We start from the raw sequence: 170495 nt of genomic DNA on the forward strand, positions 1-170495 counted from the left end.
CTGATCGAGGGCGACGCGGCGGCGGACCTGGCCGACGCGCTGAAGACGGTCTGGGAGACCGACCCGCAGCAGTTCTACGAGCACGGTTACCAGGAGCTGGTCGACCGGGGCTTCCGCATCGACGTGGCGCCGATCGGCGAGGTCGACTGGGTCGAGATCGACAACCACGACGACCTGGCCCGGGGGCGGGAGATCGCGTGCCGGTACTGACGCGGCTGATTCCCTCGCCGGTCGTCGTGGACATCCGCCCGGGTGCCCTGGACGACCTGGCCTGTGTCCTCGCCGACGAACGCATCTCGCAGTCGGGCCGGCTCGCCATCGCCGTCAGCGGCGGCTCCGGGGCGCGGCTGCGCGAGCGGATCGCGCCCACCCTGCCCGGTGCCACCTGGTACGAGGTGGGCGGCGGCACCCTGGACGACGCCATCCGGCTGGCGGGTGACATCAAGGCCGGTCACTACGACGCGGTCGTCGGCCTCGGCGGCGGCAAGATCATCGACTGTGCCAAGTTCGCGGCGTCCCGCGTCGGCCTGCCGCTGGTCGCCGTCGCCACCAACCTCGCCCACGACGGCCTGTGCTCACCGGTCGCGACCCTCGACAACGACGCGGGCCGCGGCTCCTACGGCGTGCCCAACCCCATCGCGGTCATCATCGACCTCGACGTGATCCGCGAGGCACCCGTCCGGTTCGTCCGCTCCGGCATCGGCGACGTCATCTCCAACATCTCCGCCGTCGCGGACTGGGAGCTGTCCCACCAGGTCAACGGCGAGAAGGTGGACGGCCTGGCCGCCGCCATGGCCCGCCAGGCCGGCGAGGCGGTGCTCCGGCACCCCGGCGGCGTCGGCGAGGACGGCTTCCTCCAGGTGCTGGCCGAGGCGCTGGTCCTCACCGGCATCGCCATGTCCGTGTCGGGCGACTCCCGCCCGTCCTCCGGTGCCTGCCACGAGATCAACCACGCCTTCGACCTGCTCTACCCCAAGCGCGCCGCCGCCCACGGCGAGCAGTGCGGCCTCGGCGCCGCCTTCGCGATGTATCTGCGCGGCGCCCACGAGGAGTCGGCGTACATGGCCGGGGTGCTGCGCCGGCACGGGCTCCCGGTCCTGCCCGAGGAGATCGGCTTCACGGTGGACGAGTTCGTCCGCGCGGTCGAGTTCGCCCCGGAGACCCGGCCCGGCCGCTACACGATCCTCGAACACCTCGACCTCAAGACGAACCAGATCAAGGACACCTACGCCGACTATGTCAAGGCCATCGGTAGCTGAACTCCGTCCGGTCGTCCACCCCGCGGGGGTGAAGGACCGGCGCAGCGGTGAGCACTGGGCGGGACGCCTCTACATGCGCGAGGTGTCCCTGCGCGTCGACCGCTACCTGGTCACCACCAGGGTCACGCCCAACCAGCTCACGTACCTGATGACCGTCTGCGGCGTGCTCGCGACCCCGGCCCTGCTGGTGCCGGGGATCCCGGGCGCGGTGCTCGGCGTGGTCGCCACCCAGCTGTACCTGCTGCTGGACTGCGTCGACGGCGAGGTCGCCCGCTGGAAGCAGCAGTACTCGCTGGGCGGGGTCTACCTGGACCGGGTCGGCGCCTACCTCACCGACGCGGCCGTGCTGGTCGGCCTCGGCCTGCGCGCCGCCGACCTGTGGGGCACCGGCCGGATCGACTGGCTGTGGGCCTTCCTCGGCACCCTCGCCGCACTCGGCGCCATCCTGATCAAGGCCGAGACCGATCTGGTCGGCGTCGCCCGGCACCAGACCGGCAAGCCCCCGGTGCAGGAGGCCGCGTCCGAGCCGCGCTCCTCCGGCATGGCGCTGGCCCGGCGGGCCGCCTCGGCGCTGAAGTTCCACCGGCTGATCCTCGGCATCGAGGCCTCGCTGCTCATCCTCGTCCTCGCGATCGTGGACCAGGTGCGCGGCGACCTGTTCTTCACCCGTCTCGGCACCGCCGTGCTGGCCGGCATCGCCCTGCTGCAGACCCTGCTGCACCTGGTGTCCATCCTCGCCTCCAGCAGGCTGAAGTGAGCGCGCCCATGAAGGTCGGTGCCGTCATCATCACCATGGGCAACCGGCCCGAGGAACTGCGGGCCCTGCTCGACTCCGTCGCCCGGCAGGACGGCGACCCGGTCGAGGTGGTCGTCGTCGGCAACGGCTCGCCCGTCCCGGAGGTGCCGAAGGGCGTACGGACCGTGGAACTGCCCGAGAACCTGGGCATCCCCGGCGGACGCAACGTCGGCATAGAGGCGTTCGGCCCCGGCGGCAGAGACGTCGACATATTGCTCTTCCTGGACGACGACGGCCTGCTGGCCCGCCAGGACACCGCCGAGCTGTGCCGCGAGGCCTTCGCCGCGGACCCCGAGCTGGGCATCATCAGCTTCCGCATCGCCGACCCCGACACCGGCGAGACCCAGCGCCGGCACGTGCCCCGGCTGCGCGCCTCCGACCCGATGCGCTCCTCGCGGGTCACCACCTTCCTCGGCGGCGCCAACGCCGTCCGCACCCGCGTCTTCGCGGAGGCCGGCGTCCTGCCCGACGAGTTCTTCTACGCGCACGAGGAGACCGATCTGGCCTGGCGGGCCCTGGACGCCGGCTGGATGATCGACTACCGGTCGGACATGGTGCTGTACCACCCGACGACCGCTCCCTCGCGGCACGCCGTCTACCACCGCATGGTCGCCCGCAACCGCGTCTGGCTCGCCCGCCGCAACCTCCCCGCCCCCCTGATCCCGGTCTACCTCGGGGTCTGGCTGCTGCTCACCCTGGCACGCCGCCCCTCGCGGCCGGCCCTGAAGGCTTGGTTCGGCGGCTTCCGGGAGGGCTGGACCACGCCGTGCGGCCCCCGCCGCCCGATGCGCTGGCGTACGGTGTGGCGACTCACCCGACTGGGCCGTCCCCCGGTCATCTGACAAGCTCGTCCCCGACGGGCCGGTGCCGCTCGCGCGGCTGTCCGGACGACGAACCAGAAACGCGTACCCGAAGACGAAAGTTTCCACCTGTGAGTGAGACCATGCACGACGGCACGGTCGCGGTGACCGCGGCCGCGTCGCCCGACGCGGGACTGACGGCAGCCGAGCTCGCCGCCAAGTACGGGCTCTCGGTGAGCGGCGCCCGGCCCTCGCTCGCGGAGTACGTCCGGCAGCTGTGGGGGCGGCGCCACTTCATCCTGGCCTTCTCCCAGGCCAAGCTGACCGCCCAGTACAGCCAGGCCAAACTCGGCCAGCTCTGGCAGGTGGCCACGCCCCTGCTGAACGCAGCCGTGTACTTCTTCATCTTCGGTCTGATCCTGCACGCCAGCCGCGGCATGTCCCGGGAGGTGTACATCCCGTTCCTGGTCACCGGCGTGTTCGTGTTCACCTTCACCCAGAGCTCGGTGATGTCGGGCGTCCGCGCGATCTCCGGCAACCTCGGCCTGGTGCGCGCCCTGCACTTCCCGCGCGCCTCGCTGCCCATCTCCTTCTCGCTCCAACAGCTCCAGCAGCTGCTGTTCTCGATGCTGGTGCTGTTCGTCGTGGCCGTCGGCTTCGGCAGCTACCCCGGCCCGTCCTGGCTGCTGATCGTGCCGGTGCTGGTGCTCCAGTTCCTGTTCAACACCGGGCTGGCGCTGATCGTGGCCCGCATGGGCGCCAAGACACCGGACCTCGCCCAGCTGATGCCGTTCCTGCTGCGCACCTGGATGTACGCCTCCGGTGTCATGTTCTCGATCGACACCATGCTGGCGGGCCGCCCCGAGTGGATCGTCCGGGTGCTCCAGGTCAACCCGGTCGCGGTCTACATGGACCTGATGCGCTTCGCCCTGATCGACGGCTACGGTTCCTCCCACCTGCCGCCGCACGTATGGGCCATCGCCCTGTTCTGGGCCGTGGTCGTCTTCGCCGGCGGCTTCGTGTACTTCTGGAAGGCGGAGGAGCGGTACGGCCGTGGCTGAACAGCACACCCAGGACCGGCGCCCCACGGTCATCGCGGACGACCTGCACATCGTCTACCGGGTCAACGGCGCCAAGACCGGCAAGGGCAGCGCGACGGCGGCCCTCAGCCGCATCCTCCGGCGCGGCGACGAGCGGGGCGTGCGCAAGGTGCACGCCGTGCGCGGCGTGTCCTTCGTCGCCTACCGCGGCGAGGCCATCGGCCTGATCGGCTCCAACGGCTCCGGCAAGTCGACCCTGCTGCGCGCCGTCGCCGGCCTGCTGCCCGCGGAGAAGGGCAAGGTCTACACCGACGGCCAGCCGTCCCTGCTGGGCGTGAACGCGGCCCTGATGAACGACCTCACCGGCGAACGGAACGTCATCCTGGGCGGTCTGGCCATGGGCATGTCCCGGGAGCAGATCAAGGAGCGTTACCAGGACATCGTCGACTTCTCCGGCATCAACGAGAAGGGCGACTTCATCACCCTTCCGATGCGCACCTACTCCTCCGGTATGGCGGCCCGGCTGCGTTTCTCCATCGCCGCCGCCAAGGACCATGACGTCCTGATGATCGACGAGGCGCTGGCCACCGGTGACCGCAAGTTCCAGCAGCGTTCCGAGGAACGCATCCGGGAACTGCGCAAAGAGGCTGGAACGGTCTTTCTGGTCAGTCACAACAACAAGTCGATCCGCGACACCTGCAACCGCGTCTTGTGGCTGGAGCGCGGTGAACTGCGGATGGACGGACCCACCGACGAGGTCCTGAAGGAGTACGAGAAGTTCACGGGCAAGTGACCCGTTTCGGCCAGGGCCCCGTCGGAATTTCGTCCGGCGGGGCCCTTCCACTGCAAAGGAAACGTCAACTCGGCCCCGTGTCAGGAATCTTGGAGCCAATCGGTGTGTTGTTGTGATCTGCGGGACACCCCGGCGATGGGCGCCACGTTGTACAACGTAAGCTGTACCGGTGCCGGAAACCGGCAAGTGCGGCGATAATGCGCGCCTTCCTTCGTGGGGGTGTCTTCGTGCATTGCGGGGCGGCGTGTCCGAAATAGTGTGTATTGGGTCGGCAGTGTAGAACGGGAGATGTGACGGCAATGGCTACGGAAACGCCCCAGTGCAGCGCAGCGTGTGCCGTCCCCGCCCCGGGCAGCGCCCGATGACGGCCACCGGCACGGCGTCCGGCCTGGAGCGCGCCACCCTGGACAAGGCCGCGAGCGAGAACTTCCCGGTGGCCCCGTTCTTCCTGCCCCGTGACTGGCGCGCCGACCTCATGGCCGTCTACGGCTTCGCCCGCCTCGTGGACGACATCGGTGACGGCGACCTCGCCCCCGGCGGCGCCGACGCCCGCCTGCTCGGCGTGTCGCCCGCCGAGGCCGCCGACCGGCTGGTCCTCCTCGACGCCTTCGAAGAGGACCTGCGCCGCGTCTTCGACGGCACGCCGCGCCACCCGCTGCTGCGCCGCCTGCGGCCCACCGTCCGGCGCCGCGCCCTCACCCCCGAACCGTTCCTCGGGCTGATCGCCGCCAACCGCCAGGACCAGCTCGTCGCACGGTACGAGACCTACGACGACCTCCTCGCCTACTGCGAACTGTCGGCCAACCCCGTCGGCCGCCTCGTCCTCGCCGTCACCGGCACCTCCACCCCCGAGCGGATCCGGCTGTCCGACGCGATCTGCACCGCGCTGCAGATCGTGGAGCACCTCCAGGACGTCGCCGAGGACCTCCGCCGCGACCGGATCTACCTGCCGGCCGAGGACATGAAGCGCTTCCACGTCCAAGAAGCTGATCTTGGCCAAAAAAGCGCGGGCGCATCGGTGCGCGCCCTGGTTGCATACGAAGCACAACGCGCCCGCGACCTGCTGGATGAAGGCGCCCCCCTGGTGGGTAGCGTCCACGGCAGGCTCAAGCTCCTGCTCGCGGGGTTCGTGGCGGGGGGAAGGGCGGCGATCCGAGCGATCACCGCCGCCGAATACGACGTACTTCCCGGCCCGCCCAAACCCGGCAAGGTCCAGTTGCTGCGTGAGGCGGGCGTGATCCTGCGAGGAGAGGGGTGATCCGGACCGTGGAGTCTGCGCCGCACGTGTCCGCACCGGTACTCGCCGCCTACAGCTACTGCGAGGCCGTCACCGGGCAGCAGGCCCGTAACTTCGCGTACGGCATCCGGCTGCTGCCGGCGGCCAAGCGCCGCGCCATGTCGGCGCTGTACGCGTTCTCCCGGCGGGTGGACGACATCGGCGACGGGAGCCTCGCCGACGAGGTCAAGCTGACGCGGCTGGAGGACACCCGGGCCCTGCTCGCCCGGATCCGCGCGGAGGAGGTCGAGGAGGACGACACCGACCCGGTGGCCGTCGCCCTCAGCCACGCCGCGCGGGTCTTCCCGATCCCGCTCGGCGGCCTGGACGAGCTGATCGACGGCGTCCAGATGGACGTGCGCGGAGAGACCTACGAGACCTGGGACGACCTCAAGGTGTACTGCCGGTGTGTCGCCGGTGCCATCGGCCGCCTCTCGCTCGGCGTGTTCGGCACCGAACCCGGCGCGCGCGGCGCCGAGCGCGCCGCCGAGTACGCCGACACGCTGGGCCTCGCCCTCCAGCTCACCAACATCCTCCGGGACGTCCGCGAGGACGCGCTGGGCGGCCGCACCTATCTGCCCGCCGACGACCTCGCCAAGTTCGGCTGCTCGGCCGGCTTCCGCGCGCCGGCCCCGCCGGAGGGCTCCGACTTCGCCGGCCTCGTCCACTTCGAAGTACGGCGCGCCCGGGCCCTCTTCGCCGAGGGCTACCGGCTGCTGCCCATGCTCGACCGGCGCAGCGGTGCCTGCGTGGCCGCGATGGCCGGCATCTACCGCCGGCTGCTCGACCGCATCGAGCGCGACCCCGAGGCCGTGCTGCGCGGCCGGGTCTCGCTGCCCGGACACGAGAAGGCCTACGTCGCCGTGCGCGGCCTGTCCGGACTCGACACCCGGAACGTCACCCGCCATGTCTCCCGGGGCTCCGTCCGGAGGCGCGCCTGATGCAGCGCACCGAACCGGAGCCGGCCGGAGCGGACGGCAGGCGGCAGGCAACCCTCCACCCCGGCGTGGCGTCCCTGAGGGCGACGGCTGATCACGCACCGTCGGCCCGGCATGCCCGCACCCCGCGGGGACGCCGGGCCGACGGTGCGCGGCCGCCGTCGCGTGGACACGACCGGCCACGACGAAGCCGCGGATCAAGGACGGCCCGCACCGGTCCGGCCCGCGGAGCGCTCGCACGGAAGGACGCACGATGAGCGACGGCTCACCCCACCCGGCACCGGCCGCCACCCCTCGGACGGCGGCCCGCAGCGCGGTGGTGGTCGGCGGCGGAATCGCCGGGACCACCGCGGCGCTCGCCCTCGCCGACGCGGGACTGCGGGTCACCCTGCTCGAAGGCAGGCCCAGGCTGGGCGGCCTCGCCTTCTCCTTCCAGCGCGGCGAACTGACCGTCGACAACGGCCAGCACGTGTACCTGCGCTGCTGCACCGCCTACCGCTGGTTCCTCGACCGGATCCAGGGCGCGGCGCTGGCACCGCTGCAGGACCGCCTGGACGTGCCCGTCGTCGACGTCGCCAAGCCCGTGGGCCGGCGGCTCGGCAGGCTGCGGCGCGACCCGCTGCCCGTCCCCCTCCACCTGGGACGCAGCCTGGCCGCCTATCCGCACCTCTCGCTCGCCGAGCGCGCCGCCGTCGGGCGGGCCGCGCTCGCGCTGAAGGGGCTCGACCTCGCCGATCCGACCCTGGACACCCAGGACTTCGGCGGCTGGCTGGCCGCGCACGGCCAGTCAGCGCGCGCCATCGAGGCCCTGTGGGACCTGGTCGGGGTCGCCACCCTCAACGCGGTCGCGGGCGACGCCTCGCTGGGGCTCGCCGCGATGGTGTTCAAGACCGGTCTGCTGTCCGACCCGGGCGCGGCCGACATCGGCTGGGCCCGCGTCCCGCTGGGCGAACTGCACGACCGGCTCGCCCGCAAGGCGCTCGACTCCGCGGGCGTCCGTACCGAGGTCCGTACACGCGTCACCTCCGTCTCCACCAACGACAACGGCGGATGGAGCGTCCGAGTTCCCGGGGAGACGCTTTCCGCGGACGCCGTCGTCCTGGCCGTACCCCAGCGCGAGGCCCACGACCTGCTCCCGCCCGGCGCCCTGGACGCGCCCGAGCGGCTGCTGGAGATCGGCACCGCGCCGATCCTGAACGTCCATGTCGTCTACGACCGCAAGGTGCTCGCCCGCCCCTTCTTCGCGGCGCTCGGCACCCCGGTGCAGTGGGTGTTCGACCGCACCGACGCCTCCGGGCTGCGCTCGGGGCAGTACCTGGCGCTGTCGCAGTCGGCCGCGCAGGACGACATCGACAGGCCGGTGGCCGAACTCCGCGCGCGCTACCTGCCCGAGCTGGAGCGGCTCATTCCGGGCACCCGCGCCGCCGAGGTCGAGGACTTCTTCGTGACCAGGGAGCGCACGGCCACGTTCGCCCCCGCCCCCGGCGTCGGACGCCTCAGGCCCGGCGCCCGGACCAAGGCCCCCGGCCTGTACCTGGCCGGAGCGTGGACCGCCACCGGGTGGCCCGCGACCATGGAGAGCGCGGTCCGCAGCGGAGTCAGCGCGGCCGACGCCGTGCTCGGCGCGCTGGGCCGGCCCCGCCCCCGCCACCTCTTCGAGTTCGAGGAGGCGGCGTGACGCCCGGCCGGCGGGCGACCGCCCCCGCACCCCCGGTACCGCAACCAGAGGAGAGATTGTGCCCACTGTGCCCCCGGCCGCGACGCCCGCTCGGAGGCCCGCGGTGGACGTGACCGCGCTCCTGGAGCGCGGCAGGAACCTGGCCACACCGGTGCTGCGGGCGGCAGTCGACCGCCTGGCGCCGCCCATGGACACCGTGGCCGCCTACCACTTCGGCTGGATCGACGCCGCCGGCAATCCCGTGGACGGTGACGGCGGCAAGGCCGTCCGCCCCGCGCTCGCCGTGCTGTCCGCCGAGGTCACCGGTGCCGCGCCCGAGGCGGGCGTGCCCGGCGCGGTCGCCGTCGAACTCGTGCACAACTTCTCGCTGCTGCACGACGACCTGATGGACGGCGACGAGCAGCGCCGGCACCGCGACACCGTCTGGAAGGTGCACGGCCCCGCCCAGGCCATCCTGGTCGGCGACGCCCTGTTCGCCCTGGCCGGCGAGGTCCTGCTGGAACTCGGCACGGTCGAGGCCGGCCGCGCCGCCCGCCGGCTGACCGCCGCCACCCGGGCCCTGATCGACGGTCAGGCCCAGGACATCTCCTACGAGCACCGCGACCGCGTCAGCGTCGAGGAGTGCCTGGAGATGGAGGGCAACAAGACCGGCTCCCTGCTCGCCTGCGCCTCGTCCATCGGCGCGGTCCTCGGCGGCGCGGACGACACCACCGCCGACGCGCTGGAGCGGTACGGCTACCACCTCGGCCTCGCGTTCCAGGCCGTGGACGACCTGCTCGGCATCTGGGGCGACCCGGAGGCCACCGGCAAGCAGACCTGGAGCGACCTGCGCCAGCGCAAGAAGTCCCTGCCGGTCGTCGCCGCCCTCGCGGCCGGCGGCCCCGCCTCCGAACAGCTCGGCGAGATCCTCGCCGCGGACGCCAAGAGCAGCGACTTCGAGAACTTCTCCGAAGAGGAGTTCGCGGCCCGCGCCGCCCTCATCGAGGAGGCCGGCGGCCGCGAGTGGACGGCCGCCGAAGCGCGCCGCCAGCACACCATCGCCATCGAAGCCCTCGACGCCGTGAGCATGCCCGACCGGGTGCGGGACTCCTTCACGGCGCTCGCCGACTTCGTCGTCGTACGAAAGAGATGATCACCATTGGCTGGATAAGCCTCGCGTAGTCGCCGGCCGGTGCCGCCCAGTGAAGGACACCGGCCGACGGCGGACCCACAGCAGCACGACTCGCACGACTGCACGAAGGGGAAGCCATGACAGCGACGACCGACGGAAGCACCGGGGCCATCTTGCCGTCCCGGGCTGCCGCGGCCAGCGACTCCACCCTCACCATCCCCGAGACGGCCGGGGTACAAGAAGCCGCCACGCGCGCCGTACGGCGCGCCACCGATTTCCTGCTCGCCCGGCAGGATGCCGAGGGCTGGTGGAAAGGCGACCTGGAGACCAACGTCACCATGGACGCCGAGGACCTGCTGCTCCGGCAGTTCCTGGGCATCCTGGACGAGCACACCACGCAGGCCGCCGCGAAGTTCATCCGCGGCGAGCAGCGCCCGGACGGAACCTGGGCCACCTTCTACGGCGGCCCGGGCGAACTGTCCACCACGGTGGAGGCTTACGTCGCCCTGCGCCTGGCCGGCGACGCGCCCGACGCGCCGCACATGGCGAAGGCCTCGGCCTGGATCCGGGAGCAGGGCGGCATCGCCGCGTCCCGGGTCTTCACCCGGATCTGGCTCGCCCTGTTCGGCTGGTGGAAGTGGGAGGACCTGCCCGAACTCCCCCCGGAGCTGATCTTCTTCCCCACCTGGTTCCCGCTCAACATCTACGACTTCGGATGCTGGGCGCGGCAGACCATCGTGCCGCTCACCATCGTCTCCGCCAAGCGCCCGGTGCGCCCGGCCCCGTTCGCGCTGGACGAGCTGCACACCGATCCGGCCGACCCCAACCCGCCGCAGCCGCTCGCCCCGGTGGCGAGCTGGGACGGCGTTTTCCAGCGGCTGGACAAGGTGGTCCGCGGCTACCGCAAGGTCGCCGTGCGCAGGCTGCGCAAGGCCGCGTTGAACGCGGCGGCCCGCTGGATCATCGAGCGGCAGGAGAACGACGGCTGCTGGGGCGGCATCCAGCCCCCGGCGGTGTACTCCGTCATCGCCCTGCACCTGCTCGGCTACGACCTCCAGCACCCGGTGCTGCGCGAGGGCCTGGCCTCCCTGGACCGCTTCGCCGTCTGGCGCGAGGACGGCGCCCGGATGATCGAGGCCTGCCAGTCCCCGGTGTGGGACACCTGCCTGGCCACCATCGCCCTGGTGGACGCCGGACTGCCCACGGACCACCCGCAACTGGTCAAGGCGGCCGACTGGATGCTCGGCGAGGAGATCGCCCGGCCCGGCGACTGGGCCGTACGGCGTCCCGAACTGCCCCCGGGCGGCTGGGCCTTCGAGTTCCACAACGACAACTACCCCGACATCGACGACACCGCCGAGGTCGCGCTCGCGCTGCGCCGGGTCCGCCACCACGACCCCGAGCACGTGGACCGGGCCATCGGCCGGGCCGTGCGCTGGAACCTGGGCATGCAGTCGAAGAACGGCGCCTGGGGCGCCTTCGACGTGGACAACACCAGCCCGTTCCCGAACCGGCTGCCGTTCTGCGACTTCGGCGAGGTCATCGACCCGCCGTCCGCGGACGTCACGGCGCACGTGGTGGAGATGCTCGCCGCCGAGGGCCTGGCCGACGACCCGCGCACCCGGCGCGGCATCGACTGGCTGCTCGCCGAACAGGAGCCCGACGGTTCCTGGTTCGGCCGCTGGGGCGTCAACTACCTCTACGGCACCGGCTCGGTCGTCCCCGCGCTCACCGCGGCCGGACTGCCCACCTCGCACCCGGCGATCCGGCGGGCCGTGGCCTGGCTGGAGAGCGTCCAGAACGACGACGGCGGCTGGGGCGAGGACCTGCGCTCCTACAAGGACGCCAAGGAATGGAGCGGCCGGGGCGCCTCCACCGCCTCGCAGACCGCGTGGGCGCTGATGGCGCTGCTCGCGGCGGGGGAGAAGGGCTCCGCGGCCGTCGAGCGCGGCGTGCGCTGGCTGGCCGACACCCAGCGGGAGGACGGCGGCTGGGACGAGCCGTACTTCACCGGCACCGGCTTCCCCTGGGACTTCTCCATCAACTACCACCTGTACCGGCAGGTGTTCCCGCTCACCGCACTCGGCCGGTACCTGCACGGGGATCCCTTCGAGCGCAACCTGCTCGCCCCGGTCGGGAAGGTCTCCGCGCGGGCCGAGGGAGACTGATGTGAGCCACCAGCCCGCTCCGGCTCCACTGCTGATCGCCTGCGCGCTCGGCATCGAGCACCTCGCCCTGCGCACCGGCGACCGCCGGGCGCGCGGGACGGGCGCGCCGGTGCCGCGGGGCGCGGGGCGGGGGGCCGGCGCGCCGGTGACCTTCGTCCGCACGGGCATGGGCCCCCGTGCGGCGGAACGCTCCGTCACCCGGCTCCTGACCGGCCCGGCACCCGCCGGCACGGCCGTCCTGGCCACCGGCTTCTGTGCCGGGCTGGAGCCCGGGATGCACCCCGGCGACCTGGTCGTCGCCGAGGAGACCCGGGACCCGCGCGGTACCGTCCCGTGCGTGGGCACCGAGCTCCTGGCCAAGGAACTCGTGCGCCTGCTGCCGGGACGCGCCGTCCACACCGGCCCGCTCACCGGCTCCGACCATGTGGTCCGGGGCCCCGAGCGGTCCGACCTGCTCGCCACCGGCGCGATCGCCGTGGACATGGAGTCGGCGGCCACCCTGCTGGCCGCCGTCCGCGCCGGCGAGCGGCCGGTGGCCGCCGTCCGGGTCGTCGTGGACGCTCCCGAACACGAACTCGTCCGGATCGGCACCCTGCGCGGAGGAATATCGGCCTTCCGCGTGCTGCGTTCCATCCTTCCCGCATTTTTCGAATGGCACCGTTCTTTGCTGCTCCCTCGGAGGTGAGCCAGATGGCCATGCCGTTGCGCCAGTCCATCAAGGTCGCTACATACCTGGCTGAACAGAAGCTCCGCAAGCGGGACAAATTCCCGCTCATTGTCGAGCTGGAACCGCTTTTCGCCTGCAATCTGAAGTGTGAGGGCTGCGGCAAGATCCAGCACCCCGCCGGTGTGCTCAAGCAGCGCATGCCGGTCGCCCAGGCCGTGGGCGCCGTGCTGGAGTCCGGCGCGCCGATGGTGTCCATCGCCGGCGGCGAGCCCTTGATGCACCCTCAGATCGACGAGATCGTGCGCCAGTTGGTGGCGAAGCGGAAGTATGTCTTCCTCTGCACCAACGCCATGCTGCTGCGCAAGAAGATGGACAAGTTCACCCCCTCGCCGTACTTCGCGTTCGCGGTGCACATCGACGGGCTGCGCGAGCGGCACGACGAATCCGTGGCGAAGGAGGGCGTGTTCGACGAGGCCGTGGCCGCCATCAAGGAGGCCAAGCGGCGCGGTTTCCGGGTGACCACCAACTCCACCTTCTTCAACACCGACACCCCGCAGACCATCATCGAGGTGCTCAACTTCCTCAACGACGACCTCCAGGTCGACGAGATGATGATCTCGCCCGCCTACGCCTACGAGAAGGCCCCGGACCAGGACCACTTCCTCGGCGTGGAGCAGACCCGCGAGCTGTTCAGGAAGGCCTTCGCGGGCGGCAACCGCCGCAAGTGGCGGCTCAACCACTCCCCGCTCTTCCTGGACTTCCTGGAGGGCAAGGTCGACTTCCCCTGCACCGCGTGGGCGATCCCCAACTACTCCCTCTTCGGCTGGCAGCGCCCCTGCTACCTGATGAGCGACGGGTACGTGCCCACGTACCGCGAACTGGTGGAGAAGACCGACTGGGACAAGTACGGCCGCGGCAAGGACCCGCGCTGCGACAACTGCATGGCGCACTGCGGCTACGAGCCGACCGCCGTCCTCGCCACCATGGGGTCCCTGAAGGAGTCCCTGCGGGCCATGCGTGAGACGGTGTCCGGGAACCGGGAGTGACGGCGGTGACCGCCGTCCCCCTGGGCGTTCCCGGGGTACCGGCCCGTCCCGTCGCGCCGCGGCGGCCGTCGCGGCGGATCGAGGTCGGGCCGGTACCGGTCGGGGGCGGGGCCCCGGTGTCGGTCCAGTCGATGACGACGACCCGTACGTCCGACATCGGCGCCACCCTCCAGCAGATCGCCGAACTCACCGCGTCCGGCTGCCAGATCGTCCGCGTCGCCTGCCCCACGCAGGACGACGCGGACGCCCTGGCGACCATCGCCCGCAAGTCGCAGATCCCGGTGATCGCGGACATCCACTTCCAGCCGAAGTACGTGTTCGCGGCCATCGAGGCGGGCTGCGCGGCGGTGCGGGTCAACCCGGGCAACATCAAGCAGTTCGACGACCAGGTGAGGGAGATCGCGCGCGCCGCCAAGGACCACGGCACGCCGATCCGCATCGGTGTCAACGCCGGTTCCCTGGACCGCCGTCTGCTCCAGAAGTACGGCAAGGCCACCCCCGAGGCGCTGGTGGAGTCGGCGCTGTGGGAGGCGTCCCTCTTCGAGGAGCACGGCTTCCGGGACATCAAGATCTCCGTCAAGCACAACGACCCGGTCGTCATGATCGAGGCGTACCGCCAGCTCGCCGAGCGGTGCGACTACCCGCTGCACCTCGGCGTGACCGAGGCGGGCCCCGCCTTCCAGGGCACGGTCAAGTCGGCCGTGGCCTTCGGCGCGCTGCTGTCCCGGGGCATCGGCGACACCATCCGGGTGTCGCTGAGCGCGCCGCCCGTGGAGGAGATCAAGGTCGGCATCCAGATCCTGGAGTCCCTGGGGCTGCGGCAGCGCCGGCTGGAGATCGTCTCCTGTCCGTCCTGCGGCCGGGCCCAGGTCGACGTCTACAAGCTCGCCGAGGAGGTGACGGCCGGCCTGGACGGCATGGAGGTGCCGCTCCGGGTCGCGGTGATGGGGTGTGTGGTCAACGGTCCGGGCGAGGCCCGCGAGGCCGACCTCGGTGTGGCCTCCGGCAACGGCAAGGGCCAGATCTTCGTCAAGGGCGAGGTCGTCAAGACCGTCCCCGAGTCCAGGATCGTGGAGACCCTGATCGAGGAGGCCTTGAAGCTCGCCGAGAGCAAGAGCCCGTCGGACCAGGTGAGTTGAGGCAAGGCACGCAACGAGAGGGGGCCCGAGAGTGACCATTCTGGAGAGCATCCGGGGACCACGCGACCTGAAGGCGCTGTCCGAGGCGAAACTCGGGGAACTGTCCGGAGAAATACGTGAGTTCCTGGTGCACGCGGTGTCGAGGACCGGCGGTCACCTCGGGCCCAACCTCGGCGTGGTGGAACTGACCATCGCGCTCCACCGGGTCTTCGAGTCACCGGTCGACCGCATCCTGTGGGACACCGGCCACCAGGCTTACGTCCACAAGCTGCTGACCGGCCGTCAGGACTTCTCGAAGCTGCGCGGCAAGGGCGGACTGTCCGGCTACCCCTCCCGTGAGGAGTCCGAGCACGACGTCATCGAGAACAGTCACGCGTCGACGGCGCTCGGCTGGGCCGACGGCCTCGCCAAGGCCAACCAGGTACAGGGGGAGAGGGGCCATGTGGTCGCCGTCATCGGCGACGGCGCGCTGACCGGCGGCATGGCCTGGGAGGCGCTGAACAACATCGCCGCCGCCCGGGACCGGCCGCTGATCATCGTCGTCAACGACAACGAACGCTCCTACGCCCCCACCATCGGCGGCCTGGCCAACCACCTGGCCACGCTGCGCACCACCGACGGCTACGAGAAGGTCCTCGCCTGGGGCAAGGAAGTGCTCCAGCGCACGCCGGTCGTCGGCGGCACGCTCTACGAGTCCCTGCACGGCGCGAAGAAGGGCTTCAAGGACGCCTTCGCCCCGCAGGGCATGTTCGAGGACCTGGGCCTGAAGTACCTCGGCCCGATCGACGGCCATGACATCAAGGCCGTCGAGTCGGCGCTGCGCCGCGCCAAGCGCTTCCACGGCCCCGTCCTCGTCCACTGCCTCACCGAGAAGGGCCGCGGCTACGAACCCGCCCTCGCGCACGAGGAGGACCACTTCCACTCCGTCGGCGTGATGGACCCGCTCACCTGCGAGCCCCTCGCCCCGTCCAAGGGTCCCTCGTGGACCTCGGTGTTCGGTGAGGAGATCGTCCGGATCGGGGAGGAACGCGAGGACGTCGTGGCGATCACGGCGGCCATGCTGCACCCGGTCGGCCTCGCCGAGTTCGCCGAACGCTTCCCCGACCGCGTCTGGGACGTCGGCATCGCCGAACAGCACGCGGCGGTCTCCGCGGCCGGGCTCGCCACCGGCGGACTGCACCCGGTCGTCGCCGTCTACGCCACCTTCCTCAACCGGGCCTTCGACCAGCTGCTGATGGACGTCGCCCTGCACCGGTGCGGGGTCACCTTCGTGCTGGACCGGGCCGGTGTCACCGGCACCGACGGGGCCTCCCACAACGGCATGTGGGACATGTCCGTCCTCCAGGTCGTCCCCGGCCTCCGGATCGCCGCGCCGCGCGACGCCGACCAGCTGCGCGCCCAGTTGCGCGAGGCCGTCGCGGTGGACGACGCGCCCACGCTGGTCCGCTTCCCGAAGGAGACCGCCGGCCCGCGCGTCCCGGCCGTCGACCGGGTCGGCGGCATGGACGTCCTGCACCGCGCCGAGCGGCCCGAGGTGCTGCTGGTGGCCGTCGGTGTGATGGCCACGGTGTGCCTGCGGGCCGCCGAACTGCTCGAGGCCCGCGGCATCGGCTGCACGGTGATCGACCCGCGCTGGGTCAAACCCGTCGATCCCGCGCTGCCCGGGCTCGCCGCCGGACACCGGCTGGTGGCCGTGGTCGAGGACAACAGCCGGGCCGCCGGTGTCGGTTCGGCCGTGGCACTGGCCCTCGGCGACGCCGACGTGGACGTGCCGGTACGGCGGTTCGGCATCCCCGAGCAGTTCCTCGCGCACGCCAAGCGCAGCGAGGTGCTGGCCGACATCGGCCTCACGCCCGTCGAGATCGCCGGGCGGATCAGCGCGAGTCTGGCCGCCAAGGACGCCGGCGGCACAGTCAAGGAGAGTGAATGACCACCGAGTTCGACCTCGGCGCCCTGCTCGCCGAGCGCGGAGCCGAACGCTACGAGCTGCACACCAGGCATCTCAACCCGCAGCTCCCGCGCATGCTGCACACCATCGGCTTCGACAAGGTCTACGAGCGTGCCGAGGGAGCGCACTTCTTCGACGCGGACGGCAACGACTACCTGGACATGCTCGCCGGGTTCGGGGTGATGGGTCTCGGCCGGCACCACCCGGTCGTCCGCAAGGCGCTGCACGACGTCCTGGACCTGGACCTCGCCGACCTCACCCGCTTCGACTGCCAGCCGCTGCCCGGTCTGCTCGCCGAACGGCTCCTCGCCCACAGCCCGCACCTGGACCGGGTGTTCTTCGGCAACAGCGGCACCGAGGCGGTCGAGACGGCCCTGAAGTTCGCCCGGTACGCCACCGGCAAGCCCCGCGTCCTGTACTGCGACCACGCCTTCCACGGCCTGACCACCGGCTCGCTGTCGGTCAACGGCGAAGACGGCTTCCGCGACGGCTTCGCCCCGCTGCTGCCCGACACCGCCGTACCCCTCGGCGATCTGGACGCCCTCGCCCGGGAGCTGAAGAAGGGCGACGTGGCCGCGCTGATCGTGGAGCCGATCCAGGGCAAGGGCGTGCACGAGGCACCCCCCGGCTATCTGCGGGCCGCGCAGGAACTGCTGCACAAGCACAAGGCGCTGCTCATCGCCGACGAGGTGCAGACCGGCCTCGGCCGCACCGGCGACTTCTACGCCTACCAGCACGAGGACGGCGTCGAACCGGACCTGGTGTGCGTGGCCAAGGCCCTGTCGGGCGGTTATGTGCCGGTGAGCGCCACCCTCGGCAAGGAGTGGATCTTCAAGAAGGTCTACTCGTCCATGGACCGGGTGCTGGTGCACTCGGCGAGCTTCGGCTCCAACGCCCAGGCGATGGCGTGCGGCCTCGCCGTGCTGTCGGTCATGGAGAACGAGCAGATCGTCGCCGGCGTGCGCCGCACCGGCGAGCTGCTGAAGTCCCGGCTCACCGCGCTGATCGACACGTACGAGCTGCTCGCCGACGTGCGCGGCCGGGGCCTGATGATCGGCATCGAGTTCGGCAAGCCGTCCTCGCTGAAGCTGCGCGGCCGCTGGACCATGCTCCAGGCGGCCCGCAAGGGCCTGTTCGCCCAGATGGTCGTCGTACCGCTGCTGCAGAAGCACCGGATCCTCACCCAGGTGTCCGGCGACCACCTGGAGGTGATCAAGCTGATTCCGCCGCTGGTCATCGACGAGGCCGACGTGGACCGGTTCGTGGACGCCTTCACCGCGGTGATGGACGACGCGCACAGCGGCGGCGGGCTGATGTGGGACTTCGGCAAGACCCTGATCAAGCAGGCCGTGGCCAACCGCTGAGGTGATCCGGAGGGCGGGGCGCCGGCGGCGGACGCCGAGGCGCCCCGCCTTTGCCTCACAGGCAAGAAAATTGCCCCACAGGCAACCGTGGGGCTCAATGGAGGCATGAACGCCTCGGATGCCGCGCCGCCGGCCGCGGACGGCGGCCTGCCCGCCGTCGCGCCCCAGCTGCGCGCTCTGCGCCGGCGCGCCGGCCTCACCCTGGAGGCCGCGGCCCGCTCCGCGGGTCTCTCCCCGGCCCACCTCTCCCGCCTGGAGACCGGACACCGGCAGCCCTCGCTGCCGATGCTCCTCGCCCTCGCCCGTATCTACGGTACGACCGTCTCCGAACTGCTCGGCGAGACGGTCGCCGACCGGGACGCGATCGTGCGCGCCGCCGCCATGGAACCGACCCGGGCCGGCGGCTGGACCTACGTCCAGGCCGGGGCGCCCGGCCGCGGCATGCAGGCCCTGCGGGTGCGGGTGCCCTACGGCTCCCAGGGGGACATCGTGCGCGTCCACCCCGGCGAGGAGTGGCTCTACGTCCTGAAGGGGCGGCTGCGGCTGCGGCTCGGGGACACCGCGCACCTGCTCGGCCCCGGGGACAGCGCGCACTTCGACTCGCTCACCCCGCACCGCCTCGCCGCCGACGACCACGACGGCGTGGAACTGCTGTTCGTCCACACCCTGCTGCAGAGCCCCACGGCCACGCTGTGCCTGGGCTCGCCGACCGGAGAGCTGCCATGAGCAACTTCGAGGAGAAGTTCCCCCGTTCCCTGTGGATCCGGCTGATCATCTACATCGCCCTCGGGCACGTCCTGGCCGCCTTCCTCTACCTGTTGTTCGCGGTGGGCGGCAAGGGCTGACCGCCCCGCGCTCCCGCCTCAGTCCAGCAGGCGCTCGCGCAGCCGCTCCCGGGTCTCCGGGGCGAGGCCGAGGCCCTGTGCCAGATAGGTCTCGACGTCGCCCCAGGTCTCCTCGATGCTCGTGAACGCGGCCTCCAGATACTCGGCGCGGGCGTCGAAAAGCGGGTCCAGCAGCTCCATCACCTCGGGCGTGTACGCCGTGTCCGCGCTGCCGCTGCGGCGGACCTTGTAACGGCGGTGCTTGGCGTTGGACTCGAGATAGTCGGCGACGATCGCCTCGCGCTCCACGCCCAGGGCGAGCAGCGTGACGGCGATGGACACGCCCGCGCGGTCCTTGCCGGCCGCGCAGTGCATCAGCGCGGGGACGCTGTCGTCGGCGAGCGCGTGCAGCACCCGGGAGTGCTCGGCGGTGCGCTGCTTGACCATCGTCCGGTAGGAGGCGATCATCCGGGCCGCCCCCTTGCCGTCGGAGAGGATCGCGCGCAGCTGGTCGAGGTCGCCGTCGCGGACCATCTTCCAGAACTCGGCGCCGTCCGCCGGGTCGCTCAGCGGCAGGTTCACATTCCGCACGCCGGGCAGCTCGACGTCGGGGCCCTCCAGCTTCTGGTCGGCCGCGTTGCGGAAGTCGAAGACCGTGTGCAGCCCCAGGGAGGCGAGGAAGGCCGCGTCTTCCTCGGTCGCGTGCGCCAGATGCCCGCTGCGGTACAGCACTCCGTGGCGCACCCGCCGTCCGTCCACCGTCGGCAGTCTGCCCACGTCACGGAAATTGCGCACTCCTGCCAGCTCCGGCTCGGTCGACGGGACCTGCTGCGTCACGGGGGCTCCTCCCGGTCGTTCCCCGCCGTCGCGGCTCGCCGGCGGGCACTGAGACCGACCATACGGCATCGATTTCCTCGGGTAATGAGTTATCCACAGGCATGGCCCAGGCGCCCCCGAACCCTTGATGATCTGCGGCTCCGCTTCGCCGACGACGGCACGGGGGGCGCGCCGCACCACCGGACGCGCGGCGACGTGGTCGGGCGGTGGGGGGCCGTCACCAACGGCGGCCGGGCGCGCGTGGAACTGCTGCGCGCCGCCGCGGCTGGTCCGGTCCCGCGCATCGCCGTCGCCCAACTCCCGGACCCCCGCGCGCAGATCACCGGCGGCGCCGGACACGACGACTCGGGCCCGCTGCTCCTGACGCGTCTTTGTTCCTGGATTATTCCTGGATTGCAAAGTCTTTAAGAGTGGCTCATCTCACCGTTCGTCAACCCCGCCTTACGGTCGCGTAGGTCACATCCGAAGGTGAATCATGGTCCGACGTGGCAGACGATTCGAAGAATGACAGCAGATCAGTGATCGGGTCGTACGTGGCGGTGGGGGACAGCTTCACCGAGGGCGTCGGCGATCCCGGGCCCGACGGGGCGTTCGTGGGCTGGGCCGACCGGTTCGCGGTGCTGCTCGCCGACCGGCGTCCCGAGGGCGACTTCCAGTACACCAACCTCGCCGTGCGCGGGAAGCTGCTGGACCAGATCGTGGCCGACCAGGTCCCGCAGGCCGTCGACCTGGCTCCCGACCTGGTCTCCTTCTGCGCGGGCGGCAACGACATCATCCGCCCGGGCACCGACCCGGACGAGGTGGCCGAGCGCTTCGAGCGGGCCGTGGCCCGGCTGACCGCGGTCGCCGGCACGGTGATGGTGACGACCGGCTTCGACACCCGTGGCGTGCCCGTGCTCAAGCACCTGCGCGGCAAGATCGCCACGTACAACGGGCACGTCCGTGCCATCGCCGACCGGTACGGCTGCCCCGTGCTCGACCTGTGGTCCCTGAGGTCCGTGCAGGACCGCCGGGCCTGGGACAGCGACCGCCTGCACCTGTCGCCCGAGGGGCACACCCGCGTGGCGCTGCGGGCCGGACAGGTCCTCGGCCTGGAGGTGCCGGCCGATCCCGAGCAGCCGTGGCCGCCGCTGCCGCCCCGGGGCACCCTGGAGGTCCGCCGCGACGACGTGCACTGGGCGCGCGAGTTCCTCGTGCCCTGGATCGGGCGCCGGCTGCGCGGCGAGTCCTCCGGCGACCACGTGACCGCCAAGGGCACGCTCTCGCCGGACGACATCAAGATGCGCATCGCCTCCGTGGCCTGACGCCGCCGGCCGCGCCCCGGACCATCGCCGCGCGCGGCCGGGACGCGGCCCGCGCCCTTCGCCGTCCGGCCGACGTCCGCCGCGACAGGGCCGGTTCGCGGGCGAGGGCGTCGTCTGCCCACTCCGCGCGCGGGGCCGCGACACCGCCCCGCGCGCGGTGCCGGCCGCACCATCGGTGTGTGCGGCGGCGCCGGTGTGTGCGCAAGCCCGGTCCGGCCGAGTCACCGTACCGACTCGAAGTCGCGGGAGCCGGACGGGTCCTGGGCGCCGGCGGAGTGCGAGGGGGTCCCGCCCCGGCCGGGCTGTCGGAGGCGCCGACCATAATGGAGGCCTCACCCCACTCCACCAGGAGGTACCGTGACCGGTTTGCGTTCTCCGGGCTCCGGGTTGCGTGCCCTGCGGCCCGCCGCCTTCGGCGCGGACCCGGGCGGCGCCCGCCTGGCACGCATCCGCCGCTCCCCGCACTTCAGGGACGGCGTCTTCCAGAACCCCGGCGGCCCCGCCCGCACCCGGCCCAGCGGCTCGCCGCTGGACCTCGCGAAGGTGTTCCTGGACAAGGACGCCCGGCCGCTGCGCTCACCCCGGGGCACCGTCCCGGTGCACCCCACCACCTTCGCCGACCTGGCCGAGCCGTCGGCCACCGGACTGCGGCTGACCTGGATGGGTCACTCCAGCGTGCTCGCCGAGATCGACGGCCACCGCGTGCTGTTCGACCCCGTCTGGGGCGAGCGCTGCTCCCCGTTCCCGTTCGCCGGACCCAAGCGGCTGCACCCGGTCCCGCTGCCGCTGGCCGCGCTCGGCCCGGTCGACGTCGTCGTCATCTCGCACGACCACTACGACCACCTGGACCTGCCCACCATCAGGGCACTGGCCGGCACGGACACCCTGTTCGCCGTGCCGCTCGGCGTCGGTGCCCACCTGGAGCACTGGGGCGTCTCCCCGGACCGGCTGCGCGAACTGGACTGGCACGAGTCCACCCGGATCGGCGGACTCACCCTCACCGCCACCCCGGCCCGCCACTTCTGCGGCCGGGGCCTGCGCAACACCCAGCACACCCTCTGGGCGTCCTGGGCCGTCGCCGGCGAGGAGCACCGGATCTACCACAGCGGGGACACCGGCTACTTCGACGGCTTCCGGGACATCGGCGCCGCGCACGGCCCGTTCGACGCCACGATGATCCAGATCGGGGCGTACAGCGAGTTCTGGCCCGACATCCACATGACCCCCGAGGAGGGTCTGCGCGCCCATCTCGACCTCCAGGGCGGGGCACCGCACGGTGTGCTGCTGCCCATCCACTGGGGGACCTTCAACCTCGCCCCGCACCCCTGGGCGGAACCGGGGGAGTGGACCAAGGAGGTCGCCGAGGAGGCCGGCCAGGCGGTGGCGCTGCCCCGGCCCGGCGAGCCCTTCGAACCCGCCGGGAAACTGCCGGCGGAGGCCTGGTGGCGGCATGTCTCGGGCGACGTCCGGCACACCTGGCGCTCGACCGGCGCGCTGGTGGCGGAACCGCCGGTACGGGGCTGAGCGGGGCGCGCCCCTGGGTACGGGGCGCCCTGCACCCAAGGCCAAGGCGACCACAGGCAGTGACATCCCTCGGTGACATCCGACCGGATGCCCCCGTACGGACGCGGGGCCAGGGGGAGTCCGAGGCGGACTGACGTTCGTATGTTCACACCCGACCGGGGGTGGCGGGCCGAAGCGGCCCGGCGCCCCCGGTCGTGCTTTCTGATCGCTTCCGACCAGGTCGCACCAGTCTTTTTCGGCCCGGCCGAGGAACGTTCGGCCGGGTTATCGGTCTGTCGTACGGCTCCTCATACCAGAGCGGGACGCTCCCCGGGGGACTTTGCCGACTGCCCACCACACAGGATGCGCAGGCAACTACTGTGAGTGTCCGTCGGGTGACATGAGGCCGGAATGACCGGTCCCGTCGGCCGACGCCGCGATGACGCGTGCCCGCATCGGCGCATGCCCCCAGCGCGCACCGCACGACACCCCAGGACCGACGGACCAGTACGAGGACGCAGATGTCTCACCTCCGAGCGCCGGCCGCCCGCGCCGACCGTCGCGAGGGCGGCCGGCACGGACGGCCGGTCACCCGACCCGCTCCCGCACTGCCCGAGACGCACATACGGCCCCAGTTGATGCGGCTGGCCGTGCTGCCACCCCTCGCGGTCGCGCTCGGCGCAGGCGCCGCCGTGCTGTTCAGCGTCCGCTCCGCCGGCGCACGCACCGGCCCCCTGCTGTGGGCCATGGTCGCCGGAGCGGCGGGCGTGACCGTGGCCGGCATCCTGATCGCCGCCGTGGCCGCCGACCGCGCCGCCCGCTCGATCGCCGGCCGTGTCGACGCGCTCCGGCGCACCGCCGTGCGCGGTGAGGCCGATCTGCACGCCCTGGTCGACGCGCTCCGGCAGGGCGAGACCCCGCCCCAGCGCGGCCGGCGCGGCCGGCCCCCCGCGGACGCCGACGACTTCGAACTGCTCGCCGCCGACCTGGCCCGCGCGCACGACGGCGCCGTCACCGCCGTCGTCCGGGCCGCCCAGCTCTCCAGCCAGACGGGCAGCGAACAGAAGCTGGAGGTGTTCGTCAACCTCGCGCGCCGCCTTCAGTCCCTCGTGCACCGGGAGATCTCGATCCTCGACGACCTGGAGAACGACATCGAGGACCCCGACCTGCTCAAGGGCCTCTTCCACGTCGATCACCTGGCCACCCGGATCCGGCGGCACGCCGAGAACCTCGCCGTGCTCGGCGGCGCCGTCTCCCGCCGGCAGTGGAGCAACCCGGTCAGCATGACCGAGGTGCTGCGCTCCGCCATCGCCGAGGTCGAGCAGTACTCCCGGGTCAAGCTGGTACCGCCCATCGAGGGCGAACTGCGCGGCCACGCCGTCGCCGACGTCATCCATCTGCTCGCCGAACTCATCGAGAACGCCACGGTGTTCTCGGCCCCGCACACCCAGGTGCTGCTCCGCGCCGGCCTCGTCACCTCCGGGCTCGCCGTCGAGGTCGAGGACCGCGGGCTGGGCATGCCCGTCACCGAGCAGAACCGGATGAACGCCCTGCTCGCCGACCCCGACCAGGTCAACGTCGCCAGCCTGCTGGCCGACGGCCGCATCGGGCTCTACGTCGTCTCCCAGCTCGCCCGCCGGCACGGAATCCACGTGCGGCTGCAGACCAACATCTACGGCGGCGTGCAGGCCGTCCTGGTCGTTCCCCAGGCGCTGCTGGGCCAGGCGCGGGTCGCACCGGGCACGGAGACGGACGCGGATGCCAGTGCGGGTCCGGGGCCGGTTCCGGGCCCGGCTGAGGACACGGGCGTGGGCGCGGACGCGGGCGGGGGCGGCACGGCCGAGCACGGCGCCGCCGGACGCACGGGAAACGGTTCCGCGCCGGCCGCCCGTACGGGAACCGGCGGTACCCGTACCGGCGGCACCGGCACCCCAGGCGACGCGGGGAGCGGGACCGGTGCCCAGGGGCTGACCGGTGCCGGACAGACGCCGGGTACCGGACGGCGGCGGCACGCACAGAGCGGATCCGGGCGGCACGGCACCGAGAGCGGTACGAGCGACCGCCCGGGCGGCAGCACCCTGCCCCCGCTGCCCGTCCGCGGCACCCACGGGGAACGGCCCCACCCCGCCGAGGCCGGGCCCGGCATCACCGCCGAGGACCGGCCGGTGGTGGAGGCACACACGGTCCTGCCCACCCCGCGCGCCGACATGGTGCGCGACACCATGGACCAGCACCACAAGCCCCAACTGCCCCGCAGACGTGCCCAGGAGCACATCGCGCCCCAACTGCGCGGCGGCCCGGCGCCCCGCCAGGACGCGGACACCGTCGCCGGCCACGACCCCGGCCTCATGGCCGCCTTCCAGCGCGGGGTCGGACTGGCCGAGGCCCAGCAGCACCACCCCGGTCCGCCCCCCATGGACGCCACACACATGGACGCCACACACATGGGCGCTCGCCACATGGCTCCGGACCACATGGCTTCCGACCACACCACCCCTACGCCACCACCGGCCCCGGTCCCCCTGCCTCACGCCCGTGCCCACGCGCCCGTGTCGGACGGCGTGCGCGGTGCCGACCGAGCCGACGGGAGTGCCCCGGCCGGATGACCGTACCCGCCCCCGCTCCCGCACGTCGTACCCCCACCGCTCCCGCAGATCTGCGTACCCCAAGGAGTCGATCCACCATGGCGAGCGATGCGCCGACCGTCCCCGCATCCGACCTCGACTGGCTGCTGAGCGGCCTCGTGCAGCGCGTACCGCACACCACCAGCGCGGTGCTCCTCTCCTCCGACGGGCTGGTGAAGTCCGTGCACGGCCTGGACGCCGACAGCGCCGACCACATGGCGGCCCTGGCCTCCGGCCTGTACTCCCTCGGCCGCAGCGCGGGCGTCCGGTTCGGCGACGGCGGCGAGGTGCGGCAGGTCGTGGTCGAACTCGACGCGAGCCTGATCTTCGTCACCACCGCCGGCTCCGGCACCTGCCTCGCCGTGCTGGCCGGCCGCGAGGCCGACGCCGCCGTGCTCGGCTACGAGATGGCGATGCTGGTCAAGAGCGTGCGCCCGTACCTGGTGACCGCTCCCCGGCAGCAGGCCGCGGACCGCGCGGCGACGAGGCCTTGAGCGTGGCCGCAGCCGGCGACGGGCCGTGGCTGGACGAGGCGGCCGGGCGGCTGGTGCGGCCGTTCACGGTCAGCGACGGCCGCACCGAGCCGAGCATCGCCTTCGACCTGATGTCGCAGGTGATGGTCACCGGAGTCACCCCGCTCGGCTACCTCGGTCCCGAGCACGCGCAGGCCCTCGACCTGTGCCGCGCGCCCGTCTCGGTCGCCGAGGTCGCCGCCCAGCTGAAGCTGCCCGCGGTGGTCACCAAGGTGCTGCTGTCGGACCTGGTCGACTGCGGCGCGCTGACCGCCAAGCCGCCCGCCTACCACCACACCCCCACTGACCGGTCTCTGCTGGAGGCAGTGCTCGATGGACTACGACGACAGCTCTGACCCGTTCCCGACCGCGCTCAAGATCCTGGTCGCGGGCGGGTTCGGGGTCGGCAAGACCACCTTCGTGGGCGCGGTCAGCGAGATCGCGCCGCTCAGCACGGAGGAGCTGCTCACCACGGTCGGCGTCGGCACGGACAGCCTCGACGGCGTCGAGAACAAGATGGAGACCACCGTCGCCATGGACTTCGGCCGGATCACGCTCGACCCGGAACACGTGCTGTACCTGTTCGGCACGCCGGGGCAGGAGCGGTTCTGGTTCATGTGGGACGAACTGTCCGAGGGCGCGCTCGGCGCGGTGATCCTCGCCGACACCCGGCGCCTGCAGGACTGCTTCGCCGCCGTCGACTTCTTCGAGGAGCGCGGCGTCGCCTTCGTCGTCGCCGTCAACGAGTTCGACGGCGCCCACCGCTACGCGCCCGACGAGGTGCGGGCCGCCATCGACCTCGACCCGGAGATCCCGGTGGTGCGCTGCGACGCCCGGATCTCCAGCTCCGGCGTCCAGACCCTGCTCACCCTCGTCCGCCACCTGCTGGCCCTCGCCCCGGCGGCCACGCCCAGCCAGGGCGCCCACAGGTGATCCCGACCCACCGCCCACGGAGTTCCTGTATGAGGTACACCCACAGCGCCGGAGCCCGGCGATGAGCTACGAGCCGCCCCGGCCGGTCCGGGGTCTGCTGCTCACCCCCGAGGACAAGGAGGCGCCCGCCCGCGTCCACCGGCTGCGCCGGCTCGGCCTCGCGGACCGGCCCGACCCCGCGCTCGACGCCTTCGCCGGCCACCTCGCCCAACTCACCGGCGCGAGCTACGCCATGGTCAACTTCGTCGGCGAGGACCACCAGTTCTTCGCGGGTCTGTGCGCCCCCGTCGCCCCGGTCGTCCGCGAGGACGGCAGCCGGGCCGAGATGGGCCGGGTGCTGCCGCGCGACCATGGGTTCTGCCCCCATGTGGTGGTACGACACAAGGCGCTGGTCCTGGATGATGTCCGCGACTATCCGCGGTTCGCGGGCAACCCGATGGTCGACGGGTTCGGCATCCGTTCCTATCTCGGTGCCCCGCTCATCGACAGCTCCGGCATGACGCTCGGCACGGTATGTGCGGCCGACACATCCCCGCGCGCCTGGGGCAGGACCGGCCTGGACACCATCAAGGCGCTCGCCGCCGATCTCGTCGTACGCCTCGAACAGAGCGCCCGGGACGGCCTGCCCCTCTGAGCCCCCGCCCCGCCCGAGGCGGGCCAAGTGCGGTGCGGTGCGAGGGACATGGGGGACACCCACGGGGCCTGAAGGAAAGCTGAGGCGCCGGTTAAGAAAAGCTCGATGGACCCCGGCGCGCGCATAGGGCAGATTGCGGGGTGATTCCACCCCTCTGACCCGGTGCGGGCTCCTTCGGCGTGCCCGCGGGCCGGGTCTCACCCACAGGAGCCGTAGCGTTGAAGGCGCTGGTCAAGGAGAAGGCGGAGCCGGGTCTCAGGCTGATGGACGTCCCGGAGCCCGCCATCGGCCCCGGTGACGTCCTCATCAAGGTCATGCGGACCGGTATCTGCGGGACCGACCTGCACATCCGGGCCTGGGACGGCTGGGCCCGGCAGACCATCCGCACCCCGCTCGTGGTCGGTCACGAGTTCGTCGGGCAGGTCGTGGATACCGGCCGGGACGTGACGGACGTCCGCGTCGGCGACCGGGTCAGCGGCGAGGGCCACCTGGTGTGCGGCAAGTGCCGCAACTGCCTGGCCGGCCGCCGCCACCTGTGCCGGGCCACCGTCGGTCTCGGCGTCGGCCGCGACGGCGCGTTCGCCGAGTACGTGGCCCTGCCCGCGTCCAACGTCTGGGTGCACCGGGTCCCCGTCGACCTCGACGTGGCCGCGATCTTCGACCCGTTCGGCAACGCCGTGCACACGGCGCTGTCCTTCCCGCTGGTCGGCGAGGACGTACTGATCACCGGGGCGGGACCGATCGGCCTGATGGCCGCCGCCGTGGCCCGGCACGCGGGCGCCCGCAACGTCGTCGTCACCGACGTCAGCGAGGAGCGGCTGGACCTGGCCCGCAAGATCGGGGTGAGCCTCGCCCTGAACGTCGCCGGGACCACCATCGCCGACGGCCAGCGGGAACTGGGCCTGCGCGAGGGCTTCGACATCGGCCTGGAGATGTCCGGCCGCCCCGAGGCGATGCGCGACATGATCGCGAACATGACCCACGGCGGCCGGATCGCCATGCTCGGACTGCCCGCCGAGGAGTTCCCCGTGGACTGGGCCCGGATCGTCACCTCGATGATCACCATCAAGGGCATCTACGGCCGCGAGATGTTCGAGACCTGGTACGCGATGTCGGTGCTGCTGGAGGGCGGTCTCGATCTCGCCCCCGTGATCACCGGCCGGTACGGCTACCGCGACTTCGAGGCCGCCTTCGCCGACGCGGCGAGCGGCAAGGGCGGCAAGGTCATCCTCGACTGGACCGTCTGACCCCCGTCACCCGCGAGCACCTTCAGGAGCCCCCCATGTTCGACACCGTCCGCGACGACCTGCGCGCCACCCTCGACGAGATCCGCGCCGCCGGCCTGCACAAGCCCGAGCGGGTCATCGGCACCCCGCAGTCCGCGACCGTGAACGTCACCGCCGGCGGACGTCCCGGCGAGGTCCTCAACTTCTGCGCCAACAACTACCTCGGCCTGGCCGACCACCCCGAGGTGATCGCCGCCGCCCACGAGGCCCTGGACCGCTGGGGCTACGGCATGGCCTCCGTCCGCTTCATCTGCGGCACCCAGGAGGTGCACAAGGAACTGGAGGGCCGGCTGTCGGCGTTCCTCGGCCAGGAGGACACCATCCTGTACTCCTCCTGCTTCGACGCCAACGGCGGTGTCTTCGAGACCCTGCTCGGCGAGCAGGACGCGGTGATCTCCGACGCCCTCAACCACGCCTCCATCATCGACGGCATCCGGCTGTCCAAGGCCCGCCGGTACCGCTACGCCAACCGCGACCTCGCGGACCTGGAGGCCAAGCTGAAAGAGGCGTCCGACGCCCGCCGCCGGCTGATCGTCACCGACGGCGTCTTCTCCATGGACGGCTACGTGGCACCCCTGCGCGAGATCTGCGACCTCGCCGACCGCTACGACGCGATGGTCATGGTCGACGACTCGCACGCCGTCGGCTTCGTCGGCCCGACCGGCCGGGGCACCCCCGAACTGCACGGTGTCATGGACCGCGTGGACATCATCACGGGCACCCTCGGCAAGGCCCTCGGCGGCGCCTCCGGCGGCTATGTCGCGGCCCGCGCCGAGATCGTCGCCCTGCTGCGCCAGCGGTCCCGCCCCTACCTGTTCTCCAACACCCTCGCCCCGGTGATCGCCGCCGCCTCCCTGAAGGTCCTCGACCTGCTGGAGAGCGCCGACGACCTGCGGGTGCGGCTGAACGAGAACACCGCGCTGTTCCGCCGCCGGATGACCGAGGAGGGCTTCGACATCCTCCCCGGCGACCACGCCATCGCCCCCGTCATGATCGGCGACGCGGCGAAGGCGGCCCGCATGGCCGAACTGCTGCTGGAGCGCGGCGTGTACGTGATCGGCTTCTCCTACCCGGTCGTCCCCCAGGGCCAGGCCCGCATCCGGGTCCAGCTGTCCGCCGCGCACTCCACGGACGACGTCCACCGCGCGGTCGACGCCTTCGTCGCGGCGCGCGCCGAACTGGGGGCCTGACCAGGCCGGACGAGCTGGGATAATCAGGGACATGATCGAGGCACGGCGGCTCCACATCCTCCGTGCGGTGGCCGACCACCGCACGGTCACGGCGGCGGCCGCCGCGCTCTACCTCACCCCCTCCGCCGTCTCCCAGCAGCTGACGGCCCTGGAGCAGGAGACCGGCCACCGCCTGGTGGAGCGCGGTGCCAAGGGCGTACGGCTCACCCCGGCCGGCGAGATCCTGCTCAGCCACACCAACGCGGTCCTCGCCCAGCTGGAGCGGGCCGAGGCCGAGCTGGCCGCCTACGGCTCCGGCGAGGCGGGCACGGTCACCGTGGCGGCCTTCGCGACCGGCATCGCCCAGGTCGTGGCCCCGGCGGTGGCCCGCCTCGCCGGCAAGGCGCCCGGCATACGGATCCGGGTGCGGGACGCGGAGGGGGACGCCAGCCTGCCCATGGTCCTGGACCGGCAGGTGGACGTGGCGGTAGCCGTCGAGTACCGGGGCGCCCCGCCGGCCGACGACCCCCGCCTGACCCACGTCCCGCTCTACGCCGAGCCGTTCGACGCCGTCGTCCCCTTCGGACACCGGCTGGCGGACGCCCCCGAGGTGCCCCTCGCCGACCTCGCCAAGGACCCCTGGATCGGGCCGTACCCCGGAAATCCCTGCCACGACGTGGTCGTCCTCGCCTGTGAGAGCGCCGGCTTCCAGCCCCGCCTGGAGCACTCCTCCGACGACTTCCGGGCCGTCGTGGCCCTCGCCGCGGCCGACGCGGGCGTGGCCCTCGTACCGCGTTCCGCGCTGTGCGGCATGGACCTCGCCGGCGTGGTCGTGCGCCCCGTCGACGGCGTCGCCCCGACCCGCCGCGTCTTCGCCGCCGTACGCCGGGGCGCCGAGGGACACCCGCTGATCCGCCCGGTGCTGGAGGCGCTCGGCGAGGCGGCCCGGGTGTGAGGCGTCCGTAACGCGGCCGTCTCATATCAGGGATAGCGTCCCGGACATGAGAAGCGAGGATCCCGTCGATCACCTCATCGGCGCCCGGCTCGCCGAACTGCGCGCCCAGCACGGCTGGTCCCTGGGCGAACTGGCGGAGCGCAGCGGCGTGAGCCGGTCGACCCTGTCCCGCGCCGAACGCGCGGAGATCAGCCCCACCGCGGCCGTACTGAACCGGCTGTGCCACGTCTACGGCCGCACCATGTCCCAGCTGCTCGGCGAGGTCGAGGCGGCCCCGGCCCCGCTGGTCCGGGCCGCCGAGCAGCAGGTGTGGGAGGACCGCGCCGCCGGCTTCGTCCGCCGGTCCGTGTCCCCGCCGCACACCGGACTGCGCGGCGAACTGGTCGAGGGCCGGCTGGCCCCGGGCGCGGACCTCGCCTACGACCGGCCGCCCGTGCCCGGTCTGGAACAGCATCTGTGGCTTCTCGCGGGGTCCCTGGAGGTCATCGCCGGCGCACAGGCCCACCGGCTCGGCCCGGGGGACTGCCTGCGGATGCGGGTGACCGGCGCGACCCGGTTCCGCTGCGCCGGCCCGGACCCGGCGCGCTACGTCCTGGCGGTGGTACGGCCGTGAGGATCGAGCGCTGGAACGGCGACCGGGTGCGCGAGCGGGCCGACGGCCTGGCGGCGCTGCTGACCGACACCGTCGCCTCCGGCGCCTCCGTCGGCTTCCTGGCACCGCTCGGCCACCCGGAGGCGGTCGCCTGGTGGCGCGAGCGGGCGGACGCCGTGGCGGCGGGCCGGCTCGCCGTGTGGGCGGCCGTGGCCGCCCCGGACCGGGTGACCGGCACGGTGAGCCTGGACTTCCCGGACAAGCCGAACAGCCGGCACCGGGCGGAGCTGGTCAAGCTGATGGTGCACCGGAGCGCGCGCGGGCAGGGGCTCGGCCGCCGGCTCCTGACCACCGCCGAGCGGGCCGCCGCGGCCGACGGGCGCACCCTGCTCCACCTCGACACCGAGACCGGCAGCCCGGCCGAGCGGCTGTACCGCTCGGCCGGCTGGACCGTGGCCGGCACCATTCCCGGATACGCGGCGAGCCCGGCGGGCGAGCTGCGGCCGACGACGCTGTACTACAAGCGGCTCGATGGCAGGCCCGGAGGCTGATTGTCAGTGGCAGGGGCTACCTTGCGTGGCATGCCGGACGCACAAGACGTACGCCGAATCGCCCTGTCCCTGCCGGACGCCACGGAGAAGGTGGCCTGGAGCATGCCCACGTTCCGGGTGGCCGGGAAGATGTTCGCGACCCTGCCCGAGGACGAGACGTCCATCGCCGTGCGCTGTCCCAAGGAGGAGCGCGACGAACTGGTGCTGGCCGAGCCGGACAAGTTCTGGATCGCCGGCCACGAGGCCCAGTTCGCCTGGGTGAGAGCGAGACTGGCCGCCCTGGAGGACGAGGCGGAGCTGCGGGACATCCTGGCCGACTCCTGGCGCCAGGCCGCCCCGCCCCGACTCCTGGACACCCACCCCGAGGTGGGGCTGCCGCCGGGGAGCTGAGAGACCCGGTGGGGGCCGGCACAGGGGGCGCGGGAAGCCGGGCACGCCGTTGCGGCCTTGGTCCACCCGCTTGCTGTCCGGCCGGTGGGCCAGCGTTGCCGGGCTCACCCGCCCGCCGGCACGCGTGCGGCTGTGACGAAGCCGTCGATCCGCTCGCGCAGGCTCGCCGGGTCCAGGCCGTGTGCGGCCATGTGCTCCTCGACCGTGCCGTAGCGGCGCAGTTCGCGCCGGCCGACGCCGAGGCCGAGCACCCGGTGCGGCACATCGGACAGCGCCTCGCTGACCGCGGTCGTGGAGGTGCCCGCCAGATACGGCTCGACCAGCACCACGTCCGTGCCCGCCCGCTCCGTGGCCCGCCGCAGCCCGGCCGCGTCGAACGGCCGTACCGTCGTCGCGTACAGCACGGTCACGTCGAGGCCCTCCGTGGCGGCGAGGACCGTGTCCAGCAGCGGGCCGACCGCGACCACGACACCCGAGCGGCCCTCGCGGACGGTGACGAGGCGCTGTCCGTCGATGAGCCGTCCCTGCCGGTTGGACTGCACGGACAGCCGCACGTACACCCTGTCGTCGCCCGCGGCGACCGCGTGCCGCAGCAGTGTCTCGGCCTCGTCCGGATGTCCGGGCACGTGCACGGTCCAGCCGTCCAGCGTGTCCAGGAGGGCCACGTCGCCCGGTGCCATGTGGGTGAAGCCGCCGGCCGGCCAGTCGAAGGAGGCGGCGGCGCTCACCAGCACCGCGCCCGTGTTCTGGTGCCCCAGGTCCAGCTTGACCTGTTCGAACGGCCGCTCCACGAGAAAGCTGGCGAAGGTGTGCACGACGGGCCGCAGCCCGGTGAGCGCCAGCCCCGCAGCCGCCCCGACCAGCAGTTGTTCGCGGATGCCGACGTTGATCACCCGGTCGGGATGGCGGCGCATCGCGTCCCGGAAGCCGTCGAGGCCGATCTCGGCGAGGACGACGGCGACCCGGGGATCCTCGTCCAGCAGCCGGGAGACGACGGGGGCGAAACGGTCACGCATGGTGTCCATGGAAGGGTGCCCTTTCGGAGAGCGGGGGAGGGTCAGGCGTTCTTCGGCTCGACCCGGGCCACGACGACGTGCGGCCGGCCCGGGTGCGGCGCGGTGAACGCCGCGTACAGCGCCTCGTGGTCGCGGCCGTCCACGGTCGCCGCGGACCAGCCGGCGGCCTCGAACCGGGCCGCGATCCCGCCCGGCAGCGCGTGGCTGGCGGAGGAGTTGTCGATCACGACGGTGTGCAGCCGGTCCAGCCCGGCGGGCCCCGCGAAGGCGATCGCCTCGTGGTTGCTGCCCTCGTCCAGTTCGGCGTCCCCGATCAGCACCCAGACCGCCGGGTCGGTCCGGCCCTGGGCGCGCAGGCCGAGCGCGGTGCCCACGGCGATCGGCAGCCCGTGTCCGAGCGACCCGCTGCCGATCTCGGCACCCGGTACCAGCACCCGGTCCGGGTGGTGGCCGAGCGGGGAGTCGTACGTGCCGAACCCCGGCAGCCACTCCGCGGGCAGGAAGCCCTTCGCGGCCAGCACGGCGTAGTACGCCATGGGCCCGTGCCCCTTGCTGAGCAGGAAGCGGTCCCGGGCGGGATCGACACGCCGCTCGGGCGTGACGCGGAGCACCCGGTCGTAGAGCACCCACAGCACGTCGAGCGTGGAGGTGGCCGCCGGGCCGTGCTTCTCGTCGCCGGTCATCAGCCCCATCAGGCGGGGCAGGTCGTCGTAGCCGTAGACACGGCGCTGTTCCACTGCGGTCGTCATACGGTTGATCGTGCAACCTCAACCAAACTTGAGGTCAACGGCGCGGGAAAGGGGCGCGCGACCACCGACCCGAGTGCGGTATTGTTTCCCTGCGCGTTCGGCCGGGGAAACCCCAGGTCAGACCGCGCATCGGGACGTGGCGCAGCTTGGTAGCGCACTTGACTGGGGGTCAAGGGGTCGCAGGTTCAAATCCTGTCGTCCCGACTGGAGACAGTCGCAGGTCAGGGCCGGTTTCGGAGACATCCGAAACCGGCCCTTGATCGTTCTTGGGGCCGGTTGGGGACCAGCGCTCCCTTGACTGGTGTCCACGGGTCATGACGACCGGGCTCGGGACCGCGCTGAGGTGCGCGGGGACCGCTGCGCCGGCAGGCGCGCCGGCCACGACCAGGAACGCCACCCACCGCCACCCGGACCCTGACTCGTCCCTGAGGCACGCCCCTCTGATCACATCGCTGGGTCAGGGGCGGCGGCCGGGGTGGTCCCGTGGGGCGCGGTGTGTTCAGGAGGGCGGGCGCAGGGCGTCGGGGTTGAGGTGCGTGACCAGGCGATGCAGGAGCAGGTGGGCGGTGGCCTGTTCCGGGGGTGTCAGGACGGCGAGCGCCTCGGCGTTGACGTTTTCGACCACCGCCTGGGAGCGGGCGGCGAGCAGGGTGCCGGCCTGGGTGGGGTGCAGACCGAGCACGCGCCGGTTGGTGGGGTGTGGGCGGCGTTCCAGGAGGCCCCGCTCGGTCAGGTCGGCGACCGCGCTGCCCATGGACTGCGCGGTCACGCCCGTGCGCCGGGCCGATTCGGCGGGTGACGCCGGGGCGGTGCACGGCGTGCTGAAGGGCGTTGTGCTGGGCGAGCGTGAGGTCCAGGTCGCGCAGGGCCCGTTCGAGCCGGGCGCCCAGGGCGTGCCCGAGCTGTCTGCTGCTCGACCTCCTGCCGGACCATGTCTCCTTCGACCTCGGCGCCAAGGTCCACGACCTCGCCAACGCCCTGCGCGCACTGAAACTCGCCGCACCGCGCCCCGGTTCCGCCGTGGTCGTCACCGCCGCCACCGGCACCATGGCACCGCCGCCATCAAGCTCGCCCCTCACTTCGGCACAGGCCGGCTGATCCTCGTCGCCCGCTCTCGCGCACCCCTGGACGCCGTGACCCGGCTCGCCGGCACGCTGCCCACCGACACCGTCGCCCTGGAGGAACTGGACACCGACTGGACCAGCAACGCGGGCCTCACCGACCGGCTACGCCGCCTGCTGCGCCAGGGCGCCGACGCCGTCCTCGACCACACACCCGACGGCCCCACCACCTGGCAGGCCACCGCCGCTCTGGCCACCGGCGCGACCATGGTCCACATGGGCGGAAACCCGACTCCCTCCCCGTTCTCCGCCCTCACCCTGATGACCAACTGCTGGCGCCTCATCGGCACTCGCTCCTGCACACGCTCCGACGTCCGCGAGATCCCGCCCTGATGGAGACCGGCCTCCTCCAGGCGGAAGACCTGATCACCCACCGCTACCCGCTCGCCGAAGTCCACACCGCCCTGCACATGCTGCAGACCCGCACCGAGCCCATGTGGATGGCTGTCATCAATCCCTGAGAACCGCCCACCAGATGCCATGACCCCCAGCAGGCTGAAGCAGGAGTATGACCCCGTCACCGGGGAGTTGCTCTGTCCCGGCAACCACACCAGCCTCTGGGTCAGCCTCGGCCTGCGCATCGACGGACAGGGCGTCATCGGCTCCGACCTCGTCGCGCAGTACCAGCTCACCATGAACCCCGGCAGCAGCATGCAGGCCCGCGTTCTGGGTCAGGGGTCCGTCCTGGGGCGCGTACCCACCAACGGAGGCATCGTCGTCCGCACGGCCGCCGCACTCTCCGGCCCCGCGCCGACGGGCCAGTCACAGCTGGAACTCGTACCTGTTCAACGCCTTCCTCGTCTGGCACAAGATCAGCGACCAAGGACACCGGCCTCGGCTACGAGGAACTGGACGAAGCCGCCTACCGGGCCGCGCCCTGCCCGGCCTCGACCAGCCGCCCGGACTCGCCCCCCCTGCGATGTCGGTCTGCTGCTTGGGCGGCTCGTCCATCATGCGCGCAGCGTACGACGCCGACATTTCGACGTGGGACGAAGCAATAGGCTTCGATCATGTCTGTAGGGGGGAACACGGCCTGCCGCCCGAGCAGGTCCGCGAGGAGACCTCACCGGAGAGGACGACCGGCCATGGCGAACCCGACGAGGACCGACGCGAGTGAACCGGCTCCGCAGCTGACTGCCGACGTGCTGCACTACACGGCCTTCACCACCGACCCCGCCGGCGGCAACAGAGCCGGCGTCGTCCTGGACGCCTCCCTTCTGGGCGAAGCCGAGATGGTGGCGATCGCCGCCGAACTGGGATACTCGGAGTCCGCCTTCGTCACCGCCGGGCCCGACCCGGACGACGAACGGTCGTTCAGACTGCGGTTCTTCAGCCCCAGGGCGGAGGTGGGCTTCTGCGGCCACGCCACCGTGGCCACGGCGGTGGCGCTCGCCGAGCGCCTCGGTGAAGGCGACTTCGGCTTCCACACCGCCGCGGGCCACGTGCCTGTGACCGTCCGTGAAGAGAGCAGCGTACTCAAGGCCACCCTCACCAGTGTCGAGCCCCACGTGCTCGCCGCCGGTCCGGCAGACGTGGCCGAGGCGCTGGCGGCGCTCGGCTGGCAGCCCGGCGAACTCGATGACGCCCTGCCTCCGAGGATCGCCTTCGCCGGAGTGCGCCACCTGGTCCTCGCGGCCTCGACCCGTGAGCGGCTGGCCGATCTGGACTACGACTTCGACCGGTTGTCGCGGCTGATGCGGCGGCTCGACCTGACGACCGTGCAGTTGGTGTGGCGCGAGACGGCGACCGTCTTCCACGTCCGCGATCCCTTCCCGGTCGGCGGTGTGGTGGAGGACGCCGCGACGGGCGCCGCGGCCGCGGCGTTCGGCGCCTACGCCCGTGATCTGAGCCTCGTCCCGGCCGATGCGCGGCTCACCTTGCACCAGGGCCACGACATGGGCCGCCCGTCACTGCTGGAGGTCGGCCTGCGGGCCGGCGATCCGCGGGTACGCGTCAGCGGGGCCGCGATCGCCGTCCGGCCGGCGGCGGCGCCGCAGCCGTAGCGGGTCATGGCGCCGGGCGCGCCCCCCGGGAGCCGGATATCCGAAGCCGGTCTCCGGGTGGCCGAGGGGGCGAAGCCGGTCTCCGGGTCCCCGGCTTCCTCCAGGTCCTGTCCCCGACCCGGCTGCGCTGGCCCGACTACACGGGCAACGCCATGTTCCTGTCCCTGGGCAACCTGCGGCTCGACCCCGCCGCGGGCATCCTCGTACCCGACTGGAGGACCGGCTCGCTCCTGCACCTGTCCGGTACCGCGCGAACCGTGTGGGACCCCGAGGAGACCGCCAAGGTGCCCGGCGCCCAGCGCCTGGTGGAGTTCTCCGTCGAGGCCGTACGGGAGATCTCCGCGGCCTCCCCGCTGCGCTGGAGCGAACCCGACTACTCGCGTTTCACCCCCCGGTGCTCTCCTGACGTGCGCCCGCAGGTGCCAGGAGGCCACCGCGGCACACGCCTTGCCGCACCACCCCCCCCGCCCAGCCGGGCCCGGCAGAGCCCCCGATGCCCTCGCGCACGCCCGGGCCACCCGGGCCTTCGACCGCAACGGAGCCAGCCATGCGTATCACCGTGGACGTGAACCTCTGCGAAAGTCACGGCCAGTGTGTCTTCGCGGCGCCCGAGATCTTCTTCTTCGACGACGACCGCCTCCGGTACGAGGATGCTCCGTCCGACGCGCTGCGTGACAAGGCCGAGAGGGCCGCCGGTGTCTGCCCGGTGCGCGCCAGCACCGTCTCCCCGGCCACGGCAAGCCGACGCCGTCGAACAGGGCACCGCCTCCGCCGCGACTCTCCTGGCCCCCGAAGCGCCCGAGCCGTTCACCGCCGTACCTGGCCCGCCGGCGCCTGGAGATCAGCTACCACAGGGCCGGCCGCCTGGTCGGGGCGCTCAGCGTCGGAAGGACCGGACGGCCGGCCGCCTACCGCGAAGCCCTCCGGCAACGGCTCGACGTCATGCTGAGCGCATCGATTCCTGACACCGGTTCCGGTAACCGGGGACACGGAGAGTGACGCGCCGCTGGTGGCATCGGCTCGCTCGTCTGTGACGTCGCGCTCTCCGAGGAGCACCCCTGCTTAGCAATGAGCCTGGTGGGAAGTCGGAGGTCACAGCCCCCCTCCGGTGGACCGGAGGGGCGGGTCGATTTCCGGGTGAGGCAGTCAGCGTCCGCCCGTCACCTGAGGAGTGCCGTGACCGTTCGCATCGGAGTGGAAGAGGAATTCCACATCGTCGAGGTGGAAACGGGCCTGCTCGCGCCGCGAGCCGATGCCATGCTGGAGATGCTCCCCGAAGACACGTTCACGACCGAACTGCAGCAGGCGACCGTCGAGACGAACAGCGGTGTGCATGAGACGCTCGCCGGTCTGTACGACGATGTGATCAACGCCAGACGCAGGCTCGACGCCGCGGCGAGCGCCCACGGGCTGGCCGTGGTGGCCGCCGGTACCGTGCCGCTGGCCCGCCCTCAGGACACCCGCCCCACCGACGGGCGCCGCTACCGCCACATGGTCGACGAATACCGCATGATCGCCGACGAGCAGCTGATCTGCGGCACCCATGTCCACGTCGACGTGCCCGGCCGCGACCTGGCCGTACGCCTCATGTGCGAGGTGTCCCCGTGGCTGCCCGTCCTGCTGGCCCTGTCCGCCAGTTCTCCCTTCTGGCTGGGCACCGACACCGGCTACGCCAGCTGGCGGACCATGGTGTGGCAGCGCTGGCCCACCGCGGGCCCGCCGGGATGCTTCGCCGACGCCGCCGAGTACGACGCGGCCGTGCGCTGCCTGATCGACTCGGGCGTCATCAGCGACGCGGGAATGATCTACTACGACCTCCGGCCGTCCGCCCACCAGCAGACCCTCGAGCTGCGCATCTGCGACGCCTGCCCCCGACCGGAGACGGTCGTGCTGGTCGCCGGGCTCTACCGGGCCCTGGTGACCGAGGCCCGCGAGCGGCTGGAGGCCTCGGACGCGCCGGTCTGCGACGGACGGCACGAGTGGCTGCGCGCCGCATCCTGGCGGGCCGCCCGGTCGGGCCTGGAAGGCGTCCTGGTCGACCCCGAGACCCGGCACGAGGCACCCGCGGCCCAGGTCGTACGGCGCCTGCTGACCCGGGTGCGCCCGGCGCTCGAGGCCGCCGGGGACTGGCACACCGTCCGGGACCTCGCCGAGCGGGCCCTGGCGGCCGGCAGCGCCGCCCACCGCATGCGCCGCGCCGCCGAAGAGGACGACCTGCTCGCCTGCACCGATCTGGCGATCGCGGAGACCCGGGGCGATGAGCACCCGCGCCGGCGGCCCGCCGCGTCCGCCCCGCACCTCACCTCCCCGGGGCGGCCCGTCGCCCACCCCTCCGGGGCCGCCCGGGCCAGGATCGCCGGCCGCTGAGCCGCGGCGCGCCACACCCCGTACCCACCCTTGTCGCGAAGGAGAAGCAGCACCGTGTCGACCAGTCCCGGCCACATACCGCCGCGCACCACACCGCCGCGCACCCCGCGCCACCCGTACGCGCGGCAGGGAGGTCGTTGCTGATGTGCGGCCTGAGCGGAGAGATGCGCTTCGACGGCACGCGTCCCGACCTGGCGGCCGTCGAGCGGATGAACGACCGGCTCGCCGCCCGCGGGCCCGACGGGGAGGGGGTGTGGTCACGGGGCGCCGTCGCGCTGGGACACCGCCGGCTGAAGATCATCGACCTCTCCGAGCGCGGGGCCCAGCCCCTGACCGACACCGAGCAGGAGATCACCGGCGTCTTCAACGGGTGCGTCTACAACTACCGGGAGCTGCGCGAGGAACTGACGGCCCTCGGCCACCGGTTCCGGTCCACCTCGGACACCGAGGTCGTCCTCGCGGCCTACCGGCAGTGGGGCACCGCCTGCGTCGACCACTTCTACGGCATGTTCGCCTTCGCCCTCGTCGAGCACCGGACCGGCCGGCTGATCCTGGGCCGCGACCGGCTCGGCATCAAGCCCCTGTACCTGGCCGGGACCCCGGGGCGGCTGCGCTTCGCCTCCTCGCTGCCCGCCCTGCTCGCGGCCGGCGACGTGGACACCTCGCTCGACCCGGCCGCCGTGCACCAGTACCTCAGCTGGCACGCGACCGTGGCCGCCCCCCGGACCGTACTGGCCGGAGTGCGCAAGCTGCCCCCGGCCACCGTGCGGGTCGTCGAACCGGACGGCACCCACCGGGACCACTGTTACTGGCAGCCGTCGTACACGCGCCGCCCCGAGCACGCCGGCATGGGCGCCGCCGAGTGGCGGGACGCGGTGCTGGACGCGCTGCGCACCGCCGTACGGCGGCGGATGGTCGCCGACGTCCCGGTCGGCGTCCTGCTGTCCGGCGGACTGGACTCCAGCCTGATCGTGGCCCTGCTGGCCGACGAGGGGCAGCGGGACCTGGCGACGTTCAGTGTGGGCTTCGAGGCGGAAGGCGGCGACGAAGGGGACGAGTTCCGCTACTCCGACCTGGTGGCCAGGGAGTTCGCCACCGACCACCGGCAACTGGTGGTTCCCTCGCGGCGCGTGTCGACGGCCCTGGACGCGGCGGTCGAGGCGATGAGCGAGCCCATGATGAGCCACGACGTGGTCGCCTTCCATCTGCTGTCCGAGGAAGTCTCCAAGAACGTCAAGGTCGTCCAGAGCGGGCAGGGCGCCGACGAGGTCTTCGCCGGCTACCACTGGTACCCGCAACTGGCGTCCGCGGCCCGCGAGGAGGAGCCGCTCCGGTACGCCGAGACGTACTTCGACCGGCCGCACGCCGACCTCGCCGCGATGCTGCAACCGGACATGCTGCCGCGGGACGACGTCTCCGGCCGGTTCGTCCGGGAGCACATGGCGGCGCCGGGGGCCGAGACGGCGCTCGACGCCGCCCTGCGCCTCGACACCCATGTCATGCTGGTGGACGACCCGGTCAAGCGGGTCGACAACATGACGATGGCCTGGGGTCTCGAGGCCCGCGTGCCGTTCCTGGACCACGAACTGGTCGAGCTGGCGGCCGCGTGCCCGCCGGAGCTGAAGCTGGCCGACGGCGGCAAGGGCGTCCTCAAGGAGGCCGGCCGCAAACTGCTGCCCCTCGAGGTGGTCGACCGCCCCAAGGGCTACTTCCCGGTCCCGGCGATCACCCACATGGCCGGTCCCGTCCTGGACCGGGTGCGCGAGGCGCTGAACGCCCCCGAGGCGAAGCGGCGCGGCCTCTTCCAGGACTCCTACGTCGCCGGACTGCTGGCGGCCCCCGACCGGCACCGCACCAAGCGCGGAGCGAACGCACTGTGGCAAGTGGCTTTGCTGGAGATATGGCTGCAGACGCACGGAATCTGACCGGGGAGCCCCTCGCGGTACGGCCGCCCGACGCCGCCGGCCCGGCCGGTGCCGGGCGGCCCGCCCCCGCCCGCCCGCAGCGGACCGTCCCCCCGCCCCCGTCGGCCCCGGACCGCCGTACCGCCTTCGCCGCGCCCGCCCGCGTCCCGCTGCCGAACGCCTCCGGGCCGCGCGAGGCGACGACCCGGCTCATCGCGCACGGCTGCTGGTACCCCTCGGCCGACCCGTCGGGCACCCGCGTCGCCTTCATCTGCGACCGGGGCGGGGTGCCGCAGCTCTGGACGGGCCCCGTCGACAGCGAGGCCGTGCACCTGCTCGACGACGGACCGGACCCCGTGACGGAGGTGTCCTGGTCGCCCGACGGCCGCTGGATCGCCTACACCACGGCCCCCGGCGGCGGGGAGCACACCCGGGTGCTGTGCGTCCGTCCCGACGGCAGCGACCGGCACGTCCTGGCCGGAGCCGAGCCGGGCAGCTCGGCCCACCTGGGCTGCTGGGCGTACGACGGGTCGGCCGTCGCGGTCACCGTCGCCGTCCCCACCGCCGGATCCGCCCCGGACGTCACGGCGGAGGCCGGCGGTCCCGGCGCGGCCGACGGCCTGCTGCCGGCCCACTGGCGGGGCCGGACCGGCGACACGAGACTCCTCGGTCCGGCGCCCCACACGGACCCCGGGCCCGCGCTGCCGTCGCCCGCGTTCACGCTGGAGACGACGGCGGTCGGCGCACCGGGCGGCAGGACCGCCCCGGCCGCCGGATTCGGCGACGGGCTGTCGGCGTACCTCGTCGACCCCGACGGGGTCGCCGCCCCCGTGCTGCTCGCCGTCGAGAAGGACGCGGCGACCCTCCGCGTGTGCGATCTCAGCCGGGACGGCGCGCTCGCGCTGCTGCGCCGGGGACCCCGCGGCCGGCGCGAGGCCGTCGTCCTGCGCACCGCCGACCTGGTGACGACCTGTGTGATGCCCGTGGCCGACGGGGACCCGTGGATCGGCGCGTTCTCACCGCGCGCCGACATCCTCTGGCTGCGCAGCAACGCCCACCGGGAGTTCGCGGTCCTGCTCGCCGCCGGGCTCGACCCGGAAGGACACCCGCGCGGCTGGTCGGTCGCCGCCGCACGGGAGAACAGCGACCTGGAACTGCTGCGGTGCGCCCGCGACGGGGACTCCGCCGTGCTCGCCTGGAACGTCCGGGGCATGAGCGAGGCGGAGGTCCTGGACACGAGCACGGCCGGACCCCCGGGGGGCGACGCCGACGTGACCGCCCGGCTCGGCCGGGACCGCGATGCGTCTGCCCGGCCCGTTCCCGACGACCGGGAGATGTCCGCCCGGCTCGGTCCGGACCGGGAGGTGCCCGGCCGGCCTGATCGGGACCGGGAGGTGTCTGCCCGGCCTGGTGGGGACCGTGATGCGTCTGCCCGGCCTGGTGGGGGCCGGGAGGTGTCTGCCCGGCTCGGTCGGGACCGGGAGGTGTCTGTCCGGCCTGGTGGGGACCGTGATGCGTCTGCCCGGCCTGGTGGGGGCCGGGAGGTGTCTGCCCGGCTCGGTCCGGACCGGGAGGTGCCCGGCCGGCCTGATCGGGACCGGGAGGTGTCTGTCCGGCCTGGTGGGGACCGGGAGGTGTCTGTCCGGCCTGGTGGGGACCGTGATGCGTCTGCCCGGCTCGGTCGGGACCGGGAGGTATCCGCCCGGCTCGGTCGGGACCACGACGCGTCTACCGGGCTCGGTCGGGACCACGACGCGTCTACCCGGCTCGGTCGGGACCGGGACGTATATGCCCCGGCTGGGCGGGACCGCGAGGTGTCCGCCCCGCGCGGGCGGGGGCCGGACGCGGCCGACCGGGTCGGGGCGGGTCCGGGGCCGTCCCGGCCGCTGTCCCTGCCGCACGAGGTGGTCACCCGCGTCACGCACGCCGGTGACCGGCCGTTGCTGGCCCTGTCCGGGTCCCGCCGTCGCCCCGGCATCTGGTGGCTGCCCGACGGCGCGACCCCGGTGCGCACCCCGTGGTCCTCGCGCGACGAGGACGCCGTTCCCCCGGGCCGCCCGCCGGTGCGGCCCGTCCCCCTGCGCCCCACCGCCCGGGACGGGCTGCCGCTGAACGGCTGGTACTACCGCGCGCCCGGCCGCGCCCCCGGCGAACCGGCGCCCTGCGTCGTCCATCTGCACGGCGGTCCCGAGGACCAGGAGCGCCCCGTCCTCGACCCGCTGTACCACGAGATCCTCGGCCGGGGGATCGACGTCTTCGCCCCCGACGTCCGCGGCTCCTCCGGATACGGCCGGTCGTTCGTCGACGCGGACCTGGGCCGGGGACGGTTCGCCGCGATCGACGACGTGGCGGACTGCGCCGCCCACGCCGTGCTGGCCGGCCTGGCCGATCCCGCCCGGCTGGCGGTGATGGGGCGCTCCTACGGGGGGTATCTCACCTTCGCCTCCCTGGTCTGGCACCCGGACCTCTTCCGTACCGGCGTCGCGGTGTGCGGCATGTCGGACCTCGCGACGTTCTTCGAGGGCACCGAACCCTGGATCGCCCAGTCGGCGGCCCACAAGTACGGCCACCCCGAACGCGACCGCGAACTGCTGCGGGCACTGTCACCGATGAGCCGCGTCGACGCGCTGCGGGCCCCGGTGCTCGCGGTGCACGGGGAGCACGACACCAACGTGCCGCCGGGGGAGTCGGAGCAGTTCGTCCGGGCGGCGCGCGACCGCGGGGTGAGCGCCGAACTGCTCACCCTGCCCGACGAAGGGCACGAGTTCCTCCGCGCCGACAACCGCCGCCTCTTCCGCCGGGCCGCGGCCGACTGGCTGGAGCGGCAGCTGGGCACCTGACGCCCGTGAGGACAGGTGCCACCGAGTGAGGAGTGCGTCATGACCGGGGAAGCCATGACCGGGGAAGGACCACCGGCCCGCGGACGGCGGGCCGAGCGGCTGCGGGAGACGGCCGCCGAGGTGTTCGGCTGGGCCGAGCTGCGCCCCGAACAGCTCACCGCCATGGAGTGGGTGCTGGAGGGACGGGACTGCCTCGTCGTCATGCCGACCGGATCGGGCAAGTCCGCCGTGTACCAGGTGCCCGCCCTGCTGCTGTCCGGACCGGTCGTCGTCGTGTCACCGCTGCTGGCCCTCCAGCGCGACCAGATCGCGGGACTGCCCGGCGGCGACCGCGGCCCGGGCGCCGTCGCCGTCAACTCCGACCTCGGCGCGGCCGGGACCGAGGACGCCTGGGCGGCGGTGCGCGACGGCGCGGTGCGCTACGTCTACCTGTCCCCGGAGCAACTGGCCAAGGACGAGGTCCTCCAGCGGCTGGCCGAGGCGCACCCGGCCCTCTTCGTGGTGGACGAGGCCCAGTGCGTGTCCTCGTGGGGTCACGACTTCCGGCCCGACTACCTGCGCCTGGCCCAGGCGGTACGGCGACTGGGCCGGCCGCCCGTCCTCGCGCTCACGGCGACCGCCGCGCCGCCGGTCCGGCAGGACATCGTCGAACGGCTCGGCATGGACCGGCCCCGGCAGCTCGTCACCGGATTCGACCGTCCCGGCATCAGGCTGGAGGCGCACCGCCACCTCGACGACGACGAACGGCGCGCCCACGTCATCGAGGCCGCCGCGGCCGCTCCCAAGCCCGGCATCGTCTACGCGGCCACGCGCAGGGACAGCGAGTCCTACGCCGCTGAGCTGGCCTCCCTCGGGTTCGCCGCCGGCGCCTACCACGCGGGCCTGCGCGCCGCCGAACGCCGCCGGATCCACGAGGCGTTCCTCGCGGGCGGCCTGGACGTCGTGGTGGCGACCTCGGCGTTCGGGATGGGCATCGACAAGGAGAACGTACGGTTCGTGCTGCACGCGTCGCTGCCGGGCTCCCTGGACGCCTACTACCAGGAGATCGGGCGCTGCGGCCGCGACGGACGGCCCGCCCTCGCCGTACTGCACTACCGCGCCGAGGACACGGGGATGCAGGCGTACTTCAGCAGCCGCACGCCCCGTCCGGAGGCCGTGGACACGGTCGTACGGGCGGTCCACGCCCACCGGGACGCACCGACGGACGTCGCCGGACTGCGCCGGGACACCGGCATGTCGCGCGCCCGGGTCACCGCGGCCGTCAACCTGCTCGAGGAATCCGGCGCCCTGGTCACGGACGCCACGGGCGCCATCCGCCCGGTCCGGGGCACGACACCGGCACGGGCGGTGCGCAGGGCCGTGGACACCGCCGAGGCGCACAAGCGCATGGACCGCTCGCGCGTGGACATGGCACGGGCGTACGCCGAGACCACCGGCTGCCGGCGGCGCTTCCTGCTCGGCTACTTCGGCGAGGAGTACGAGCCCCCCTGCGGCAACTGCGACGGGTGCGACGAACCGGAGAGCGGCGAGGGCGACGCGGCGGGCGCCGGACGGCACCCGGACGCCGGCGCCTATCCGCCCGGGGCGGCGGTACGGCACGACGAGTGGGGCCGCGGCACCGTGCTGAGCGAGGAAGGCGACCGCATCACCGTCCTCTTCGACGAGGTCGGCTACCGCACCCTCTCCCTGGACGCCCTGGCCGCCCGGGACGACCTGCTCACCGTGGTGAGCGGCCCGGACGAGAACCGGCCGGGCACCTGAGACCCGGCCCGGGGCGGGCCCCGGAGTTGGGACAGAGTGCCCGCCGACTTCCCGGAATGCCCCGCGCGCCCCGGCCGCCGGTCCGCCGCGCACCCGGCCGCTGTACACAGTCAGTGCCGCAATCCGCGATTCCTGTCGCAGGTCATAGCCGGAGAGGAAGCTGGTGCAGCGGTGGCCGACGTCACTGCCCGGGCGCGCGTGGACGTACGCGACCGGGCCACATGGACGGAACTCTTCTACGACCTGGTGCTCGCCTTCGGGGTCAGCCAGGTCGCCCACGTGCTCGCGCTGCACCCGAGCTGGTCGCGGCTGGGCAGCTGTCTGCTCGTCCTGGTGCCCCTGTGGTGGGCGTGGGTGGACGTCGTGATGGCGATGAACGCCGTGCACGAGACCAACACGCAGCGCGTGTTCCTGCTGCTGGCCGGGCTCGCCACCTACGGGATGGGCATGTCCGCGCAGCACGCGCTGGACAGCAGGCCGGAGGCGCTGCTGTACGCGGGCAGTTACCTCGCCCTGAGACTCGTCATCGGCGAGGCCATACGGCGTGAGTGCGCCGTCTACACCATCCACCCCTACCGCGCGGGACTCGCCTTCGCCCTGGCCCTGTTCGGGGTGACCGCGCTGCCGGACCAGCTGCGCACCCCGGGCTGGACCATCGCCGTGGCCGCGGAGCTGCTCGCGCCGCTCGTGCTGAGCGGACATCTGCGGCAGCTGGCGTTCGGCGTCAACCACCTCCCGGAACGGTTCGGCCTGTTCATCATCATCGCCCTCGGCGAGAACGTCGTGTCCGTCGGCGCCTGGGTGGGCGGGCACCACCTCGGGCCGACGGAACTGGCGGCCGTCGCCCTCGCGTTCCTCAACGGCTGCGGCCTGTGGTGGCTCTACTTCCACCTGGCCGCGTCCGCCGTCGCGCACGCCCTGCGCACCCACCCGACCCCCGCCGTCGTCGTGCGCGACGTGCTCAGCTACGGCCATCTGGCCCTGGTCTCCGGCCTGTTGCTGGTCGCGGTGGGCGCCGACCGGATCGTCGCGGAACCGACCGTGACCCCGCACCGGCTCGCCGCGGGCCTGCTGCCCGTCGGCGCCGCCCTGTTCACGCTGACGTTCTGCTGCACCCGCCGCCGGATGTTCGGGGCCGCCTCCCTGACCCGCTTCCTCGGCGGACTCGTGCTGCTCGGCCTCGCGTTCACCGCGCCCCGGATGCCGGGGCTGGCCACGCTCGGCGCCGTGGCGTTCGTGCTCGTCGCCGTCAACGGCACCGAGCACTGGCTCCTCACCGGCGGCCGGCACGTCCCGCTGGTCTTCGTCAAACGCTGAGCCCGGCGCCGGCGCCGAGTGCCCCGGACATCCTCAAGTGACCCAGTGCCGCCCGCGACTTGACGCAGTATTCCGACCCCGCCCGGCGGCCGGGCGGCCGGCCCGCCCGCGCCCCTAGCTTTCTCGGGTGCCCAGCCCCAGCCCGCGGCGCACGACCGGCCCGGCAACCGTTCGCTAAGGAGTGGTCCGATGACGAACCCCACGCCCCAGGCCGTCGGCGACGGCTCCCTGTTCATCGACGGCAAGTTCCAGCCCGCGGACTCCGGGGAGACCGTCCCGGACCTCAACCCGGCGACGGAAGAGGCGATATGCGAGGTCGCCTGGGCCCGGGCGAGCGACCTCGACCGTGCCGTGCAGGCGGCGCGGCGCGCCTTCGACGTGGGGCCCTGGCCCACGATGCCGGCCAAGGAGCGCGGCCGGCTGATGCTGCGGATCGCCGACGGCATCGAGGCCGCGGGGGAGGAGCTGGCCCTCCTGGAGACCCTCGACGTCGGCAAGCCGATCACCTTCACGCGCGGCTTCGACGTACGGGCCGCCGCCGAGATCTTCCGCTACTACGCCGGCATGGTCGAGCAGCTGGAGGGCGCGGCCCGCCCGGCGGGCGCCCGCTCGCTGCAGTACACGCGGCGCGAACCCGTCGGCGTGGTCGGCGCCATCACCCCCTTCAACTTCCCGCTGAACCTCGCGGTCAACAAGATCGCCCCGGCGCTCGCCGCGGGCAACACGATCGTCCACAAGCCCGCCGAGCAGACCCCGCTGACGGCCCTCGCGCTCGCCCGGATCATGGCCGAGGCCGGGCTGCCGGACGGCGTGCACAACGTGGTCACCGGCGGCGGCGCCAGTGTGGGTGCCGCCCTGGTCGAGCACCCCGGCGTCGACAAGATCTCGTTCACCGGCTCCACGGCCACCGGCAAGCGGCTGATCGCGGCCGCGGCCGGGACGCTGAAGAAGGTCACCGTCGAACTCGGCGGCAAGGGCGCCAACATCGTCTTCGCCGACGCGGACATCGAACCGGCCGTGCAGGCCGCGTTCCAGGCCGGGTTCTTCAACACCGGGCAGTTCTGCATGAGCGGATCGCGGCTGCTGGTGCACCGCTCCGTGCACGACCAGGTGGTGGAGGCGCTGACCGGCGTCCTGGCCGCGATCCCCGTCGGCGATCCGCTGGACGAGGCCACCGTGCTCGGCCCGCTGGCGCACCGGCAGCAACTGGACAAGGTCGTCGAGTACGTCGGGATCGGACGGGAGGAAGGCGCCACCGTCGCATTCGGCGGCGAGCGCGGCCAGGACGGGCCCGGCTACTTCCACCAGCCGACCCTCTTCACCGGCGCCCACCCGCAGATGCGCATCGCGCAGGAGGAGATCTTCGGCCCGGTCGTGACGGTGCTGCCGTTCGACACCGACGAGGAGGCCGTCGAGATCGCCAACGGCACGCCGTACGGACTCGCCGCGGGCCTGCACACCCGCGACGTCCGCCGCGCCCACACCGTGGCCGCCCGGCTCCAGGCGGGCATCGTCTGGGTCAACACCTGGGCGGCGTTCGAGAACTCCACGTCCTTCGGCGGCTACAAGTCCTCCGGCTACGGCCGCGAGCTGGGCCCCGAGGGCATCGAGGAGTACCTGCAGTACAAGACCGTGTACGTCAATGTCGATTGAGGTTGAAATGTCCGACCAAACCCGTCCCGGCGCCCGCTCGGCCGGGCTCGTGCTGGGCGCGTTCCTGGCGCCCAGCGCGCTCGGAATGTCCGCGACGCCCATCGCGCTGCCCGCGCTCGGCGACAGCCTCTCGGTGGCCTCCGGGGCGACGGCCTGGGTGCTGGCGGGCTACACCCTGACCCTGTCCGTCGCCTCCGCCCTGGCCGGCCGCCTCGCCGACATCCGCGGTCTGCGCATGCCCATCGTCACCGGCATGGTGCTGCTGCTGGCCGGCACCGTCCTCTTCGTCGCCGTCCCCTGGTACCCGGCCGTCATCGCGGGCCGGATGCTCCAGGGCATCGGCGGTGGTGTCGCCGCCGTGCTCTCCTTCGGCGTCGCCAACCGCCTCTTCACCGATCCGCGCGAACGCGGCCGCACGATCGGCACGATGGGGGCCGTCGTCGGCATCGTCTCGGGCGGCGGGGCGCTGCTCGGCGGCGCCCTGACCGACCTGATCGGCTGGCAGGCGGCGCTCGCGCTGCCCGGTCTGTCGGCGATCGCCTCGCTCCGGGTGCTGCGCATGGCGCCCGTCACCCAGCCCCGGCCACAGCGCCTGGACGCGCGCGGTGCCGTGCTCTGCCTCGCCCTCGCCGCGGCCCTCGCCGTGCTCCTGCAGGCCCGCTCCACCCACCTGGAGGAGAACCTCGTCCTCCTGCTCTCAGTCCTCGCCGTGGCGCTGGCCGGGGCCACCGTGTGGCATGTGCGCCGGGTGCCCGACGGGTTCCTGCCGCGCCTCGTCGTCAGCAACAGCCGCTTCGTGCTCGCCGCGGCGGCCGGCTTCACGCTCTTCGCGGGCTACCTCATCGTGCAGTTCGCGGCCCCCCGGCTCATCCTCATGGACCACGACCTCAGCGTCACCCAGATCGGCCTGATCCTGCTGCCGACCGGCCTGGTCAGCGCGGTGCTGTCGCGGACGGCCGGCGGGCTCGCCCACAAGGTGGGCCCGCTGCGCCTGGTCACCGGCCTCACCGTGCTCAGCGCCGCCGGGCTGCTGCTCGCCGCGGTCGCGGGACGGCAGCCGGTCGCCCTGGTGATCGCGGTGGCCGCCTGTGTGTCCGGGTTCAGCGCGGGCCAGGTCGCCCTGATGGCCGCGGTGCCGCACCTGGTCGACAGCTCCGTGCACGGGGTGGCCGCCGGCGTGTTCCAGCTGGTGTTCATCACGGGCGGTTCGCTCGGCTCCGCCGCGGTCGGCGGCATGGTCGGCGCGATGAGCCTGTCCACCGCGATCGGCGTCCTCGCCGTGGTGCCGCTGATCGGCACGGTGGCGGCCGTGGCCGCGGCGCTGCTCGTGGCGCGGCGGACACCGGCCCCCGTGCCCGGCGGGGCCCCGGCCGCCGCCGGAACCATGGAGGGCACGGCGCGCGCCGCCGGCTGACCCCAGCACCCCCCCGCTGCCGTTCCCGGAGTCCGCTCCAGGGACGGCAGCCCTTTTTGGCCCGTCCTCCCGGCACCGGGCCGCCACCCCCCATGCGACGCACGTGACCATGCCTCTGAAGGAGCGGAAATGGCTCGACTGACCCGCCGTGGTTTCCTCGGCACCGCCACCGGCGTCGGCGGTGCCGTCGCCCTCGGCGCCCCGGCCGCACAGGCGGCGACCGGCACCGACACCGGCGACTCCACCGTCACCCCCGTCGCCGCCACGGTGACCGTGGGCCCGTCGGACCCGCGCTACGCGGACCTCACCCAGCGCGGCTACAACGCCCGGTTCGCCGCGCGGCCCGACGCGGTACGGCTCGTGCACTCCACCCGGCAGGTCGTCGCCGCCGTGCAGGAGGCGGTCGCGGCCGGCGCCCGGATCGGGGTGCGCGGCGGCGGCCACTGCCTCGACGGCCTCGTCGACGACCCGGACGTACGGATCCTCATCGACCTGTCCGAGATGAACGCCATCGGCTACGACGAGCGCCGGCGGGCCTTCTCCGTCCAGGGCGGCGCCACCCTCGGCCAGGTCTACCGCACCCTCTACCTCGAGTGGGGCGTGACCATACCCGCCGGCGACTGCCCCACCGTCGGTGTCGGCGGCCATGTCACCGGCGGCGGCTACGGGCCGCTCAACCGCAAGTACGGTTCGGTCGTCGACCACCTCTACGCCGTGGAGGTCGTCTGCGTCGACGACTCCGGCACCGCCCGCTCGGTGGTCGCCACCCGTGACGCCGACGACCCCAACCGGGAGCTGTGGTGGGCCCACACCGGCGGGGGCGGCGGCCAGTTCGGCATCGTCACCACCTTCTGGTTCCGCTCCCCGGACGCCACCGGCACCGATCCCGCGGGCCTGCTGCCGAAGCCGCCGCGCAGCCTGCTCAAGACCTCCACGAGCTGGCCGTGGACCGACCTGACCGAGGCGGACTTCACGCGTATCGTCCGCAACCACAACGCCTGGCACGCCGCCCACAACAAGCCCGGCACCGACTACGACACCCTCAACAGCGCCCTGCTGCTCTACAACCGTGTCCAGGGCGCCGTCGCCCTCACCGCCCAGATCGACGGCTCGCTGACGAACTCCCGCGACCTCCTGGACAGTTACATCGCGGCCATCGCGGACGGGGTGAGCGCCCCGCACACCACCACCGCCCACACCACGCCCTGGCTGAAGGAGTCCCTCAAGGACCACTACGACACCGGGCTGTACAACCGCGGCAAGTTCAAGGGCGCCTACCTGCGCAGGGGCTGGTCCGACGCGCAGATCGCGGTGCTGTACCGCAACGTCAGCGACGGGACGTACCAGGGACACGGCGGCGCGATCCTCTTCTCGTACGGGGCACAGGTCACCACGGTCGCCCCCGGCGCCACCGCCCTCGCCCAGCGCGACTCGATGCTGAAGGCCAACTTCCTGACCTACTGGACCGACCCCGCCGAGGACGACCGGCACATCGCCTGGCTGCGCGCCCTCTACCGGGACTTCTACGCCGCCACCGGGGGCGTGCCGCTGCCGGACGGCGACGCCGACGGTTCGTACATCAACTACCCCGACCCCGATCTCACCGACCCACGGTGGAACACCTCCGGGGTGCCCTGGCAGACCCTCTACTGGAAGGGCAACTACCCGCGGCTGCAGGCCGTGAAGAAGAAGTGGGACCCGAAGAACGTCTTCCGCCACGCGCTGTCCGTCACGGCGTCCTCCTGAGACACCGCGGCCCCGCCCCCGCACCGAAGGGGGGCGGGGCCGCGCGCTGTCCGGGTGTCAGCCGAGCGCCGGGAACGCGACGCCGGTCAGCGACTCGCTCAGCTCCCGCAGCCGCGCCCGGGCCGCCGGGTCGTACGCCTGGGCGCCGGCCCGCGACGGGGTGTCCCGGTTGAAGTACTCGCCGCTCACCTCCGCGAGCGCCGGGTCGGTCACCAGGCGGGCGGTGTGCCGCACGCCCTCCTCGACGGTGCTCTGCGGGGTGAACAGGTTCACCACGATCTTCGTCGGCATGTACGAGGCCGGGTGCAGGGCGTTGACCGTGACCCCCGTGCCGGCGAACTGCTCGGCCAGGTCCTTGGTCAGGCTGATCTGGGCCAGCTTGGCCTGGCAGTAGGCCTGCACGCCGTCCCAGCCGCGCTCCAGCATCACGTCGTCGAAGTCGAGCGGGGCCTGCCCCGCCGAGGTGACGTTGACGATGCGCGCCGGAGCGGAGCGCACCAGGAGCGGCGCCAGTCTGCAGCTGAGGACGTATCCCGCCAGGTAGTCCACCTGGAAGGTGAGTTCGAGGCCGTCCTGGCTGACCTGGCGCTCCAGTTCCACGCCGATCCCGGCGTTGTTGACGAGCACGTCGAGCCGGTCGTGGTCGGCCAGGACCCGGTCGGCGAGCTTGCCGATGTCCTCCAGGGAGGAGAAGTCGGCCAGCTCGTAGCTGAACCGTCCGGCGCCGGTCTTCGCCCGCAGCTCCGCCAGGAGCTCCTCGCCCTTGCGGGGGTTGCGGCCGTGCAGGATCAGCGTGGCGCCCTGCGCGGCCAGTTCGTGGGCGAGGGCGCGGCCGAGTCCGTCGGTCGCGCCGGTGATGAGGATGGTCTGTCCGCTGACAGGGCTCATGGTGTGAAGGCTTCCTCTGGTGCGTCGGAACATGACTGTGGTGCACGGCCGGTCGGGGTCCGACCGGCCGTGCACGGTACGGGTGTACGCGTCACGTGCTCACGTGTACGCCCGCAGTTCTTCGGGGGTCTGGTCGGTGTAGCCCTGGCTCACCTCGACGACGACGCCGTCGGGGTCGGCCACCCAGACCGTCTTCCAGCCGGGGATGAACTCGTCGAAGGCCAGCGGCCCGAGCAGCACCTCCAGCTCTCCGCCGGCCGCCGCCAGGAACGCGTCCACGTCGTCGACCTGGAAGGCGAGGTGGCGGGCGGCCCCGGGGTGGTCGGGCCCGTCCTTGGCCGTGGCGAAGGCGGGCTCGGCCGAGGTGGGGAAGAGTTCGAGGTAGACCGGGCCGCTCCTGAGGAAGACGACCCGGCTCCCGTCGGCCTCGACCACGCGGGCCCGCTCGAAGCCGAACCAGCGGTGGTAGAACTCCTCCGTGGCCCGCTGGTCACGGCAGTTGAGTCCGACGTGCGACCAGCGGGCGTTCACCGGTGCGGACACGGGCCTCACGCCCCACCGGTGACGGCGGCGAAGGGCACCGTGTCGTGCACGTTCGTCATGTAGACGATCTCGCCGCCGGCGGTCCGGAAGTAGTTGCACACGTCCGCCTCGACGGTTTCCCCCTTCGGGGTGCGGGCGGAGATGTGCGAGACGACGGCGGCCTGGTCGCCGTCCACGACGATGTGCACAGGTACGTTGGCGAAGGACGCGTACATCTGCGGGAAGCCCTTCATCATGTCCCGCAGCGTCTCGCGGCCCTCCACGTGCCCGGCGAGCTGCTCGTCCATCGTCTGGTCGACGGCGAACAGGTCGCACCAGGCGTCCCAGTCGCCCAGGTTGGCGAGCCGGTAGTACGTGTCGACGATCTCTCGGGTGTTCATCGCGGCCTCCAGGGGCTACGGCAAGGAAAATGACGGTACGTCAGGGAAGCGGCACGTCGAGCTGGCGCATCAGGCCCGCGGTGTCGGCCTGCACCCAGCGCTCGACCACCTTGGCGTCCTCCAGGCGGTACACCTCCAGGCTGGTCCAGGAGACCTCGCGGCCGTCGGGCTCCTGGCCGAAGAACGGGGCGATGTGCTTGCCGTGGAAGGTGATGTGCATGATCACCTTGTCCGGGGAGGCCGGGTACAGGGCGTCGAGGTGCACGGTGAAGTCCAGGGCGTCGTGCGCGGCCTTGATGATGACCTTCAGCTCGTCCAGGCTCGACACGTCCCACGCCGGGTTGTTGTCCCGGAAGGTGGGGCCGAACAGCTCGTCCAGGTCGTCGTAGCGGCGCTCGTTCACGGCGTCGCTGACCGCCTGCACGGTCGCCAGGTTCGCCGCCTCCGTGGAGACCTGCTCGCGCAGGCCGAGCAGGTCGTCCTGGGCCCACCGCTCCACGAACCGGCCGTCCTCGGCCCGCCAGATCTCCGTGGTGGTCCACTCCACGGCACGCCCGGTCGCCGGGAACCCGAAGGCGGCCTCGCGGTGCGTCCCGGACAGCTTCACCCGGGTGACGACCTTGTCGCCGGCCGCCACGGGCAGCGCCTCCTGGAGCTCGCCCCGGATGCCGTACGCCGCGTGGGCGCCGCGCAGCGCGGCGAGGTAGTCGTCGCGGCCCTTGATCTCGAAGCCGGGGTGGTGGTCGGTGAAGTCCTCGCCGATGACCTCGGCCACGGTGTCGTAGTCCGCGGCGTTGAAGGCGTCGAGGAAGCGCCGGTACAGCGCGACGCTCACGGAGTCCTCGGCGGTGCGCTCAGGCGTGGGCATGATGAGTCCCCTCGGTCCGTCGGTGGTGTGAGTTGCTGATCAGCTCGGCCGCACGCTCCCCGATCATCACGCTGGGGGCGTGGGTGTTGCCCGCGACGATCGTCGGCATCACGGAGGCGTCGGCCACACGCAGCCCGGCGACGCCGTGCACGCGCAGCTCGTGGTCGGTGACCGCCTCCGGTCCCGTGCCCATCGGACAGGTGCCGGCCGGGTGCCACAGGGTGGTGGCGCGCGCGGCGACGTAGGCGCGCAGTTCGTCCGGGTCCCGGACACCGGCGCCGGGCCCGAGCTCCTCGCCGCGCAGCCGGCCGAAGGCGGCGGTGTGGGCCAGTTCCCGGGCCAGCAGCACCCCGTGGACGAGGACGTCCAGGTCGGCCGCCGCCGTGAGGTAGCCCGCCTGCACGACCGCGGGCGCCGTCGGGTCGGTGGAGCGCAGCCGGACCCGGCCACGGCTCTCGGGCAGCAGCGCGATCGGCGCGAACGTGAACCCGGGTCCCGCGTGCTGTCCGGCCGGCGCGTCCGGGGCGAGGAACTTGACGGGCCCGAACGTGAACTGCAGGTCGGGCGCCCGGCCCGCCGCGTCCCCGCGGGTGTGCGTGAACAGGCCCGCCTCGGAGAGCAGTGCCCCCTCGGGGTGCTCCTCACGGGACTGGTAGCACACCGGTACGAACAGGTGGTCCTGCAGATTGCCGCCGACTCCGGGCAGGTGCTGGACCACACCGATGCCGTGCGCGCGCAGGTGGGCGGCCGGGCCGATCCCGGAGAGCATCAGCAGCTTGGGCGTCTCGAAGGCGCCCGCGCTGACGACGACCTCCTCGTCCGCCCGCGCCCGCTCCCGCCGTCCGTCCCGCACGTACTCCACCCCGGTGACCCGCATGCCGTCGAACAGCAGCCGGGTGGCGTGGGCCCCGGTGGCCACCGTGAGGTTCGGGCGGTCGAGTGCCGGGCGCAGATAGGCGGTCGCCGCCGAGGCGCGGGCGCCGTCGTCGGTGCGGGTGGTCTGGTACAGGAAGCCGTAGCCGTCCTGCCGCTCGCCGTTGTAGTCGTCGCCGGGTGCGTCGAAGCCGAGGTCCCGGGTGGCCGCGACGAACGCCTGCGCGACCGGTGAGGGGTCGGTGTGGTCGCGCACCCGGACCGGGCCGCCCTTGCCGCGCAGCCCGTCACCGCCGCGGTCGTAGTCCTCGGCGCGGCGGAACGCGGGCAGCACGTCCGCGTACGACCAGCCGGGATTGCCCGCCCCCCAGCCGTCGTAGTCGTGGCGGCTGCCACGCACCCACATCAGGGCGTTCACGGAACTGCAGCCGCCCACCACCTTGCCCCGGGCCACCGGAACCCGGCGGCCGGCGAGCGCGGCCTCCGGCTCGGTGGCGTACCCCCAGTCGATCGTGGGGCTCCACTCGCTGGTCAGCAGGGAGAGGAGGGAGGCCGCGTCGGTGCGGTGGATCTCCGGCCGCTCGTCCCAGCCGCCCGCCTCCAGGAGCAGCACGCGGACATCCGGGTCCTCGCTGAGCCGGCTCGCCACGGCGCAGCCCGCGCTGCCGGCGCCGACGACGACGTAGTCGTACGACATGGGAACCTCCCGCATCCGCGTTCAGGCCGGGTTCAGGTCGCCGACGTGGTAGGTGCGGATGCGCAGCGACCCGCTCACGGGGTCGCGCACCAGCTGCCAGGTCTGGTCGATGCGCAGGGCCGAGACGCTGCCGTCGGAGAGGTTCTTGGCGGTCCACACGACGGTCACCCCGACGTCGACGAGACCGTCGTGCTCGTCCGTGCGCAGCTTCTCCACGATGTGGCTCTGCGGCCCGTAGCTCTCGCCCACCGCCGCGTACCAGTCGCGGAAGTCCGCGTGCCCGCGCAGGGTGCGCTCGGGGAAGGCCATCTCCAGACCGTCGTCGATCACGTACGCGAGCAGGTCCTCGACCGGCTCGTGGCTGCTCAGGATGTCGTACCAGTGCTGGACGAACGCGGCGACGTCCTGGCCGGGCTCCGTCCGCGGGCTCTGTGCGGTCGTCATGCCAAGTCCCTCTCGCTGAAGGGGTGTCCGGTGTCTTCCGGATGTGTCCTGGTCGATTGCGCCACGGCCCGGCGGGGCACGGCCCGGCCCGGCGCCCGCCCGGCCGCACTGCGTGAGGTCGGGCGGCGGGCTTGCCGACGTCGGCAGGCGAAATGCCGGAGTACCACCGTCCACTTGGGCATGTGGGGCCACCGGCCCGGCCGCCGCTGTTCCGGACCGGTGCGCGAAACGTAGACATGAGTTCGACCGGTCCCATCCGACCCGCGTCGCACGAGAGGACACCCCATGAGCAAGCGCATCCTCGTCGTCCTGTCCGAATACGGTTACTGGGGCGAGGAGTTGATCGGCCCTCTGGAGACCTTCGACAAGGCCGGCTACCAGGTCGCCTTCGCCACCCCGACCGGCAAGCGCCCGGTGGCCCTGCCCCCGAGCATGGACCCCGACTACGTCGACCCGCCGCTCGGCCGCTCCGTCACCACCCCCGAGATGGCCGCCAAGGTCCGGGCGATCGACAGCTCCCCGCGCCTGGACGGTCCGCTGGACCTGTCGTCCTGGCTGCCCGACCGCCCCTACCGCTCCAAGCCGTACTTCCTGCGCGACTGGGAGGCCTACAACACCCGCCTGGAGCAGATCCGCGAGCAGATCGCCGACCGCTACGACGCCCTGCTCATCGTCGGCGGCTCCGGGCCCATCGTCGACCTCGCCAACAACTGGCGGGTGCACGACCTGATCCTGGCGTTCTACGCGCTGGACCTGCCGATCGCCGCCGAGTGCTACGGCGTCGCGCCGCTGGCCTTCGCCCGCGACCAGGAGGACCGCGTCTCCATCATCCGGGGCAAGCACGTCACCGGGCACTGCATCGAGTACGACTACAAGGACGGCACCGGCTTCATGGGCACCGACTTCGTGATCGGCCCGCCGCCGTACCCGCTGGAGTACATCCTGCGCGACGCCACCGCGCCCGACGGAGCCTTCCACGGCAACTTCGGCAAGGAGACGTCGGTCATCGTCGACTACCCCTTCATCACCGGACGTTCCACCCCCGACTCCTACCTGACGGGCCAGAAGCTCGTCGAGGTCCTCGAGGACGGCCTGCGTCAGTGGGGCTTCAGGACCGGCGACTGACCGCGCCGGGCACGGCAGTCACGTAGGCCTTCACAGAAAGGTGCACGTCATGGTCAGCAGGCCCGCGCGGGTCGCGATCCTCGAACAGCTGCGCGCCGACGGGGTGCGGTACATGTTCGGCAACCCCGGCACGGTCGAGCAGGGTTTCCTCGACGAATTGCGCAACTTCCCGGACATCGAGTACATCCTCGCCCTCCAGGAGTCCACTGTCGTCGGCCTCGCCGACGGCTACGCGCGGGCCACGCGCACCCCGGCCCTGATGCAGCTGCACACCGGCGTCGGTGTCGGCAACGCGGTGGGCATGCTCTACCAGGCGAAGCGCGGGCACGCCCCGCTGGTGGCCATCGCCGGCGAGGCGGGCCTGCGCTACGACGCCCTGGACGCCCAGATGGCGGTCGACCTGGTCGCCATGGCGGACCCCGTCACCAAGTGGGCGACGCGCGTGGTCGACCCCGAGTCGGCACTGCGGGTGCTGCGCCGCGCCTTCAAGGTCGCGGCGACCCCGCCGTACGGCCCGGTGCTCGTCGTCCTGCCCGCCGACGTCATGGACCGGGACACCTCCGAGCCCGCCGTGCCCACCTCCTACGTCGACTTCTCCGCGACGGCCGCCCCGGACGTGCTCGACCGGGCGGCCGGGCTGCTGGCCGCGGCCGAGCGGCCGATCGTCATCGCGGGCGACGGGGTGCACTTCGCCGGCGCCCAGGACGCCCTCGGGCGGCTCGCCCGGACCTGGGGCGCCGAGGTGTGGGGAGCGGACTGGGCGGAGGTGAACCTCTCGGTCGCCCATCCCGCCTACGCCGGTCAGCTCGGTCACATGTTCGGCGAGAGCAGCCGCCGGATCACCGGCGCCGCCGACGCCGTGCTCATCGTCGGCACCTACGCCCTCCCCGAGGTCTACCCGGCCCTCGACGGCGTCTTCGCCGACGGCGCCCCGGTCGTCCACATCGACCTGGACACCGACGCCATCGCCAAGAACTTCCCGGTGGACCTGGGGATCGCCGCCGACCCGCGGCGCGCCCTCGACGGCCTCACCGACGCCCTGGAGCGCCGGATGAGCCCGTCGGCCCGGGCCCGGGCGGACGCGTGGTTCGAGCGGCGGTCGGCGCACCGCGCGAGTGAACTCGCCGCGGCGCGGCAGCCGGACGAGGCCGCGTCCGATCCGGACGCCCTGCCCACGGCGGCCTTCCTCCAGGAACTGGCCCGCAGGCTCCCCGAGGACGCCGTGGTGTTCGACGAGGCGCTCACCGCGTCCCCCGACCTCACCCGCCACCTGCCGCCCACCCGCCCCAGCCACTGGCACCAGACCAGGGGCGGCTCGCTCGGCGTCGGCATCCCGGGCGCCATCGCCGCCCGGCTCGCCCACCCGGACCGCACGGTCGTCGGCTTCACCGGTGACGGCGGCTCCATGTACACGATCCAGGCGCTGTGGACGGCGGCCCGCTACGGCATCGGCGCCAAGTTCGTCATCTGCAACAACAGCAGCTACCGGCTCCTGGAACTCAACATCGAGGAGTACTGGAGGACCGTGGACGTCGCCGCGCACGAACAGCCGGGCATGTTCGACCTGTCCACGCCCGCCATCGACTTCGTGGCGCTCGCCGGGGCGCTGGGCGTCCCCGCTGTCCGCGTGGAGGAGCCCGGCCAGGCGAAGGCGGCCGTCGAGCAGGCGCTCGGCACCCCGGGACCCTTCCTGGTCGACCTGGTCACCGGACGCGGAAGCAAGGAGTGAGCCGTGCGACTGAGAGGACACAAGATCGCGATCCTGCTGGAGAGCGACTTCTACGAACCCGAGATCCTCTACTACCAGCACCGGTTCCCCGAGGAAGGCGCCGAGGTGCACTTCCTGTCCCGGATGTGGGGCCAGGACGAGATCACCTTCCAGGGGCACGAGCACCGGATGCCGTTCGTCGTGCGCGAATCCTTCGAGGACATCGACGAGTTCGCGCTCAAGGAGTTCTCGGCGGTGATCGTCCCCTCCGGGATGGTCTCCGACCGGCTGCGCTACACCGAGGACCCGGCCGAACTCCCGCCGGCCGCCCGCTTCCTGAGGCGCGCCTTCCAGGACCCGGCCATCGTCAAGGGCATCATCTGCCACGGCATGTGGCTGACGGCGCCGGTGCCGCAGCTGGTGCACGGACGGCGTGCCGTCGTCCACAACAACCTGCTCGGCGACCTGCGGAACATGGGCGGCCTGTACGTCGACGAGGACGTGGTCGTCGACGACGACCTGGTCACCGCCCGTACCGGGGCGCACTGCCACCTCTTCGCCCGGACGATCATCGACCTGATCGCCGGGCGGGACAGGGAACGGGCGGCGCGTGCGCGCGGCGGCGCCCGCACCGCGGCCCTGGGAGGCGCGCGATGACCGCCGTCATGGAACCGGGCGCCCGCGTCCCCCTCCTCGACCGCATACCGATCCGTGACGTCCGGCCCCAGGTGCGCGGCGGGGCCGTGCCCGTCAAGGCCGTCGAGGGGGAGACCCTCACGATCAGCGCCACGGTGTTCCGCGAGGGCTCGGGCGAGATCGGCGCCAATGTCGTGCTGCGGGACCCGCGGGGACGGATCGGCGCCTGGACCCCGATGACCCTCGTCGACCCGGACGCCGACCGCTGGGAGGCCACCGTCGTGGCCGGGGCACCCGGCCGCTGGACCTACGGCGTCGAGGCGTGGGCCGACCCGGTCGCCACCTGGCGCCGCGACGCCGCACTGAAGATACCCGCCGGGGTCGACGTCGAGCTGATGCTCGCCGAGGGCGCGCTGCTGTACGAGCGGGCCGCCTTCGGGATCCCGGACCCGGACCGCCAGGAGGCGGTGCGCGCGGTCGCACGGGCGCTGCGCGACGAAGCGAGCACCGTCCCCCGCAGGCTCGCCGCGACCGCCGCCCCCGAGGCGGTCGCCGCGCTGCGACGGCACCCGCTGCGCGAACTCGTCACCGCCTCCTGGCCGCTGCCCCTGCTCGTCGAGGGGCGCAGGGCCCTCGTCGGCGCCTGGTACGAGATGTTCCCCCGCTCGGAGGGGGCCCGGGCGGCCGACGGCGGGCCCCCGGTCAGCGGGACGTTCGCGACCGCGGCGCTACGGCTGCCCGCGATCGCCGCGATGGGCTTCGACGTGGTGTACCTGCCGCCGATCCACCCCATCGGACGCACCCACCGCAAGGGCAAGGACAACACGCTCGTCGCCGGCGAGCACGACGTGGGCTCGCCCTGGGCGATCGGTTCGGCCGAGGGCGGCCACGACGCCGTCCACCCCGACCTCGGCACCCTCGACGACTTCCGCCGGTTCGTCGCCCGGGCCGGCGAACTGGGACTCCAGGTGGCGCTGGACTTCGCCCTCCAGTGCTCGCCCGACCACCCGTGGCTGACCGAGCACCCCGAGTGGTTCACCCGGCGCGCCGACGGCTCCGTGGCGTCCGCCGAGAACCCGCCCAAGAAGTACGAGGACATCCACCCTCTCGCCTTCGACCGGGACTTCGAGGGACTCGTCGCCGAGAGCGTGCGGCTGCTGCGCTTCTGGATGGACCAGGGCGTGCGGACCTTCCGCGTCGACAACCCGCACACCAAGCCCGTCGGCTTCTGGAAGCGGGTGATCGGCGAGATCAACGACCGCGACCCCGACGTGGTGTTCCTGGCCGAGGCCTTCACCCGGCGCGCCATGGTGCACGCCCTCGCCCAGGCCGGCTTCCAGCAGTCGTACACGTACTTCACCTGGAAGAACGAGAAGGAGGAGCTGACCGAGTACGCGCGTGAACTCGCCCACCTCAGCTCCGACTTCCTGCGCCCCAACCTGTTCGTGAACACCCCGGACATCCTGCACGCCTACCTCCAGGACGGCGGCCGCCCCGCGTTCGAGACACGCGCCGTGCTCGCCGCGACGCTCGCCCCGGCCTGGGGCATGTACGCGGGGTACGAGCTGTGCGAGAACGAGGCCCTGGAGCCGGGCACCGAGGACTACAGGAACTCCGAGAAGTACGAACTGCGCCCGCGCGACTGGGCCGCCGCCGAGGCCGAGGGCCGCTCCATCGCCCCGCTGATCACCCGCCTTAACGAGCTCCGCCGCGCCCACCCCGCCCTCCAGGAGCTGCGCAACCTCCGCTTCCACAGCGTGCCGCACCCCCAGGTCGTCGCCTACTCCAAGCAGCTGCGCGGGGCCGACGGCACGGTCGACACCGTCCTCGCCGTGGTCAACCTCGACCCGCACCACCCGGCCGAGGGCACCGTCGCCTTCGACCTGGCCGCGCTCGGCCTGCCCGACGACGGCTCCCTCAGGCTCCGCGACGAGCTCACCGGCGAGATCCACGCCTGGCGCCGGGAGACGTACTTCCGCCTGGAACCCGGCCGCGCCCCGGCCCACCTCCTGGTGCCCGTGCGGGAGGAACCGTGACGCCCGCCCCCACGGCCGTCGGGCAGCGGCAGCCCGTCGCCCCGCTGCTGCCGCTGCTCGGCCCCTGGCTGCGTACCCGGCGCTGGTACGCGGCCGGGGCCGGCCCCGACGGACCGCTCACCCCGGTCACCGCCCACGTCGTACGGGACGAGGCGCCCGCCCTGGTGCACACGGTGCTGCGCGCCGGGGACGGCGGGCTGTACCAGTTCCTGCTCGGCCTGCGTCCCGAACTGCCCCCGTGGCTCGCCGCCGCGGCCATCGGCCGGGTCCCGGACGGGAACTGGCGCGGCTGGACGCTGTACGAGGCCACGGAGGACGCCGCGCTGACGGGCGTGCTGCTGCGCCACCTCGCGCGCGGCACGGACCACGGGCTGCGCCTGGAGCGCACCACGCGGATGCCGCTCCCGGTGGGACTCGTGCCCCGGCCGCTGACCGCCGACCAGAGCAACAGTGCCGTCGTCTACGGCGACCGGCTGCTGCTGAAGATCTACCGACGGCCCGAGCCGGGCCCGCACCTGGAGGTCGAGACGCTGCGCGCGCTCGGCGAGGCCGGCTGCCCGCGGGTCCCGCGCCTGCACGGCACGCTGCTCGGCGGTGACACCGGCCTGGTCCTCGGGCTCATGGAGGACCTGCTGCCGGCCGAGGGCGACGGCTGGCAGGCCGCCGTGCGCCAGGTCACCGACTGCCTGGACGGCACCGGCTCCACCGCCCCGGCGACCGGCTCCTTCACCGCGCACGCCCGCGCCCTGGGCGCGACCGTCGCCGAGGTGCACACGGCACTGGCCGGCGCCTTCCCGCGGGTGCGGCTGACCCCGGCCGACATCGCGCGCGACGCCGCCCTGATGACCGAACGCCTCGCGCGGGCCGCGCGGGAGGTCCCGGCGCTGGCCCGCCACCGCGACCGGCTCACCCTGCTCTACGACGACTACGCGCGGGCGGGCACACGCGGCTGCCCGGTCTTCGCCCAGCGGGTGCACGGCGATCTGCACCTGGGCCAGGCGCTGTCCACGCCGGCCGGCTGGCACCTGATCGACTTCGAGGGCGAACCGGCCCGGCCGGCCGCCGAACGCGCGGCGCCCCAGCCGGTGCTGAGGGACGTGGCGGGCATGCTCCGCTCCTTCGACTACGCCGCCCGGGCCGCCCTGCGGTCCCCGCCCCGGCGCGAGGCGGACGAGGGCCCGGGCGCCCGGCTGCGCCGGGTGCGCCGCGCGCGGGCGTGGGAGGTCCGCAACCGCCGCGCGTTCATCGCCGGCTACGCGGAGGCGGGCGGCACCGACCCGCACTGCCACCCCCTTCCACTGCGGGCCTTCGAAGCGGACAAGGCGGTCTACGAAACCGTCTACGAGTCCCGGCACCGCCCCGACTGGCTGCCGATCCCGCTGGCGGCGGTGCACCGGCTGACCCGTACCTGAGCCCCCCACGACCCCGTACCCGCCCCCGACGGACGGCCCGCCCCGGCCCAGCGGGCGGGACCCAGCGCGAGAGGACCGCAACGTTGCGCGCGACCACCCCCCTGGCGGACGTCGACCTGGACCGCATCCTCGCCGGTGCCCACCACGACCCGCACAGCTTGCTCGGCGCCCATCCCACGGGCGACGGCCACACCGTCGTACGCGCCCTGAGACCCCTGGCGCGCACGGTCGTGGCGGTCCGCCCCACCGGCGAACGGGTCCCGCTGACGCACCGGCGCGACGGGCTGTTCACCGGCACCCTCCCCGGAACGGGGACGGACCACCACCTCCTGGTCACCTACGACGACGGTGTCGAGCGGGCCCAGCACGACGGCTACCGCTTCCCGCCCACGCTCGGCGACATCGACCTGCACCTGATCTCCGAGGGCCGCCACGAACTGCTGTGGCGGGTCCTCGGCTCCCGTGTCCGCACCCTCGACGGCGTCACCGGCACCTCCTTCGCGGTCTGGGCGCCGCACGCGCAGGGCGTGCGGGTCGCCGGCGACTTCAACGGCTGGAGCGGCGCCCACCCGATGCGCTCGCTCGGCTCCAGCGGGGTGTGGGAGCTGTTCGTCCCGGGCGCCGGCGCGGGCACCCGCTACAAGTACGAGATCCGCACCCGCGACGGCCGGCTGCTGCAGAAGGCCGACCCGCTGGCCCGGGCCGCCGAGGTCCCGCCCGGCACCGCCTCCGTCGTGCACACCTCGGCGTACGTCTGGGGCGACGACGCGTGGATGGCGTCGCGCGGCGGCACGTCCTGCCGCACCCGGCCGCTGTCGGTCTACGAGGTGCACCTGCCGTCCTGGCGGCCCGGCCTCGACTACCGCCGGCTGGCCACCGAACTGACCGAGTACGTCACCGGCATGGGCTTCACGCACGTGGAGTTCATGCCCGTCATGGAGCATCCCTTCGGCGGCTCCTGGGGCTACCAGGTCACCGGCTTCTTCGCGCCCACCTCCCGCCTCGGGGACCCCGACGACTTCCGGTACCTGGTCGACTCCCTGCACGCGGCGGGCATCGGCGTGATCCTGGACTGGGTCCCCGCGCACTTCCCGCGGGACGACTTCGCACTCGCCCGCTTCGACGGCGAACCGCTCTACGAGCCCGCCGACCCGCGCCGCGCGCACCACCCCGACTGGGGCACCCTGGAGTTCGACCACGGGCGCCGCGAGGTCCGCAACTTCCTCGTCGCCAACGCCGTCTACTGGTGCACCGAGTTCCACGTCGACGCGCTGCGCGTGGACGCCGTCGCCTCCATGCTCTACCTGGACTACTCGCGCCCGCCGGGCGGGTGGAGCCCCAACCGGCACGGCGGCAACCAGAACCTGGACGCGGTCGCCTTCCTCCAGGAGCTGACCGACACGGTCCGCCGCGCCGCACCCGGCGCCCTGACCATCGCCGAGGAGTCCACGGCCTGGCCGGGCGTGACCCGGCCCACCTACGAGGTCGGCGACGACGGCTTCGGCGGCCTCGGCTTCGACCTCAAGTGGAACCTGGGCTGGATGCACGACACGCTCGGCTACCTCGCCCGGGACCCCGTGCACCGCGCCTGGCACCAGGACGAGATCACCTTCGCCCTCGTCTACGCCTACAGCGAGCACTACCTGCTGCCGCTGTCCCACGACGAAGTCGTCCACGGCAAGGGCGCGCTGGTGGCGAAGATGCCGGGCGACTGGTGGCAGCGGCGCGCGACCCTGCGGGCGCTGTACGCCTTCATGTGGGCCCACCCGGGCAAACAACTCCTCTTCATGGGACAGGAGTTCGCCCAGGGGGAGGAGTTCGACCACGACGCGGGGCCGCAGTGGTGGGTGCTCGACGAGGCGTGGCCGGCCCACCCCGGCCACCGGGGCGTGCGCGCCCTGGTCCGCGACCTCAACACCCGCTACCGGGCCACGCCGGCCTTGTGGGAGCTGGACGCGGAGCCGGCCGGCTTCTCCTGGATCGACACCTCGCACGCCGAGGCCAACGTCCTGTCCTTCGTGCGCCACGACGCGGCGGGACGCCCCCTCGTCGTGGTCGCGAACTTCTCGCCCGTCGTCCGCACCGGCTACCGCGTCGGCCTGCCGGACGCCCCCGCCTGGCGCGAGGTGCTGAACACCGACGCCGCCCGGTACGGCGGCGGCGACATACGCAACGCCGGGGTGCTGCGGTCCGAGCCGGTCCCGTGGCACGGGCGCGCGCACAGCGCGGCCCTCACCCTGCCCCCGCTCGCGGTGGTGTGGCTGGAGCCCGCCGACGGCGCCGCCGCCGGCCCCCGGGAGGACGGCCCCGATGACCACTGAACCCGAGGACGACCTGTACGACCGGATCGTCACCCCGCACGACATCAGGGGCCTGTTCCGCGCCGAACTCGACCCGGGCCTCGCCTACCGCACCGGTGCCGCGTTCGCCGAACTGACCGGCGCGGGCGCCGTCGTCGTCGCCCACGACACGCGGGGGTCCTCGCCCCTGCTCGCCGACGCGTTCGGCCAAGGCGTCCTCGATCAGGGCGCCGACGTCGTCGACGCGGGACTCGGCCCCACCGACTACCTGCACTACGTGTCCGGACGCCTCGACCTGCCCGGCGCCATGATCACGGGCGGCGCCGCCCCCGCCGCGTACAACGGTATCCGGCTGTGCCGCGCCGGCGCCGTCACCGTGGACGAGGGCACCGGTATGGAACTGCTGCGTCACCGGCTGCGCCGGCCGCGCCCGCCGTTCGCCGACCACCCCGGTTCCGTCCTGCCCGCCCGGGTCCTCACCGACTACGCGGCGCACCTGCGCGGGCTCGTCGACCTCACGGGCATCCGCCCGCTCAAGGTCGTCGTCGACGCGGGCAACGGCACGGCCGGCCTGTCGGCCCCGCTCGTGCTGAGCCATCCGTCGATCGAACTGGTGCCGCTCCACTTCGCGCCCGACGGCACCTTCCCGCACCGCGCGCCGGACCTGACCGACGTGAGCGGGCTCCAGGAGGCGGTGCGGGAGTCCGGCGCCGACGCGGGCCTGGCTTTCGACGGCGGCGGCGACCGCGTCCTCGCCGTGGACGAGCGCGGCGCCGTCGTGCCGCCCGCCGCGGTGATCGCCCTGGTGGCCGGGCGGGAACTGGCCAGCCGCCCGGGTGCCGCCGTGGTCCACGACCTGATCACCGCGGGCTGTGCGATCGACGCGATCAGGGAGGCGGGCGGCATTCCCGTGCGCTCCCGGGTGGGGCCGGCCGCCATCAAGGCGCTGATGGCCGAGCAGGACGCGGCGTTCGGCGGCTCGCACTGCGGCCGCTACTACTTCCGTGACCTCTGGTACGCCGAGACGGGCATGCTGGCCGCGCTGCACCTGCTGGCCGAACTGGGCGACTCGGGACGGGAGCTGTCGGAGCTGGCCGCCCGGCACGACCGGTACGCCTCCTCCGGCAGCATCGACGTCCCGGTGCCCGATCCGCTCGCCGCGCTGCAACGCGTGGTCCGTCACTTCGCCGCGCGGGGCACCGCCCTCGATCACCTGGACGGGGTGACCGGGGAACTGGCCGACGGCGCGTGGTTCAACGTACGGGCCCCCGGGACCGGCCCCGTCGTGCGGGTGAACGTCGAGGCGGGGACGGTCGCGGCGATGGGGCGGTTACGGGACCGGGTGCTGGACGTCGTGGTCAGTGCTGGTCCGTGAGGGACGCCTCCGGGGTGCGGGTCCGCGCCAGGCCCGCGGTGGTGAGCGCCATGTCGTAGGCGGCGAGCGCCTCGCTCTGGTGCCCGTGGTGGCGCCAGAGGTCGCCGATGTGGCGCCAGGTGTGCGCGGCGTCCTTCGAGGCCGGCAGCCGCCGCAGCTGGCGGACGGCCGCGTGGAGGTGCTGCACGGCCTCTTCCCGGGCGTCGCGCAGCAGGCAGATCTCGGCGAGGTACGTCCGCGCCCGGGCCGACAGGACCCGGGCGTCGGAGCCGAGCAGCCCGAGCGCCCGCTCCGCGTGGGCGGCGGCCGCGTCCCAGTGCCCGAGCTGTTTCTCGGCGTTGGCCAGATTCAGCTCGCACCGGGACAGGTCGCTGGCGCTGCCCACCTCGGCCAGCGTCTCCTGCGCGGACTCCAGCAGTTCCAGGGCGCGCGCGGGGCGGGGCGGGTCCAGCTGGAGCAGCAGCGAGCCGTAGTTCATGCGGAGCAGGGCGGCGTGGCGGGCGTTGTCGCCCTCGGCCATCATCGCCAGGGCCCGCTCGGTCAGGGCGATCGCCTCGTTCAGCCGGCCCTGGGAACCGGCGACGAGTCCGGCGTTCCAGTAGACGGCACCCCGGGCCCCGTGGGAGCCTTGCGTCTCGGCCGCGGGCAGCAGGCGCTCGCCGAGGAGCTGGGCGCGGGTCAGGTCGCCCCGCATGTGGTACGAGCCCATCAGGGTGACCCCGAGCTGGATGTGGTCCATCGTCGTCTCGAGGCCGAGTTCGTCGAGCTGGGTCACCGCCCGTTCGCCGATGTCGATGCTGAGGGCGACGTCCCCGGCGTCGCGGTAGCAGCGGCACAGGGCGACCACGACGCGGCACCAGTCGTCGGAACCGGCGACGATCGCGGGGTCGCGCGACAGGTCCTCCAGGACGGAGATGGCGGCTTCCAGGCGGCCGGTCTTCTCCAGCGCGGTGGCCTGGCCGATGAGGGCGCGCCGGACCATGGAGCTGTCCAGGGACGAGCGGTTCGACAGGAGTTCGCCGAAGGACTGGAGGGCCTCGCCGTTGTCCCCGTTGCGCAGCGCGATCTCGGCGAAGGCCAGCTTCAGCCGGTTCTCCTCGGCGCGCCGGTCGTCGATGCCGGTCAGCAGGTAGTCGGGGGAGGTGCCGAGCTTCTCCGCGATGGCGGCCAGCACCGAGGACGACGGCACCCGCTTGCCCGACTCGATCAAGGAGATGTAGCTCGTCGAGGCCTCCGCGGAGGCCAGGTCCTGCTGCTTGAGTCCGCGCCGTGTCCGGAGGGTCCTTATACGGCTTCCAAGGCCCTGCGCCTGTTCCGCCTTGGTGTGATCCATGGGGACTCCTTCCGGAGTTCATGACTGCGTTTATGACAACTCAAAGTTACCAGCATGACTCCCGGTGCCTAGAGGGTGTGCTCGAAGTCTCCCTTATTTGGCGCGAGTCGGTAGGTAACCGGACGGGCCAGCGGGCTTTGCCGACCGATTACTTGACTCTACGAGTGACTACAACTTGACTGACTCTGTCAATTCGCTTGCGCGTAACGACACTTGGGGGGCTAGTGATGAGGAAGAGCCTGTTGGTGCTCCTCCTGGTTCTGTGTGTGGGGGCGAGCGCTTTCGCCGGCTGGTACGTCGAATCGTCCGGATCCGGGCGGCCGGCCCAGGTCAGCAAGGAGGAGGACATCGGTGGCGCCTGCTGCTGAACGGACGGCGTCCCTGCGCGCGGACCTGCTCACCCGTGAATATCCGCCCGAGGTCTACGGCGGCGCGGGAGTCCACGTGGCCGAGCTGTCCCGCAGCATGCGGCGGCTCACGGACGTACGAGTGCGCTGCCTGGGGGAGCCCAGGCAGGAGAAGGACGTCACGGCCTACCGGCCCGACGCCGACCTCGCCGCGGCCGACGCCGCACTGGGGTTCCTCGGCGCGGACCTGGCCATGGCCCGCGACTGTGCCGGCGCGGACGTCGTGCACAGCCACACCTGGTACGCCAACATGGCCGGCCACCTCGCGCGCACCCTGCACGGGGCGGCCCACGTCATGACGATGCACAGCCTGGAGCCGCTGCGGCCGTGGAAGGCCGAGCAACTGGGCGGCGGCTACGCCCTGTCCAGCTGGATGGAGCGCACCGCCGTCCGCGCGGCGGACCGGGTGGTCGCCGTCTCCGCGGCGATGCGCGAGGACGTCCTGCGCGTCTATCCGCAGGTCGACCCGGAACGGGTACGGGTGATCCACAACGGTATCGACACGGACGTGTACCGCCCCGACCTCCGCACCGACGCGCTGCACCGCCACGGCATCGACCCGGACCGGCCGTACGCCCTCTTCGTCGGCCGCGTCACCCGGCAGAAGGGGCTCTCCCACCTGCTGCGCGCGGCGTTCGGCCTGCCGCCCGAGGCACAGCTCGTGCTGTGCTGCGGGCAGCCGGACACCCCCGCCGTCGCCGCCGAGACGGCCGCCCTCGTCGAGGAACTGCGCACCGTGCGGGACGGGGTGTTCCGCGTCGACGGGATGCTCGACGCCACGTCCGTACGCCAACTGCTCACCCACGCGACCGTGTTCGTGTGCCCCTCGGTGTACGAGCCGATGGGCATCGTGAACCTGGAGGCGATGGCGTGCGGTACGGCGGTCGTGGCCTCCGCCGTCGGGGGCATCCCCGAGGTCGTCGTCGACGGCGGGACCGGCACCCTGGTCGGCTTCGAGGCGCTGCCCGGCGCCTCGGGCGAACCCGCCGACCCCGCCGGGTTCGCCGAAGCGCTGTGCCGGGCGGTCAGCGAGGTGATCACCGACCCGGAGCGCGCGCGGCGGTACGGCGCGGCCGGCCGGGAGCGGGCCGTGACGCGGTTCTCCTGGGACCGGGCCGCCGAGCGCACCCTGGAGGTCTACGCGGAGGCCCTGGCGGCACGCTGAGCCCCCGGGGGGGCGACGGGCAGGGGTACCCCTTCAGGCCGGCGGGCCGGGAGGGGACACCCCTTCGTCCGGGTACGGGAAGTGGCAGGCCACGTCACCGGTCGTGGGCAGGCCGCGGGCGCACAGGCGGCGGTGCTCCGGCGCGAGCCGGCGGTGGACGGGGCAGCGCGCGCGGAAGGCGCACCCGGCGGACACGCCGGCCTCCTGCGGCCCGGCGGGCGCCCGGGCCGGCCGGGGCCGCCGCGCACCCGGACCGGGCACGGGCACGGCGGACAGCAGCGCGCGCGTGTACGGATGCCGGGGCCGCCCGAACACCGCGTCGGCGGTGCCGGATTCCACGGTGCGGCCGGCGTACATCACCACGACCCGGTCCGCGAGCTGCCGGACGACCCCGAGATCGTGCGAGACCAGCAGGCAGGCGGGGCTGTCGGGCGCGGACGTCACACGGCGCAGCAGGGCGATGATCCCGGCCTGCACCGAGACGTCCAGCGCCGACACCGGCTCGTCGAGCAGGAGCAGTTCGGGGCGGACCGCGAGGGCGCGGGCCAGGGCGACACGCTGACGCTGGCCGCCGGACAGCTGGTGCGGATACCGCTCGGCGGTCCCCGGATCCAGCTCCACCTCGGCGAGCAACTCCCGTGTGCGAGCGGCGACATGGCCGCGCCCGGTGCGCCGGACCTCCATCGGCTCGGCGATGATCCGCCCCACCGTCATCCGGGGGTCCAGGCTCGCCGAGGGGTCCTGGAGGACGATCTGCACCCGGCCGCGCAGGCGCCGTACCCCGGTCCGGGTGAGGCCGGCCGTGTCCTGCCCCAGGACCTCGACGCGGCCCGACTCCGGTGCGGCGAGCGCCATGATCCGGGCCAGGGTCGTCGACTTGCCCGCGCCGGACTCGCCGACCAGCCCGACCGTCTCGCCGCGCCGGACCTCGAGGTCGGCGTGGTGGACGGCGCGCTGCCCGCGGTGGCCCGCCGCCAGGGCGGTGACGCGCAGGGCCGGCACGGAGGAGCGGGGCCGGGGTCCGGGCGGCGGTGCGGTGGGATAGAGGTCCGCCGCCGTGCGGCCGGCCGTGCTCTCGGGGCGCAGACACGCCACTTCGTGCCCCGGCGCGCCGCCGGGGGGCACGCGCAGCACGGGCAGGCCGCTCGCGCACACGGACCCCGCCACCGGACAGCGTGGGGCGAACGCGCACCCCTCGTCCCATTCCCCGGGGGCCGGCGGCGCTCCCGGTATCCGGGGCAGGGCGTGGACCGCGTCCGGGCGGGGCGCGGCGGCGAGCAGGCCCACCGTGTACGGCATGCGGGGGGCGCGGAACAGGTCGTCCGCCGGCGCCGTCTCCACGATCCGCCCCGCGTACATCACCGCCACCCGGTCCGCGGTGCCCGCGATCACCCCGAGGTCGTGGCTGACGAGCAGCAGCGCCGCTCCGGTCGCCGCCCGCGCGTCGTCCAGGGCGGCGAGGATCTCCGCCCGCACGCTGACGTCGAGGGAACTGGTGGGCTCGTCCGCGACGATGACGTCCGGCCGGCCCGCGACCGCCATCGCGATCATGGCGCGCTGGCGCAGGCCGCCGGAGAGTTCGTGCGGGTAGGCGCGGGCCACCCGCTCCGGCTCGGGGACGCCCAGCCCGGTGAGCAGCTCGACCGCCCGCCGCCGTGCCGACCCCCGGGTGGGGCGCGGCCGTTCGTGGATGCGCAGCACCTCGCCGATCTGGTCGCCGATGCGGTGCACCGGGGTGAACGCGGCCAGCGGGTCCTGGAACACCATGGCGATCCGGCGGCCGCGCAGCCGCGCGAGGTCGCGCACGGGAAGGCCGGTCAGCTCGGTGCCGAGCAGCCGTACCGACCCGCGCGCCGTCGCCCCGGGCGGCAGCAGACCGAGCGCCGCGAGCGCCGTGAGGGTCTTGCCCGCCCCCGACTCGCCGACCAGACCGAGCACCTCGCCGCGGCGCAGGGTGAGGTCCACACCGCGTACGGCGGCCCGGCCGGGGCCGAACTCGACCCGCAGGTCCCGTAGTTCCAGCACCGTGCTCACGCGGGGACCTCCGCCCGCACGGCCGACGGGTCGAGGGCGGAGCGCAGCGCCTCGCCGATCAGGTTCACCGCGAGGACGAAGCAGAACAGCAGGCCGGCGGGGAAGAAGAACATCCACGGGTAGGCGAGCGCCACCTCCGTGCTGTCCGCGAGCAGCGTGCCCAGGGACACGTCGGGCGGCTGCACGCCGAAGCCGAAGTAGGACAGGCCCGCCTCGCTGATCACCGCCCCGGCCGTGGCGACCGTCGCGTGGGTGATCAGGAAGGAGGTCATGTGGGGCAGGATGTGGCGGCGGACGATGCGCAGGGGCCGTACGCCCATGTAGCGGGCCGCCGTGACGTAAGGGCGCTCCCGCAGGGACAGCGCCATGCCGCGGACCGCCCGCGCCGTGAGCATCCAGCCGAGCGCGGCGAGTGCCCCCGCGTACCCCGCCCAGCCCGCCCGGCGCAGCGGGGGAGCCAGCACGACGAGCACGAGGAAGCCCGGAACCACGAGGAACAGGTCCACCACGAACGTCAGGGCCCGGTCGGTCCAGCCGCCGGCGTACCCGGCGCACGTACCGACGAGGGCGGCGAACGCGGTGCCCGTCAGCGCCACGGACAGGCCGATCAGCAGCGACTCCCGCAGGCCGCGCGCGGTCTGCGCGAACACGTCCTGCCCGATGCGGTTGGTGCCGAACCAGTGCCCGGCGCCCGGCGGCGCGCTCAGCGCCCCGTAGTCGATGTCGGTGGGTGAGCACGGGCCCGCGTACGGGCCGGCGCCCGCGTACACGAGCAGCAGCGCGAGCAGCGCGAGGCCCGGGAGCAGGCCGGGCGGACGTGCCGGCACGCGTCTCACCGGCGCACCCGGGGGTCGAGCACGAACAGCAGCGCGTCGGCGAGCAGCCCCGCGAGCAGCACGGTCACGGCGGCGAACAGGCACACCGCGACCACCGAGTTGACGTCGCCCTTCTGCGTCGCGTCCAGGAACCAGCAGCCCATGCCGGGCCAGCCGAAGATCTGCTCCGCGAAGACCGAGCCGGTGAACAGGGCCAGGAAGCCGAAGGAGAAGAACGTCGTCATCGGGACGAGCGAGACCCGCAGGCCGTGGCGGAACAGGGCCCGGCCGGGAGTGAGGCCCTTGGCCTGCGCCGTGCGCAGATGGTCGGCGGCGAGCACGTCGAGCGTCGCGGCACGCTGGTAGCGGCTGTAGGAGGAGAACACGCCGAGCGCCACCGTGGCCGCGGGCAGCACCAGGTGGGACGCCCGGTCGGCCGCCTGCGAGGCCCAGCCGCCCCCGTGACCCGGCGTCGACTCGCCCGTGTAACGGATCACCGTGTGGCCGACGGCGTGGTTCAAGGAGAGCGCGCCGTCCTTGAGCAGCAGGGCGAGCACGAACGTGGGGACGGACAGGACCAGGAAGGACAGGACCGTCATCGCGTGGTCCGGCAGCCGGCCCCGGCGGACCGCCGCCCACACGCCCGCGAGCACACCGAGCCCCGTGCCCGCCACCGTCCCCACCAGCAGCAGCCGCACCGAGACACCGACCCGCCGGCCGAACTCCGCGTCGACCGGCTCCCCGTCGAGCGTGCGGCCGAGGTCGCCGTGGAGCGCCCGCCACGACCAGTGCCCGAACCGCACGAGGACCGGAGTGCCGTCGTCCAGGTTGAGACCGGCCAGTTCGCGGTCGACCGCCGGGGCGGGCGGACGGGGGGTGCGGTCCTCGAAGTAGGCGCGCGGACTGAGCGCGGCCGAGGCGACCACATAGGACACGAGGACCGAGACGACCAGGAGAAGGAGGCTGCGGGCGACCCGCGCGAGGACACGTCCGGCCATCATGGACCTCCCCCCGGCGGTCGGCGACAGACACAGTACAAGAGTGCCGTTCAGGCGAATGGTAGATTCAACGTGCCCGACTCGTAAGTCAGTTCGCATACTTTGGTGATCTTGTGCACAGCCCAGGAGGAGTCTGTGAACCGCTTACGACGTGCCGGAATCGTCCTCGGACTGCTCGCGACGACGGTCCTCGCCGGGTGCGGCGCGGGCAGTGGCCGGCCGGACGGGCAGCGGACCACCGCGGCGGCGGCCTACGGAGCCCAGGGCATCGGCGCCGCACCCGTCGGCCGGCTCCGCGACGGCGGGACACTCACGCTCAGCGTGCCCTCCTGGCCCGCCCAGCTCAACTACCACCAGGTCGACGGTGCCACCCGCGGAGTGTCGCAGCTGGTGGACCTGGTGGAACCCAGGCTCTTTCAGCGGGACGCCAAGGGAGTACCGCGACCCGACCCCGACTACCTGCTGTCGGCGCAGGTCACCGGCACCGCGCCGCAGACCGTGGTCTACCGGCTCAACCCCGAGGCCCGCTGGTCCGACGGACGGCCCGTCGCGGCGGCCGACTTCGCCGCCCAGTGGCGGGCCCTCGGCCGCGGCGACGCCCGCTACCACGTCGCCGACCCGGCCGGATACGACCAGATCGCCTCGGTCGGCGAAGGCCCCGGCGCCCATGAGGTGAAGGTCGTCTTCCGCACCCCCTACGCCGACTGGCGCCGGCTGTTCACCCCGCTGTACCCGGCGTCCGCGACCGGCACCCCCGCACAGTTCGACCAGGGGTGGATCGACCGCGTCCCGGTCAGCGCGGGACCGTTCCGGGTGGCCTCCCTCAACAGCACCACCGAGACCGCCACCCTCGTGCGCGACCCCCACTGGTGGGGCGCGAGGCCCCGGCTCGACCGGATCGTGCTGCGCACCCTGCTGCCCGACGCCGCGCTGCAGGCCTTCCGCAACAAGGAGATCGACGCCGTCGACGCCGGGACCACCGAGGACTACGTACGGCTGAAGAACGCCGAGGACAGCGAGATCCGGACCGGTTCCTCCTGGGACGAGGTGCACGTCGCGCTCAACGGCGCCCGGGGACCGCTCGCGGACACCGAGGTCAGACACGCCGTCCAGCGCGCCGTGGACAGGCGGGCGCTGGCGCGCGTCGCCGCCGCGGGGCTGCCCGTCGGGGTGCCGCTGCTCGGCAACCACATCTTCATGACCAACCAGCCGGGATACGCCGACCATTCCGGCGCCTGGGGCACGTACGACCTCGCCGAGGCGTGCCGCATCCTCGACAGGGCGGGCTGGAAGCGGCAGGGCGAGGGCGGACCCCGCGTCAAGGACGGCAGGGAGCTGCGGCTCCGGTTCGTGGTCAGCACGGCCACCAACCGCCTCGGCCTCGATCTCTCCCAGCTGCTGCAGTCGATGCTCCGCCAGGCCGGCATCGAGGTCGACATCGTGAAGGTGCCCGCGAACGACTACACCGCGAAGTACCTGGACCAGGGCAACTTCGACCTGGCCATCCTGCGCTTCGTCGGCCTCACCTACCCCAGCGACGTCCTGTCGATCTACGAACGGCCGCGCGGCACCGAGTCCTTCTCCAACTACGGCAGGGTCGGCGACGCCACCGTCGACAGGCTGCTGCGCCAGGCCGCGAGCACCCTCGACAAGACCCGCGCCACCGCCCTCTACAACCAGGCGGACGCCGAGATCTGGCGCCTCGGCCACGACATCGAGCTGTACCAGCGCCCGCAGATGATGGCGGTCCGCACGGGGCTCGCCAACTACGGGGTCCCCGGGCTCGGTGACATCGACTGGACGAAGGTCGGCTGGACCCGGGCGGGTCGGACGCGGTAGCCGCGCCACACGCGTCTGTCCGGTGGCGGAGGACCGCCACCGGACAGACGCCGCGGGCAGGGATCAGACGGCGAAGCCGCTGAGCACCCGCCGGGGGCTGGGCGCGGCCGCGCCCAGCGCCGCGTAGCCGAGCGCGGCCGACGCGAGCGTCACGTGGTGGTGCCAGCCGCGGAACGACCGGCCCTCGAAGTCACCGAGCCCGAAGTCCTCGTGCAGCCGGCGCAGGCCCGCGTCGGCCAGCGACCGCAACTGGGCCAGCGGCAGCGCCTCGGCGAGCCGCCGGGCCGGCAGGTTCGTCAGCCAGTACGCCCGGGGCTCGGGCCGCCCGAACGGCCAGTCCGTGACCAGGTACCGCGGGCCCGGCCGGTGCGCGGGGGCGGTCCGGCCGGCCGTCGGCTCCGCGCACAGCAGCGCGGGCGTGGACAGGAACTGCGAGCGGTGTCTGCGCTCGGTGACCGGGTCCTGCCAGCTCACCGGGGTGCGCTCGGTGCGCCGGGCCACGTGCGCGGCGAGGTCGGCGACCGTGCCGCGCACCGCGGGCAGCGCCGAGTGCGGCCGCGGCATGGTGACCGCGGTGCGCGGCGACACCTGGACGAGATAGCCGAGGCCGCGCGCCTCCAGTCCGCGCAGCAGCGGATCGGTCTCGGACTCGTGGCGCCAGTCCGCGAGGATGGGACGCGGATCGAGCAGCCACTCCTCCGTCATCTCGTCGACCGCCTCCAGGACGTACTTCCAGCGGGGCCTCGACTGCTCGTGCGCGGGCAGGTGCGCGGCCTGGCGCAGCCGCTCGTCGCCGTCCCAGCGCGGCGGGAGGAGCAGCCGCCAGTTCACCGGCAGGCCACCGCCCGCGCCCACCAGGGAGACGGCGCAGGCGAGCTGGCAGTTCACGGTCCGCTCCTGGGAGGGGGCGTACTGGCGGGCGACGCCCACCGAGCGGTCGCCGTTCTTGACGAAGACCACCTCGTCCACCGACCAGGCCTCGACGGCGAAGGCGTCCGCGTGGCGCTGTGCCGTCCGCCGGCGTACCGGCCCGCACTCCCAGGGGCTCTGGTGCACGAACTGCTGGAGCTGCTGCACGGCTGGCCGCCCGAGCACGTGCTCGGAGATCCGGGTCGGCGTCTTGCGGCCCGGTACGGACAGCAGGCCGCGCAGATACACCTCGCCCCAGCGCCGCTGGTCGGAGCGGGCGAGCTCACGGAACAGGTCGCCGCAGTACGCCTGGAAGGACAGGGGGAAGGGCGCGGAGAGGGGAGTCGGAGAGGACACAGTGCTCCCGGGACGGTGCGGAACAAGGGGTGGGAGAAGGGATTCAGTCATGAGCGCACGCGTCCCCGCCCTCCAGGAGGAAGGCATCGGTGGCGAGCAGGGCGTCCGCGACGTCGGGCAGGGCGCAGCCCACGATGACGAAGTCGGTGTCGAGCCCCGCCTTGGTGCGCTGGAAGAGGAGTTCGTTGATGGCGGGCCGGCTCATCGCGCCGACGTCGCACAGGTGGAACTCCACGCGCTGCGGCTCGGCCGCCATCACCTCGGCCAGGACCCGCCGGAACTTCGTCAGCTCCGCGGTGTCGATGACGCCGGAGCAGTGCACGTGCGCGGTGCCGCCCTGCAGCTCGGTGCGCATCCGCAGGCGCATCCGGGCCGGCTCCAGTTCGACGCGCACGCGCACCGGTTCGTCGCCCTCGGGCAGCCGGACGGTGAGTTCCTTGGCGTCGAAGTTGTGGTACGGACGGCCGTCCACCCACACCCCGGTCAGCTCCACCGCCCCGGCCGGCAGCAGGTCCGGCGCGACGCGCAGGGTGCGGCCGGGCAGGTCGTGCGGCCGCGGCCGGAAGTGCAGGGTCAGCGTGTCGTTGCTGATGAGCAGGCCGGTGTAGGCGGCGGCCAGGTAGCACAGCTCCAGGGAGTGGTAGCCGGCCATGGAGTGGCTGCCCTTGAGCCGCTCGGTGCCGAGCAGGTACGGGATGCCGTTGGCCAGCACGTTGAAGTACACGCCGCCGTCGTCGTAGTCGAGGAAGAAGGCGTTGTGGAACGAGGCCGCCTCACGGGCCAGGCGCAGGTGCTCCGGATCGTCGGTGAGGCCCGCGAGGATCAGATAGGCCAGGATCGCCTGTTCCTGCTGCCACCAGGCCTTGCGGTCGTGCCACACCATGCGGTGCATGCCGCCGTCCGGGTCGGCCTTGCGCTCCACCACGTCGTACCAGCCGCCGCGCAGCTGGTCGCTGCCGACGGCGGGCATGATCTCGCCGATGCGCTCCGCGAGGGTCCGGTAACCCTCCTTGTCCACCAGGGACGTGATGCGCATGAGGTTCCAGGCGATCTTCAGGTTGTGACCGACGACGGCCCGGTCCTGCTGCCAGCCCCAGGTGCGGTCGGGCGACCAGTCGGCGTGGAACCGCTCCTGCACGAACGGGCTGTTCGGCTCGTCGGGGAAGCGCTCCACGATGGTGTCCGCGGTCTCCTCCAGGAGCGCCGCGAAGTCCTCCCGGCCGGTGGCCAGGTACGCGTTGATCAGGTACGCGGGGGCGTGGTCGCCGATCGAGTTCCAGTTCTTGCGCGACCGGTTGGGGCCGAGCGAGTCGGCGTGCGGGTCGAGCGTGATCGGATCGAGGTGCGAGAAGAACCCGCCGTGCTCCCGGTCCCGGAAGAACTGCTCGAACAGCGCGACCGTACGGTCGATGTCGTTGAGGATCCGCGGGTCACCGGTGACGCGGTACGTCTGGGTGGGGCCGGCGAGCGCGTAGATCTGCTCGTAGATCGGGATCGCGTCGAAGTCGTCGCCGAACTCGGAGGCGTAGACCTTGCGGTGGCCGGCCGGTGTGACGTCGATCCCGTGGTACCAGTAGACGACCCCGTCCTGGTCGTCGGCGACCCGCATGTGCTCGCGCAGGTACTCCGTGCCCGACTCGGCCGCGTCCAGGAAGCGGTCCTCGCCGGTGAGCAGATACGCGGTCGACAGGCCGTACACGAGCCGCGAGATGGTGTCGGTCTCCTGGCGTACGTCCGCGCCGTCGAAGTCCGGCAGGTGGGTGCCGTGCAGCGTCAGGTTGGTGCGGAAGTTGCGCCAGTCGTACTTGCCGTCGGGGAAGTGCCCGCGCAGGTAGAAGTCGGCGATGGCGGCGGCCTGCTGGACCCACCAGGCCGGGTGCTCGAAGACGTAGGAACCGCGGTGCTCCTCGGGGAAGGTGATCTCCTTGGCCTCGAACCGCTCGCCGTCGCCCCACTCGTAGCAGATGCCGTACGCGAAGACGTAACGGCCCTCGGCGAGCATGTCCAGGGTGGCCCCGGTGGTGTCGCGGTACGGGTCACCGAGGTTGCGTACGATGCGGGAGGCGACGTTGCGCGGCAGGTGGACGGTGAACTCCCGGCCGTCCGAGGTGCGCAGGCCGAAGCGGCGGCCTGTGGGGCTGAAGTAGGTGACGTAACCGGCGAGTGTGTCGGAGAACGTGCGGCGACGTGCGGCGGATCCACTCATCGGGGGTTGTCCTTCGCGTCAGGCAGGGCCGCGAGCAGCACGACGCTGCGGCCGTGGGCGTGGAAGGTGTGGTCGTCGTGCGGCTCCTCCTGGCCGGCCGGAAGAAGATCCCGCGGGCCGGCCTGGGCGGTGTCCAGGACGCGGTGCCAGCGGTGGCCGCGGATCCGCGGCAGCTCGAAGTCGAGGCCCAGGTGGTACATGTTGAGCATCAGATGCAGGTCGGGATCGCCGTCGAACCCGCCGAACGTGCAGGCCAGGACGCGGGCGTTGGTGTCCTCCCAGCCGGGCTGCTCCAGGCGCGTGCCGTGCCAGGTGATGTCCGGCAGATGCCGGGAGTTGAGGCGCCCGGTGTAGAAACGGGGTGCGCGGAAGGTGCGGTAGCGGCGGCGCAGCTCGATCAGGCGCCGGGTGAACTCGAAGGTCTCCTCCTCCTTCGCGGCCTGGTCCCAGTCGAGCCAGGACGTCGGGTTGTCCTGGCAGTACGCGTTGTTGTTGCCGTTCTGCGTGTTGCGGAACTCGTCGCCGGCGAGCAGCATCGGCACACCCCTGCTGAGCATCAGCACCGACAGCAGGTTCTTGATCTGCCGCACCCGCAGGCGCTCCACCTCGGGATCGTCGCTGGGGCCCTCGGCCCCGCAGTTCCAGCTGAAGTTCTCGTCCGCTCCGTCGGTGTCGGCCTCGCCGTTGGCGTAGTTGTGCTTGTGGTCGTAGCTCACCAGGTCGTTGAGGGTGAAGCCGTCGTGGCAGGTGACGAAGTTGATGCTGTTGGTGGGCAGTTCGTTCTGCGGCCCGAACAGGTCCTCGGAGCCGCCGAGCCGCTTGGCGAGGTCGCCGACGACACCGGCGTCACCGCGCACGAAGCGCCGCACGTCGTCCCGGAACGGCCCGTTCCACTGCGCCCAGCGCTTTCCGGGGAAGCGGCCCACCTGGTAGAGGCCGCCGCCGTCCCACGGCTCGGCGATGATCTTCGTCTCGGCGAGCACCTTGGACAGCTCGATCGCCCACAGGACCGGCGGCACCGCCATCTCGTAGCCCTGGTCGCCGCGCGAGAGCTCGGAGGCCAGGTCGAAGCGGAAGCCGTCGACATGGTGCTCGGTGACCCAGTACTCCAGGGACTCGATGATGAACTTGGCGACGAAGGGGTGGTTGGCGTTGACCGCGTTGCCGCAGCCGGTGAAGTCCATGTAGTGGCTGCGGTCCTGCGGCCACAGGTGGTAGTACGCCTCGTTCGCCTGGCCGCGGAAGCTGATGGTCGGGCCGAACTCATTGCCCTCGCTGGTGTGGTTGAAGACCACGTCGAGGATCACCTCGATGCCGGCCTTGTGCAGCGCCTTCACCATGTCCCTGAACTCGGTGATGTGCGTGTTCAGGTGGGGTGAGGTGCAGTAGCCGGTGTGCGGCGCGAAGAAGCCGTACGGGTCGTAGCCCCAGTAGTTGTGCAGCGGGGTGCCGTCCGGGCCGTTGCGCAGGACGTGCGTCTCGTCGAAGTCGAAGACGGGCAGCAGTTCGACGGCGGTGATGCCGAGCCGCTTGAGGTGCGGGATCTTCTCCACGACGGCGGAGAACGTGCCGGGGTGCGCGACGCGTGCGGTGGGGGAGGCGGTCAGGCCGCGCACGTGCGTCTCGTAGATGACCGTGTCCTCCATCGGCGTGCGCAGCGGCCGGTCGCCCTCCCAGTCGTAGTCGTCCAGGTCGACGACGAGGCTGCGCATGCACGTCTCGACGTTGTCCTGCGCGCCGATCGCCAGCGTCCGGTTCCAGCGGGAGTTGATGTTGGCGCGGGCGTAGGGGTCGAGCAGCACCTTGCGGTGGTCGAAGCGGGTGCCCGTCCGCTTGGGATCGCGCGGTCCGTCCATGCGGTACGCGTAGACCTGCCCGGCGCCGATCCCGGCGACATGGCAGTGCCAGAAGTGGAAGCTGCGGTGCTTGTCCGGGTGGAGGCGGATGGTCCGCGAGGGCTGCGGGTCGTCGCACTTGTCGAAGAGGAGCAGGTCGACGCGGGTGGCGTGCTCCGAGAAGACGGAGAAGTTGACTCCGCCGTCGACGACGGTGGAACCCAGCGGCTGGGGGCGTCCCGGCGAGATCTGCGGCGCCTCGGTCATGGTGGTCTCCGGTTTCGCGACAAGTGGGGGGTGCTGGTGCGGTGTCGGGGGGTGAGCGCTCAGGCCGGGGCCCGCAGCGGGGCGGTCTCGTCCGCGCTGAGCCCGGCGAACAGTTCCTCCCAGTCGCCGGGGGCGCTGCCCGCGCCGCCCCGCATCTCGAAGGTCAGCCCCTTCGCGGACGGGCAGTACAGGGCCTGGACGCAGGCCTCGGCCACGTCCTGCAGGGCGACATAGCCGTCCCTGCGGTCGCCCTGCTCCAGGAGGACGCGGCCGTCGTCGGCGCGTTCGGCGCGGTCGGTCAGCCAGCCCGGGCGGACGATGGTGTAGTCGAGTCCGGAGGCGCGGACCGCGTTCTCGCCGGCCAGCCGCCAGTCGAGCATCCGGCCGTAGGCGTTCATCGGGTGCTCGGGACGGGTCACGTGCCGCTGGCTGACGAGGACGAAGTGGGCCTGCCCGGTGCCGTCCTGGCGCAGCAGCGCGTCGAGGGTGTTGAGCACGCCGGAGTGGAGGGTGCTGCGGGGGCTGTCGGGGCCGGTGGTGTCGGTGCCCGGCTCCACGGTGTAGACGACGGCGGAGCAGCCGCGCAGCGGCAGGGACAGGGACTCCGGGTCGCGGACGTCGCCGAGGAAGAACTGGGCGCGGGGCGGCAGATGGCGCTGTGCGCGCTGCTTGCTGCGGCCGATGACGTGGACGGTCTCACCGCGGTCGAGGAGCTTTCGGGTGACGATCCGGCCGACCCGGCCGGTGCCGCCGATCACAGCGATGGCAGTGTTCACGTGAGCTCTCCTGAGGGGGACAGGGGCGCGGTTCACACCCACTGCAAGATGTCGTCCGAACTGGTGAGCTGGGTGCCGCTGGGCACACCGGAGACGGCCGGCACGCGCAGCCGCGGATAGACGCTGACGCCGGAGAGCCGGGTCCCCGACCACAGCTGGGCGCCGTCGCCGACGGCGGACAGGGCTTCGAGGCGGACCGGGTCGCGGACGTCGGAGTGCACCTGCACCATCGGGCCCACGTAGGAGTCGCTGATGTGGGCGTAGGCTCCGATGACGGCGGAGTCGCCGAGCACGCTGCCCTCGACCTGGGCGCCCTCGTGCAGGTCGACGCCGTCCCCGACGTCGGTGGCGCGCAGCCGGACACCGGCGCCGATCTCCACGTGCCGGCCGATGCGCACGCCGGGACCGATGGCGACGCTGCCCTCGGCGATCTTCTGGGCGAGTGTGGTGCCGGTGATGTGGTCCTTGGAACGCAGACTGGACTCGTGGATCCAGTACCGCGGGTCCGTGCTGAGCGGGGTGCCCAGGGCGTGGTCCATCTGCGGGTACAGGCCGCCGAGCGCGTCGCTGATCGTGCCCAGGTAGTCGCGGATGTTGCCGAGGTCGCCCAGGCGTGCGATGGGTTCGACGGCCACCGGGTGCCCGAGGCCGACGAGGCGGGGCAGCAGGTCGTTGCCCCAGTCCAGGCGCTGCTGGGCGAGGCGGATGAGTTCCGGGGTGCGTGCGGCGAGCCGCAGCCGGGCGCAGTCGATGAGGTACATCCCGGCGTTGGTGGCCAGGGAGCGCGGCCCCTGCGGCTGGGTGATCTCGGGGAACTCCCGCTCGATGACGGAGAGTTGGGGCTTCTCGAGGAAGCCGCAGACCAGGCGCCGGGAGGTGGTGCGCATGACGCCGTACTTGCCGGCGATCTCCTCGGGGGTACGGGACACGGCGGCCACGGTGACCACGGCGTCGGTGTCCCGCTGGGCGGCGAGCAGCCTGTCCAGCGAGAACTCGAACAGCGAGTCGACGGGGAGGACGAGCGCGGTACCCGTCAGGTTCCACTGCTCCAGGTTGTGCAGGGTGGCCGCGCCCGATCCCACGTTGTACGGGTCGAAGCGGGCCCGTGAGTAGTCGATCTCCACTCCGTACCGCTCGCCGTGGCCGAGCACCAGCTTGATCTGGCTGCGGTTCTCCACCCCCTGCGCGACTACGTAGAAGCGACGGATGCCTTGGTCACGGCAGGCCTCGACGATCCACTCGATCAGCGGCCTGCCGGCGAACGGAATGAGCGCTTTGCTGCGGATGTAGTCGGCGGACTGCAGGGTGATGGGCTTCGCCCGCTCCCCTCGTCCGCCGGCCAGGATGATCGCGACCGTACTGTCGTCCCCCATCGCTTGCTCCGCCCTCCAGGCCGACTTGTCGATACCAAGAATTCAACAGTCTCTGTCATGTGGAGTCAAGTCGTCTGTCAAATATGCAGGTTGGAGCGATGATGGCTTGTCATATGGCGGAATGAAGGGCCGGCGCGGGGGAGGCCGGACCTGGCGTCGTCAGCCGGAGCGGGCCGGTGCGCGCCGAGCGGGTGGGTGCGCGCCGAGCGGCCCGCGCGCCCGGGACTGTACGCGCGGGAACAACCGCCGTGGCGACAGGCGGTGCCGGGAAAACGGCAGGCGGTTTCACGCGGACGGCGCGCGCCGTCCGCGGCCCTGCTACAGCAGGGCCGCCTGCGGGGCCTCGGCGACGAGCCGTGCCAGCCCCCGCTCGTCCTCCTCGGAGGCGGGCATGAACACCACCAGATGCTGGCCCGGGGCATCCGCCACGTCCAGTTTGGTGTAGTTCAGATCGAGCCGCCCGGCCGTCGGATGGCTGAAGCGCTTCATGGTCGGCCGGAACGCCCGCACCGGATGCTCGGACCACAGGGCACGGAACTGACTGCTCGACCTGTTCAGGGTGTCGATGAGCGCGGCGGTCCGCGGATCGTCGGGATGACGGCCGACGGCGATGCGGAACTGGCCGAGGATGTCACGGACTTCGTGCTGCCAGTCCACCAGCAGCGCCTGCATCTGCGGACGGGTGAACAGCAGCCAGATGCTGTTCCGCTCCTCCTGCGGCAGCTGTTCGAGGCCGCCGACCAGCGAGGCGTAGGCGCGATTGGCGGCCAGCACGTCCCAGCAGTCGTTGATGACATGCGCCGGGTTGGGGTCGAGCGTCTCCACCAGCTTGCGCAGGGTCGGGTTCACCGCCGTCGGCTGCGGATCCTCGGCGGGCAGCGCCGTCTCCGCCAGGGTGAACAGGTGGCGCCGCTCGGCCGGGGTCAGCCGCAGCGTCTGCGCGAGGGCTTCCAGAACCTGCCGGCTCACCCGGATGTCCCGGCCCTGCTCCAGCCAGGTGTACCAGGTCAGGCTCACCCCGGAGAGCTGGGCGACCTCCTCCCGGCGCAGTCCCGGGGTACGGCGCCGGGACCCCGGGTTCAGCCCGAGCTGCTCGGGGGAGAGCGATTCCCGCCGGGACCTCAGGAACGCCGCCAGTAACTCTCGCTGCATGCCGGCCATCCAAGCATCCCCTCCGCGCCGTGTCCTGGTGGTCATTACACCAGCATGATTGCCCCTCTGTACCCCTGTCGCCGGGCGCCGCACTCTCTTGGTGTGAGCACAGAATCGACTACCAAGGGCACGAACAGCCCCGCCGAGGCGTCCCCGTCCGCACCCGCCTGGGGAGGACCCGTCGCCGTCCTCGCCCTCGGTTCCTTCGCCATGGGCACGGACTCCTTCGTCCTGGCCGGCATCCTGCCCCAGATCGCCGGCGGCCTGCACGTCTCCACCGGCGCCGCCGGACAGACCATCACCGCGTTCGCCCTGACCTACGGCCTGGCGGCGCCCTTCCTCGCCGTCCTGACCAGCCGGCTGCCCCGCAAGCCCCTGCTGGCGGCCGCCCTCGCCCTGTTCACCGTGGCCAACCTCGCCTCCGCCGCCGCGCCGAACCTGACCCTGCTGCTGGTGGCGCGGGTCGTCGCCGGCCTGGGCGCCGCGCTGTACACCCCGAACGCCTCCGCCGCGGCGGCCGCGCTCGCCGGCCCCGCCGCCCGGGGCCGCGCGCTGTCGGTGATCCTCGGCGGACTCACCGTCGGAACCGTCCTCGGCGTCCCCGTCGGCACGGCCATCGGCCAGCACGTGTCCTGGGAGGCCAGCCTCGTCTTCGTCGCCGCCGTCGGCGCCCTCGCGCTGCTCGGCGTCCTCGCGGTACTGCCGGCCCTGCCGATCCCGCCGGCGATCCCCCTCGCCCAGCGGTTCGCCGTCCTGGCCAACCGCCGGGTCGTGGTCATGGTCCTGTTCATGCTCCTGGCCAGCGGCGCCAGCATCATGGTCTACACCTACACCGCCACCGTGCTCGCCCAGATCGCCCACATCCACGGCACCGCCCTCGCGGCGGCGCTGCTCGCCTGGGGCTTCGGCGGCATCTTCGGCTCCTTCGGCAGCGGCTTCCTCACCGACCGGCTGGGCGCCACGCGCACCCTCACCTGCGCCATCGTCCTGCTGATCGCCACCCTGGCCCTGCTGACGGTCACCACCTCGCTCGTGCCCGTCATCATCGTCATGGCGCTCAACGGCGCCGCGGGCTGGGCCGTGTCCACCCCGAACAACCACCGGCTGACCGCACTGGTGCCGACGCTGCCCAGCGTCGTCATCTCCTTCAACTCCTCCGGCATCTACCTCGGCCAGGCCCTCGGGGCGGCCCTCGGCGGCATCCTCGTCGACCACGACATCACCGCCCGGGCCCTGTGCCTGACCGGCGCCGGCATCGCCCTGGTGGCGGGGATCGTACACGCCCTGATCCCCCGGCCGGCCCCCGAGTCCTGAGCGCGGGAACCGGCCCACCGGGGCCGGGTCACACCGGACACGAAAAGGCGGCCCTGCCCTCACCGGCAGCGGCCGCCGTGTGCTGTCGCGGTACCTGCCCCCGCGGGAGTGGGTGGTTTCGGCTGGAGCGGGAGCCCCTCACCGACAGTGTCCTGGCCCGTCTCGCCCGCACCGTCCTGAGTCTGATGGGCCGCGAGCCGTGACCGGGCTGGGGCGACGCTGTCCTCCGCCGGCGCCATGACCCCGGGCCACGCCTACCCCGTCGTACGGCACACCCCCGAGGACGGCACCCGCGCCGAACGCTAACTCGCCCGGTGCCGCCACGAGTTGCTCACCGCGGTCCGCCTCGCCCATGCCACCGGACGGCACGAGGACCGGTGCGCGGTGAGGACACCTGCCCGGGGAGGGAGAGGGCCATACGGAGTCCAGCGCGCCGGAGGCGCTCGGGTTGGTGAAGCTGGGCCGCCCGCGGCAGGCCCGCGAGCGGTTCCGGCGGCCGGGGGACGGACGGGACAGCGCGCTCAACGCCGGCAAGACACGCGGTGGCGCGCTTGCTGCGCGGCGACGTCCACCGGCATCTGGGGGACGAGCACCGGGCCGCCGTCAGCACGCTGTTCGACCAGGACCGCGGCCCGCGCGCGGAGGAGGCCCGGCGCCCGCCCCGCACCGGCCCCACGCGCTCAGCGGACGGTGAACTCGACCAGCCCGGCCTCGGGATGGTCGCCGGCCAGCACGGTGACGCACGCTCGGATGCCGGGCCGGAGCGGGACCGTGCCGGAGCGTACCCAGGCGTGCGCGGCCGAGGCGGCGACGGCGAACGACGCCCAGGCCGGGCACGCGGTCCAGCGGGCCCGGAGCCGGGCACCGTCGGCGAACCGTGCCGTGCAGCCGTGACCGGTCTCCTCGACGGCCACCAGAGCATGCCCGGGGAAGCGCCGGGCGAGGTGCGACCCGCTCACGTCGTCCGGGAGCAGCCCGCGCTCGGCGGGTACCAGGAGCACGTCGGCGGAGCGCGGCCAGCGGGGGTCGGGGTCGTCCGGGTCGGCGGCGAGATGGGCGCCGACGAGGTGCCGGCGCTGGACGCGCTGCGCCGCGGCCGGGAAACGCCGGACCCGGATCGTGAGACCGCCGTCCGGTTCGCCCTCCTCGGCGACGGTGGCGGTGACGAGGGCGGCCGGCAGCTGGGGGAGCCGGGGCGCGGCGGCGCCGGGAACGGGAACGGGTATCGCGCGGGTGGCCGCCGGACGCGCGGGCTCCGGGAGCTTCAGCCAGGTGTAGAACAGCCGGCGCAGTCGCCGGGCAGACTCGCCGGGTACCGATGTCACGCTTCGCCGCAGCGCGGCCAGCTCGGAGTCGTCCGGCTGGGTGCGGGCCGCGCGCAGCAGCTGGGGGAGCAGCGGTACGGCGCGGGAGAGTCGGGGGAGGAGCCGGCCGAGACGGTGCATGGGGGAGCCGGGGGCGACGGCGGAATCGTCGAAGGCACCGAAAACGCCCGGAATTCCCAAAGCGGTGCCGTACAGGGTGAGCGATCCGTGGTCGCCGACGAGGAAATCGGCCGCGCACAGGGCGGCTTTCCAGATCTCGGTCTCCGGCGCGGGCAGCAGCATTCCGGATCCGGTCAGCGGGGCCAGCCAGTGGTGCATCTGCCAGGCGCCGTGGCCGTACCAGGCATTGGGGTGCAGAGCGGCGAGAACGCGGAATTCGTCGGCCGGGAGTTCCGCGAGCGCGCGGCGCAGCACCTCGGCCCCGGGCGTGCCGAGCACCGAGTCACGGCCCCAGGTCGAGGAGACGACCACCAGGCGCTGGCCGGGCAGCAGGCCGAGGGCGCGCCGGTACGCCGCCCGGAAGGGCAGGCCGGCCTGGAGCTGGTCGAGGCAGGGGTCTCCGGCGACGACGGCGCGGGGAACCGCCTCGGGGCAGCCGTCCGCGAGCCGCCGTAGCTGCTCGTCGTGGGACAGTACGATCGCGGCCGGAACGACCCGCCCCTCATGGACCAGCCACTCCGCCGTCAGCCCGAACGCTCCCGGCTTCCGGCCCCCGGCTTGTGGCTCCCGGCTCAGAACCTTGTTGTACCCAGCCCCGTGGGGCGCGCCTATGAGCGGAAAGGGCAGCCTGTGCAACTCCCCGCCGCGACTCGTGGCCACGGCGAGGTCGAACGGCTGGGACAGCGCCTCCTGCCAGGAGATCCGCGCCATTCCGCGCGAGGCGAGGAATTCCTCCGTCCCGCCGTCGAGTTCGGAGGAACCGGTACGCGTGAAGAAGACCTGGATCCGCTCGTCGCCCTCGAAGACGGCCAGCAGATCCAGCAGCCGGGTGGCGGACGTGATGTTGTGCACGACGCCGAGCACACTGCGCTCGGCGGCCACCGTGCTCCACCGCCGCCCGTCCTCCCGCAACGGCAGCGGCAGTCGGCCCGTCTCCCGCACGCGTACTCCCGGCCACGATCGCCTCACCCTGTCGGCGCACACGATAGTCATCCCGGGTACACGCCGCGGCCAGGTGCCGGCCATGCCCCGGATGGGCTCAGGACACCAGGCCCACGTGCGCCAGCGCCTGCTTCAGCAGCACGCCGTGCCCGCCCGGCATCTCGCTCTGCACGGCTCGGGAGGCGGCCTCCTGGGGGGTGAACCAGACGAGGTCCAGCGCGTCCTGGCGGGGACGGCAGTCGCCGGTCACCGGCACGATGTAGGCCAGGGACACCGCGTGCTGGCGCGGGTCGTGGTACGGAGTGATGCCCGCCGTCGGGAAGTACTCCGCGACCGTGAACGGCTGGAGGGAGGCGGGGACGCGGGGCAGCGCGACCGGGCCGAGGTCCTTCTCCAGGTGGCGCAGCAGCGCGTCGCGGACCCGCTCGTGGTGCAGGACCCGGCCGGAGACCAGGGTCCGGCTGACCGTGCCGTCGGGGCCGATGCGCAGCAGCAGTCCGATGCTGGTGACCTCGCCGCTGTCGTCCACGCGCACCGGGACGGCCTCGACGTACAGGATCGGCATCCGGGCCCTGGCCATCTCCAGTTCGTCCGTGGTCAGCCAGCCGGGCGTGGTCTCGGTCATGTCAGACATTGCTTGATCATACTTTCCGGGTGGGGCGCCCGCCGGGATCGCGGGCCGGTTCGGATACGGGCGGTCCGTACAGCCGGCGGGCGTTGTCGCGGCCCGTCCAGCCGGCGATCCGCAGGGCGTCGGCCAGGCTCAACTCGTCGGCGTCCACCCGGTCCTGCAGCAGACCGGCAAGGCCCCGGCGGAAGCACAGGGCGCCCAGGTGGTGGAACTCGGCCACACCGTAGGCGTCGGAGCTGTACAGCAGTTTGCGGAACGGGGTCACCTCCAGTGCCTCCTCCAGCACCGCGCGGCAGCGGGCCGGGCCGGTGTGGTGCAGGGCGAGGCCGACGTCCAGGTACACATGCTCGAACACCGCCGAGAGAAACGCGGCTTGACGGTGGTAGGGCCAGCAGTGCAGCAGCAGCACCGGGACCGTGCCGGCCGTCCGGCGCAGCCAGTCGGTGAGCAGGGCCGGGTCGGCGCGGTGCAGCCGCAGGTCCGCGTCGCCGAACCCGGTGTGCAGCTGCAGCGGCAGCCCCAGGTCGACGGCGGTCCACAGCAGGTGCCGCACCAGCACCGGGTCGGCGAGGCGTCCGCCCCGCGCCGCCCAGTGCCGGGCCGCCCGGGTCACCTCGGCGTCCGTGGGACGCTCGGGATCGAGGGCGAAGCCCGTGCGGTAGGCCGCGACCGACTTCACCGCCACCACGCCCGGCCGCCGTACGGACTCCTCGGCGGCGGCGCGGAACACCGCCGCGTACTCGTCCGCCTCCACGCCCCGCGCGGCCACCGCCTCGGCGACCCGCTCCAGCCGTACCACCTCGCAGGCGGTGGCGCCGGCCGCCGCCGCCAGCTCGGCGGGCGTGGTGACCGGGTGCGGGGCGAACCCGGTGTCCACGCAGAACACCCCGGCCCCGGCCGCCGTCAGGAAGCGGCGGTTGACCTCCCGCCAGCCCAGCTCCGCGCGCCGGGCCACGTAGTCGGCGGGCGGCGCGTGCCGGGGCAGGTCCAGCAGGGGCGCGCAGTGCCGGCGCACGGCCACGCCGGCAGGGGTGTCGAAGGGGGAGACGCCGGGCCAGGCCGTGCCCTCGGTGAGCAGGGACGCGAACGCGTCGGCGGCCAGGTCCGCGGTCACCGCCCCATGGCAGTGGTGGTCCACCAGAGGCAGCGCGGCGAGGGCCTCGTGGACCGGCCCCTGGGCGGCCACGGTCAGTACGCCCAGCGGTAGGCCGCCGCCAGCGCGGTGGGGGTGAGCCCCTCGGCGGCCGCCGCCTCACCGAGCCGTACGGCGCACACGGCGTCGGCGAGGTGCGGGCCCAGCGCGGCCCGCAGCACCGGGTCCGCGCGGAACTCCTCCACGGCCCGCGGCAGCGACCGCGGCAGCCGCCGCACGCCCAGCGCCGCCGCCTCGTCGGGGCCGTACCGTACCGGGTCGCCGGTGATCTCCCCGGGCAGCGGGCGGCCCGCCGAGACGCCGTCGAGGCCGGCGGCGATCACGCAGCCGAGGGCCAGATACGGGTTGGCGGCCAGGTCGACGGGCTTGACCTCCATGTTGGCGTCCTGGTCCCGGCGGCCGGCGGTGCCGGTGACGATCCGCAGGGCGGCCTCGCGGGTCTCCCGGCCCCAGGCCGTGAACACCCCCGCCCACTGGGAGGGCTGGAGCCGCAGATAGCTGGCCGGGCTCGGCGCGGTCACCGCGGTCAGGCCGGGCAGATGGGCGAGGACCCCGGCGAGGAACGACTCGGCGGTGGCCGTCATGCCGTACCGGCCCTCGCCGCCGGAGTGCAGGTTCGCCCCGTCGCGCCAGCAGGACAGGTGCAGATGGCCGCCGTTGCCGACCCCCTCGGGGAGGTAGGCGGGCGCGAAGGAGACCCGCAGCCGGTGCCGCTGGGCCACCGCCCGGATGGTCTGCCGCACCAGCACGCTGCGGTCGGCCGCCGCCACCGGGTCCAGCGCGCCCACCGACACCTCGAACTGCGCGGGCGCGTACTCGGGGTGGATCTGGTCGACGTCCACGCCCTGGGCGGCGAGCGCGGCCAGCAGTTCGGCGGTGTAGTCGCTCAGCTCCACCTGCCGGACGGCGCCGTAGGCCGGTCCGGTGGCCGCCGGGAGGAACTCGCCGGCGGGCGCGGAGCCGGCGCCGACGGCCCACTCGATCTCGATCGCCGCCCTGAACGTGAGGCCGTGGCGGTCGGCGGCGTCGGTGACGGTCCGGCGCAGGAAGGTCCGGGCACAGCCGGGGTGCCGCGCGCCCTCCTGGGTGATCCGGTCCACCGGCGCCCACGCCCAGCCGGGCTGCCCGGCCAGCGGTACGAGGTGGTCCAGGTCGGGGTAGAGCCTGAGGTCGCCGTCGGGGGAGCCGAGGGCGCCGGTGGTGACGACGGAGTCGTCCGCGAGGAACGTGTCGAACACCGGCGACATGCCGACCCCCCAGGCCACGGCCGCCTCCAGCCGGGCCGTCGGGATGGTCTTGACCCGGCAGACGCCCGCCGTGTCCACATACGCCAGGACGATGCCGTGCACGCCCCGGGACGCCAGGTCCGCGGTGAGGGCGGGCACCCGGTCCAGGTCGCCGGGGCGGCCGCCGGGCCGGGGGTCGGCGAGTGTGGTCATGTGTCCTCCTCGACGGCCCGGCCGGCGGGGGACGGCCGGGCCCGGTGTCAGGGTTTCACGGCGACCGCGCCGTACTGCGGCACCACGGCGGCCTCCGCCGCGGCGCGCCACCGCGAGCACGGCACCAGCCCGGGCTCGACCGGCTCCAGGCCGTCGAGGAAGCCGGCGATCCCCTCGCGGCTGCGGGCGGTGATCGGCGGGGTGGCGTGGGCGTTCCAGAACTCCATCGCGGCGACGTTGCCCGCGCCGCCCGCCTCGGCGTCGTAGGTCGGGTGGGTGAGCACCAGACAGCTGCCGGAGGGGACCGCCGCCATGATCCGCCGCACGATCTCCCGGGCCTCGCCGGTGTCCGGTACGAAGTTCAGGATGCCCAGCATCATCACCGCGACCGGCCGGTCCAGATCGAGGGTCCGGGCGGCGCCGCGCACGACGGCGTCCGGGTCGCGCACGTCGGCGTCGAGGTAGTCGGTGGCGCCCTCGGGCGAGCTGGTCAGCAGCGAGCGGGCGTGCACCAGCACGATCGGGTCGTTGTCGACGTACACGATCCGGGACTCGGGGGCGATCCGCTGGGCCGTCTCGTGGGTGTTGTCGGCGGTGGGCAGGCCGGTGCCGATGTCGAGGAACTGCCGTATCCCGCGCTCGGCGGCCAGGAAGCGCACCGCCCGGCCCAGGAATTCCCGGTCCGCGCGGGCCACGGCCCGGATCACCGGGAACATCCCGGCGATCTGCTCGCCCACCCGCTGGTCGACCTCGTAGTTGTCCTTGCCGCCCAGCCAGTGGTTCCAGACCCGCGCGTTGTGCGCCACGCTCGTGTCCAGCCGTGCCGTCCCGGTCGCCGGGAAGCGCCCCTCGCCCACCTGTCCGCCCCTTCTCACATGCGTTTCTCCGCCGTCATTGTGCCTGCCGGTGATCGCGCTGTCCCGGGTGACGGATCACCCCGGCGGTTCCGGGCCCGCCGGGCGGATGAGGAACACTGGACCGGTATCCCCGCACCCGACCGGAAGCACGACATGCCCGCGATACCCGCCCCCCTGTCCGACACCGCCGCGCCGCCCGCCGGGCCCGCCGACATCCGGCTGATCGTCACCGACATGGACGGGACGCTGCTGGACGACGCCAAGCGGATTCCCGACGGACTGTGGCCGGTGCTCGCCGGGCTGCGCCGCCGCGGGGTGGTGTTCAGCCCGGCCAGCGGACGGCAGTACGCGACCCTGTACCGGCAGTTCGAGCGGGTCGCCGACGGCATGGTGTTCATCGCGGAGAACGGCACGTACGTGGTCCGCGACGGCGTGGAACTCGCCTCCGACCCGCTGGACGGGACGGTCGCGGCGGAGCTGGCGCGCACGGTGCGGCGGCTGGCCGCGGACGGCGCGGACGTCGGCGCCGTCGTCTGCGGCAAGCGGGCGGCGTACGTCGAGCGGACCGACGAGGCGTTCCTCGCCGAGGTGCGCCAGTACTACGCCGAACACCGGATCGTCGAGGACGTCACCGCCGTCGAGGACGACATGATCAAGGTGGCGGTCTTCGGCTTCGGAGCCGCCGAGCACACCGTCGCCCCGGCCCTCGCCGCCTTCGCCGCCACCCACCAGGTCGTCGTCTCCGGCGAGCACTGGGTGGACGTGATGAACCGCACCGCGAACAAGGGCGCCGCCGTGCGCCGCCTCCAGCGGGCGCTCGGCGTCACCCCGGCCCAGACCATGGTGTTCGGCGACTACCTGAACGACCTGGAGATGCTCGACGCCGCCGAGTGGTCCTTCGCCATGGCGGGCGCCCACCCCGAGGTGATCCGCCGGGCCCGCCACCTCGCCCCGTCCAACAACGACGCCGGCGTGCTGCGGACCATCGCCCGCGTGCTGGACCTCTGACCGGACCTCCGGCCGGGCTCAGGGCTTGAGCGCGACCCCGCCGTACAGGGAGACCGGGCCGCCGCCGGCCGGCGGCTCGTCGGGGCGCCAGTCCGCCACCGGCACGATGCCCGGCTCCAGCAGGCCGAGCCCGGCGAAGAACCCGCTCACCTCGGCGTGCGAGCGGGCCACGAGGGTCACCCCGCCCGCCGCGTAGGCGGCGATGCCCTTGTGCACGTTCTCCGGCTCGAAGTCGGCGGTCATGGTCGACAGCACCAGCGCGCTGCCCGGGGCCAGCGCGTCGACCAGCGTGCCGACCAGGTCACGGGCGCCGTCCTCGTCGGCGACGAAGTGCAGCAGGGCGATGAGCGAGAGGGCGACCGGGCGGCCGAGGTCCAGGACGCGAGCGGCCCGTTCCAGGATGGTGTGCGGGTCGCGGGCGTCGGCCTGAACGTACTCGGTCACGCCCTGCGGGGTGCCGACCAGCAGGGCGCCCGCGTGGGCCAGCACGATGGGGTCGTTGTCGACGTAGACCACCCGGGCGTCGGGGGTCACGGCCTGGGCGACCTGGTGCAGGTTGGGCTCGGTCGGTATGCCGGTGCCGATGTCCAGGAACTGCCCGATGCCGTGCTCCGTCGCCAGCGCGCGGGTGGCCCGGCGCATGAACGCCCGGTTGGCCCGGGCGGCCCGCGGCGCCGAACCCCCGTCGATCGCCGCGATGCGCCGGCCGAGTTCCTCGTCGACCGGATAGTTGTCCTTGCCGCCGAGGTACCAGTCGTACACCCGGGCCGGATGCGGCCGGGTGGTGTCGATGACCTGCTGGATGCCCCGGGTGCCCTGAATGCCCTGGGTGCCCTGGGTGACCTGGATGTCCGCCCCGGTGTCCGTCATGCGTCAGTCCCTCCCCGTGCGGTCCCGACGGTCGTCCGGGACGCGTGGGGAGAGTCTGGCACGATCATCCGGCCCGGCGCAGACACTCCTCGGCCACCTGTCGATCGAGCGCCGCCCGGACCAGCGCGGCGGCCAGCACGGCCGGCTGGGTGTCCCCGGCCAGCGCGGTCAGCCGCTCGGGGTCCTCGGGCAGGCCGAGCCGCCCGGCGCCGGAAAGCGCCTTGCCGTCCAGGTACGGCGCCACGTCCGGCCACACCCGCTGTGCCTCGCGCAGGAAGATGCCGGCGCCGGCCGGCCCGATGCCGGGCTCCTCCTGGAGGAGTTCCCGCAGGGCGCCGACGTCGCCCTCCGCCTCCCGGTGCAGCCGGCGCAGATCGCCGCCCCAGCGCTCCTCGATCAGTTCGGCGCCGTCCCCGAGCTGGGCGGCGGTCCGTTCGTCGTACCGGCGGTAGCCGGCCCGGCCGAGCGCGTCCACCCGCCGTCGCCGGCCGGCGTCGGCCATCCGGCGCGGGCTGTCCAGGCCTTCGTCGTGCAGCGCGCATGCGGCGGCCACCGCGACCGAGGTCCGGATCCGGGCGCTGAGCAGCAGGGACAGCACCAGCAGCCGGTACAGCGACTGCGGGGTGTCCTTGAGCGGGATGCCCGCCTCCTCGGCGAACGTCCGCCCGTACCCGGACACCAGCTCCCGCAGCACGCGTGCGTCGCGGTTCACGGCCTACGGCTTGAGCGGGTCGTGGCCCAGCGTCATCAGCCGGTGCCGACGGCCGCTGTCCCGGGCGCTCTCCGCCTCGGGCTCGTTCTCCACGTCCACCAGTTCACCGACCGTGTCCACGACCTGCCGCATCACCCGTACGTCGTCCTCGGTCAGGTCGGTACGGCGCTTCTGCAGGATCGCCAGGACGTGCTGGCCGGTCTCGCTGCCCGCCCGCTCCGGCAGCGGTTCGGTCTCCTCGTCGGCGTCCCGGACCTTCAGCCAGGCCGCGAGCTCCGCCGAGCTCATGTTCACCACGCGGTGGAAGTCGTCCCACAGTGCGCCGAGTTCCAGCGAATCGGCCATGGGTTCCCCCTTCCGTGTCCGTGTTCTGCCCCGCCGGGGCGGGGCCGGCGTGCGGGGCCGCGGCTCAGCCGGCGGACGTCTCGCGCGGGTGGTTCTCGGCCTCGAACATCCAGCGCTGCTTCTCGAGGTCGGCGGTGATGGCGATCAGCAGGTCCTGGGTGACCGGGTCGGCCTTCTCGGTCGCCTCGATCCGCTCCCGCAGCCGGCCGATGGCCGCCTCCAGCGAGGACACCATCAGCTCCACGACCTCCGTGTCCCGCAGCCAGCCGTCCTTGGTACCGGGCAGCGCGAAGGTCGCCGCGATGGTCTCGGGCCGGCCGTCCGGCGACACGCCCAGCGCGGCGGCCCGCTCGGCCACGGTGTCGGAGTGGGCGCGGGCCGTGGCGACCACCTCGTCCAGCTGGAGGTGGATCGAACGGAACCGCGGGCCCACGACGTTCCAGTGCGCCTGCTTGCCGACCAGCGACAGCCCGAGCAGGTCGACCAGGGTGTCCTGAAGGGCGGTGCCGGTGACGCCGAGTGCCTCTTCGGGAAGTGTGCTCTTGACCACGGTCATGGTGGGCGGATCCCCTTTCCTCAACTTCCTCAGTGATGTCCGAAAAGGCGGGTGCCCCGGGCATGCGCGAGCAAACCGGCTGATCAGCGGGGGCGGTGAGGGGCACGAGAGGCATGCGAAGGGTCGGCCGGGACGGCGGGGAGACGGCCGGCTGCGCGGGGACGCCGGACGATCAGCGGGGAGCGGGGAGCGGGGAGTGGGGAGTGAGGAGCGGGGGCGGCGCGCCCGGCCGTCCGGGCTCCCGCCCGACCGGCGGGGCGGAGGCGGGCCCGCGGAGCGCCGGTGGCTCCCGCCGATGTCGGGGGAGGGGCGGCGCCCGGCGCGTCGTAGCCTTGCCCGGTCAGCCGGTCAGCCGGTCAGCCGGTCAGCCGGTCAGCCGGTCAGCCGGTCAGCCGGTCAGCCGGTCAGCCGGTCAGTACCCCGTCCAGGAAGCGGAGCAGCTCGGCGTGGGCCGTCGCGCGGTCCGTCTCGTGGAACACCTCGTGCCGCGCTCCCGGGAAGACGCGTCCGGTCAGCCGGCCGCCGCTCAGCCGCTCCACCCCTGGCCGGCTCCCGGACAGCGGTACCAGGCGGTCGTCGTCGCCGTGCAGCCACAGCAGCGGCAACGGGCCCACGTCACCGCCCTCGGCGACCGTTTCCAGGGTGCGGGCGAACGCCCGGAGCGTCGGCCGCTTCATGGGTCCGTGCCACACCAGCGGATCGGCCGCGTACGCCGCGCCCACGGCCGGGTCGCGGGAGAGCGCGGACGGACTGACCGGGGTGTCCGGGATCTCCTCCAGGGCCAGCAGCCGCCCCGGCAGCTCCCAGGCGCCGATCACCGGTGCGGACAGCACCAGCGCGCTCAGCCCGTCGCCGTACCGCTGCGCGTAGCGGGCCGCGATCAGCCCGCCCATCGAGTGGCCGAGCAGGACCAGCGGCAGGCCGGGACGCGCGGCCCGGGCGAGGCCGGCCACCGCGTGCACGTCGGTGACCACGTCCTCGAAGTCCTCGATCAGCACCCGCTCCCCGGCCGACCGGCCGTGACCGGCGTGGTCGGGCGCGTAGACGGCGGCCCCGTACCCGGTGAGCACGCCGGCCAGTTCGTCGTACCGGGCGGCGTGCTCGCCGTACCCGTGCACCAGGAGCGCCAGCAGGCGGGGCTCCGGATGCGGCCACTCGCGTACGGCGAGAGTCCCGTGCGTGCCGTCGAGGACGTGCTCGCGGACGTGGTGCATGTCTCCTCCCGTCGCCCCCGCGAAGGCCCCGGGGGAGCTTCCCAGCGGGGCCGCCGGAGGTCTATAGTCCAAAACTAGCAGTGCTAATTAACGGGCGCTGCACAGATCCGTGATCCACAATGTCGTAGGTCAGGAGTCCCGCCGTGCGTCCCGTCCACTTCGCGACCGCCCGCCGCACCCCCATCGGCAAGGTACGCGGTGCCCTCTCCTCGGTCCGCCCCGACGATCTGGCCGCCACCGTGATCCGCCACCTGGTGGCCGACGTGCCCGCGCTCGACCCGGCCCGCATCGACGACGTGTACTGGGGCGCCGCCAACCAGGCCGGCGAGGACAACCGCAACGTCGCCCGCATGGCCGCCCTGCTCGCCGGACTGCCCGACTCCGTGCCCGGCGCCACCGTCAACCGGCTGTGCGCCTCCGGGCTCGAAGCGGTCACCGCCGCCGCCCGCGCCATCGCCGCGGGCGAGGCCGACATCGTGATCGCCGGCGGCTCGGAGTCCATGAGCCGCGCCCCCTTCGTCCTGCCCCGGCCCGACGAGGCACTGCCGCACCGCATGGAGACCTACGACACCCGGCTCGGCTGGCGGCTGGTCAACCCCGCCATGAAGGAACTGCACGGCCTGCTCTCCATGGGCGAGACCGCCGAGGAGGTCGCCGCCCGCCTCGGCATCTCCCGCGCCCGGCAGGACGAGTTCGCCCTGCGCAGCCACCAACTCGCCGCCGCCGCCCGCAAGAACGGCCACTTCGACGACGAACTCCTGCCCGTGGAGCGGCCGGACGGAGTCACCGTCGAGCACGACGAGTGCGTCCGCGAGGACACCTCCCTGGAGAAGCTGGCCCGCCTCAAGCCGGCCTTCCGCGCGGACGGCACCGTCACCGCCGGGAACGCCTCCCCGATGAACGACGGCGCCGCCGGCCTGCTGCTGGTCAGCGAAGAGGCACTGAACGAACTGGGTCTGGAGTCCCTCGGCCGGTACGTCGCGGGCGCCTCCGCGGGCGTCCATCCCGACGTGATGGGCCTCGGCCCGGTCCCCGCCACCCGCAAGGTGCTCACCCGGGCCGGCTGGGAGATCGGGGACCTCCAGGAGGCCGAGCTGAACGAGGCGTTCGCCGCCCAGGCCCTCGCCTGCGTCGACCAACTGGGTCTGGATCCCGACCTGGTGAACCCCACCGGCGGTGCCATCGCCCTCGGCCACCCCCTCGGCTGTTCCGGCGCCCGCATCCTGACCACCCTGCTGCACCGCATGCGGCGCACGGGCGCCCGGCGCGGCCTCGCCACCATGTGCGTGGGCGTGGGGCAGGGCAGCGCGGTGCTGGTCGAACGGCACTGAGGCGTCATCAACGGGGGCTCCCCGCACGGGGATCCGGTAGCACGAGCCGCAGCAAGGAAACGGAGCAGCACTCCATGGCAACCCTGTCCGTCGCCGCCATTCTCGCCGAGAACGCCCGGCGCCGCCCCCGCAAGACCGCCCTGGTCGAGGGGGAACTGCGGCTCACCTTCGCCGAGGTGTGGCAGCGGGCGCTGGCCCGGGCGGGCGCGCTCACCGGCCTCGGCGTGCGGCCCGGCGACCACGTCGCCCTCATGGCGCCGAACACCGCGGAGTTCCCGGTCGCCTACTACGCGATCGCCGCGGCGGGCGGTGTCGTCGTCCCCGTCCATCTGCTGTTGTCGGCCGGCGAGGTCGAGCACGTCCTCAAGGACAGCGGGGCCACCGTGCTGCTCGTCCACCCGGCCCAGGCCGCGACCGGCCGGGCCGCGGCCGAGGCGGCCGGGGTCCGCGTGGTCACCCTCGGCGAGGAGCTGGACAAACTGGCGGCCGACGCCGAGCCGTTGCCCACGTACGTCACCCGGGCCGCCGACGACCCGGCGGTGGTCTTCTACACCAGCGGGACGACCGGTGTCCCCAAGGGCGCCGTCCTCAGCCACTTCAACCTGGTGATGAACGCGACCGTCAACGCCTTCGACGCGCACGACATCCGCGCCGACGACATCGCCCTCGGCGCGCTCCCGCTGTTCCACGCCTTCGGCCAGACGGTCTCGCTGAACTCCACCTGGCGGGCGGGCGCCACGCTCGTGCTGCTGCCCCGCTTCGACGCGGCCCGGGCCATCCGGCTGATGGTCGAGGAGGACGTGAACACCTTCCACGGCGTGCCCACCATGTTCGTCGCCCTCGCCGCGGCGGCCGCCGACGCAGAACGGCTGCCCGGGCTGCGGGTGTGCATCTCCGGCGGGGCCTCCCTCCCGGTCGCGGTCCTGGAGCGGTTCGAGGCCGCGTTCGGGGCGCGGGTCTACGAGGGGTACGGGCTGTCGGAGACCTCGCCGGCCGCCACCGTCAACCAGCCGGTGTTCGGTGCCAAGGCCGGCACCATCGGGCACCCGCTGTGGGGCGTCGACGCGGAGATCGCCCGTGCCGAGGTGGAGGACCGCGTCGAACTGCTGCCGCCCGGCGAGCTGGGCGAGGTCGTCATCCGCGGCCACAACGTCTTCTCCGGCTACCTGGGCCGTCCGGAGGCCACCGCCGAGGCCCTGGTGGACGGCTGGTTCCGCACCGGCGACCTCGGCACCAAGGACGACGAGGGCTTCCTGAGGATCGTCGACCGCAAGAAGGACATCATCATCCGCGGCGGTTACAACGTGTACCCACGGGAGGTCGAGGAGGTCCTGATGCGGCACCCGGAGATCGCCCAGGCCGCCGTCATCGGCCTGCCCGACGAACTGCACGGCGAGGAGGTGTGCGCCGTCGTCGTCCCGGCCCCGGGCACCGCCCCGGACGCCGCAGCCCTCACCGAGTGGGCGAAGGAACACCTGGGCCGGCACAAGTACCCGCGCCGCGTGGAGTTCGCGGACGCCCTGCCGCTCGGCCCCAGCATGAAGGTGCTCAAGCGGGAGCTGCGGGCACGGTACACGGGGCGGTAGCGCGGCGGGGGCTGCCCGGGCGGTACGGGGGCCGGTGACCGGCGTGCGGAGTGCGGCCCGTCGGCGTGACCGGCGTGGGGAGTACGGCCCGCCCGCGGTCCTACGGGCCGTGCCGCCGGCCGGACGAGGGTGGCCCGGTGGTGTCATGGACCGGCTCGCGAGACGGTCCTTACGCGCGAGCTGATCATGCGCATAACATCGGCCCCCGGATGAACACGATGACGCTCTGGCACATATCAGGCTGGGAGTTCGCCGCGCTCGCCTTCGCGGCCGTACTCGTCGGCTTCTCCAAGACCGCGGTCAGCGGGGCCAACACGGTCAGCCTCGCGATCTTCGCGGCGGTCCTGCCCGCCCGCGCCTCCACCGGCGTACTGCTGCCCCTCCTGATCACCGGGGACGTGCTCGCCGTCCTCACCTACCGGCGGCACGCGCACTGGCCCACGCTGTGGCGGCTGTTCCCGGCCGTCGCGGCGGGCCTGGTGGCCGGCACCCTGTTCCTGGTGTGGGCCGGTGACGGGACGGTGCGGGTTTCGATCGGCGCGATCCTGCTGTTCATGGCCGGGGTGACGGTATGGCGCCGGCGGACGGCCGAGACCCCGCCGGCACCGGAGGCGGTGACGAACCGGGCGGGCCGGGTGAAGGCCCGCTCCTACGGCGTGCTCGGCGGGTTCACCACGATGGTCGCCAACGCGGCCGGGCCGGTGATGTCGCTGTATCTGCTGTCCGCCGGTTTCCGGAAGCTGGGCTTCCTCGGCACCTCCGCCTTCTTCTTCCTCATCGTGAACGTCTCGAAGGTGCCGTTCAGCGTGGGCCTGGGCCTGATCGACGGGCGCTCCCTGCTCCTTGACGCCGCGCTCGCGGTGTTCGTCGTGCCCGGTGCGCTGCTCGGCAAACTGGCTGTGAACCGGATCCACCAGCGACTCTTCGAACAACTCGTCATCGCGGCGACGATCGTGGGCGGCGTACAACTGCTGCTGCCCTAGGGTGTGACGGCCGGCCCGACGGGCCGCCGATGAGAGCCTTGGACGAGTGGTTGACGTTGCCCTTGAGGGCAGGGTTTAGCGTCCGTGGAGATGAGCGGCATGAAAATCGGCGAGTTGGCCAGATCCGCCGGCGTGACGGTCAAGGCGGTCCGCTACTACGAATCGCTGGGGCTGATCACTCCGCGCCGTCTGGCCAACGGGTACCGGGAGTACGACGAGAACGACGTGCGTGCGGTGCGCGAAATCAGGGCTCTCAGCGGCCTCGGGATCGCGGTGGAACGCACCCGGCCGTTCCTGGAGTGCTTGGCGGCCGGGCAACAGCACGCCGACGACTGCCCGGCGTCGATGGCCGGCTATCGGGAGGCCATCGACGAGCTGACCGAACGGATCGAGGTCCTGACCTCCCGCCGCGCGACCCTGATCTCGCACCTGAGACAGGCCGCTCACCGCCATAGCGGCACGACACCGCCCGACCACGGAGAGCACGCCATGAGCGACTTGTACCGGCTGCCCGAGAACCTACCCGTTCCGGAGGATGACGGCGCGGCCGACCACCTTCCCGGCCTGAAGGCGCCCCACCTCGAACTGCCCAGCACCACGGGCGAGACGATCCGTATCGATGCCCTCGGCACCGGCCGCACGGTCATCTACCTCTACCCGCTCACGGGCCGCCCGGAAGCCGACCTGCCGCACGGCTGGAACTCCATCCCCGGAGCACGGGGCTGCACCACCGAAGCCTGCGACTTCCGCGATCACCACCAGGAGCTTCTCGCGGCCGGAGCGAGGCGGGTGTTCGGCCTGTCCAGCCAGGAGACCACCTATCAACGCGAGGTCGTCGAACGGCTCCGCCTGCCCTTCGCGATGTTGTCCGACCCTGTGCTGGACCTGGCCGCGGCACTCGGGCTGCCCACGTTCGAGGTGGACGGGCTGACCCTGTTCAAACGACTCACCCTCGTCATCCGCGACGGGGTGATCGAGCACGTCTTCTACCCGGTCTTCCCTCCCGACACGCACGCCCAGCAGGTCTTGGCCTGGCTACGCGACAACTCCGTGAACTGAGGGCGTCATGACCCGTGATGACCGGACAGTCACGCTTGAGACTCCTCGTCTGGTCCTGCGCCGCTGGCGTGAGGAAGACGTTGCGCCCATGGCTGCCATCCATGCCGATCCCGAGGTCATGCGGTGGATCCGCGACGGCAGCGTCCGTGACGAACAGCAGACGCGCGACGGGATCCAGGCATGGGAGAGGGAATGGGAGGCGCAGGGCTTCGGCCTGTTCGCCGTGGAGATCCGGTCCACCGGCGAGCTGGCCGGGTTCACCGGCCTTTCGGTGCCCCGCTTCTTGCCGGAGGTACTGCCCGCAGTCGAGGTCGGCTGGCGGCTGGGACGTCCCCACTGGGGGCAGGGCCTGGCCACCGAGGCCGCCGCGGCCGCCGTACGGTTCGGGTTCGAGGAACGAGGGCTGGAGCGGATCGTCAGCATCGCTCAAGTGGGCAACGACGCCTCCGAACGGATCATGACCAAACTGGGAATGCGTCCGGTCCGTGAGACCGTGCATCCCACCGGCGGTCGGCGAGTACGGGTGTTCGAGTTGACGTCGGACCAGTACGTCACCGCCATTCGGCCGCACTCGACAGCGTCCGACCGCCGCACGTCAGGATGATTTCGCCGAACGTGTCCGCGCCGGCGAGCCGGGCATGGCCATCGGCGTACCGGTCGAGCGGAAGACCGCGTGCACGGGGACCCGCGAGCGGTGCCGGGAGGTGCGCGGCACGTCCGACCGGCCACCGGTGCGCCCATCGGCGTCCTGCGAGGTCAGAGGAACCGCGCACCGGGGTTCCGCGGCGCTCGGCCCCGTTCCGGTCCCGGCTGCCCGGCCCGGGGCCTGTGCGGGCCGCTCGGTCCGGCACCCGGCGGCCGTGCGGGTCAGTCCTCCGCCGGATGCCTGCGCAGCAGGTACGTATCCATGATCCAGCCCTTGCGCTCCCGCGCCTCGGCGCGCAGCCGCTCGATGCGCGGGGCGGCCTCGGCGATCGGGCCGGAGACGAGGATCTCGTCCGGCGTGCCTATGTACGCACCCCAGTAGATGTCTATGTCCTCCTCGGCGTACCGCCGGAAGGCCTGGTGCGCGTCCAGCATCACGACCACGTCGTCCACCCCCTCCGGGAAGCCCTCGGCCAGCCGCCGTCCCGTGGTGATCTGCACCGGCCGGGCGACCCGGTTCAGCCCCGTGCGGTGCCGCGCGACCAGGGCCGAGACGCTGCTGATGCCGGGCACCACGTCGTACGTGAACTCCACCGCGCCCCGCTCCAGCACCTCCTCCAGGATGCCGAGCGTGCTGTCGTACAGCGCGGGATCCCCCCAGACCAGGAACGCGCCGGTGCCGTCCTCGTCCAGCTCCCCGGCGATCAGCCGCTCGTAGATCCCGGCGCGGGCGCTGCGCCAGTCCCCGACGGCCGGGGAGTAGGCCGGCCCGCCCGCCGAGCGGTCCCGCTCCGGGTCGCGGGCCTCCACCACCCGGTACGAACCGGCCGGCAGATGCGCGTCCAGCATGTCCCGGCGGAGCTGGGTCAGGTCGATCTTCACCTCGCCCTTGCCGAGGAGGAAGAACACGTCGGTGCTCCGCAGCGCCTTGACCGCCTGAAGGGTCAGCTGGTCGGGGTCGCCCGCGCCGATACCGATGACATGGATCTTTCGCACGCCCCGAGTCTGCCGCATGCCACCGACCGTGCGTCCACCGCCTCCGTACCCCCGGCGACGTACGTGCCCGGGGCCGCCCGGAGCGATGCTCAGGGCCCCAGCCGGGGTGCCTCGGCGCGCGGGTCGACCGGTGCGGGGACGTGCTCCACCCGCCCCGCCAGCTCCCGTGCCCACCGGCTGAGGCCGGGCAGGTCCAGCCCGTAGGGCCGGTCCTCGCCCCGCTCGGCCGCCCACGCCTCGACCGCGCCGGCGCCCCGCCGCAGCAGCCGGGCCCCGCCGACGGAGTTCCCCCGGGCCGCGTGGGTGAGTCCCACGGCCAGCTGCGCCAGCCCCCGCCACAGCGGGCGCTCCTCGCCCGGTCCCGACTTCCAGGCGTCCTCGAACACCTCGTGCGCGTGGAACGGCCGCCCGGCGGCCAGCAGCGTCTGCGCCTCGCCGACGGTCTCCCGCGGCGCCCGCAGGACCCCTTCCGGCTGCCGGGGAACGCCCTCGGCGCCGTACGGCAGGGGACGCCCCAGCCCGTCCCGGGGCCGCGCGTTCCGGGCCCGCCCGGCCGTGTCCCGATCCCTGGCACCCGATGCCCCCGAGTTCGTCATACCGCCGATTGTCCCCCGCCGGATCTCCCGCCGCGCCCCGGCCCCGGTTCCTGTTTTGTCTTGCCTAGTCCCGTCTTGTGGGGTTCTGCGTCCGGCCGTCTTCGGCGCACCCGCCGGTGTGGGGTAAAGTGCTGTCCGCACGATCACGCGGGGCACCGCGGAAGTGCGACGGGACGTGGCGCAGCTTGGTAGCGCACTTGACTGGGGGTCAAGGGGTCGCAGGTTCAAATCCTGTCGTCCCGACTCGTGAGAGTCGCAGGTCAGGGCCGGTTTCGGAGACATCCGAAACCGGCCCTCGGCCGTTTTCGGGGACCAGCCGGGGACCAGGCTCCCGCAACGAACTCCGGAACTCACCCCGGAGCCGTTCCACCTCCCCGGCCTCATATCAGCAAGACGCGCGCCAGCCGGTCGGACCGTGTTCGCCGAGCACCTCACGCAGGGCCGCCCTGTCCGTCGGGCCGCCTGTCGCGCGGGCACGGGCGTCGGCCGGAGCGCAGGGCGTGGAGGTGGGCGCGGGACGCGATCTCGGGCACCGCTCCGCCGAAGCGGGCGTGCTCCTCCAGGTTCGATGCCACGGCATGCCCGAGCAGGCGCCCGTTCCTGACGAGCCCCGCACCGGACTCGCCACACGACGAACACGACGACTCGATTCCGAGAACGATCGGAGAGCCCGTGCTCCCCTTTGACCCGGGCTCGGTCGCACGGGTGAGCGGCTTAGTAGAGTGCGCCCCTGTCGCCCCCCGAACTCCGAGGCAGCCAGCAGTGACCCCCGCCCGACAAGGTCCGCCCTCCGCCGTCACCGTCGTCGGAACCGGGGCCGACGGCTGGAGGGGGCTCGCCGGACCCTCCCGTTCGGCGTTGCGCCCAGCCGAGGTACTCATCGGAGGCAGAGGGCAACTCGGCCTGCTGCCCGCCGAGTGCGCCGGCGAGCGACTCGCCCGGCCTTCGCCCCTGCGCCCCGCCGTCCCCCGTCTGCTCGCCGCCCGTGCGGGCCGCCGCATCGCCGTGGTGGCCGGCGACGACCCGATGCTCTACGGCATCGGACGCGCACTCGCCGAACAGGCCGACACCCTGCGGGACCTCCCTCACCCGTCGTCCGTGTCCTGTGCCGCCGCCCGGCTGGGCCGGCCGCTGGAGGTGCCGTCGACCTGGATGCCGTGGCCGCGGGGTTCGGGGTCCGGATCGAGGCGGCGCCGTGGGGGCGCGAACCGGCACTCCGCGACCCCGACGGCAACCGCCTCGGACTCGGCCCGGCCGACGAGTGACCGGCGGGCCCGGTGCCCCGGCGCGGCCGTGTCAGGCCACCGCGCTGCGGCCCACGATCGCTCCGGCGCGGTCGATGCAGATGACGTCCACGGCGACCGGCGCCCGGCGCAGCACGGCAAGGGCCTCGTCCCGCGCGGCCTCCGCCACCAGGTCCCCGAGCGGTACTCCGGCGGCCTGGCACAGCCGGAGCGCGGCGAGGCCGGTGTTGGCGGTGGCCACCGCGGCAGCCAGCGCCTCGGACCCGCCGCCGCGCCGGGCCAGTTCGGCCAGGAAGCCCTTGTCGACCTGGGAACGGCCGGAGTGCAGGTCCAGATGGCCCGCCGCGAGCTTGGAGAGCTTGGCGAAGCCGCCGCAGAGGGTGAGACGGTCCACCGGATGGCGGCGAATGTACTTCAGCACGGCGCCGGCGAAGTCACCCATGTCGAGCAGGGCGTCCTCGGGCAGGCCGTACTCGGCGACGACCGTCTTCTCGGACGTCGACCCGGTGCACCCGGCGACGTGGCTCCGTCCGGCCGCGCGGGCCACATCCACGCCACGCCGGATGGAGTCGATCCAGGCCGAGCAGGAGTACGGCACGACGATGCCCGTGGTGCCGAGGATGGACAGGCCACCGAGAATGCCGAGCCTCGGGTTCCAGGTGGAGCGGGCGATCTCCTCGCCGTGGTCGACGGAGACGGTGATCTCCACGTCGCCGCTGCCGCCGTGCCGAGCGGCCACCTCGGCGACGTGCTCGCTCATCAACCGACGGGGTACGGGATTGACCGCCGCCTCGCCGACGGGCAGCGGAAGACCGGGCCGGGTGATCGTCCCCACGCCGGGGCCCGCCTTGAAGAGCACGCCGCTGCCCGCGGGCAACTGCCTTACCGTCGCCCGGACCAACGCGCCGTGCGTGACGTCGGGATCGTCTCCCGCGTCCTTCACGATCCCCGCCATGGCGGAGTGCCGGGTCAGTTCCTCGGCGGCCAGCGCGAAGGACGGCGTCTGTCCCTTGGGCAGCGTGATCGTCACCGGGTCGGGGAACTCACCGGTCAGCAGGGCGGTGTACGCGGCCGTCGTGGCCGCCGTCGCGCAGGCCCCGGTGGTCCAGCCGTGCCGCAGACCGGTCTGCTCCAACTGGGCGCGGCGACCGCCCTTGACCTGGTCCGGACCCGGTGGCCCGTCCGCACCGCTCGTCTGATCCACGCTTCGACCCCCACTGCTCCTCATGAACGGATCCGCAACTCCCGTGCACGTACTGCTCCTCGGCGGCACCGCCGAAGCCCGCCGTCTCGCCGGACTCCTCCACGGCACCCCCGGCCTGGAACTGACCAACTCCCTCGCCGGACGCGTCACCAGCCCTCGGCTGCCTCTGGGCGAGATCCGCGTCGGCGGCTTCGGCGGGGTGGAAGGACTGATCGCGTGGCTGCGCGACCACAGGGCAGACGCGGTCGTCGACGCCACCCACCCCTTCGCCACAACGATGAGTTCTCACGCCGCACAGGCGGCTGCCGCCACCCATCTTCCCCTGCTCGCCCTGCGCCGGCCCGGCTGGGTCCGCGCCGAGGGCGACCAGTGGCATGAAGTGGCTTCCCTGGACGAAGCGGCACGGGAGCTGCCCGCACTCGGCCGGCGCGTCTTCCTCACGACGGGACGCATGGGCCTGGCCGCCTTCGCGGGCCTGGACGACCTCTGGTTCCTCGTACGATCAGTCGACGCTCCCGGGCCACCGCATCCGCCCCGCATGGAAGTACTGCTCGACCGCGGCCCCTTCACCCTCGACGGCGAGCGGGCACTGCTGCGCCGTCACCGCATCGACGTCGTGGTCACGAAGGACAGCGGCGGGGCGGCCACGGCACCGAAACTGACCGCGGCGCGCGAGGCCGGGCTTCCCGTCGTCGTCGTGCGCAGACCACCGGTGCCCGAGGGCGTGCCCGTCGTGACCGATCCCGACCGGGCGGCGCGGTGGGTCCGCGACCGTCTCGCCCGGGCACCCCGGCCGGGCCGTTGACCGGGACCCGGCACGGACCGCACCGGAACGGCCTTCGCCGTCCCCCCTCGGGGGCGGGTGGGCGAGGAGGCGGCGCCGGCCACGGAGAGCGGTGTCGCCCGGTTCGCTCCCGCGGATACCGGCGCGGTGTCCAGACGGTCTCCTCGCCGTCCCCCGCCGTGCCACCTGAGTCTGGGAGGAACCGACCAGCGGGATCGCGCGCATGTCGACCCCGGCCGGATCCAGCTCGCCCAGCCGCACGATCCGCAACCGCTCACCGGGACCGCCGACGTCCCGGGCGACCACCACCGGCTGCCCGGAGGCGGGCCTTGGGGCACGCCGGCCGGCTCGGGACGTTCTTCGTGCGCGATGCCCTCGGCCCGTCAGCCGGTCACGCACCGGGCGGCCGATTGCCCTGGCCGTCAGAGGAAGACCGGCCACCCTCCAGGTTCGTGTGGCGTGCGACCGCGCGGCGTCCAGGGGGATCTCGGCAGCGCCAGTGCCGCGAACGGTCGTCACCGGCGGCCACCCGGACCGACCCGGGGCCGAGCCACGCTCCGCCGTCCCCGGGGGCGCACCGTGCCGTCCGCGCCGAGCCGAGGCCGGCCACGTCACCGCGCCGTCGTCCAGGGCGAACAGGAACCGGCCCGACAGGTGCCTGGCGGCGCCGCTCGCGCACGCAGCGGCGGCGGCGTCCAGAGTCGTCAGCCAGAGCCGTACGTCCCGCCGTCGCCGCCAAGTCGGGGACCACGCCGGTCGTGACGTCGTAGTCGCCGGCCGGATGTACGACAAGCCGAGCGCGGAGGATGCGGGCCCAGCCCGATCCGGCGGTGCCGGCGGAGCTGCGGCAGGTGTCCCTGGAGACCGAGGGAAACCTTGAGGGGGAGGGGCGAGCCTCCCGACGATGGCAGACGACTTGCGGGCAGCCGGCCGGAGACAAGGGTCGAGCGGGTGCTGAAACGGTAGCCATGTCGGCGCAGTGAGGTGCGCCGTCATGCCTGACGGCGCCGGTTCGCAGCGGCGCCGTCCGCAATGGCGGACAGGGAAGCACCTCCTCGCCGCGTCGGGCACAGCGGCCGTACTGGCCGCACACCGTTGGGTGGTCGAGCGCACCGTGGCATGGCCGGCCGGCTGACGCCGGCTGAGCCCGTTGTCCCGAAACATGCGGCCCGGTTCCACCGCCGCGGTGACGGCGGTGGAACGTGGCGGGCCCGGCCAGGATCCGCGGTTCAGGATCTCCGTGATGTCATCGGCGCCCGTCGGCGGCAGACCGGCCCGCCCGGGGGCGTTGGCCGCCTCCCGGCCGGTGCCGTGAGCGGGTTTCCCCGACCGGTGGTGCGGGCGACGAGGGCGGCGGCGTTGTCCGCGGACGAGTCGATCAGGTCGTACGTGCGCCGGGCGGCGTCATCGGCCAAGGGCGCGGCGGTGGTGTGCGGAGTGCGGAGTGCCGATCTGGCAGCCGGTCAGGCCGTGGCCGGCGTCCTCGTGGGGTTCGTGTGCCGCCGTCGGAGGCGAACCGGGACGGCTACAGGGGCCGGCGCCCAAAGACGGCGCCGCCCGGATCGTCGGCCAGGGCGATGCGGGCGGTGATGCGTTTGCCGACCGGCTCGCGCTGCGCCTCGAAGCCCTGGGCGACGGCCATGACGATCTCCAGGCCGTGCTGGCCGACCCGGCCGGCGTCCGCCGCCCGGGCGACCGGGAGGACCGGGCCGGAGTCCCACACGACGACCTCGACCGTGTCGTCGGTGATCCTCAGGCCCAGCAGCACAGGTCCGGGGGCGTACTTGCGGGCGTTGGTGACCAGTTCGCTGACCACCAGCTGGGTGACGTCCATGGCACGCTGGGAGACGGGCAGGCCGTGCTCGGCCTGGACCCAGGTGAGGAAGCCGGCGGCCAGGTGACGGGCTTGGGCGATGTCCTTGCCGTCTCCGGTCAGGGCCACGCTGGTCTGTATGGCCGGCCTGTCCGGCGCCGCGCCGCCCGCCGGCGCCGGGTCTGCTTCCATCACGACCACCATTCGCTCCCCGTTCACGCGATTGCCCCGCTCTTACCCGCGCGGGTGGGGACCACGCCCTGGCCTCTTCTGCCGGATCGGCCACACATCGGCGCCGCTCGTACCATGCCGGGCGGCGCTGCGCGTGCAGGCCCGGGTGTGCCAGGATCTCCGGCATGTCTGAGGCAGAGATGACCCGCGCCGAACACGCTGGACAGGCCGGCCGGCTGTCGGTCGTGACCACCGCCACCGACGGCATCCGCGTGCTGACCCTGGCCGGAGAGATCGACCACCACACCGGCGACACGCTCCGCCAGGCCCTGGACGCCTCCGGCACGCCCCGTCCCCGCATCGTGGCCGACATGCGCCAGGTCACCTTCATGGACTCCAGCGGCATCAACATCCTCATCGCCGCCCACCGCGCCCTCGGCGAAGCCGGCGGCTGGCTGCGCCTGGCCGCTGTCGGCGAGTCCGTGATGCGCACCCTCAGCATCGTCGGCGTCGATGCCGTCATCGACTGCCGCCAAACCCTCCGCCACGCTCTCACTAACTGACCGGCGACCGGGCCCCGTCCGGCCATGCCGTGGCCGCCGCTACTGGATGATGCGGGTCGCCGGACCGGTGTGCGCCGCCTTCCGCTCACTCCTCGTCGTCGTCGGAAAACGGCGGCCACCGGTGTTCCCCGCGCGGACGCCGGCGCCGGGCCCGCCGAAGGAGGCGGTGGTTCAGGGGGGGGGGCGGTGCCGTTCAGAATCTCCGTCATCTCGTCAGCTGCTGCCAGCAGGAGACCGGTCCGCCCGGGGGCGGTGGCCGCCTCCCGGCCGGTGCCGTGAGCGGACCGTTTCCGGCTCGGGCACATCGCGCTCGTCCGGGGCGTGGGCGTAGTCCGCCACCGCCTGCTGCGAGTTCGGCGATCACGAGGTCACCGTCAGCACGATCCTGCCCTGGATGTGGCCCTGCGCGGCTCGCGTGTGTGCGTTGACCGCTTCGGACAGCGGGTACGTGCTGTCCACCCCGACCCGGAGTTCTCCCTCATCGAACAGACGTCCTATCTCGGTGAGTCGGAGGCCGTTGGAACGTACCTGGATGTTCGAGACGGCGATGTCCAGACGCGCCGTCTCCTCCGGGTCGTACTGGGCGAAGAACACCGGAAGCATGGTGCCTCCGCGCTTGAGCACGGTCAGGAGGCGTGAGCTGTCCGGGCCGCCGACGGTGTGGCGTCAAGACCTGGTGATCACTGCCGCCGTACGGGAACTGCGCCACCGCCACCCGGGCGCCGAGATCGCGACCCGGCATCTGAGCTGCGGCGACGTCGGGGCGCTGACCGACAGGCGCGTCGACGCCCTGATCGCGCGGGCCCCGCTGCCGCTCGCCGCCGCCGACGTGTCCACCACGCCGCTGTACGAGGAGTCCCGGATGCTCGTGGTCCCCCGCGGCCATCCCTTGGCCGACCGCGCGTCGGTGACCGCGGAAGAACTGGCCGGCGAAGAGGCGGCGCCGTGCGCGTTCGAGACCGCGGACCGGGCCTCCTACCGGATCCTCGGGGCCGGCGTGCCGCCGGTCGAGGGCTACGAGGACAAGCTCGAACTCGTCGCGAGCGGCATGGCGATCGCCGTCCTGCCGGTCGGCGATCGGCGCAGCTCACTGCGTCCCGACCTCGTCACCGTCCCGATCGAGGGCGCTCCCCCCAGCCGGATCGTGCTGGCCAGCCGCAAGGGCGACCCGAATCCAATGATCAGGAATCTCCGGCCGGCCGCCAAGGCCGTCCTGGCCGCCCCGCGACCCTGACCCGAACCACGGCCCGGGCGGTGACCATTTGCGGCAGGTCTGCCACGGCCTCCGAGCGGACGACCTGTCGGCTCACCGCAGGCTGTACACCGCTGGACCCGGCAACTGCCCGTCCTGTCGCCAACTGACCCGGTGTGCCGCCCACTTGTCCGACGGGGGAACGTCGCCGATCAGGGCCGGCTCCGGAGGGACCCGGAACCGGCCCTCGGTCGTTTCCGGGGGCCGGTCGGGGGCCAGTGCTCCTGGACCGTGGTCAGGCGGGCGTGACGGTGACGGTGCACAGGCGCTTGGTGGCCCGGGTCAGGGCCACGTACAAGTCCCTTTCCCCGCCGGGGCGGGCCGTGCTGATCTCCTCGGGGTTCACGACGACGACCCCGTCGAATTCCAGGCCGCGTGCCTCGGACGCCGGTACGACGCGTGCGTGGTGGGCGATGCCCCGGGCCGTCAGCTCGCTCACCCTGGCGTCCGCGCAGATCACTCCCAGAAGCTCGCCCGGGTGCGCGGTGCTCTGGGCGCGGAGTTCCCGAGCCACGGCGGTGACCAGCCCGTCCGCGGGTGTGGTCACGGTGCGAGGGCTCTCGCCGCTCCGCAGTGACCGTGTGGGCTTCTGGTCCGGGGCGATCCGCGTGAGCAGGTCCCGGACGCTCTCCAGGATCTCCTGTGTGGTGCGGTAGCTGACGGTCAGGTCGTGCAGGGTGAACCGCGGTCCGACGTGCGGGCTCAGTGCCTCCTTCCAGTCGCGTGCGGTCGCGACCGGGCCGGCCTGGGCGAAGTCGCCCACCAGCGTCATCCCCCTGGCCGGGCAGCGGCGCACGATCATCCGCCACTGCATGGCGGTCAGTTCCTGGGCCTCGTCGACGACGACATGCCCGTACGTCCGCTCGGGGGGTCCGTCGACCAGGCTCGCTGCCTCGTCCAGCAACGCCACGTCGGCATCGGTCCACGGGTCGTCCGGACCGCGCAGCAGAAGGGACCGCTCCCGCGCGGTCAGGCGGGGCAGCAGCTCGGCGAGAGCGCCGGTGTCCGTCAGGAGCGCCCGGACGAGGTCACCGGGGGTCAGGCGCGGCCACAACTCCTCGACCGCCCGGTCGAATCCGGCGTCCGCGAGGAGACCGGCCCGGATGGCGTCCACGTCCAGCTCGTGGGCCGGGCCCGAGCCGGCCGAGCCCTCCGTACGGCGCTGGGCGGCTCCCGTGAACCGGTCGAGGTCGATGCCCGTCATCCGTTCGGTATCGGCGTCGATCCGCTCCAGCACGTCGCCCAGGTCCCGTCGCATCGCGTCGGTGACGGCGTCGGCCAAGAACTCCTTGAACACCTGGCGTGCGGGGTTGTGCCCCGGTACGGCTGCCACGGCGGCGTCGCGTGCCGCGGCGACTTCCTCACCGGACAGGTGGACCGGTTCCCGTCCGACCCGCACGGTGAAGTCACCGGCGGGGGCCCGGTGGACGCGCAGCAGGCCGGCCAGGGCGTCGGCGAGGTCGGAGCCGCCCTTGAGGCGCGCCGTCTCGAACGGGTCCACCGCGTCCGCCGGCACTCCGGCCAGTTCCCGGCAGGTCGCCAGAACGACGTCGTTCTCCCCGAGCGAGGGAAGGACCTGGGAGATGTAGTCGAGGAACCGGGCGTTCGGGCCCACCACCAGGACGCCCTGTTCCGCGGCGCGCGGGAACGCGTACAGGACATAGGCCGCCCGGTGCAGGGCGACCACCGTCTTGCCGGTGCCGGGGCCGCCCTGCACGACGGTCACCCCGCGGTGGGCGGAGCGGACGATCTCGTCCTGCTCGGCCTGCAGCGTCGCGACGGCCGCCCGCATCCTGCCCGTCCGCCGAGCCGACAGAGCCTCGGTCAACGGGCCGTCCCCCACGACGTCCTCGTCGGTCGGGGCGGACCCGTCCAGCAGTTCGTCGCTCACCGAGACGACCGTGCGCTCCTCGGTGCGCAGGTGCCGGCGGCGCCGCAGGCCCATCGGGTGGACCGGGGTCGCCTCGTAGAAGGGCCGCGCCGCGTTCGCGCGCCAGTCCACGAGCAGCGGCAGGTCGTCCTCCTCCGCATGCAGTCCGATCCGCCCGATGCGCAGTGCCGTGCCGTCCGTCCGGTCGATGCGCCCGAAGACCAGCCCCTTCTCGGCGCCCTCCAGCCGGCCGATTTCCTTGGTCAGACGCTCGGCGGCGATTTCCCTCTCGTATGCCTCACCGGCACTTTCCGCCGGGCCCCTCAGCACACTCGCCCGGTGTGCTCGCGCCTGGGAAAGCCGCTCGCTGAGCACCTCGTACAAGGAGGACACATAATCCTGCTCCGACGCAACCGCACGCACGGCGGCATCATTCAGTTCCGACAACAGGGGGCTCCTTCGATCCGAGCCACACCATACGGTCGGAGTTCCGTGAAAGGTAAGTCTTGACTTACTTGGTGAAAACATGTCCCTACGACTGCGCGGTTCGGGTCCTTTTCGGGGATCAGGAAAAGGACTTTGCTGCCACTCCGGCACAGGCCGTGCTCAGCCTCGCAGGGGAAGGGCCGCGCCTCGCCGGCGGCGGTCGAGGGCGAGGGCGATGCGCTGTTCGAGCCGTGCACGGCACTCCGGCCACTCCTCGGAGGTGATCGAGAAGATCGCGGAGTCACGGAGCCGGCCCTCCTCACCCGCAACCCGGGACCGGGACCAGTTCCGCAGCACGCCCTCGAACCGTGCGCCCACCCCTTCGATCGCCGCCCGTGACCGCTCGTTGCGCGCGTCCGTCTTCAAGTCGAGGCGCGACACGTGCCAGTTGTCGAACGCGTGCCGGAACAACAGGTACTTGGCCTCGGTATTGATCCCCGAGCCCTGGGCCGACGCCGCGAGCCAGGTGAAGCCGACCTCGATCGCGTACAGGGCGTCGCCCGTCGGCCACCACCGCGGGTCCCAGTAGGCCGTGGCCCCGACCGCCCGGCCCGACGCCCGGTCCACCTGCGCGTACGGTGCTAGCTTCCCATCGGCGGCACGGGCGAGTTGCACATCGATGTACTCCTCGACCTCGGCCGCCGAGGGCACCCACGTGAAGCGGTAGGAGCTACGGTCCTCCTCCGCCGCCACGGCCAGGTCCGCCGCGTGACGGTGCTCCAGCGGTTCGAGGCGCACCAACGCGCCTTCCAGAACCGGTCCCTTCAGCATGACGCTCATCGTTCACCACTCCCGTGCCGGCACAGACAGGCTCGCAGCCTCTCAAAGCCGTCGCGGTCGTGTCGCGCGGGTTTCCGCACGGGGCCGGCCCGCCGCCCGGCAACCGGGGACGCGCATCCGAACGCGCGGCGGGAGCCGGCGCCAGGGCCTTGAATCCGGCCAACGACGACCTCCGGCGAAGGCCGTCGGAAATGGATCACTTGAGTACGCCGGACTGACGGCACCCGGAAGTTGCAGTACGGGCTTGATTGTAACTTTCTACAGCTCCGGGCCCCTGGACTAGTTGGATGATCTGAGTATGGTGGGTCTTGCCCCTCAGTGCCGAGGTAATTTCTCCCTTCCCCGAATTTCTCGAACCGGGGGAGGGCTGTTTGGCGTTCCGCCGTATTCGATGGACGGGAACGGCTGGAACTGCTTCATTCGGCCGTTGACACCTTGACGTTCGCGCTGTCACAGTCGGTCGCGTCAGACGCCGTCGGTGTGAAGACCGATTTCATTGGGGGGTGAAGAAGATGAAGGTCAAGGTTGCCGAGAAGCAGGACACCGTCCGTACCACCACGCCGTACGTCGCCGGCTGAGGCGAATACGTGAGGCGTTGAGAGTTCTTAGTGGGGGGTCCGAAAACGGCCCCCCACTTTTCGGACCGGTATGTTCTGAGTCATGGGGAGATCTGAATGTCCGTTGTTCATTCGCGGGTGCGCCCTGCCCTGTTCGCGGAGTTGAGCGACGCAAGGAGGCGCCTGGACCACGCGGACCCGGACAGTCCGCTCTTCCTCCTGGTCAGCGCACCGGACGGCAGCGGGAAATCCGACACGGTGCATGCCTGGCTCGACACCGGCGACCGCGAGTACCCGGCCGGCGTCGTGGTGTCCGGGAACGGGGACAAGCTGACCCACGGCTATTTCGCGGGCGTACAGCCGCTGATCGACCATGCCGTCACCGTCGCGGAAAGCGAGGCGCCCGAACTGGTCGCGGCGGCCGAGCAGTCACTCAAGCGACTGTTCCCGCACCGTGATTCCCCGGCGTACCGGGTGCCGAAAGATCTCACGGGAGTCGCCGGCCGGGACGAGCGGACCCGTTTCTATTTCCATGAGTACCAGGACAAACTGCTCAACGGTGTCTACGAATTCCTGGACGCCTTCCTGACCTGGGCCGAACAGCCGTACACCCTGGTCATCGACAACGCGGAGCGCCTGTCGCCCACGGCCCTGAGGTTCCTCGGCACGCTGGCGCGCCGCAGGCGGGTGTGCCGGTGGCTGACCGTGGTGCTCCTGGCCGACAAAGAGCCGGACATGATGCTCACCGAGTGCTCGGCGAGGGTCGCACCGCCGCCTCTGGCCAGGCCGGAGGCCAGGGACCTGATCCGGTCCTGGGGCTTCGAGTCGCCGGGCGCGAAACAGCTCGACAGCCTGTGGCGGCTCTCGCAGGGCAGACCCGCGCGGCTCTCGGCGCTCATGCGCTGCCTCGGCACGAAGGTCTCGTTACCCGGCTATCTCTCGTTCGAGACACATCTCGATCTCCATCTGAGCCTGCTCGGCGAGCGGTCCAGGTACGACCTGCTCGAACAGTATGTGCAAGGGCACTGCGCGGACGACGACCCCGTCATGGTGCGCAACTACGAGACGTACGATGCCGACACCCGGGAGCGTGTGCACCGGGAGTACCTCGCCGAACACGGCGGAAAGCCCGAGGAAGTGTTCCACCCGGTGCACCACCTCGGCCTCCGGGACGTGTCCGATCAGGTGGTCGCGCTCGCGCCGCTCTCGATCTCGCTCCAGGAAATCGGCCTCTACGACACCTGGTTCGACCTCTTCTCCCGTTTCTGGGCGGACCCTCAGCTGCGCACCCTCCCCGGCGGCGGACAGATGCACAATCTCGTCTACCTCCGCATGTCCTTCGTGCTGTACTCGCTCGGACTGGCGCACGTGTCCATCCCCTATCTGGACACCTTCTACCAGCACTTCCCGCAGAGCCTCTACACGCCGACGGTCCTCTACTCGCAGAGCATGGCGCACGGAAGGTACCAGTCGCCGCCGGATCTCGAGACCGCCGAGCGATTCGCCCTGCTCAACCTGGAGCGGATAGAGAACGACTTCCAGGACCATCCGAAGCACGAGTACATCAAGGTGTTCGCGGAGAACGCGCTCGCCTACATCCGTGCCCGGCAGGGCCGGATGGACGAGGCGCTCAAGCTCTGCACCGAGGGCATGGAACGCATGCAGAGCATCTACGGGGACGAGAAGTACGCGCTGCACCAGTCGATCCTCGTCTACAACACCGCGCAGATCTACGAGATGGTCAAGGACTTCCCGAAGGCCTACGAGGTCTACCAGCGGACCATCAGCCTCGACCCGAACTACGGCGAGTACGCCAATGACCTCGCCAACATGCTGCAACGGACCGGACGGTTCGAAGAGGCTCTCCAGTACTACGACCGGGCCATCAAGCTGTGCCCGCCCTACTACGAGGCCCACCTCAACCGTGCCCGGCTGCATGCGCGGGCAGGAGACACGGAAGCGGCCGAGCGTGATTTCCGGCGGGTGGTGGAGCTGAAACCGGACGAGGCGCGGGCCCACCTCGGACTCGGCGTCCTCCACCTCAAGCAGGGAGACCCCGCCGGGGCGTTGACCGCTCTGGACGCCGCGGTCTACCACGACCCGAAGAACGCCCAGGCATGGAGCAACCGCGGCCTGGCCCAGTCGGCACTCGGGCACCCGGACGAGGCGGAGGAGAGTCTGCGCACCGCACTGGCCCGCGATCCGAGGCTCGCCGAGGCATGGAACAACCTCGCCCATGTGCTCCACGAAAGCGGACGGACCCAGGAGGCCCTGACCTGTCTCGACAGCGCGGTCAACCTCTCCACTGATCCGGACTACGTCTACAACCGTGCCGTGCTGCGTCTCGAGCAGGGGGACGAGGCCGGCGCACGCGCGGACACCGAACTCGCCGGCGAGCGCGGTGCCGACGCCGACGATCTCGCCGATCTGCGCACCCGTCTCGCCCGGGCCGCCGCCTCCGCGTCGAGCTGACCGGTCGTGACGGACGCGAAGGAGCACCACATGTCATCCGTCGCGCGCGGGCAGCGCACCGAACGGCGCTCGCTGCGCTTCCTGCTGTCGGCGTACGCGGTCAGCCAGTTCGGCAACTGGCTGTTCCGCACCGGGGTCGTCTACTACGCGTACAACCAGAGCCACGGCTCCACCGCGACGCTGGCCACGGCGATCATCCTGGTCTACGTGCCGATCCTGCTCGGTTCGAGGCTGCTGGCCCCCCTGGCCGACCGGGGAGACACCCGGCGCACGCTGATCGGCCTGGATGTCCTGCGCGCCGTGGTGCTGGTGGCGCTGCTGGCCGTCGTAGGGGGCGGAGCGGGATCCACCTCGACGGCCACGGTGGGTGTGATGGGCTTCCTCAGCCTGCTGACCCCCCTCTTCACCGCAGCGCAGACCGCCTATCTGCGCAGGACCCTGTCGGCCGAGCGGATTCCCCAGGCCCTGGCCGCGGTCTCCCGGATCGACTGGTCGATGTTCATCCTGGGCACCGCCGCCGGGCCCCTGATCCTCCAGGCGGCGGACCTCCCCGTGCTGATCGGGCTGGACATCATCACGTTCGTGGTGTCGGGGCTGCTGCTGATCGGGCTGACACCGGCACCCACGCCGGCCGGCGCCCTGAGATCACCGGGAGCGGACGGCACGGCGAGGCCCGGCCTGACGGCCGCCAGCAGACTGCTCCTGGCCGGCGTGTTCGCACTGAACGCCGGGGCCGGACTCATCAACGTGTACCCCAACGTGGTGGCCAGGGACTACCTCGGAAGCGGCGCCGCGTGGCTGAGCGCGATCAACCTGGCCAACGGCGTCGGCGCGCTGACCGGGGCCACCCTCGCCGGGCGGCTGGCCAAGCGGCGCGGGCTGCGTCCAGGGGTGCTCGCCGCGTTCGTCGTGGCCCTGTCCCTGGCCGGCATGGCCTTCATGGCCCACGTGTGGGTCGCGCTGCTCGCCAGCTCGGTCATGCTGCTGGGCGGCCAGGTGTTCGCGGTGGCGTTCCAGTCCCGGATCCTCGAGAACGAACCGGTCGACGTGGCCGGGCGGGTCTCCGGCCTCTTCACCCTGGCGACCTTCGCCGGCGTGGCGGTCAGCGTCGGGGCGTTCCTCGGTGTCACCACCGCCGGCTCCGTGCGCGGCACCTTTCCCGCGCTGCTGGCCGCCGCCGCCCTCGCCGCCCTCGGATCGGCCCTCATCGGCGGCGCCGCCCTGCGCCGCTACGGCGACAAGGTCCACCCGGACGAGGACGAGGACGAGGACGAGGGCAAGGGCAAGGACAAGGACGAGACCGAACCCGTACCGGAGGAACGGCGGGCAACCGCCGGGGAGGTGAAGGGAATCGACCAGCCGGACCCGGAGGCGGCGGCGCTGCTCCTGCGGCAGGCGGGGCGGTCGTTCGCGACCGGTGTGACCGTCACGTCGACCGTCGTGGACGGGACTCCGCACGCGACCACACTCAATTCCTTCGCCACGGTCTCGCTGGATCCGGCGCTCGTCATGGTGTCCGTCCGGCGCGGCTCCCGGCTCGATTCCCTGATCGCCGAGGGCTCGCCGCTGGGCATCACCGTCCTCGCGGAGCGACAGCGCGGGGTGGCCGTGCACTTCGCCGGCGGCGACCGCCCCTCGGGTGCCGAACTGTTCGAGGGGCATCCCTGGGAACCAGGCGCGCACACCGGGGCTCCGTTGCTGGCAGGCGGCTCGGCGTGGATCGAGTGTGTCGTGCAGAGCGTGGTCGCGGCCGGAGACCACTCCGTCGTGCTCGCCCGCCTCGTGTCCTTCACCGCCTCCGAAGAAGGCAACACGGCCCCTCTCGTCTTCCACGGAGGGGACTTCACCACCCTGAGCGGGCCGGCCCTGCCGGCCTTCGCGGCCCAGGCGGGATCCCGGGAGCCGGATCATGGACATTGAGTATCCGCACGCCCGCCGGGACCCGGAACCCCGGATTCTGCACGGGCGTACCGTACACGACCCCTACCGGTGGCTGGAGGACGCGGACAGCGAGGAGACCCGGGCCTGGTCGGCCGCCCAGCGTGCCCTGTGCGACCGGGTGCTCGGCGCACTGCCCGGTCGCGACGCGCTGCGCGCGCGCATCACCGCACTCATGGGTGCCGGGACGGTCAGCGCCCCGGTCTGGAGGGGCGAGCGCCGGTTCCTCACCCGCCGCCGCCCGGACCAGGAGCGCGCGGTTCTGCTGACGGTGGACGGCGCGGGACACGAGCGCGTCCTCGTCGACCCGCTCCTGCTGGACCCCACCGGCACCACCACCCTGGACGCGTGGCAACCGGACCCGGAGGGCCGCCGGCTCGCCTACAAGACGTCGCGCGCGGGCACCGAGGAGTCGAGTCTCCACGTGCTCGACGTCGCCACCGGCGAGCCCCTCGAGGGACCCGTGCCACGCGTCCGTCACGCGGCCATCGCCTGGCTCCCCGGCGGCTGCGCCTACTACTACGTACGGCAACTCCCCGCGGGCAGCGGGCCGGTGAGCGGAGCCGGGCCCGGACGGCGGGTCCACCTGCACCGGGTCGGCACCGATCCCGACGCGGACGACGTCCTGATCTTCGGCGAGGACCTGCCCGACACGTACGACTACGGCCTGCTCGTCAGCCAGGACGGGCGATGGCTGAGCCTCGGGGCGTCCGAGGGCACCGAGAACCGCAGTGACCTCTGGGTCGGCGACCTGTCGGCACACGGCCCCGAGGCACCCGTGTTCCGGGAGGTCCAGGCCGGCGTCGAGGCCGACAGCGGCATCTACATGTGGCGGGACGGCCGCGCCTACATCTTCACGGACCGGGACGCCCCACGCTCACGGCTGTGCGTCGCCCCCTTCTGCGACCTTTCCTACGGCGCCTGGCGCGACCTGGTGCCGGAGGACCCGGAGGCGGTCCTGACGGACTTCGCCATCCTGGACGGACCCGCGCTGGGCCGTCCCGTTCTGCTGGTCTGCTGGACACGGCACGCCGCCAACGAGGTGACGGTGCACGACCTGGAGACCGGCGACCGGACGGGCACGGTGCCCCTCCCGGGCGTCGGCAGCGTGGGGGGCCTGTTCGAGCGGCCCGAAGGCGGGCACGAGGCCTGGTTCTCCTACACCGACAGCACCACGCCGGGAGTGATCCTCCGGTACGACGCACGCTTCGGGACCACGGACACCTGGGCCCAGGCCCCCGGGTCGGTGGACGTTCCCCCGGTGAAGAGTTCCCAGGTCGGCTACCGCTCCGCCGACGGAACCACCGTGCACCTGCGTGTCGTCGAGCCGCTGCACCGGTCGGGCCCACGGCCGGCGATCCTCTTCGGCTACGGAGGCTTCGGCGCCGCCATGGTCCCCGAGTACGACCCGTCCGTCCTGGCCTGGGTGGAGGCCGGCGGTGTCTACGCCGTGGCCGGCCTGCGCGGGGGCGGTGAAGAGGGGGAGGAGTGGCACCGGGCCGGGATGAGGCAGCACAAGCAACGGGTCTTCGACGACTTCCACGCCGCCGCACAGGCCCTGATCGACGGCGGCTGGACCACCGCGGCCCGGCTCGGGATCCACGGCGGCTCCAACGGAGGTCTGCTGGTGGGCGCCGCGCTCACGCAGCGGCCCGAACTGTACCGGGCCGTGGTGTGCGAGGCCCCGCTGCTGGACATGGTCAGATACGAGCGGTTCGGGCAGGGCCGGCTGTGGGCCGCCGAGTACGGCTCCGCGGACGTCCCGGAAGAGTTCGGCTGGCTGCTCGGTTACTCCCCCTATCACCATGTGCGTGAGGGGACGCAGTACCCGGCCGTTCTCTTCACGGTGTCCGAGAACGACGCCCGGGTCGATCCGATGCACGCCCGGAAGATGTGCGCCGCCCTGCAAAGGGCGACGAGCGGCGCGGCGCCCGTCGTGCTGCGCGGTGAATCCGAGGTCGGACACAAGGGAAGATCCCTCAGCCGGGTGGCCCGACTGGCCGCGGACACCCTGGCGTTCCTCGCCCGGTACACGGGCCTCCAGCTGAACCCTGAACATGATCCGCAGTACCGATAGCGAGGTTCGTATGCGTGGCACATCGGCAGGACGCCGAGTCGTCGTGATCGTCGACGCCTTCTCCAGCGGACGGTGCCTGGCACCGGTGTTCAGGAAGAAGGGGTTCGACTGTGTCCATGTGCGGAGCGCGAAAGTCGTGCACCCCGCATACGAACGCAGCTACGCGCCGGACGACTTCGACGCCGAGATCGTGCACACGGGAGACGCCGCCGAGACCGTCGAGGCCGTCGCGCGCCACGACCCGGAATGTGTCGTCCCGGGGATGGAGAGCGGTGTCGAACTGGCGGACATCCTGAGCGAGGCCCTGGGAGTACGGACCAACGGGACGGAACTGAGCGGCGCCCGTCGCAACAAGTACGACATGCTGGAGACGGTGCGGGCTTCCGGGGTGGCCACCGCCGAGCAGATCCTCGCGACGGATGCCGACGGCCTGCTGGACTGGTACGCCCGGGCCGGCGGCCCGGTGGTGCTGAAACCGGTGCGGAGCGCCGGCAACGACGGTGTCACCTTCTGCGAGGACGCGGAACAGGTGCGCGCGGCCTTCGACCGGCTGATCGGTTCCGGCAGCGCACTGGGCGACAGGAACCGGGCTGTCCTCGCGCAGGAATACCTCGAAGGCGGGGAGTACATCGTCAACACGGTGAGCTGTCAGGGGCGGCACCACGTCACCGACATCTGGGGCATGCACCACATCAGTGCGAACGGGGTCAGGGACCTGGGGGCCAGTGCGCTCCTGCTGCCTCGGCACGGTGACGCCCAGGACGAACTGGCCGCCTACACGTTCCGGGTGCTGGACGCCCTCGGGGTGCTGAACGGCGCCGCGCACACCGAACTCAAACTGACCCCGAAGGGGCCGCGCCTCATCGAGACCGCCGCCCGGGTGTGCGGTGCGGACCTCCACGTCCCGGTGCGGGCCGCGATCGGCAAGAGCCAGATCGAATGGACCGTGGACGCGTACGCGGATCCCGACGGTTTCATGGAGAGCGCCGGCGACGGCTACGAACTCGTCCGCCACGCGGGCCTGGTGAACATGATCGCGCCGGAGAGCGGCGTGCTGCGCGGCTATCCGAAGATGGCGCGGCTGCGGGCCCTCGACAGCTTCCACCACGTGGCGATGGCGGTGCGGCCCGGCGGTCGCGTGCGCGCGACGGTGGACGACTGGACCTATCCCCTGCGGGTCTACCTCGTGCACGGAACGGCCGCCACGGTCATGCACGACATCATGACCGCTCGGTATCTGGACGGAACGGGGTTCTACGACGTCGAACCCGACAGCGACTGAGCGCCTCGCCCCGGCACGCACACGCGGAGGAGGCCGACACGGCCCTCCTCGTCCTCCTGCGCGAGTGGGGACCGCCGCCCACTGACGGCTGTGCGGCGGCGGCGCGTGTGGTGGGCGGGGGTTTTGCGGGCAGACGGATGTGATCTTCACGTTCCGTCAGGGGAAGGGGGGCGCCTCGTGACCGTGCCCGCACGCCGTGTACGGCCGCACACCGGCCGCCGGTCGTTCGATCTGCGCTCGACCGCCTTGTTCTTCGTCCTCGCCGCCCTGGTGCTGTGCGTCCTGGGGTTCGTCGTCCGGACGCTGGCCGGGACCGCCGAACGGCGTCCCGCCTGGGTGGTCGTCCTGTGCCTGGGGGGCCTGGCCGCCGTTCTGGCGTGGGGGCGCCTGCGGCGGCACCGCCGTCTCGCCGCCGGGACCGCCCGGCGGGCCGCCGCGGCGCTGGAGGAGGGCGTGCACACGGCGCTGGAGGAGTGGGAGGCACCCCCGGCGGCCGCCCCGCCCGCCGCCGCCCTGTATGCCGCGGATGTCCCGGCGTACGACTTCGATGCCCTGGACGCCGACGAGTTCGAGCAGGCGGTGGCCGGCCTGTGCGAGCGGGACGGCTGCACCGCTGTCGAAGTCGTCGGCGGCGCCGGTGACCTGGGCGCCGATGTGCTGGCCGTGGCCCCGGACGGGCGGCGGGTGGTCGTCCAGTGCAAGCGCTACGGCGACGGGAACCGGGTCGGCTCGCAGGATCTGCAGCGCTTCGGCGGCACGTGCTACACCGTGCACGAGGCCGATGTCGCGGTCCTCGTCACCACCAGCGACTTCACCGCGCCGGCCGTCGAGTACGCCGCGCAGTGCGGGATCGTGTGTGTCGACCGGACGGCGCTGCGGGCGTGGCACGAGGGCACCGGACCGGCACCCTGGGCGGCGGCGTAGGCGGCGCCGAGCCTGCCGGCCTTCGACCGCGGGGGAGCCGGGACAGGGCGTCCGGCTCCCCCGCGGCTACCGGCGGCGGTCAGCCGGTCGTCAGGGTCGCGTCGTCGACGACGAAGCTGGTCTGGAGGCCGGAGTCCTCGGTGGCCGTGAACGTCAGCGTGATCTGCTGGCCGGCGTACTGGCTCAGGTCGAGGGTGCGTTCGGTGTACCCGGTGGCCGCGTCGGCGTTGGACCAGGTCTGCTTCGCGGTGCCGTTCACCTTGACCTGGAAGGTGTCGTAAACCGTCGTGCCCGACTCGGCGGTGTCGATGTGCAGCCAGTACCGCAGGGTCGCCTTCGCGCAGCCCGCCGGGACGGTCACCGTCTGGCCGATGCTGTCGCTGGCCGCGTAGCCGTACCCCGCCAGCCAGGCGTACCGGGACCCGGAGTGCGCGGACTGGCCGCTGAACGTGCCGATCGCCCCGGTGTCACCCGTCCACGGCGTCGTACCGCTCTCGAAGCCGCCGTTGGAGAGGACCTGGGCCGGTGTGCAGCCGCCGGCGCCCTTGACGGTCAGCGTGTACGAGGCGCTGTGCGTGGCCGTGCCGGTGCCGGTGAGGGTGAGCGGGTAGCTGCCGGGCGGCACGGACGAGCCGACGGAGACGGTCGCCGTGGACGAGCCGCCGGAGGTCACCGAGGCCGGGCTGAAGGAGACGGTGACGCCCGCCGGGGCACCCGAGGCGGACAGGCTGACCGTCTGCGCCGAGCCGCTGGTGGTCGCCGTGGACACGGTGGTGGTCAGCGAGGTCCCCGGGTCGGTGCTGCCGGTGGCCGGGTTCACCGAGAGGGAGAAGTCGTTCGCCGGGGCGGTGTCCGAGACCGCCTGCTTCCACAGCGTGTAGGCGACACCGTCCGCGCTGCGGTTCAGGCCGGTGGCGTTGATGTTGCTGGTGGTGTCGCACGAGGAGTGGTAGCAGCCGTCGTACGCGGCGCCCGCCGTGCCGCCCCACTTGGCCGCCTGCGCCGAGGTCTTGCGGGCGCTCGCGCCCATGGCGTAACCGGAGGTCGGGATGCCGTAGTTCTCGAAGGAGTAGTCGTCGGAGCGGCCCGCGCCCTCGGTGTTCTCCTCGGGCTGGAGGCTCAGCGAGTCCCAGTACGCCTTCATCGGCGCGGCGGCGGCCGAGGTGATGTGGTTGATGAAGTAGCCGCCGTTGGGCGAGGCGACCATGTCGAAGTTGTAGTACGCCTTGATCGCCGAGCGCTGGGCGGAGGTCAGCGAACGGACGTAGAAGTCCGAGCCGTTCAGGCCCTGCTCCTCGTCCGTCCACCAGCCGAAGCGGACGCGTGCCGCCATGGCGGGATCGGTCTGGGCCAGTTTCAGCGCGACCTCCAGGAGGGTGGCGCTGCCGGAGCCGTTGTCGTTGATGCCGGGGCCGGCGGAGACACCGTCCAGGTGCGAGCCGAACATGTACACCTTCGACGCGTCCCCGCGGGGCCACTCGGCGATCAGGTTGGGTCCGGCGCCGCTGGTGCAGCCCGAGGTGCAGGCCTGCTCGGTGACGGTGTAACCGGCCGCCTGGAGCTTGCCCTTCACATAGGCGACCGAGTCGCGGTAACCCTGGCCGGTGGAACGGCGGTTGCCGCCGTTGCGGGTGGCTATGGCGTTCAGCTCGGTGAGGTGTGCCTGCACCCTGGTGACGTCGATGTCGGGCGCGGCGGCGGCCTGGGCGGCGGCGGGGGCGGGAGCGTGGGCCGCCGTGGGGAGGTGGCGCCCGGGGGCCGCCTCGGCGCTCGCGGGCAGCAGGGTGAGGCCCGCGGCGGCCGTGGCCAGCGCCAGGCCCGCCAGGGACAGTCTTCGTGGTCGTAGCACCATGTCTCCTTGTGGGGTGGAGGAAACGTCAGGCGTGCGGCGGACTCGGATGAGCCGCACTCCCTGATGAGCATGCGCATGCCAAGCCCTCGTCAAGCATGGGCGCGCGGGACCGGCCGGATCAACGGCTCCCGCCCGCCCTCCCGGCCGACGCCGGCACGGGTGCCGTACGGACGTGCCGGGGCCCCGAGGAACCGGGCGGGCGGCCACGAGGCTAACGGCCCCGCCCGCCGGTCGCCCCTGGCCGAAACCGGCACGTCCGCTCCTGGCCAGACCGGCCGCCCGCGCGTGCGCTTCGGGGCGGGGGCGGCGGGTGGCTCACCCGTGCGCTTCGGGGCGGGGCGGGAGGTGGCTCACCCGTGCGCTTCGGGCCGGGCCCGCCGCCTGCGCGTCCGCTTCCGGCCGGAGCCGCCGTCCGGCTGTCCGGGGCCGGATGACCGCTCTGGCTTCCGGTGCGGGCCGCCCGTATCGTGCGCGCATGCGTGCGCGGGAGAACCCTTCGCGGGGGCGGCGGCCGACGGACTCCGAGGCGAAGGAGGCCTATCTGGCCATGAGGGAGCGGATCGAGACGTCGGACGCGCGGCACGCCACCGAGCGGGCGGAACTGCGGGGCCTCTCCGCCGAGCTGGCCGGGTGGCTGGCGGAGCGGCGGCTCCTGGACCCGAGCGGTGAACGGCTCAGCCCCCCGGAGCGCGCGCTGCGGCACGTCGTCTCGGAGCACCGGCGCCGCCTGCGGGAGACGGCCGAGGGGCTCGCCCGGGACGCCCGGGCACTGGACGACGTACTGTCCCTGCTGCCGGCCCCCCGGCCCGGCGCCCGGGAAACCGTGGAGACGGAGTTCTTCACCGACCGCGAGCGCACCCGGCGGCGGCTGGAGGAACTGGACGCGCTGAGCCGGGAGGAGTTCCTGGCGATGCGCAACACCTTCCCCGGCGCGCGCGTTCTGGACGCCAGCCTCGTGCGGGATCTGGAGATGGCGGCCGCCGGCATCCGCATGCGCCTGCTCACCTCCCAGCAGGCGTTGCGCTCGCCCGCGCCGGCCCGCTATCTGCACGCGCTGATCGAGGCCGGGGTCGAGGTGCGGGTCGCGGCGACGGTGCCGCTCCACATGAACATCATGGACCGCGCGGTCGTCGTCATCGGGGTGGGGGCCGGACCGCGGGGCGAGGGCGGTGACGTCATCCTGCACAGCGGGCCCGTCGCCCAGTGCTTCGCCCGGGTCTTCCTCCACGCCTGGGACCTCGCCCGGCCGCACGCCGAACGGCGCGCGGGCCCGGGGGCCACCGGGCCGGGATGCGCCGGCCCGGAGTGCGCCGGGACCGGGCCCGCCGGCCCGGAGCCCGCGGGGCCGGGGTCCGCCGGGCCCGAACTCTCCGCGCTCGAGCGCGAGGTGCTGGCGCTGCTGGCCACCGGCGCGAAGGACGAGACCATCGCCCGCCGGCTGGACTGTTCCGACCGCACCCTGCGCCGGCTGATGCGCCGGATCATGGGCAAACTCGGCACCTCCAGCAGGTTCGAGGCCGGGGTGACCGCCGTCCGCCTCGGCCTGGTGGACTGAACCGGCCGCCCCGCGGGAAGGGCCGGGGGCGGCCGGGAGCCGGTACCGTGGCTAGATCACCGGCGGGCCCGCCTCGACGCGGCGCAGCACGGGGGCCAGGCGATCCAGGTCGGGGCCGCTCTGGAGCTGCCGCTCGTCCCACCAGGTGGCGCCGGCGTCGTGCAGGGGGCCGATGACGTCCCTGGCCTTGGCCGCGTCCAGGGGCGTGGCACCGCCGAGCACCAGCTCGAAGGGGCGGCCGGTGCCGGCCGGGCGGTGCCGGCGCACATAGCCCACGAGGTCCCTCACCTCCGCCACCTCGGGCACCTGCCCGTGCCGGGCCGTGTCGAACAGCGGTACCACGCCGTCCCACCGCGCCGCCCGCCGCATGGGCGCCCGCCGGGGCCAGAACCCGCCGATCCATACCGGAGGGGCGGGCCGCTGCACGGTGGCCGGCAGCAGCGCCACGTCCCGGACCTCATAGTGCCGGCCCTCATGGCGCACCGGCTCGCCGGACCAGAAGCGTTTCACCAACTCCAGCCCCTCGTCCAGTCGCTCGGCGAGCAGGCGCGGCTCCGCGGTGTCCCCGAAACTGTGGTACTCGTCCTCGAGGGGGCCGCCCAGCCCGGCGGCGAAGACGACCCGGCCGCCGCTGAGGTGGTCCAAAGTAGCCACCTGGCGGGCGAGTTGCTGCGGACGGTAGCGGGGGACCGGGGTCAGCAAGGTGCCCAGCCGGATCCGGGAGGTCGCCAGCGCGGCCGCGGTCAGCAGCATCCAGGGGTCCCCGAAAGGTCGCCCCTGGTGCCGCCGGTGCAGTACGTGGTCCCAGACGAACAAGCCGTCCCAGCCCGCCTGTTCGGCGGCGACCGCCACGGTCGCGACGTTCCGTGGATCGGCGAAGTCGCCGAAATTCGGTATGTTCACGGAGAAGCGCATCCCCGAAGCATCCGCAGCCGGTGGCCCAGGGGCAAGAGACGCGGACGCACCCCAGGGGCGGTCCGGAAGGGATCCGGGGCCGCCCCTGGGGTGCGCTCGGCCGGCGGGGAGGACGGCCTTCGGGGTCAGGGGGCCACGGCGCGGCCCGTCTGGGGGGAGATGCGGCCGGCGCACAGGCCCTTGCTCGCCAGGGTCTGGGCGATGCGCGGGACGGCGGCGAGGGTGTTGGCCGGCCATTCGTGCATGAGGATGATCTGGCCGTTGCCCAGCCGGGACACGGCCTGGACGATCGCGTCGGTGCTCGCGCCGTTCCAGTCCTGCGAGTCGACGTCCCAGATGATCTGCCGCAGGCCGTACTTGGCCTCCACCGCCTGGACGGTGGCGTTGGTCTCCCCGTACGGCGGGCGGAACAGCTGCGGTGTGCCGCCGCCGGCCGCCGCGATCGCCTGCTGGGTGCGGGAGATCTCGGAGTCGATCTGGGCCTGCCCGAGCTGGGTCAGGTGCGGGTGGGTGTAGCTGTGGTTGCCGACCCACATGCCGGCGTTCACCTGGGCGCGGACCTGGGCCGGGTAGGCGGCGGCGAACTGCCCCTCGTTGAACATCGTGGCCCGCAGGCCGTTCTGCCGCAGGGCGTTGAGCAGGGCCGGGGTGTGGTCGTTGGACGGGCCGTCGTCGAAGGTGAGGCCGACGTAGCCGGTGCAGGCGGCGGCGTGCGCCGGGGTGGCGTCGACGGCGGCGGTGACGGTGCCGGCCACGGCCGTCGCGGCGACGGCCAGTCCGGTCAGCAGGGAACGGGGTGCGGCGCGCATACGGGTGGGTCCTCCTCGGGTCGTGCGGGACCGCGGGCGGGGGTGAGCGGACGGGAACCGGGGACCGGTCAGCCGTTCACCGTGATGTTGGAGTAGCCGCTGCTCTGGTAACCCTCGGTGGCGAGGATCATGTAGTACTTGAAGCTGCCCATGGGCATGCCGACGCGGGACCAGGCGTCGAAGTGGTTGCCGGTGGTGATGGTGCCGCCGGTCCGCTTGGACTGCCGGACGCTCCAGTACTGGTTGAAGGTCTTGGTGCCCTCCACGGAGGGGGCGTTGTACCGCGTCGTCTGGTAGATGTCGTACGTGCCGCCGTCGCTGCTGACCGTGCCCTTGTACGTTCCGGTGGGCCGGTAGTTGCCCCAGTTGTCGACGATGTAGTACTCCACCAGCGGGTTCGAGGTCCAGCCGTACAGGGCCAGATAGCCGTTGCCGGACGGGCTGAAGCTGCCCGAGTAGCTCACGGTCCTGCGCCCGCCGGTGCTCCAGCCCTTGCCCGCGACGAAGTTGCCGCAGTTCGTCCAGGACGTGCTGTAGTTGCCGCCCGAGTTGAGGGTCATCGAGACCGCGCCGCCGCCGTCGGTCCAGAAGGAGTAGTAGAAGCCGTTGTTGGTGCCGGTCTGGTTGGTGGTGATGACGGTGGCGGCGTCGGCGGTACCGGGCAGCAGCAGGCCGGAGGCGGTGGTCGCCGCCGCCAGGGCGCCGGCGCGGCCGATGAAGCCCCTGCGGCTCATCGGGCGGGAGAGGGCGTTGTCCATGTCCATGCTTCCTCCTGGTGAGGGCGGTGAGCGGAAGCCCGGGGCGGGCACGGCGGTGCGGGTGCCGGGCGTAGGGATGCCATGACCGGCCGCTGAAATGGCATGTACGCGCCATGTGTCGGAACGGGGCCGTCCCTGCCGGGGGATGGGCTCGATTGCTGGAGAGTATGCGGCCGGGCCGAAACGACGGTCAATCCGTCTGTTTCCGAAACTTCATCGAAACTCTGTAGCCACCTGTGGGTGTAATGCCGAAACTTTCGTCTCCGCTGGTAGGACCGGGCGTGGCCGTGATGGTGCAGACGGTTGACGGGGCGGGGGCGGCTGTTTAGCGTGACGCAACGCTCGTCACGTAATCCGAAAGTTTCGACTGCTTTTCAGGAGTGCTCGTGAACCTGCCCCGTATCACCGCGGCCGCCGCCGCGGCCTGCTGCCTCGCCCTGCTTCCGCTCACCGCGAGCCCCGCGAGCGCGTCGGGCGGCCCCGCCGCTGCGGACCGTCCGCTGCGGCAGCTCGCCGCCGACGACGGGCTGCGGATCGGCACCGCGGTCGACATGTCCGCGCTCGCCGACGACGCCGCCTACCGCCGGCTGGCGGGCTCCGAGTTCTCCACCGTCACCCCGGAGAACGTGATGAAGTGGGAGGCGATCGAACCCCGCCAGGGTGAGTACGACTACGCCGCCGCCGACCGGCTCCTCGACTTCGCCCACCGGCACGGGCAGAAGGTGCGCGGCCACGTCCTGGTCTGGCACAACCAGTTGCCGTCCTGGCTGACCTCCGGCGACTTCAGCGCCGACCAGCTGCGGGAGATCCTGCACCGCCACATCACCGACACCGTCCGGCACTTCAAGGGGCGGGTGTGGCAATGGGACGTCGTCAACGAGGCGTTCAACGAGGACGGCACCCTGCGCGACAGCATCTGGCTGCGCAAGCTCGGACCGGGCTACATCGCCGACGCCTTCCGCTGGGCCCACGAGGCCGACCCGCACGCCCTGCTGTTCTACAACGACTACAACACCGAGTGGACGGGCCCGAAGAGCGACGCCGTGTACGACCTGGTGAGCCGTCTGCGGGCGGAGGGCGTGCCCATCGACGGGGTCGGCTTCCAGGGGCACCTCGGCATCCAGTACGGCCTGCCCACCGACATGGCGGCCAACTTCGCCCGCTTCGACCGGCTCGGGCTGGCGACCGCCGTGACCGAGGCGGACGTCCGCATGGAGACGCCGGCCGACGAGGCCAAGCTGGCCACCCAGGCCGAGGGTTATCGGCGCCTGCTCGATGCCTGTCTGCGCGCCCGGCACTGCATCTCGTTCACCGTCTGGGGCTTCACCGACAAGTACTCCTGGGTGCCCGACACGTTCCCCGGCGAGGGCGCGGCCAACCTGTTCGACGAGAACTACCGCCCCAAGCCGGCGTACCGCACCCTCCAGAAGCAGCTGACGGGCCGGGCACGGCCGCACTCCGCCGCGTAGGGGCGGCCGGCGCTCCGGTGTGTGGGGGAGCGCGCGATCCCGGGAGCTACGGGGGCCGGCACGCCACCGGGCCCGCCGGGAACACCGGGGCGGTGGCGCCGGCCGCGCTGACGGACGGGTGAAGCGGGGGCGCCCTCGGGCGGGCCGCGGCGGGCCGCGGGCCCGCCCGAAGGCGCCCGTGGCTGGTGGTGCGGTCGTTTCGGGTCCGGTCGGCCGTCGGTGTCGTCGGTGGTCGGCGCTGACTGCCGAGTCGGGGGCGGGGGAGGCGCCACGGCAGGCGCGCTGCCCCGGCGTGCTCTCGGTCCCCGCGTGCCGGCCACCGGTGCCGCTCCGCGTGCCGGGTCGGCTCGGGTCGTCCGCCGCGACGAGGTGAGCCGGCCCGCCGGCACCGCCGGGCGATGGGGCCCGGGGCGCGGACACCTGGGTGCCGGTGGTGGAACGGGCGGTGCAGATCCGTATCCCGCAGCGCGGGCGTGCCCCGGCCGGCGAGCGGCTGAGCGTCGGCCGACCCCCGGCCACCGTCCGTGCCCCGCCTTGCTCGCCTTCGACCGGCCCCTCGTTCAGCCCTTGTTCCGGCTCCCCTCCCGGTCGAGGCCCTGAACCCCGCTCCCTCGTCGACCCTGCTCCCGGCTCAGGCCCTGACCCGGCGCCGCTCCGGCCTGGTCCGCCGTGCGCGCCTGCGACCGCCCGACCCCGTCCGCACGTCCCGTCCGGGCGCTGACCGCGCCCCGCTCCGGTCTCCTTCTCCGTGCACGCCCACGACTGGTCCGAACCCGGCTGTCCTCTCGGCCGGGCGCTGAGCGCGTTCCGCCCCCCGGCCCGTGCACACCCACGACTCGCTCCACCCCGGCCCCGTCTTCAGCGCACCCCTCGGCCCGCCGCGCCCCCGTCCCCAGCGCGCCCCCGGCCCGCTCCACCCGTGGCCCCGTCCACTCCGTCGGCCTACAGGGCGGGGCCTTGGACTCCGCCCCGACGGCCGGCCCGAGTCCTCCGCCCGCGGGTCTCCCCCCGACCGCACCGCCCCCGTCCCCCTCACCTGCCCCCGGGCGGAGCCGTGCTCTGGCGTATCACCAGATGGGTGGCCAGTTCGATGCGCAGGGCCGACTTCCTCGAGTCCGTGGGCCGCAGCAGCATGCGCGCCGCTTCCTCGGCCATGCGCTGGAGGGGCTGCTGGACGGTGGTCAGGGGCGGGCTCGACCAGCGGGCCGGAGGCACGTCGTCGTAGCCCACCACCGACAGCTGTCCGGGGACGCTCAGGCCCAGCACCCGGGCCGCCTCCAGGACGCCGAGGGCCTGGAGGTCGCTGCCGGCGAAGATCGCCGTGGGCCGGTCGGGGCGGCGCAGCAGGTCCATCGCCTGTTCGAAGCCGCCCTGGACGTGGAAGTCACCGAACCGCACCAGCGCCGGGTCCGGTTCGTACCCCGCCATCGCCATCGCCGAGCGGTATCCGTCGAGCCGGGCCAGCGAGCACATCAGGTCCTCGGGGCCGGTGATGATGGCGACGCGTTCGTGGCCCTGGTCGGTCAGATGGCGCGTCGCGGCCATGCCCCCGGCCCAGTTGGCCGAGCCGACGGACGGCACGTCGGGGTCCGGATCGCCCGCCGGGTCCACGATGACGAACGGGATGGCCCGGCTGCGCAGTTGCCGTTTCACGTCCTCCGGCACCGTGGAGAAGACCAGCAGGACGCCGAGCGGGCGACGGCGCAGGACACCCGCGATCCACTCCGGGCCGGGCGCGTGCCGGGTGCCGCTCTCGGTGAGCGCCACGGTCGCGTCGTTCTGCTTGGCGACGTTCTCCACCCCGCGGATGAGCTCCATCGCCCACACGCTCTCCAGCTCATGGAAGACGATCTCGATGAGCGGCGCCTGCGGCGGTCCCGCGCTCCGCCGGCGGTAGCCGTGGGCCTCCAGCAGACGCTCGACCTTGGCCCGGGTAGCGGGAGACACATCCGAACGACCGTTGAGCACCTTCGAAACTGTCGGAAGCGAGACGCCGGCCTCTCTGGCCACGGCTGCCAGGGTGACTCTCCGACCGACCTGGGCTTCTTCGCGCATGGACGCAGCATAGGGCACGCACGCCGGGTAACGGTTTGGCCGCGTACGTGCAGGACCGTTGACCATTTCTTCTCTCGCCTCCTACTGTCCAGCCGCAGGACTTTCGGCTCTTATACCGAAACTTTCGGAAGGCGGATGACCATGCGTACACGGATGCCCAGACTGGTGGCCGGCGGTGCGACGCTGGCCCTGGCGGCGACCCTCACGGCGTGCGGCAGCGGGAGCGGCGGGGGTTCCTCGAACGACGGCAAGATCCATGTGCTCGTCTACGGGGACTCGGCCAACAAGGTCGAGAAGCAGATCGTTGAGACCTTCAACAAGACATCGAAGGTCAAGGCGGTCCTCGACACCATCCCCGGCGCCGACTACCAGCAGAAGCTGCAGACCATCATCAGCACCCCCCAGGCGCCCGATGTGTTCTTCAACTGGGGCGGCGGCAGCATCAAGCCCTTCGTCAAGGCCGGACTGCTGATGCCGCTGGACGACTTCGTCAAGAAGGATCCCAACCTCGACGACAAGTTCCTGCCCACGGTCTACAACAGCGCCGTCGTGGACGGGAAGCCGTACGGCATCCCCATGCGCGGCACCCAGCCGGTGCTGCTGTTCAGCAACAAGACCGTGCTCGCCAAGGCCGGGGTGAAGCAGCCCCAGACCTGGGACCAACTGCTCGACGCCGTGCGGAAGCTGAAGGACGCGGGCGTCACCCCCATCGCCCTCGGCGGCGGAGACCAGTGGCCCACGCTGATGTGGTTCGAGTACCTCTACGACCGGGTGGCCGGACCCGGGCTGTTCCAGAAGGCCCTCGGCGGTGACAAGGACGCCTGGGCGAGCGCGGACAGCAAGAAGGCGCTCGGCATGATCAAGCAACTGGTCGACGCCGGCGCGTTCGGCAAGAACTACGACTCGGTGAAGTACACCAACGGCTCCTCGCCCGCCCTGGTCGCCCAGGGCAAGGCCGGCTTCGAGCTGATGGGCTCCTGGTACTACTCGCAGCAGCAGACGGACGCCAAGGACTTCGCCGCCAAGGGCCTCGGCTACGCCGCGTTCCCGACCGTCCCCGGCGGCAAGGGCGATGCCTCGAACATCGTCGGCAACACCAACAACTTCTACTCGGTGCTGAAGAAGACCAAGCACCCCGAGGCCGTCGCCGAGTTCCTGAAGCTCATGTACTCCGACGAGTTCGTCAAGGCCCAGCTGTCCATCGGCAACCTGCCCACCACGACCACCACCTCGCAGTTCATCGACCAGTCGGCGAGCCCCGAGTACTCCCGCTTCCAGTACGACCTGGTGGCCAAGGCCAAGTCTTTCCAGCTGTCCTGGGACCAGGCCTACCCGCAGACCGCCAGCACGCCCATGCACCAGGCCGTTCAGCAGTTCCTCAACGGACAGCTCGACGCGGACGGTTTCATCAAGGCCATGCAGGCCCTCCCGACCGAATGAACCGCTCATGACCACACAGCTCACGAGCGCCCCGTCCACCGCCGCGGCCCCCCGTAAGGCCCGGCGGCGGCCGGAGGACTCCTACGCCGCCCACGGCACCCGCCCTAACTTCCTCTGGGCGCTGCCCGCCACTCTGTTCTTCGCCCTCTTCGCCATCGCCCCGCTCATCATGGTCGCCGTGCTGTCCTTCATGAGCTGGGACGGCCTCGGATCACCCGAGTTCGTCGGCACGGACAACTGGAAGCGCATCCTCGACGACCCGGTGATGATCCGCAGCATCTGGCTCACCCTGCTGCTCACCGCCCTCGGCGTGGTCCTCCAGACCCCGCTGAGCATCGTGATCGGTGTCTGGGCCGCCGGACACCAGCGCAACCGCGCCGTCCTGTCGGCGATCTACTTCATCCCGCTGCTGCTGTCCGCCACCGCCGTCTCGGTGCTCTGGCGGGCGCTGCTCGACCCGAACTTCGGCATCCCCGCGCGGATGACCTGGCTGTTCGGCGACGGCAACCTGTTCGGCGAACAGGCCACCGCCATCGGTGTCCTCGCCTTCGTCAGCACCTGGCAGTTCACCCCGTTCCACACGCTCATCTACCAGGGCGCGGCCCGGGCCATCCCGCCGGTGCTGTACCAGGCGGCGGAGATCGACGGCGCCGGGCGCTTCCGCCAGTTCTTCCACATCACGCTGCCGCAGCTGCGCAACTCGATCGTCACCTCGATGATCCTGATGATCGTCGGCGGCCTCACCACCTTCGAGACCGTGCTGATCCTCACCCAGGGCGGACCGGGCACCGACACCACCATCAGCGCCTACTACATGTACCAGAAGGCTTTCAAGGGCTTCGACTTCGGAGCCGGCTCGGCCATCGCCCTGTGCCTGGTCATCGCCGCCACCATCGTCTCGCTGATCGTGGTCCGCGTCTCCGGCTACGACAAGATGCGCAGCGACATGGAGGGGGTGTCATGAGGCGCCGCCCCAACTACCTCGCCGGAGCCGGCTCGATCGTCTGGCTCGTCGTGGTCGGTCTGCCGCTGTACGTGATGCTGGCCGCGACCCTGCGCACCCGGGAGGACTACGCCGGGAAGGGCCCCGTGTCCTTCCCCGACCACTTCACCCTGGACAACTACACCGGGGCGTTCGACTCGGGCTTCGGCCGGTACTTCCTCAACACCATCATCGTCACCGTCTGCGTCGTCGGCGTGGTGCTGCTGCTCGTACCACCGCTCGCCTACGCGATCGTCCGCAGCCGCTCCCGGATCACCTCGCAGATCTTCCGGCTGTTCCTGCTGGGCCTCGCCATCCCCGCCCAGGCCGTGATCGTGCCGATGTTCTACCTGATCAGCGAGGCCGGGCTCTACGACAACCTGCTGGGCGTCATCCTGCCCACCGCCGCGTTCTGCCTGCCGATGTCGGCACTCATCCTCAGCGGGGCCATGCGGGACATCTCCCCGGAGCTGTTCGAGGCCATGACCATGGACGGGGCCAGCCCGCGGCGGATGTTCTTCCAGCTCGTCGTACCGCTCTCGCGCGGCGGACTGTCCACGATCGTCGTGTTCTCCGCCCTCCAGGCATGGAACGGCTTCCTGTTCCCGCTGGTCCTGACCCAGTCCGAGGAGACCAAGGTGATCACCCTCGGTCTGTACAACTTCCAGACCGCCCACGGCATCGACATCCCCGGCCTGCTGGGAGCCGTGACGCTGTCCATGGTGCCCGTCCTGCTCGTCTACCTGTTCGCCCGCCGCGCCCTGGTCCAGGGCCTGATGGGCATGGGAGGAAAGTGACCGCCAACGTGGCCGTAGAGACCACCCCCGAAGTCCCCCTGTGGAACGACCCGTCGCAGGACATCGGCACCCGCGTCTCCGCGCTGATCGACGCGATGACCCTGGAGGAGAAGACCGCCCAGCTGTACGGCGTGTGGGTCGGCGCGTCCGCCGAGGGCGGTGAAGTCGCCCCGCACCAGCACGACATGGAGGAGGCCGTCGATCTCGACGCCCTGCTGCCCGCCGGACTGGGCCAGCTGACCCGCCCGTTCGGCACGGCACCGGTCGACCCCGCGCTCGGCGCGCTGTCCCTGCTGCGCACGCAGACCCGGATCGCCGCCGCGAACCGCTTCGGCATCCCCGCGGTGGCCCACGAGGAGTGCCTGGCCGGATTCGCCACCTGGGGCGCCACCGCCTACCCCGTCCCGCTGTCCTGGGGCGCCACCTTCGACCCCGACCTGATCCGCCGGATGGCCGCCGCCATCGGCCGCGACATGCGCGCCGTAGGCGTCCACCAGGGCCTCGCGCCCGTCCTGGACGTGGTGCGCGACGCCCGCTGGGGCCGGGTTGAGGAGACCATCGGAGAGGACCCCTACCTCGTCGGCAGCATCGGCACCGCCTATGTCCAGGGGCTGCGGTCGGCCGGTGTCGTCGCCACCCTGAAGCACTTCGCCGGCTACTCCGCCTCCCGTGCCGGCCGCAACCTCGCGCCCGTCGGCATGGGCCCGCGCGAGCGGGCGGACGTCCTGCTGCCGCCCTTCGAGATGGCCGTCCGCGAGGGCGGGGCCGACTCCGTCATGCACGCCTACACCGACACCGACGGCATCCCCTCGGCGGCCGACGAGGACCTCCTCACCGGGCTGCTGCGCGACACCTGGGGCTTCGAGGGCACGGTCGTCGCCGACTACTTCGGCATCGCCTTCCTCAAGACCCTGCACGGGATCGCCGCGGACTGGGCGGACGCCGCGGCCACCGCGCTGCGCGCCGGCGTCGACGTGGAACTGCCCACCGTGAAGACGTTCGGGGCGCACCTCACGGAGGCCGTCGCCGCCGGCCGGGTGCCCGAGGCACTCATCGACCGCGCCCTGCGCCGGGTGCTCGTCCAGAAGGCCCGGCTCGGCCTGCTCGACGCCGGCTGGGACCCGGTCCCGGCCGCGCTGCGCGGAGCCGACCTGAACGACCCCGGCGCCCTGCGCGGCACGATCGACCTGGACAGCGCCGAGAACCGGGAACTGGCCCGGACCGTCGCGGAGGAGGCCGTCGTCCTGCTCACCAACGACGGCACCCTGCCCCTCGCCCGGCCCCGCAGCATCGCCCTGATCGGCCCCAACGCCACCGCGCCGGCCGCCGTACTGGGCTGCTACTCCTTCCCCCAGCACGTCGGCGTGCACCACCCGGAGATCCCGCCCGGCATCGACCTGCCCACCCTCGAGGACGCCCTGCGGCAGGAGTTCCCCGAGACGGAACTCACCGTCGTCCAGGGCACCGGAGTGGACGACGGCGACATCTTCGGCATCGCCGAGGCCGTCGACACCGCGCGCCGGGCCGATGTCGTCGTGGTGGCCCTCGGCGACCGCGCGGGCCTCTTCGGCCGGGGCACCAGCGGCGAGGGCTGCGACGCCGAGTCCCTGGCCCTGCCCGGGGCCCAGCAGCGGCTGCTCGACGCGCTGCTGGAAACCGGCACGCCCGTGGTGACGGTCCTGCTGGCCGGCCGGCCCTACGCCCTGGGACGGGCCGTGGACGAGTCCGCGGCGATCGTGCAGTCCTTCTTCCCCGGGGTGGAGGGCACCACCGCCATCGCCGGTGTGCTCAGCGGCCGGACCAACCCGTCCGGACGGCTGCCGGTCAGCGTGCCCCGCGGCACCGGCGGCCAGCCCACCACCTACCTCGGCGCACGGCTCGCCCAGACGAGCGATGTCTCCAACATCGACCCCACGGCGGCCTTCGCGTTCGGGCACGGCCTGTCCTACACGTCCTTCGACTGGGACGAGCTGACCGTAGGCCGGGCGGAGACGGACACCGCAGGCGAGTTCTCCCTCGCGTTCACCGTGCGCAACACGGGGGAGCGGGCCGGTACCGAGGTGGTCCAGCTGTACCTGCACGACCCGGTCGCCTCCGTCGTCCAGCCGGTGCAGCGGCTCATCGGCTATGCCCGGGTGCCGCTCGCCGCGGGGGAGACGCGGCGGGTACGGGTCACCGTGTCGGCCGACCTCGCCTCCTTCACCGGCCGCGACGGGCGCCGGGTGGTCGAGCCGGGCGAGCTGCACCTGCGCCTCGCGGCCTCCAGCGCCGAGGCCCGCCTGACCGCGACGGTGACCCTGACCGGCCCGGCACGCCACGTGGACCACACCCGCCGGTTCCACGCGCGGTTCGAGCAGGAGACCGTACGGCCGGCGGACCCCGCCGCCTGACCCGGTGCGCGCGGCCGGCCCCCCCGGGTGGCCGGCCGCGCGTCATCGCCGTGCCGGCCGCGCGCCGGGACCGTCCTCACCCGCGCGTCACCGAGACGGTCACCAGGGCGCCCGGGGCCGCCCGGACCCAGGCCCGGCCGGCCGTCCGCCGTACGGCGGCCGCCCCGCCGCCGGCCGTGATCCGCCAGGCGCCCGGCGGCACGGACAGCACGCTCACCCGGGAGCCGTGCGGTGCCGCGCGGTAGACCAGCCGGTACACGCCCGCCTCCCCGTCGTAGCCGGCCGAGCGCACCGTGCCCGCCACGGCCTCGGCGTACGGCTCCACGGTCAGCTCCTTGTTGGCGCGGAGGGCGCCGCTGCCGTCGAGCGCGCAGTACCCGCCGCCGTAGCACCACACATAGCCCGCCCAGCCGGAGGCATAGCGGCCGAGCGAGGCCATGGCGTCCCGGTAGAAGCGGTTCATGTGCGGCAGCGAGCTGTCCGGCGGACCCCACTCGCCGATCACCACGGGGACCCGGTACCGCTCCGGGTACGCGGTGACGGCCCGCTCGTACGCCTCGATCCAGCCGGCCCCGGGGTCGTAGTCGGCGCCCGCCTCCATCGCGGTGTCGTAGAAGTGCGGCGCGTAGACGACGCGGGGATCGCGGACGCGGCCGAGGCCCGTCTCCACGCCCTCGCCGACGACCGGGGTCGGCTCGACGAACAGCCATGCGTCCGGGTCGGCCGGCCGGACGGCGCCGGCCAGGCGGTTGTACATCGGGGTGAGCTGCTCGCGTTCGATGCGGCGCGCGGCGGCCGGCAGGTCCTCCCCGGGCCCCGGCTCGCCCATGGGCTCGTTGATCAGGTCGTAGCCGAGTACGGCCGGATGGCCGGCGAAGCGGGTGGCGAGCGTGCGCCACATCCGGGCCTGGGCGCGCCGCAGGTCGTCGTCCTCGTAGAGATGGGTGAAGGCGCGCTGCACGGCGGGCTCGAAGTACTCGGCGAACCAGTCGTCCGGATGCGGGGTGAACGGCAGCCCGTCGGTCCTGGTCGCCCACTCGGGTATGCCCCGGTGGCCGAAGGCGGGCCCGAAGACGTCCTGGTGGGCGTCGAGGACGACCCCTACGCCCTGGCGTCCGGCCCAGTCCAGGACGCGCTCGATCCTGCGCAGGTACCTCTCGCTGTACTGCCCGGGCCTCGGCTCCAGGTCGTCCCAGAAGACCAGCAGCCGGGCGAAGCCGAAGCCCTGGGCGCGCAGATCGCGCAGATGGCGTTCGGTGATCGCGCTCAGGGCCTGCTCGCCCCGGTGCGTCTTGTCCTCGATGTTCCAGCCCCGCAGGGTGAGCACCCGCCCCTGCCCGTCGGTGAGCGGGGGGATGCCAGGCCCGCCCGGATCGGCACGGGCGGTGGCGGGGGCCAGCAGCGCGGCGAGGACCGCGCCCGCCGTCAGCATCGCTCGCAGCACGGGAGACCTCCGGGACGGCAACTGCCCTGACCTTGCGCGGACTTCAAGCCCTTCTGTGCTACCAGGCGCACCCGGGAAAGACCAGGGTGAGGGACCGCGCGACCCCTCTTGCACACGGACCCGTTCGTGAAATGATGTCCTGACAAAGGAGGGACGGCGGGTCCCGCCCGCGACGGCCGCCCCGGAGAGGACCGCTGACCATGCCCGAGACCCTCGACCGCATCCGGGTCGGCTCCGCCCCCGACTCCTGGGGCGTCTGGTTCCCCGACGACCCGCGGCAGATCCCCTGGCACCGCTTCCTCGACGAGGTGTCCGAGGCGGGCTACGACTGGATCGAACTCGGCCCCTACGGCTACCTCCCCACCGACCCGGCCCGGCTCACCGACGAACTGGCCCGGCGGAACCTGAGCGTCTCGGCCGGCACGGTCTTCACCGCCCTGCACCGCGGCCCGGCCGTCTGGGAGGAGACCTGGGCCCACGTCGGCCGGGTCGCCGCACTCACCCGGGCCATGGGCGCCCGGCACCTGGTCGTGATCCCCTCCTTCTGGCGCGACGACAAGACCGCCGAGATCCTGGAGCCGCCCGAGCTGACCCCCGAACAGTGGACGCACCTGACCCGGGGCATGGAACGGCTCGGCCGGCGGGTCCGGGAGACCTACGGCCTGGACATCGTCGTCCACCCGCACGCCGACACCCACCTCGACACCGAGGCCCACGTCACCCGCTTCCTGGACGCCACCGACAGCGCACTGGTGAGCCTCTGCCTGGACACCGGGCACTACGCCTACTGCGGCGGGGACAGCGTCAAGCTGATCGAGACCTACGGCGAACGCATCGGCTATCTGCACCTCAAGCAGGTCGATCCGGACGTCCTCGCCGAGGTCGTCGCGCAGGGACTGCCGTTCGGACCCGCCGTGCGGCGCGGGGTGATGTGCGAACCGCCGTCCGGGATCCCGGAACTGGAACCGGTGCTGCGGGCGGCACAGGGGCTGGGCGTGGACCTGTTCGCGATCGTCGAACAGGACATGTACCCGTGCGAGCCGGACCGGCCGCTCCCGATCGCCGTCCGCACCCGGCGCTTCCTGCGCTCCTGCGGCGCCTGAGCGGGCGTACGCGCCGGATCCGCGCCCCCGCGGATCCGGCCGCGGCCGGGCCGGGAACCAACCGGGACACCCGGGCGTTCCACTGACAACGGGGAACGCCCGCCCGGACGGGAGGACGACATGACACACCGCACGCACACCCACGACGCGCCCGGGGACGCCGCCGAGGCGGCCGTCACCCGGCGCGAGCGCTTCGGCCGCCTGCCCGAGCGGATACGCCCCGAGGACACGGTCGAGACGCGGCCGGCCACCCGGCCGGACCCGGCGCGGGACACCTACCACGCGGACGAATGGCTGATCCGGTACTGCGGCTGACCCGGGCCCGGCGGCGGACCGCCCGCGCGCCGCTCAGGCCGACCGCACCTCCGCCAGCGTCACCGGCCGGTGCTCGCGCAGGGACAAGGTGCACGCCTCGGCGATCCAGCCGGCCTCCAGGGCGTCCGCCACGGTGCAGGGGGACGGCCGGGCACCGGCCACGACCTCGGTGAACGCGGCGAGTTCGGCGCGGTAGGCGGCGGCGAACCGGTCCATGAAGAAGGCGTGCGGCGGGCCCGGCGGGAAGTCGGTGCCGGGCTCGGCCGAGCGCAGCGGAAGCCGGTCGTCCAGGCCCACGGCGAGCGAGTCGGCGAAGCCGTGCAGTTCCATACGCACGTCGTAACCCCGCCGGTTGTACCGGGAGTTGGACACCACGGCGACCGTTCCGTCGTCCAGGGTGAGCAGCGCGCCGGCGGTGTCGGCGTCGCCCGCCGCCCTGATGTGGCCGGCCCCCCGGTTGCCGCCGACCGCGTACACCTCGGTGACCTCACGGCCCGTCACCCAGCGGACGCTGTCGAAGTCGTGCACGGCACAGTCCCGGAAGATGCCGCCGGACGCGGCGATGTACGCGGCCGGCGGAGGCGCCGGATCCAGCGTCGTGCACCGCACGGTGTGCAGCGCGCCCAGCTCACCGGCCCGTACGGCGGCCCGGGCGGCGGCGAACCCCGCGTCGAAGCGCCGGTGGTAACCGATCTGGACCGGCACGCCACCGTCCCGGACGACTCCCAGGACCTCGGTGCCCTCGCGCATCGTCCGGGCCACGGGCTTCTCGCAGAAGACCGGGACACCGGCCTCGACGCCGGCCCGGATCAGCGCGGGGTGGGCGTCGGTGGCCGCCGCCACCACGATGCCGTCCACCCCGGACGCCAGCAGCGCCCGCGGCGACGGGGCCACCTCGGCGCCGAACCGCTCCGCCGCGCGCTCGGCGGCCTCCGCGAACGGGTCGGTGACGACGAGCGATTCGACGGCGTCGAGCCCGCGGAGGGTCTCGGCGTGGAAGGAGCCGATACGGCCGAGACCGAGGATTCCGATACGCATGCGCCCCATTCTTGTCCTTACAAACCCTTCGCACCATCATCGACGAGCCACCGGCACCCCCAGGGAGCCGCCTCCGCGTTCCCTACGGGCCGGCCCAGCGGCCGGTCCGCGCGGACCGTGCCATCGCCTCCAGCGCCCGCGCGCTGTGCACCGCGTCCGCGAGGGTGGCGCCGTACGGCGTGCCCTCGGCGATGGACCGTACGAACCGGAAGGCCTCGATCACCTTCAGGTCGTCGTACCCCATCGCGTGGGCCGCGCCCGGCTGGAACGCGGCGAACTCGCCGGCGCCCGGGCCGGCATGGACGGTGCTCACCGGCTGGTCCCGGTAACCGGTGCCGCGGCTCACGCCCAGCTCGTTCATCCTCCGGAAGTCCCAGAACACCGCGCCCCGGGTGCCGTGCACCTCGAAACCGTAGGCGTTCTGCTCGCCGACCGAGACCCGGCAGGCCTCCAGGACGCCGCGGGCGCCGGAGGCGAAACGGAGCAGACAGCCGACGTAGTCCTCGTTCTCGACCGGGCCGCGCTCACCGCCCGGGGCCAGGGCATGGCCGGCCGTCGCACCGCGCGGGCGGGCGCGCTCCGGGACGAAGACCGCGGTGTCGGCGGCGAGGGAGGCGAGGTCACCGCACAGGAAGCGGGCCAGGTCCACGCCGTGCGAGGCCAGGTCGCCGAGCACCCCGCTGCCGCCGCGCCGCCGCTCGTAACGCCAGGTGAGAGCGGTGTCCGGGTCCGCCGCGTAGTCGCTGAACAGGCGGATGCGCACATGGGTGACGGTGCCGATCCCGCCGGAGGCGATCAGCTCGCGGGCGGCCTCCACGGCGGGCGCGTTGCGGTAGTTGAAACCGACCGTGCCCTGTACGCCGGCCCTCGCCACCGCGTCGGCGACCGCGCGCGCGTCCCCGGCCGTCAGGCCCACCGGCTTCTCGATCCACAGGTGTTTGCCGGCCTCGGCCAGCGTCACACCGATCTCGCGGTGCAGGAAGTTCGGCGCGGTGACGCTGACCGCGCGCACGCGCGGGTCGGCGGCCACCTCGCGCCAGTCACGGGTCGCGGAGGCGAACCCGTACCGCTCGGCGGCCTCCTCGGCCCGCCCCGGTACCTCCTCGGCGACCGTGACCAGCCGGGGGCGCAGCGGGAGGTCCGGGTAGTGGTGGGGGAGCCGCGCGTACGCCCGGGTGTGCACGCGGCCCATCCAGCCGAACCCGATGACGGCGACACCCAGCGCATCCACCATGACAGCCTCTCCCGGAAACGTGGGACCGGCGCCCGGAACGGTCCGTCCCGGCTCGGAGCCACCTTTGTCCGGACATGGAGGCGTGTCAACCCTCCCGGCGCTCCCTCGGAGACCTCAGAGGCTGATGGCGTACGCCTTGCGCAGCGTCTCGTGCACCGTCCACCGCGTACGGTCGCCCGCGCGCAGCACCGCCATGTCGCCGGGGCCCACCCGCAGCGTCGGCCCGTCCTGGACCTCGATCGTGGCCGAGCCGCTGATCACCACGAACAGCTCGTCGGCCTCCGTGTCCGTGACCACGCCCGGGGTGATCTGCCAGATGCCCCGGAGCTGCCGCCCGTCCGGCGACTCCCAGACCACTTTCCCGGTCACCTCCGGACTCCCGGAGACGATCTGCGCGGGGTCCAGGGGCTCGGGTCCGAGGTCGGCGTCGGGGATGTGGAGCGCGAAGCTGTGCGTCATGCGGCCGACCCTAGCGGGCGGGCGGGGCGCGGTGCCGTGGACAGGGTGTGGGGCATCGGGGCCGGTCACGGGACACTTCGTCGCGCGGGCGGGCGTGGTGGCGGCGGGGCCTTCGTGCCCCGGGTCAGCGGCCGGTGCGCACCCCGTCCGGCGCGATGGCCGGCACCCGGTCCGCGCTGGGCGTCGTCCTCGAAGGTCGTCGCCGTGATCCCGGCGACCATCCGCACGCCTCCGGCTGCACCCATGGCTGGGCCCTGCCCGCCCTCCTCTGCCTGGCCGCGACCGGCGCCGCCCTCCTGGTCCCGGCCCGCCGCCCCGGCCTTACGGCCGAGACCCCCGGCACACCGGCGGCGACACGGGCACCCGCCCAGGTGCGGTAATGTTGACCTGCGTGATCACGCGGGACGCCCGCGTGGGACCGCGGCGGGACGTGGCGCAGCTTGGTAGCGCACTTGACTGGGGGTCAAGGGGTCGCAGGTTCAAATCCTGTCGTCCCGACTCGTGAGAGTCGCAGGTCAGGGCCGGTTTCGGAGGTATCCGAAACCGGCCCTTGATCGTTTTGGGAGGCTCAGCGGGTGAGGTCGTCGGCGGTGACGGCCAGGCAGGCGGTGACCAGGACGAGGTTCTTCAGGACGTACTGGCCGTCCAGGGTGGGGGCTCCGTGGTGCCACATGGCGTCGGGGAGCAGCACCAGGGAGGAGAACACGCCGCTCATGTGGGCGTAGAAGGCCACCAGAGCGGGGCGCAGGAGGAATCCGGAGATCAGGGCCAGGCCGATGAGGGCTTCGGTGGTGCCCAGCAGCGGCAGCGACACCTGGGCGGGTACCAGGCCGCCGGTCAGCTTGGTCATGGTCTGGAGGGCGATGTGCTCGGCGGGACTGGTGGCGGGGAAGAGTTTGAGGACGCCGAACCAGCAGTAGACGACACCCACGCTGACGCGCAGGACGGTGAGGCTGCCGGGCCGGTACCGCCCGGCAGCCCGGTGCAGCACGGCCGTGCACCGGTGACGGGGTGTCCGGCGGACGCGGGCGGGCGGCGTTCCCCGGTGGGACATCAGGTGCCTCCGAACCGGTACCGGTGCAGCGGGGGCTGCGGGTGGCGGACGGGTGGGAAGGCCCCGCGAGGAGCGCTTGCGCGGCGTGCTCGCGGGGCCGGCGTGCGGAGACTACGGGGTGCGGGCCGGCTGGTTCAGCCGAAGTCGACGTCGCTGCACAGGAAGTACTTCTGGTCCATGTGCGATGCCTTCCAGACGGTCACCACGACGTGGCGTCCGCTGTAGCCGGAGGTGCTGACGTCGGTGGTGTAGTGCGCCTGGTAGGGGTAGCGGCCGGTCTTCTTGACCTGGTCGAGGTCGTTCCAGCCGATGAGCTGGGTGGTCGGGTCGAAGCCCTGCCTGGTGACGTAGATCTCCAGCCAGTCGGCGCCGTGCCGGGCCTCGTCGTAGAGGTCGACGGTGAAGGTGGAGCCGAGGGCGCTGGTGATCCACGGTCCGGGGCGGTCGAGTGCTCCGTAGTCGGTCTCGCCCTGGCCGCCGGCGCTGCAGATCCGGCCGTTGGGGATGACCTGCTGGTAGTTGTCGCCGGTGTTGTTGGCGTAGACGGCCTTCCACGCGGTGATCGCGTTGGGGTTCTCGTGGTAGGTGCGGTAGCACATGGGGTCCTGCGCCTCGTTCGGCTCGCTGGAGCCCCAGCGCTGCAGGCAGCCGTAGTTGCGGGTCTGCGGGGCGATGACCGTGCCGTGGGCGGAGGCGGCCGGCGCCTGGGCCAGCAGGCCCAGCAGGGTGGTGGCGAGGGCGGCGGCGCCCAGCGCGGTGCGGCGGGACGCGGTCGTGGGTGTGCGGTTCATGGTGGGTCTTCCTCCGTGGGTCGGAAAGGACACCGGCCGGGGGCGCCGGCCGGTCTGCGCCTTGCGCGTGATCGGGAGGCTGCTGCCGGGGTTCAGGTGCCGGGCCGGCTCACCTCCTTCCGCTTCGGGGCGAGCGCCGTCGTGGGCGGACGGGGGGCCGTACGGGCTCGGGGCCCGTACGGTGCCGCCGGGACGCAGGGGTGCGTGGCCGGTTCAGCCGGTCAGGGACCACTTCTGGCTGTTCCAGCCCCCGCAGTCCCACAGGTGGAGCCGGGCTCCGTCCGCTGTGCTCTGGTTCTCGATGTCGAGGCAGCGTCCCGACTTGAGGTTCTTCAGGGTGCCGTTCGACTGGAAGGCCCACTTCTGGCTGTCGTAACCGCCGCAGTCCCACAGGTGGGCCTTGGTGCCGTTGGCGGTGTAGCCGCCCTCGACGTCCAGGCACTTGCCCAGCACGCGCAGCTCGGTGCCGTTCAGGGTCCACTTCTGCCGGTCGGTGCCGGCGCAGGTGGCGAGCTGGGCGGGGGTGCCGTTGGCGCCGGCGCCGTCCTTGGCCTCGGCGCACTTGCCGCCCGCGTTGACGAGCTGCGTGCCGGTGCCGCCGCCGTTGCCCGGATCGGTGCCGCCGTTGCCGGGGTCGTCGGTGTTGGCGGTGTGGTCGAAGTAGACGAAGTCCCAGTTCTTCAGTTCGGGGACGGTGAACTTCAGGTAGGTGCCCGAGGAGTCGCTGCCTGTGGTGAAGGGCAGGTTCGCCGAGCGGCCGCCGTCGCGGTCGGGGCTGCCGACGCGGAGGGCTGCCGGGGCCTGCTGTCCGTCGCGCAGGTAGTACTTGACGGGCACGTCGGTCTTGACGGGCGGGGTGGCGGTGCCGGCGTCGCGCCACTTGCCGTCGTTGCCGAGCAGGTTGATCAGGTGCAGGACATCGGTGTCGCCGTTGCGCATGGCGTTGGTCCACACGGTGTTGCCGGAGCCGTCGGTGGAGGTGATCACGCCGTCGACGACGGTCTTGTTGGACGCGGTGTGCAGGTCGGGGCCGTAGAAGAGGTTCTCGTAGCCGGTGATGACGTCGTAGTACGTCTTCTCCCACGCCTTGAGCCCGGCGGACATGCTTTTGTCCTTGTTGAGGAAGTACTCGGTGTTGAGCATGTGGTCGTTGGGGCCGAGCTCGAGGTGATTGGCGCCGTTGGCGGCGAACATGGCGTTGGCCAGCTGTACCGAGGTGGTGTCGAAGACGGAGTTGTTGTTCGGGGTGCCGGAGTCGGGGGTGCCCGGGCGGTTCATGTAGGCGGGGGTGATGTGCGGTTTGCCGCCGGACGCCTGGCGCTGACGCTCGAGGTAGTCCTTGACCGAGGAGTTGGTCTCGTAGTTCGACCACAGCTCGGTGTAGAGGTAGTCGGCGTCGGACTTGGCCAGTTCGGCGTCGCCGTAGCCGTCGACGGCGTTGAAGCCGACCGCGTTGCGGCCCGCGGGCAGTGCCTGCTTGGTCCTGTTGGTCAGCTGGGCGAAGCCGCCTGGCCGGTTGACCTTGTTGCCGGCCTTGTCGTACTTCTCCGACCAGTAGCCGATCTGGTCCAGGTGGGCGCCGTCGAAGCCCATGGAGTTCACCGAGTCCTGGTACTGGCCGACGATGTAGTTCTGCCAGCCGGTGTTCTCGGGGTTCATCAGGTGCAGGATCTGGTTGGGCAGCATCGGGTAGTACCACTCGTCGGTGCCGCCGGGACTGTTGAACAGCCGCCAGTCCGGGCTGACCTGGGATGTGTCGTAGTCGTTGAGGGCCGCGTACGACATCTGGTACGGCATGGCGGCCATGCCGCGGCCGTGCTCGGCGTCGATGTAGGTGCGGATGGTGGCGGAGCTGAGGGTGTCGCCGTTCCACGCGGTCCAGGTGCCGGCGACGCCGGATCCGTCGTGCTTGACGGGCTTCTCGTGCTTCCACAGCCAGTCGTAGTACTGCAGCGCGTTGATGTGGTAGCGCTGGGAGAGCTCGGCGATGTCGCCCTTGGCGTCGTCGGCGGAGATGTTCGTGCCGTAGTAGGCCAGGAATCCGAACCGGGGGAAGCGGGTCCAGGTGGAGGAGACGTCGATCGCCGTCTGGGTCCGGCTGGCGCCGGCCTGGATCTCGACGAGGTAGCCCTGGAAGTCCGTGGACGGCGGCGTCACCTTCCACACGGCCCGTCCGCTGCCGTCGGCCTGCACGGTGCCGGTCTTCACGACGTCACCGAGGTGGGTGAGCGTGAAGGTCACCGGGCCGCTGCCGTCGACCTGCGCGGTCACCGTGGCTTGCTGGCCGGGCGCGTAGCGGGACGCGTCGGTCCAGGCGTCGCTGACGGTGGCGGCGGATGCCGGGGAGGCCGGCACGAACGCCAGCCCTGAAGCGGCCAGCACCAGGCCGGCGGCCAGTGCCGTACGCCGCGCTCTGTTTTGTCGTGCTCCTGTCATATCTCCTCGCTCGGGGGAAGGCGGCGCCCGCGCACACCCCGGCCACCGGAGAAACCGCGGGGGCGGACGTTCCGGAGCGAACCGTGGGGACGGGGGCGTCGGCGGTGAGCCGCGGGTTCGGCGGCGGCCGCTGGGCAGGGCCGGGGGTGGTGTACGGGTGCGTGCGGATGCCGCACGCACACCGCGCCCCTGGCGCGGAAGGGGTGACCGCCGATGCGGTGTACCGCGGTGCGGTCGCCGGTTAACGTCCCGCTATTTCTTCTCCGTGTCAACGAAATGGGCGAGATTCATCGCCTGGCGTCGCCCGCGCTCCTCGCGTCCCCCTGGACGAACCGGTACATGCGGGGCTGCGGGCGCCTGTCACAGTTCGATAACGCGTCTTTTTCTTTCTTGACGCATGAAAACGTGGGGGGACACACTCCCGTCATCCGCAGGCAACCGGTCGAGTCGTACCGGCCCTGTCGAACACTCCGGGGGACACGCATGGCGCTCTCCAGACGGATCCTGATCTCCGGTGCCGCTCCCGGAGCGGGAGGCGGGACGCCCGGAGCGGGAGGCGGGGCGCCACCGGGCCGCCGTGACCGTCTCGCGCGGGGCGGGAACCTCCGCGTTGTGCCGCGCAGGGCCGGCGACAGCGGTTCGATGGCACTGGACTGCTGTACCGACCTGTACTGACCCGTCGTCACCCACGTCTGGAGACACCAGGGATGAGCCCCTCACCGGTCCGGTTCTCGGACCTCGTCAGCGAACAGACCCGCGCGGAGATCTTCGCCACCGTGCTGACCTCCGGTCCCCTGTCGCGCACCCAGCTCGCCCAGCGACTGGGCCTGGTGCCCTCCAGCGTCACCCGCATGCTTCCCCCGCTGCTGGAGCACGGATATCTCCACGAGAGCGACGCCGCCCCGAACGGGCGGGGCCGGCCGCAGAAGATGCTGCACGTCAACCCCGACAAACACATCGTGGCCGGCATCAAGATCGGGCCCGCGCAGGTGTCCGGCGTGGTCACCGACATGGCCGCCAACGTCCTCGCCCGCATCGAGGAGCCCATCGCCGACCGTACCCCGGAGACGGCCCTGTCCGCCGCCGCGGCGCTGACCCTGCGCCTCCTGGACCAGGCCCCCGAGGCGGCGGACCGGGTGCTGGGCCTGGGCGTCGGCGTCAGCGGCCACGTCGACTCCGCCGCCGGAGTGTGCCGCTACTCCGCCCTGCTGGACTGGAACAAGGTCGACGTGGCCGGTCCGCTGCGCGAGGCCACCGGGCTGCCGGTCGTGGTGAACAACGACGTCAACACCCTCGTGGTGGCGGAGCGCTGGTTCGGGCAGGGCCGGGACGTCGACTCCTTCGCCGTCGTCACCGTCGGACCCGGCATCGGCTGCGGCCTGCTCCTCGACGGCGCCCTCTTCTCCGGCGCGACCGGACTGGCCGGAGAACTGGGCCACCTGCCCCTGGACCCCGCGGGCCCGATGTGCAGCTGCGGCCGCCGCGGCTGCCTGGAGGCCCTCGCCGGCGACCGGGCGGTCCTGCGCCACCTCCAGGACGCCGGAGTGCCCTGCGCCACCATCACCGAGGCCATGGACATCGCCCGCTCGGGAAGCGGCTCGGCGCGGACCGTCGCCCGCTCCGCCTTCGCCGAGGCGGGCACCGCGCTCGGCCGGGGACTGGCCGGCATGTGCAACCTGCTCAACCTGCAGAAGATCATCCTCGCCGGGGAGGGCGCGGTGGCCCACGACCTCTTCGGCCCCGCCCTGAACGACGCCCTTCAGGCCCACGCCTTCTCCACCGCCGCCCGCGACTGCGACATCCACGTCGACCCGGTCACCCACGACCTGTGGGCCCGCGGCGCCGCCTGCCTCGTCATCCGCGAAGCCGTCGGCGCCGCCCTCTCCTGACGCCCGCCCCGCCCGCGACAGCCGGCGAACCGGCCGGCCGGGCCATCCAGCCCCGACACCTCCCGGCGAACAGCCCTCGACCCACGATGAGGATTTGACGTGCCCGAAAACGCGCCCAGCCCTGCCGACGCATGGTGGAGCAACGCGGTGGTCTACCAGATATACCCGCGCAGCTTCGCCGACTCGAACGCGGACGGCATCGGCGACCTGCAGGGCATCACCGAACGCCTCGACTACCTGTCCGAACTCGGCGTCGACGTGCTGTGGCTCTCCCCGGTCTACCCCTCCCCGCACGACGACAACGGCTACGACATCAGCGACTACCAGGACATCGACCCGATCTTCGGCACCCTCGCCGACTTCGACCGGCTCCTGGCCTCCGTTCACGAACGCGGCATGAAGCTCGTCATGGACCTGGTCGTCAACCACACCAGCGACGAGCACCCCTGGTTCACCGCCTCCCGTGACGGCGGCCCGGACGGCCCGCAGCGAGACTGGTACATCTGGCGCCCCGCCCGACAGGGCATGGAACCAGGGACTCCGGGCGCGGAGCCCAACAACTGGGGCTCGTTCTTCTCCGGCCCCGCATGGACGTACGACACCGCCAGCGGCGAGTACTACCTGCACTTGTTCTCCCGCAAGCAGCCCGACCTGAACTGGGACAACCCCGAAGTCCGCCAGGCCGTGCACGCGATGATGCGCTGGTGGCTTCAGCGGGGCGTCGACGGCTTCCGCATGGACGTCATCAACCTGATCTCCAAGGACCCGGCCCTGCCCGACGGCATCGTCCCCGAAGGCGCCCGCTACGGCGACGGAAGCCCGTCCTACGTGTGCGGGCCCCGCGTCCACGACTACCTCGCCGAGATGCACCGCGAGGTCTTCGCCGACTACCCGCGCCGCCTGCTCACCGTCGGGGAGATGCCCGGCGTCACGGTGGAGGAGGCGAAGCTCTTCACCGATCCCGCCCGCCGCGAACTCGACATGGTCTTCCAGTTCGAGCACGTCGGCCTCGATCACGGCCCCGGCGGCAAGTTCGACATACGTCCCCTGAAGCTGACCGACCTCAAGGCCAGCCTCGGCCGCTGGCAGACGGGCCTGGGCGAGACCGGCTGGAACAGCCTGTACTGGAACAACCACGACCAGCCGCGTGTGGTCTCCCGCTTCGGCGACGACTCGCCGTTCCACCGCTACCGGTCCGCGAAGATGCTGGCCACCGTCCTGCACCTGCACCGCGGCACCCCGTACGTCTACCAGGGCGAGGAACTCGCCATGGCCAACGCGCCGTTCGCGTCCGTCGACGACTTCCGTGACATCGAGTCCCTCAACCACTACCGCGACCAGCTCGCCGCCGGCACCGACGAGCAGCGGATCCTCGACGGCCTGCGGCGCCGCAGCCGGGACAACGCCCGAACCCCCATGCAGTGGGACGCCACCGGACACGCCGGCTTCACCGCCGGCACCCCGTGGATCCCGGTCAATCCCGACCACACCGAGGTCAACGCCAAGGCGCAACTGGCCGATCCCGACTCCGTCTTCCACTACTACCGCCGCCTGATCGCCCTGCGGCACACCGAACCCGCCCTCACCCACGGCGACTTCCGCATGCTCCACCCCGAGCACGAACAGCTCTACGCCTTCACCCGCCACGACGCGGGCACGGGCACCGAACTGCTCGTCCTGGCCAACTTCAGCGCCGGCGACCTCACCGTCCACCTTCCCGACGGCTGGGAAGGCACCGAGCTGCTCATCGCGAACGTTCCCGCCACCCCACCCCTCACGAGCCCGCACACCCTGCAGCCGTGGGAAGCCCGCGCCCATCGCCGCCGCACCGTCTGACCCACCCGCCCCGACGCACCGCACGCGAGGAAACAACTGCCATGAACAACCCGCGCACCCGCTTCTCCCTGCGCAGGAGACCGCTGCTGCTGGCCGTGTCCGCGCTGGCCCTGCTGGCCCCGCTGACCGCCTGCGGCGGCTCCGGCTCCGCGGCCGGCGACGGCAAGACCCTGCGGCTGTGGCACTACGAGGACAAGGACGGCGCACTGGGCAAGGCATGGGCCGCGGCCGTCACCGAGTTCAAGAACAGCCACCCGGGCGTGAAGGTGATCTTCGAACAGAAGACGTTCGACCAGATCCAGCAGAACGCCGGCATGATCCTCAACTCCGACAAGGCGCCCGACGTCATGGAGTACAACAAGGGCAACGCCACCACCGGCCTGCTCGCCAAGCAGGGCCTGCTCACCGACCTCACCCCGGTCGTCAAGGCCCACGGCTGGGACAAGAAGATCAGCGACAGCGCCTCCGTCACCGCCCGCTACGACAAGAACGGCGAGATGGGCGGCGACACGTGGTACGGCGTGCCCAACTACGGCGAGTTCGTCCTCGCCTACTACAACGACGACCTCTTCAAGAAGTACCACGTCGCCAAGCCCACCGACTTCGCCGGCTTCGAAGCCGCGCTCGCCGAGTTCAAGGCCGCCGGCGTCACCCCGCTCGCGGGCGCCGGCAACGACCACCCCGCCATGCACTGGCTCTACCTGCTCGCCCTGTCCAAGGCCGACCGGAAGTGGGTCGACGACTACCAGCGGTACCAGGGCAAGGTCGACTTCCACGGCCCCGAGATGACCTACGCCGTCGGCAAGTTCAAGGAGTGGGTCGACAAGGGGTACTTCGACAAGAAGGACGTCGGCCTCAAGGGCACCGACATGACCGAGCAGTTCGTCTCCCAGAAGCGGCCCGTCATGGTCGGCGGCAACTGGTGGTTCGGCGGCCTGACCACCGACGTCAAGGACTTCCGGTGGTCCACCGCCCCCTACCCGGGCAGCAAGGCCACCCTCGGCGCCGGCGGCAACAACTGGGTCGTTCCCACCCGGGCCAAGAACAAGAAGCTCGCCGAGGACTTCATCGACATCACCATGTCGCCCAAGATCCAGAAGCTCATCGGCGAAGAGGGCAACGTCCCCCTCGCCGTCGGGCCCGACGAGATCACCAACCCCAAGTCCCGGCAGCTCATCAACGCCTTCGACCAGGACCAGAAGAGTGGTGGCCTGGCCTTCTATCCCGACTGGCCCGTCGCCGGCTACTTCGACACCTGGCTGGCCGCCACGCAGAACCTCATGAACGGCGGCAAGCCCGACGCCGTCCTCGACCAGCTCGCCGCGCCCTACGAGAAGTACACCGCGTCCCGGCACTGAGCCCGCCCGGCCACGGATCCCCGTCCGACGGCCGAGCCTCCGCCGTCACGGCAACGACGGTCCGGCCCGCCCAGGGCCAGGCCGCCGGCCGGACGCCGTGTCGCCCCGGGGACGGCGCCCCGGCCCGCCGGGCCGCCGTCCCGCCCACCTAGGAGCCACAGTGAAAAGCAAACGTCACCCGCGGTCCACGGGATACGCCCTCTTCCTCGCACCGGGCCTACTGCTGAGCCTGATCTTCCTCGTCGTCCCGCTGGTGATGACCTTCTACTACAGCCTCACCACCTGGCAGGGCATCGGTGATCCCGCCTTCACCGGCCTCGACAACTACACCCGCCTCTACCAGGACGCCGACTTCTGGGCCTCGTTCCGCAACATCGCCTTCGTCATCGTCGGCATCGCCGTCGTCCCCACCCTGCTCGGCCTGTTCCTGGCCTCCCTGCTCTTCGACCACATCGGCAAGAAGCACGGTGACACACTCGTCGGCGTCTTCCGCTCCGGCCTCTACCTCCCCCAGGTCATCCCCGTCGCCGTGACCGGCCTGATGTGGGGATGGATCCTCGCACCCGAAGGCGCCGTCAACAGCCTCCTGGGCAAGATCGGCCTCGGTTCCCTGGCCGAGAACTGGCTCGGCGACCCCGACCTCGCCCTCTGGGTCGTCCTCGGCGTCCTGGTCTGGATGCAACTCGGCTACCCCCTGGTGCTCTTCCTGTCCGGCCTGCAGCGCATCGACCCCGAACTCCACGAAGCGGCCTCCCTCGACGGAGCCGACTGGTGGCAGCGCTTCACCCGCATCACCGTGCCCGTCCTGCGGCCCGAGGTCTACGTCGTCCTGGTCACCACCACCATCGCCGGCCTGAAGGTCTTCGCCCAGATCTTCGTCCTCACCGGCGGCGGCCCCGGCAACTCCACGCTCGTCCCCGCCTACTTCGCCTACCAGAACTTCTTCGAACGCGCCGACGTCGGCTACGGATCCGCGATCTCCAGCACCATCACCCTGCTCGTGCTGGTCATCGCCGGGACGATGCTCTCCCGCCAGGCCCGCGAGGACGGATGACCATGACCACCGACACCACCACCATGCCCCGCACGGAGAAGACGGCACCCCCCGGCCGTGCGGCGCCCCCACGCGGCACACGGCGAACGGCCGGCAAGCGCCGAAGCGCCGGCTCCTACGCCGTCGTGGCCGCCGTCACCGTCTTCGTCCTGGCCTTCCTCGCCCCGTTCGCGATCATCCTGCTCAACTCCTTCAAGACCAGCGCCGATTACCGCTCCCACGGCTCACTGTCCTGGCCCGAGCACTGGAACTGGGCCGTCATCGGCGATGTGTGGCAGCGCGTCGACTTCACCCGGAAACTGATCAACAGCGTCGAGATCAGCCTCGGTGTCGTCCTCGTCGCCGTCGTCGTCGCCCTCTTCAACGCCTACGCCATCGGTATCGGCCGTATCCGCTGGCGCACCGCCTTCCTCGTCTTCTTCCTCGGCGTCAACGTCCTGCCGCAGGAGGGCCTGGTCTACCCCGTCTACTACCTGTTCAAGGAGATGGGCCTGTACGACGGGAAACTCGGCTACACCCTCCTGGTCGGCGTCACCTACAGCGCGTTCGGCACCTACCTGCTCTCCTCCGTCTTCGCCGGCTTCCCCAAGGAACTCATCGAGGCCGCCTCCCTCGACGGCGCCGGCCGCTGGACCATCCTGTGGCGCATCATCCTGCCGATGAGCTGGCCCACCCTGTCGGTGATGTGCGTCTTCTTCTTCGTCTGGAGCTGGAACGAATTCCTCTACCCCCTCGTCCTGCTCATCTCCAACGACAACCAGACCGTCCCCCTCGGCCTGTCCGTCATGCAGGGCCAGTACACCAGCGACCCCACCGCCATGAGCGCCGCCGCCCTCCTCGGCGTCATCCCCATGGTCGTCTTCTTCCTCCTCTTCCAGCGCTCCCTCACCCGCGGTGTCACCGCCGGAGCCGTGAAGTAATCCCGCCAGGGACCCCGTACGGCCCCGGATCCGGCACGCACCAGCCCCGCCGCCGGATCCGGGGCTGACCCGCGCCCCCGTCACCCGACGGGGAACTTCCGCGGCCGGGGTGAGCGGGCGCCGGGATCAGCAGAACGGCCGGAACTCCCTGAAGTCGGGCGCCGGGCGCGGGCCGGGCAGCCGGTAGGCGCCGGTCCGCGGCCGGCCGCCGGCCGGACCGGTGGTCCCGTCGGCCAGAGCGCCCGGTACCGGACGCCACCCCAGATGGGTCTCGAAGTACGCCACGGCGGCGCTGACCGACGGCCACCAGAGGTCGTCGAGCAGCACGACGCCGCCCGGCCGGACGATCTCGCCCAGGAAGTGGAGGTCGACGAACACGTTGTGGAAGTGGTGACTGCCGTCCACGAAGGCCGCGTCCGCGACGAAGCCCGCGCCGGCCAGCCGGGCCAGGAAGCGCTGCGACGGTTCGGTCACCAGCTCGGCGACGCCGTCCAGGCCGGCCGCGCACAGCAGTTCCCACCCGACACCGTCGTACGCCGTGTACTGGAACGGGTCGATCACCACATGCCGCGGGTCGCGTGCCCCGGTGCGCAGCAGCGCCTCGCCGATCGCCAGCGCCGAGCCGGCATAGGCGAGCCCGATCTCGACGACCGTGCCGACGCCTTCTGCCACCAGGAGGTCGCGGACCTGATCACAGTCCGGCTCCGGCAGCGTGACGGTGGCGAAGTCCGGAGCGCCGTCGGGCCGCCGCGGCGGCCCGTGCCGGCTGAGCCGGCGGCGTACGGCGGCCACCCGCTCCGGCCCCCGGTCCGTGGCTCCGTCCGCTCGCGCGATCGAGTTCACCGGGCACACTCCTTCGGACTGAGGGACGCACGCACGCTCAGCGTCCCAGGGCGACGACGAGAAGCGTGCGTGCGGGCTGATCGCCGACCAGGCGGCAGCGGTGGGGGACGTCGCCGCGGTGATGGGCGCTCTGGCCGGCCCTCAGCCGGATCGGTTCCTGCCCGCGCAGTTCCAGGTCGACCTCGCCCTCGAGCACGTAGACGAAGTCCTCCCCGGTGTGCTCGAACCACCCGCGTTCGCCCTGGCCGGGCGTGAAGTGCTGCTCGTACGCCTCCATGACGTCGCTCTGCCCGCCGGGGACGAGGACCCGGGCGAACTGTCCGGTGCCCTCGGTGACCCGGATGACCTGGGGATCCGCCTCGTGGGCCACGGCGCCGGAGGTGCCGGAGGGGCGCAGGAAGATGCCCGGGGGCAGGCCCAGAGCGTCGGCGATCTTGTAGATGGAGGCGAGGCTCGGAGTGGTCAGGCCGCGTTCCAGCTGGCTGAGGAAGGGCTGGGACAGCCCCGAGCGGGCGGCGAGTTCGGCCATCGGGACGCCGAGGCGCTTGCGGTGCCCTCGGATCACGGAGCCCACGGCCAGGGCCTCGGGGGTCGGGTCGGGTCGGCGCACGGTTCGACGGTAGCGCAGGGGTGCGGCAGGGCGGGGGAGTGGGGCGAGAGGCCCGGATGAGCCTTTATGCCGCCGACACGCTGCGGCAATAAACCACGCGAATTATTGACCACATCAATAACGCCCGTTCCGGGGAGACCCGGAGACCCGTCATGAGGTGCCGCACCATGGCTCGCACAGCACCCCCGGCCCGGCCGGCCCGGTCCCCGGAGAAAGCCGCGCCGGCCCGCCCGCCCGGACGCCGGATCACGAAAGGCCTCGGCGCCGCCGGGACACCGCTCACCGCCGCGGTCCTCGTCCTCGTCCTGTGGTGGGCGGCGGCCCGGGCCGGCGTGCTCGGCGCGGGACTCGTCCCCACCCCCTGGCAGACCCTGCGCGCCGCGCGGGCGATGGCCGCCGACGGCACGATGGCCGCCGACCTGCGGGCCAGCCTGGCGCGCGCCGGACAGGGCTTCGCGGCCGGGGCGGCGGCCGGGACGGCGCTCGGGTTCCTCACCGGACACCACCCGCGGGTCGCGTCCCTGGTCGGCCCCGTGATGTCGTTCCTGCGCCCGATCCCGGCCATCGCCCTCGTCCCGCTGGTCACCACCTGGTTCGGGATCGGCGAGCGGGCCAAACACCTGGTCATCGCCTACGCCGTGTTCCTGGCCGTATGGCTGTACGTCCATGACGGCGTCGCGCGCATCCCCGCCGACTACCTCCGCGCGGCCCGCACCCTCGGCGTACCGTCCTGGCGCAGGCTGACCGAGGTCCTGCTGCCGGCCGCCGCGCCCTCGGTCGTCGCGGCACTGCGGTACGGCGCCTCACTGGCCGTCCTCGCCCTGGTCGCCGCCGAACTGGGCGGCGCGCAGAGCGGCATCGCCTACCGCCTCCAGGTCGACGGCCAGTTCCTGCGCACCGACCACATGTTCGTCGGACTGATCGAACTCGGTCTGCTCGGCCTCCTCGCCGACGCGCTGATCAGCACGGCCGGCCGCCGCCTCGTCCACTGGAGCAGCAGCGCATGAGCACCCTCGTCCGACTCGACGCAGTCACGGTCGACTACGACGGCCGACGCGCCGTCACCACCACCGATCTGGAGTTCACGGCAGGCTCCTTCACCTCCCTCCTCGGCCCGACGGGCTGCGGCAAGTCCACGCTGCTGGGCACGATCGCGGGGTTCGTGACGCCGAGTTCCGGGCGTGTCCTGATGGACGGCACGCCGGTCACCGGCCCGGGCCCCGACCGGGGCGTGGTGTTCCAGCACTACGCACTGCTGCCCTGGTTCACCGCGCGCGGCAACGTCGAGTTCGCCCTCAAACGCTTCGGCCTGTCCCGCGCCGCGCGCCGCGTCCGCGCCCTGGAGTCACTGGACGCGGTCGGCCTCGCGGACGCCGCCGAGAAGTACCCGGCCCAGCTGTCCGGCGGCATGCGGCAACGCGTCGCGCTCGCCCGGGCCCTGGCGGCCGAACCCCGGGTCCTGCTGATGGACGAGCCGTTCGGCGCGCTCGACGCCCTCACCCGGACGCGCATGCAGCGGCTGCTGGCACGGCTGTGGCAGCGCACCGGCACCACCGTCGTCTTCGTCACCCACGACGTGGACGAGGCCCTCATCCTGTCCCAGCGGGTGATCGTCATGGCGGCGGACCCGGGACGGGTGATCGCCGACCACCGGGTGGACGAGGCCTCCGCCGCGCTCCCGAGCACCTCCTCCCACCCCCTGCACCAGCGCATCGTCGCCCAACTCGGCACCGACCTCTGAGGATTCCCATGCGCAGCACACGCCGCGGCCTGCCGGCCGCCCTACTCGCCCTGACCGTGCTCCTCACCGCCTGCGGCACAGGCGGGCGGAGCGCCTCCGGCGCCACTTCCCGGATCACCATCGCCGGCAGCGACTACCTCGGCGGTGCCCCCCTCTACACCGCCACCGAGAACGGCCAGTGGGCCGCCCACCACCTCACCCCCAGCCTGCAGTCCTTCGCCACCGGCCGCGACGCGCTCAACGCCGTCCTGGGCGGCCAGAGCCAGTACGCGGTCGTCGGCGACCTGCCCGCCGTGTCCGCCATCCTCGCCGACCGGAAGATCAAGATCCTCGCCGCCCTGTCCGGCCACACCGACTGGCGGCTGCTCACCACCGCGTCCGCCGGCGTCACGGACTTCACCGCCCTGAAGGGCAAGAGGATCGGCCTGCCCGAGGGCACCAACGTCCAGTACGCGCTCCACGGCATGCTCACCGGGGCCGGACTGAAGCCCGGCGACGTCACCCTGGTCAACCTCGCCCCGAACCAGGTCACTTCGTCCCTGGCCCGGGGAGACATCGACGCGGGCCTGACCTTCCCCAGCTTCTACGACGCCACCAGGAAGGCGCTCGGCACCAGCTACCGGGAACTGCGCTACTCCGGCTACACCTACCGCACCCTGCTGATCACCGCCCCCGGCACGAGCACCGCCACCTCCACCGCCGTCCTGCGCACCCTGACCGCCGCGACGAAGACCATGGCGAAGAACCCGGCTGCCGCCCGCAAGGCCGTCGTCGCCCAGGCCGAGGGCGCCCTGGAACCCGCCTTCGCCGACGCCCACTACACCTCCTACGACTACCGGATCACCCTCGACGAACCGCTGCTGAAGCTCCTCCTCGCCGAGGGCGCCTGGGCCAAGTCGGCACAGCGGCTCCCGGGCACGCCGGACCGGGCCACCTTCTCCGAGCACATCGACCGGACGCCGCTCACGGCCGCCGACCCCGCCGCCGTCACCCTCCACTGAAAGGGACACCATGACCACCATCGACCAGAACACGCTGCGCCGCCGGGGCACCGGCCTGCGCGCCCACGACCCCGAGCGGTCGTACGGCGGCCACACCCTCTACACCCCGATCGCCGGCCCGGGCGAGACCTACCTCGTCGACATCCACGGCGAGATCGCCCACGCGTGGCACCTGGCCCACCCGCCCGGCCGCCACGCCCGGCTCCTCGCCGACGGCACGCTGTTCTACCAGGGCAAGGACACCCGGTCCGGAGACCCGCTCTTCCCGATCTGGGAGGTCTACCACGGCGGCGTCCTCCAACTCGTCGCCCCCGACGGCACCGTGCTGCGCGAAGTCCGCCACCGGTACCACCACCACGACGCGAGCATCCTCGCCAACGGCAACCTGGTCCTCCTCGCCGTCGAACCGGTCCCCACCGCGCTCGCGGCCCGCATCCCCGGCGGCATCCCCGGCACGGAGGCACCCGACGGACGCATCTGGGGAGACGTCGTCTACGAGATGACCTGGGACGGTGAGATCCTGTGGCGCTGGGCCTCCTTCGAGCACCTGTCGCCCGAGGACACCCCCCTCGACCGCCACTTCGCCCGCGAGCACTGGCCGATGGCCAACACCGTCAACGAACTGCGCGACGGCAGCGTCATGGTCGGCTTCCGCAGCGCCTCCACGGTCGTGATCATCGACCGTGCCACGTCACGGGTCACCTGGCGCCTGGGCCCGGAGACGCTGGCCCAGCAGCACCACCCCCACGAACTGGACTCGGGCTCGATCCTCATCTTCGACAACGGCTCCTACCGCGACCACACATCCGTCCCGTACTCCCGGGTCATCGAGGTCGACCGCGAGACCCGCAGGACCGTCTGGTCGTACGAGGACCATCCGCCCCAGAACTTCTACAGCCCCTACATGTCCAGCGCCCAGCGCCTCCCGAACGGCAACACCTTCGTCGCCGAGGGCTCCTTCGGCCGCCTCTTCGAAGTCACTCCCGACGGCGACGTGGTCTGGGAGTACGTCGTCCCGCAGTTCGGCACCTTCGGCGCGGGCGTCGGCATGGAATCGTCCCGGGGCGCCCAGAACGCGGTCTTCCGCGCCTACCGCTACGGCCCGGACCACACGGCCTGGCTCCGTCCACGTCCGCGACGGTGACACCTCAGGAGAACAGTCCCGCCCCCAGCGGACGTTGCCGGTCGAAGCCGGGGAGGATCAGGAAGGTCGCGGTGGCCGTGGTGGTGGTGAAGTCGAGCAGTGCGTCGGAACCGTCCATGTGCGTGAGCGTCTTGGTGAAGGTGCGCAGGTCGTTCTGGAAGCTGATGAACAGCAGGCCGGGCCCGGGTCCGTCGGTGCTGTAGGAACGGCGGAGCATGAGGCCGGCGCCGACCACGTTGGGATGGGCCCGGCGGACGTGGGCGTCGGCGGGGACGAGGTAGCGCCCGTCCGGTGTCTTGGCGCCCAGGTCCGGGTCCGAGGCCACGGTGCCCCCGGACAGGGGCGCGCCCGTGGCCCTCCGCCGGCCGAAGACCGCCTCCTGTCCGGCGACGGAGAGCGCGGCGAACCGGGGCAGGTCGAGCTCCATGCGCCGCAGCACGGCGATCGTGCCGCCGGCGACGGGAGCCGGCCCGGTCAGCCACAGGTGGCGTCGCTGTTCGGCCGGTGTGTGCGGGCCCACGATGCCGTCGATGAACCCGAGCAGATTGCGGGGCGCGGAGACGTCCCCGGTCACGGGAACCTCCGGACCACGGCGCCCGGACTGCCGCCAGCGTTCCCGGATGCGGTCCCCGGCCTGCCCCAGCAGCGCGGCGGCGACGACCGGCAGCAGCAGGGGATCGCCGGCGCAGATCTGCAACAGCAGGTCCCCGCCGCGCGACCGCGGGGCGATCCGCTCCCGGGAGAACCGGGGAAGGTCCGCCGCGCCGGGCAGCGCGGCACCGGCCCCGCGGACCAGCCGTGGTCCCACCCCGACCGTCACGGTGAGATCGCCCGGCGACAGACCCAGCAGCCGCGGATCGGTCCCCTCGGTGAGCGTGAGGACGGCCCGGCCGAGTCCGGCCAGCAGCGGGCCGACGGCCACGCCGTCGCCGACATCGGCCACCACGGCCAGCAGGTGCGGCTGGGCCGCCCGCGGGAGCGTCACGCCCGCCTGGTGGCGACCGGTCGGCGGGACCCGGGGCGTCGGCGTGGGGGACGGGGGCCGGTCCGGCCGGGCCGCGGGGGAGTCACAGCCCGCCGTGAGGCCGGTGGCCGTCACGGCCCCGGTGGCGCCGAGGAACGCGCGGCGGGACGGATGGGGGTCGGCTCGGCTCACGGTGTGCACAATGCCATATCCCTTCCGGCCGGGGCGAGTTGACCGGCCACGCGACGCGACCGCTTCATGCCAGGATGAGGCCATGCCTCGTCTCCGACTTCGTGCCATGGCCGCGTTGCTGACCACACTGACCTGCGTACTGGCGGCCTGCGGGTCCGGCGGCGACGGGCCGGACGACGGCCGTCGGCCGTCCGGGGCGCACGTGACGATCAGAGTGCCGGGCGACGCCCCGACGATCTCCGCCGCGGTCTCCCTCGCCCGCCCCGGTGACCTGGTGCTGGTCGGGCCGGGCGTGTACCACGAGTCGGTGCGGCTCTCCACGCCCCGTGTCACCCTGCGGGGCGAGTCCCGGGACAAGGTCGTCATCGACGGGCGGCTGCGGCAGCCCAACGGCGTCGTCGTCTCCGCGCCCGGAGTGGCCGTGCAGAACCTGACCGTGCGGAACAACACGCAGAACGGGGTCCTGGTCACCGGTTCGGCCAAGGCGGCGGCCGGCCTGCCGGGACAGAGCGGCGGCTACGACACCGGCGACGAGCCCGTCACCTTCCTGAAGTCGTTCCTGGTCTCGTACGTGACCGCGACCCGCAACGGGCTGTACGGCATCTACGCGTTCTCCGCGCAGAACGGCGTCATCGAGCATTCGTACGCCTCGGGCGCGGCCGACTCGGGGATCTACGTCGGACAGTGCAAGCCCTGTCGCATCGTGGTGCGGGACAACATCGCCGAACTCAACGCGGTCGGCTACGAAGGCACCAACGCCGGCGGGGACATGTACGTGGTCGGCAACCGCCTGGCCGGCAACCGGGTCGGGCTCACCACCAACTCCGACCACCAGGAGAAACTGCTCCCGCAGCGGGACGCCGTCATCGCGGGCAACCTGATCGCCGCCAACCAGCAGCGGGCCACCCCGCAACAGGCCGACGGCGGCTGGGGCACCGGTATCGGCGTCGACGGCGGCAGCGCCAACCGGTTCCTCCGCAACCGTGTCACCGGCAACCGCGACGCCGGACTGGTGATCACCGCGACCGCCGACATCCCTCCCGTCGGCAACCAGATCGTGGACAACGTGTTCGGCGGCAACGGCGTCGACGTCGGCTGGTCCTTCCCCACCGCCACCCGGGGGCGGGGCAACTGCCTGCGGGGCAACGAGCTGCGCAGCACCGTGCCCGCCCGGCTCGCGACGACCGCGGCCTGCCCGCTGCCGGCCGGATCGTCCTCGCCGGCCGGTACGTGGACGAGGCCGACGGCACCCGGCGGCATCCCGTTCACCGAGGTCGCGGCGCCCGGCCCGCAGCCGCAGTTCCCCCACGCCGGCACCGCGGGCGCCACCGTCGTCCCGGCCGCTCCGGCCCTGCCGGAGGCGGCGGACATCCCCCTGCCGCCGGCGTCCCTGCTCGCCGCGCACGCACGGGTGCGGACGCCCTGAACGCCCGCTGAACGGCGGCTACCGGGCCGGAGTGACCCCCGGCGCCGGCTCGACCGGAACGTAGCTGCGCGCGTCGAAGGTGATGACCACCGGCCGCGGCTCGGAATCCACGCTGACGCGGACCCGGTACATGGTGCCGTCGGAGCCGATCCAGTAGCGCACGTTGCCCGCAGTGCCGGAGCGGTCGCGGGCGGACGGTCCGGTCATGATGTCCACCCGGTGTCCGTCCACTCGGTCCGGGCCCCACCAGGAGGCGCCGTTCTGGGGCAGCAGTTCGGCGTTGTCGGGCCGGTCGCTGCCGAGCTTCAGCGCGATGGCCAGCGAACTGTCCAGCGCGCTGCCGGACGAGCGCAGCGGACGGTCGTACCAGCCCGAGCGGGGCGGCGACGCGGGGGCGTGTGCCGGGGCGTTCGCCATCGGGTGGACGAACACCGAGGCGGCCGTCCACTGGATCAGCCCGTCGCTGGACGTGTCGCGCCCGCTGCCGTGCACCACGCCGTACCCGACCTTGCCCCGGTAGTCGACGGACCCGGTGACGGTCAGCCCGCCGGCGGTGCCCGGCACGGTGATCGTCACCGCCCGGCCCCGCGCCTGGTAGTTGCGGAACCGGGTGATCGCCAGCCGGTTCGCCTCGTCCTCGGTCAGGGCGCGCGGGCCGCCCGGATCGGAGCCGCGGGTGAGGAGGACCGCGGCCACCGCGACCGCCGCCAAGCCGACGGCGGCTGCCACCCAGCGCGGCCACGGCCATCGGCGCCGTCCGGGCGCCCGCCCCGGTGGGACTCGCCGGTTTCTCCCGCCGCGCACGCGGTTCGACACTGGCACCTCGCTGGTTCACCCTCTCGCTCATCAGCCCGCCGCCCGGCCGCCGTGCGGGCACGACGGCCGGGCGGCGGCCCGGGGCGGACGACGTCAGGGCCGGCCCTCGTGGGCCGGCCCGGTCCTGATCCGCCCGTCCGCGCCGTTTCCGGATCGCGGACGGGCACATCACCGTTGTGCGGTTCGTTCAGTGCTGCCGGAGGCGACGGTTCCGGGTCACGAACGCGATGACCAGGCCCGCACCCACCAGCAGACCGGCGAGGCCGATGAGCGTCGGCACCCCGGCCATACCGGTGTTCGCCATCGAACCGCCCCCGTCGCTCCCACCGCCCGGCGCCGGGTTGGCCGGCGGCGCGGGTGACGGCGGGGTCGAGGCCGGGGGCGAGGCCGGCGGTGAACTCGGTGCGGGGGTCGGGGACGGACTCGCGGTCGGAGTGTCGGTCGGGGTCGGGGTAGGAGTCGGGCTCGGGGTCTCCTTCGGGATGTACACCCCGGCGTCGATGGTGTGGTCGACACCGCCCGGCTTGTCCGGGGCGGTGACGGGCGCGTAGCCGTTGCACAGCTCCCCGGTGGTCGGCGGGGTCACGTTGGAGTCGTGCGCACGGTCGTCCCCGGCCCGCGGGAGCGTGAACCGCAGTTCGCTCGCCGCGGGCTGCTCGGGCACCTGGCTGGTGTCCGCGGTGCACACGTCGAACTGCACCGTGTACTTCGCGCCGGGCGTCAGCTGGTACGCGGCGCCGACACCACCGAAGTAGTACTCACCGGCGGCGTTGGTCCTGGTCGTGGCCACCTGTTCGCCGTGGGCGTCCAGCAGGTTGATCGTCGCTCCCGGCAGCAGTACGTGCCCCGGGTCCTGGATCCCGTTGTGGTCGCCGTCGAACCACACGACGTTGCCGATCTGGATCGGCGCGTTCGCCGCCGCGTAGGCGATGTCCCCGAGCCCGCCGGCCTTGCCGAACCCGCCTTGGTCTCCGCCGACGAACTGGTACCCGTTGGCGGTCGGGTCGTTGCCCGGGCCCTCGCCTGTCGCGATGTCGTAGTAGCCGGTCCCGGAGGTCGCCACCGCGGCGACCGGGTCGAACTCCGTGCTGACGACCCACTGTTGCTGCGGAATGTAGGCCACCGACCCCAGCGCCGTCTCCTGATGCGCGCGGCGGAAGGAGTCGCCCGGGAAGTACTCGACGACATCGGCGGGCTGGCCGCCGTTGTTGGCGGCAGTGGCGTTGTTGGGGCAGCTTCCGGTGCCCTCCCACTGGTACTCGCCCGTGGGAGTGGCGCAGACCATGGTGATGTCACCACCGGACATGCCGCTTTCGCGGACTTCGGACCCCGGGTGGGGGTTCAGCCCGTTCCAGCCGAGCACATCCATGAAGCGGTCGCGGAAACCCAGGATCATCGAGCCGTCGCGGGCGAAGGCGAGCGAGGCCAGCTCCGGTTGCGGATCGATGAGGACGCCGCCCGATTTCCGGTCCTCCCACGTGTTCAGGCCGGTGTCCCACGGGTTCCAGTGGGTGGCCCGGTCGCCGGTGCGGTAGACGCTGCCGCGTTCGAACGTGAGCGGATGGCTCAGCACCGTGGTGAACCGCTTGCCGTCGAAGGTGGCGACGACGGCCTTCAGGTCCTCCCGGTCCTTCGTGCTCTCGGCGCTGCACACACCGCCGACATACAGCGTGTTGTCGTGGGTCTGGAGCCCGAACGGCCGCCAGTCGCCGCGGTGCGCGCACCCCGGGTCCGGGATCGGCACCGTCGACTTGGGCGCCGAGGCGGTGGCCCCGGTCGCGTCGAAGCTCACCAGGCTGCGAGTGCGCAGGTTCACCGCGTACAGCGTGGAGCCGTCCTCCGACAGCGCCAGACCGCCGATGCTCTCCTTGCCCGGCGCGTCGGTGAACCCGCCGTCCCTGTTCGTGTCGGCGGTGTCGTGCCGCGTCACCGCGGCGTCCGGCACCCGCGCGAACAGCTTCGGCGCACCCGAGCCGTCGGCCGGCACCGTGTAGATCGCGCCGCCGCCCTGCGGCCCGTACGCGGCGTACCGGCGGGCGAACGCGCTCTGGAACAGCCGGGTCCGGTACGTGTCGTAGGCCAGCCCGAACGTCGTGCCCACCTGTTCCTGCGTGGCCAGCGTGGCCGGGCAGGCCGCGTCGGTGGGACACGTCCTGCGGGCATTCGTCCCGAACGCCACCAACGCCCGCTTGTCGGTGCCGCCCGGGCCGTTGTGGACCGGCACGAAGTACCGGGAGTCCGGCAGCGCGTAGTCGGCCGGATCCCACACCCCGGTCACCACCGAGGCGTCCTTTCCGTCCGACACGTCCACGAACGACGTGAAGCTGTCGAAGTGGTTCTCCGCCGTCGACGCGGGCGCCGCCCGCAGATAGCGGCTGTACGGCGCCGGGACGCTGACGTCGACGCGGTACCGGCCGCCGTCGAGCGCGTCCGACCCCGGCACCACGACCTTTCCGGTGGTGTCCGTGACACCGGTGACCCGGTGCCCGGCGGGGTCGGAGACCTGCACCCGTATGCCCCGCTGCGGCACGTCCATCGTCGTGTTGATCACGCCGGTGCCGAAGAAGTCGCGGAGCACCTGCACCGTCAGTGTGCCGTCGGCGGTCGAAGCGGCGGCTGGTCCGGCCGTCACACCCACGGCGGCGCCCCCCAGTAAGAGGAGGGCCAAGCCCGTGCGCGCCAGCGGCTCCGCAAGCCCCCCGGCCGCCCGGCGCGAGTCTCTGCCGACTCGGTTCATGGCATCACACTCACACTTCCCTTGACGTGAAAACGAAGTCCCCCGAGGCAAAGAAAAAGGGCCCACCGTGCGTCGCGTGGGCCGCTTTATGGTGATCGTCGGACGATTTCGCGGGCGAGCCGTAAGGACCGCGGGACGGAAAATGCGAACACACGTCCATGCTCTCGGGCGGGGCCGCCTCTGGTGGAGCCTTTGCGCAGCTCAGTCACGGTACCCTCGTCCCTGCCGCCGTCCTCGCCGACCGCCATCGCGAGCAGCGCGCGACAGTCTATCCACGGAGGTCTCGCGGTTACCAGCGGAACTCCTCGAACTGCCCCTGGATTCAGTACTGTTCCCCCTGTGAGGCCGGTGCCGGCCGGGAGCTGTCCCTTTGGTTTCCGGGTGCGTACACTCCACTCGACGTGTGATCTTCGCGGGCCGGAGGGTGCGGCATGGGTGGACCCGCAACTCCCCGACGGGAAGTGGTCACGGGAGCTCCCCGGTCGTCCCGCCCGGTTCCCGGCCCCGTTCCCCGCGCCCGGACGCGCCCCGAGGGCACCGCCGCACCCGACGACCTGATGCGTCGTCAACTCAGGCTCGGCCTGGCGGCGTTCGGACTGCTCATCGGCGTGATCGGACCGCTTCCCCTCGTCTTCGCGGCCCTGCCCGACCCGGCGGTCCGGCCCGGCAGCGCGCTGGTCGTGTGGGCCGTACTCGGTGTCGGCGTCTACCCCGTGCTGGTCGGCATCGGCCGCTGGTACGTCGCACGGGCCGAGCGCAACGAACGGGACACAGTGGAACGGGACGCAGTGGAACGGGACGCGGTGGAACGGGACGAGGGGGCGTGTCAGTGACCGCGGTCAGGACGTCCGGAGCCGCCGGGTGAACCAGACGTACGGCATCGTGGCCGTGTCGGCGGCGGTTCTGGCGACGCTGGTGATCGGCTCGGTGGGACTGCGCGTCTCCCGCACCACCTCCGACTTCTACGTCGCCTCCCGTACCGTACCGCCGTACCTCAACGCCATGGCCGTCAGCGGGGAGTACCTCTCGGCGGCCTCCTTCCTCGGCATCGCCGGACTCGTCGCCGCCGAGGGCGTCGAGATGCTCTGGTTCCCCGTCGGCTACGCGGCCGGCTATCTCGTCCTGCTCGCGTTCGTCGCCGCCCCGCTGCGCCGCTCCGGGGCCTACACCCTGCCCGACTTCGCCGACTCGCGCCTCGGGTCCACGGCCGCCCGCCGGGTCGCCGGGATCCTCGTCGTCGGTGTCGGCTGGCTCTATCTGCTGCCCCAGCTCCAGGGCGCGGGCCTCACCCTCGGCCTGGTCACGGGCGCGCCGCACTGGCTCGGCGGCGTGCTCGTCGCCGTCGTCGTCACCCTGGCCGTGGCCGCCGGCGGCATGCGCGGCATCACCTTCGTCCAGGCCTTCCAGTACTGCCTGAAGCTGACCGCGCTGCTCGTGCCCGCGGTCTTCCTGCTGCTCGCCTGGCACGGCGACCCGCGCCCCGCCGGCGCCGTGGACGAGCCGCCGGCCTTCCGCCGGCACACCCAGGTCACCGTCGACAGCACCGTACGACTGCGGATCGAGGCCCCGCTGCGGGCCGCCGCGACCGGTGCCGTGGACGGCCGGGACTACGCCGGCGGACCACTGCTGCTGGACCCCGGAGTGCACGAGATCCGGGCCGGCACCACACTCCGGTTCCCGCCCGGGGCACCGGTGCCCGAACGCGCGCCCGGCGACGGCCGGCCGGGCGGCGCCGCGGGCTGGGCGGCACCGCTGTCCGGCGGCGCGGAGGAACACCCGCTGTACGCCACGTACGGGCTGATCTGCGCCACCTTCCTCGGCACGATGGGGCTGCCGCACGTCCTCGTCCGCTTCTACACCAACCCCGACGGCCGTGCGGCCCGGCGCACCACCGTGATCGTGCTCGCCCTCGTCGGCGGCTTCTACCTGCTGCCGCCCCTCTACGGCCTCCTCGGCCGGCTCTACGCCCCTGACCTGCTGCTCACCGGGAACACCGACGCCGCCGTCCTCGTCCTGCCCGAGCGGCTGATCGGCGGCACCGCAGGTGATCTGCTCGGCGCGCTGATCGCCGCCGGTGCCTGCGCCGCCTTCCTGTCCACCGCCTCCGGGCTCACCCTGTCCGTCGCGGGCGTGCTCAGCCAGGACGTGCTGCCCTCGCTCGGCGTGCGCCGCTTCCGGCTCGCCACGCTGCCGGCGGTGGCCGTGCCCGGCACGGTGAGCGTGGCCGCCGGGCAACTCCCCGTCGCCGGCGCGGTGGGACTCGCCTTCGCCGTGGCCGCCTCGTCCTTCTGCCCGCTGCTGGTGCTGGGCATCTGGTGGCGCGGGCTAACCCCGCCCGGCGCCATCGCGGGGCTGCTCGCCGGCGGGGGCGGCGCCCTCACCGCCGTCGCCGTGACCATCGCCGGACCACCGGCCGACGGCTGGGCGCGTTCCCTGCTCGCCTGGCCGGCCGTGTGGTCGGTCCCGCTCGGCTTCCTGACCATGGTCCTGGTCTCCCTGGCCACCCGGGACCGCGTCCCGCCCGGCACCGAGGCGGTCATGGCCCGCCTCCACCTCCCCGAACCCCCGGCCGGCCGGGACCTGCCCGCCGTGCGCGGAGGAATGAGGACGCGATGACGCCTGTCCGGTTCCGGCGGGGCTCGGTCGGCCGTGGGCGGGGGAACGACGGCGCCATGACGACTGCCCGGCCCCGGTGCCACGCGGGTCGCCCGCGCGCGGGGTGTGCGATGACGACCGCATGGATCGGGTGGGGCGCGGTCCGTCGTGTGCGGGGGAGTGAGGATGCGATGACGATCGTCCGGTTCGGGTGGGGCGCGGCTCGCCGCGGGCGAGGGGGCGGGGATGCGGTGACGGCGCGCCGGTCCCGGTGGGGCGGGGTCCGTCGTGTGCGGGGGAGTGAGGATGCGATGACGGCCGTCCGGTTCGGGTGGGGCGGGGCTCGCCGCGGGCGAGGGGGCGGGGACGTGATGTCGGCCTGCCGGTCCCGGTGGGGCGGGGTCCGTCGTGTGCGGGGGAGTGAGGATGTGATGACGATCGTCCGGTTCGGGTGGGGCGGGGCTCGCCGCGGGCGAGGGGGCGGGGATGCGGTGACGGCGCGCCGGTCCCGGTGGGGCGGGGTCCGTCGTGTGCGGGGGAGTGAGGATGCGATGAC

At 72.6% G+C, this 170495-nt stretch carries 139 protein-coding genes, 3 tRNA genes and 10 pseudogenes; 96 read left to right on the top strand and 56 right to left on the bottom strand.

The annotated features are described in order from the left end of the window. The 18 genes and pseudogenes from AB0E62_RS18155 to AB0E62_RS18240 all read left to right on the top strand — a co-directional run. Positions 1-210: pseudogene (locus AB0E62_RS18155) on the top strand (phosphocholine cytidylyltransferase family protein); the annotation flags it as partial. Continuing rightward, positions 198-1259, top strand: a complete 1062-nt coding sequence (locus AB0E62_RS18160; protein WP_362194066.1) for an iron-containing alcohol dehydrogenase family protein — start codon at positions 198-200, stop codon at positions 1257-1259. The pseudogene AB0E62_RS18155 and the gene AB0E62_RS18160, both read left to right, overlap by 13 nt. Then, positions 1237-2016, top strand: coding sequence for a CDP-alcohol phosphatidyltransferase family protein (locus AB0E62_RS18165; RefSeq protein ID WP_362194069.1), 780 nt, complete (start codon positions 1237-1239; stop codon positions 2014-2016). Before AB0E62_RS18160 ends, AB0E62_RS18165 begins: the two co-directional genes overlap by 23 nt. 8 nt (positions 2017-2024) lie before the next feature. Beyond that, positions 2025-2897: a glycosyltransferase gene (locus AB0E62_RS18170; protein ID WP_362194072.1), complete on the top strand. Its 873-nt coding sequence runs from the start codon at positions 2025-2027 to the stop codon at positions 2895-2897. 89 nt (positions 2898-2986) lie between these two features. Beyond that, on the top strand, positions 2987-3916 hold the full coding sequence (locus AB0E62_RS18175; protein WP_362194075.1) for an ABC transporter permease: 930 nt from the start codon (positions 2987-2989) through the stop codon (positions 3914-3916). Further along, entirely contained in the window at positions 3909-4688 is a 780-nt protein-coding gene (locus tag AB0E62_RS18180; RefSeq protein ID WP_362194078.1) for an ABC transporter ATP-binding protein, read from the top strand. Before AB0E62_RS18175 ends, AB0E62_RS18180 begins: the two co-directional genes overlap by 8 nt. Positions 4689-5049: 361 nt before the next feature. Then, on the top strand, positions 5050-5946 hold the full coding sequence (hpnC, locus tag AB0E62_RS18185; protein WP_362194584.1) for a squalene synthase HpnC: 897 nt from the start codon (positions 5050-5052) through the stop codon (positions 5944-5946). Next, positions 5943-6905, top strand: a complete 963-nt coding sequence (gene hpnD / locus AB0E62_RS18190; protein WP_362194081.1) for a presqualene diphosphate synthase HpnD — start codon at positions 5943-5945, stop codon at positions 6903-6905. The genes hpnC and hpnD overlap by 4 nt, the downstream gene beginning before the upstream one ends. Positions 6906-7155: 250 nt before the next feature. After that, positions 7156-8580, top strand: a complete 1425-nt coding sequence (gene hpnE / locus AB0E62_RS18195) for a hydroxysqualene dehydroxylase HpnE (RefSeq protein ID WP_362194084.1) — start codon at positions 7156-7158, stop codon at positions 8578-8580. Between the two features lie 67 nt (positions 8581-8647). Continuing rightward, positions 8648-9712, top strand: a complete 1065-nt coding sequence (locus tag AB0E62_RS18200) for a polyprenyl synthetase family protein (protein WP_362194587.1) — start codon at positions 8648-8650, stop codon at positions 9710-9712. Positions 9713-9828: 116 nt separating this feature from the next. Further along, complete coding sequence (gene shc / locus AB0E62_RS18205) at positions 9829-11859, top strand: squalene--hopene cyclase (protein ID WP_362194087.1); 2031 nt, start codon at positions 9829-9831, stop codon at positions 11857-11859. A gap of 1 nt (position 11860) precedes the next feature. Beyond that, positions 11861-12544, top strand: coding sequence for a 1-hydroxy-2-methyl-2-butenyl 4-diphosphate reductase (locus tag AB0E62_RS18210; RefSeq protein WP_362194090.1), 684 nt, complete (start codon positions 11861-11863; stop codon positions 12542-12544). Between the two features lie 5 nt (positions 12545-12549). After that, a complete protein-coding gene (hpnH, locus tag AB0E62_RS18215; RefSeq protein WP_362194093.1) occupies positions 12550-13572 on the top strand; it encodes an adenosyl-hopene transferase HpnH in 1023 nt (340 codons plus the stop codon). A gap of 5 nt (positions 13573-13577) precedes the next feature. Then, a complete protein-coding gene (gene ispG / locus AB0E62_RS18220) occupies positions 13578-14711 on the top strand; it encodes a flavodoxin-dependent (E)-4-hydroxy-3-methylbut-2-enyl-diphosphate synthase (protein ID WP_362194096.1) in 1134 nt (377 codons plus the stop codon). A gap of 31 nt (positions 14712-14742) precedes the next feature. Next, positions 14743-16641: a 1-deoxy-D-xylulose-5-phosphate synthase gene (gene dxs, locus AB0E62_RS18225; protein WP_362194099.1), complete on the top strand. Its 1899-nt coding sequence runs from the start codon at positions 14743-14745 to the stop codon at positions 16639-16641. After that, a complete protein-coding gene (locus AB0E62_RS18230; protein WP_362194102.1) occupies positions 16638-18023 on the top strand; it encodes an aspartate aminotransferase family protein in 1386 nt (461 codons plus the stop codon). Before dxs ends, AB0E62_RS18230 begins: the two co-directional genes overlap by 4 nt. A 105-nt stretch (positions 18024-18128) precedes the next feature. Beyond that, positions 18129-18749, top strand: coding sequence for an XRE family transcriptional regulator (locus AB0E62_RS18235; RefSeq protein ID WP_362194105.1), 621 nt, complete (start codon positions 18129-18131; stop codon positions 18747-18749). After that, positions 18746-18868 (top strand): DUF6126 family protein, encoded by a 123-nt coding sequence (locus AB0E62_RS18240; RefSeq protein WP_014676213.1) that lies wholly within the window; start codon positions 18746-18748, stop codon positions 18866-18868. The genes AB0E62_RS18235 and AB0E62_RS18240 overlap by 4 nt, the downstream gene beginning before the upstream one ends. Positions 18869-18886: 18 nt before the next feature. Here AB0E62_RS18240 and AB0E62_RS18245 read toward each other — a convergent pair whose 3' ends face one another. Beyond that, the gene (locus tag AB0E62_RS18245; protein ID WP_362194108.1) at positions 18887-19684 is read right to left on the bottom strand and encodes a tyrosine-protein phosphatase; all 798 of its coding nucleotides are present in this window, start codon (positions 19682-19684) and stop codon (positions 18887-18889) included. A gap of 126 nt (positions 19685-19810) precedes the next feature. Here AB0E62_RS18245 and AB0E62_RS18250 point away from each other — a divergent pair. The 14 genes and pseudogenes from AB0E62_RS18250 to AB0E62_RS18315 form a co-directional block, all read left to right on the top strand. Beyond that, positions 19811-20047 (top strand): annotated as a pseudogene (locus AB0E62_RS18250) (hypothetical protein); the annotation flags it as partial. Between the two features lie 155 nt (positions 20048-20202). Next, positions 20203-20988, top strand: a complete 786-nt coding sequence (locus AB0E62_RS18255) for an SGNH/GDSL hydrolase family protein (protein WP_362194590.1) — start codon at positions 20203-20205, stop codon at positions 20986-20988. 357 nt (positions 20989-21345) lie between these two features. Further along, positions 21346-22512 carry an MBL fold metallo-hydrolase gene (locus AB0E62_RS18260; RefSeq protein ID WP_362194111.1) on the top strand — a complete coding sequence of 389 codons (1167 nt, stop codon included), beginning with the start codon at positions 21346-21348 and terminating at the stop codon, positions 22510-22512. 500 nt (positions 22513-23012) lie between these two features. Then, entirely contained in the window at positions 23013-25097 is a 2085-nt protein-coding gene (locus tag AB0E62_RS18265) for an ATP-binding protein (protein ID WP_362194114.1), read from the top strand. A 77-nt stretch (positions 25098-25174) separates the two neighbouring features. Beyond that, positions 25175-25609: a roadblock/LC7 domain-containing protein gene (locus tag AB0E62_RS18270; protein WP_362194117.1), complete on the top strand. Its 435-nt coding sequence runs from the start codon at positions 25175-25177 to the stop codon at positions 25607-25609. Positions 25610-25611: 2 nt separating this feature from the next. Next, positions 25612-25983 (top strand): DUF742 domain-containing protein, encoded by a 372-nt coding sequence (locus tag AB0E62_RS18275; RefSeq protein ID WP_362194120.1) that lies wholly within the window; start codon positions 25612-25614, stop codon positions 25981-25983. After that, complete coding sequence (locus tag AB0E62_RS18280; RefSeq protein WP_362194123.1) at positions 25961-26560, top strand: ATP/GTP-binding protein; 600 nt, start codon at positions 25961-25963, stop codon at positions 26558-26560. Before AB0E62_RS18275 ends, AB0E62_RS18280 begins: the two co-directional genes overlap by 23 nt. Positions 26561-26621: 61 nt before the next feature. Continuing rightward, a complete protein-coding gene (locus AB0E62_RS18285; protein ID WP_362194126.1) occupies positions 26622-27194 on the top strand; it encodes a GAF domain-containing protein in 573 nt (190 codons plus the stop codon). Positions 27195-27412: 218 nt separating this feature from the next. Next, on the top strand, positions 27413-28441 hold the full coding sequence (tdh, locus tag AB0E62_RS18290; RefSeq protein ID WP_362194129.1) for an L-threonine 3-dehydrogenase: 1029 nt from the start codon (positions 27413-27415) through the stop codon (positions 28439-28441). 35 nt (positions 28442-28476) lie between these two features. Next, positions 28477-29670, top strand: coding sequence for a glycine C-acetyltransferase (locus AB0E62_RS18295; RefSeq protein WP_362194132.1), 1194 nt, complete (start codon positions 28477-28479; stop codon positions 29668-29670). Between the two features lie 31 nt (positions 29671-29701). Further along, positions 29702-30604 (top strand): LysR family transcriptional regulator, encoded by a 903-nt coding sequence (locus tag AB0E62_RS18300; protein ID WP_362194135.1) that lies wholly within the window; start codon positions 29702-29704, stop codon positions 30602-30604. A 46-nt stretch (positions 30605-30650) separates the two neighbouring features. Further along, entirely contained in the window at positions 30651-31217 is a 567-nt protein-coding gene (locus AB0E62_RS18305) for an XRE family transcriptional regulator (RefSeq protein ID WP_362194138.1), read from the top strand. Between the two features lie 2 nt (positions 31218-31219). Next, the gene (locus tag AB0E62_RS18310; protein WP_362194593.1) at positions 31220-31747 is read left to right on the top strand and encodes a GNAT family N-acetyltransferase; all 528 of its coding nucleotides are present in this window, start codon (positions 31220-31222) and stop codon (positions 31745-31747) included. Positions 31748-31777: 30 nt separating this feature from the next. Then, complete coding sequence (locus tag AB0E62_RS18315) at positions 31778-32137, top strand: MmcQ/YjbR family DNA-binding protein (protein WP_362194141.1); 360 nt, start codon at positions 31778-31780, stop codon at positions 32135-32137. A gap of 104 nt (positions 32138-32241) precedes the next feature. Here AB0E62_RS18315 and AB0E62_RS18320 read toward each other — a convergent pair whose 3' ends face one another. Both AB0E62_RS18320 and AB0E62_RS18325 read right to left on the bottom strand, forming a co-directional pair. Beyond that, on the bottom strand, positions 32242-33162 hold the full coding sequence (locus AB0E62_RS18320; RefSeq protein ID WP_362194144.1) for a transketolase C-terminal domain-containing protein: 921 nt from the start codon (positions 33160-33162) through the stop codon (positions 32242-32244). A 32-nt stretch (positions 33163-33194) separates the two neighbouring features. Further along, complete coding sequence (locus AB0E62_RS18325; RefSeq protein WP_362194146.1) at positions 33195-33902, bottom strand: transketolase; 708 nt, start codon at positions 33900-33902, stop codon at positions 33195-33197. A gap of 130 nt (positions 33903-34032) precedes the next feature. Here AB0E62_RS18325 and AB0E62_RS18330 point away from each other — a divergent pair. Next, positions 34033-34106: transfer RNA gene (locus AB0E62_RS18330), tRNA-Pro, on the top strand. Between the two features lie 295 nt (positions 34107-34401). Here the strand turns inward: AB0E62_RS18330 and AB0E62_RS18335 are convergent. Continuing rightward, a complete protein-coding gene (locus tag AB0E62_RS18335) occupies positions 34402-34671 on the bottom strand; it encodes a hypothetical protein (protein WP_362194149.1) in 270 nt (89 codons plus the stop codon). Positions 34672-34748: 77 nt separating this feature from the next. Here AB0E62_RS18335 and AB0E62_RS18340 point away from each other — a divergent pair, with 77 nt between their 5' ends. From AB0E62_RS18340 to AB0E62_RS18405, 14 genes and pseudogenes are all read left to right on the top strand, one after another. Next, positions 34749-35000 carry a hypothetical protein gene (locus AB0E62_RS18340; RefSeq protein WP_362194616.1) on the top strand — a complete coding sequence of 84 codons (252 nt, stop codon included), beginning with the start codon at positions 34749-34751 and terminating at the stop codon, positions 34998-35000. Then, entirely contained in the window at positions 35000-35356 is a 357-nt protein-coding gene (locus AB0E62_RS18345; protein ID WP_362194596.1) for a zinc-binding dehydrogenase, read from the top strand. The genes AB0E62_RS18340 and AB0E62_RS18345 overlap by 1 nt, the downstream gene beginning before the upstream one ends. After that, positions 35356-35484, top strand: coding sequence for a hypothetical protein (locus AB0E62_RS18350; RefSeq protein WP_362194152.1), 129 nt, complete (start codon positions 35356-35358; stop codon positions 35482-35484). Before AB0E62_RS18345 ends, AB0E62_RS18350 begins: the two co-directional genes overlap by 1 nt. 624 nt (positions 35485-36108) lie before the next feature. Continuing rightward, a complete protein-coding gene (locus tag AB0E62_RS18355) occupies positions 36109-37026 on the top strand; it encodes a PhzF family phenazine biosynthesis isomerase (RefSeq protein ID WP_362194154.1) in 918 nt (305 codons plus the stop codon). Positions 37027-37115: 89 nt separating this feature from the next. Beyond that, positions 37116-37418 (top strand): annotated as a pseudogene (locus AB0E62_RS18360) (pyridoxamine 5'-phosphate oxidase family protein); the annotation flags it as partial. Positions 37419-37573: 155 nt separating this feature from the next. Further along, positions 37574-37753, top strand: a pseudogene (locus tag AB0E62_RS18365) (ferredoxin); the annotation flags it as partial. A gap of 449 nt (positions 37754-38202) precedes the next feature. Beyond that, a complete protein-coding gene (locus AB0E62_RS18370; protein ID WP_362194157.1) occupies positions 38203-39393 on the top strand; it encodes a glutamate--cysteine ligase in 1191 nt (396 codons plus the stop codon). A 143-nt stretch (positions 39394-39536) separates the two neighbouring features. Then, positions 39537-41318 carry an N-acetylglutaminylglutamine amidotransferase gene (locus tag AB0E62_RS18375; protein WP_362194160.1) on the top strand — a complete coding sequence of 594 codons (1782 nt, stop codon included), beginning with the start codon at positions 39537-39539 and terminating at the stop codon, positions 41316-41318. Further along, the gene (locus AB0E62_RS18380) at positions 41294-44137 is read left to right on the top strand and encodes a prolyl oligopeptidase family serine peptidase (RefSeq protein WP_362194163.1); all 2844 of its coding nucleotides are present in this window, start codon (positions 41294-41296) and stop codon (positions 44135-44137) included. Before AB0E62_RS18375 ends, AB0E62_RS18380 begins: the two co-directional genes overlap by 25 nt. A gap of 39 nt (positions 44138-44176) precedes the next feature. Continuing rightward, a complete protein-coding gene (locus AB0E62_RS18385; protein WP_362194166.1) occupies positions 44177-45898 on the top strand; it encodes a RecQ family ATP-dependent DNA helicase in 1722 nt (573 codons plus the stop codon). Between the two features lie 171 nt (positions 45899-46069). Then, positions 46070-47215: a low temperature requirement protein A gene (locus tag AB0E62_RS18390; RefSeq protein ID WP_362194169.1), complete on the top strand. Its 1146-nt coding sequence runs from the start codon at positions 46070-46072 to the stop codon at positions 47213-47215. Positions 47216-47404: 189 nt separating this feature from the next. Next, positions 47405-48868 carry an aldehyde dehydrogenase family protein gene (locus tag AB0E62_RS18395; RefSeq protein WP_362194172.1) on the top strand — a complete coding sequence of 488 codons (1464 nt, stop codon included), beginning with the start codon at positions 47405-47407 and terminating at the stop codon, positions 48866-48868. A 7-nt stretch (positions 48869-48875) separates the two neighbouring features. Continuing rightward, the gene (locus tag AB0E62_RS18400) at positions 48876-50282 is read left to right on the top strand and encodes an MFS transporter (protein WP_362194174.1); all 1407 of its coding nucleotides are present in this window, start codon (positions 48876-48878) and stop codon (positions 50280-50282) included. A 129-nt stretch (positions 50283-50411) separates the two neighbouring features. Then, positions 50412-52028, top strand: a complete 1617-nt coding sequence (locus tag AB0E62_RS18405; protein WP_362194177.1) for an FAD-binding protein — start codon at positions 50412-50414, stop codon at positions 52026-52028. A gap of 57 nt (positions 52029-52085) precedes the next feature. Here the strand turns inward: AB0E62_RS18405 and AB0E62_RS18410 are convergent, their stop codons facing one another. From AB0E62_RS18410 to AB0E62_RS18435, 6 genes are all read right to left on the bottom strand, one after another. Then, on the bottom strand, positions 52086-52916 hold the full coding sequence (locus tag AB0E62_RS18410) for an SDR family NAD(P)-dependent oxidoreductase (RefSeq protein WP_362194180.1): 831 nt from the start codon (positions 52914-52916) through the stop codon (positions 52086-52088). A gap of 99 nt (positions 52917-53015) precedes the next feature. Next, positions 53016-53459: a VOC family protein gene (locus tag AB0E62_RS18415; RefSeq protein ID WP_362194183.1), complete on the bottom strand. Its 444-nt coding sequence runs from the start codon at positions 53457-53459 to the stop codon at positions 53016-53018. 5 nt (positions 53460-53464) lie between these two features. Further along, the gene (locus AB0E62_RS18420) at positions 53465-53839 is read right to left on the bottom strand and encodes a nuclear transport factor 2 family protein (RefSeq protein ID WP_362194186.1); all 375 of its coding nucleotides are present in this window, start codon (positions 53837-53839) and stop codon (positions 53465-53467) included. Between the two features lie 40 nt (positions 53840-53879). After that, a complete protein-coding gene (locus AB0E62_RS18425; protein WP_362194189.1) occupies positions 53880-54707 on the bottom strand; it encodes an ester cyclase in 828 nt (275 codons plus the stop codon). Continuing rightward, positions 54694-56277, bottom strand: coding sequence for a GMC family oxidoreductase N-terminal domain-containing protein (locus AB0E62_RS18430; protein WP_362194192.1), 1584 nt, complete (start codon positions 56275-56277; stop codon positions 54694-54696). The genes AB0E62_RS18425 and AB0E62_RS18430 overlap by 14 nt, the downstream gene beginning before the upstream one ends. Positions 56278-56298: 21 nt before the next feature. After that, a complete protein-coding gene (locus AB0E62_RS18435) occupies positions 56299-56721 on the bottom strand; it encodes a nuclear transport factor 2 family protein (RefSeq protein WP_362194195.1) in 423 nt (140 codons plus the stop codon). A gap of 285 nt (positions 56722-57006) precedes the next feature. Here AB0E62_RS18435 and AB0E62_RS18440 point away from each other — a divergent pair, with 285 nt between their 5' ends. From AB0E62_RS18440 to manB, 7 genes are all read left to right on the top strand, one after another. After that, complete coding sequence (locus AB0E62_RS18440; RefSeq protein ID WP_362194198.1) at positions 57007-57846, top strand: type 1 glutamine amidotransferase domain-containing protein; 840 nt, start codon at positions 57007-57009, stop codon at positions 57844-57846. A gap of 49 nt (positions 57847-57895) precedes the next feature. Continuing rightward, on the top strand, positions 57896-59575 hold the full coding sequence (locus AB0E62_RS18445; RefSeq protein ID WP_362194201.1) for a thiamine pyrophosphate-binding protein: 1680 nt from the start codon (positions 57896-57898) through the stop codon (positions 59573-59575). 3 nt (positions 59576-59578) lie between these two features. Then, a complete protein-coding gene (locus tag AB0E62_RS18450; protein WP_362194204.1) occupies positions 59579-60211 on the top strand; it encodes a DJ-1/PfpI family protein in 633 nt (210 codons plus the stop codon). Next, positions 60208-62226, top strand: a complete 2019-nt coding sequence (locus AB0E62_RS18455; protein ID WP_362194207.1) for an alpha-1,4-glucan--maltose-1-phosphate maltosyltransferase — start codon at positions 60208-60210, stop codon at positions 62224-62226. The genes AB0E62_RS18450 and AB0E62_RS18455 overlap by 4 nt, the downstream gene beginning before the upstream one ends. Then, positions 62223-63638, top strand: a complete 1416-nt coding sequence (locus tag AB0E62_RS18460; RefSeq protein WP_362194210.1) for a hypothetical protein — start codon at positions 62223-62225, stop codon at positions 63636-63638. Before AB0E62_RS18455 ends, AB0E62_RS18460 begins: the two co-directional genes overlap by 4 nt. A gap of 83 nt (positions 63639-63721) precedes the next feature. Beyond that, complete coding sequence (gene glgB / locus AB0E62_RS18465) at positions 63722-65959, top strand: 1,4-alpha-glucan branching protein GlgB (RefSeq protein ID WP_362194213.1); 2238 nt, start codon at positions 63722-63724, stop codon at positions 65957-65959. Further along, positions 65949-67313, top strand: coding sequence for a phosphomannomutase/phosphoglucomutase (gene manB / locus AB0E62_RS18470; RefSeq protein ID WP_362194216.1), 1365 nt, complete (start codon positions 65949-65951; stop codon positions 67311-67313). Before glgB ends, manB begins: the two co-directional genes overlap by 11 nt. On the opposite strand, the gene AB0E62_RS18475 is transcribed toward manB, so the two are convergent. Further along, a complete protein-coding gene (locus AB0E62_RS18475; RefSeq protein WP_362194218.1) occupies positions 67297-68646 on the bottom strand; it encodes a helix-turn-helix transcriptional regulator in 1350 nt (449 codons plus the stop codon). The two genes, manB and AB0E62_RS18475, sit on opposite strands and share 17 nt — an antisense overlap. Before the next feature lie 381 nt (positions 68647-69027). Between AB0E62_RS18475 and glgA the strand changes: the two genes are divergently transcribed. After that, positions 69028-70218 (top strand): glycogen synthase, encoded by a 1191-nt coding sequence (gene glgA / locus AB0E62_RS18480; protein ID WP_362194599.1) that lies wholly within the window; start codon positions 69028-69030, stop codon positions 70216-70218. A gap of 33 nt (positions 70219-70251) precedes the next feature. Here glgA and AB0E62_RS18485 read toward each other — a convergent pair whose 3' ends face one another. Genes AB0E62_RS18485 through AB0E62_RS18495 form a run of 3 tightly spaced genes read right to left on the bottom strand, consistent with a single transcriptional unit; the run spans position 70252 to position 74065 of the window. Next, positions 70252-72252: an ABC transporter ATP-binding protein gene (locus AB0E62_RS18485; RefSeq protein WP_362194221.1), complete on the bottom strand. Its 2001-nt coding sequence runs from the start codon at positions 72250-72252 to the stop codon at positions 70252-70254. Further along, positions 72249-73088: an ABC transporter permease gene (locus AB0E62_RS18490; protein WP_362194224.1), complete on the bottom strand. Its 840-nt coding sequence runs from the start codon at positions 73086-73088 to the stop codon at positions 72249-72251. Before AB0E62_RS18490 ends, AB0E62_RS18485 begins: the two co-directional genes overlap by 4 nt. Further along, positions 73085-74065, bottom strand: coding sequence for an ABC transporter permease (locus AB0E62_RS18495; RefSeq protein WP_362194602.1), 981 nt, complete (start codon positions 74063-74065; stop codon positions 73085-73087). The genes AB0E62_RS18490 and AB0E62_RS18495 overlap by 4 nt, the downstream gene beginning before the upstream one ends. 135 nt (positions 74066-74200) lie before the next feature. Here AB0E62_RS18495 and AB0E62_RS18500 point away from each other — a divergent pair, with 135 nt between their 5' ends. Further along, entirely contained in the window at positions 74201-75904 is a 1704-nt protein-coding gene (locus AB0E62_RS18500) for an ABC transporter family substrate-binding protein (RefSeq protein ID WP_362194227.1), read from the top strand. Between the two features lie 63 nt (positions 75905-75967). Here the strand turns inward: AB0E62_RS18500 and AB0E62_RS18505 are convergent, their stop codons facing one another. From AB0E62_RS18505 to AB0E62_RS18530, 6 genes are all read right to left on the bottom strand, one after another. Then, a complete protein-coding gene (locus tag AB0E62_RS18505) occupies positions 75968-77170 on the bottom strand; it encodes a transposase (RefSeq protein ID WP_362194230.1) in 1203 nt (400 codons plus the stop codon). A gap of 43 nt (positions 77171-77213) precedes the next feature. Next, positions 77214-79376: an AGE family epimerase/isomerase gene (locus AB0E62_RS18510; protein WP_362194233.1), complete on the bottom strand. Its 2163-nt coding sequence runs from the start codon at positions 79374-79376 to the stop codon at positions 77214-77216. After that, positions 79373-81478, bottom strand: a complete 2106-nt coding sequence (gene glgX / locus AB0E62_RS18515) for a glycogen debranching protein GlgX (protein ID WP_362194236.1) — start codon at positions 81476-81478, stop codon at positions 79373-79375. The genes AB0E62_RS18510 and glgX overlap by 4 nt, the downstream gene beginning before the upstream one ends. A 59-nt stretch (positions 81479-81537) precedes the next feature. After that, positions 81538-82254: an SDR family oxidoreductase gene (locus AB0E62_RS18520; protein WP_362194239.1), complete on the bottom strand. Its 717-nt coding sequence runs from the start codon at positions 82252-82254 to the stop codon at positions 81538-81540. A 32-nt stretch (positions 82255-82286) separates the two neighbouring features. After that, positions 82287-83627 carry an NDP-sugar synthase gene (locus tag AB0E62_RS18525; protein WP_362194242.1) on the bottom strand — a complete coding sequence of 447 codons (1341 nt, stop codon included), beginning with the start codon at positions 83625-83627 and terminating at the stop codon, positions 82287-82289. Between the two features lie 318 nt (positions 83628-83945). Further along, complete coding sequence (locus AB0E62_RS18530) at positions 83946-84779, bottom strand: helix-turn-helix transcriptional regulator (RefSeq protein ID WP_362194245.1); 834 nt, start codon at positions 84777-84779, stop codon at positions 83946-83948. Between the two features lie 102 nt (positions 84780-84881). Here AB0E62_RS18530 and AB0E62_RS18535 point away from each other — a divergent pair, with 102 nt between their 5' ends. Next, entirely contained in the window at positions 84882-86093 is a 1212-nt protein-coding gene (locus AB0E62_RS18535) for an MFS transporter (RefSeq protein WP_362194248.1), read from the top strand. Between the two features lie 680 nt (positions 86094-86773). Here AB0E62_RS18535 and AB0E62_RS18540 read toward each other — a convergent pair. The 5 genes from AB0E62_RS18540 to AB0E62_RS18560 all read right to left on the bottom strand — a co-directional run bounded on the left by AB0E62_RS18540 (position 86774) and on the right by AB0E62_RS18560 (position 92599). Next, positions 86774-88519, bottom strand: coding sequence for a hypothetical protein (locus tag AB0E62_RS18540; protein WP_362194251.1), 1746 nt, complete (start codon positions 88517-88519; stop codon positions 86774-86776). A gap of 97 nt (positions 88520-88616) precedes the next feature. Next, entirely contained in the window at positions 88617-89144 is a 528-nt protein-coding gene (locus tag AB0E62_RS18545; RefSeq protein ID WP_189999304.1) for an NUDIX hydrolase family protein, read from the bottom strand. Positions 89145-89160: 16 nt separating this feature from the next. Then, positions 89161-90336 carry an amidohydrolase family protein gene (locus AB0E62_RS18550; RefSeq protein ID WP_362194254.1) on the bottom strand — a complete coding sequence of 392 codons (1176 nt, stop codon included), beginning with the start codon at positions 90334-90336 and terminating at the stop codon, positions 89161-89163. A gap of 2 nt (positions 90337-90338) precedes the next feature. Next, positions 90339-91742: a glutamine synthetase family protein gene (locus AB0E62_RS18555; protein ID WP_362194257.1), complete on the bottom strand. Its 1404-nt coding sequence runs from the start codon at positions 91740-91742 to the stop codon at positions 90339-90341. A gap of 47 nt (positions 91743-91789) precedes the next feature. Further along, positions 91790-92599: an SAM-dependent methyltransferase gene (locus AB0E62_RS18560; protein WP_362194260.1), complete on the bottom strand. Its 810-nt coding sequence runs from the start codon at positions 92597-92599 to the stop codon at positions 91790-91792. A gap of 153 nt (positions 92600-92752) precedes the next feature. On the opposite strand from AB0E62_RS18560, the gene AB0E62_RS18565 reads away from it, so the two are divergent. Continuing rightward, complete coding sequence (locus AB0E62_RS18565; RefSeq protein ID WP_362194263.1) at positions 92753-93607, top strand: Cof-type HAD-IIB family hydrolase; 855 nt, start codon at positions 92753-92755, stop codon at positions 93605-93607. Between the two features lie 18 nt (positions 93608-93625). On the opposite strand, the gene AB0E62_RS18570 is transcribed toward AB0E62_RS18565, so the two are convergent. The 5 genes from AB0E62_RS18570 to AB0E62_RS18590 form a co-directional block, all read right to left on the bottom strand. After that, on the bottom strand, positions 93626-94477 hold the full coding sequence (locus tag AB0E62_RS18570) for an SAM-dependent methyltransferase (RefSeq protein WP_362194266.1): 852 nt from the start codon (positions 94475-94477) through the stop codon (positions 93626-93628). Between the two features lie 64 nt (positions 94478-94541). Then, positions 94542-95189 carry an endonuclease gene (locus tag AB0E62_RS18575; RefSeq protein WP_362194269.1) on the bottom strand — a complete coding sequence of 216 codons (648 nt, stop codon included), beginning with the start codon at positions 95187-95189 and terminating at the stop codon, positions 94542-94544. Positions 95190-95192: 3 nt separating this feature from the next. Next, positions 95193-95534 carry a DUF3140 domain-containing protein gene (locus AB0E62_RS18580; RefSeq protein WP_362194272.1) on the bottom strand — a complete coding sequence of 114 codons (342 nt, stop codon included), beginning with the start codon at positions 95532-95534 and terminating at the stop codon, positions 95193-95195. A 64-nt stretch (positions 95535-95598) separates the two neighbouring features. Continuing rightward, positions 95599-96090, bottom strand: coding sequence for a DNA starvation/stationary phase protection protein (locus AB0E62_RS18585; RefSeq protein ID WP_362194275.1), 492 nt, complete (start codon positions 96088-96090; stop codon positions 95599-95601). Between the two features lie 404 nt (positions 96091-96494). After that, a complete protein-coding gene (locus AB0E62_RS18590; RefSeq protein WP_362194278.1) occupies positions 96495-97304 on the bottom strand; it encodes a lysophospholipase in 810 nt (269 codons plus the stop codon). A gap of 143 nt (positions 97305-97447) precedes the next feature. On the opposite strand from AB0E62_RS18590, the gene AB0E62_RS18595 reads away from it, so the two are divergent. The 5 genes from AB0E62_RS18595 to AB0E62_RS18615 all read left to right on the top strand — a co-directional run bounded on the left by AB0E62_RS18595 (position 97448) and on the right by AB0E62_RS18615 (position 102867). Beyond that, positions 97448-98635: a thiolase family protein gene (locus tag AB0E62_RS18595; RefSeq protein WP_362194281.1), complete on the top strand. Its 1188-nt coding sequence runs from the start codon at positions 97448-97450 to the stop codon at positions 98633-98635. 74 nt (positions 98636-98709) lie between these two features. Continuing rightward, entirely contained in the window at positions 98710-100221 is a 1512-nt protein-coding gene (locus AB0E62_RS18600; protein WP_362194284.1) for a long-chain fatty acid--CoA ligase, read from the top strand. A 209-nt stretch (positions 100222-100430) separates the two neighbouring features. Further along, positions 100431-101204, top strand: a complete 774-nt coding sequence (locus tag AB0E62_RS18605) for a sulfite exporter TauE/SafE family protein (protein ID WP_362194287.1) — start codon at positions 100431-100433, stop codon at positions 101202-101204. Between the two features lie 90 nt (positions 101205-101294). Then, positions 101295-102263 carry a MerR family transcriptional regulator gene (locus AB0E62_RS18610; protein ID WP_362194290.1) on the top strand — a complete coding sequence of 323 codons (969 nt, stop codon included), beginning with the start codon at positions 101295-101297 and terminating at the stop codon, positions 102261-102263. A 7-nt stretch (positions 102264-102270) separates the two neighbouring features. Beyond that, on the top strand, positions 102271-102867 hold the full coding sequence (locus AB0E62_RS18615; protein WP_362194293.1) for a GNAT family N-acetyltransferase: 597 nt from the start codon (positions 102271-102273) through the stop codon (positions 102865-102867). A 263-nt stretch (positions 102868-103130) separates the two neighbouring features. On the opposite strand, the gene cobF is transcribed toward AB0E62_RS18615, so the two are convergent. Both cobF and AB0E62_RS18625 read right to left on the bottom strand, forming a co-directional pair. Then, entirely contained in the window at positions 103131-103904 is a 774-nt protein-coding gene (cobF, locus tag AB0E62_RS18620; protein ID WP_362194296.1) for a precorrin-6A synthase (deacetylating), read from the bottom strand. A gap of 89 nt (positions 103905-103993) precedes the next feature. Then, entirely contained in the window at positions 103994-104500 is a 507-nt protein-coding gene (locus AB0E62_RS18625; RefSeq protein ID WP_362194299.1) for a DUF309 domain-containing protein, read from the bottom strand. A 169-nt stretch (positions 104501-104669) separates the two neighbouring features. Here AB0E62_RS18625 and AB0E62_RS18630 point away from each other — a divergent pair. After that, positions 104670-104743: transfer RNA gene (locus AB0E62_RS18630), tRNA-Pro, on the top strand. Positions 104744-104994: 251 nt separating this feature from the next. Here the strand turns inward: AB0E62_RS18630 and AB0E62_RS18635 are convergent. Next, positions 104995-105162: pseudogene (locus tag AB0E62_RS18635) on the bottom strand (tRNA (adenosine(37)-N6)-threonylcarbamoyltransferase complex transferase subunit TsaD); the annotation flags it as partial. Positions 105163-105262: 100 nt separating this feature from the next. On the opposite strand from AB0E62_RS18635, the pseudogene AB0E62_RS18640 reads away from it, so the two are divergent. Both AB0E62_RS18640 and AB0E62_RS18645 read left to right on the top strand, forming a co-directional pair. Next, positions 105263-105637: pseudogene (locus AB0E62_RS18640) on the top strand (SAM-dependent methyltransferase); the annotation flags it as partial. An 8-nt stretch (positions 105638-105645) separates the two neighbouring features. Beyond that, positions 105646-105765: pseudogene (locus AB0E62_RS18645) on the top strand (VOC family protein); the annotation flags it as partial. A 31-nt stretch (positions 105766-105796) separates the two neighbouring features. Here the strand turns inward: AB0E62_RS18645 and AB0E62_RS18650 are convergent. Then, positions 105797-106948, bottom strand: coding sequence for a cobalt-precorrin-5B (C(1))-methyltransferase (locus AB0E62_RS18650; RefSeq protein WP_362194302.1), 1152 nt, complete (start codon positions 106946-106948; stop codon positions 105797-105799). A gap of 43 nt (positions 106949-106991) precedes the next feature. Between AB0E62_RS18650 and AB0E62_RS18655 the strand changes: the two genes are divergently transcribed. Then, positions 106992-107753 carry a cobalt-precorrin-6A reductase gene (locus AB0E62_RS18655; protein ID WP_362194604.1) on the top strand — a complete coding sequence of 254 codons (762 nt, stop codon included), beginning with the start codon at positions 106992-106994 and terminating at the stop codon, positions 107751-107753. Positions 107754-107865: 112 nt separating this feature from the next. On the opposite strand, the pseudogene AB0E62_RS18660 reads toward AB0E62_RS18655, so the two are convergent. Then, positions 107866-108044 (bottom strand): annotated as a pseudogene (locus AB0E62_RS18660) (precorrin-3B C(17)-methyltransferase); the annotation flags it as partial. A gap of 1213 nt (positions 108045-109257) precedes the next feature. After that, the gene (locus tag AB0E62_RS18665) at positions 109258-109737 is read right to left on the bottom strand and encodes an ATP-binding protein (RefSeq protein ID WP_362194305.1); all 480 of its coding nucleotides are present in this window, start codon (positions 109735-109737) and stop codon (positions 109258-109260) included. Between the two features lie 164 nt (positions 109738-109901). Here AB0E62_RS18665 and AB0E62_RS18670 point away from each other — a divergent pair, with 164 nt between their 5' ends. Then, entirely contained in the window at positions 109902-110279 is a 378-nt protein-coding gene (locus tag AB0E62_RS18670; protein ID WP_362194308.1) for an STAS domain-containing protein, read from the top strand. Positions 110280-110639: 360 nt separating this feature from the next. Here AB0E62_RS18670 and AB0E62_RS18675 read toward each other — a convergent pair. Then, positions 110640-110939, bottom strand: a pseudogene (locus AB0E62_RS18675) (zinc-binding dehydrogenase); the annotation flags it as partial. Between AB0E62_RS18675 and AB0E62_RS18680 the strand changes: the two are divergent. Further along, a complete protein-coding gene (locus AB0E62_RS18680) occupies positions 110881-111513 on the top strand; it encodes a LysR family transcriptional regulator substrate-binding protein (RefSeq protein ID WP_362194311.1) in 633 nt (210 codons plus the stop codon). The pseudogene AB0E62_RS18675 and the gene AB0E62_RS18680 overlap by 59 nt on opposite strands. A gap of 253 nt (positions 111514-111766) precedes the next feature. Here AB0E62_RS18680 and AB0E62_RS18685 read toward each other — a convergent pair whose 3' ends face one another. Both AB0E62_RS18685 and AB0E62_RS18690 read right to left on the bottom strand, forming a co-directional pair. After that, positions 111767-113794 carry an AAA family ATPase gene (locus AB0E62_RS18685; protein ID WP_362194314.1) on the bottom strand — a complete coding sequence of 676 codons (2028 nt, stop codon included), beginning with the start codon at positions 113792-113794 and terminating at the stop codon, positions 111767-111769. Positions 113795-114007: 213 nt separating this feature from the next. Further along, positions 114008-114667: a GNAT family protein gene (locus tag AB0E62_RS18690; RefSeq protein WP_362194317.1), complete on the bottom strand. Its 660-nt coding sequence runs from the start codon at positions 114665-114667 to the stop codon at positions 114008-114010. A 674-nt stretch (positions 114668-115341) separates the two neighbouring features. On the opposite strand from AB0E62_RS18690, the gene AB0E62_RS18695 reads away from it, so the two are divergent. The 5 genes from AB0E62_RS18695 (at position 115342) to AB0E62_RS18715 (ending at position 123917) form a co-directional block, all read left to right on the top strand. After that, positions 115342-117696, top strand: coding sequence for a tetratricopeptide repeat protein (locus AB0E62_RS18695; protein WP_362194320.1), 2355 nt, complete (start codon positions 115342-115344; stop codon positions 117694-117696). A 30-nt stretch (positions 117697-117726) separates the two neighbouring features. Beyond that, on the top strand, positions 117727-119616 hold the full coding sequence (locus tag AB0E62_RS18700; RefSeq protein ID WP_362194323.1) for an MFS transporter: 1890 nt from the start codon (positions 117727-117729) through the stop codon (positions 119614-119616). Beyond that, positions 119606-121711, top strand: coding sequence for a prolyl oligopeptidase family serine peptidase (locus AB0E62_RS18705; protein ID WP_362194326.1), 2106 nt, complete (start codon positions 119606-119608; stop codon positions 121709-121711). Before AB0E62_RS18700 ends, AB0E62_RS18705 begins: the two co-directional genes overlap by 11 nt. A 10-nt stretch (positions 121712-121721) precedes the next feature. Beyond that, positions 121722-122993 carry an ATP-grasp domain-containing protein gene (locus AB0E62_RS18710; protein WP_362194329.1) on the top strand — a complete coding sequence of 424 codons (1272 nt, stop codon included), beginning with the start codon at positions 121722-121724 and terminating at the stop codon, positions 122991-122993. A gap of 177 nt (positions 122994-123170) precedes the next feature. Further along, a complete protein-coding gene (locus AB0E62_RS18715; RefSeq protein WP_362194332.1) occupies positions 123171-123917 on the top strand; it encodes a restriction endonuclease in 747 nt (248 codons plus the stop codon). Between the two features lie 79 nt (positions 123918-123996). Here the strand turns inward: AB0E62_RS18715 and AB0E62_RS18720 are convergent, their stop codons facing one another. After that, positions 123997-125769, bottom strand: a complete 1773-nt coding sequence (locus tag AB0E62_RS18720; protein WP_362194335.1) for a M28 family peptidase — start codon at positions 125767-125769, stop codon at positions 123997-123999. A gap of 475 nt (positions 125770-126244) precedes the next feature. Between AB0E62_RS18720 and AB0E62_RS18725 the strand changes: the two genes are divergently transcribed. Then, on the top strand, positions 126245-127324 hold the full coding sequence (locus tag AB0E62_RS18725; RefSeq protein WP_362194338.1) for a LuxR C-terminal-related transcriptional regulator: 1080 nt from the start codon (positions 126245-126247) through the stop codon (positions 127322-127324). A gap of 51 nt (positions 127325-127375) precedes the next feature. Here the strand turns inward: AB0E62_RS18725 and AB0E62_RS18730 are convergent, their stop codons facing one another. The 3 genes and pseudogenes from AB0E62_RS18730 to AB0E62_RS18740 form a co-directional block, all read right to left on the bottom strand. Then, positions 127376-128239: an LLM class flavin-dependent oxidoreductase gene (locus AB0E62_RS18730; RefSeq protein ID WP_362194341.1), complete on the bottom strand. Its 864-nt coding sequence runs from the start codon at positions 128237-128239 to the stop codon at positions 127376-127378. Between the two features lie 128 nt (positions 128240-128367). Then, positions 128368-129048, bottom strand: a pseudogene (locus tag AB0E62_RS18735) (polysaccharide deacetylase family protein); the annotation flags it as partial. Positions 129049-129116: 68 nt separating this feature from the next. Further along, on the bottom strand, positions 129117-129812 hold the full coding sequence (locus AB0E62_RS18740; protein WP_362194344.1) for a glycoside hydrolase family 11 protein: 696 nt from the start codon (positions 129810-129812) through the stop codon (positions 129117-129119). 380 nt (positions 129813-130192) lie between these two features. Here AB0E62_RS18740 and AB0E62_RS18745 point away from each other — a divergent pair, with 380 nt between their 5' ends. Then, a complete protein-coding gene (locus AB0E62_RS18745) occupies positions 130193-131275 on the top strand; it encodes an endo-1,4-beta-xylanase (protein ID WP_362194347.1) in 1083 nt (360 codons plus the stop codon). Between the two features lie 1032 nt (positions 131276-132307). Here AB0E62_RS18745 and AB0E62_RS18750 read toward each other — a convergent pair. After that, entirely contained in the window at positions 132308-133330 is a 1023-nt protein-coding gene (locus AB0E62_RS18750; protein WP_362194350.1) for a LacI family DNA-binding transcriptional regulator, read from the bottom strand. A 135-nt stretch (positions 133331-133465) separates the two neighbouring features. On the opposite strand from AB0E62_RS18750, the gene AB0E62_RS18755 reads away from it, so the two are divergent. From AB0E62_RS18755 to AB0E62_RS18770, 4 genes are read left to right on the top strand one after another with little or no spacing between them, the layout of a single operon-like run. Beyond that, positions 133466-134770 carry an extracellular solute-binding protein gene (locus tag AB0E62_RS18755; RefSeq protein ID WP_362194353.1) on the top strand — a complete coding sequence of 435 codons (1305 nt, stop codon included), beginning with the start codon at positions 133466-133468 and terminating at the stop codon, positions 134768-134770. A 7-nt stretch (positions 134771-134777) separates the two neighbouring features. Further along, entirely contained in the window at positions 134778-135734 is a 957-nt protein-coding gene (locus tag AB0E62_RS18760; protein ID WP_362194356.1) for a sugar ABC transporter permease, read from the top strand. Further along, positions 135731-136549 (top strand): carbohydrate ABC transporter permease, encoded by an 819-nt coding sequence (locus tag AB0E62_RS18765; protein WP_268695810.1) that lies wholly within the window; start codon positions 135731-135733, stop codon positions 136547-136549. The genes AB0E62_RS18760 and AB0E62_RS18765 overlap by 4 nt, the downstream gene beginning before the upstream one ends. Next, positions 136546-138939, top strand: coding sequence for a glycoside hydrolase family 3 N-terminal domain-containing protein (locus AB0E62_RS18770; protein WP_362194359.1), 2394 nt, complete (start codon positions 136546-136548; stop codon positions 138937-138939). The genes AB0E62_RS18765 and AB0E62_RS18770 overlap by 4 nt, the downstream gene beginning before the upstream one ends. Positions 138940-139015: 76 nt before the next feature. Here AB0E62_RS18770 and AB0E62_RS18775 read toward each other — a convergent pair whose 3' ends face one another. Continuing rightward, entirely contained in the window at positions 139016-140383 is a 1368-nt protein-coding gene (locus tag AB0E62_RS18775) for a cellulase family glycosylhydrolase (protein ID WP_362194362.1), read from the bottom strand. 200 nt (positions 140384-140583) lie between these two features. Between AB0E62_RS18775 and AB0E62_RS18780 the strand changes: the two genes are divergently transcribed. Together AB0E62_RS18780 and AB0E62_RS18785 are read left to right on the top strand one after the other, a co-directional pair. Next, positions 140584-141486 carry a sugar phosphate isomerase/epimerase gene (locus AB0E62_RS18780; RefSeq protein WP_362194365.1) on the top strand — a complete coding sequence of 301 codons (903 nt, stop codon included), beginning with the start codon at positions 140584-140586 and terminating at the stop codon, positions 141484-141486. Positions 141487-141606: 120 nt separating this feature from the next. After that, a complete protein-coding gene (locus AB0E62_RS18785; protein ID WP_362194368.1) occupies positions 141607-141801 on the top strand; it encodes a hypothetical protein in 195 nt (64 codons plus the stop codon). A 33-nt stretch (positions 141802-141834) separates the two neighbouring features. On the opposite strand, the gene AB0E62_RS18790 is transcribed toward AB0E62_RS18785, so the two are convergent. The 3 genes from AB0E62_RS18790 to AB0E62_RS18800 form a co-directional block, all read right to left on the bottom strand. Further along, positions 141835-142839 (bottom strand): Gfo/Idh/MocA family oxidoreductase, encoded by a 1005-nt coding sequence (locus tag AB0E62_RS18790; RefSeq protein WP_362194371.1) that lies wholly within the window; start codon positions 142837-142839, stop codon positions 141835-141837. 82 nt (positions 142840-142921) lie between these two features. Continuing rightward, entirely contained in the window at positions 142922-144073 is a 1152-nt protein-coding gene (locus tag AB0E62_RS18795; RefSeq protein ID WP_362194374.1) for a Gfo/Idh/MocA family oxidoreductase, read from the bottom strand. Positions 144074-144187: 114 nt separating this feature from the next. Further along, a complete protein-coding gene (locus tag AB0E62_RS18800) occupies positions 144188-144532 on the bottom strand; it encodes a cupin domain-containing protein (protein WP_362194378.1) in 345 nt (114 codons plus the stop codon). A 134-nt stretch (positions 144533-144666) separates the two neighbouring features. On the opposite strand from AB0E62_RS18800, the gene AB0E62_RS18805 reads away from it, so the two are divergent. Both AB0E62_RS18805 and AB0E62_RS18810 read left to right on the top strand, forming a co-directional pair. Further along, positions 144667-144912: a hypothetical protein gene (locus AB0E62_RS18805; protein WP_362194381.1), complete on the top strand. Its 246-nt coding sequence runs from the start codon at positions 144667-144669 to the stop codon at positions 144910-144912. Positions 144913-144956: 44 nt separating this feature from the next. Then, positions 144957-145030, top strand: a tRNA-Pro gene (locus AB0E62_RS18810). Positions 145031-145100: 70 nt separating this feature from the next. Here the strand turns inward: AB0E62_RS18810 and AB0E62_RS18815 are convergent. From AB0E62_RS18815 to AB0E62_RS18825, 3 genes are all read right to left on the bottom strand, one after another. Beyond that, complete coding sequence (locus tag AB0E62_RS18815) at positions 145101-145523, bottom strand: DoxX family membrane protein (RefSeq protein ID WP_362194384.1); 423 nt, start codon at positions 145521-145523, stop codon at positions 145101-145103. 197 nt (positions 145524-145720) lie between these two features. Then, the gene (locus AB0E62_RS18820) at positions 145721-146377 is read right to left on the bottom strand and encodes a lytic polysaccharide monooxygenase auxiliary activity family 9 protein (protein ID WP_362194387.1); all 657 of its coding nucleotides are present in this window, start codon (positions 146375-146377) and stop codon (positions 145721-145723) included. 213 nt (positions 146378-146590) lie between these two features. Next, a complete protein-coding gene (locus AB0E62_RS18825; protein ID WP_362194390.1) occupies positions 146591-148813 on the bottom strand; it encodes a glycoside hydrolase family 66 protein in 2223 nt (740 codons plus the stop codon). Between the two features lie 707 nt (positions 148814-149520). Between AB0E62_RS18825 and AB0E62_RS18830 the strand changes: the two genes are divergently transcribed. The 5 genes from AB0E62_RS18830 (at position 149521) to AB0E62_RS18850 (ending at position 155870) form a co-directional block, all read left to right on the top strand. Further along, the gene (locus AB0E62_RS18830) at positions 149521-150702 is read left to right on the top strand and encodes an ROK family protein (RefSeq protein WP_362194393.1); all 1182 of its coding nucleotides are present in this window, start codon (positions 149521-149523) and stop codon (positions 150700-150702) included. Between the two features lie 99 nt (positions 150703-150801). Continuing rightward, the gene (locus AB0E62_RS18835) at positions 150802-152538 is read left to right on the top strand and encodes an alpha-glucosidase (protein WP_362194396.1); all 1737 of its coding nucleotides are present in this window, start codon (positions 150802-150804) and stop codon (positions 152536-152538) included. A gap of 41 nt (positions 152539-152579) precedes the next feature. Further along, positions 152580-153896, top strand: a complete 1317-nt coding sequence (locus tag AB0E62_RS18840; protein WP_362194398.1) for an extracellular solute-binding protein — start codon at positions 152580-152582, stop codon at positions 153894-153896. A 160-nt stretch (positions 153897-154056) separates the two neighbouring features. Then, entirely contained in the window at positions 154057-154950 is an 894-nt protein-coding gene (locus tag AB0E62_RS18845; RefSeq protein WP_362194401.1) for a sugar ABC transporter permease, read from the top strand. 2 nt (positions 154951-154952) lie between these two features. Then, positions 154953-155870, top strand: coding sequence for a carbohydrate ABC transporter permease (locus AB0E62_RS18850; protein WP_362194404.1), 918 nt, complete (start codon positions 154953-154955; stop codon positions 155868-155870). Between the two features lie 126 nt (positions 155871-155996). Here AB0E62_RS18850 and AB0E62_RS18855 read toward each other — a convergent pair whose 3' ends face one another. Then, the gene (locus AB0E62_RS18855) at positions 155997-156713 is read right to left on the bottom strand and encodes a class I SAM-dependent methyltransferase (RefSeq protein WP_362194407.1); all 717 of its coding nucleotides are present in this window, start codon (positions 156711-156713) and stop codon (positions 155997-155999) included. Positions 156714-156750: 37 nt separating this feature from the next. Further along, complete coding sequence (locus AB0E62_RS18860; protein WP_362194410.1) at positions 156751-157323, bottom strand: XRE family transcriptional regulator; 573 nt, start codon at positions 157321-157323, stop codon at positions 156751-156753. Between the two features lie 167 nt (positions 157324-157490). On the opposite strand from AB0E62_RS18860, the gene AB0E62_RS18865 reads away from it, so the two are divergent. From AB0E62_RS18865 to AB0E62_RS18880, 4 genes are read left to right on the top strand one after another with little or no spacing between them, the layout of a single operon-like run. Beyond that, positions 157491-158330 (top strand): ABC transporter permease subunit, encoded by an 840-nt coding sequence (locus AB0E62_RS18865; RefSeq protein ID WP_362194413.1) that lies wholly within the window; start codon positions 157491-157493, stop codon positions 158328-158330. Next, positions 158327-159064: an ABC transporter ATP-binding protein gene (locus tag AB0E62_RS18870; RefSeq protein ID WP_362194416.1), complete on the top strand. Its 738-nt coding sequence runs from the start codon at positions 158327-158329 to the stop codon at positions 159062-159064. The genes AB0E62_RS18865 and AB0E62_RS18870 overlap by 4 nt, the downstream gene beginning before the upstream one ends. Before the next feature lie 8 nt (positions 159065-159072). Further along, the gene (locus tag AB0E62_RS18875) at positions 159073-160065 is read left to right on the top strand and encodes an ABC transporter substrate-binding protein (RefSeq protein WP_362194419.1); all 993 of its coding nucleotides are present in this window, start codon (positions 159073-159075) and stop codon (positions 160063-160065) included. Between the two features lie 10 nt (positions 160066-160075). Continuing rightward, on the top strand, positions 160076-161209 hold the full coding sequence (locus AB0E62_RS18880; protein WP_362194422.1) for an aryl-sulfate sulfotransferase: 1134 nt from the start codon (positions 160076-160078) through the stop codon (positions 161207-161209). Positions 161210-161213: 4 nt separating this feature from the next. Here the strand turns inward: AB0E62_RS18880 and AB0E62_RS18885 are convergent, their stop codons facing one another. Then, complete coding sequence (locus AB0E62_RS18885; protein WP_362194425.1) at positions 161214-162365, bottom strand: Dyp-type peroxidase; 1152 nt, start codon at positions 162363-162365, stop codon at positions 161214-161216. Positions 162366-162447: 82 nt separating this feature from the next. On the opposite strand from AB0E62_RS18885, the gene AB0E62_RS18890 reads away from it, so the two are divergent. Further along, positions 162448-163791, top strand: a complete 1344-nt coding sequence (locus tag AB0E62_RS18890) for a right-handed parallel beta-helix repeat-containing protein (protein ID WP_362194428.1) — start codon at positions 162448-162450, stop codon at positions 163789-163791. An 18-nt stretch (positions 163792-163809) separates the two neighbouring features. Here the strand turns inward: AB0E62_RS18890 and AB0E62_RS18895 are convergent, their stop codons facing one another. Both AB0E62_RS18895 and AB0E62_RS18900 read right to left on the bottom strand, forming a co-directional pair. Further along, on the bottom strand, positions 163810-164502 hold the full coding sequence (locus tag AB0E62_RS18895; RefSeq protein WP_362194607.1) for a hypothetical protein: 693 nt from the start codon (positions 164500-164502) through the stop codon (positions 163810-163812). Positions 164503-164794: 292 nt separating this feature from the next. After that, positions 164795-167245: an SdrD B-like domain-containing protein gene (locus AB0E62_RS18900; protein ID WP_362194431.1), complete on the bottom strand. Its 2451-nt coding sequence runs from the start codon at positions 167243-167245 to the stop codon at positions 164795-164797. 656 nt (positions 167246-167901) lie between these two features. On the opposite strand from AB0E62_RS18900, the gene AB0E62_RS18905 reads away from it, so the two are divergent. Together AB0E62_RS18905 and AB0E62_RS18910 are read left to right on the top strand one after the other, a co-directional pair. After that, positions 167902-168177, top strand: coding sequence for a hypothetical protein (locus AB0E62_RS18905; RefSeq protein WP_362194434.1), 276 nt, complete (start codon positions 167902-167904; stop codon positions 168175-168177). Between the two features lie 28 nt (positions 168178-168205). Then, positions 168206-169960 (top strand): cation acetate symporter, encoded by a 1755-nt coding sequence (locus tag AB0E62_RS18910; protein ID WP_362194437.1) that lies wholly within the window; start codon positions 168206-168208, stop codon positions 169958-169960. Positions 169961-170495: the final 535 nt, after the last annotated feature.

This window comes from Streptomyces sp. NPDC038707, assembly GCF_040636485.1.
Taxonomy (GTDB): Bacteria; Actinomycetota; Actinomycetes; order Streptomycetales; family Streptomycetaceae; genus Streptomyces.

Bases quoted from the DNA above. Each gene is read 5' to 3' on its own strand.
- AB0E62_RS18525 (WP_362194242.1), bottom strand. From the start codon at position 83,627: ATGGGGGACGACAGTACGGTCGCGATCATCCTGGCCGGCGGACGAGGG.
- AB0E62_RS18530 (WP_362194245.1), bottom strand. From the start codon at position 84,779: ATGCAGCGAGAGTTACTGGCGGCGTTCCTGAGGTCCCGGCGGGAATCG.
- AB0E62_RS18680 (WP_362194311.1), top strand. From the start codon at position 110,881: ATGGTGCCTCCGCGCTTGAGCACGGTCAGGAGGCGTGAGCTGTCCGGG.
- AB0E62_RS18695 (WP_362194320.1), top strand. From the start codon at position 115,342: ATGTCCGTTGTTCATTCGCGGGTGCGCCCTGCCCTGTTCGCGGAGTTG.
- AB0E62_RS18440 (WP_362194198.1), top strand. From the start codon at position 57,007: ATGAGCAAGCGCATCCTCGTCGTCCTGTCCGAATACGGTTACTGGGGC.
- AB0E62_RS18300 (WP_362194135.1), top strand. From the start codon at position 29,702: ATGATCGAGGCACGGCGGCTCCACATCCTCCGTGCGGTGGCCGACCAC.
- AB0E62_RS18545 (WP_189999304.1), bottom strand. From the start codon at position 89,144: ATGACCGAGACCACGCCCGGCTGGCTGACCACGGACGAACTGGAGATG.
- AB0E62_RS18730 (WP_362194341.1), bottom strand. From the start codon at position 128,239: ATGCGCTTCTCCGTGAACATACCGAATTTCGGCGACTTCGCCGATCCA.
- AB0E62_RS18240 (WP_014676213.1), top strand. From the start codon at position 18,746: ATGAGCAACTTCGAGGAGAAGTTCCCCCGTTCCCTGTGGATCCGGCTG.
- AB0E62_RS18880 (WP_362194422.1), top strand. From the start codon at position 160,076: ATGACCACCATCGACCAGAACACGCTGCGCCGCCGGGGCACCGGCCTG.
- AB0E62_RS18565 (WP_362194263.1), top strand. From the start codon at position 92,753: ATGCCCGCGATACCCGCCCCCCTGTCCGACACCGCCGCGCCGCCCGCC.
- AB0E62_RS18435 (WP_362194195.1), bottom strand. From the start codon at position 56,721: ATGACGACCGCACAGAGCCCGCGGACGGAGCCCGGCCAGGACGTCGCC.
- AB0E62_RS18840 (WP_362194398.1), top strand. From the start codon at position 152,580: ATGAACAACCCGCGCACCCGCTTCTCCCTGCGCAGGAGACCGCTGCTG.
- AB0E62_RS18295 (WP_362194132.1), top strand. From the start codon at position 28,477: ATGTTCGACACCGTCCGCGACGACCTGCGCGCCACCCTCGACGAGATC.
- AB0E62_RS18625 (WP_362194299.1), bottom strand. From the start codon at position 104,500: ATGACGAACTCGGGGGCATCGGGTGCCAGGGATCGGGACACGGCCGGG.
- AB0E62_RS18795 (WP_362194374.1), bottom strand. From the start codon at position 144,073: ATGGTGGATGCGCTGGGTGTCGCCGTCATCGGGTTCGGCTGGATGGGC.
- AB0E62_RS18475 (WP_362194218.1), bottom strand. From the start codon at position 68,646: ATGGATCACACCAAGGCGGAACAGGCGCAGGGCCTTGGAAGCCGTATA.
- AB0E62_RS18495 (WP_362194602.1), bottom strand. From the start codon at position 74,065: ATGGCCGGACGTGTCCTCGCGCGGGTCGCCCGCAGCCTCCTTCTCCTG.
- AB0E62_RS18585 (WP_362194275.1), bottom strand. From the start codon at position 96,090: ATGACCGTGGTCAAGAGCACACTTCCCGAAGAGGCACTCGGCGTCACC.
- AB0E62_RS18785 (WP_362194368.1), top strand. From the start codon at position 141,607: ATGACACACCGCACGCACACCCACGACGCGCCCGGGGACGCCGCCGAG.
- AB0E62_RS18705 (WP_362194326.1), top strand. From the start codon at position 119,606: ATGGACATTGAGTATCCGCACGCCCGCCGGGACCCGGAACCCCGGATT.
- AB0E62_RS18285 (WP_362194126.1), top strand. From the start codon at position 26,622: ATGAGCTACGAGCCGCCCCGGCCGGTCCGGGGTCTGCTGCTCACCCCC.
- AB0E62_RS18315 (WP_362194141.1), top strand. From the start codon at position 31,778: ATGCCGGACGCACAAGACGTACGCCGAATCGCCCTGTCCCTGCCGGAC.
- AB0E62_RS18850 (WP_362194404.1), top strand. From the start codon at position 154,953: ATGACCACCGACACCACCACCATGCCCCGCACGGAGAAGACGGCACCC.
- AB0E62_RS18605 (WP_362194287.1), top strand. From the start codon at position 100,431: ATGAACACGATGACGCTCTGGCACATATCAGGCTGGGAGTTCGCCGCG.
- AB0E62_RS18780 (WP_362194365.1), top strand. From the start codon at position 140,584: ATGCCCGAGACCCTCGACCGCATCCGGGTCGGCTCCGCCCCCGACTCC.
- AB0E62_RS18700 (WP_362194323.1), top strand. From the start codon at position 117,727: ATGTCATCCGTCGCGCGCGGGCAGCGCACCGAACGGCGCTCGCTGCGC.
- AB0E62_RS18400 (WP_362194174.1), top strand. From the start codon at position 48,876: ATGTCCGACCAAACCCGTCCCGGCGCCCGCTCGGCCGGGCTCGTGCTG.
- AB0E62_RS18230 (WP_362194102.1), top strand. From the start codon at position 16,638: ATGACCACCGAGTTCGACCTCGGCGCCCTGCTCGCCGAGCGCGGAGCC.
- AB0E62_RS18385 (WP_362194166.1), top strand. From the start codon at position 44,177: ATGACCGGGGAAGCCATGACCGGGGAAGGACCACCGGCCCGCGGACGG.
- manB (WP_362194216.1), top strand. From the start codon at position 65,949: ATGACCACTGAACCCGAGGACGACCTGTACGACCGGATCGTCACCCCG.
- AB0E62_RS18600 (WP_362194284.1), top strand. From the start codon at position 98,710: ATGGCAACCCTGTCCGTCGCCGCCATTCTCGCCGAGAACGCCCGGCGC.
- AB0E62_RS18670 (WP_362194308.1), top strand. From the start codon at position 109,902: ATGTCTGAGGCAGAGATGACCCGCGCCGAACACGCTGGACAGGCCGGC.
- AB0E62_RS18235 (WP_362194105.1), top strand. From the start codon at position 18,129: ATGAACGCCTCGGATGCCGCGCCGCCGGCCGCGGACGGCGGCCTGCCC.
- AB0E62_RS18665 (WP_362194305.1), bottom strand. From the start codon at position 109,737: ATGGAAGCAGACCCGGCGCCGGCGGGCGGCGCGGCGCCGGACAGGCCG.
- AB0E62_RS18555 (WP_362194257.1), bottom strand. From the start codon at position 91,742: ATGACCACACTCGCCGACCCCCGGCCCGGCGGCCGCCCCGGCGACCTG.
- AB0E62_RS18590 (WP_362194278.1), bottom strand. From the start codon at position 97,304: ATGCACCACGTCCGCGAGCACGTCCTCGACGGCACGCACGGGACTCTC.
- AB0E62_RS18350 (WP_362194152.1), top strand. From the start codon at position 35,356: ATGGAGACCGGCCTCCTCCAGGCGGAAGACCTGATCACCCACCGCTAC.
- AB0E62_RS18170 (WP_362194072.1), top strand. From the start codon at position 2,025: ATGAAGGTCGGTGCCGTCATCATCACCATGGGCAACCGGCCCGAGGAA.
- AB0E62_RS18690 (WP_362194317.1), bottom strand. From the start codon at position 114,667: ATGAGCGTCATGCTGAAGGGACCGGTTCTGGAAGGCGCGTTGGTGCGC.
- AB0E62_RS18725 (WP_362194338.1), top strand. From the start codon at position 126,245: ATGCGTGCGCGGGAGAACCCTTCGCGGGGGCGGCGGCCGACGGACTCC.
- AB0E62_RS18890 (WP_362194428.1), top strand. From the start codon at position 162,448: ATGCCTCGTCTCCGACTTCGTGCCATGGCCGCGTTGCTGACCACACTG.
- AB0E62_RS18820 (WP_362194387.1), bottom strand. From the start codon at position 146,377: ATGAACCGCACACCCACGACCGCGTCCCGCCGCACCGCGCTGGGCGCC.
- hpnC (WP_362194584.1), top strand. From the start codon at position 5,050: ATGACGGCCACCGGCACGGCGTCCGGCCTGGAGCGCGCCACCCTGGAC.
- AB0E62_RS18305 (WP_362194138.1), top strand. From the start codon at position 30,651: ATGAGAAGCGAGGATCCCGTCGATCACCTCATCGGCGCCCGGCTCGCC.
- AB0E62_RS18375 (WP_362194160.1), top strand. From the start codon at position 39,537: ATGTGCGGCCTGAGCGGAGAGATGCGCTTCGACGGCACGCGTCCCGAC.
- AB0E62_RS18430 (WP_362194192.1), bottom strand. From the start codon at position 56,277: ATGTCGTACGACTACGTCGTCGTCGGCGCCGGCAGCGCGGGCTGCGCC.
- AB0E62_RS18750 (WP_362194350.1), bottom strand. From the start codon at position 133,330: ATGCGCGAAGAAGCCCAGGTCGGTCGGAGAGTCACCCTGGCAGCCGTG.
- AB0E62_RS18720 (WP_362194335.1), bottom strand. From the start codon at position 125,769: ATGGTGCTACGACCACGAAGACTGTCCCTGGCGGGCCTGGCGCTGGCC.
- AB0E62_RS18325 (WP_362194146.1), bottom strand. From the start codon at position 33,902: ATGACGACCGCAGTGGAACAGCGCCGTGTCTACGGCTACGACGACCTG.
- shc (WP_362194087.1), top strand. From the start codon at position 9,829: ATGACAGCGACGACCGACGGAAGCACCGGGGCCATCTTGCCGTCCCGG.
- AB0E62_RS18755 (WP_362194353.1), top strand. From the start codon at position 133,466: ATGACCATGCGTACACGGATGCCCAGACTGGTGGCCGGCGGTGCGACG.
- AB0E62_RS18395 (WP_362194172.1), top strand. From the start codon at position 47,405: ATGACGAACCCCACGCCCCAGGCCGTCGGCGACGGCTCCCTGTTCATC.
- AB0E62_RS18875 (WP_362194419.1), top strand. From the start codon at position 159,073: ATGCGCAGCACACGCCGCGGCCTGCCGGCCGCCCTACTCGCCCTGACC.
- AB0E62_RS18710 (WP_362194329.1), top strand. From the start codon at position 121,722: ATGCGTGGCACATCGGCAGGACGCCGAGTCGTCGTGATCGTCGACGCC.
- AB0E62_RS18765 (WP_268695810.1), top strand. From the start codon at position 135,731: ATGAGGCGCCGCCCCAACTACCTCGCCGGAGCCGGCTCGATCGTCTGG.
- AB0E62_RS18425 (WP_362194189.1), bottom strand. From the start codon at position 54,707: ATGCCCACGCCTGAGCGCACCGCCGAGGACTCCGTGAGCGTCGCGCTG.
- AB0E62_RS18420 (WP_362194186.1), bottom strand. From the start codon at position 53,839: ATGAACACCCGAGAGATCGTCGACACGTACTACCGGCTCGCCAACCTG.
- AB0E62_RS18355 (WP_362194154.1), top strand. From the start codon at position 36,109: ATGGCGAACCCGACGAGGACCGACGCGAGTGAACCGGCTCCGCAGCTG.
- AB0E62_RS18265 (WP_362194114.1), top strand. From the start codon at position 23,013: ATGTCTCACCTCCGAGCGCCGGCCGCCCGCGCCGACCGTCGCGAGGGC.
- AB0E62_RS18740 (WP_362194344.1), bottom strand. From the start codon at position 129,812: ATGGACATGGACAACGCCCTCTCCCGCCCGATGAGCCGCAGGGGCTTC.
- AB0E62_RS18270 (WP_362194117.1), top strand. From the start codon at position 25,175: ATGGCGAGCGATGCGCCGACCGTCCCCGCATCCGACCTCGACTGGCTG.
- AB0E62_RS18905 (WP_362194434.1), top strand. From the start codon at position 167,902: ATGCGTCGTCAACTCAGGCTCGGCCTGGCGGCGTTCGGACTGCTCATC.
- AB0E62_RS18455 (WP_362194207.1), top strand. From the start codon at position 60,208: ATGACCGCCGTCATGGAACCGGGCGCCCGCGTCCCCCTCCTCGACCGC.
- AB0E62_RS18405 (WP_362194177.1), top strand. From the start codon at position 50,412: ATGGCTCGACTGACCCGCCGTGGTTTCCTCGGCACCGCCACCGGCGTC.
- AB0E62_RS18800 (WP_362194378.1), bottom strand. From the start codon at position 144,532: ATGACGCACAGCTTCGCGCTCCACATCCCCGACGCCGACCTCGGACCC.
- AB0E62_RS18380 (WP_362194163.1), top strand. From the start codon at position 41,294: ATGGCTGCAGACGCACGGAATCTGACCGGGGAGCCCCTCGCGGTACGG.
- hpnH (WP_362194093.1), top strand. From the start codon at position 12,550: ATGGCCATGCCGTTGCGCCAGTCCATCAAGGTCGCTACATACCTGGCT.
- AB0E62_RS18410 (WP_362194180.1), bottom strand. From the start codon at position 52,916: ATGAGCCCTGTCAGCGGACAGACCATCCTCATCACCGGCGCGACCGAC.
- AB0E62_RS18510 (WP_362194233.1), bottom strand. From the start codon at position 79,376: ATGAGTGGATCCGCCGCACGTCGCCGCACGTTCTCCGACACACTCGCC.
- AB0E62_RS18445 (WP_362194201.1), top strand. From the start codon at position 57,896: ATGGTCAGCAGGCCCGCGCGGGTCGCGATCCTCGAACAGCTGCGCGCC.
- AB0E62_RS18580 (WP_362194272.1), bottom strand. From the start codon at position 95,534: ATGGCCGATTCGCTGGAACTCGGCGCACTGTGGGACGACTTCCACCGC.
- AB0E62_RS18570 (WP_362194266.1), bottom strand. From the start codon at position 94,477: ATGACGGACACCGGGGCGGACATCCAGGTCACCCAGGGCACCCAGGGC.
- AB0E62_RS18610 (WP_362194290.1), top strand. From the start codon at position 101,295: ATGAGCGGCATGAAAATCGGCGAGTTGGCCAGATCCGCCGGCGTGACG.
- glgX (WP_362194236.1), bottom strand. From the start codon at position 81,478: ATGACCGAGGCGCCGCAGATCTCGCCGGGACGCCCCCAGCCGCTGGGT.
- AB0E62_RS18320 (WP_362194144.1), bottom strand. From the start codon at position 33,162: ATGGACACCATGCGTGACCGTTTCGCCCCCGTCGTCTCCCGGCTGCTG.
- AB0E62_RS18865 (WP_362194413.1), top strand. From the start codon at position 157,491: ATGGCTCGCACAGCACCCCCGGCCCGGCCGGCCCGGTCCCCGGAGAAA.
- AB0E62_RS18165 (WP_362194069.1), top strand. From the start codon at position 1,237: ATGTCAAGGCCATCGGTAGCTGAACTCCGTCCGGTCGTCCACCCCGCG.
- AB0E62_RS18615 (WP_362194293.1), top strand. From the start codon at position 102,271: ATGACCCGTGATGACCGGACAGTCACGCTTGAGACTCCTCGTCTGGTC.
- hpnE (WP_362194084.1), top strand. From the start codon at position 7,156: ATGAGCGACGGCTCACCCCACCCGGCACCGGCCGCCACCCCTCGGACG.
- AB0E62_RS18790 (WP_362194371.1), bottom strand. From the start codon at position 142,839: ATGCGTATCGGAATCCTCGGTCTCGGCCGTATCGGCTCCTTCCACGCC.
- AB0E62_RS18280 (WP_362194123.1), top strand. From the start codon at position 25,961: ATGGACTACGACGACAGCTCTGACCCGTTCCCGACCGCGCTCAAGATC.
- AB0E62_RS18760 (WP_362194356.1), top strand. From the start codon at position 134,778: ATGACCACACAGCTCACGAGCGCCCCGTCCACCGCCGCGGCCCCCCGT.
- AB0E62_RS18830 (WP_362194393.1), top strand. From the start codon at position 149,521: ATGAGCCCCTCACCGGTCCGGTTCTCGGACCTCGTCAGCGAACAGACC.
- AB0E62_RS18825 (WP_362194390.1), bottom strand. From the start codon at position 148,813: ATGACAGGAGCACGACAAAACAGAGCGCGGCGTACGGCACTGGCCGCC.
- AB0E62_RS18870 (WP_362194416.1), top strand. From the start codon at position 158,327: ATGAGCACCCTCGTCCGACTCGACGCAGTCACGGTCGACTACGACGGC.